This window comes from Janthinobacterium sp. GW823-FHT06H09 (assembly GCF_058794735.1).
This window is the reverse complement of the sequence record NZ_JBXAHC010000010.1, coordinates 1-224,094: the sequence shown is the minus strand read 5'-3', so window position 1 is coordinate 224,094 and position 224,094 is coordinate 1. Positions and strand designations below refer to the sequence as shown.

General features: G+C 62.5%; 217 protein-coding genes, 1 other RNA gene and 1 riboswitch (1 of these 219 only partly in view). Of the genes, 79 read left to right on the top strand and 139 right to left on the bottom strand.

Annotation, left to right across the window (positions count from 1 at the left end):
• The 7 genes from AC1Q6X_RS19075 to rnpB form a co-directional block, all read right to left on the bottom strand.
• Nucleotides 1-297: the beginning of a UDP-N-acetylmuramoyl-tripeptide--D-alanyl-D-alanine ligase gene (locus AC1Q6X_RS19075; RefSeq protein ID WP_492498144.1), read on the bottom strand. It extends 1,134 nt beyond the left edge of the window; 297 of the gene's 1,431 nt are visible here — the first part of the coding sequence; the start codon lies at nt 295-297; its stop codon lies off the left edge, out of view.
• Nucleotides 297-1,805 carry a UDP-N-acetylmuramoyl-L-alanyl-D-glutamate--2,6-diaminopimelate ligase gene (locus AC1Q6X_RS19070; RefSeq protein ID WP_492498143.1) on the bottom strand — a complete coding sequence of 503 codons (1,509 nt, stop codon included), beginning with the start codon at nt 1,803-1,805 and terminating at the stop codon, nt 297-299. Before AC1Q6X_RS19070 ends, AC1Q6X_RS19075 begins: the two co-directional genes overlap by 1 nt.
• A gap of 8 nt (nt 1,806-1,813) precedes the next feature.
• Nucleotides 1,814-3,592: a peptidoglycan D,D-transpeptidase FtsI family protein gene (locus AC1Q6X_RS19065; protein WP_070222497.1), complete on the bottom strand. Its 1,779-nt coding sequence runs from the start codon at nt 3,590-3,592 to the stop codon at nt 1,814-1,816.
• Nucleotides 3,592-3,861, bottom strand: coding sequence for a cell division protein FtsL (gene ftsL, locus AC1Q6X_RS19060; RefSeq protein ID WP_034748894.1), 270 nt, complete (start codon nt 3,859-3,861; stop codon nt 3,592-3,594). Before ftsL ends, AC1Q6X_RS19065 begins: the two co-directional genes overlap by 1 nt.
• Nucleotides 3,858-4,829 (bottom strand): 16S rRNA (cytosine(1402)-N(4))-methyltransferase RsmH, encoded by a 972-nt coding sequence (gene rsmH, locus AC1Q6X_RS19055; RefSeq protein ID WP_070222499.1) that lies wholly within the window; start codon nt 4,827-4,829, stop codon nt 3,858-3,860. The genes ftsL and rsmH overlap by 4 nt, the downstream gene beginning before the upstream one ends.
• A gap of 9 nt (nt 4,830-4,838) precedes the next feature.
• On the bottom strand, nt 4,839-5,267 hold the full coding sequence (gene mraZ / locus AC1Q6X_RS19050; RefSeq protein ID WP_034748899.1) for a division/cell wall cluster transcriptional repressor MraZ: 429 nt from the start codon (nt 5,265-5,267) through the stop codon (nt 4,839-4,841).
• Between the two features lie 661 nt (nt 5,268-5,928).
• An RNA gene (rnpB, locus tag AC1Q6X_RS19045) (RNase P RNA component class A) lies at nt 5,929-6,268 on the bottom strand.
• A 240-nt stretch (nt 6,269-6,508) separates the two neighbouring features.
• Here rnpB and AC1Q6X_RS19040 point away from each other — a divergent pair.
• Nucleotides 6,509-8,212 (top strand): thiamine pyrophosphate-binding protein, encoded by a 1,704-nt coding sequence (locus AC1Q6X_RS19040; RefSeq protein WP_492498142.1) that lies wholly within the window; start codon nt 6,509-6,511, stop codon nt 8,210-8,212.
• Between the two features lie 73 nt (nt 8,213-8,285).
• Here AC1Q6X_RS19040 and AC1Q6X_RS19035 read toward each other — a convergent pair whose 3' ends face one another.
• The 10 genes from AC1Q6X_RS19035 to AC1Q6X_RS18990 all read right to left on the bottom strand — a co-directional run bounded on the left by AC1Q6X_RS19035 (nt 8,286) and on the right by AC1Q6X_RS18990 (nt 17,971).
• The gene (locus AC1Q6X_RS19035; protein WP_492498141.1) at nt 8,286-8,840 is read right to left on the bottom strand and encodes a hypothetical protein; all 555 of its coding nucleotides are present in this window, start codon (nt 8,838-8,840) and stop codon (nt 8,286-8,288) included.
• 152 nt (nt 8,841-8,992) lie between these two features.
• Complete coding sequence (locus tag AC1Q6X_RS19030; protein ID WP_492498140.1) at nt 8,993-10,057, bottom strand: porin; 1,065 nt, start codon at nt 10,055-10,057, stop codon at nt 8,993-8,995.
• 974 nt (nt 10,058-11,031) lie between these two features.
• Nucleotides 11,032-11,487 (bottom strand): nuclear transport factor 2 family protein, encoded by a 456-nt coding sequence (locus AC1Q6X_RS19025; protein WP_121668499.1) that lies wholly within the window; start codon nt 11,485-11,487, stop codon nt 11,032-11,034.
• Nucleotides 11,484-12,251, bottom strand: coding sequence for an SDR family NAD(P)-dependent oxidoreductase (locus tag AC1Q6X_RS19020; protein WP_492498139.1), 768 nt, complete (start codon nt 12,249-12,251; stop codon nt 11,484-11,486). Before AC1Q6X_RS19020 ends, AC1Q6X_RS19025 begins: the two co-directional genes overlap by 4 nt.
• On the bottom strand, nt 12,248-12,808 hold the full coding sequence (locus AC1Q6X_RS19015) for a DUF3833 domain-containing protein (protein ID WP_121668497.1): 561 nt from the start codon (nt 12,806-12,808) through the stop codon (nt 12,248-12,250). The genes AC1Q6X_RS19020 and AC1Q6X_RS19015 overlap by 4 nt, the downstream gene beginning before the upstream one ends.
• Complete coding sequence (locus AC1Q6X_RS19010; protein WP_492498138.1) at nt 12,799-14,079, bottom strand: MFS transporter; 1,281 nt, start codon at nt 14,077-14,079, stop codon at nt 12,799-12,801. The genes AC1Q6X_RS19015 and AC1Q6X_RS19010 overlap by 10 nt, the downstream gene beginning before the upstream one ends.
• A complete protein-coding gene (locus tag AC1Q6X_RS19005; RefSeq protein WP_070312918.1) occupies nt 14,076-14,624 on the bottom strand; it encodes a chalcone isomerase family protein in 549 nt (182 codons plus the stop codon). Before AC1Q6X_RS19005 ends, AC1Q6X_RS19010 begins: the two co-directional genes overlap by 4 nt.
• Before the next feature lie 2 nt (nt 14,625-14,626).
• Nucleotides 14,627-15,874, bottom strand: a complete 1,248-nt coding sequence (locus tag AC1Q6X_RS19000; protein ID WP_492498137.1) for a class I SAM-dependent methyltransferase — start codon at nt 15,872-15,874, stop codon at nt 14,627-14,629.
• The gene (locus AC1Q6X_RS18995) at nt 15,871-16,668 is read right to left on the bottom strand and encodes a DUF1365 domain-containing protein (RefSeq protein ID WP_492498136.1); all 798 of its coding nucleotides are present in this window, start codon (nt 16,666-16,668) and stop codon (nt 15,871-15,873) included. Before AC1Q6X_RS18995 ends, AC1Q6X_RS19000 begins: the two co-directional genes overlap by 4 nt.
• Nucleotides 16,658-17,971, bottom strand: coding sequence for an NAD(P)/FAD-dependent oxidoreductase (locus tag AC1Q6X_RS18990; protein WP_492498135.1), 1,314 nt, complete (start codon nt 17,969-17,971; stop codon nt 16,658-16,660). Before AC1Q6X_RS18990 ends, AC1Q6X_RS18995 begins: the two co-directional genes overlap by 11 nt.
• A 204-nt stretch (nt 17,972-18,175) precedes the next feature.
• Here AC1Q6X_RS18990 and AC1Q6X_RS18985 point away from each other — a divergent pair, with 204 nt between their 5' ends.
• From AC1Q6X_RS18985 to rpoH, 5 genes are all read left to right on the top strand, one after another.
• A complete protein-coding gene (locus AC1Q6X_RS18985; protein ID WP_230506317.1) occupies nt 18,176-19,117 on the top strand; it encodes a MerR family transcriptional regulator in 942 nt (313 codons plus the stop codon).
• 164 nt (nt 19,118-19,281) lie between these two features.
• The gene (gene ftsY / locus AC1Q6X_RS18980) at nt 19,282-20,337 is read left to right on the top strand and encodes a signal recognition particle-docking protein FtsY (protein WP_070222514.1); all 1,056 of its coding nucleotides are present in this window, start codon (nt 19,282-19,284) and stop codon (nt 20,335-20,337) included.
• 8 nt (nt 20,338-20,345) lie between these two features.
• On the top strand, nt 20,346-21,089 hold the full coding sequence (locus AC1Q6X_RS18975; RefSeq protein WP_070312921.1) for a cell division ATP-binding protein FtsE: 744 nt from the start codon (nt 20,346-20,348) through the stop codon (nt 21,087-21,089).
• On the top strand, nt 21,086-22,006 hold the full coding sequence (ftsX, locus tag AC1Q6X_RS18970; protein ID WP_492498134.1) for a permease-like cell division protein FtsX: 921 nt from the start codon (nt 21,086-21,088) through the stop codon (nt 22,004-22,006). The genes AC1Q6X_RS18975 and ftsX overlap by 4 nt, the downstream gene beginning before the upstream one ends.
• A gap of 410 nt (nt 22,007-22,416) precedes the next feature.
• On the top strand, nt 22,417-23,310 hold the full coding sequence (gene rpoH / locus AC1Q6X_RS18965) for an RNA polymerase sigma factor RpoH (protein ID WP_070222520.1): 894 nt from the start codon (nt 22,417-22,419) through the stop codon (nt 23,308-23,310).
• 89 nt (nt 23,311-23,399) lie between these two features.
• Here rpoH and AC1Q6X_RS18960 read toward each other — a convergent pair whose 3' ends face one another.
• Nucleotides 23,400-23,666 (bottom strand): hypothetical protein, encoded by a 267-nt coding sequence (locus AC1Q6X_RS18960; protein WP_070222522.1) that lies wholly within the window; start codon nt 23,664-23,666, stop codon nt 23,400-23,402.
• Between the two features lie 177 nt (nt 23,667-23,843).
• On the opposite strand from AC1Q6X_RS18960, the gene AC1Q6X_RS18955 reads away from it, so the two are divergent.
• A complete protein-coding gene (locus AC1Q6X_RS18955) occupies nt 23,844-24,296 on the top strand; it encodes a hypothetical protein (protein WP_070222524.1) in 453 nt (150 codons plus the stop codon).
• 3 nt (nt 24,297-24,299) lie between these two features.
• Here the strand turns inward: AC1Q6X_RS18955 and AC1Q6X_RS18950 are convergent, their stop codons facing one another.
• Both AC1Q6X_RS18950 and AC1Q6X_RS18945 read right to left on the bottom strand, forming a co-directional pair.
• Nucleotides 24,300-24,647, bottom strand: coding sequence for an antibiotic biosynthesis monooxygenase family protein (locus tag AC1Q6X_RS18950; RefSeq protein ID WP_230506320.1), 348 nt, complete (start codon nt 24,645-24,647; stop codon nt 24,300-24,302).
• Nucleotides 24,644-25,750 carry a cytochrome P450 gene (locus tag AC1Q6X_RS18945; RefSeq protein ID WP_492498133.1) on the bottom strand — a complete coding sequence of 369 codons (1,107 nt, stop codon included), beginning with the start codon at nt 25,748-25,750 and terminating at the stop codon, nt 24,644-24,646. Before AC1Q6X_RS18945 ends, AC1Q6X_RS18950 begins: the two co-directional genes overlap by 4 nt.
• A gap of 76 nt (nt 25,751-25,826) precedes the next feature.
• Between AC1Q6X_RS18945 and AC1Q6X_RS18940 the strand changes: the two genes are divergently transcribed.
• The 5 genes from AC1Q6X_RS18940 to AC1Q6X_RS18920 all read left to right on the top strand — a co-directional run bounded on the left by AC1Q6X_RS18940 (nt 25,827) and on the right by AC1Q6X_RS18920 (nt 31,899).
• Nucleotides 25,827-26,531 (top strand): ArsR/SmtB family transcription factor, encoded by a 705-nt coding sequence (locus tag AC1Q6X_RS18940; protein ID WP_492498132.1) that lies wholly within the window; start codon nt 25,827-25,829, stop codon nt 26,529-26,531.
• A complete protein-coding gene (locus tag AC1Q6X_RS18935) occupies nt 26,528-27,253 on the top strand; it encodes an ABC transporter ATP-binding protein (protein ID WP_492498131.1) in 726 nt (241 codons plus the stop codon). Before AC1Q6X_RS18940 ends, AC1Q6X_RS18935 begins: the two co-directional genes overlap by 4 nt.
• Complete coding sequence (locus AC1Q6X_RS18930) at nt 27,250-29,532, top strand: CPBP family intramembrane glutamic endopeptidase (protein WP_492498130.1); 2,283 nt, start codon at nt 27,250-27,252, stop codon at nt 29,530-29,532. The genes AC1Q6X_RS18935 and AC1Q6X_RS18930 overlap by 4 nt, the downstream gene beginning before the upstream one ends.
• An 84-nt stretch (nt 29,533-29,616) precedes the next feature.
• Nucleotides 29,617-31,257: a patatin-like phospholipase family protein gene (locus tag AC1Q6X_RS18925; protein ID WP_492498129.1), complete on the top strand. Its 1,641-nt coding sequence runs from the start codon at nt 29,617-29,619 to the stop codon at nt 31,255-31,257.
• A 144-nt stretch (nt 31,258-31,401) separates the two neighbouring features.
• Complete coding sequence (locus AC1Q6X_RS18920; protein WP_492498128.1) at nt 31,402-31,899, top strand: zinc ribbon domain-containing protein; 498 nt, start codon at nt 31,402-31,404, stop codon at nt 31,897-31,899.
• Between the two features lie 93 nt (nt 31,900-31,992).
• Here AC1Q6X_RS18920 and AC1Q6X_RS18915 read toward each other — a convergent pair whose 3' ends face one another.
• The 5 genes from AC1Q6X_RS18915 to AC1Q6X_RS18895 form a co-directional block, all read right to left on the bottom strand.
• The gene (locus tag AC1Q6X_RS18915; protein WP_034784905.1) at nt 31,993-32,211 is read right to left on the bottom strand and encodes a hypothetical protein; all 219 of its coding nucleotides are present in this window, start codon (nt 32,209-32,211) and stop codon (nt 31,993-31,995) included.
• An 80-nt stretch (nt 32,212-32,291) separates the two neighbouring features.
• A complete protein-coding gene (locus tag AC1Q6X_RS18910) occupies nt 32,292-32,873 on the bottom strand; it encodes a TerD family protein (protein ID WP_492498127.1) in 582 nt (193 codons plus the stop codon).
• A gap of 38 nt (nt 32,874-32,911) precedes the next feature.
• On the bottom strand, nt 32,912-33,607 hold the full coding sequence (locus tag AC1Q6X_RS18905; RefSeq protein WP_492498126.1) for a TIGR00266 family protein: 696 nt from the start codon (nt 33,605-33,607) through the stop codon (nt 32,912-32,914).
• A 73-nt stretch (nt 33,608-33,680) separates the two neighbouring features.
• On the bottom strand, nt 33,681-34,256 hold the full coding sequence (locus tag AC1Q6X_RS18900; protein ID WP_070222543.1) for a TerD family protein: 576 nt from the start codon (nt 34,254-34,256) through the stop codon (nt 33,681-33,683).
• A 131-nt stretch (nt 34,257-34,387) separates the two neighbouring features.
• Nucleotides 34,388-35,461 (bottom strand): DUF475 domain-containing protein, encoded by a 1,074-nt coding sequence (locus AC1Q6X_RS18895; protein ID WP_230506327.1) that lies wholly within the window; start codon nt 35,459-35,461, stop codon nt 34,388-34,390.
• A gap of 115 nt (nt 35,462-35,576) precedes the next feature.
• Here AC1Q6X_RS18895 and nhaR point away from each other — a divergent pair, with 115 nt between their 5' ends.
• Together nhaR and AC1Q6X_RS18885 are read left to right on the top strand one after the other, a co-directional pair.
• The gene (gene nhaR / locus AC1Q6X_RS18890; RefSeq protein ID WP_070222547.1) at nt 35,577-36,491 is read left to right on the top strand and encodes a transcriptional activator NhaR; all 915 of its coding nucleotides are present in this window, start codon (nt 35,577-35,579) and stop codon (nt 36,489-36,491) included.
• 123 nt (nt 36,492-36,614) lie between these two features.
• Nucleotides 36,615-37,937 carry an MFS transporter gene (locus AC1Q6X_RS18885; protein ID WP_492498124.1) on the top strand — a complete coding sequence of 441 codons (1,323 nt, stop codon included), beginning with the start codon at nt 36,615-36,617 and terminating at the stop codon, nt 37,935-37,937.
• A gap of 152 nt (nt 37,938-38,089) precedes the next feature.
• On the opposite strand, the gene AC1Q6X_RS18880 is transcribed toward AC1Q6X_RS18885, so the two are convergent.
• A complete protein-coding gene (locus AC1Q6X_RS18880; protein WP_492498122.1) occupies nt 38,090-39,703 on the bottom strand; it encodes an ORC-CDC6 family AAA ATPase in 1,614 nt (537 codons plus the stop codon).
• Nucleotides 39,704-39,707: 4 nt separating this feature from the next.
• Nucleotides 39,708-40,421 carry a hypothetical protein gene (locus tag AC1Q6X_RS18875; protein WP_492498120.1) on the bottom strand — a complete coding sequence of 238 codons (714 nt, stop codon included), beginning with the start codon at nt 40,419-40,421 and terminating at the stop codon, nt 39,708-39,710.
• Between the two features lie 424 nt (nt 40,422-40,845).
• On the opposite strand from AC1Q6X_RS18875, the gene AC1Q6X_RS18870 reads away from it, so the two are divergent.
• On the top strand, nt 40,846-42,186 hold the full coding sequence (locus AC1Q6X_RS18870; RefSeq protein WP_070222551.1) for a hemolysin family protein: 1,341 nt from the start codon (nt 40,846-40,848) through the stop codon (nt 42,184-42,186).
• On the opposite strand, the gene AC1Q6X_RS18865 is transcribed toward AC1Q6X_RS18870, so the two are convergent.
• From AC1Q6X_RS18865 to AC1Q6X_RS18840, 6 genes are read right to left on the bottom strand one after another with little or no spacing between them, the layout of a single operon-like run.
• Nucleotides 42,187-43,263, bottom strand: a complete 1,077-nt coding sequence (locus AC1Q6X_RS18865) for an AI-2E family transporter (protein ID WP_492498118.1) — start codon at nt 43,261-43,263, stop codon at nt 42,187-42,189.
• Between the two features lie 42 nt (nt 43,264-43,305).
• Entirely contained in the window at nt 43,306-43,899 is a 594-nt protein-coding gene (locus tag AC1Q6X_RS18860; RefSeq protein WP_492498116.1) for an SCO family protein, read from the bottom strand.
• A complete protein-coding gene (cyoE, locus tag AC1Q6X_RS18855) occupies nt 43,896-44,795 on the bottom strand; it encodes a heme o synthase (protein WP_070222556.1) in 900 nt (299 codons plus the stop codon). Before cyoE ends, AC1Q6X_RS18860 begins: the two co-directional genes overlap by 4 nt.
• The gene (locus tag AC1Q6X_RS18850) at nt 44,796-45,971 is read right to left on the bottom strand and encodes a COX15/CtaA family protein (protein ID WP_492498169.1); all 1,176 of its coding nucleotides are present in this window, start codon (nt 45,969-45,971) and stop codon (nt 44,796-44,798) included.
• Between the two features lie 18 nt (nt 45,972-45,989).
• On the bottom strand, nt 45,990-46,619 hold the full coding sequence (locus AC1Q6X_RS18845) for an SCO family protein (RefSeq protein WP_492498114.1): 630 nt from the start codon (nt 46,617-46,619) through the stop codon (nt 45,990-45,992).
• Nucleotides 46,600-47,346 (bottom strand): SURF1 family protein, encoded by a 747-nt coding sequence (locus tag AC1Q6X_RS18840; RefSeq protein ID WP_492498112.1) that lies wholly within the window; start codon nt 47,344-47,346, stop codon nt 46,600-46,602. The genes AC1Q6X_RS18845 and AC1Q6X_RS18840 overlap by 20 nt, the downstream gene beginning before the upstream one ends.
• A 36-nt stretch (nt 47,347-47,382) precedes the next feature.
• On the opposite strand from AC1Q6X_RS18840, the gene AC1Q6X_RS18835 reads away from it, so the two are divergent.
• Nucleotides 47,383-47,583, top strand: a complete 201-nt coding sequence (locus tag AC1Q6X_RS18835) for a twin transmembrane helix small protein (RefSeq protein WP_046683386.1) — start codon at nt 47,383-47,385, stop codon at nt 47,581-47,583.
• A 161-nt stretch (nt 47,584-47,744) separates the two neighbouring features.
• Here AC1Q6X_RS18835 and AC1Q6X_RS18830 read toward each other — a convergent pair whose 3' ends face one another.
• The 7 genes from AC1Q6X_RS18830 to AC1Q6X_RS18800 form a co-directional block, all read right to left on the bottom strand.
• A complete protein-coding gene (locus tag AC1Q6X_RS18830) occupies nt 47,745-48,605 on the bottom strand; it encodes a cytochrome c oxidase subunit 3 (protein ID WP_070222559.1) in 861 nt (286 codons plus the stop codon).
• A gap of 40 nt (nt 48,606-48,645) precedes the next feature.
• Entirely contained in the window at nt 48,646-48,852 is a 207-nt protein-coding gene (locus AC1Q6X_RS18825) for a DUF2970 domain-containing protein (protein ID WP_034749002.1), read from the bottom strand.
• Between the two features lie 9 nt (nt 48,853-48,861).
• Nucleotides 48,862-49,434 (bottom strand): cytochrome c oxidase assembly protein, encoded by a 573-nt coding sequence (locus AC1Q6X_RS18820; RefSeq protein WP_071650232.1) that lies wholly within the window; start codon nt 49,432-49,434, stop codon nt 48,862-48,864.
• A 1-nt stretch (nt 49,435) separates the two neighbouring features.
• Complete coding sequence (locus tag AC1Q6X_RS18815) at nt 49,436-49,552, bottom strand: cytochrome oxidase small assembly protein (protein WP_217494223.1); 117 nt, start codon at nt 49,550-49,552, stop codon at nt 49,436-49,438.
• Between the two features lie 51 nt (nt 49,553-49,603).
• Entirely contained in the window at nt 49,604-51,202 is a 1,599-nt protein-coding gene (gene ctaD / locus AC1Q6X_RS18810) for a cytochrome c oxidase subunit I (protein WP_034749009.1), read from the bottom strand.
• 13 nt (nt 51,203-51,215) lie between these two features.
• The gene (gene coxB, locus AC1Q6X_RS18805; RefSeq protein ID WP_070222560.1) at nt 51,216-52,424 is read right to left on the bottom strand and encodes a cytochrome c oxidase subunit II; all 1,209 of its coding nucleotides are present in this window, start codon (nt 52,422-52,424) and stop codon (nt 51,216-51,218) included.
• A gap of 465 nt (nt 52,425-52,889) precedes the next feature.
• Nucleotides 52,890-53,813 carry a methyltransferase domain-containing protein gene (locus AC1Q6X_RS18800; RefSeq protein ID WP_227742101.1) on the bottom strand — a complete coding sequence of 308 codons (924 nt, stop codon included), beginning with the start codon at nt 53,811-53,813 and terminating at the stop codon, nt 52,890-52,892.
• A gap of 57 nt (nt 53,814-53,870) precedes the next feature.
• Between AC1Q6X_RS18800 and AC1Q6X_RS18795 the strand changes: the two genes are divergently transcribed.
• Together AC1Q6X_RS18795 and trmL are read left to right on the top strand one after the other, a co-directional pair.
• Nucleotides 53,871-54,638, top strand: coding sequence for a phosphoribosyltransferase family protein (locus tag AC1Q6X_RS18795; protein WP_492498108.1), 768 nt, complete (start codon nt 53,871-53,873; stop codon nt 54,636-54,638).
• A 39-nt stretch (nt 54,639-54,677) separates the two neighbouring features.
• Nucleotides 54,678-55,148, top strand: a complete 471-nt coding sequence (gene trmL, locus AC1Q6X_RS18790) for a tRNA (uridine(34)/cytosine(34)/5-carboxymethylaminomethyluridine(34)-2'-O)-methyltransferase TrmL (protein ID WP_492498107.1) — start codon at nt 54,678-54,680, stop codon at nt 55,146-55,148.
• A 113-nt stretch (nt 55,149-55,261) separates the two neighbouring features.
• Here trmL and AC1Q6X_RS18785 read toward each other — a convergent pair whose 3' ends face one another.
• The 8 genes from AC1Q6X_RS18785 to AC1Q6X_RS18750 all read right to left on the bottom strand — a co-directional run bounded on the left by AC1Q6X_RS18785 (nt 55,262) and on the right by AC1Q6X_RS18750 (nt 65,350).
• Complete coding sequence (locus tag AC1Q6X_RS18785) at nt 55,262-56,008, bottom strand: hypothetical protein (RefSeq protein ID WP_492498105.1); 747 nt, start codon at nt 56,006-56,008, stop codon at nt 55,262-55,264.
• 16 nt (nt 56,009-56,024) lie between these two features.
• Nucleotides 56,025-56,969, bottom strand: coding sequence for a hypothetical protein (locus AC1Q6X_RS18780; RefSeq protein WP_492498103.1), 945 nt, complete (start codon nt 56,967-56,969; stop codon nt 56,025-56,027).
• A gap of 318 nt (nt 56,970-57,287) precedes the next feature.
• The gene (locus tag AC1Q6X_RS18775; RefSeq protein ID WP_492498101.1) at nt 57,288-60,986 is read right to left on the bottom strand and encodes a tubulin-like doman-containing protein; all 3,699 of its coding nucleotides are present in this window, start codon (nt 60,984-60,986) and stop codon (nt 57,288-57,290) included.
• A 36-nt stretch (nt 60,987-61,022) separates the two neighbouring features.
• Nucleotides 61,023-61,460 (bottom strand): hypothetical protein, encoded by a 438-nt coding sequence (locus AC1Q6X_RS18770; protein ID WP_230506337.1) that lies wholly within the window; start codon nt 61,458-61,460, stop codon nt 61,023-61,025.
• 44 nt (nt 61,461-61,504) lie between these two features.
• Nucleotides 61,505-62,974 (bottom strand): hypothetical protein, encoded by a 1,470-nt coding sequence (locus tag AC1Q6X_RS18765; RefSeq protein ID WP_492498099.1) that lies wholly within the window; start codon nt 62,972-62,974, stop codon nt 61,505-61,507.
• Nucleotides 62,971-64,467, bottom strand: coding sequence for a hypothetical protein (locus AC1Q6X_RS18760; RefSeq protein ID WP_492498097.1), 1,497 nt, complete (start codon nt 64,465-64,467; stop codon nt 62,971-62,973). Before AC1Q6X_RS18760 ends, AC1Q6X_RS18765 begins: the two co-directional genes overlap by 4 nt.
• Before the next feature lie 127 nt (nt 64,468-64,594).
• Nucleotides 64,595-65,077: a D-glycero-beta-D-manno-heptose 1-phosphate adenylyltransferase gene (gene rfaE2 / locus AC1Q6X_RS18755; RefSeq protein WP_070222576.1), complete on the bottom strand. Its 483-nt coding sequence runs from the start codon at nt 65,075-65,077 to the stop codon at nt 64,595-64,597.
• A gap of 33 nt (nt 65,078-65,110) precedes the next feature.
• Entirely contained in the window at nt 65,111-65,350 is a 240-nt protein-coding gene (locus AC1Q6X_RS18750; RefSeq protein WP_070290090.1) for a DUF3717 domain-containing protein, read from the bottom strand.
• A gap of 134 nt (nt 65,351-65,484) precedes the next feature.
• Here AC1Q6X_RS18750 and AC1Q6X_RS18745 point away from each other — a divergent pair, with 134 nt between their 5' ends.
• The 8 genes from AC1Q6X_RS18745 (at nt 65,485) to AC1Q6X_RS18710 (ending at nt 70,585) form a co-directional block, all read left to right on the top strand.
• Nucleotides 65,485-66,423 carry a hydrogen peroxide-inducible genes activator gene (locus tag AC1Q6X_RS18745; protein WP_230506340.1) on the top strand — a complete coding sequence of 313 codons (939 nt, stop codon included), beginning with the start codon at nt 65,485-65,487 and terminating at the stop codon, nt 66,421-66,423.
• Between the two features lie 58 nt (nt 66,424-66,481).
• Nucleotides 66,482-67,336 carry a 4-hydroxybenzoate octaprenyltransferase gene (gene ubiA / locus AC1Q6X_RS18740; protein ID WP_070222581.1) on the top strand — a complete coding sequence of 285 codons (855 nt, stop codon included), beginning with the start codon at nt 66,482-66,484 and terminating at the stop codon, nt 67,334-67,336.
• A 108-nt stretch (nt 67,337-67,444) separates the two neighbouring features.
• Nucleotides 67,445-67,801: an ElaB/YgaM/YqjD family protein gene (locus AC1Q6X_RS18735; protein ID WP_070222586.1), complete on the top strand. Its 357-nt coding sequence runs from the start codon at nt 67,445-67,447 to the stop codon at nt 67,799-67,801.
• A gap of 54 nt (nt 67,802-67,855) precedes the next feature.
• Nucleotides 67,856-68,233, top strand: coding sequence for a phage holin family protein (locus AC1Q6X_RS18730; protein WP_492498094.1), 378 nt, complete (start codon nt 67,856-67,858; stop codon nt 68,231-68,233).
• Nucleotides 68,230-68,577 (top strand): hypothetical protein, encoded by a 348-nt coding sequence (locus AC1Q6X_RS18725; protein ID WP_230506342.1) that lies wholly within the window; start codon nt 68,230-68,232, stop codon nt 68,575-68,577. The genes AC1Q6X_RS18730 and AC1Q6X_RS18725 overlap by 4 nt, the downstream gene beginning before the upstream one ends.
• A gap of 89 nt (nt 68,578-68,666) precedes the next feature.
• Nucleotides 68,667-69,224 (top strand): DUF3455 domain-containing protein, encoded by a 558-nt coding sequence (locus AC1Q6X_RS18720; RefSeq protein ID WP_230506343.1) that lies wholly within the window; start codon nt 68,667-68,669, stop codon nt 69,222-69,224.
• A gap of 57 nt (nt 69,225-69,281) precedes the next feature.
• Nucleotides 69,282-69,872 (top strand): sigma-70 family RNA polymerase sigma factor, encoded by a 591-nt coding sequence (locus tag AC1Q6X_RS18715; protein ID WP_230506344.1) that lies wholly within the window; start codon nt 69,282-69,284, stop codon nt 69,870-69,872.
• Nucleotides 69,869-70,585, top strand: a complete 717-nt coding sequence (locus AC1Q6X_RS18710; protein ID WP_492498091.1) for an anti-sigma factor — start codon at nt 69,869-69,871, stop codon at nt 70,583-70,585. The genes AC1Q6X_RS18715 and AC1Q6X_RS18710 overlap by 4 nt, the downstream gene beginning before the upstream one ends.
• Here AC1Q6X_RS18710 and proC read toward each other — a convergent pair whose 3' ends face one another.
• Nucleotides 70,586-71,416, bottom strand: coding sequence for a pyrroline-5-carboxylate reductase (proC, locus tag AC1Q6X_RS18705; RefSeq protein WP_492498089.1), 831 nt, complete (start codon nt 71,414-71,416; stop codon nt 70,586-70,588).
• A gap of 16 nt (nt 71,417-71,432) precedes the next feature.
• Nucleotides 71,433-72,134 carry a YggS family pyridoxal phosphate-dependent enzyme gene (locus AC1Q6X_RS18700; protein ID WP_230506347.1) on the bottom strand — a complete coding sequence of 234 codons (702 nt, stop codon included), beginning with the start codon at nt 72,132-72,134 and terminating at the stop codon, nt 71,433-71,435.
• 70 nt (nt 72,135-72,204) lie between these two features.
• On the opposite strand from AC1Q6X_RS18700, the gene AC1Q6X_RS18695 reads away from it, so the two are divergent.
• The 4 genes from AC1Q6X_RS18695 (at nt 72,205) to AC1Q6X_RS18680 (ending at nt 77,171) form a co-directional block, all read left to right on the top strand.
• Nucleotides 72,205-73,248, top strand: a complete 1,044-nt coding sequence (locus tag AC1Q6X_RS18695; protein WP_070312390.1) for a type IV pilus twitching motility protein PilT — start codon at nt 72,205-72,207, stop codon at nt 73,246-73,248.
• 3 nt (nt 73,249-73,251) lie between these two features.
• A complete protein-coding gene (locus AC1Q6X_RS18690) occupies nt 73,252-74,391 on the top strand; it encodes a PilT/PilU family type 4a pilus ATPase (protein WP_176741213.1) in 1,140 nt (379 codons plus the stop codon).
• Nucleotide 74,392: 1 nt separating this feature from the next.
• The gene (locus AC1Q6X_RS18685) at nt 74,393-74,878 is read left to right on the top strand and encodes a glutathione peroxidase (protein ID WP_121668472.1); all 486 of its coding nucleotides are present in this window, start codon (nt 74,393-74,395) and stop codon (nt 74,876-74,878) included.
• 184 nt (nt 74,879-75,062) lie between these two features.
• Entirely contained in the window at nt 75,063-77,171 is a 2,109-nt protein-coding gene (locus AC1Q6X_RS18680) for a putative bifunctional diguanylate cyclase/phosphodiesterase (RefSeq protein WP_492498086.1), read from the top strand.
• Here the strand turns inward: AC1Q6X_RS18680 and glcF are convergent.
• Genes glcF through AC1Q6X_RS18665 form a run of 3 tightly spaced genes read right to left on the bottom strand, consistent with a single transcriptional unit; the run spans nt 77,164 to nt 80,983 of the window.
• Complete coding sequence (gene glcF / locus AC1Q6X_RS18675) at nt 77,164-78,399, bottom strand: glycolate oxidase subunit GlcF (protein ID WP_492498084.1); 1,236 nt, start codon at nt 78,397-78,399, stop codon at nt 77,164-77,166. The two genes, AC1Q6X_RS18680 and glcF, sit on opposite strands and share 8 nt — an antisense overlap.
• Nucleotides 78,400-78,405: 6 nt before the next feature.
• Nucleotides 78,406-79,476 (bottom strand): glycolate oxidase subunit GlcE, encoded by a 1,071-nt coding sequence (gene glcE, locus AC1Q6X_RS18670; protein ID WP_492498082.1) that lies wholly within the window; start codon nt 79,474-79,476, stop codon nt 78,406-78,408.
• A 16-nt stretch (nt 79,477-79,492) separates the two neighbouring features.
• Nucleotides 79,493-80,983, bottom strand: coding sequence for an FAD-linked oxidase C-terminal domain-containing protein (locus tag AC1Q6X_RS18665; RefSeq protein WP_492498168.1), 1,491 nt, complete (start codon nt 80,981-80,983; stop codon nt 79,493-79,495).
• A 150-nt stretch (nt 80,984-81,133) separates the two neighbouring features.
• Between AC1Q6X_RS18665 and AC1Q6X_RS18660 the strand changes: the two genes are divergently transcribed.
• Nucleotides 81,134-81,688 (top strand): cob(I)yrinic acid a,c-diamide adenosyltransferase, encoded by a 555-nt coding sequence (locus tag AC1Q6X_RS18660; protein ID WP_099409798.1) that lies wholly within the window; start codon nt 81,134-81,136, stop codon nt 81,686-81,688.
• 62 nt (nt 81,689-81,750) lie between these two features.
• Here the strand turns inward: AC1Q6X_RS18660 and AC1Q6X_RS18655 are convergent, their stop codons facing one another.
• The 8 genes from AC1Q6X_RS18655 to AC1Q6X_RS18620 all read right to left on the bottom strand — a co-directional run bounded on the left by AC1Q6X_RS18655 (nt 81,751) and on the right by AC1Q6X_RS18620 (nt 88,445).
• The gene (locus tag AC1Q6X_RS18655; RefSeq protein ID WP_070222614.1) at nt 81,751-81,939 is read right to left on the bottom strand and encodes a hypothetical protein; all 189 of its coding nucleotides are present in this window, start codon (nt 81,937-81,939) and stop codon (nt 81,751-81,753) included.
• 84 nt (nt 81,940-82,023) lie between these two features.
• Nucleotides 82,024-82,215, bottom strand: a complete 192-nt coding sequence (locus AC1Q6X_RS18650; RefSeq protein WP_070290063.1) for a hypothetical protein — start codon at nt 82,213-82,215, stop codon at nt 82,024-82,026.
• A gap of 31 nt (nt 82,216-82,246) precedes the next feature.
• Nucleotides 82,247-82,612 carry a glutaredoxin family protein gene (locus AC1Q6X_RS18645; protein WP_409027245.1) on the bottom strand — a complete coding sequence of 122 codons (366 nt, stop codon included), beginning with the start codon at nt 82,610-82,612 and terminating at the stop codon, nt 82,247-82,249.
• Nucleotides 82,613-82,702: 90 nt separating this feature from the next.
• A complete protein-coding gene (locus AC1Q6X_RS18640; protein WP_070222622.1) occupies nt 82,703-82,888 on the bottom strand; it encodes a hypothetical protein in 186 nt (61 codons plus the stop codon).
• Nucleotides 82,889-83,157: 269 nt separating this feature from the next.
• Entirely contained in the window at nt 83,158-85,251 is a 2,094-nt protein-coding gene (locus tag AC1Q6X_RS18635; protein ID WP_492498079.1) for an FUSC family protein, read from the bottom strand.
• 165 nt (nt 85,252-85,416) lie between these two features.
• Nucleotides 85,417-87,285 (bottom strand): 1-deoxy-D-xylulose-5-phosphate synthase, encoded by a 1,869-nt coding sequence (gene dxs / locus AC1Q6X_RS18630; protein ID WP_121668464.1) that lies wholly within the window; start codon nt 87,283-87,285, stop codon nt 85,417-85,419.
• Nucleotides 87,286-88,197: a polyprenyl synthetase family protein gene (locus AC1Q6X_RS18625; protein WP_230506353.1), complete on the bottom strand. Its 912-nt coding sequence runs from the start codon at nt 88,195-88,197 to the stop codon at nt 87,286-87,288.
• Nucleotides 88,194-88,445, bottom strand: coding sequence for an exodeoxyribonuclease VII small subunit (locus tag AC1Q6X_RS18620; protein WP_046683420.1), 252 nt, complete (start codon nt 88,443-88,445; stop codon nt 88,194-88,196). Before AC1Q6X_RS18620 ends, AC1Q6X_RS18625 begins: the two co-directional genes overlap by 4 nt.
• Before the next feature lie 407 nt (nt 88,446-88,852).
• Here AC1Q6X_RS18620 and AC1Q6X_RS18615 point away from each other — a divergent pair, with 407 nt between their 5' ends.
• From AC1Q6X_RS18615 to AC1Q6X_RS18605, 3 genes are read left to right on the top strand one after another with little or no spacing between them, the layout of a single operon-like run.
• Nucleotides 88,853-89,953, top strand: a complete 1,101-nt coding sequence (locus AC1Q6X_RS18615) for an aromatic ring-hydroxylating oxygenase subunit alpha (protein WP_070222628.1) — start codon at nt 88,853-88,855, stop codon at nt 89,951-89,953.
• 55 nt (nt 89,954-90,008) lie between these two features.
• On the top strand, nt 90,009-90,932 hold the full coding sequence (locus tag AC1Q6X_RS18610) for a DMT family transporter (RefSeq protein WP_230506354.1): 924 nt from the start codon (nt 90,009-90,011) through the stop codon (nt 90,930-90,932).
• A 13-nt stretch (nt 90,933-90,945) separates the two neighbouring features.
• Nucleotides 90,946-91,797 (top strand): sulfurtransferase, encoded by an 852-nt coding sequence (locus AC1Q6X_RS18605; RefSeq protein ID WP_492498076.1) that lies wholly within the window; start codon nt 90,946-90,948, stop codon nt 91,795-91,797.
• 45 nt (nt 91,798-91,842) lie between these two features.
• On the opposite strand, the gene AC1Q6X_RS18600 is transcribed toward AC1Q6X_RS18605, so the two are convergent.
• Nucleotides 91,843-93,585, bottom strand: coding sequence for an ABC-F family ATP-binding cassette domain-containing protein (locus tag AC1Q6X_RS18600; protein ID WP_492498074.1), 1,743 nt, complete (start codon nt 93,583-93,585; stop codon nt 91,843-91,845).
• A 276-nt stretch (nt 93,586-93,861) separates the two neighbouring features.
• Nucleotides 93,862-94,620: a ZIP family metal transporter gene (locus tag AC1Q6X_RS18595; protein WP_070222636.1), complete on the bottom strand. Its 759-nt coding sequence runs from the start codon at nt 94,618-94,620 to the stop codon at nt 93,862-93,864.
• Here AC1Q6X_RS18595 and AC1Q6X_RS18590 point away from each other — a divergent pair.
• Nucleotides 94,508-94,789: a hypothetical protein gene (locus tag AC1Q6X_RS18590; RefSeq protein WP_162995517.1), complete on the top strand. Its 282-nt coding sequence runs from the start codon at nt 94,508-94,510 to the stop codon at nt 94,787-94,789. The two genes, AC1Q6X_RS18595 and AC1Q6X_RS18590, sit on opposite strands and share 113 nt — an antisense overlap.
• 98 nt (nt 94,790-94,887) lie before the next feature.
• Here the strand turns inward: AC1Q6X_RS18590 and AC1Q6X_RS18585 are convergent, their stop codons facing one another.
• Nucleotides 94,888-95,772, bottom strand: a complete 885-nt coding sequence (locus AC1Q6X_RS18585) for a dienelactone hydrolase family protein (RefSeq protein WP_492403464.1) — start codon at nt 95,770-95,772, stop codon at nt 94,888-94,890.
• Nucleotides 95,773-95,943: 171 nt separating this feature from the next.
• Nucleotides 95,944-98,706 (bottom strand): DNA polymerase I, encoded by a 2,763-nt coding sequence (gene polA, locus AC1Q6X_RS18580; protein WP_492498071.1) that lies wholly within the window; start codon nt 98,704-98,706, stop codon nt 95,944-95,946.
• 291 nt (nt 98,707-98,997) lie between these two features.
• Here polA and AC1Q6X_RS18575 point away from each other — a divergent pair, with 291 nt between their 5' ends.
• The 3 genes from AC1Q6X_RS18575 (at nt 98,998) to AC1Q6X_RS18565 (ending at nt 101,228) form a co-directional block, all read left to right on the top strand.
• Nucleotides 98,998-99,393, top strand: a complete 396-nt coding sequence (locus AC1Q6X_RS18575; protein WP_070222654.1) for a hypothetical protein — start codon at nt 98,998-99,000, stop codon at nt 99,391-99,393.
• A gap of 84 nt (nt 99,394-99,477) precedes the next feature.
• Entirely contained in the window at nt 99,478-100,434 is a 957-nt protein-coding gene (locus tag AC1Q6X_RS18570; RefSeq protein ID WP_492403467.1) for a homoserine kinase, read from the top strand.
• A 2-nt stretch (nt 100,435-100,436) separates the two neighbouring features.
• Nucleotides 100,437-101,228: a BPSS1780 family membrane protein gene (locus tag AC1Q6X_RS18565; protein WP_492498068.1), complete on the top strand. Its 792-nt coding sequence runs from the start codon at nt 100,437-100,439 to the stop codon at nt 101,226-101,228.
• A 318-nt stretch (nt 101,229-101,546) separates the two neighbouring features.
• On the opposite strand, the gene AC1Q6X_RS18560 is transcribed toward AC1Q6X_RS18565, so the two are convergent.
• Entirely contained in the window at nt 101,547-103,856 is a 2,310-nt protein-coding gene (locus AC1Q6X_RS18560) for a UvrD-helicase domain-containing protein (RefSeq protein WP_070278250.1), read from the bottom strand.
• 109 nt (nt 103,857-103,965) lie between these two features.
• On the opposite strand from AC1Q6X_RS18560, the gene AC1Q6X_RS18555 reads away from it, so the two are divergent.
• Nucleotides 103,966-104,241: a hypothetical protein gene (locus AC1Q6X_RS18555; protein WP_492498066.1), complete on the top strand. Its 276-nt coding sequence runs from the start codon at nt 103,966-103,968 to the stop codon at nt 104,239-104,241.
• On the opposite strand, the gene AC1Q6X_RS18550 is transcribed toward AC1Q6X_RS18555, so the two are convergent.
• The 12 genes from AC1Q6X_RS18550 to AC1Q6X_RS18495 form a co-directional block, all read right to left on the bottom strand.
• A complete protein-coding gene (locus tag AC1Q6X_RS18550) occupies nt 104,238-105,092 on the bottom strand; it encodes a hypothetical protein (protein ID WP_492498065.1) in 855 nt (284 codons plus the stop codon). The genes AC1Q6X_RS18555 and AC1Q6X_RS18550 overlap by 4 nt on opposite strands.
• A gap of 186 nt (nt 105,093-105,278) precedes the next feature.
• Nucleotides 105,279-106,385 (bottom strand): S-(hydroxymethyl)glutathione dehydrogenase/class III alcohol dehydrogenase, encoded by a 1,107-nt coding sequence (locus AC1Q6X_RS18545; RefSeq protein WP_035824628.1) that lies wholly within the window; start codon nt 106,383-106,385, stop codon nt 105,279-105,281.
• A 90-nt stretch (nt 106,386-106,475) separates the two neighbouring features.
• Nucleotides 106,476-107,108, bottom strand: coding sequence for an ANTAR domain-containing response regulator (locus AC1Q6X_RS18540; RefSeq protein WP_492403471.1), 633 nt, complete (start codon nt 107,106-107,108; stop codon nt 106,476-106,478).
• 78 nt (nt 107,109-107,186) lie between these two features.
• Nucleotides 107,187-107,810: a thiamine phosphate synthase gene (gene thiE / locus AC1Q6X_RS18535; protein ID WP_492403473.1), complete on the bottom strand. Its 624-nt coding sequence runs from the start codon at nt 107,808-107,810 to the stop codon at nt 107,187-107,189.
• A 9-nt stretch (nt 107,811-107,819) separates the two neighbouring features.
• A complete protein-coding gene (gene thiD / locus AC1Q6X_RS18530) occupies nt 107,820-108,584 on the bottom strand; it encodes a bifunctional hydroxymethylpyrimidine kinase/phosphomethylpyrimidine kinase (RefSeq protein WP_492403565.1) in 765 nt (254 codons plus the stop codon).
• Nucleotides 108,584-109,378 (bottom strand): thiazole synthase, encoded by a 795-nt coding sequence (locus AC1Q6X_RS18525; RefSeq protein WP_492498062.1) that lies wholly within the window; start codon nt 109,376-109,378, stop codon nt 108,584-108,586. Before AC1Q6X_RS18525 ends, thiD begins: the two co-directional genes overlap by 1 nt.
• 143 nt (nt 109,379-109,521) lie before the next feature.
• Nucleotides 109,522-109,725 (bottom strand): sulfur carrier protein ThiS, encoded by a 204-nt coding sequence (gene thiS / locus AC1Q6X_RS18520; protein ID WP_071079564.1) that lies wholly within the window; start codon nt 109,723-109,725, stop codon nt 109,522-109,524.
• A gap of 20 nt (nt 109,726-109,745) precedes the next feature.
• Complete coding sequence (thiC, locus tag AC1Q6X_RS18515) at nt 109,746-111,659, bottom strand: phosphomethylpyrimidine synthase ThiC (RefSeq protein WP_086144896.1); 1,914 nt, start codon at nt 111,657-111,659, stop codon at nt 109,746-109,748.
• A gap of 79 nt (nt 111,660-111,738) precedes the next feature.
• A riboswitch (TPP riboswitch) is annotated at nt 111,739-111,854 on the bottom strand.
• A 108-nt stretch (nt 111,855-111,962) separates the two neighbouring features.
• Nucleotides 111,963-112,220, bottom strand: coding sequence for a hypothetical protein (locus AC1Q6X_RS18510; protein WP_070290027.1), 258 nt, complete (start codon nt 112,218-112,220; stop codon nt 111,963-111,965).
• 38 nt (nt 112,221-112,258) lie between these two features.
• Nucleotides 112,259-113,065, bottom strand: coding sequence for a response regulator (locus AC1Q6X_RS18505; RefSeq protein ID WP_070222683.1), 807 nt, complete (start codon nt 113,063-113,065; stop codon nt 112,259-112,261).
• A gap of 28 nt (nt 113,066-113,093) precedes the next feature.
• The gene (locus AC1Q6X_RS18500; RefSeq protein ID WP_409027256.1) at nt 113,094-115,001 is read right to left on the bottom strand and encodes a hybrid sensor histidine kinase/response regulator; all 1,908 of its coding nucleotides are present in this window, start codon (nt 114,999-115,001) and stop codon (nt 113,094-113,096) included.
• Nucleotides 115,002-115,047: 46 nt separating this feature from the next.
• The gene (locus AC1Q6X_RS18495; RefSeq protein WP_409027257.1) at nt 115,048-115,788 is read right to left on the bottom strand and encodes a Crp/Fnr family transcriptional regulator; all 741 of its coding nucleotides are present in this window, start codon (nt 115,786-115,788) and stop codon (nt 115,048-115,050) included.
• A 238-nt stretch (nt 115,789-116,026) separates the two neighbouring features.
• Here AC1Q6X_RS18495 and AC1Q6X_RS18490 point away from each other — a divergent pair, with 238 nt between their 5' ends.
• Nucleotides 116,027-118,123: a putative bifunctional diguanylate cyclase/phosphodiesterase gene (locus AC1Q6X_RS18490; RefSeq protein WP_492498058.1), complete on the top strand. Its 2,097-nt coding sequence runs from the start codon at nt 116,027-116,029 to the stop codon at nt 118,121-118,123.
• A gap of 7 nt (nt 118,124-118,130) precedes the next feature.
• Here AC1Q6X_RS18490 and AC1Q6X_RS18485 read toward each other — a convergent pair whose 3' ends face one another.
• On the bottom strand, nt 118,131-119,171 hold the full coding sequence (locus AC1Q6X_RS18485; RefSeq protein ID WP_230506365.1) for a porin: 1,041 nt from the start codon (nt 119,169-119,171) through the stop codon (nt 118,131-118,133).
• A gap of 675 nt (nt 119,172-119,846) precedes the next feature.
• Between AC1Q6X_RS18485 and AC1Q6X_RS18480 the strand changes: the two genes are divergently transcribed.
• The 4 genes from AC1Q6X_RS18480 (at nt 119,847) to AC1Q6X_RS18465 (ending at nt 126,183) form a co-directional block, all read left to right on the top strand.
• Nucleotides 119,847-122,654, top strand: a complete 2,808-nt coding sequence (locus tag AC1Q6X_RS18480) for a valine--tRNA ligase (protein WP_492498057.1) — start codon at nt 119,847-119,849, stop codon at nt 122,652-122,654.
• 115 nt (nt 122,655-122,769) lie between these two features.
• On the top strand, nt 122,770-123,237 hold the full coding sequence (locus AC1Q6X_RS18475) for a DUF2147 domain-containing protein (protein ID WP_492498055.1): 468 nt from the start codon (nt 122,770-122,772) through the stop codon (nt 123,235-123,237).
• A 275-nt stretch (nt 123,238-123,512) separates the two neighbouring features.
• Entirely contained in the window at nt 123,513-125,030 is a 1,518-nt protein-coding gene (locus AC1Q6X_RS18470; RefSeq protein WP_492420039.1) for an ice-binding family protein, read from the top strand.
• A gap of 13 nt (nt 125,031-125,043) precedes the next feature.
• Entirely contained in the window at nt 125,044-126,183 is a 1,140-nt protein-coding gene (locus tag AC1Q6X_RS18465) for an OmpA family protein (RefSeq protein ID WP_492498053.1), read from the top strand.
• Between the two features lie 66 nt (nt 126,184-126,249).
• Here AC1Q6X_RS18465 and AC1Q6X_RS18460 read toward each other — a convergent pair whose 3' ends face one another.
• From AC1Q6X_RS18460 to tyrS, 11 genes are all read right to left on the bottom strand, one after another.
• Nucleotides 126,250-126,717: a YaiI/YqxD family protein gene (locus AC1Q6X_RS18460; RefSeq protein ID WP_492498167.1), complete on the bottom strand. Its 468-nt coding sequence runs from the start codon at nt 126,715-126,717 to the stop codon at nt 126,250-126,252.
• 32 nt (nt 126,718-126,749) lie between these two features.
• The gene (ruvB, locus tag AC1Q6X_RS18455) at nt 126,750-127,805 is read right to left on the bottom strand and encodes a Holliday junction branch migration DNA helicase RuvB (RefSeq protein WP_034749202.1); all 1,056 of its coding nucleotides are present in this window, start codon (nt 127,803-127,805) and stop codon (nt 126,750-126,752) included.
• A 6-nt stretch (nt 127,806-127,811) separates the two neighbouring features.
• Nucleotides 127,812-128,390 carry a Holliday junction branch migration protein RuvA gene (ruvA, locus tag AC1Q6X_RS18450; RefSeq protein ID WP_070222695.1) on the bottom strand — a complete coding sequence of 193 codons (579 nt, stop codon included), beginning with the start codon at nt 128,388-128,390 and terminating at the stop codon, nt 127,812-127,814.
• A gap of 35 nt (nt 128,391-128,425) precedes the next feature.
• A complete protein-coding gene (gene ruvC / locus AC1Q6X_RS18445) occupies nt 128,426-128,965 on the bottom strand; it encodes a crossover junction endodeoxyribonuclease RuvC (protein ID WP_058050917.1) in 540 nt (179 codons plus the stop codon).
• Nucleotides 128,966-129,145: 180 nt separating this feature from the next.
• Nucleotides 129,146-130,732, bottom strand: a complete 1,587-nt coding sequence (purH, locus tag AC1Q6X_RS18440; protein ID WP_492498050.1) for a bifunctional phosphoribosylaminoimidazolecarboxamide formyltransferase/IMP cyclohydrolase — start codon at nt 130,730-130,732, stop codon at nt 129,146-129,148.
• 107 nt (nt 130,733-130,839) lie between these two features.
• Nucleotides 130,840-131,073: a helix-turn-helix domain-containing protein gene (locus tag AC1Q6X_RS18435; RefSeq protein WP_008445162.1), complete on the bottom strand. Its 234-nt coding sequence runs from the start codon at nt 131,071-131,073 to the stop codon at nt 130,840-130,842.
• Between the two features lie 168 nt (nt 131,074-131,241).
• Complete coding sequence (gene dusB, locus AC1Q6X_RS18430; RefSeq protein WP_492498048.1) at nt 131,242-132,294, bottom strand: tRNA dihydrouridine synthase DusB; 1,053 nt, start codon at nt 132,292-132,294, stop codon at nt 131,242-131,244.
• A 118-nt stretch (nt 132,295-132,412) separates the two neighbouring features.
• Nucleotides 132,413-133,057 (bottom strand): histidine phosphatase family protein, encoded by a 645-nt coding sequence (locus AC1Q6X_RS18425; RefSeq protein WP_492498046.1) that lies wholly within the window; start codon nt 133,055-133,057, stop codon nt 132,413-132,415.
• 3 nt (nt 133,058-133,060) lie between these two features.
• Nucleotides 133,061-133,693 (bottom strand): YbhB/YbcL family Raf kinase inhibitor-like protein, encoded by a 633-nt coding sequence (locus AC1Q6X_RS18420; RefSeq protein WP_492498044.1) that lies wholly within the window; start codon nt 133,691-133,693, stop codon nt 133,061-133,063.
• Nucleotides 133,694-133,726: 33 nt separating this feature from the next.
• On the bottom strand, nt 133,727-134,173 hold the full coding sequence (gene dtd, locus AC1Q6X_RS18415; protein ID WP_121668446.1) for a D-aminoacyl-tRNA deacylase: 447 nt from the start codon (nt 134,171-134,173) through the stop codon (nt 133,727-133,729).
• Nucleotides 134,170-135,435, bottom strand: a complete 1,266-nt coding sequence (gene tyrS, locus AC1Q6X_RS18410; RefSeq protein ID WP_070290002.1) for a tyrosine--tRNA ligase — start codon at nt 135,433-135,435, stop codon at nt 134,170-134,172. The genes dtd and tyrS overlap by 4 nt, the downstream gene beginning before the upstream one ends.
• Before the next feature lie 154 nt (nt 135,436-135,589).
• Between tyrS and AC1Q6X_RS18405 the strand changes: the two genes are divergently transcribed.
• Nucleotides 135,590-136,957 (top strand): M23 family metallopeptidase, encoded by a 1,368-nt coding sequence (locus AC1Q6X_RS18405; protein ID WP_070289999.1) that lies wholly within the window; start codon nt 135,590-135,592, stop codon nt 136,955-136,957.
• Between the two features lie 138 nt (nt 136,958-137,095).
• On the top strand, nt 137,096-138,190 hold the full coding sequence (locus tag AC1Q6X_RS18400) for an anhydro-N-acetylmuramic acid kinase (protein WP_492498042.1): 1,095 nt from the start codon (nt 137,096-137,098) through the stop codon (nt 138,188-138,190).
• A gap of 169 nt (nt 138,191-138,359) precedes the next feature.
• Here AC1Q6X_RS18400 and erpA read toward each other — a convergent pair whose 3' ends face one another.
• From erpA to rplM, 5 genes are all read right to left on the bottom strand, one after another.
• Nucleotides 138,360-138,722 (bottom strand): iron-sulfur cluster insertion protein ErpA, encoded by a 363-nt coding sequence (gene erpA, locus AC1Q6X_RS18395; RefSeq protein ID WP_029496047.1) that lies wholly within the window; start codon nt 138,720-138,722, stop codon nt 138,360-138,362.
• Nucleotides 138,723-138,816: 94 nt separating this feature from the next.
• Entirely contained in the window at nt 138,817-139,206 is a 390-nt protein-coding gene (locus AC1Q6X_RS18390; RefSeq protein ID WP_070290243.1) for a bactofilin family protein, read from the bottom strand.
• 90 nt (nt 139,207-139,296) lie between these two features.
• Entirely contained in the window at nt 139,297-140,334 is a 1,038-nt protein-coding gene (gene argC / locus AC1Q6X_RS18385) for an N-acetyl-gamma-glutamyl-phosphate reductase (RefSeq protein ID WP_070312424.1), read from the bottom strand.
• 170 nt (nt 140,335-140,504) lie between these two features.
• On the bottom strand, nt 140,505-140,897 hold the full coding sequence (gene rpsI, locus AC1Q6X_RS18380) for a 30S ribosomal protein S9 (RefSeq protein ID WP_010393285.1): 393 nt from the start codon (nt 140,895-140,897) through the stop codon (nt 140,505-140,507).
• Nucleotides 140,898-140,906: 9 nt separating this feature from the next.
• On the bottom strand, nt 140,907-141,335 hold the full coding sequence (rplM, locus tag AC1Q6X_RS18375; protein ID WP_010393282.1) for a 50S ribosomal protein L13: 429 nt from the start codon (nt 141,333-141,335) through the stop codon (nt 140,907-140,909).
• 225 nt (nt 141,336-141,560) lie between these two features.
• Between rplM and AC1Q6X_RS18370 the strand changes: the two genes are divergently transcribed.
• Nucleotides 141,561-141,983, top strand: a complete 423-nt coding sequence (locus tag AC1Q6X_RS18370) for an OsmC family protein (RefSeq protein WP_070289996.1) — start codon at nt 141,561-141,563, stop codon at nt 141,981-141,983.
• Nucleotides 141,984-142,208: 225 nt separating this feature from the next.
• Here AC1Q6X_RS18370 and coq7 read toward each other — a convergent pair whose 3' ends face one another.
• Nucleotides 142,209-142,853 carry a 2-polyprenyl-3-methyl-6-methoxy-1,4-benzoquinone monooxygenase gene (coq7, locus tag AC1Q6X_RS18365; RefSeq protein WP_230506373.1) on the bottom strand — a complete coding sequence of 215 codons (645 nt, stop codon included), beginning with the start codon at nt 142,851-142,853 and terminating at the stop codon, nt 142,209-142,211.
• 86 nt (nt 142,854-142,939) lie between these two features.
• Complete coding sequence (locus tag AC1Q6X_RS18360; RefSeq protein WP_070289994.1) at nt 142,940-143,371, bottom strand: hypothetical protein; 432 nt, start codon at nt 143,369-143,371, stop codon at nt 142,940-142,942.
• 147 nt (nt 143,372-143,518) lie between these two features.
• Between AC1Q6X_RS18360 and AC1Q6X_RS18355 the strand changes: the two genes are divergently transcribed.
• The 4 genes from AC1Q6X_RS18355 (at nt 143,519) to AC1Q6X_RS18340 (ending at nt 150,163) form a co-directional block, all read left to right on the top strand.
• Complete coding sequence (locus tag AC1Q6X_RS18355) at nt 143,519-144,298, top strand: ABC transporter ATP-binding protein (RefSeq protein WP_070289992.1); 780 nt, start codon at nt 143,519-143,521, stop codon at nt 144,296-144,298.
• Nucleotides 144,299-144,301: 3 nt separating this feature from the next.
• The gene (locus tag AC1Q6X_RS18350) at nt 144,302-145,498 is read left to right on the top strand and encodes an ABC transporter permease (RefSeq protein ID WP_070222724.1); all 1,197 of its coding nucleotides are present in this window, start codon (nt 144,302-144,304) and stop codon (nt 145,496-145,498) included.
• A gap of 182 nt (nt 145,499-145,680) precedes the next feature.
• Nucleotides 145,681-146,574: an ABC transporter ATP-binding protein gene (locus AC1Q6X_RS18345; RefSeq protein WP_046683456.1), complete on the top strand. Its 894-nt coding sequence runs from the start codon at nt 145,681-145,683 to the stop codon at nt 146,572-146,574.
• Nucleotides 146,575-146,584: 10 nt separating this feature from the next.
• Nucleotides 146,585-150,163, top strand: coding sequence for an ABC transporter permease (locus AC1Q6X_RS18340; protein WP_492498037.1), 3,579 nt, complete (start codon nt 146,585-146,587; stop codon nt 150,161-150,163).
• 54 nt (nt 150,164-150,217) lie between these two features.
• Here the strand turns inward: AC1Q6X_RS18340 and AC1Q6X_RS18335 are convergent, their stop codons facing one another.
• The 4 genes from AC1Q6X_RS18335 to AC1Q6X_RS18320 form a co-directional block, all read right to left on the bottom strand.
• Entirely contained in the window at nt 150,218-150,601 is a 384-nt protein-coding gene (locus AC1Q6X_RS18335; RefSeq protein WP_070222728.1) for a hypothetical protein, read from the bottom strand.
• A gap of 178 nt (nt 150,602-150,779) precedes the next feature.
• A complete protein-coding gene (locus tag AC1Q6X_RS18330) occupies nt 150,780-152,243 on the bottom strand; it encodes a catalase (protein WP_230506375.1) in 1,464 nt (487 codons plus the stop codon).
• 94 nt (nt 152,244-152,337) lie between these two features.
• Complete coding sequence (locus AC1Q6X_RS18325; protein WP_492498035.1) at nt 152,338-152,994, bottom strand: DsbA family protein; 657 nt, start codon at nt 152,992-152,994, stop codon at nt 152,338-152,340.
• A gap of 14 nt (nt 152,995-153,008) precedes the next feature.
• On the bottom strand, nt 153,009-153,878 hold the full coding sequence (locus tag AC1Q6X_RS18320; protein WP_492498033.1) for an MBL fold metallo-hydrolase: 870 nt from the start codon (nt 153,876-153,878) through the stop codon (nt 153,009-153,011).
• Between the two features lie 269 nt (nt 153,879-154,147).
• Here AC1Q6X_RS18320 and AC1Q6X_RS18315 point away from each other — a divergent pair, with 269 nt between their 5' ends.
• The 3 genes from AC1Q6X_RS18315 (at nt 154,148) to AC1Q6X_RS18305 (ending at nt 157,835) form a co-directional block, all read left to right on the top strand.
• On the top strand, nt 154,148-155,599 hold the full coding sequence (locus AC1Q6X_RS18315; RefSeq protein ID WP_099409856.1) for an alkaline phosphatase: 1,452 nt from the start codon (nt 154,148-154,150) through the stop codon (nt 155,597-155,599).
• A gap of 29 nt (nt 155,600-155,628) precedes the next feature.
• The gene (locus AC1Q6X_RS18310) at nt 155,629-157,038 is read left to right on the top strand and encodes an alkaline phosphatase (RefSeq protein WP_071653824.1); all 1,410 of its coding nucleotides are present in this window, start codon (nt 155,629-155,631) and stop codon (nt 157,036-157,038) included.
• A gap of 74 nt (nt 157,039-157,112) precedes the next feature.
• Nucleotides 157,113-157,835, top strand: a complete 723-nt coding sequence (locus AC1Q6X_RS18305) for a hypothetical protein (RefSeq protein ID WP_492498030.1) — start codon at nt 157,113-157,115, stop codon at nt 157,833-157,835.
• A 62-nt stretch (nt 157,836-157,897) separates the two neighbouring features.
• Here the strand turns inward: AC1Q6X_RS18305 and AC1Q6X_RS18300 are convergent, their stop codons facing one another.
• The 3 genes from AC1Q6X_RS18300 to dprA form a co-directional block, all read right to left on the bottom strand.
• Nucleotides 157,898-160,564: a DNA topoisomerase III gene (locus AC1Q6X_RS18300; RefSeq protein ID WP_492498028.1), complete on the bottom strand. Its 2,667-nt coding sequence runs from the start codon at nt 160,562-160,564 to the stop codon at nt 157,898-157,900.
• 298 nt (nt 160,565-160,862) lie between these two features.
• The gene (locus AC1Q6X_RS18295; protein ID WP_070222738.1) at nt 160,863-161,327 is read right to left on the bottom strand and encodes a Smg family protein; all 465 of its coding nucleotides are present in this window, start codon (nt 161,325-161,327) and stop codon (nt 160,863-160,865) included.
• A gap of 94 nt (nt 161,328-161,421) precedes the next feature.
• The gene (dprA, locus tag AC1Q6X_RS18290; protein ID WP_492498025.1) at nt 161,422-162,525 is read right to left on the bottom strand and encodes a DNA-processing protein DprA; all 1,104 of its coding nucleotides are present in this window, start codon (nt 162,523-162,525) and stop codon (nt 161,422-161,424) included.
• A gap of 306 nt (nt 162,526-162,831) precedes the next feature.
• On the opposite strand from dprA, the gene def reads away from it, so the two are divergent.
• From def to AC1Q6X_RS18275, 3 genes are all read left to right on the top strand, one after another.
• A complete protein-coding gene (gene def / locus AC1Q6X_RS18285) occupies nt 162,832-163,374 on the top strand; it encodes a peptide deformylase (protein WP_034749294.1) in 543 nt (180 codons plus the stop codon).
• A 93-nt stretch (nt 163,375-163,467) separates the two neighbouring features.
• Complete coding sequence (fmt, locus tag AC1Q6X_RS18280; RefSeq protein WP_070289982.1) at nt 163,468-164,424, top strand: methionyl-tRNA formyltransferase; 957 nt, start codon at nt 163,468-163,470, stop codon at nt 164,422-164,424.
• 30 nt (nt 164,425-164,454) lie between these two features.
• On the top strand, nt 164,455-165,357 hold the full coding sequence (locus tag AC1Q6X_RS18275; protein WP_492498023.1) for a LysR family transcriptional regulator: 903 nt from the start codon (nt 164,455-164,457) through the stop codon (nt 165,355-165,357).
• On the opposite strand, the gene AC1Q6X_RS18270 is transcribed toward AC1Q6X_RS18275, so the two are convergent.
• Both AC1Q6X_RS18270 and AC1Q6X_RS18265 read right to left on the bottom strand, forming a co-directional pair.
• Nucleotides 165,358-165,765 (bottom strand): tautomerase family protein, encoded by a 408-nt coding sequence (locus tag AC1Q6X_RS18270; protein ID WP_492498021.1) that lies wholly within the window; start codon nt 165,763-165,765, stop codon nt 165,358-165,360.
• A gap of 145 nt (nt 165,766-165,910) precedes the next feature.
• Complete coding sequence (locus AC1Q6X_RS18265; RefSeq protein WP_492498019.1) at nt 165,911-168,382, bottom strand: IPT/TIG domain-containing protein; 2,472 nt, start codon at nt 168,380-168,382, stop codon at nt 165,911-165,913.
• 635 nt (nt 168,383-169,017) lie between these two features.
• Here AC1Q6X_RS18265 and metH point away from each other — a divergent pair.
• Both metH and AC1Q6X_RS18255 read left to right on the top strand, forming a co-directional pair.
• A complete protein-coding gene (gene metH / locus AC1Q6X_RS18260) occupies nt 169,018-172,812 on the top strand; it encodes a methionine synthase (protein ID WP_492498017.1) in 3,795 nt (1,264 codons plus the stop codon).
• A 122-nt stretch (nt 172,813-172,934) separates the two neighbouring features.
• Nucleotides 172,935-173,306 (top strand): SPW repeat protein, encoded by a 372-nt coding sequence (locus AC1Q6X_RS18255; protein WP_099409758.1) that lies wholly within the window; start codon nt 172,935-172,937, stop codon nt 173,304-173,306.
• A 188-nt stretch (nt 173,307-173,494) separates the two neighbouring features.
• On the opposite strand, the gene AC1Q6X_RS18250 is transcribed toward AC1Q6X_RS18255, so the two are convergent.
• From AC1Q6X_RS18250 to rsmB, 8 genes are all read right to left on the bottom strand, one after another.
• Nucleotides 173,495-174,775, bottom strand: coding sequence for an EAL and HDOD domain-containing protein (locus AC1Q6X_RS18250; RefSeq protein ID WP_035824533.1), 1,281 nt, complete (start codon nt 174,773-174,775; stop codon nt 173,495-173,497).
• Between the two features lie 136 nt (nt 174,776-174,911).
• Nucleotides 174,912-175,691, bottom strand: a complete 780-nt coding sequence (locus tag AC1Q6X_RS18245; protein WP_071650236.1) for a class II glutamine amidotransferase — start codon at nt 175,689-175,691, stop codon at nt 174,912-174,914.
• Between the two features lie 86 nt (nt 175,692-175,777).
• Nucleotides 175,778-176,035, bottom strand: coding sequence for a BTH_I0359 family protein (locus tag AC1Q6X_RS18240; RefSeq protein ID WP_070222752.1), 258 nt, complete (start codon nt 176,033-176,035; stop codon nt 175,778-175,780).
• A 156-nt stretch (nt 176,036-176,191) separates the two neighbouring features.
• Nucleotides 176,192-176,593 carry a GTPase gene (locus AC1Q6X_RS18235; RefSeq protein WP_492498014.1) on the bottom strand — a complete coding sequence of 134 codons (402 nt, stop codon included), beginning with the start codon at nt 176,591-176,593 and terminating at the stop codon, nt 176,192-176,194.
• Nucleotides 176,590-177,309 (bottom strand): response regulator, encoded by a 720-nt coding sequence (locus tag AC1Q6X_RS18230; RefSeq protein ID WP_070289972.1) that lies wholly within the window; start codon nt 177,307-177,309, stop codon nt 176,590-176,592. Before AC1Q6X_RS18230 ends, AC1Q6X_RS18235 begins: the two co-directional genes overlap by 4 nt.
• Nucleotides 177,310-177,407: 98 nt before the next feature.
• Complete coding sequence (locus AC1Q6X_RS18225) at nt 177,408-179,705, bottom strand: sensor histidine kinase (RefSeq protein WP_070222758.1); 2,298 nt, start codon at nt 179,703-179,705, stop codon at nt 177,408-177,410.
• Nucleotides 179,705-180,211 (bottom strand): DUF4390 domain-containing protein, encoded by a 507-nt coding sequence (locus tag AC1Q6X_RS18220; RefSeq protein WP_226939765.1) that lies wholly within the window; start codon nt 180,209-180,211, stop codon nt 179,705-179,707. The genes AC1Q6X_RS18225 and AC1Q6X_RS18220 overlap by 1 nt, the downstream gene beginning before the upstream one ends.
• A gap of 97 nt (nt 180,212-180,308) precedes the next feature.
• Nucleotides 180,309-181,730 carry a 16S rRNA (cytosine(967)-C(5))-methyltransferase RsmB gene (gene rsmB / locus AC1Q6X_RS18215; protein ID WP_230506384.1) on the bottom strand — a complete coding sequence of 474 codons (1,422 nt, stop codon included), beginning with the start codon at nt 181,728-181,730 and terminating at the stop codon, nt 180,309-180,311.
• Nucleotides 181,731-182,105: 375 nt separating this feature from the next.
• On the opposite strand from rsmB, the gene argS reads away from it, so the two are divergent.
• From argS to AC1Q6X_RS18180, 7 genes are read left to right on the top strand one after another with little or no spacing between them, the layout of a single operon-like run.
• Nucleotides 182,106-183,815, top strand: coding sequence for an arginine--tRNA ligase (gene argS / locus AC1Q6X_RS18210; RefSeq protein WP_492498011.1), 1,710 nt, complete (start codon nt 182,106-182,108; stop codon nt 183,813-183,815).
• Between the two features lie 20 nt (nt 183,816-183,835).
• Entirely contained in the window at nt 183,836-184,552 is a 717-nt protein-coding gene (locus tag AC1Q6X_RS18205; RefSeq protein WP_070311054.1) for an SPOR domain-containing protein, read from the top strand.
• A gap of 9 nt (nt 184,553-184,561) precedes the next feature.
• Complete coding sequence (locus tag AC1Q6X_RS18200; RefSeq protein WP_230506386.1) at nt 184,562-185,233, top strand: thiol:disulfide interchange protein DsbA/DsbL; 672 nt, start codon at nt 184,562-184,564, stop codon at nt 185,231-185,233.
• A 37-nt stretch (nt 185,234-185,270) separates the two neighbouring features.
• Entirely contained in the window at nt 185,271-186,032 is a 762-nt protein-coding gene (locus AC1Q6X_RS18195) for an SDR family oxidoreductase (protein WP_492498008.1), read from the top strand.
• 10 nt (nt 186,033-186,042) lie between these two features.
• Entirely contained in the window at nt 186,043-186,846 is an 804-nt protein-coding gene (locus AC1Q6X_RS18190; RefSeq protein ID WP_070222772.1) for a biotin--[acetyl-CoA-carboxylase] ligase, read from the top strand.
• A gap of 4 nt (nt 186,847-186,850) precedes the next feature.
• The gene (locus AC1Q6X_RS18185) at nt 186,851-187,609 is read left to right on the top strand and encodes a type III pantothenate kinase (protein WP_492498006.1); all 759 of its coding nucleotides are present in this window, start codon (nt 186,851-186,853) and stop codon (nt 187,607-187,609) included.
• Complete coding sequence (locus AC1Q6X_RS18180) at nt 187,603-188,301, top strand: SPOR domain-containing protein (protein WP_492498004.1); 699 nt, start codon at nt 187,603-187,605, stop codon at nt 188,299-188,301. Before AC1Q6X_RS18185 ends, AC1Q6X_RS18180 begins: the two co-directional genes overlap by 7 nt.
• Before the next feature lie 160 nt (nt 188,302-188,461).
• Here the strand turns inward: AC1Q6X_RS18180 and AC1Q6X_RS18175 are convergent, their stop codons facing one another.
• The 6 genes from AC1Q6X_RS18175 to AC1Q6X_RS18150 all read right to left on the bottom strand — a co-directional run bounded on the left by AC1Q6X_RS18175 (nt 188,462) and on the right by AC1Q6X_RS18150 (nt 195,343).
• A complete protein-coding gene (locus AC1Q6X_RS18175; RefSeq protein ID WP_492420064.1) occupies nt 188,462-189,514 on the bottom strand; it encodes a septal ring lytic transglycosylase RlpA family protein in 1,053 nt (350 codons plus the stop codon).
• The gene (gene rodA / locus AC1Q6X_RS18170) at nt 189,514-190,629 is read right to left on the bottom strand and encodes a rod shape-determining protein RodA (protein ID WP_070222781.1); all 1,116 of its coding nucleotides are present in this window, start codon (nt 190,627-190,629) and stop codon (nt 189,514-189,516) included. Before rodA ends, AC1Q6X_RS18175 begins: the two co-directional genes overlap by 1 nt.
• 8 nt (nt 190,630-190,637) lie before the next feature.
• Nucleotides 190,638-192,608 carry a penicillin-binding protein 2 gene (mrdA, locus tag AC1Q6X_RS18165; RefSeq protein ID WP_230506391.1) on the bottom strand — a complete coding sequence of 657 codons (1,971 nt, stop codon included), beginning with the start codon at nt 192,606-192,608 and terminating at the stop codon, nt 190,638-190,640.
• Between the two features lie 12 nt (nt 192,609-192,620).
• Nucleotides 192,621-193,133 (bottom strand): rod shape-determining protein MreD, encoded by a 513-nt coding sequence (gene mreD, locus AC1Q6X_RS18160; RefSeq protein WP_035824494.1) that lies wholly within the window; start codon nt 193,131-193,133, stop codon nt 192,621-192,623.
• Entirely contained in the window at nt 193,130-194,191 is a 1,062-nt protein-coding gene (gene mreC / locus AC1Q6X_RS18155) for a rod shape-determining protein MreC (protein WP_070222785.1), read from the bottom strand. The genes mreD and mreC overlap by 4 nt, the downstream gene beginning before the upstream one ends.
• A gap of 108 nt (nt 194,192-194,299) precedes the next feature.
• Complete coding sequence (locus tag AC1Q6X_RS18150) at nt 194,300-195,343, bottom strand: rod shape-determining protein (protein ID WP_010393186.1); 1,044 nt, start codon at nt 195,341-195,343, stop codon at nt 194,300-194,302.
• Between the two features lie 351 nt (nt 195,344-195,694).
• On the opposite strand from AC1Q6X_RS18150, the gene gatC reads away from it, so the two are divergent.
• From gatC to AC1Q6X_RS18120, 6 genes are all read left to right on the top strand, one after another.
• Entirely contained in the window at nt 195,695-195,997 is a 303-nt protein-coding gene (gene gatC / locus AC1Q6X_RS18145) for an Asp-tRNA(Asn)/Glu-tRNA(Gln) amidotransferase subunit GatC (protein ID WP_070222787.1), read from the top strand.
• A gap of 53 nt (nt 195,998-196,050) precedes the next feature.
• Nucleotides 196,051-197,547 (top strand): Asp-tRNA(Asn)/Glu-tRNA(Gln) amidotransferase subunit GatA, encoded by a 1,497-nt coding sequence (gatA, locus tag AC1Q6X_RS18140; protein ID WP_492498000.1) that lies wholly within the window; start codon nt 196,051-196,053, stop codon nt 197,545-197,547.
• Between the two features lie 8 nt (nt 197,548-197,555).
• A complete protein-coding gene (gene gatB, locus AC1Q6X_RS18135; RefSeq protein ID WP_409027285.1) occupies nt 197,556-199,058 on the top strand; it encodes an Asp-tRNA(Asn)/Glu-tRNA(Gln) amidotransferase subunit GatB in 1,503 nt (500 codons plus the stop codon).
• 190 nt (nt 199,059-199,248) lie between these two features.
• A complete protein-coding gene (locus AC1Q6X_RS18130) occupies nt 199,249-199,632 on the top strand; it encodes a BlaI/MecI/CopY family transcriptional regulator (RefSeq protein WP_046683490.1) in 384 nt (127 codons plus the stop codon).
• A complete protein-coding gene (locus AC1Q6X_RS18125) occupies nt 199,629-200,876 on the top strand; it encodes a TonB family protein (RefSeq protein WP_492497998.1) in 1,248 nt (415 codons plus the stop codon). The genes AC1Q6X_RS18130 and AC1Q6X_RS18125 overlap by 4 nt, the downstream gene beginning before the upstream one ends.
• Nucleotides 200,877-201,134: 258 nt before the next feature.
• Entirely contained in the window at nt 201,135-202,172 is a 1,038-nt protein-coding gene (locus AC1Q6X_RS18120) for an oxidoreductase (RefSeq protein ID WP_492497996.1), read from the top strand.
• On the opposite strand, the gene AC1Q6X_RS18115 is transcribed toward AC1Q6X_RS18120, so the two are convergent.
• The 5 genes from AC1Q6X_RS18115 to AC1Q6X_RS18095 form a co-directional block, all read right to left on the bottom strand.
• Nucleotides 202,165-202,494, bottom strand: coding sequence for a hypothetical protein (locus AC1Q6X_RS18115; RefSeq protein ID WP_492498166.1), 330 nt, complete (start codon nt 202,492-202,494; stop codon nt 202,165-202,167). The genes AC1Q6X_RS18120 and AC1Q6X_RS18115 overlap by 8 nt on opposite strands.
• Entirely contained in the window at nt 202,494-202,958 is a 465-nt protein-coding gene (locus AC1Q6X_RS18110) for a carboxypeptidase regulatory-like domain-containing protein (protein ID WP_409027288.1), read from the bottom strand. The genes AC1Q6X_RS18115 and AC1Q6X_RS18110 overlap by 1 nt, the downstream gene beginning before the upstream one ends.
• A gap of 65 nt (nt 202,959-203,023) precedes the next feature.
• Nucleotides 203,024-203,215 carry a YqaE/Pmp3 family membrane protein gene (locus AC1Q6X_RS18105; RefSeq protein WP_070222801.1) on the bottom strand — a complete coding sequence of 64 codons (192 nt, stop codon included), beginning with the start codon at nt 203,213-203,215 and terminating at the stop codon, nt 203,024-203,026.
• A gap of 95 nt (nt 203,216-203,310) precedes the next feature.
• Nucleotides 203,311-204,177, bottom strand: a complete 867-nt coding sequence (locus tag AC1Q6X_RS18100; RefSeq protein ID WP_070222804.1) for an alpha/beta fold hydrolase — start codon at nt 204,175-204,177, stop codon at nt 203,311-203,313.
• Nucleotides 204,178-204,198: 21 nt separating this feature from the next.
• Nucleotides 204,199-205,092 carry a LysR family transcriptional regulator gene (locus AC1Q6X_RS18095; RefSeq protein WP_492497993.1) on the bottom strand — a complete coding sequence of 298 codons (894 nt, stop codon included), beginning with the start codon at nt 205,090-205,092 and terminating at the stop codon, nt 204,199-204,201.
• Nucleotides 205,093-205,217: 125 nt separating this feature from the next.
• Between AC1Q6X_RS18095 and AC1Q6X_RS18090 the strand changes: the two genes are divergently transcribed.
• Both AC1Q6X_RS18090 and AC1Q6X_RS18085 read left to right on the top strand, forming a co-directional pair.
• Entirely contained in the window at nt 205,218-205,961 is a 744-nt protein-coding gene (locus AC1Q6X_RS18090) for a sulfite exporter TauE/SafE family protein (protein ID WP_492497992.1), read from the top strand.
• Nucleotides 205,949-206,203 carry a GNAT family N-acetyltransferase gene (locus tag AC1Q6X_RS18085; RefSeq protein WP_070222810.1) on the top strand — a complete coding sequence of 85 codons (255 nt, stop codon included), beginning with the start codon at nt 205,949-205,951 and terminating at the stop codon, nt 206,201-206,203. The genes AC1Q6X_RS18090 and AC1Q6X_RS18085 overlap by 13 nt, the downstream gene beginning before the upstream one ends.
• Here AC1Q6X_RS18085 and pyrE read toward each other — a convergent pair.
• Nucleotides 206,200-206,862 (bottom strand): orotate phosphoribosyltransferase, encoded by a 663-nt coding sequence (gene pyrE, locus AC1Q6X_RS18080; protein ID WP_070222812.1) that lies wholly within the window; start codon nt 206,860-206,862, stop codon nt 206,200-206,202. The genes AC1Q6X_RS18085 and pyrE overlap by 4 nt on opposite strands.
• A 109-nt stretch (nt 206,863-206,971) precedes the next feature.
• On the opposite strand from pyrE, the gene AC1Q6X_RS18075 reads away from it, so the two are divergent.
• Complete coding sequence (locus AC1Q6X_RS18075) at nt 206,972-207,748, top strand: exodeoxyribonuclease III (RefSeq protein ID WP_070222814.1); 777 nt, start codon at nt 206,972-206,974, stop codon at nt 207,746-207,748.
• Nucleotides 207,749-207,882: 134 nt separating this feature from the next.
• Here the strand turns inward: AC1Q6X_RS18075 and AC1Q6X_RS18070 are convergent, their stop codons facing one another.
• From AC1Q6X_RS18070 to AC1Q6X_RS18010, 13 genes are all read right to left on the bottom strand, one after another.
• Nucleotides 207,883-208,794, bottom strand: coding sequence for an RluA family pseudouridine synthase (locus AC1Q6X_RS18070; RefSeq protein ID WP_070311081.1), 912 nt, complete (start codon nt 208,792-208,794; stop codon nt 207,883-207,885).
• Nucleotide 208,795: 1 nt separating this feature from the next.
• Nucleotides 208,796-209,698 carry a M48 family metallopeptidase gene (locus AC1Q6X_RS18065; protein WP_492497991.1) on the bottom strand — a complete coding sequence of 301 codons (903 nt, stop codon included), beginning with the start codon at nt 209,696-209,698 and terminating at the stop codon, nt 208,796-208,798.
• Nucleotides 209,679-210,938 (bottom strand): AmpG family muropeptide MFS transporter, encoded by a 1,260-nt coding sequence (locus AC1Q6X_RS18060; protein ID WP_492497990.1) that lies wholly within the window; start codon nt 210,936-210,938, stop codon nt 209,679-209,681. Before AC1Q6X_RS18060 ends, AC1Q6X_RS18065 begins: the two co-directional genes overlap by 20 nt.
• On the bottom strand, nt 210,938-211,549 hold the full coding sequence (gene metW / locus AC1Q6X_RS18055) for a methionine biosynthesis protein MetW (RefSeq protein ID WP_070222822.1): 612 nt from the start codon (nt 211,547-211,549) through the stop codon (nt 210,938-210,940). Before metW ends, AC1Q6X_RS18060 begins: the two co-directional genes overlap by 1 nt.
• On the bottom strand, nt 211,546-212,745 hold the full coding sequence (metX, locus tag AC1Q6X_RS18050; RefSeq protein ID WP_071650235.1) for a homoserine O-succinyltransferase MetX: 1,200 nt from the start codon (nt 212,743-212,745) through the stop codon (nt 211,546-211,548). The genes metW and metX overlap by 4 nt, the downstream gene beginning before the upstream one ends.
• A gap of 133 nt (nt 212,746-212,878) precedes the next feature.
• On the bottom strand, nt 212,879-214,621 hold the full coding sequence (gene ptsP / locus AC1Q6X_RS18045) for a phosphoenolpyruvate--protein phosphotransferase (protein WP_070222880.1): 1,743 nt from the start codon (nt 214,619-214,621) through the stop codon (nt 212,879-212,881).
• Between the two features lie 44 nt (nt 214,622-214,665).
• Nucleotides 214,666-214,935, bottom strand: coding sequence for an HPr family phosphocarrier protein (locus AC1Q6X_RS18040; protein ID WP_010393142.1), 270 nt, complete (start codon nt 214,933-214,935; stop codon nt 214,666-214,668).
• 92 nt (nt 214,936-215,027) lie between these two features.
• Nucleotides 215,028-215,432 carry a PTS sugar transporter subunit IIA gene (locus tag AC1Q6X_RS18035; protein ID WP_035824452.1) on the bottom strand — a complete coding sequence of 135 codons (405 nt, stop codon included), beginning with the start codon at nt 215,430-215,432 and terminating at the stop codon, nt 215,028-215,030.
• Between the two features lie 12 nt (nt 215,433-215,444).
• A complete protein-coding gene (gene gshB, locus AC1Q6X_RS18030; protein WP_070222826.1) occupies nt 215,445-216,401 on the bottom strand; it encodes a glutathione synthase in 957 nt (318 codons plus the stop codon).
• A gap of 97 nt (nt 216,402-216,498) precedes the next feature.
• Complete coding sequence (gshA, locus tag AC1Q6X_RS18025; protein WP_077399358.1) at nt 216,499-217,797, bottom strand: glutamate--cysteine ligase; 1,299 nt, start codon at nt 217,795-217,797, stop codon at nt 216,499-216,501.
• A gap of 203 nt (nt 217,798-218,000) precedes the next feature.
• Nucleotides 218,001-219,536, bottom strand: a complete 1,536-nt coding sequence (locus AC1Q6X_RS18020) for an ammonium transporter (RefSeq protein ID WP_492497988.1) — start codon at nt 219,534-219,536, stop codon at nt 218,001-218,003.
• 11 nt (nt 219,537-219,547) lie between these two features.
• Nucleotides 219,548-219,886 carry a P-II family nitrogen regulator gene (locus AC1Q6X_RS18015; RefSeq protein WP_010393464.1) on the bottom strand — a complete coding sequence of 113 codons (339 nt, stop codon included), beginning with the start codon at nt 219,884-219,886 and terminating at the stop codon, nt 219,548-219,550.
• A gap of 11 nt (nt 219,887-219,897) precedes the next feature.
• Nucleotides 219,898-220,665: a TorF family putative porin gene (locus tag AC1Q6X_RS18010; RefSeq protein WP_070289927.1), complete on the bottom strand. Its 768-nt coding sequence runs from the start codon at nt 220,663-220,665 to the stop codon at nt 219,898-219,900.
• A gap of 270 nt (nt 220,666-220,935) precedes the next feature.
• Here AC1Q6X_RS18010 and AC1Q6X_RS18005 point away from each other — a divergent pair, with 270 nt between their 5' ends.
• From AC1Q6X_RS18005 to AC1Q6X_RS17990, 4 genes are all read left to right on the top strand, one after another.
• Nucleotides 220,936-221,190 carry an accessory factor UbiK family protein gene (locus tag AC1Q6X_RS18005; protein ID WP_070289926.1) on the top strand — a complete coding sequence of 85 codons (255 nt, stop codon included), beginning with the start codon at nt 220,936-220,938 and terminating at the stop codon, nt 221,188-221,190.
• Nucleotides 221,191-221,309: 119 nt separating this feature from the next.
• The gene (locus AC1Q6X_RS18000; RefSeq protein ID WP_492497986.1) at nt 221,310-222,830 is read left to right on the top strand and encodes a YifB family Mg chelatase-like AAA ATPase; all 1,521 of its coding nucleotides are present in this window, start codon (nt 221,310-221,312) and stop codon (nt 222,828-222,830) included.
• A 64-nt stretch (nt 222,831-222,894) separates the two neighbouring features.
• On the top strand, nt 222,895-223,440 hold the full coding sequence (locus tag AC1Q6X_RS17995) for a hypothetical protein (protein WP_492497984.1): 546 nt from the start codon (nt 222,895-222,897) through the stop codon (nt 223,438-223,440).
• 180 nt (nt 223,441-223,620) lie between these two features.
• A complete protein-coding gene (locus tag AC1Q6X_RS17990) occupies nt 223,621-223,965 on the top strand; it encodes a DUF1840 domain-containing protein (RefSeq protein ID WP_070224486.1) in 345 nt (114 codons plus the stop codon).
• Nucleotides 223,966-224,094: the final 129 nt, after the last annotated feature.

Here is a 224,094-nt window from a genome sequence, read left to right as displayed (position 1 = left end):
GCCGCGCCAGTGGTTGGCGATGCGGCCCAGCGCGGCCAGGGTATCGGGCACCATGATGGCCGCTACCTTGCCGCTGTCCCAGCCTGCGGGCAGGCGCTCGACCACCACGGCGGCGACGCCGCGCGCGGCCACCTGCTCGAGGAAGTCGTGGGCATCGAAACTCTCGCCGCGCAGGGCGACGAACAGCGAACCGGCCTGGGCGCTGCGGCTGTCGGTGGAGACACCGTCAAAAACGGCGTCGCCCGTCCGCTGCGCGCCGTCCAGCGACGGCATCAGTTCTGTCAGGGTGCCGCGCATCAGTTCGTCCTCATCATGGTCAGGCGCGCGGACAGGGCCAGCTGCGCATGGTCGGCATCGGAGAACGGCAGTTTCTTGCCCTTGATTTCCTGGTACGGTTCATGGCCCTTGCCCGCCAACAGGATCACGTCCGGCTTGGCGGCGTGCTTGATGGCCGACAGGATGGCGGCGGCGCGGTCTTCGATGGCTTGCGGCTGCGGGCCGTCTGCGTGCATGCCGGCGACGATCTGCGCGATGATGGCGTGCGGGTCTTCGCTGCGCGGATTGTCGCTGGTGACGAGCACGTGATCGGCCAGCTGCGCGATGGCGCCCATCTGCGGACGCTTGCCCGGATCGCGGTCGCCGCCGCAGCCGAACACGCACCACAGCTGGCCGCCCCGCTCCTGCGCCACCTGGCGCAAGGCGGCCAGGGTTTTTTCCAGCGCGTCCGGCGTATGCGCGTAATCGATGACGACCATCGGCGCTTCCTGGCCGCCCACCTGCTGCATGCGGCCCGGGGCCGGCTGCAAGGATTCGATGCCGTCGATGGCGGCGCGCAGGCCGGTGCCGTGCGCCAGCAAGGCGCCCAGCACGGCCAGCGCGTTGCTGATATTGAAGTGGCCCACCAGCTGCGTCTTGACCAGCGCCACGCCCAGCGCGCATTCGAGGTGGAAGTCAGTGCCGGCATTGCGGCTGCGGAACTGGCTGGCGCGCAGCATCAGCATGCCCGGCAGGTCGGGCAAGGCGGCCGCATCCTGCAGGGTGTAGCCGATGACGGGATATTCGCCGGCCAGCTTGCCATCCACGTGCGCCGCCAGGCGCAAACCCATGGGGTCGTCCAGGTTGATGACGGCCGTTTTCAGGCCGGGCCAGTCGAACAGCTTGACCTTGGCCGCCTCGTAGGCCGCCATGTCGCCATGGTAGTCGAGGTGGTCGCGCGTCAGATTGGTAAACATGGCGACGTCAAAATGCATGCCGGCCGCGCGGTCCTGGTCCAGGCCGATCGACGACACTTCGATGGCGACGGCCTTGGCGCCAGCGTCGCGCATGGCGGCCAGCTTGCGCGCCAGCAGCACGGCGTCGGGCGTCGTGTAGCCGGTGACGTCAAATTCGATGGCGCCGCGCGGCTTGCACAGGCCCACGCCCAACGTCCCGATGACGGACGATGGCTCGCCCAGGCGCGCCAGGGCTTGCGCCAGCCACAAGGCGCACGAGGTCTTGCCATTCGTGCCCGTTACGCCGGCGCTGAACATGGCGCTGTCGGGCATGTCGTAGAAAGCATGCGCCACGGGGCCGGCCAGGCGTTTCAGGTCGCTGACCAGCAGGTGCGGCACGCTCCATGCGGCGTTCCATTCCACGGCGTCATGCACGATGGCGGCGGCGCCCTGCGCGATGGCGGCGGCGATGAAATCGGTGGCGCCCGCATAGGCGAAAAACACGTCGCCGCGCTGCACGCGGCGCGAATCGGACGTCAGCTGCCCGGACGGGGCAGCCGTTTTGATCCACAAACTGATGTCTTGTATGGTCATGAGTGACTTCACATGGCCTCCGGGCCGGCATTGGCCGGGACCACGATTTCGGTAACGGAGGAATCGGGCGGCACGTTCATCGCGCGCAGCGCGTTGGTCGCAATCGCCGCGAAAGCGGGAGCGGCGACCTGGCCGCCATAGTGGGCCGGGCCGGTCGGTTCATCGATCATCACGGCGATGATGAAGCGCGGCGCCGACATCGGCACCATGCCCACGAAAGAGCCGATGTATTTGCGCGGCATCGCATAACGGCCGTTTTCCACCTTATAGGCGGTACCCGTCTTGCCGCCCACGCGGTAGCCGGCGACCTGGGCGCGCTTGGCCGAGCCGTGCGCGCCGGAGACCACCAGTTCCAGCATGGCGCGCATGTCGGCGGCCGTCTTCGGCTTGATCACTTGCTGGCCCACGGGCAGTTCATTGACCTTCTGGAACGACAGGGGAATCGTGTCGCCGTCGCGCGCGAACATCATATAAGAGCGCGCCAGCTGGATGAGCGACACGGAAATGCCGTTACCGTAGCTCATGGTCGCCTGTTCCACCGGGCGCCACGATTTATACGGACGCACGCGGCCGGCCACGGCGCCGGGGAAGCCCCATTTCGGCTGCTGGCCGAAGCCGACCTTGGTAAACATTTCCCACATTTCCTGCGACGGCATGCCCAGCGCGATCTTCGAGGTGCCGATATTCGACGACATCTCGATGATCTCGGAGACGTTGATCACGCCGTGCGGCTTGGTGTCGGTAATCGTGCGGTCGGCGATCGTGTAGCGGCCCGGGCCCGTGTCGATCAGGGTGGTCGGCTTGACCCGGCCCGTGTCGAGCGCCAGCGAGACCGTGATCGGTTTCAGGGTCGAACCGGGCTCAAAAGTATCGGTCATGACGCGGTTGCGCAGCTGCTGGCCCGTGAGCTTGCGGCGGTCGTTCGGGTCGTAGCTCGGGTAATTGGCCAGGGCCAGCACTTCGCCCGTGTGCACGTCGAGCACCACGGCGCCGCCGGCCTTGGCGTTGAATTTCTCCACCGCTTCCTTCAGCTGCGTGAAGGCGATGTACTGGATCTTGCTGTCGACGGACAGGGTCAGGTCCTTGCCGTCATGCGGTTCGTGGATGAAGCCGATGTCTTCGACGATGTGGCCCAGACGGTCCTTGATCACGCGGCGGCTGCCGGTGGTGCCGACGAGGGTTTTCTGCTGCGCCAGTTCCATGCTTTCCTGGCCCACGTCTTCCACGTTGGTAAAGCCCACCACGTGGGTCATCACTTCACCCTGTGGATAGAAGCGCTTGTATTCCTTGCGCTCGTCGATGCCGTCGATGCCGAGCTTGGAAATCTTGTCGGCCACGTCCATCTCGACCTGGCGTTTCAGGTAAACGAAGCTGCGGTCCGAATCGAGCTTCTTGCGCAATTCGTTGACGTTCATTTCCAGCAGACCGGCCAGCGCATTGATTTTTTCGGGCGACGCCTGCAGCACGTCGTCGGGAATGGCCCAGATGGCTTTCACGGGGACGGACGACGCCAGCACCTGGCCGTTGCGGTCGGTGATCTTGCCGCGCGTGGCCGGCAGTTCCAGCGTGCGCTCATAGCGCGCCTTGCCCTGCTTTTGCAGGAACTGCGTCGACACGCCCTGCAGCCACAGGGCGCGCGCGCCCAGGCCGGCGAAAGCGAAGAACAGCAGGAACAGCACGACGCGCGAACGCCAGACGGGCAGACGCACCGCCAGTACGGGGTTCTTCGAGAATGGCACGCCTTTCGATGCCGCCACCCGGCCGTTGCTATTACCGCCCAACTTCATTATTCGCCCTCCGTCAGGTATTGCGTACGCGCCGCCGTCAACGGCGTCATGCTCAGGTCGCGCCGTGCGATCGATTCAATGCGTTCATGCTTGCCCAAAGTGGACTGGTCCAGCTGCAGTTGCGCCCAGTCGATGTCGAGCTGGCGCGACAGCGCTTGCGCGCGTTCCAGGTCGATCAGCAGGTGGCGCGACTGGTACTGCGCGTTCACCAGCGACAGACCGCAGCACACCAGCAGGGCCGACAGCACGACACACAGCTTGCCAGTCATCGGGCGCCGCCACTAACTGGAATGGGCAAACGCTGCGCCACGCGCATGACGGCCGAACGCGAACGGGGATTGCCCTCGATCTCGGCGTCGGACGGCTTCATTTTCGAAATCAGCTTCATTTCCGGCTGCGGCAAGTCGACCGCGCGGATCGGCAGACGGCGGTCAGGCTGCTCCACGTTCGCCTTCGAGGCGAAGAAGCGCTTGACCATGCGGTCTTCGAGCGAATGAAAACTGATCACGGCCATGCGCGCGCCGGGCGCCAGGCAGGCATACGCCTGGTTCAGACCGATCTCGAGATCCTCGAGCTCTTTGTTAATGAAAATGCGGATTGCCTGAAAGGTGCGGGTAGCGGGGTCCTTACCCTTCTCGCGGGTCTTGACGGCGCCTGCCACGATGCCGGCAAGCTGTCGTGTGCTTGAAATTGGCTGGACTGCCCGGCCAGCAACAATCGCCTTTGCAATCTGAAAAGCAAACCGTTCTTCCCCATAATCGCGTATCACTTTCTCTAAATTCTGCTCGGTTTCCACCGCCAGCCACTCGGCCGCGGAGACGCCGCGCGTGGTATCCATGCGCATGTCCAGCGGTCCGTCGTTGCGGAAGCTGAAACCGCGCGCCGCGTCGTCGACCTGCGGCGACGAGATGCCCAGGTCGAGCAAAATGCCGTCCACCTGCTGCACGCCGCGTTCGGCCAGGCTGGCCGTCATGGTGGCAAAACTGTCATGGACGATCTGAAAACGGGGGTCGGCAATCTGTTCGGCCGTGGCGATGGCTTGCAAATCCTTGTCGAAGCCGATCAGGCGCGCGTCATCGGCCAGGCGCGACAGGATCAGGCGGCTATGGCCGCCGCGGCCAAACGTGCCATCGACGTAAATGCCGTGCGCGCGGTCGCCCGACAGGTCGAGCGCATCGACCGCTTCATCGAGCAGCACCGTGCGATGCTGAAATTCCGGCACCGTGAGTTGTGTCATTACGGAGCCTTAGAAAGAAAAATTGGAAAGTACATCGGGGGTGCCGGCATCGATCGCCTGCTGTTCTTTGTCGGCCAATTTGGCGGCATCCCATATTTCAAAGTGACTGCCCATACCGATCATCATCACTTCGCGCGCCAGCCCGACGGCATTGCGCAATTCAGGCGAGATCAGCACGCGGCCCGCCGAGTCCAGCTCGACGTCGACGGCGTTGCCGAGGAAGATGCGCTGCCAGGCGCGCGCCGACATGGGCCAGGCGGCGATCTGCTGGCGGTGGCTTTCCCAAACGGGACGGGGGAAAAACAGCAGGCAGCCATCGGGGTGTTTGGTCAGCGTCAAACGGCCTTCGCATTGAATCGCCAGCGCGTCACGGTGCTTGGCAGGGATAGACATCCTGCCTTTGGCATCGAGATTGATTGCGGACGCGCCTTGAAACACGGAAGACCTTTTTTTGAGCTTGGCTTGCAACGCTTGCGCATCGCGATGGAAAGGGAAAATTTCCCACAAAAACACACTTTTTCACACAGTTGCCCACTTTAGAGGAAGCAAAGATAGTGGTCAAGCGGTTTCCGATTGGCAAAACAGGAATTTTATTAATGAAATTAAGGACTTAGCGCAGATCGTTGAAGGAGTCTCAAATAAAAATATATCGATAAATTAGATACTTATGAAAGATAGTGAATGTGCTACCTCATCTGCACACATGTGTTTTCCTACCGTAAACATCGAAAAAAACGAAATCAAAAAATTGAATTTTTTACAGTTAGTTGACACATGACAATACTTTCGTCATGCAGGCACAACGGCCAGCAGCGGCAGAGAAAGACTTGGTTTAACGCAAAAAACACTTGCCCATGGCGCATACCTGCCCTGTTTTCCGGGCCTGGCCTGACGCAGGAAAAATATTTTTGCACTGCAGCAATTAATTAGAACCAAGAAACTTTAACCAATTGCCCATCTTTAGTTGTCTATACAACTTTATCTTCGCTGCACTATTTTTAGAAACAAAAAAAGCCCCGTTGCGGGGGCTTTTGCTTGGTGCGCAGCATGCAAACTGCGGTGACCAAGATACTCCCCGGCAAGCCAGGGGCAGGAATTCAAGTGAAGCAGGCCGATAGGCCGGATTTTGTTACGGCGCCTTCCCTTGCAGGTTGGCGCTATGACAGTCATTCCTCTAGGCGCCAGATTACTCGGGCGCTCAAGCTTTCTACCCGCACGCTCCGCGAGCAGCATCATCGCGTGCCTATTTGAAATTGCACCAGGTGGAGGTTACCGCGTTTCACCGTAACTTAATACGCTCGTCTCTGTGGCCCTATTCCTCGCCTTATACCTTGCGGCTTTCGACGGACGGCCGTTAACCGTCACCCCGCTCTATGGAGTCCGGACCTTCCTCCCGCCAGCGCATTGCTGCGCCGGCCAGCGACTGTCTGGCCTGCTTCACCCGCCATTGTACCGCGCCGCAGCATGTTTCTGCAAAAAGGCCTGTGCGGGAACGATACCGCTCGCCGGGCCCCGCGTCGGGCTCCGGCCCGGGGGATTGTGTAATTCGGTGTCGCCATTTCAAAAGCCGGGCCAAATCGGCTCACATAGAATGAATGGGGCAAGCCGCCTGCATGCAGGCGCATGCACACCGCTTGCCCCATTTCTTTGCCACCCAACTAGAATATAAAGAGCCGAACATGACGCAACAACCCCGTACCGGCGGCCAGATCCTGGTCGATGCCCTGCAGATCCACGGTGTCGACACCGCTTTTGGCGTACCTGGCGAAAGCTACCTCGACGTGCTCGACGCCCTGCACGACTCGGGCATCCGCTTCATCATCAACCGCCAGGAAGGCGGCGCCGCCTTCATGGCCGAAGCCTACGGCAAGCTGACGGGCAAGCCGGGCATCTGTTTCGTCACGCGCGGTCCGGGCGCCACCAACGCCTCGATCGGCGTGCACACGGCTTACCAGGACTCCACCCCGATGATCCTGTTCATCGGCCAGGTGGGCAACGATTTCGTCGACCGCGAAGCGTTCCAGGAAATCGACTACCGCCGCATGTACGGCCAGATGGCCAAGTGGGTGGCGCAGATCGACCGCGCCGAGCGCATCCCCGAATACCTGGCGCGCGCCTTCCAGGTCGCCACCAGCGGGCGTCCCGGCCCCGTCGTGCTGGCCCTGCCGGAAGACATGCTCATTTCCATGGCGACTGTCGCCGACACGCGCGCCTACCGGAGCGTGCAGGCGGCGCCGTCCGACGCCCAGCTGCAGCAGCTGCGCGCCATGCTGGCGACGGCGAAGCAGCCGCTGGTCTTGCTCGGCGGCACCACCTGGACGCCGCAAGCGTGCGCCGACCTGCAGCAGTTCGCGGAAAGCAACCACCTGCCCGTCGCCTGCGCCTTCCGCTTCCAGGACTTGCTCGACAATGCACACCCGAACTACATCGGCGACGTCGGCATCGGCATCAACCCGAAACTGGCCGCGCGCGTAAAAAATGCCGACCTGGTCATCGCCATCGGCCCGCGCCTGGGCGAAATGACGACGGGCGGCTACACCCTGTTCGACTCGCCCGTGCCGCGCCAGCGCCTGGTGCACATCCATACGGACGCCGAGGAGCTGGGCAGCGTCTACCAGGCCGAGCTGATGATCAACAGCGGCATGCCGCAAGTGTGCGCCATGCTGGCCGCCATGGCCCCCGTCGATGCTTCCGCGTGGAAACATACGCCCGCGGAAGCGAAGGCCGAGCTGGCCGCCTACCAGGAGCAGCCGCCCATCTTCCGCGATGGCCAGGCGCCGCTGGACCTGTGGCAGGTGACGCAGGAAATCATGGCGCAGGTGCCGACCGACACCATCGTGACGAACGGCGCCGGCAATTACGCCTCGTGGGCGCACCGTTTTTATCGCTACGGCGGCATGCGCACGCAGCTGGCGCCGACGAACGGCGCCATGGGCTACGGCGTGCCGTCCGGCGTGGCGGCGAAGATCGTGCACCCGGAGCGCACCGTGATCACGTTCGCCGGCGATGGCGAATACATGATGAATGGCCAGGAACTGGCCACGGCCGTCCAATACCAGGCGGGCGTGGTCATCATCGTCTTCAACAACCAGATGTTCGGCACCATCCGCATGCACCAGGAACGCGACTACCCGGGCCGCGTGTCGGGCACGACCCTGCACAACCCCGATTTTGCGGCGCTGGCGCAGGCATATGGCGCGCATGGCGCAGTGGTGAATACGACGGAAGAGTTTGCCCCTGCCCTGCAGCGGGCGCTGGCGCATGCCAGGGCGCACGACTTGCCGGCCCTGATCGAACTGCGCTACGACGGCAACCTGATCACGCCGAACGCGACACTGGCCACCATCCGCGCGAATGCGGAAAAGGCGCAGGCGGCCAAATAAGCCTCTTGCAAGGCGAGAAATAACAAAGGCCCGGTCGATACCGGGCCTTTTTCTTGCTGACAGCGGCGATCGCTCAGGCGGCAGGCGCTGGCGCGCTTTCCTGGGCCGGCGCCGCCTCGGCCGGCGCTTCCGGCACCGCCGGGCATGGCGTGCAGTTTTTCAGGGGACGGCCGAAATCGCGCACGCGGCTCAGTTTCATCGGCATGCGCACGTCGCCGCCGCAATAATCACCTTCCAGGGTCAGGGTCTGCCCGTCTTTGGAAAACTTGCCGACGATGGTGCGTTCCTCGCTGTCGGCGCCGGCGATGGTGAAGTCGAAAGCGCCCGTGGCGGCGTCCAGGTTGACGTCGTTGGCCACGATAGGCCAGCTCAGGGCGCCTGCCGTGAATTCATAGATGACGGAATCGGCCTCGGCAAAGCGGTGCAGGGTGACGCGCTGGCCGCCGATTTCGCCGCTATCCTTTTGCAGGCACAGGTCCGAATAGACGGCCACGCCATAGCGCTCCAGTCCGGCCGGCTTCTTGCCCTTGACGGCGGCAACAGCGGCGCCCGTGGCGCCAGCGAGCAGCAGCGCGGCCAGCATGGCGGCCAGCATGGTGGCCAGGCGCGGCGAGGTGAATGAATACATGGCATTCCTTTACTTGGGTAACGGCGCCATTATAACTGGCGCCGCCAATGCAAAAACGCGCCGCCAGGCCGAAGCCAGACAGCGCGTTTCCTTGCTTATCAGCATCCCCGAAGGGATGCTGGCAGCGGTACTAAGCTTCGCTTGCGCGAATATTAGAACGAGTGACGAACGCCAACGTTGAAGGCTTTGTCGCCCGTACCAACATTGCTGTTGTTACCAACGGTGTAGCCAGCGAAGTTTTTGTTCTTGATTTTAGCGTACGAAGCGTAGGTGCTGGTGCGCTTCGACAGAGCGTACGAGTAGCCCAGTGCCCATTGATCAGCATCAGCGTTAGCAGCGGTTTTGTCGTTCGTGCGGATGAACGAAGCCATTACGGTGCCAGCTGGGCCAACAGGTACGGTTGCGCCGACCAGGATGTTGTTGCTGTCGGTGCTGTAGCCAGCCGAAGTGTAGTTAAACGCGTTAACATTGCCGTTGTTGCGGATGGCGCTGTTTTGGCCTTTGTTTGCGCCGTATGCGATGTAAGCTTTAGCAACTGCGAAGTCGTAGTTAGCTGCAGCCAACCAGTTACGGCCGCTACCGGTTTCGGTCGTTGCGGTGTCGTTGCTGGTGTTGTTGTAAGCGATACGAGCGTTCAAAGGACCGTTCGAGTAGCCAGCCGACGCGCCGATTTTGCGGCCGATTTTGTTCGACTCAGCTTGCTCGCCGAAGGTGTAAGCCACGTCAGCGTCAAAGCCGTTGAAGTTTGGCGAGGTGTACAGCACGGTGTTGCTGGTGCGGGTGTTCGATGGGAACAGGTTCTTAGCGGAACCAGCGTAGCCAGCTGCGAATGGATCAGCAACTTTCGACAGGGTGTTGTACCAAGGGGTGTATTGACGACCCAGGGTCAGGGTACCGGTCGTTTTGCTGCTCAGACCAACGTAAGCTTGACGGTTGAACAAGCTGCCTGCAACGTCTTGTTGACCGTTGTCAACGCCGAAGCCCGATTCCAGAACGAACAGTGCCGACAGGCCGCTGCCCAGATCTTCGGTGCCTTTGAAGCCGATACGGGAAGCCGAAGCAATGCCGCTGTCCAGTTTGTTAACGTTGCCGTTAACACCGCCGCGCTCGCTGACGAAACCAGCGTCAACGGTACCGTAGATAACAACGCTCGATTGAGCTTGGGCTACGCCAGTGGCTGCTGCCAGAACTGCCAGGGTGATCAGAGTTTTTTTCATTGCGATTTCCTTTAATTTTTGAAGCAAAAAGTAATACAGCCTATGCATCTCGAGCTGCGCTCTAGCAGAGCGCTTTTTATGAGTGAGGGCAAGGTCTCCACCTGCCACATTGCTGTTCCGGTCAGAGGAACATTCATATCGGTATCGGCACGCTATTGCACCGATAAGCTTGAAGGCTGCATAACGACCGTTATTCGTGCGCCGGTTCGGTGCTCAAACGGCACCGGAAGCGGCACTATAACGACCGTTTCACATTCCATCAAGTTCCAACATGTTACTTCCGGTACCAGGCCGGGGGCTTTTTCAGGCATCCCGACCATCGCCAACCGTACTACGCGACAGAGCCAGTGCCCCTTGCCAACCAATGCATTGGCCTGATTGACCATTCCATCATAGCGCATGCCTAGTCCACACCCGTTGTATTAGTGCAACAGTATCAGGCGAGTGATTAAAACGTCAACATGCTTTACCCCTCATTTGCCCTCCAAGATTTACGCGACAAAGCGCACAATTTGTCAGGCGATAATGGATAAACGGGACGAAGCATACACGGCATCGGCAATGTTTGCTGCCGAATGCCCAAAAACGGGAATGCATGCGCCCATTTTTGGTGCGTTGCCGCATTATTCAGGGGCGTAGGCGCTATTTTCGACGTCGGCGCACGCGTCAAAAAAATAGGCAGAGTATCAACACAATTACTGACTTTCCGGTAATTTAAATTGCTCACATAGAAATGTTTTCCATGTTTTTCAGACCACGCTTCCACCATCCGATTGGAACGGATGAGTACGACTCTTGCTTGCAAATTGCGCATCACTTGAAACAATTTCTTACAATGTTGCCTTCTCAATATTTTGATATTTTTGTGTCTAAAAAACGACACTTTGACCGAAATCAAGTTTTCAGCGGCCCCATTTCACATCTTTACTTTCTCTTTTTTGCATTTTTTTCTTAAAAGCATAGAGAAACAAGCTTTAACGCTGGCTTGCGCGCCGGAGCAGGCGCATGAAAGAGCCCAGCAACGGCAGTTTTTCATACAACTCTTCCGCCGCATCCCAATAATCGCGGTGCACGAGCACCCGTCCCTGCGCATCGAAGCGCACATGTGTGGCGCCGCGTATGCATTGTTCGCCAGATACCAGTCGTTTCATGCGGAAGCGAAACTCCCAGGTCAGAAAGGCTTGTTGCCCCTGCCCCAGGCTTTCCAGCACGACAAACCGGGGCGCATCAACCTGCACGAACATGTGCTCGAAGATGGCCAGAATGGCGGCATGCCCCTTCACCTCGTTGAACGGGTCCTTGAAATGGGCGTCCGGCGCGTACACGGCCCCCAGCTGGGCCAGGCGTTCCAGGCTCAGGTGCTCGTAAAATGCCACCAGACGCGCCAGCGCCTGTTCCACGCCTTCCGTGTCCAGCATGCTTGTGCTCATACGCCCGTCACCTTGCGGATCAGCCAGAAATAGGCGCGGTACGGCAACAGCCGCGCCAGGCGTAGGGTATTGGTAAAGCGTTTGGGAAAGTGGATGTGAAACTGCCCCCGCTCGATGCCATCGAGCATGGCGGCGGCCGCGTCCTGCGCCGTCATCAGGGCCGGCATGGTGAAATCGTTGTCCGCAGTCAAAGGCGTGGCGACAAAACCGGGGTTGATTTGATATACATCAATCCCGCGTGGATGCAGGTCCAGATACAGCGACTCCGTCAGATTGATCAGCGCAGCCTTGCTGGCGCCATATGCGAGCGCCTTGGGCAAGCCGCCATAGCCGGCCACCGAGGCGACGATGCCGATGCCGCCGCTGCCCTGGCGCAACAGCCACGGCAAGGCCTGCTCCAGGCAATTGAAGACGCCGCCCACATTCAGGGCCAGCAAGCCCTGCGCCGCCTCAAGGTCGAAGCCATCGGCGCGCATGGCCTGATAACCACCAGCGACCACCAGTATCAGGTCGATATGCGTCCACTGCCGCTGCAACTCTACGCAGACGGCCCGCAGCTGCGCGTGCTGGGTGACATCGAGCGGCAATGCCTGCGCCAGCGGCTGCCCCTCGCACAACTGCTCGAGGCTGGCGCGGTGACGCGCCGACAAGGCCACGCTGGCGCCCTGCTCCAGCAGCAGGGTGGCGCAGGCAGCGCCGATGCCGCTGGAAGCGCCGATGATCCACACATGCTTGCCGGCCCAGCTGGTGATCTTGCGATTCATGGGGCCGCCTGCGGACGTTTGCTGAACGATAAAGTGACGGCGCCCAGGCTGAAGCCGAACTTGCTCATGGCGGCGCGGTTCAGCATGACCTTGTCATCCATCAGGAACATCCAGTCCTCGAAGTCGACGTGGTAGACCGTGCCATCGACGGGCAGCGCCAGCACGTATTGCCAGCGCAAGGCATTGCCGGCCACTTCGCCGACGGCCTCGCCGATCACGTCGGGCGCCGTGCCGATGAAGCGCCCGGGCGCCGTCTTGCGCAAGGTCCATATGCGCCGTTGGCGGCTGCCGTCCGAATACGTGAAATCCTCGTCCAGGGTACCCGTCTCGCCCGCCCAGCTGGCCCGCATCACGACGGTGAAGCGTTTCACGACCTTGCCGGAGCGGTCCTGGAAGATGCCGTGGGCGTCGAGCGTGCCGTTGAAGTACTGTTGCAGGTCCAGCTTGGGTGTTTCATGCGCGTAAGTGGCGGGCGTGGGCGGCGTGGAACAGGCGGCCAGCGCTAGCAGCAAGGCGGCGGCCGTCATGCCGCGCCGGCAGCATTTCATCAGGTACATGGTCGATACTCCCCGGGTTCACTATATATATGTTGTAGCGGCGCGCGCCACAGCAGCAGCGCCGCCAGCAGTTTCAAGGCGCAGGGCAGCAAGGCGTAGGCGGCAGCCAGGGCCGGCAAACCGCCGCTGCTGTTGCCAGGCACATAGCCGAGCCAGGCCAGCAGGGGCAAGGCGATGCCGGCCGCCAGCGCCAGGCTCATTTGCACGCCCCAGTTCCACCAGCCGAAATATGCCGCTTCGTGCCGCCCGGCATGGCCGGCCGCGCCGATCAGCCCTGCCAGCAGGGCCGGCGGCAAGGCCAGGTCGGCGCCCAGCGCCAGGCCCGAGAGCAGGCAAATCGCGGCAAAGCCCCAGGTGGCGCCCGCGCCCAGGCCATATGTCCAGACAAACACGGTCGCGGCCAGCAGCATGGCGCCGCCCCAGGCGCGCGCTTCGCCAAACCGGCGCGCCAGGGCCACCCACACGGGCATCGAGGCGGCCGCCGCGCAAAAGTAGACGATCAGGAACGGTCCCGCGTAATGCCCCAGGCGCAAATAGTCGCCGGCAAAGAACAGGAACAGGGTGGCGGGGATGGCGGCCGCCACGCCATTGACGAGCAGGACGGCAAACAGCCAGCGAAACGCGCGCTGGCGAAACGGCAGCTTCCAGCCATTGCCGGGTAACGTTTCCCCGGCGCTGCGCAAGGCCGGACGCGGGGCGTGCGCCAGCAGCAGCGCCCCCGCCGCCAGCAAGCAGACGGCAAAGGCCAGCGACAAGCCGTCATAGCCGAGCACGGAAGTCAGCCCGGCCGCCAGGATCACGCCCAGCAAGCCGCAGCCTTCGCGCACGGCCGCCACCCGCGCCCGCTGCGTGGACGCCTGGGTGAGCGCCGCGCCCCAGCTCTGGTGCGCGATGCCGGCCAGGCCATAGGCCGTGTAGACGAGCAGCAAGGCTGCCAGGAACCAGGCCAGGGTAACCTCTTGCGGCATCGGCGGTGGATGGAACAGCGCGCCAAAGCCCAGCAGCAGCAAGGGCAGCGAGGCGCCGACAAGCATGGCATAACTGCGCCCGCCACGCGCCATCCAGGCGCCCAGGGCCGGATCGATGAAGGCGGCGGCGATGCGCGCCGCCAGCAGCACGGCGCCGATCTGCGCCAGGTCAAGGTTGCTGCGCTGCGCATAAAACGGCGCCACATAGATATAGATGGGCAGCGCCAGCATGGCCAGCGGCAAGCCGAACAGGCCGTAGCTGAACAAGGCCGGCAAGCTCAACACGCTGGCCCCGGCGTTCATGGCAGCGGCGCCGCATTCTGCAGCAAGGCCGCGCGCAGCTTGGGTGCCGTGGTCGACGGCGAGAGCCAGATGGCAAAAAACGCGCGCGCGAAATCGCCATCGCTCACGTCGGCCAGCACCTTGCCATCGAGATAAAAGCGCACGCCGGGCGCGATGCCGGCCCGGTAGACGCCCGCGATACGCTGCTCCTCTTTGACGTCAGGAAAGATGCGCTGCATGGTGGACAGCCAGGCCAGGCGCTGCTCCGGCGTGCCGGCGCCGATTTTCTGCATCTGTTCATAACTGGCTTCGGCGATCTTCTTGCCATCGAGCGAACGTGCGTAGCGCAATTCCAGCGCAAACGGCGCCGTTTCGGACGCCGCGCCCTGGTAGCCCTGCGGTCCTACCCACAGTTGTGCCCGATAAATACGCATGCCGAACCACGTGTATTCGCCCTCCCCCGCCAGCCGGGCCTCGGGCACGTCGGCAGCGACAAAGACAGGCGGCGCGGCCGCGGCGCCCAACATGGCCAATGACAGCACAACAGTGGCAAGCAAGCGGCGCATGGTCAGTCCTTCACCAGAGTAAATTGCATTACATCCGTGTTGTGCGCCTGGAAGGCGGCCTCGCAATACGCGAGGTAAAACTCCCAGGTCAGCAGGAAACGGCCATCGAAACCCTGCTTTTCCAGCGCCGTGCGCTGGGCCAGGAAGCTGGCGCGCCACTGGCGCAGGGTTTGCGCGTAATCGAGGCCAAAGCGGAAGGCGTCTTCCACGCGCAAGCCCCGCGCCTCGGCGGCGCGGCGGAACTCGGCCGGCGACGGCAGCATGCCGCCAGGAAAAATATACTGTTGAATGAAATCCGTGCTCTTGCTGTAGCGCTCGAACAAGTCGTCGGCGATAACGATGGTCTGGATGCAGGCGCGGCCGCCCGGCTTCAGGTTGCGCGCCACGCAGGCGAAATAGCCGGGCCAGTAGCTTTGCCCCACGGCTTCAAACATTTCGATCGAGGCGATGGCGTCGTACTGGCCTGCGCTGTCGCGGTAATCGCACAGCTGCAGGTCGGCCTGCGCCGCCAGCCCCGCGTCCTGCAGGCGCTGGCGCGCATACGCCAGCTGCTCGGTCGACAAGGTCAGGCCCGTCACGTGGGCGCCGTAGCTGCGCGCCGCCGTTTCCGCAAAACCGCCCCAGCCGCAGCCGATTTCCAGCACCTTGGCGCCTGGCCGCAGTTGCAGCTGATCGGCGATGCGCCGGTATTTCGCCCCTTGCGCCTGCTCCAGGCTGGCGCCTTCGGCAAACAGCGCACTCGAATACGTCATCGACGGATCCAGCCACAACTGATAAAAGGCATTGCCGATATCGTAATGGGCGTGGATATTCTTCTTGCTGCCGGCGCGCGAATTGCGGTTGAGCAAATGCCGCAGCTTGTAGACCAGGTTGCCCCACCAGTTGCCGTAGATCAAGGACTCGATCTGCGCCCGGTTGCGTATCATCAGCTCGATCAAACCCGGCAAATTGTCCGTGCGCCAGTCGCCGGCGATAAACGTTTCCGCAAAGCCGATATCGCCCGAGCGCAACACGGCGGAACACAGGCGCCAATTGTACAAGTCCAGGGTGACGGGGTGGCTGCCGTCGCCGTACAGCAAGATGCTGCCATCCGGCGTGCGCAGACGCAGGGCGCCATATTGTAATTTTTGCAGCAGGCGCACGATCATGCGCCCGGAAGCGGGCATATCCAGGTGCGTGTGGTCGGGCAAGTGCGCGGGACACGCGCTGCTGCGCGCATGCAGGCCGGTCGGCAGGGAGTCGGAGCTCATCGGGACACCTTTTCTTGTGGAGGGTGGGGTTTGCTGAAAAACGGCACGCGGCGCAGCCACAGGCGCAAGGCTTGCCAATGGATGCGCGCCATCACGCCAAACGTCATCAGCGGGTAGCGCAGCAGAGCCCAGGCGATGGCGCCATCGCGCAGCGGCTGCGCCGTACCGGACAAGCTCGTCTGCAAAACAGGACCGTCAAGGTCGTCGTAATCGACCCGGGCCAGGTGGCGCTCGCCATCCTTTTCAGTGTTGCGCAGGAAACGGAAGCGGTAATGCCCTTCCACCTTGCAAAACGGCGACACGTGGAAAATCTTATTGGCGCGCAACTCGCTGCCATACGCGATGGGCCCGCCCTGCTCGAGCAGGTACAGGTGGCGCTCGCCGAAGGTATTGCGCACGTCGCAGACCACGGCGCGCAAGGCGCCATCCGTACGGTGGCAAAACCAGAAGCTGACGGGATTGAACACATAGCCGAACATGCGCGGCATGGTTTGCAGCCAGATTTCGCCGCCCGCGTCGAGCACGCCTTGCTGGCGCAGCAAGCCGTCGATCCACTCCAGCAGCGGCGTCGTGCCATCGCCATGGTCGCTGTCGCGGAAGGACAGCACATTGGCGCCGTTGCGCGAGATCAAGCGGGCAGGAAAATCGTGCGCGCCCAGGCTGCGCAAGGGCAGGCGCAGATAAAACATGCCGTAACTGAAAGCATGCGCGCGCGGACGCAGCCGCGCATGCCGCACCCGCCCCAGACACAGCTGGGGCTGCGGCGGCACGGACGGCGATGAATTACGCGGCATGGCCGAGCTCCGCCGCCGCCATGCCATTGAGTATTTGCGCCACGGCAAGGCCCGACTTCAAACCGTCTTCATGGAAACCATAGCCCGTCCAGGCGCCCGCAAACCACGTGTGCTGCGCGCCCTGGAAACCGGCCAGGCGCGCCTGGGCCGCAATGGCCGCGCCATCGAACACGGGGTGGGCATACGAAAACGCGTCGATGACCTTGGCCGGGTCCGGCTCGTCGAGCGGATTGAGCGAGACGATGACGGGTGTCGTAAACGGCAGCGGCTGCAGCTGGTTCAGCAAATAGTGCACGCATACCTGCGGCGATTCGCCCTCCTGCGCGGCCGGCCGTCCCTGGTAATTCCAGGCCGACCAGGCGCGGCGGCGCTGCGGCAGGCAAGACGCATCCGTATGCAGCACGGCCCGGTTCGGCTGGTAGCGCACGGCTTCAAGCACGGAGCGCTCGTCGTCGCGGATGTCCGCCAGCAGGGCCAGCGACTGGTCGCTGTGGCAAGCGAGTACCACGTGATCGGCATGCTCGACGCCGGCCGCCGTATGCAGCTCGACCATGCGCGCGCCCCCGTGAGCCTGGCGGCGCACGGCCAGCACGGGGCACGCGAGGCGCTGCTGCGCAATGCCTGCCAGCAATTTTTCCACGTACACGCGCGAGCCGCCCCGCACCGTGCGCCATTGCGGCCGGTCGCTTACTTGCAGCAAGCCATGGTTGTCGCAAAAACGAATGAAGGTGGCCAGCGGAAAGGCCAGCATCTGGCGCGCCGGGCACGACCAGATACAGGCGGCCATGGGCAACAGATACCAGTGACGGAACTCGTCGCCATAATTGTGCAGATCAAGGAACTCGCCGAGCGACATGGCCGGCGCCGGCACGCTGGCCATGGCCAGGGCGCTGGCCTGGCGGTTGAAGCGCACGATATCGCGCAGCATGCGCAGGAAGGCGGGGCGCAACAGATTGCTGCGCTGCGTGAACACGGTATCGAAATTGGCGCCCGCCCATTCCAGCACGCGGGCATCGGACGAGGTGCCCAGCGGCATCTTCACGGAAAACGACATGTCGCTGTCGGCCGCCTCGACACCGAGTTCCTCAAACAGTTGCACCAGGTTCGGATAGGTGGCGTGGTTAAACACGAGGAAACCCGTGTCGACACCATGCGTGACGCCATCGAGCGTGACATCGACCGTATGGCTGTGGCCGCCAAAATAGTCGCCCGCCTCGTACAAGGTAACGTCCTGGCCCGCCTGCGCCAGGCGATAGGCACACGACAAACCTGCAATTCCTGCTCCGACGACGGCAATTTTCATGAGTACACCTGTATTAAGTTTGTCCTGGACAAAACGAGCCTCATGGATAATCGATGAAATATTGATTTATGTCAATGAGCGCCCTCGGCCGTTCCACAACTTATACGTCGGCAATTTCCAATCGGATTCAGCTATTTGGTCCGGGGCGGCGGAAGGCGTAAAATGCACTCCACGTTCTTTTTGGCATGCGAGCAAGCCCCTGGTATGGATACTGACCTGCAACCTACTTCCGCCTTCAGCATCAGCGATGTCGAGCGCGATACCGGGCTGGCCAAGGAAACCTTGCGTGTCTGGGAGCGCCGCTACGCTTTTCCCCAGCCTCAGCGCGACGCCTTTGGCGAGCGCAGCTACCCGGCCGAGCAAGTGCAGAAGTTGCGCATGGTCAAGCGCCTGCTGGACCTCGGCTTTCGTCCGGGAAAAATCATGCAGCACAGCACCGTGCAACTGCAGCAGCTGGCCAGCGCCGGCAGTGCGGCGCCGTCAACGCCGCCTCCGCAGCTCGAACACTACCTGTCGCTGTGCCGCGGCCACCAGATGGCAGAACTGGGTGACGCCCTGCGCCAGGCGCTGGCCGTGCTGGGCTTGAAAGCGTTCACCATCGACGTGATCGCCCCCCTGACGGGCATGGTGGGCGAGGCATGGGCTTGCGGCGACCTGGCCGTGTATGAAGAGCATCTGTATAGCGAAACCTTGCAAACGGTGATGCGCCACGCCATCTTTTCCCTGCCGCAGGCAAGCAGCCCATCGACGCGCACGCCGCGCATCGTGCTCAGTACCTTGCCGCAGGAGCGTCATGGCCTGGGGCTGCTGATGGCCGAGGCGCTGTGCGCGGCGGCGGGCGCCCATTGCATGTCGCTGGGAGTGGAAACGCCGCTGACGGACATCGTCGCGGCCGCGCGCGCGCAGCGGGCCGATATCGTGGCGCTGTCGTTTTCCAGCGCCAGCAAGCAGCGGCAGACGCGCGACAGCCTGCAGCAACTGCATGCGAACTTGCCGCCAAGCATGGAATTGTGGGCAGGGGGACGCAGTCCCGTGCTGTACAAGCAGCCCCCTTCTTTCCTGCATGTGCTGGACTTGCGGCAAGTCGACGAAAGCATCGCCGACTGGCGCCGCCGCCACCAGGCGCTGGCCCTGCAAACGCATTGAACCCGTTGAAAATCGCGGCAACTGCGGCGATCTCCGTGGATAGGCACGCAATGTTGCCAATCGAACAGTAAAGCATGAAGGGCCGGGCGCGCTCTGGTAGAATAGCCCGTAACACAGTGTCCGGCGCCGCCGGGCCTTAGGTCAGCACCCGCCACCACACATCCATGTTTAGTTTCTTCAAGAAAAAACCCATCGCTCCCGAGGCCACGCCAGCCGAGCCCCTCGTCCTTCCCGCCACGCCGCCCGCACCGCAGCCAGCCGCTACGCCCCTGAGCGGCGCGCCGGCCGAGCTCGTGCCCGTGGTCGTGGCCGCCGAACCCGAGAAAAAATCGTGGATGACGCGCCTGAAGGCGGGCCTGTCGAAAACCTCGAACACCTTGTCCGTGCTGTTCGTCGGCGCGAAGATCGACGACGCCCTGTACGAAGAGCTGGAAGCGGCGCTGCTGATGTCCGACGCCGGCATCGACGCCACCGAATTCCTGCTCACGGAATTGAAGAAAAAGGTCAAGGAAGACAAGCTGCTCGACGCAGCCGCCGTCAAGGCCGCGCTGAAAGTGCTGCTGATCGAGCTACTCTCGCCGCTGGAAAAGCGCTTCGAGCTGGGCCGCCACAAGCCGCTGGTGATGATGATTTCCGGCGTCAACGGCGCGGGCAAGACCACCACCATCGGCAAGCTGGCCAAGCACATGCAGTCGAACAACCAGTCCGTGCTGCTGGCCGCGGGCGACACCTTCCGCGCCGCCGCGCGCGAGCAGCTGATGGTCTGGGGCGAGCGCAACAACGTCACCGTGATTTCGCAGGAATCGGGCGACCCGGCCGCCGTGGCCTACGACTCCGTGCAATCGGCGAAGGCGCGCGGCATCGACGTGGTCATGGTCGACACGGCCGGCCGCCTGCCGACGCAGTTGCACTTGATGGAAGAATTGAAGAAAATCAAGCGCGTGATCGGCAAGGGCATGGAGGGCGCGCCCCATGAAACCCTGCTCGTCATCGACGGCAACACGGGTCAGAACGCCCTCACGCAAGTGAAGGCCTTCGACGATGCCCTGCAGCTGAGCGGCCTGGTGATCACCAAGCTGGACGGCACCGCCAAGGGCGGCGTGCTGGCGGCGATTGCCCGCGTGCGCCCCGTGCCCGTGTATTTCATCGGCATCGGTGAGAAAATTGAAGACTTGCAGCCCTTCGTGGCTGCCGAATTTGTCGAAGCGCTGCTCGGATAAGCCTATACATGATTGAATTTCAGCACGTCTCCAAGCAATACTCCCCCGACGCCGTGGCGCTCAGCGACATTTCGCTCAGTATTGCCAAGGGCGAGCTGGTCTTCCTGGCCGGCCCGTCCGGCGCCGGCAAGTCCACCTTGCTGAAAATGATCGCCGCCATGGAACGCCCCACGTCGGGCAAGCTGATCGTCAATGGCCAGGACATGGCGAAGATCAAGCCGGCCGGCGTGCCGTTTTTGCGCCGTAACATGGGCCTGATCTTCCAGCAACAAAAACTGCTGAACGACCGCTCCATCCTGGCCAACGTCATGCTGCCGCTGCTCGTCGTCGGCGCGCATAAAGTTGCCGCCGAGCAGCGCGCGCGCGCCGCGCTCGACAAGGTGGGATTGCTGGACCGCGCCATGGCGCGTCCGCTGTCGCTGTCGGGCGGCGAGCAGCAGCGCGTATCGATCGCGCGCGCCATCGTCAACCGGCCGCAGATCATCCTGGCCGACGAACCGACGGCCAACCTGGACCGCGCCAGCGCCAACAAGGTGCTCGACGCCCTCAAAGCATTCCACTCGGTGGGCGTGACCTGCCTCATTTCCAGCCATGACGAACAGATGCTCGACGCCGCCGCCCGCGTGATCCACCTGAAGAACGGCCAGCTGGTCGCCATCGACAAGGCCACGCAGGCGCCCGTCTTCGCGCCGCCCGATCCCGATTTCGCCCCCTCCCCCGATGCGGACGACGCGCAGGGAGAACAGGCATGAGAGGCTGGTTCCGTCAACACCGCTTCGCGCTCGGTTCGGCGCTGATTCACTTGCGCAAGTCGCCAGGCGGCTTCCTGTTGAACGTGCTCGTCGTCGCCATCGCCCTGTCGCTGCCGTTCGCCGGCTTGACCATGCTCGACAATGTGCGCCCGATGTCGGAACAGATGTCGGTCGACCCGGAAATCAGCGTTTTCCTGAAGATCGACACGCCGCGCGAGCAAGCCGTGGCCCTGGCCATCGCCATGCGCAAGATCGTCGGCGAGCAAAAGGCAAAGATCGTCTTCATCCCGCGCGAACAGGCGCTCGATACGCTGAAGAACAAGAACGGCCTGGCCGACGTACTGAGCACCCTGGGCGACAATCCCCTGCCCGACAGCTATGTGCTGAAACTCGACGCCTTCAGCAGCGCCAGCGAAGCGCAGGATGTCGATGCCGTGGCGGAACAGTTGCGCCACCTGCCGGGCGTGGAATCGGCGCAAGTCGATTCGGCCTGGGTCAAGCGTCTGGCGGCCCTGCTGGGCGTGCTGCGCCTGGTGCTGCTGCTGCTGGCCATCACCCTGGGCGTGGCCGTCATCGCCGTGGTCTTCAATACCATCCGCCTGCAAGTGATGCAGCAGCGCGATGAAATCAGCATCTCGAAACTGATCGGCGCCACCGACACCTTCATCCACCGCCCCTTCTATTACACGGGCGCCCTGCTGGGCCTGTGCGCCGGTGCGCTGGCGCTGGGTGCCGTGGCGCTGGCCTTGCAGCCGCTCAATACCGCGATTGCCGAGTTTGCCCGCCTGTATGCGTCCGAATTCCAGCTGGTGCCGCTGGCACCGCTGCCGATGGCCGGCTTGCTGGCCGTCAGCGCCGGCCTCGGCCTGATCGGCGCCTTCCTCTGCGTACAGCGCCACCTGGCGCGCCTGAACTGACCTTCCTTTCCATGGCGGCGCTCCTGGCGCCGCCATGCGCCTCGCCATCCCCATCTGCTGTTATCTTGATATTTAGCAAGTATTCTTAAGGCTCGCTTCAGCCAGAGGCCGTAGACTGGCTACGTTGTCGTAAAGCGCTATCTCGCGCTGTTCAGAGATATATATCAAGCATTAAATCACCATAGTATTTAGGCTATCAGGACGATTAAATGTGCTGATTGGCACTCTCAGGCAGAGAGTGCTAATATAGGGACATACCAACAGCAGAACCGCCATGGACGCCAGATGAAGATGGTGCCGCGATCTGCAAAGTGCAAGACCGAATACGCAAAACAGAACAGACAATCGGGCCACATCGTGTGATGTGGCCAACTGGAACAAAGCAAGACTACGAGGGAGAAAACATGACTATGATGTCCGCAACATCCGCATTGGTTCCGACCAAAAGTAATGCGCTGGGCCTCGGGTTCACTGGCAATCTGGGCAATATCGACGCCTATATTTCGGCCGTGAACCGTCTGCCCATGTTGACCCACGACGAAGAAATTTCGCTGGCGAAACGCCTGCGCGAAAAAAATGACCTGGCCGCCGCGCAAGAACTGGTGCTGTCGCACCTGCGCCTGGTGGTCTCGATTGCCCGCGGCTATCTGGGCTATGGCTTGCCGCATGCCGACCTGATTCAGGAAGGCAATATCGGCTTGATGAAAGCCGTGAAACGTTTCGATCCGGACCAGGGCGTGCGCCTGGTGTCGTACGCCATGCACTGGGTGAAAGCCGAGATGCATGAGTACATCCTGAAAAACTGGCGCCTGGTCAAGGTCGCGACGACGAAGGCGCAGCGCAAGCTGTTCTTCAATCTGCGCAGCCACAAGACGGGCCTCGATGCGATGACGCCGAAACAGATCGATGCGCTGGCCAAGCTGCTCGACGTGAAGCGCGAAGAAGTGATCGAAATGGAAACGCGCTTGAGCGGCCGCGACATCGCGCTGGAATCGCCGACCGACGATGAAGACGACAAGTTTTCGCCGATCGCCTACCTGTCGTCGGAGCAAAGCGAGCCGACCAAGGTGCTGGAAGCGGAACAAGTGACGCGCCTGCAATCGGAAGGCCTGGAAACGGCCTTGTCCAAACTGGACGCCCGTTCGCGCCGCATCATCGAAGCGCGCTGGCTGGCCAACGACGACGGCTCCGGTGCCACGCTGCACGCGCTGGCGGAAGAGTTCGGCGTATCGGCCGAGCGCATCCGCCAGATCGAAGTGGCGGCGCTGAAGAAAATGAAGGGCGCCCTGGCGGCCTACGTGTAATCGAAAGCAATGCCGCAATGCAAAAGGCGCCGCAAGGCGCCTTTTAGTTTTATAAATGATATTTATCAACAGATAAACATTGTCAGCCCTTATGCTGCAGCCAAGCCCTTGGTGATCAGCTCGGCGACCAATTCATTCAGATCCACGCCGCGCTCCTTGGCCAGGGTCTGCAATTGCAACACCAGATCGCTGTTCAGCTTAACGGCGAACGGCACCAGGCCCAGCGCCTGATCGCGCTTGCGCTGCTCGCGGCGGTCGACGACCACCGCTTCCTTACCGAATGCACCGGCGCCGGGAACATTCATCTTTCCCATCAGTTTCTTGGCATCGCTTTTGGCCAGGTCGGTTTTTTTCATGGTTGTTTCCTGATTTTCAAAACAGCCATTCTACGCAGTAATCGGCGCGCCGCGTGGCCGGCGCGTCAATTCATCGGCAGCGCGCCAATAGTGCGCCAGAAAAATATCATTTTGTTATTATCATTTTCATCCCACGCGTGGACGCCACGCCGGGACGCTCCACCTGAAAGGAAAAACATGCACTATCTACATCAATCGTACCGAACGTGGTTGTTACCCTTGTTCATCGCCTGCCTGGCCGTGCTGGCGGGCTGCGGCGCGGCCGGCAGCGCCGGCGACGCGGAAAACACGCCGCGCAGCGTCACCCACGTGCTCTCGCCGGGCGAACAGGTCGCCATCACGGCCACCGATACCCTGAAACTCGAGCGCGTCAACGACAGCCGCTGCCGCAAGGGCGCCGTGTGCGTGTGGAAAGGCTACGTCAGCTACAGTTTCAGTTTGCTCAACAGCGCGGGCGCCACCGATATCGTCTTGTCCGAGTCCATGCCCGGCGCCGCCAGCTCCGTGACCGTCAACCACCTGACGTTCACCCTGCTCGACGTCGATCCGGCCACGCCGCCCGCCCTGGACGCGGCCGCGCCCACCTACCGGGTCAAGGTAAAAATCACGCAGGGCGCCCTGCCCCGCTAAGCATCAGACATCGTGGCGCTGGCGGCTGTCGGTCGGCGCCTGTTGCCGCTCCAGCATGCCGTAATCACGCACCACGCCGGCGATGCGCAGCCGGTAGTCGTCGAACACACCGTGCCTGCCCGCCGATTGCGCCGCGCGGTGCGCTTCCAGCTGCCGCCACTGCGCCAGTGCCGCTTCGTCGCGAAAGAAAGACAGCGACAGCAGTTTGCCTGGCTCGCTCAGGCTGCTGAAGCGCTCGATGGAAATGAATCCATCGACTTCAGCGAGCAAGGGACGCAGCGCGGCCGCCAGGTCCAGATACTGCTGGCGTCCTTCGGCGCTGGGCCAGACTTCGAAAATCACGGCAATCATGCTATTTCTCCATTGCTGAAAACGGGGATGCGGGCGTTCAGCGAAGGCCGGTACGACCAGACCAGCGGCATGTCTTCCAGCCCGTCGGCCCATGCCTGCAGGCATGCAGTGGCAATCGTCTGGGCGATGGACTGGCCCGGACAGGCGTGGCGGCCATGGCCAAAACCCGACTCAGCCTGGCCGGCGCTGGCCAGCACGACGACGATCGTCTGCCCGGCCGGTATGCACACGCCGGGCAATTCCACGGCATCGGCCGTGTAGCGGCGCGTGTTATGGATGGCGGGGTCATGCCGGCTGACCTCGCGCAGCAAAGCCGGCCATCGCTGGGGTGCGGCGCGCAGTTGCGCGAACAACTGCGGCTGCGTGCACAAAGCGACCGTGGCATTGCCCAGCAGACCTGCCGTGGCGTCACACGTCTGCGACAGCAAGCCCACAAGGTTGGCCAGCACGCCGCCAGACGCCCGCCAGCCGACGGCATCCGCCCCGGTCACGATGTCGTGCAGCAAGCTGCCGGGCAAGGCATCCGCCTCGCGCAGCAATACGGTAAAACCGTGCAGCAAGGCATCGGCCGCTTGCTGCGCGCCGGCCAATTCTTTCCCATTGCTCAGCGGCGACAAACAGGCGACAAAGTCGCGCGTCCAGGCGGCCAGCGCCGGCCATTGCGCTGGCGCAAAGCCCAGCAAGTCCGCCATGGCGAACAGGGGCAGCTCAAAAATCGCCTCGTTCAGCTGCGCGGCGCTGCCGGGAACGCGGTCGCCGGCAAACTGCATCACCCGTCCGTGCAGGCGAGCCAGGTCCACCTGGCCCAGCGCGCGCGCCAGCACCTGTTTCGGCACGGCATGCCGCTCGCCCTCGTTCATGCGCACCAGTTCGGCAAAGATGGCGCCGCACGGCGTGCCTGCCAGCGTATCCGGTACCGGTTGGCCTGCCGAGCGCACGCGGCAAGCAGGATGCTCGAGGACGGCCTGTACGCCAACGGCTCCCGTTGCCAGCCAGCAATCGAGCGACGTCTCGAAACGCAGGGGCGGGCCTTCCGCCAGGCGGCGATAGTAGTCATACGGCGCCGCGTGGGTGACGGCGGAAAAAGGGTCGGCGAGCGGCATGCGCATTCCATTGCAGTGATGTGGGGACACGAGTATGCTGGTCCTTCCACCACAACACTTCGCCCACGGACGAATCATGGATGACAAACTTCCCTCTGCCGACATGGGCCTGGCGCAACTGGCCGGCGCCATCGCCGAACCGGCCCGCGCGCGCATGCTGTGCAGCCTGCTCGATGGCCATGCGCGCACGGCCACGGAACTGGCCACCTTGGCCGAGGTAGGCGCCTCGACGGCCAGCGCCCATCTGGCGCGCTTGCGCGACGACGGTTTGCTGTCGATGCTGGCGCAGGGCAAGCACCGCTACTTCCGTCTGGCCAGTACGGAGGTGGCGCGGGCGCTGGAAGCGCTGCTGGTGGTGGCCGGCGTGCCCGCAACGCCGTTTACACCCTCCACGCCGGACCGCTTGCGCCATGCGCGCACCTGCTACGACCACATGGCCGGCACGGTCGCCGTCGCCATGCACGACCAGTTGCACGCGCAAGGCTGGCTGCTCGACGATGATGGCGAAGGCGAAGGAGAGTATTGCCTGTCGGAAGCGGGTGCGGCCGGCATGGCGGCGCTGGGCATCGACGTGCCGCAATTGCAGCGCCAGCGCCGCCGCTTCGCCTGTGCCTGCCTGGACTGGAGCGAACGGCGCGCCCATTTGGGTGGGGCGCTGGGGGCGGCCCTGCTGCAGCTGGCCCTGCGCCGGCGCTGGGCCGAGCGCGAACTCGACAGCCGTGCCCTGCGCCTCACGCCCGATGGCGAGCGGCGCCTGCTGGCCGCGCTGGGTGCGCCATGATCGCCTTCGAAGGTTTGTCCAAACACTACGGCACGTTCGAGGCCGTCAAGCCGCTGACCTTACAAGTGGGCAAAGGAGAGGTCTTCGGCTTCCTGGGCCCGAATGGGGCCGGTAAAACCACCACCATCCGCATGCTGATGGGCATCCTCGTGCCCAGCAGCGGGCGCGTGCTGATCGATGGCCTCGATTGCCACCGCGATGGCGCCGCCGTCAAGCGCAAGGTGGGCTACCTGCCCGACAATCCCATCTTCTACGATTATTTGCGGGGACGTGAAATCCTGCAATTCGTAGCCGAAATGCATGGCTATCCACGCGCCGAGGCGGCCACGCGCACGGCGCGTCTGCTGACGGAATTCGGCCTGGACGAGGCGAGCGAGGATTTCGCCGTCAATTATTCGCTGGGCATGAAGAAAAAGCTGGGCCTCGCGTGCGCGCTGATCCACGATCCCGCCGTGCTGATCCTCGATGAACCGATCAACGGCCTCGACCCGCGTGCTTCGCGCGACGTGCAGGAACGCCTGCTGCGCATCGCCGCGGCCGGCACCACCATTTTTGTTTCCACGCATTTGCTCGACATGGCGCAAAAACTGTGCAGCCGGGTTGCCATCATCCACCGTGGCGCCCTGGTCGCCACGGGCAGCCTGGACGAGATCCGCCGGCAGCTGTCCAGCGACGGCAGCCTGGAAGACCTCTTTTTGCAACTCACCGACGAAACCGCATGACACCGGCGCCGCCCACCGCCTGGCGCGCCGTCTGGCTGCTGACCCGCTTGCGCCTGCAGCGCCTGCTCAACGTCAGCGGCAAGGGCTTGGCATTCCATCGAGGAGGCAAGAGCCGGCCCGCCACGCCAGGAAAGAAACGAGGGCGATGGCTGCTGGGCGCGCTGCTGGTCTTGCCCATGCTATTTGCCTCCGGCAATATCGCCCGCCACAACCTGCTGAACATGCATTGCCTGCTCGACCAGGTGACCGTTTGCCAGGCCAAGGGCAGCCTGCAGGCGGGCGAGCGCGTGATGGCGCCCGTCATCGCCCACTTGATCGAGCAACCGTTCAGTGCGGCGCTGGCGGGCGCCCTGACCTTGCAATTGGCGCTGCTGTGGCTGGTGAGCCTGCTGCTGCCGCTGGGCATGGGAGAACTGTCGAAGCCGGACTGGGACCTGGAATGGCTGGTCACCCTGCCCGTCGACAAGGGCACCCTGCTGTGGGCGCGCGTGCTCGAACGCACGCTGGTCAACCCGCTCGGCCTGCTGGTGCTGTGGCCCGGCACCACCATGATCGCCTGGTATTCGGGCCAGGGCTGGTTTTCGCCGCTGTCGGGGCTGTTTGCCTGCCTGCTCCTGCTGGCCCTGGCAGCCATGTTGCGTACCCTGATCGACACGGGCTTGCGCCTGTCGCTCAGTCCTGCGCAGCTGGGCAACTTGCAGGCCCTGCTGTCGGTGGCCGGCCTGTTTCCCATGTATATGGGCATGTCGTTCGGCATGGGTACGGGCGGCTTTGCCCACGCGTGGGCGGCGGCCATGCCGGCCTGGACCAGCTGGACGCCGCCGGGCCTGCTGGTGAGTTTGCTCAATGCCCAAGGTGCGGCAGCAGCCTTGCCGGCCGTCCTGCTGCTGGCGCAATGCCTGTGCTTGATGCTGCTGGGCATGGCCCTGCTGCGCCGCCAGCTGCGCCACGGCGTGGTGGGCGCGGGCCAGCGCGAGGCCGGCCGCAAGCGCTCCCCTGCGAACCAGTCCGCTGGCAAGTGGCGCGCCCGCCCCGGCACGGTGATCCAGCGCCGCGAGCTGACCTTGCTGCTGCGCGACCGCAATTTTCTCGTGCAAACCCTGTTGCTGCCCTTGCTGATCCTCGGTGGCCAGGCCCTGTTCTCGGGCCAGGCGCGCGACCTGCACGAGCTGCTGTCCAGCCCCGTCTTGCTGGCCTCTACCGGCTTTTTCCTCGGCACTTATGTGCTGATGATGTCGGCGTTCCAGACCCTCAACAAGGAAGGCGGCGCGCTGTGGCTGCTGTACACGTTTCCCGTCGCCGTCGACCAGGCGCTGCGGCAAAAAGCCCAGCTGTGGGCCGCGCTGGCCCTGCTCTACCCCTTGATCCTGTTCAGCGCGGCGCTGGCCTGGCAAGACGCCTGGCGGTGGGACATGGCGGGTTTGATGCTGCTGGCCCTGGCCGGCATCCCCCTGTACTCGGCGATCGCCGTGGCGCTGGGCGTGTTTGCCAGCGATCCGCTGGCCACCGAAGCGGCGGTAAAGATACGGCCCGCCTACACGTATCTATACCTGCTGCTGACCGGCCTGTACATCGCCGCGCTGGCGGCCGGCAGCCTGGCGCAGCAACTGGTGTTTGTCGTGCTGACGGCGGCGCTGGCCGTGGCCCTGTGGCAAAAAGCACGCGATGAAGTGCCCTACCTGCTCGACCCGTCCGCCTCGCCGCCGGCCAGGGTGACGGCGGCCGACGGCCTGATCGCCGCCATGCTGTTTTTTATTCTGCAAATCCTGCTGTTGATCCTGCTCAAGGACAAGGTGGCTGGCGTGCTCACGTATGTGCTGCTGCGCCTGGTCTACTGGCGCAGCAAGACGGCCGGCGTGCCGCGCATGGCACGAGGCCGGCACCCCTGGCGCTGGGGTACGGCAGGCGCGGCCGTATCGGCTCTCTGCGGCATCGCCTGCACGCTCGTGCTGCAAGCACCTGCGGCGGCAGCGGGCGGCAGTTCATGGGACAGCCTGTGGCTGCTGGCCCTGGGCGTGCTGGCCGCTCCCCTGTGCGAGGAATTCATTTTCCGCGGCTTGCTGCAGGGCGGCTTGCGCCGTTCGCTGCCGGCCTGGCAAGCCATCGCCATCGGCGCCGCGCTGTTTGCCATGATGCATCCGCCCTCCGCCATGCTGCCTGCCTTCGTGCTGGGCCTGTGCGCGGGCCTCGCGTACGAACGCAGCGGCGCGCTGCTGGCGCCCATGCTGGTACACGCGGGCTACAACGCCGCCCTCCTCGCATATCAGCTGCATGCTTAATCACCGGCAAGTTTGCTAGAATCGCACACGTTTCCGTCCGTATCCCAACCAATGACTACGCACAGATCACGCATGAAGCCACGCTTGTTCGCACCATTTATCCTCGTCGCGCTGCTGAGCGGCTGCACGGTACTCGCCCTGCGCCCCAACAGCGGCGTGGAAAACCGCACGTTCACCGTGCAGGAAGCCCCGCGCCTGCGCATCGACGCGCCCAAGGCGCGCATCCAGAACCCGATGCCCAACGACCACTTCATCGGCATCGCCCTGTCCGGCGGAGGCAGCCGCGCAGCCAATTTCTCGGCCGCCTCGCTGGAGCAGCTGGAGCAGTTCGGTCTCGTCAGCGGCGCCTCGGCCATCTCCGGCGTGTCCGGCGGCGCCATCGCGGGCGGCTACTATGCCTTGCATGGCAAGCAGACGGATTGGCCTTTGCTGCGCAGCAAGCTGAAAACGGATTTCTTCGGCCAGACCATTTTGAAACCGGCCAACCTGACGACGATGTTGTTGACGAACAAGACGCGCACGTCCTTCCTGTCCGACGTATTCGACGATGTGCTGTACGACAAGAAAACCTACGAGGACTTGCCGCACGACGGCCCCATCTTCCTGGCCAACGCGACGGATGCCACCGATGGCGGCAAGCGCGTGGTGTTTTCTTATGAGTATTTTTACGGCACCCTGCATTCGCCGATCCAGGATATCCGCCTGGCAACGGCCGTGGCCACCTCGGCCGCCTTTCCCGGCGTGTTCGATTCCGTCACCTTCGAGCGTTTCCGTCCGAAAAATACGTTCGTGCCGGAGCTCGGTTCCGAGTCGCGCGAATCGCCGTCTTACGTGCACCTGTTCGACGGCGGCGCGGCCGACAATCTGGGCGTGGAAACCCTGTGGGACGTGGCCCTGACGCAGCTGTACGGCAACGACATGGCCGTCGTGCCGCCGCGCCTGAACAGCAAGCCCTTCATCCTCATTTCCATCGACGCCAACGCGCCCAATTCCAGCGCCGTCTTCGAAAAGATGTCGGACGAGCGCCAGCCGCTGGACCGCATCTTCAACAAGAATATCTACGACGCCGTCGATGCCCTGTTTTCGCGCCAGCGCAAGGAAAACCTCGTCAAGATGGGCTTTGGGCAAGCCCGCTTCGATACCATCACGCATGAAAACTTTGGCGACCTGAGCCAGAAATTCGTCAAGAGCAAGCGCACCTCGGCCTTTGCCATTCCCGTGCTGTGCCGTCCCCACCTGGGCCAGTACCGCTGCGAAGTCGATGCGGCCGATCCCCTGCCCGGCCAGATCCGCACGCGCCTCGAAGGCTTTGCCTGGCATATTTCCATCGACCAGATCGCCTCGCTGGCGCTGCGCCTGTCCAGCGGCGACGCCCAAGTCGACAGTGCCCGCAAGGAAGAGCGCGCCGCCCTCGTCAAGCTGCAACGCCTGGCCACGCAGACGAAAACCCATCTGAAACTGACGGGCCCGGAAAACTGCAGCCCGGACGTCTTGCAATCGGCGCTGTACAGCGCCGCGCGCGTGCTGATCCTCGACGACGAGGAATCGCGCTTCGCCCTGTGCGACTACATGTTGGCGGGCAAACTGATCAATGACGACACGGTCTGCAAGCAGCGCTACGTGCACGCCGTGCCCCGCTTCGCCATCGAAAGCGAAGATTTGCAATACCGTAACCTGAGCTCAGACGGCAATTCCGTGAACGTGCCGATACGCTGCAAGAAATGAGCTGCCTGTCACGACAAGGGTAACTCTTGATTGTAATCAAGACAGCCATGACGTCGACGAAGAAGAATGCACTGTACGGCTGTTGCGGGAGATAAACCCATGCACCGCAGCCGCCTGGTCACCATTCATCGTGAAGGATAGCCCATGTTTTGCACGGCATGCGGGACGCAGCAAGCGGAAGGCAAGACGCACTTTTGCGCCAACTGTGGCGCGCGCAGTGACGCCGCCGAGGCACTGCCTGCCGGTGTGGCTGGCTGGAGCTGGGGTGCCTTCCTGCTGAACTGGATATGGGCGATCGGCAACCGCACGTGGATAGGCTTACTCGCACTGATCCCCTACGTTGGCATCGGGGTTGCCATCTGGCTGGGCATCAAAGGCCGTGAGATGGCCTGGAAAAATGGAAAATGGCAAAGTGTTGAACACTTCAACCTGGTACAACGAAAGTGGTCGCAATGGGGCATCGGTCTTACGCTAGTCCTCGGCGTGATCAGCCTGTTGCTGTCTTTCGCCTTACTCGTATCGTGGTCGAAAGACATGAAGCGCGTTGACGCCAGCACCGTCGACACCCTGCTGGCGGCAGCGGAAACGTCCTCGCAAGAGGCCGCACAAGCGGCAATATGCCCAGCCGAAAGCGATGAGTAGCGCCTCGCACGCGCACAAAAAAGCCCGCACGATCGCTCGTACGGGCTTTAGCGCAAGGATTCCTGGCGCCCGGTTGATTTAGATCAATCGACCTTAAATCAAGCGACTACGCCTGCGCATGTAGCTGCGGCTTAACGCACCTTCCAGTTCCTGCTCCGTTTTATGCTGGTTCACCGTGTACAGGGCCCACAGGGCCGCCGGCGCCCAGCCGATCACAGTGCACTGCAAGATCAAGGCGGCGGCACCGGCCAGCGGGCGCCCCAGCATGAAAAACGTGAGACACGGAAGTAGCAAGGCTATCAGCAATCGCATCACGACATACTCTCCTTCAAAATAGAGCAGCGGACAAGGGCCGGTATCCGGTCCGTCCCCCGCCCGCTGCGTACTGCTCCTTATAGATGCACTGAGATTTGGGGCATCAGGTCGTCAAACGTGCGACCGTTGCCGTTTTCTCCGATGGCGTGCATCTTCCATTCGCCGTTATGGCGGTACAGCTTGGCCATGATCTGTGCCGTGTGGGAACCTTGCACAGACAGGTTGAAACGCGCGACTTCCTGATTATTGCTGGCATTCAAGATGCGGCAATAGGCGTTTTCCACCTGCGAGAAGTTCTGGCCAGTAAAGCTGTTGACGGTGAAGACCAGGCTTTTCACGTGCGCCGGCACTGTCGACAGATCGACATTGATCTGTTCGTCGTCGCCGTCGCCCGCGCCCGTACGGTTGTCGCCCGTGTGGACAATGCTGCCGTCCTTGCTTTTCAGCTGGCGGAACCAGACGATGTCGGACGTGCCCTTGTTCTCGTCGAACATGACGCACGAGGCGTCCAGGTCGACGGCTTCCGTCTTCGAACCGAAACCGAGGAAACCCTTGGTCTTGACGGCATCCCAGCCCAGGCCCATGGTGATACGGGTCAGGGTGGCACCAGCTTCTTTGTCCAGAGAAATCTTCTGGCCCTTGCTCAAATTGACAGACATACGCATAGCTCCTGTTTGGTTGGTTGCATCAACTACTCTTACGCCGGCTTGCTTTGCGTCCAGGCGAGGAAGGCCGCGCGGTTGCGCGAGCACACGAGGATTTTTCCCGTGCCTGAAAACTTCAGCACCATGCCTTCGCCGCTGGTCTGGCTATTGATCAAATTACCCAGAAAGCCGCCGCTGCTGCCGGTCGTGATGGAAATTTCGTATTGCAGGCGGTTGTCCCAGCACACGACGTGCGAGTTATCGATCACCACGTCCTTGCCAGGCGTCACTTCCAGTTCCGACATCGCGCCAAAACCGGACACCGCCAACTGGCCGCTGCCTGCCGTCTCGGTGATGAAAAAACCACCGCTCTGGGCAAACAGCGCATTGCCAAGGCTTTGCGTGCGCACCTTCAATTCCACGCCAGAGCTGGCCGCCACGAAGGCGCCATCGCTGATCATGTATTGCTGGGCGCCAACCTCCAGCACCCGCATCGCGCCGGGCAAGGTGGGCGACAGCAGACAGTCGCCGTCGCCCCGCATGGCCTCGATATGCTGCTGAAAGAACGATTCCCCATTGGCAAAGGTGCGCATCAGCGCGGCGCCTATGCCGCCAGTCATCTTGCCTTTCAGCTCAAGATTGGTTTCCATCATCACCATCGCGTTGGATTCGCAATAAATCTTCTCGCCCTTGGCCAGCGACACATGCAGGAACGGGTCGACGTCCCCGGTAATAGTAAAAACTGGCATCTGACTCTTCCTTCCTCAACGATGATGGTGATGGTGGCGGCCCGCGCTGCGGACCGCCTTGATTATTTACAACTTATACGCCGACGCCGAAAGACGCGGCGAGTGGGCCCAGGCCGCCTTTGTAGCCCTGGCCGATGGCCTTGAATTTCCAATCGCCGCCGTTGCGGTAGATTTCGCCGAAGACCATGGCCGTTTCCGCCGAACCGTCTTCCGACAGGTCGAAGCGGGCGATTTCCGTGTTGCCGTTGGCATTCACGCAACGCACGTACGCTTTCGATACCATACCAAAGTTTTGCTTGCGCGCTTCGGCATCGTGAATCGTCACGCAGACGGCGATCTTGTCGATCTCGGCCGGCACCGTGGCCAGGTCGACGACGACGGTTTCATCGTCGCCATCGCCGGCGCCCGTGGTGTTGTCGCCCGAGTGGGTGACGGAACCGTCGCTCGACTTCAGGTTGTTATAGAAAATCATGTCGACGTCGGCGCGAACCTTGCCGTCGGCCTTCAACAGGAATACGGAACCGTCGATGTCGAACGCGGCGCCATCGGTGGCGCGGGCATCCCAGCCCAGGCCGATGATCATCTTCGAAATGCCGGGGGCTTCCTTGCTCAGGTTAACGTTGCCGCCTTTTTGCAGACTGATTGCCATGATGTATTTCTCCTATGTGGGTTGTATATGATCAAACACCTGGCGTCCTCCACCGGCCTGACTCCCCAGGCCGGCGGCGACGCTTGCTGCAACTTGCCGACAAACGGGTGTAGTCGTTTGCCGCGCATTCTTTACACTGCCTTGACCGCTTCCAGCGCTTCCGTCCGGCCTTCTTCGAGGGCCATCCTGCGCTTGTAGCGGATCGACGACCACAGCGAGGCGAGAATGAAGGCCACCCCAATCAGACCCGTGAAAATCTCGGGAATGTGGAACTTCATGCTGACCAACATGATCACGGCCAGGATACCGATCGCATAGTGCGCGCCGTGCTCCAGATAAACGAACTCGTCGAGCGTGCCCTTGCGCACCAGGAACACCGTCATCGAACGCACGAACATCGCGCCGATCGCCAGGCCCAGCATGATGATCACGACATCCTTGGTGATGGCAAACGCGCCGATCACGCCGTCAAAGCTGAACGAGGCGTCGAGCACTTCCAGGTACAGGAAGCCGCCAATACCGCCGCGCTTGATGATGTCGCCCATGTTGCCGTCGCCGTTGTCGCCTTCCAGCAAACCGCTGATCACATCGACGCCCACGTAGGTCAAAATACCCCACAGGCCGGCCGTCAGGACCACCAGCTTCTGGCCTTCTTCGATCATCGACAGGCTGGCCATCAGGGTACCGAGCGCGATCATCACGGAAATCGACGAGATCTTGCCCAGCGCACCCAATTTTTCTTCAATACGGCCCAGCCAGTGCGTTTCTTTTTCCGAGTCCAGCAGGAAGTTCAGGAAGACCAGCAGCAGGAAAATGCCGCCGAATGCCGCCACTTCCGCGTGGTGATTCGTCAGGTGCATCGAATACTGTTCCGGATTGCTCAGTGCCAGATTCCATACTTCCAGCAAGCCCAGGTCCGCCGCTTGCGCCACGATGACCAGCGGGAACAGCAGACGCATGCCGAACACGGCGATGATGATGCCCACGCCCAGGAACAGGTTTTGCCAGAATTTGTCCCAGTTCTTCAGCACCGAGGCATTGACCACCGCGTTGTCGAACGACAGCGAGACTTCCATCACGCCCAGGATCACCGCGATACCGAGCGCCGCCAGCATCGTCTGCACGCCACCGTGCGTGTAACCCCACCAGGCGGAAATGCCCAGGCAGATAAATGTCACTAGAAATGACACTCTGAAATGCTTCATCGATAGTTCCCCGTTATCTAGATTTAATGAAACATAGTATAGGGACATGTCACACATTTAAAAATAGAAGATAATGGAAGTATTACTTCGTAAAAACAGAAGATAGGATATCGCGATGAAAACCACGGGCTTCAATTACCGCCATTTGTACTTTTTTTGGGTCGTCGCCAAGGAAGGCGGCGTGACGCGCGCGGCCGAACGGCTGGGATTGGCCGTGCAAACCATCAGCACCCAGCTGGCCCTGCTGGAAAAGGAACTGGGCCGCTCCCTGCTGCAGCCGCAGGGACGCCGCCTGGTGCCGACGGAAGCGGGCCGGCTGGCGCTCGGCTATGCGGACCAGATTTTTTTGCTGGGCGAGCAGATGCAGGATGCGCTGGCCGATACGGACGCGGAAAAGATGCGTTTGACGGTGGGCATTTCCGATTCCCTGCCGAAACTGATGGCCTACCGCATGCTCGACGCCACGCGCAGCCTGGACCAGCCCGTCAAGCTCGTGTGCCTGGAAGACGAATTTGAATCCTTGCTGGCCGACCTGGCCCTGCACAAGCTGGACCTGGTGTTGACGGACCGCGCCGTGCCCGCCGGCGCCAGCCTGCGCGTGTCCAGCCACCTGTGGGGCGAAAGCGCCATGAAACTGTTCGGCATCCCCGCGCTGGCCGCACAATACCGCGACAACTTCCCGCACAGCCTGCATGGCGCGCCATTCCTGCTGCCGGCGCGCAATAACGCCTTGCGCGGGCGCATCGATGAATGGATGGTGCAGCAAGGCGTGCGGCCCGATGTGGTCGGTGAATTCGAGGACAACGCCATGCTCAACGCCTTCGGCCGCAAGGGCCTGGGCCTGTTCTTCGCCCCGGCCAGCCTGGCGGCCGACATCGAGGAGCAATTCGGCGCCGTGCTGGTCGGCGACGCCTCGTCCCTGCGCGAACAGTTTTATGTCATTTCAAACGAACGCAAGATCATGCACCCGGCGCTGGACGTCATCCTGGCCGCCATCCAGGGCCAGCCAAAGATTCACAAGGAAAGCTGATAAATCCATTCGAAAATAACGTTTGAATAATCAATCAAAAGCGATTGTAATAAAGCCTGAGACAAACACGCGCCCCTCCCTCGCCGGCAGGGGGCGATCACCATAAAAAACAGGAGCATCACCATGTCCACGGCAGGCAAGACGATCGATATTCCCGATCTCATCAATAACAACAGGATCGGCTCCTTCCAGATCGGCATGCTGATCCTGTGCGGGCTGTGCGTCATCATGGATGGCTTCGACGTGCAGGCGATGGGCTATGTGGCGCCCGCCATCATTGCCGATTGGCATGTCAGCAAGGCCAACCTGGGCCCCGTGTTCGGCGCGGGCTTGCTGGGCATGCTGGTCGGCTCGCTCGTCTTCAGCATCACGGCCGACAAGTTCGGCCGCCGCCCCGTGCTGATCGGCTCGACCATCTTCTTTTCGCTGTGCATGCTGGTCACGCCGCTGGCAACAAACATCGAGCAATTGCAGCTGATCCGTTTTATCACGGGACTGGGCCTGGGCGCCGTGATGCCGAACGCCATGGCGCTGGCCGGCGAATACAGCCCCCTGCGCAAGAAAGTCACCCTGATGATGCTCGTCTCGTGCGGCTTTACCCTGGGCGCCGTCCTGGGCGGATTATTGTCCGCCGCGCTGATTCCCGCCTTCGGCTGGCAATCCGTGTTTTACGTGGGCGGCGTGGTGCCGCTGGTCATCGGCGTGCTGATGTTCTTCCTGCTGCCGGAATCGATGCAATTTCTGGTATTGAAGAAACGCAAGCTGGATAAAGTCGCCCAGTGGCTCAAACGCATCGATCCCACCGTCAACATCACGGCCGACACGCAATACGTCGTGCATGAAAAGGAACACAAGGGCGCGCCCGTGCTGCAATTGTTTACGGGCGGCCGCGCCAAGATGACGATTCTGTTGTGGGTCATCAATTTCATGAACTTGCTGAACTTGTATTTCCTGTCCAACTGGCTGCCGACCATCGCCAAGGAAGCGGGCCTGTCGACGGCCAACGCCGTGCTGGCGGGCACGGCCCTGCAAGTGGGCGGCACCATCGGCACCCTCGTCATGGGCCAGCTGATCGACCGCTCCAGCTTCCGCCGCATCCTGCTGCCGTGCTTTTTGGTCGCTGCAGTCGCCATCGCCCTGATCGGCCGTCCCGACGTGTCGCTGGCCTTCCTGTTCATCACCATTTTCATCGCCGGTTTCTGCGTGGTGGGCGGCCAGCCTGCCGTCAACGCCCTGGCGGCCAGCTACTACCCGACCACCCTGCGCTCGACGGGCATCGGCTGGAGCCTGGGCGTGGGCCGCATCGGCTCCATCATCGGCCCTGTGCTCGGCGGCGAGCTGATCCGCCTGAACTGGCCCAACAGCACGATTTTCCTCGTCGTCGCCATTCCCGCCATCGTCTCGGCTGTCATGGTCTTTGCCATGCGCGGCAATACTATTGATTAAGTACAAATAATCCAACGTACGAAAATATTCGGAAGCTAATATAAACCGGCAATTTTCATCTTAATAAAAACATAGAATCATATAAAAATTTGGCTGATACAAAAATATCAGCCGAATATCCACTACCACTAAAAAAGTATTAATTTTAACAATTACCCAGATAAATATTCATATATAGCAGCAAATGCGGCATTCCTCATCCTCCTAGACCGAACCTCTCCGACATAATGGGCTTTTTGCAAATCTGACTCAGATGAGTTAAGTAAATCAGAAAGTGTCAATATTTTCAGCTTCTGCAATACTTCTTTTTGCCAATCAGATATATCAAGAACATCAATTGATTTTGAAATTTGATCCAAAAACTCTACACGCCCCAGAGACTCATCATTTAAGGTTGGCGTTGCATCTACAACAGGGGCGAAAATTGGATGATTTGCACGGTATTCCTTCATCCGGCGCATGTCCAAATTCTGCGCTACAGGAAAGGCAGTCACTGCCGGCTGAGACTCAAGCGCAAACAAACACCCCAAGTTAACAAGATATCGCGTTCCTATTTCTGTACTTTTTGCTTTTATTCCAGCCGAATGCTCGATAACGATACCAGTATATGAAAGAACTTTTAATGCATGCATCACAACAGCTGGAGCATCACGATGAATCCAGAAAAAACAACTTGTCTTTTGTCCTTGACTTAGAGAATAGATATTTCTCATCCTGAGATCCGGAAGGAGATCATTCTCAATAAATGCTCTCCCCCAATCTATAATATCCTTATGGCTTTTATACTTCTCAACCAAAAGAGAGTGCTCGGACCAAATTTCATTTCTATAATACTCCCGAATAACATCATTAACTTCCTTGCTAGATATTCTTGATGCCTTTGCTATTGTTTTTAATAAAATTCGTGGATTTCCACTAGCAGCATACGCAAGGACAGCAAAATTTTGCCCATTTCTTTCTATATCCCTAGATACTGCACTTTCGGCCTGCTTCTCAACTATTTCCCGCATATTGGAAACATAATTTGGATGTGTCACATCTCGATCTACCGATAAAACTGTCGCATCGTGGACTGGTTGAAATGTTTCCCCGTAAGAAGTGACACCCGGATAAACTGCCGCATTGCAGGTCAAATATGGGCTACGTAAATCGCGGAAAAGTGTAAAAAATTGACGTTGCTGACTCGGCAAAAATATATGGGCAGCCTCGTCAATACATACAGAAAAACGTTTCACGCCTGAAGACTCACACAAATCCTCAAGTAACTCTTTAAGTTTATCAACATCTGGCAATGAAGTTACATCAACAGCAACATCTGGAGTTTTCCAACTCTCTTCGAATTGAGCTGCTATAACTTCAATTTTTGACTGTGCGGTCGCGCGCCCACTAGCATCCCCTGAAATAATTTGCGTACTAAGAGGTGCTCCAGCCAGTAATCCTTGCTTCATTAATGCCCGAACTATAGAAATACATATTCTAGCCAGCATCCAATAATGAAACTGATCTGCCGTTGAGGTTTGCAGGAGAGAGCTTTTTGTAAAACTAACATAAACTGGAAGCACATTCTCCGCCTCAAAGTCACGTAGCATTTCAGCTTGAGCAACCTTCATTAAAAAAGATTTTCCGACTCCACGACTACCAAGAAGTATTATTGGATTTCGACTTTTTAACGCATCTATAATTTCCCGATCCCGAGCTGTTTCAACAAACAACTTTAAAATCTCATCATTCGCAATATCTTCTGTTCGAATAAAATAATCAGCCATAATATTAAATTGCCGCTCCAAAAATAACTCTTACACTCTTAATATACCCAAGATTTTCCAAAAATGGAGATTCGACTTTCCGTCTCTCCGATTCAGTCATATCGTTTAGATACCTAGAAAAAAATGAAAACAACACAACCATATGAATAACTGCGGCTTTTTCACACCAATCAATCACACAATTTTTTGAGAAATTTATATCCACCGGCAAATCGCAATGAGTACTAGCATTCCCATGAACATACTCTGAACACTCACGATATACCTTCTCAGCCAATGACCTAAAATGCTGCCCTTTATCATCAACTCCAGCAGAAAAAGATTTTAAAAAGTTATTAGAAAATATCCCTGCATCAGGATTGACAATACGCCCCCAACTTACGTCATATGATCCCTGCTCCCATTGGCGCAATGCAATTTCGTTCGCTGAAAACTCAATCGCAGACAAAGCCAGTTCAAAACTTAAACGGAGAGCTGAAAATGCATGCCTGTAAAATCCTTGGTTTAATGCAAACAGCGCAAACTGATATTCTTTTATTGAATGAAGAATTAATTTACTTTCTCTCCTTCCACTCACCAATGAAACGCACAAAGAAATATCATTCACAAAACAATAGCTTTTCGTTAAAGCTAAAATACAATCCTTATCCCTAAGAGACTCCTCAAGTATGGCCGACGTCGATATATTTTGCTGCCTTGCCAATTCTGCATAATTCATAATAACCTAAATTTAAACCTACGCTACTACAGAACAAAATCAAAAATATCCAAGAAATTTTTCATCAAAAATATTATATAAAAATTCATAAAATTTAAAATTACTAAATAATCCACACCCTATCGCCTCATAAACCTCATTATTGCAATTAAAAAAATATTCCTTATTATACAACTAGCAACTAGTTGCATGGGGGAACATATCGATATAATTGGTACATTTTTTAAGATCCGCGTCCGTAGAGCATGAACTTTATCAACACATTCATAAATATCAAGCAACATTATCGTGGAGGAAATATAAGGTGCCAGCGCAAAGTTATGAGGCAGTCGGCTGCTTCATCGCACGCGCGCGCGGCAAAATTAGGCTATGGCGGCCTTCGTCGTTTAAGATGACGTTTTAACAGCCCATCTTTTGCGCCCCCATGCACAATGTCTTGCTAGTCCTGCTCGCCCTCTTCCTGGTCGCGCTGAACGGTTTTTTTGTTGCCGCCGAGTTTGGCATCGTCACCTTGCGGCGCACGCGCATCCGCGCCATCGCCAAGACGCAAGGGCTGCGGGGCCGCATCCTGGCCAAGGTGCATGGCCAGCTGGACGCCTACCTGTCCGCCTGCCAGCTGGGCATCACGCTGGCCTCGCTGGGCCTGGGCTGGGTCGGCGAACCGGCATTTGCCGGCTTGCTCGAGCCGCTGTTCGGCGCCATCGGCGTCACCTCGCAAGAGCTGATCCACGGCATCTCCTTTGTCCTCGCCTTCAGCGTGATTTCCTTCCTGCATATCGTCGTGGGCGAACTGGCGCCCAAATCGATGGCTATCCGCAACCCGGAAGCCGTCGGCCTGTGGAGCGCGATTCCCCTGTACGGTTTCTACTGGACCATGTACCCGGCCATCTACCTGCTCAACGCCAGCGCCAACTGGGTGCTGCGCCTGGCGGGCCTGTCCGGCAAGGGCGGCCACGATGCCCATTACTCATCCGAAGAACTGAAACTGATCCTGCGCACCAGCCAGCCCGGCGAAAAGTTTACGCGCGACGAGCGCAACATCCTGGCCCAGTCGCTTGATTTCGAACAAATGACGGTGTCGGACCTGATGCGCCCGATCAATGAAGTGATCGCCCTGCACGCGTCGAGCACCTTGGAAGAAAACCTCGACACGGTGCTGCGCAACCGCTTCAGCCGCTACCCGTATTTCGACACGAATGAAGACGACGTGTTGGGCGTGGTACACCTCAAGGATCTGTTCTTTGCCCAGCAGGCGGGCAAACCGATCACCTCGCTCACGCCGTTTTTGCGTCCCGTGGACATCATTTCCGCGCGCACGCCGGCCCTGGAACTGTTCCGGCGCTTTCGCGACGGCGCGCCCCACTTCGCCCTGATCGGCGAGAAGGGCAAGCGCCCGCTGGGTTTCATCACCCTCGATAACTTGCTCGGTGCCATGGTCGGTGAAATCCGCGACGAATTCCGCCGCAATGAAAACGACTGGCTCAAGCAAAGCGACGGCACCCTGATCGGCAAGGCCAGCCTGCCCATCTTCTCGCTCGAACGCATCCTCGGCATCGATATTGAAAACGAGGAGCTGGGGCTGGACGACGTGGAATCGGTGGGCGGCTTGATCATGGTCAAGCTCGGTGACATTCCAAAGCAGGGCCAGCGCATCACCTTCGTCGACTTCGACATCGTCGTCAAGAAGATGAACGGGCCCCGCATCGTGCTGATCAAGGTGATTCCGAAGCAGGAACGCGATCTCGATGCGGACTTGCGCGACTGATTACTTCTTCAACGTAATCGTATCTTTGCCCTGCGGCACGGTGGTTTCGCCCACCGTCCACGTTTGCAACAGGCTGTACAGCACCGCCAGCAGGGTCGGCCCGATGAAAATACCGACGAAGCCGAAGGCCAGCACGCCGCCCAGCACGCCGAGCAACACCAGCAAAAACGGCAGGCTGCTGCCGCGGCTGATCAGCATGGGTTTGACCACATTATCAACGCCGCTGATCAGCAGCGCCCCCCACACCAGCATGAAAATGCCCCAGCCCGTCTGGCCGTCTGAAAACAGCCAGATGGCGGCACCGCCCCAGATCAGCGGTGGGCCGACGGGGATCAGCGAAAAGATGAAGGTGGCCACGCCCAGCAGCGCGACGGCCGGCACGCCGGCGATCAGGAAGCCCACCACGGCCACCAGCGCTTGCGCCAGCGCCGTGCCCAGCAAGCCGTACATGACGCCGCGCACGGTGCGGCTGATGGTCAGGCCCACGCCGGGTGCGCTGTCGCCGATGATGCGGCCGGCGCCCGTCATCAAGGCACGGCTCAGCTGCTGGCCGTCGCGGTAGAGGAAGAAGCTGACGAACACGGCCAGGCTGGTCTGCGCCAGACCCGTGCCCAGCAGGATGCCGCCGGAAGCGAGGAAGTGGCGCGCCGGCTCCAGCATCGTCTTGCCCAGATTCAGTAATTCCTCGCGGTCGGCGAGCAGGCGCTCTACGTAGCCGGCGATGGTTTCGCCCACCACGGGAATGCTGGCCAGCCAGACGGGCGGATGCAGGCCGCCCGCTTCCAGCGCGGCGCGGATCTGCTCGTAGATGCGCGACACATTGTCGGCCAGGTTGTAGGTGACGAGGGCCAGCGGCAGCACGATGACCAGGAGCAATGACAGGGTCATGATGGCGGCCGCCCAGTTGCGCCGGCCTTTCAGGCGGTCGAGCAGGAGGAGATACAGGGGCCAGCTGGAAATGCCCACGCAAGCGGCAAACAGCATGGCGGCGAGGAAGGGGCGCAAGACGAAAAAGCAGCCGATCAACAGGAAGATGATGGCTGCCAGGCGGGCGTGGGGCTCGAAACGTTTATCCATGTACTGCATATCCTGAAGATGGCGCCCGGGGGCGCGACCGGATCAGGATAGCAGAAGTTTAAGATCGTGCGCGATGGCGGCAGGCTTTTCGCCGTGGCGCACGAACAGGCGGATCTTGCCTTCGCGGTCGAACACATAGGTGCCGGCCGTATGGTCGACCGTGTAGCTGCTGTCCGTTTCGCCTTCGACCTTGGCGTAATACACCTTGAATTCCTTGGCCACCCTGGCCGTCGCGGCCGCATCGCCATACAGGCCCACGAAACGCTTGTCGAAAGCGGGGACATATTGCGCCAGCAAGGCCTGCGTGTCGCGCTCGGGGTCGACGGTGACGAACAGCACCTGCACCTGGTCCGCCTGCGGACCCATTTCCTGCATCACCTGCGCCATGTCGGCCATGGTCGTGGGGCAGACGTCCGGGCATTGCGTGTAGCCGAAGAACATCAGCACCAGCTTGCCCTTGTAGTCGGCCAGGGTGCGCGGCTGGCCCGTGTGGTCCGTCAGCGCGAATTCGCGCGCGTAGCCCAGGCCCGTCACGTCCGTGTTCTTGAATGCCAGCTTCGGTGCGGCAGGCTTGCCGCAGCCGGCGAGGACGACGGCCAGCGCGGCCGCCAGCAACAGAGTCAGGGTTTTTTTCATGTTCCGAGGGGAATGTAGTGATCGACCAGCAAGGCCGCGAACAGCAATGCCAGGTAGATGATGGAAAAAGTAAACGCTTTGCGCGCGATCAAGTCCGTGTAGTGGCGGTACATCTTCCACGCGTAATACAGGAAGCCGGCATTGAGCACCACGGCCGCAGCCAGGTAGATCAGGCCGCTCATGCGCACGGCGTACGGCAGCAAGGTGGTGGCGGCCAGCGCGATCGAGTACAGCCACACGTGAAATTGCGTAAATTGCATGCCGTGCGTGACGGGCAGCATGGGCAAGCCCGAGCGCGCATAATCGTCGCGGCGGTACATGGCCAGCGCCCAGAAGTGCGGCGGCGTCCAGACGAAAATGATCAGGACCAGCAGCCACGCCTGCATCGGCACGTCGTTGGCGACGGCTGCCCAGCCCAGCGCGGGCGGCATGGCGCCGGACAGGCCGCCGATGACGATGTTTTGCGGCGTGGCGGGTTTGAGCACCATCGTGTAGATCAAGGCATAGCCGACAAAGGTGACAAAGGTCAGCCACATGGTCAGCGGATTGACGAGGTGATACAAAATCGCCATGCCCAGGCCGCCGATCACGAGCGCGAACACCACCGTCTGTTTCACCGTGATGTCGCCCATGGCCATCGGGCGGCGCGCCGTGCGGGCCATGCGCGCATCGATCTCGCGCTCGGCCAGGCAATTGACGGCAAACGCGGCGCCGGCCAGCAGCCAGATGCCGATGGTGCCGAACACCACCGCATGCCAGTCCGGCAACTCCTCGCTGGCCAGGAACATGCCGATGACGGCGCAAAATACGGCCAGCTGCGTCACGCGGGGCTTGGTCAGCGCCCAGTACTGGGCGATGCGGGGGGATGGTTTACGGCTGATGGTCTGAGTAGTCATTTATGCGGTACGGGAAGGACTGGCTGGTGCCGAGGGCACTGGCGCGGCGGCGCAAGCGCGCTGAACATTGCGCGCTACATCGAGTTGGAATTTAGCCTTGTAGTTTAACATGGTCAGCAACAACACGAGCAGCGCCGCCCCGCCGTTATGCAGCACGGCAATCGACAATGGCCAGCTCAGGTAGATGGTCGCCAGGCCCGTGGCCGCCTGCAGGGCCAGCACCAGCGCCACCCAGCGGGCCGTGCCGCGCAAGGATGGCAATTTCCACGCCCGCCACACGGTATAGCCGATGCCGGCCAGCACGATGAAGGCGAAGTTGCGGTGCACCCAGTGGATGGCCGTCAGCGCGGAAAACGGCAAATAGTGGCCGGCGGCCGTCTTGCCCAGTTCGCGCCACAGGTGGAAACCATGCTCGAAATCCATCTCCGGAATCACCTTGCCGCCGCACAGGGGGAAATCCGTGCAGGCCAGGGTGGCGTAGTTGGTGCTCACCCAGCCGCCCAGCGCGATCTGCACCGTCAGCAGCACGAGCGACATGACGGCCAGCGCGCGCACGGGGCGCAGCACGGCAGCGTCCGCATCGGCGCGCAGCAGGGGTTTAACGGCATGATCCTGGCGCCCGCCCAGCCACGTCAGCATGGCCAGCAAGCCCATGCCCAGCAGCAAGTGGATGGTGACGATCACCGGTTGCAGCTTCAAGGTGACGGTCCAGGCGCCGAACGCGCCCTGCAGGCAGACGAACAGGAACAGCGCCGTCGGCAGGGCCGGGGCGAATTCCTCGCGTTTGCTTTTCTTCCACTGGCGCCACGCCTGCACCATCATCGCCACGATCAAGACGCCGATGGCCATGGCCAGGTAGCGGTGCGTCATTTCGATCCACGCTTTCACTACCGTGACGGGGCCCGTCGGCATCAGGGTTTCCGCCGCGACGATGTGTTCGTGCGCGAGGAAAGGATTGGCCGAGCCATAGCAGCCTGGCCAATCGGGGCAGCCCAGGCCGGAATCGGACAAGCGCGTAAAACCGCCAAACATGATCAGGTCGACCGTCAGGAAGACGGCGATCCACACGAGCTTGCGGTATTTATTGGCGTCCGCGGACACCCACACCATGCTCAAAGGCAGCAGCGCCACCAGCAGACCCGTCAAGCCCAGCTGGGCCAGCGCGGAGAGATGCATCGTCGGCATGCGTTCCCCTTAACCGATCGCCGAAGCTTTGAGCAGCTTGGCGATGTCTTTCTTGATCTTGTTCGGGTCCGCGTCTTTCGGGAAGCGCATCATCAGGTTGCCCAGCGGATCGATCAAATATAAGTGGTCGCTGGTCTTGCCGCCCGGCTCCACGGGCAGCCACGCCTTTAAGGCGTCATTATTCACGCGCAGCATGCTGGTGCCGTCGAATTCCCGCATCACGAGCGTGTCGAGCGGCTGAGCGTCCGTCACCAGCCAGACCCGTTCCAGGCGTTCGCGCTCCTTGCCTTGCATCAAACGCAGTTGTTGCATGTCAAACAATTGCTTCTTGCACGCTTCCTGGCAATCGGACGGGCCCGTCTGCAGCAACACCCACTTGCCCTTGAACTGGGCCAGCGGCGCGGGCTTGCCGTCCAGTTCCGTCACCTGCAGCTGGGCTTCCGGTATCGGGTACAGACGCGGGTCGATCAGGGCGCCATAGTTGTTGCGGCCCGTGGGCTTGATGATGTAATAGGTGAAATACGAAGCGATGATGGGAAAGGCGCACACGGCCACGACGGCCAGCAGTTTCCACCGTCCCGTATTCTGTGCCTGCTTGTTGCTGTTGTCTTGCGTTGCTTCAGGGCTGTTTGTTTGCACGTCGAAATCCTGTAAAGACAAAAAATAAAAAAGCCATCATTGCCAGTGCATACCACTGGAAAGCATAGCCGCGGTGCTTGTCGGCGCCCAGGTCGGGCGCCGGCCAGTCGCGCACGGGAAGCTGGCTGGCCGCTGGCGCCGCTGCTGGGTCGACTGTTTGTTCGAGGATAAATGGCTGCAGGGCCAGGCCGCTGGCCCGGGCCAGCTGGCCGATATCGGCATTTTGCACGATGGCGTGCGGCGCCAGGGCCGGCGCCGTGCCCAGTTCCATCACATGGCCCGCGTTCAGGCGCGCGATGCCGGTGATCGTCACCGTACCCGTGGGCGTGGCGTAGTCGGGAATGCGCGTGCGCTCGGCATTGTTGCGCGGCAACCAGCCCTGCGCCACCAGTACGTGCATGGTCGAACCGTCTATTTGAAATGGCGTGAGCGCGTGGAAGCCGGCCTGGCCCTTGTAGGGGCGGTTGTCCAGGTAGACCGTCCAGGCGGGCACGAAACGGCCCGTGACGGTGACGCGGCGGTACTCGATCGCTTGCGCATCGTCCGGCAGCAGCGGTACGGCCGTCAAGGCCAGCGGCGCGGCCTGGTTGCCGGCCTCGAGCCGGGCGGCGCGGGCGAGTTTTTCATCGCTGCGGCGCTGCTGCCATTGCGCCAGCGACACGCCCAACGCCACCAGTAGCAGCATTACAACAAATGGAATCCATCTAAAATGGAAGCGGATACGCATTACAATGAAACCTCCTCAAGCCTGGCGCTACCATCCATGAAAATCCTCGTTGCCATCGCCTTCATCCTGATCCTGGGCAGCCTGGGCTCGGCCCTGTTCTTCCTCATGCGCGACAAGGGCAAGAGCAACCGCACCGTGCAGGCGCTGGCCCTGCGCGTGGGCTTGTCGATCACCCTGTTTTTGCTGATCCTGCTGGCGCATCATCTGGGTTACATCCAGCCGACGGGCATACATTAACGGCTGGGGTCAGACCCGACGGGTCTGACCCCGTTGCCAACGACGTTGCTTGCTTAGCAAAATTCTTCACACTAAGAAAAAAGCCGTACCCAGGATCTCCCGGTACGGCTTTTTTTTATGGTGCCGGCGCGCCCCTCAACAACGCGCGCCCTGCCCCGCCATTATAACCAATACACGACCACGTACAGACCCAGCCAGACGACGTCGACAAAGTGCCAGTACCAGGCGGCGCCTTCGAAGCCGAAGTGATGCTCGGGCGTGAAGTGGCCTTTCAGCACGCGGTACAGGATGACGGACAGCATGATGGCGCCCAGGGTCACATGGAAGCCGTGGAAGCCCGTCAGCATGAAGAAGGTGGCGCCATAGATGCCGGACGTCAATTTCAAGTTCAGTTCGCTGTAGGCGTGCATGTATTCGTAGACCTGGAAGCCCATGAAAATGGCGCCCAGCACGATGGTGGCGAACAGGAACAGGGCCGTCATGGCGCGGTGGCCGGCGCGCAGCGCGTGGTGGGAAATCGTCAGGGTGACACCCGACGTCAGCAGCAGGGCCGTATTGATGGTCGGAATCCAGAACGGCGTCATGGTGGTGAATTCCTGCACCGTGCCGGCCGGGCCCGTATTGCCCCAGTGGGCGGCGAAATCGGGCCAGATCACCTTGTGGTCGAGGTCGGCCAGCCATGGCATCGAGATGCTGCGCGCGTAGAACAGGGCGCCGAAGAAGGCGGCGAAGAACATGACTTCCGAAAAGATGAACCAGCTCATGCTCCAGCGGAACGAGTGATCGATGCGCTCGCTGTACAGGCCCTGCTCCGATTCGCTGATGGCGTCGCCGAACCAGAAATACAGCACCAGCAGGATGCCCGCGATGCCCAGGTAATTCACGTATGGTCCCCAGGAGACGTCGTTGACCCAGGCCGAGGCACCGATCATGGTCAGCAGCAGGCTGGCGCCGCCCAGCATGGGCCAGCGCGACGGGCCGGGCACGAAATAATAAGGTACGGCGGCGTGGTTGGAACTCATCATCATCTCCTCAAAAACTTATAGGGTGGTTTTTTATAATTTATAAAACGACGAATTTAACAATTGAAATCAGGATGCCGATCAGGCAAGCCACCACCAGGAAACCGGCGATGACGATGTGCACGGGATTGAGCTTGGCCGAATCCGTGTCGAAATCGCTCTTGCGGCGCAGTCCCGTGAACGACCAGACGACGGCCCGCAGCGAATACAGGAACGACGCTTTTTCAGGCTGCTTGGATTCGCCCATGACACTCTCCTATTGGACGGCCGGCGTTTGAGCCTGGCTCAGACCGGCAATCTCGAAAAACGTGTACGACAGGGTGATGGTCTTCACCTCTTTCGGCAGGGCCGGATCGAGGAAAAACACCACCGGCATCTGCCGCGCTTCGTGGGCCTTCAAGGTCTGCTGCTTGAAGCAGAAGCACTCGACCTTCTTGAAATGCGGCGTGGCGCTCTGCGGCGCGTAGCTGGGGATGGCTTGCGCGTTGACGACGCGGTTTTGCGTGTTGACCACTTCATACAGGACGGTCACCAGCTCGCCCGGATGCACCTGCATGCTCGAGACGGTCGGGCGGAAGCGCCATGGCCCTTGCGCATTGCCGTCGAACTCGACGGTGATGCTGCGCGTCGTATCGACCTGCGTATTGTTGTCGTAAGCCACCGTGCCATCTTTTTGCGTCAGCACGTTAATGCCCATCACTTCGCAAATCTGCTTGTAGACGGGAATCAGGGCATAGCCAAAGCCGAACATCAGCACGGCAATGACGAGCAGCTTGCCCAGCATCTTGCGGTTCAGGCCGCGCGTTTCCTGTTGGTGGGGCGTCGTCACGTCAGAGCCACATGCGCTTGACGAACACGGACAGGAAGAAGAAGGCCGCCAGGGCGGCCAAGATCAGCCCGGTACGCAGGTTGTTCGGTTTCTTGCGCTCAGTTTTCACTTCGGTCATGGCAGGCACTTTATTCAAGACGGGCCGCGCAACACGCCGGCCCGCGATACCTTATTTCACGGTCGGCGGCGTTTCAAACGTGTGGAACGGCGCCGGGCTCGGCACGGTCCACTCCAGGCCTTCCGCGCCTTCCCACGGTTTCGCTGGCGCAGCCTTGCCGCCGCGGATGGTCGGCAAGACGACGAAGAACAGGAAGTACACCTGCATCAGGCCGAAACCGAAGCCGCCGATCGAGGCGATCATATTGAAGTCCGTGAACTGCGCCGGATAGTCGGCGTAGCGGCGCGGCATGCCGGCCAGGCCCAGGAAGTGCATCGGGAAGAAGGTCACGTTGAACGTGATCAGCGACAGCCAGAAGTGGATCTTGCCGCGCGTCTCGTTGTACATATGGCCCGTCCATTTCGGCGACCAGTAGTAGAAACCGGCGAACAGGGCGAACAGCGAACCGGCCACCAGCACGTAGTGGAAGTGCGCCACCACATAATAGGTATCCTGCAGCTGGATGTCGATCGGCGTGACGGCCAGGATCAGGCCCGTGAAGCCGCCCATGGTGAAGACGAAGATGAAGCCCACCGAGAACAGCATCGGCGTTTCGAACGTCATCGAGCCCTTCCACATGGTGGCGATCCAGTTGAACACTTTCACGCCCGTGGGCACGGCGATCAGCATGGTCGCGTACATGAAGAACAGCTGGCTCGTCACCGGCATGCCGGTGGTAAACATGTGGTGCGCCCAGACGATGAAGGACAGAATCGCGATGGAAGCGGTAGCGTAGACCATCGAGGCGTAGCCGAACAGCGGCTTGCGGGCAAACGCGGGCAGGATCTGCGAGACGATGCCGAAGGCCGGCAGAATCATGATGTAGACCTCGGGATGGCCGAAGAACCAGAAGATGTGCTGGTACATGACGGGGTCGCCGCCGCCTGCCGCATTAAAGAACGAGGTGCCGAAATGGCGGTCCGTCAGGGTCATGGTGATGGCGCCGGCCAGCACGGGCATGACGGCGATCAACAGATACGCGGTAATGAGCCAGGTCCAGCAGAACATCGGCATTTTCATCAGGGTCATGCCGGGGGCGCGCATGTTCAGGATGGTGACGATGATGTTGATCGAACCCATGATGGACGAGGCGCCCATCAGGTGCATGGCAAAAATCGCCATGTCCATGCCGGGGCCCATCTGCGTCGACAGCGGCGCATACAGGGTCCAGCCGGCAGCCGTGGCGCCGCCCGGTACGAGGAATGACGTGGCCAGCAGCAGCGCGGCCGGCGGCAGCAGCCAGAACGAGAAATTGTTCATGCGGGCAAACGCCATGTCGGACGCGCCCACTTGCAGCGGGATCATCCAGTTGGCGTAGCCGACGAAGGCCGGCATGATGGCGCCAAACACCATCACCAGGCCGTGCATGGTGGTCAGTTGATTAAAAAATTCAGGGTGAAAGAATTGCAAGCCCGGATGAAACAGTTCCGTACGGATCATCAGGGCCAGCACGCCGCCCGACAGCAGCATGATGAACGAAAACCACAGGTACAAGGTGCCGATATCCTTGTGGTTGGTGGCAAACAGCCAGCGGCGGTAGCCAGTCGGGTGGTCGTGGGCATGGTCGTGATCGTGACCGGCGTGGTCCAAGGTGCTCGTGCTCGTACTCATATGCGGCTCCTAATTACTTGCGTGCAGCCACGACTTCGGCTGGTTGAACGATGTTCTCTGCGGCCTTGTTCGACCAGGAATTGCGCGTGTAAGTGATCACTGCGGCAATTTCCGTGTCGGACAGCTGTTTCCATGCCGGCATTTCAGCGGGATACTTACCGCTCTTTTGCCCGTTCAGCAAGACGTGGATCTGATCGGCTTTCGGGCCGTTCACCACGGCCGAGCCGTCCAGCGGCGCAAATGCCCCTGGTACGCCCTTGCCGGTCGCCTGGTGGCAGACCACGCAGTTGGCCGTATACACTTTCTCGCCCTTGACCTTCAATTCGTCGATGGTCCACACCTTGCTTGGATCATCAGCCAATGCCGCCATTTCCTTTTGTTTTACATCAACCCAAGCCTTGTAGTCGTCGGCTGAGACGACCTTGACGACGATGGGCATGAACGCGTGTTCCTTGCCGCACAGCTCGGCACAATTGCCGCGGAAGGTGCCGATATGGTCGGCCTTGAACCAGGTGTCGCGCACGAAGCCTGGAATCGCATCCTGCTTGACGCCAAAGGCGGGCACGGACCAGGCGTGGATGACGTCGTTGGCCGTCAGTACCACGCGGATCTTCTTGTTGACCGGCACGACGACTTCGTTGTCGACTTCGATCAGGTAATTTTCGCCGCGTTTTTCCGTCGGCGGCGCACCTGGCGCACCCACTTGCGAGCGCGGCGTGGCCAGGTTGGAGAGGAAGGAAATGCCTTCGCCCTCGCCTTTCAGGTAGTCATAGCCCCATTTCCACTGCATGCCGGTGGCCTTGATGGTGATGTCGGCGTTCGAGGTGTCCTTCATGCCGACCACGGTGCGCGTGGCAGGCAGGGCCATGCCGATGACGATCAGGAAAGGCACGACGGTCCAGGCGATCTCGACGGTGGTGCTTTCGTGGAAAGTGGCCGGCTTGTGGCCCAGGGACTTGCGGTGCTTGAAGATGGAATAGAACATGACGCCGAACACGGCCACGAAGATCACCAGGCAGATGATCATCATCAGGGTGTGCAAATCGTAGATTTCATGGGCGATCTGTGTCGCCGGCGGTTGCAGATTCATTTCGAACGGCACGGGACCGCCGGTGCCGGGATAGGTGCTGGCAGCCGGTGCCGCCGTGGCCCATCGCCCGATGCCAAACGCTGTCAAAGACAGCCCGAGCAGCAACGATTGAAGTCGCTTTGCATGTGTCATGTTTTCCCCAACCACCCAAAAATAATGATATTTTAAACGGCTGCGGATTTCTCCGTACTGGACCGCTGCCGCTCCTCCATGAAAGCAACACGGCCGGAATGCGGCCATGTGCGTCAAGCACCAGCGAATTCCATGCTGGCTGCCGCAGCAAAAAACGGCGGCGCGCAACCATGCTGGAACCCTGTTTTTCTTCCCCACATCGAAATGGCCTCGTGTGGAAGATGGTTACTATACTAATGCAGTAACTTCGAATAAGTCTCGCTTTGTTTTTTTTATTTTGTATGCAGCCCTTGTTTTTTTCAATTAGCAAGCTGACAAACAATCAACGATTATAATCAAGTAAACTTGAATCCATCAAGCAATAATCGGCTTTGTGCGCGCCCTTCTCCCGGCCGCCGCGTGCTTTGCAACGCCAAGTTGCCACATCGCGCGCGAATGCGACCAAGTGTCGGTTTCTTTGCCCTTTTATTTGGGCTTGCGCGGCAGATCGAAGCGGATGATCGCTTCGCCATTGCGCGTCACGCGCGGCGCGGGACGGAAGGCGTGACCATAGATCACCTCGAAACTCAAGCCCAGCTTGCCGTCGGGACGGCGCGTCTTTTCCAGCGCGGCCAGCATGCGCTGCCAGGCCGCCTTGCCCATCAGGCCGCGCCGGCGCGTAGTGAGCGGGTTGCCGCCAAAGGCGCGCACGTCCGCCAGCAGTTTTTCCGCCGTATCGTAGGTGACGGTGATGATCTCCATGTCCAGCACGGGCGTGGAAAAGCCCGTCTCGACCAGCATGTCGCCAAAATCGTGCATGTCGACGAAGGGCAAGGCGTGCGGATATAAATCCGCCTCGGCAAACGCGTCGCGCACTTCGCGGAAGGTATCGGGGCCGAAGCAGGAAAACATCAGCAAGCCATCGAGGCGCAGCGCGCGCCGCCATTCGGCAAACACGCGGTCGGGCTGGGCATGCCAGTGCAGCGCCAGATTCGACCACACGAGGTCGATGCTGCCCTGCGCCAGCGGCAGGTCGCCCAGGTCGCCGCACAACAAATCCACGCCTGTCTTGGCCGGCAGCAATTTGCTGAGGAACTGATTCAGGCTGGCCAGTTTCGACGCGGGCGCGCGCGCCGCCTGCATCATCGCTTGCGCTGCATCGAGACCGATAATCTGCGCGGCGGGATAATCCTTGTGCAATTGCGCCAGGTCCGCGCCTGGGCCGCAGCCGGCGTCAAGCACGCGATGCGGCGTGATTTTCACCAGCTCCAGGCGCTCGTGCATGCGTGCCGACACTTCGCGGCGCAGGAAGTCCGACGGCGCGACGCGCGCCGGACGGGAAAAGAAATCGCGTACTTGCACCGCATCGATGGGCGCACTCATTTTGGGCGGACTGGTGGGAACTGGCATGTTGAATCGGGTGAGGTGAGATAATGTCGGCAGTGTACATGGAACGACGCCATCGCGATGCGGACCGCCACCCGGCAACGCCTTGATGCCGCCTGGCAGGCGCTGCGACTGTGGCTGGGCGACACCGTGCTGCCGGCGCAATGCGCGCTGTGCGGCATCGGTTGCCCGCAAGTGCTGTGCCCGCCTTGCCGCGCGCAGTACCTGGGGCAAGGACGCGGGCAACTGCGCCACCGCTGCCGCCAGTGCGCCAATCCGCTCGCTGACATTGAGGTGGCTCAACTGTGCGGGCGCTGTTTGCGCCAGCGGCCCGCGTATGACGCCACCGTCACGGCGTTTGACTATGCGGCGCCCGTCGACCAGTTGCTGCTGCAGCTGAAATTCGGCGCGCGACTGGCGTTGGCGCCCCTGTTCGCAGAACTGCTGCATGTTGCCATTCAGCAACAGCAGGAATGGCAAGCGCCACAATTGCTGTGCCCGGTGCCCTTGGGCTCGGCCCGGCTGGCCGAGCGGGGTTTTAACCAGGCGCTGGAAATCGCGCGCCCGCTGGCGCGCCTGCTGGACGTGCCTTTGCAGCCCCGGCTGGCGCTGCGCGTGCGCGAAACGCGGGCGCAAAGCGGCGTTGCGCCGCAGGAACGGCAAGCCAACCTGGCGCACGCGTTCGCCATCGCGCCGGACTACGCGCCGTTATTGCCAGGATGCCATGTCGGCATCGTCGACGACGTGATGAGCAGCGGCCATACCGTCAACGCCCTGGCGGCCGCCTGCAAGCGCGCGGGGGCGGCCAGGGTCAGCATCCTGGTGGTGGCGCGCACGCCGCCGCATTAAATTCGCTGTATATATGAGAGATAGACCAAGGAGAGCATTTTGTTTCACGTTGTTTTGGTAGAACCTGAAATCCCGCCCAATACGGGCAACGTCATCCGCCTGTGCGCGAACACGGGCGCGCAGCTGCACCTGGTCGAACCGCTGGGCTTTCCCCTCGACGATGCAAAGATGAAGCGCGCCGGCCTCGATTACCACGATTACGCGAAGATGAAGGTGCACAAGAATTGGGCAGCCTTCCTGGCCGATACCCAGCCCGACCCCGCCCGCATGTTCGCCATGACGACGCGCGGCTCGCGCCCGTTCGGCGACGTGGCCTTCCTGCCCGGCGACGTGTTCGTGTTCGGCTCGGAAACGAAAGGCCTCGATCCGGCCCTGCGCGACGGTTTTCCGTCCGAGCAACGCATCCGCCTGCCCATGCGCCCGGACAACCGCAGTTTGAATCTGTCGAATACGGTGGCCGTCGTTGTCTACGAGGCCTGGCGCCAACACGGCTACCAGGGCGGCGCGTAGGTCGGATTAGGCCCAAGGGGCCGTAATCCGACAACATTGTTGGCGTTAGTGGTGTTGTCGGATTACGCGGGGCTTTACCCCGCTAATCCGACCTACGCATTTGCATACGGCGATCAGCGCAGCGCCAGCCGCGCCACGCCGCTATTGTCGTCCAGCATCACCAGCTGCGTGCGCAAATCGCGCGTGGCGGCCAGCTTGCCATTCACGTACAGATTCGTCTTGACGCCATACACGCCTTGCGACACGCCGGCCGGCAAGGTCAGCTCGAACGAGTTTTCAAAGCGACCGCCCGATTTGTTGTTGCTGGCCAGGGCTTTCGAGCCTGACTTGAAGGGCTGGCCTTGCGGGTCGAGCACCACCAGTTCTTCGCGCACGTCGTTGACGCTTTGCGCGCTGCCGTTGACCAGCTCCACCACGGAGTTGACCTTGAACGGCTGGCCGCGCTTGACGGTCGACGCGCTCAGCTGCGGCGTGTACGACACCACTTGCGGCTCGCGCGGCAAGGCGCCGCGCGTACGGATGTAGTCGCGGTCCGCCTGCGCCGCCGTCTTGGTCTGGCGCGAATTGACATTGATGGCCAGGCAACCGGCCGCCGCCAGGCCGCCGCCGATGGCCGCGCCCTTCAGCGCGCCATTCTTGCCGCCCGCCAGCGCCCCCAGCAGCGCGCCCACGGCCGCACCGGCCGCCGCCGACGTGCCCACGCTGCACGGATCCTCATCCGTGGCCGCCTGGGCGCCGCCTTGCGGATAGGAACTGTCCTGGCGCACGCCGTTCGGGCTCATAGTCGCCGTGGCGCAGCCGGTCAGCATGGCCGCGATGGTCAGCGCAGCGACGGCGCGCAAGGTGGTGTGATTCAGCATGGTAACTCCCGGATGACTAATTGATCGTTGTTTCCGTCTGCAGCACTTGCCGTTCGCGCTCGCGGATGCGGCGCGACAGATTGTCGATGCGCGCATTGCCCGGATCGATGCGGCGCGCGCTTTCCAGATACGTCTTGGCCGCATCGAACTTACCTTCCAGCAATGAACGTTCGGCATCGCGCAGGAATGATTGCGCCATTTCGTTGCGCATGACCGCGCCGCTATCGACGGGCGACGTTTCCAGCGGACGGCGTTCGGTCACCGCTGGACGTTCGACCACGCGCGCGGGCGCCGGTTCCTGCTGTGCCGGCATTGCTGCCTGCGCCGGGGCCGGTGACGGGGCAGAAACGGGCGCCGCCATCGACAGCGCCTGCACGTCGGCCTTCAGCTGCGGCAATTCCACCGCTTCGCGGTCGATCGCTTCCAGCCTGGCGATGCCATTGCGGGCCGCCGTCGCATCCTTGCCATCGAGCGCCTGGCGCACGCCGACCAGCACGGACGCGGCTGCCGCCTGCTGGCGCGCCAGCTGCTTGCGCAAGGAATCCACGCTGGCAGCGCCCGCGCAATCGATGTCGAGCCCGGCAATGCCCCTGGCGGCGCTTTGCAATTGATGGCCGTCAATATTGCGCTCGATGGCGCGCACGCCGCGCTGGCAACTACCCGATGCGACGCCCGCCTTGCCGATCGCCGCCTGCAGATCGTCGGCCTTGGCGCTGGACTTGCCCGTACACACATTTTTCGCCGTCGCCAGCTTCTGGCGGGCGCCGTCCAGGCTGCCATTCGCCACCAGCTTCAAGCCACTGTCGATGGCGTCATTGCAGGCCGATTCACTCTTGCCACCCGGCTTGCCATTCATGTAGACGATGACGGCCGCCAGCACGACGGCGCCGCCCAGCCAGCGCAGCCACTTGCGCGGCGGCGGCGGGACTGTCGGTGCAGGCGCCGGTGGAGGCACAGGCACGGGCTTCGGCGCGGCCTGCGGCGGCACCGGGACCGGAGCCGGAGCCGGAGCCGGCTTGGGCGGCGCTTTCGGCGCAGGCGCCGGTGTCACCGGCTGGGGCGGCGGCTTGGGCGCAGGCGCCGGTGATACTGGCACAGGCGCCGGCGCCGGCGCCGCCACCGGCACAGGCAGCGGCGGCGGCATGGCCGCGGCTGGCTGGACTATGCCAGCCTGCGCCTGCCCGCAGTACGGGCAATGGCTGACAACGGTCCACAGGCCCGTCTTGCATTTGTTGCAGATATCCAAAACTAATCCTTCATTCCAACGTCATTCCAGCGTTCACAGAGGCGGCGGCATCAACGGTGGCGGCGCGCTAAGGAACAAGGGCGCCAGCTCGGGGAACTGGGCCAGCTCGGCCCAGGCCGGCAAACCGGCGCGCCACACCTTGGTGGTGCCGGGTACGACCTGCCCTGCCTGCACGTACTGCACGATCTGCTGGGCCGTGAACGGTCCCTGCTGCTGGCCGTTTATGCCCAGGAAATACTGGTATTCCACCAGGGGCGGCGGCATGCCGCCCAGCGGTGGCGGCGCCATGCCGAAGGCCGGCGCCACGGCAGCGGCCGGCGCGCTGGCCGGGCGCAGCAGTTGCTCCAGGCGTCCCGCTTCCAGCATTTCCCCCTTGATCGCATATTTCAACCGGGGCTGGCCGTCCGCTTCCGGCTCGCGCACTTCCCAGTCGTAGGCGTCGCCGTCGGATTCGCCGATCACGTTCGCCCATTCCTTCAGACGGCCCAGCAGAGCTTGCACCGTGCGGTCGAGCTCATCGCTGCCCATGCCCTTGCGGCGCGCCGACTCGCGCAAACGCGCGCCCACTTCGGCGGAAATGGCGCTGCCAAAGCCGACGTACGGCAGCTGCGAGCCATCGGCCTGCGCCACCAGCTTGGGCGCATACACGGTGCGTTCATAGTATTTTGCCAGCGCGGCCATGGCCGCCGTCTGCACGGCGTCAAGCGCCGTCAATTTTTCCTCGATGCGCAAGGCGATGTTTTTCTCGTACGAGGCCGGCATGCCGTTCTGGCGGATGGCCCGTTCGTTGCCGATGCGGCGCAGGTCGCCCGGTTCGACGGCAAACTGGTACTGGCCTGGCGGCACGACTCTGCCCGTGTGACGCGTCAGCACGCCCAGCATGATCGCCTGCAGGAACTCGCCGAAATCCTCGGCCAGGCGCTTCATCTCATCCGTGTTCGGCGCGATCGGGTGCGTAAATTGCGTTGGATCGATATGCGTGTGGGTCGGCGCCTTGTCGTTGTCGCCTTCCTTGCGGTAACTGGTGCGCCAGCCTTCCAGGCCCCGCAGCACCGTCATCGGCACGCCGGCCAGCTCGCAATAGCAGACGGCGCGCCCGCGGATGCCCGTCTCGACGATTTCCAGCTGGCTCACCGTAATGCCCACCTGGGTCGGCACGCACGATTCGAGCTCGGCGCCGAACTTCGCCTTGAAGGCGGCCGCGTTGGCTACGCCGATCACGCACTTGAACTGGTCCGACACGACCGTGAAGTCGCCCGCCATGTTGGCGTCGATCCAGGGCATGGAGCAGGCCAGCAGCTTGCGGAAGCGGTCCAGGCGTTCGGATACGTCCATCTGCTCGAGCGCCTCGAACAGGGGGTCGGGCGTGCTCGTCGCCCCTTCCGCCAGGCCCGCCGTGGCGATCATGTTCTCGGCCATGCGCGTCACCTTGGCCAGGATCAAACCCCGTTGCGCCGGTTCGCCCAGCATGGGGAACAGCGCTTTCGAGCCGCCCATGTCCTTGAACGCTTCATCGGCCCACTGGCGCAAGGTGGCCGCCGACGGCAGCGCAATGTCTTTTTCCGTGACGGGAATGACGATCAGGGTCGCATGTTCCTTGTCCAGGTCCTTTTGCAGGATGGTATTGGCCGTCTTGAGTTCCGCCAGCATGGCCAGCACGCCTTCGCGGCCCGTTTGCAGCTCGCCCACCAGGCCATTCCACTGTGCGCGGCCCTGCGCATCGACGCCGACCCGGTTGCCCAGCCAGCGCGACAGCTCGCCCAGCAAGATGACGGACTCGTCCGCCGCCTTGGCACGCAGATGGAATTTCAGCGCATTCGCCATTTCCGTGCGCAAATGGTCCATCACCACACCCGCCTGCTTTTCGCCATTGCTGAGGAAGCCGAAGGTGCTGCGCGTCTGTTCCAGGTTGTTCAGCAGGCGCTCGTATTCGCGCGAACGCACGGCTTCCTTGATTTCGCGGTAACGTTCGGCATTGTTGCCGATCTGCGCCGTCAAACCGCTGCCCGGCGCCTCGATGCGGTCCTTGATCTGTTCCACCAGCGACAGCACGTATTCCAGGCCGCCGAATTCCTTATTATCAAGATAACCATACAACTGGTCACGCACGACTTTCTTGACGTCGTCGAGCACTTCGCGGCGGCGCTTGCTGATGCGGTCTTCCGTCGTGTCGGCCGTGGAATCCTGGTCGCGCACGGCGTCGCGTTCCAGATGTTTCATGGCGTCGCGCACCTGGGCCGGCCATTCGCTGCGGTCGAAGCCCGTGCGGATATCGTTAATGCGCGTATTGACCCGGTTTTCCACGCCGGCCAGCAAGTGGCCGTGGCGGTCTTCCAGCAATTCGTCGACGACGCGGAAATCGATGAAGTCGCCGCTGGAGCGCTTCAGTTCGATGCTCTTGTCGGAAAACTCGGGGAAATCGCTGAAGGGCGTGCCCTTCAGGAACATATTTGCAGCAAGAAAATTATCGCGCTGCGTATCCGTGGCGCGGTTGGCGCCCGCGTCCGTGCCGCCCACGCCAAAGAACGCTTGCAGCATGGCGCCGGCCCAGCGGTGGGCCCGCTCGTCGCGCGCCGCTTCCTGGCGCGTATCGAGCACGGCCATGCCGAACGAGGAAAAGCGCTTCGAGAAATACAAACGCATGTCGCCGAAGCGGTCTTGCGGCACGGGCGCGTTGTACAGCGAATTCTTGTGCTGCGCCTGGTTGACGGCGATCGAGCGCTTGGCGCGGGCAAAGTCGGCCGAGGCAAAATCCTCGAACAGCGAGTCGGCCACCATGTGGTAGACGTCGCTGACATCCTTGGTGTGCTGCTGGGCAAGATTGCCCGAATCGATCAGGTACACCTCGCTGTACGGCTCGCGCGTCAGCTCCGGACGGTCATACGCATCCCAGCGGCCCACATAACCCTTGTTGCCCATCATGGCCGATTCCAGCTCCATCAGCGCCGCATAACCGTTGGCCTCGACCCTGTCCTTGTTGGCCTTGGTGTAGCCGGTCGGCAAGAACAGCATCAGCTCCACGTCGGCCGCGCCCACTTCGCTGCGCGCCAGCCAGCGCGCCAGCAAGCCCATGTCGAGGAAGGACCCGGAACCCGTGCCGCCCGCCACGGAACCGACGATGACGATGCGGAAACGGTTCGTTTCCATGCGCAAACCCAGTTCGGCCAGCTGGCGCTCGTGCGACAGGCCCGCCTTCAGCGCTTTCAGTTTCAAGCGGATCTTGTCGCGGATCTTCGCGTACTTGTCGAAGAAATACAGGCGCGACACGGCGCGGATCTGCCCGGCGCCGCTGCTCATGTCAAAGCGCAGCTCGCGGATGCGCTGCGGCGTCAGCGGCAGCCATTCCTTGATGTGCGGATATTTCTCCAAGGAATCTTCATCGCGGCTGTACTTGTCCATGTCGAACGATTCGACCACCTTGTCGTCGTCCGTGAACTTCACCTGGTCGAACTGCAAGTCCTTCGCCTGCGACTCGCCGCTCTCGATCACGGCGCCATTGTCGAGGTCGAAATGGATGAATTGCGCGATGGGGAAGTCGGCCAGCCCCTCGATGCGCGTGCGGTTGCCCGCGCCGCCCCACAGGGTGTTGAGGATGCGCCGGCGCACACGCATCAACACCTGCATGCCCGTGCCGCCGATGCCGATGAACAGGGTCGGGCGCAGTTCGATGATCTTGTCCTGCTTGCGCTCGCTGGCGCCGCCGGGGATGGTTTGGTTCAGGTTCTCTGCCATGGTGATTCCTTCGATGATGCGTGCAACGGCGTGTGCTTAGCGGCGGCTGGAAGTAAAGGTCAACAGTAACGCGACCAGGCCCACCAGCACCAGCGGTCCCATGAACAGCGGCGCGAGGAATTTATGGGCATTCACGGCCGCCAGCACGACACCGGTCGCCAGGCTGGCCAGGAAGATGAACAGCCACCAGCCCGAGGCATTGGCCTTGTTCGGCGGCACGCGCTTGGCCACCAGGCCATTCGCATAGGCATTCTTGGCAAAGAAAAAGGCAACGAACAGCAGCAACAGCACGACGCCGCCGATCAGAGTGTCGCGCGACGAGGTGTCGGTCGTGGCGGCGGCGTCCAACGCGGGCGCAGCTTCGGTGGTGGCCGTGGTGGATGCTGGTGCGCCCGGCGCATCGGCGGCCGGTGGCGCGGATGCGGGGGCCGGCAGGGTAAAACCGCTGTTGTCTTTGGGAGTGTCTTGCGCCATGGTATGCCTCAGTTGAATAGAAGGTTTATTTAAAGAACGGTTGCTCAGGCCAGGCTCAGGGTATGGCCTTCGGCCACGCGCACGACGGCCGGCTTGCCCAGGCCACGCTTGAGTTCGCCGATGTCGCGGCCGTCATCGTCGCGGATCTGCACGCTTTTGAAGGGTTTGAGCAGCACTTGCCGCTGCACACCGTCGGCCATCACCTTGTAGCGCGTGGCGCGCGTGCCAAGCAAACCCAGCGCCAGCAAGCCCAGCACGAGCGCCAGCACGCCGCCGAGGATCACCAGCACGGGCAAGAGCGGATACTGTATGCGCACCAGCAGCGGGATCGTCGCCTGCGACGCGCGCACGCTGTCGGGCGGCGTGAACATGCCGGAGATCGGATCGCCGGGAAACAGTTCCTGCAAATCCTTGCCGAAGCTGGACGCCAGCGCCAGCCGCTGTTCCGACAGGCCCACCTGCGCCTGCATGGGCAGCAACACCTGCTTGCCCATGGCGGCGATCGCCTGCGCCGACCACGGCGACGGAATCTGCGCCATCGGCAACGCAAACTGCACCTGCACGGACTGGCTGGCACCCGGCTGCAGCTGGCGGATTTGATCTGGCGCAACGTGCAGCGGCGCGTTCTGGCCCGCCAAGCTGGCGTGCACCCTGGCGCTGTCGATCACGTACGGGAAAAACATGTTTTGCAAGGACGCCTGCAGCACCACTTGCGGCACCAGGTTCGCCGCATCGACGTCGAGCACGATGGTGCGCCCGTCGCGGCCCAGGCTGGCGTGCACATTGGCGCTGTTCTTGACGGACTGGGGCACGATGCGCACGGCATCCTGGTCCACCGGTTTCAGCCGCGCGGGCGGACGCGTCAGCACTTGCGACAGCCGGCCCTCGGTCAGGATGCGGGTCAACGCCTCGGACGCGGGCTGGCCATACGCGAGCGCATACACCATCAAGCCCTTGGCGCTGTACAGCTTGCCCTGCACGGGCATGCGCAGCGGAAACACCACCGTCTTGGTGATCGACGGTTCCAGGTGCAGCAAGCGGTAAAAATCGCGGTTGCGCTCGGCCGTCTGGCTGTCGTTGTTCGGGCTGTTCTTGTTATTGGTAAAGATCCACACGATGCCGGACGCGGACTGAAACGGGCCCGTGATGGTCTTGGTCACGGCTTCCTGAAAATCCGTGTCGGCCAGCGCGCCGCCGGCGCTCTTGCGCGCCAGGCCCAGATTGGCCAGCTGGCCCGCCACGCCGGCGCCGCCCTGCCCTTGCCCGATCAGCGCTGGCGACACATTGCTGCCGCTGCTCTGGCTGAAGGCCAGCGTATACACCTTGTCGGACGGGTTTGTAGCGGCCTGCGCCACGGCGCCCACCAGGGCTTTCAGCTGTGAATGCTCATCCGTGTAAAACGGCTCCATCCAGCCCGAGTTTTGCACCAGAAACGCTTGCTGGATACCGGCCGCATGCGCGGCGGCGGCGCTGAAAAACGCGGCGCAAGCCACGGTCAGTAAGCGCGCCTTCATGCCTGCAAGGCCCAGCCATCGATGCGCGACAGCAGCGGGTGGTAGGCCCACAGCATGCCTTCATGCACAAACAGGCGCACGCGCCACGGCTCGCTGACGGCGAACGTGTGGAACACGGTCTCGCGCAACTCGTCGTCCTGCACCAGCTGGGCCGCCAGGCGCTCGTTCGAACGCAGCACGCTCGACAGGCCGGCGCTGGTGGCGAACTTGACGCCAAAGACGCTGCTGCCCCCGCCCGATTCCAGCAGCGGCATGACCGCCTGGTTCTTGCCGCCGTCGTCGCCGTGTTCCGGTTCTTCCCACGGCGCCGTTTTCAGCTTGGCGGCGAAGCGGTAATTGAAGCTGCCCGAGCACAGGCGCGGCGCCAGCGCGTCGGCCCGCTCAGATTGCGCGCCCAGTTTCACGTAGACATAGGTGCCGCGGCTGCGCTCGAAGCATAGCTGCCACAGGCCGCCGTCGCGCGACACGTACGGGCTGCCGAATTCGAAATGCGGCACCAGCCCTTCGGGCCAGGGCGTAAACGAAGCAGCCACGTTGCCGTCCGGCTGCAACTGCAGCCGGAGTTGGCCGTTGGCGCAGGGCCACACGGCCATGCGGTTGTAGGCCACGGGGGCGCTGACGGTGCCCAGGTCAACCACGCCGTCGAGCAGCACGTCGCTGCCCGGCTTTTGTTGCGCATCAAGGTTGACGAAGCGGATGCGGCCATCGTCGTCGCGCAGCGGTGCCCACAGGCGGCTCTGGAACCAGACAGGCGCGGCCACGCACGGCGCGCCACCCACGTGCTCGACCACGTAGCTCAGCGAAGGCACGTCGGGACGGATGCAGGCCAGGCCATGGCCGGTCGGCAAGACCAGCACGCTATTGAAGTCAGGCACCAGCTCGGCGCGCCAGGCGCCGTGGGCCAGGTCCGATTCGGCCAGCAAGCCGCCATGGTCGGGGTCCAGCGCCAGCCAGCGTTTCGAGGCGGGCAGCCAGGCGTGTAGGACGGCCTTGCGCGGGTCGAGCGCCAGCAGCGCGGGCGCGCTGGTGCCGAACGGGGCGGAAAAGAATTCGTATTCGCCGGGCGGCGGCATGGGCAGCGAGGCATCGGCTTGCGCATGCTCTTCGCGCGCGCGCTGGTCGGCCAGCTTCAGCGGTACGCTGGCCTGGCGCAAGCCGGCCGGACCGGCCGGCGGCACATCGCTGACAGGATGCGCGCCGAAAGGAGGAACCCAAGGCGCCACCCCGGACGGCGTGGCGGCCGCCTCGGGCGGCACTTGCAAGGCCGCGCCCGAGGCGGGGTCGAACGCAAATTCGGGCGGAAACTGCCGCACGGGCGCGCCGGCCGCCGCCGGCAGGCGCCGCGCCAGCATCAGCTTGCCGATATCGGCCTGGCTCACCAAGGGCGAGACATTCTGGCCGTCCGCGCTGCGCTGCATGCTCCACGCGCCCGCGTCATCGACGTACCAGGCGCCGGAGGGCAGTGGCCAATCCCCAGAAGTTTTATGATCCATGTATTTTCTATGACAAGCAATGCATATCAGACGGTGTAACGTGCTGGGGCTGTCGAAACGAAGTCGCAGCCCTGGCAGTTCTCATAGTAACGTCTTTTTATCTGTATGGAAACATTGACGGCGGTCCTCAGCCCTGCTGCGTCCGCACTTTCGTCAACAGCTTGGTGGTCGAGCGGTCGTGCGCGAAATCGATGGCCACGGCCTGGCCGCCATACGCCAGCACGGCGCGTCCTTCGGGGATGGCCGCCATGTCGTAGTCGCCGCCCTTGGCATAGATTTCCGGTTCGATCTCCTGCACCACTTCCAGGGCGCTGTCTTCCGAGAACGGCACGACCAGGCTCACCGCTTCCAGCGCGGCCAGCACGGCCATGCGGTCTTCGCAGCTGTTCAGGGGACGGTCGTCGCCCTTGCCCAGGCGTTTCACTGATGCATCAGTATTCACGGCAACGATCAGCGAAGCGCCCAGCGCACGCGCCTGCGCCAAATACGTCACGTGGCCGCGGTGCAAAATGTCGAACACGCCGTTCGTCACTACCACCGGTTTCGGCAGGGCCGCGGCGCGGGCGCGCAGTTCGTCACGGCCGCACAGTTTGTTTTCAAATTCAGGCATGGATATCTCTTGTTGGGTTAAATACGGTCACACTCAGGCGTGGCTATCGCCTTGGATGCCGCCGGCATCGCGGCGCCAGGCATCGATCAAGGCCAGAATGGCAGGATCCAGGCCCTCTTCGGCGATGCGATCTTGCCGGTAATAAATCATCAGCGCATACACGCCGGCCAGGCGGCTGACGGGTGGCGACAGCGCATATTCATTGCCGCGCGCCGGTTGCCGGGCACGCCAGTAATTGATCGCCGCTTCCAGCGCCTGCATCCGCAATTCCATCGCCCCCTCCTTCCGCCGCCCGCTCCCGCATTATAGGGGGCGATCCGCTACAATACGCCATCGGCGCCACAGTTTCACGTTTGCGCCACCTTTCATTCATTGCAAGTAAGTACTTCCTGTGTTTCAATCAACCTATGACACTGACTGAACTGAAATATATCGTTGCAGTCGCGCGAGCGAAGCACTTCGGCCATGCCGCCGAAGCCTGTTTCGTTGCCCAGCCCACCCTGTCAGTGGCCATCAAGAAACTCGAAGACGAATTGGGCGTGGTCCTGTTCGAACGGGGCGGCGCGGAAATTTCCGTCACGCCCCTGGGCGCGCAGATCATCGCGCAAGCCGAGCGCGTGCTGGAACAGACGGCCGCCATCAAGGAACTCGCCAAGCAGAACAAGGACCCGCTGGCCGGCCCCCTGCGCCTGGGCGTGATCTATACGATCGGCCCCTACCTGCTGCCGCCGCTGGTCAAGGCCATGATAGACCAGGTACCGCAGATGCCTTTGATTTTGCAGGAAAACTTCACGGTTCGCCTGCTCGAATTGCTGCGCCAGGGCGAACTGGACGTGGCCATCATGGCGCTGCCCCTGCCCGATCACGGCATGGCCATCCAGGAACTGTATGACGAACCGTTCGTCGTGGCCATGCCGCGCCAGCATCCGTGGACGGCGCGTGAAAAAATCGCCGCACAGGATTTGAAATCGGAAACCATGCTGTTGCTGGGCAATGGCCACTGTTTCCGCGACCAGGTGCTGGAAGTGTGCCCCGAAATGGCGCGCTTTTCCTCGCCCGGCAACGGCATGCAGCGCACGTTCGAAGGTTCCTCTCTGGAAACCATCCGCCACATGGTGGCCAGCGGCATCGGCCTGACGGTCTTGCCGCGCGCCTCGGTCGCCAATATGCACGCCACCGACGGCATGCTCGAGTACCGGCCGTTCGCCACCCCCGTGCCATCGCGCCGGGTGGTGATGCTGTGGCGCAAGAGTTTTACGCGCAAGGCGGCCATCGACGCCCTGTGCGCGGCCATCGCGAGCTGCAACTTGCCTGGCATCACCCCCTTGTGCGAAGACGACGAATAGTACATTGACATACTATTTGCGATAATCGACCTTTCTCTTCAACAAGATCGAGTCTTTCATGAACAAGCTGGCGCTGTATTTCCGCCTGATACGGCTGGACAAGCCTATCGGTACCGTATTGCTGCTGTGGCCTACCCTGTGCGCGCTGTGGCTGGCGCAGCAAGGCGTGCCGGACTGGCGGCTGCTGCTCATCTTCACTCTTGGCACTTTCCTGATGCGCTCGGCAGGCTGCGCCATCAACGACTACGCCGACCAGGATATCGACAAATTCGTCAAGCGCACGGCGGACCGTCCCATCACCAGCGGACGCATCAGCGGCAAGGAAGCGCTGGCCGTGGCCGGCGTGCTGACCGTGCTGGCCTTTTGCCTGATCCTGCCCCTGAATGCGCTGACCAAGCAACTGTCCGTGGCGGCCGTCATCATCGCCGGCACCTATCCCTACTTCAAGCGCTTCTTTGCGATTCCGCAAGCGTATCTGGGCATCGCCTTCGGCTTCGGCATTCCCATGGGCTTTGCCGCCATCACGGATTCCGTGCCCGTCGTCGCCTGGCTGCTGCTGCTGGGGAATGTCTTCTGGGCCGTGGCCTACGATACGGAATATGCGATGGTCGACCGCGACGACGACTTGAAAATCGGCATCAAGACCTCGGCCATCACCTTCGGCCGCTACGACGTGGCCATCGTCATGTTCTGCTATGCCGTTTTCCTGCTGCTGTGGCTGGCATGCGGCTGGTATCTGGGCTTGCGTTACTGGTTCGTCGCGGGCTTGCTGGTGGCGGCCGGCTGCGCCGTTTATCACTACACCCTGATCCGCGCACGCGAGCGTATGCCGTGTTTTGCGGCATTCCGGCATAATAACTGGCTAGGAGCAGCGGTGTTTGCGGGCGTGGTACTGGACTTTGCTTTCCGTTAATCAATGATCCTTGTGCCGCGGCAGCCCTTGAGGCGGCGCAACACAAGCCTGGCCGCAGCTGCCTACACTGGTATTTCACTGTGCAGTTTCACTTCCATGAGGTAATACATGAACTCGATACATACCGGCAAATCCAGCAGCGACAGCATCCTCGCCGACGCCGACAAGGCCCGCGACAAACTGGTCGGCGACCTGAAAACCGTCATCAACGAAGCGGAAGGCTGGCTCGATGGCGCCAAGGATCAGACGGGCGAGAATGTCAAAGCCGTCAAGGACAAGTTCATCGCCACCCTGGAAACGGCCAAGAAAGATTTGATCAAGCTGGAAGAAGACTTGCTCGAACGTACCAAGAAGGCGGCCAAGGCCACCGACGAATACGTGCAGGACAATCCATGGAAAGCTGTCGGTGCGGGCGCCGTCGTGGGCGTGCTGTTCGGCCTGCTGCTTTCCTCGTCACGCCGTTAGACAGTATTGACGGCATTCGCCGTCTCCTGACGCGAAAGGCAGCATATGGCTATCATGCACCATGTCGCCCAAGTCGCAGCGACCCTCGCCGCCATCGTCCAGACCCGTCTGGCCCTGGCGGCCGTGGAAATGGAAGAAGAGTCGCTGCGCTTCCTGTCCTATCTGGCGCTGGCCATGCTGGCGCTGCTGTGCCTGTTCGTCGGCCTCGTCTTGATCGTATTCCTCGTCATCGTGCTGTTCTGGGATACGCACCGCATCGCCGCCATCGCCATCATGGCCGCCGTCTTCATCGTCGCCGCCGTCGCCACCCTGCTGGGCGTGCGCGCCAGTTTCCGCAGCAAGCCGAAACTGCTGTCCTTCACGCTTTCCGAACTGAACAAAGACCTGGACGAGCTGCAACTGCTGGCCCGCCGGGGATCGGAGCGGCCATGACCACGCATCCCACCAAACTGTCGCATGTGCACACGGCCGCCAGCCTGGCGCAGCGACGTGACGCGCTGCTGGCCGAATGCGCGCTGCAGCGCCTGGCCCTGGGCGTGCAGACACGCCAATTGCTGGAACCTTTAACGGGCGGCAATCTGCGCCACACCCTGGCCACGCGTTTTAAAATTCCCCTGATGGTGGGCGGCGCCGTGCTGGGCCTGGTACTGGTGCGCCCGCGCCGCTTCCTGCCGCTGCTGCGGGCCAGCGGCGCGCTGCTCAAGCACGCCACCACCGCCATGCCCGTCATGCTGGCGCTGGCGCAGCGTTTCAGCAAAAAAGAAACGCCGCCATAAAATATTTTTGCCTGGCTGCATCCAAATGGCTAGCCGCTGCGTAGTAATGGTATCAACCAGCCGGTTGAGCCAACTACCAGGAGCTTGCCATGCATGCCACCATCGCCCCACGCCATACCGCCCCCTCGCTCACCGTCCTGTGCGCCGCCCTGCTCGTGGCTGCCTGCGCACCGATGAGCGCACGCTACTCGCAGGAACAATTGCCGAACGCCGTCAAGGTGCCCGATGGCCATCAGGTCGCCATGCAGACGGTGGGCGTGGGCAAGATCGCCTACGAATGCCGGGCGAAGAAAGACATGACGGGGCATGAATGGGTCTTCGTGGGACCGGACGCGGCCCTGAACGACCGCAGCGGCATGCAAGTGGGCACGTATGTGGGACCGCCCGCCACCTGGGCCAACCTGGACGGCTCGAAAGTGACGGCGACGCAAGTGGCCGTGGCACCGGCCGGCGCGGGCAATATCCCGTATCAACTGGTGAAAGCCAATCCGGCCACGGGCAGCGGCGCCATGCAGGGCGTCAGCTACATCCAGCGCGTGGCCACCAGCGGCGGCGTGGCGCCAAGCAGCCCCTGCGGTATGGAGTCCGTCGGTGCCAAACAATGGGTGCCCTACCAGGCCGACTACATCTTCTGGAAATCGGCATAAATCCTTTCAAGCGACGGTTGGCAAGCGGGTTTCTGACCTATACTCGGCCTTGAAAACTTGCTAACCGTTCACTCAACGATTGCGCCGACCTTGCCAGCCCACGCCGCCCCTTACGATTACGATGCCGCCCTGCGCGCCTGCGCCAGGGGCGAGCAGCAGGCATTGCATGGCCTGTACCAGCAGGAAAGCCGCTATCTGCTGGGCGTGGCCCTGCGCATCGTGCGCCAGCGGGCCTTGGCCGAAGATGTGCTGCACGATGCCTTCCTGAACATCTGGCGCCGCGCCGGCAGCTTCGACGCCACGCGCGGCAGCGGCAAGGGCTGGATCTATGTGGTGGTGCGGCACCAGGCGCTGAACGTGGCGCGCGCCCGCGCCCATGAAGTATCGGCCGACGAGGATACCGTGGAAACCCTGCTGCACCAACACCACGGCGATGACGCCGGCGATACCTACGCCCTGCAGGCGAACATGGGCAAGCTGCACGACTGCCTGGGCCACCTGGACGAACCCAAGCGCAACAGCATCCTGTACGCCTACGTCGATGGCTGTTCCCATAGCGAAATCGCGCAGCGCCTGCAAGCGCCGCTGGGAACCGTCAAGGCCTGGGTCAAGCGGGGCCTGGCCGCCTTGCGGGAGTGCATGGGATGATCAACAGCGACGAGGAATGGCAAAGGCTGGCCGGCGAATACGTGCTGGGCACTTTGGACCTGGCCGAACGGGCGGCAGTGGAGCAGCGTTTGCCGCTTGACGCCGCCTTGCGCGACGCCGTGGCCGACTGGGAACGGCGTCTGCTGCCCTTGACGACTCTGGCGCCGCCCGAAACGCCCTCGGCGCAACTGTGGCCGCGCATCAGCGCCAGCCTGTTCATGCCGAACACCGTGCGGCAGGCGGGCGGCTGGCAAGCGTGGTGGAACAGCCTGGCCTTCTGGAGAGTGCTGGCCGGCGGCGGCTTGCTGGCCACGGCCGCGCTGGCCGTGCTGGTCACTACGCAATTGCAAGCTCCCAGCGGGCCCGGCTACCTGGTGGTGCTGGTGGCGCCGCAGGATAAATCGCCGGGCTGGATCGTGCAGGCGGGCGGACGCGGCGGCAAGAACCGCGACCTGAGCCTGATCCCGCTGGGGCCGACCACGGTGCCGCAGCAGAAAGCCCTGCAATTCTGGACCAAGGGCAAGGACTGGGGCGCGCCCGTCTCGCTGGGCCTCGTCAAGCCGGGGCAAAGCGTCAAATTGACATTAGACAAGCTGCCGCCGCTGCAGCCCGAGCAATTGTTTGAAATCACCTTGGAGCCGGCGACGGGTTCGCCCACGGGCAGACCGACGGGGCCGGTGCTCTACATCGGCCGCGCCGTCAAGGTCATCTAGTTATTTACCCAGCTCGTCACCCATCTCGCGCCCGCGCTGCGCGGCCGCCTTGATGCCCTTGACGATGGCCGCCTTCACGCCGCTCTCTTCCATGCTGGTCAAGGCCGCATAGGTCGTGCCGCCTTTCGACGTGACCCGCTCGCGCAACAGCGACACGGGTTCGCTGGAATTCGCCGCCAGCTGCGCCGCGCCCGTAAACGTGGCAATGGCCAGCTGCGTGCCCTGCTCGGGCGTCAAGCCCAGTTCGGCCGCTGCCTGCTGCATCGCTTCGATAAAGTAAAACACATAGGCGGGACCGCTGCCGGACACGGCCGTCACGGGATCGATCTTCGCTTCATCGTCGAGCCAGACGGTCTGGCCGACGGCGCGCAGGATGGCGTCGGCCATCTTTTTCTGTTCGTCGCTCACGCCGCTGCTGGCCACCATGCCCGTGATGCCCATGCCGATCAGGGCCGGCGTGTTCGGCATGCAGCGCACGATGGCGGAATAACCGCCGAGCCAGCGCGACAGGTCGGCCGCGCGGATGCCGGCCGCGATCGACAGGACCAATGGCGCGCTTTCCCCGTCGAGGAAGGGCAGCAGCTGCGCCGCCACGTCGCGCATGCTTTGCGGCTTGACGGCCAGCACGATCACGTCCACGCCGCGCAACGCGTCACCGGCGGACGTCGCCGTCGTGACGCCGAATTGCGCCTGCAATTTTTCCAGCGCCGGCGCGTGCGGGTCGATCACGTGGATGTTGGCGCCCAGGGTCAGCTTGCCCGCCAGGCCGGCGATCAGGGCCGCGGCCATGTTGCCGCCGCCTACAAATGCGATATTCAATTCTGTCGTCATGCTTGTTCTCTCTTCATCAGGAATAGTTGCGGGAACCGAAGATGGCGCTGCCCACGCGCACGATAGTGGCGCCCTCGAGCACGGCGGCGCGCAAGTCGGCCGACATGCCCATCGACAAGGTGTCGAGCGCCAGCCCGTCCGCCTGCAATTGTTCGTACAGCGCGCGCAATTGCGCGAACGCACGGCGCTGGAGCGTGACATCCGTTTCCGGCTCGGGAATCGCCATCAGGCCGCGCAAACGCAGGCGGGGCAGCAGCGCCACGGCATGCGCCAGCGCCGGCAAGTCAGCCGGCGTTACGCCGCTTTTGCTCGCTTCGCCGCTGATATTAACTTGCAGACAGATATTCAGGTCAGGCAAGCCGGCCGGCCGTTGCTCGGACAGGCGCGCGGCGATCTTTTCCCGTTCCACCGTATGCACCCAGTCGAAGTGCTCGGCGATGGGGCGCGTCTTGTTGCTCTGGATGGGGCCGATGAAATGCCATGCCGGGACGTGCTGCGGCGCGGCCTCCTTCACAAAGGCGATCTTGTCGAGCGCTTCCTGCAGATAGTTTTCGCCAAACGCCATCTGGCCCGCGCGCATGGCCGCCAGCACGGCGTCCGCGCCGAAGGTTTTTGACACGGCCAGCAGGGTCACGTCGGCAGGCACGCGCTGCGCCTCCACGGCCGCCTGCGCAATACTGTCGCGCACGGCTTGCAAGTTCTGTTCGATTGTGGACATAATCATTTTCTAGTGTATAGGGGCGGCGGCACAGTGCGCCAGCCCATCAATGCAGGCACAGGGATTATAAATGGACATCTCCGAACTTCTCGCTTTCTCCGTCAGCAACAAGGCTTCCGACCTGCACCTGTCTTCCGGCCTGCCGCCGATGATACGGGTCAATGGCGACGTGCGCCGCCTCAACGTGGCGCCGCTCGAGCACAAGGAAGTGCACAGCATGATCTACGACATCATGAACGACAGCCAGCGCAAGGCGTATGAAGAGGCGCTCGAGTGCGATTTCTCGTTCGAAATTCCCGGCCTGGCCCGCTTCCGCGTCAACGCCTACAACCAGGAACGGGGGGCTTCGGCCGTGCTGCGCACGATTCCGTCGAAAGTGCTGACCCTGGAAGACCTGAACGCGCCGCGCATCTTCGGCGAACTGGCCATGCGCCCGCGGGGCCTCGTGCTGGTGACGGGCCCGACGGGTTCGGGCAAGTCCACCACCCTGGCAGCGATGGTGAACCACGTCAACGAACGGCTGAATCACCATATTCTGACCATCGAAGACCCGATCGAATTCGTGCATGAGCCGAAAAAATGCCTGATCAACCAGCGCGAGGTGGGCTCGCACACGCATTCGTTCAGCAATGCGCTGCGCTCGGCCCTGCGCGAAGACCCGGACGTCATTCTGGTGGGCGAATTGCGCGACCTGGAAACCATCCGCCTGGCGCTGACGGCGGCCGAAACGGGCCACCTGGTGTTCGGCACCCTGCACACCTCGTCGGCGGCGAAATCGATCGACCGCATCATCGACGTCTTCCCCGCCGAGGAAAAGGAAATGGTGCGCGCCATGCTGTCCGAGTCCTTGCAAGCCGTCATTTCGCAGAACTTGCTCAAAACCAAAGACGGCGCTGGGCGCGTGGCCGCGCATGAAATCATGCTGGCCACGCCGGCCGTGCGCAACCTGATCCGCGAAGCGAAAGTGGCGCAAATGTATTCGGCCATCCAGACGGGCAGCAACGTGGGCATGCAGACGCTGGACCAGTGCCTGTCCGACCTCGTGCGGCGCGGCACGATCTCGGCGGAAACTGCCCGCTCGGCCGCCAAGTCGCCCGAAAACTTCCCCGGATAAGCCATGCAGACGACGCACGAACACTATGGCGCCATGCACGCGCTGCTGGCGCAGATGCGCGCACGGGGCGGCTCCGACCTGTTCATCACGGCCGGCTTTCCGCCCGCCATCAAGCTCGACGGCAAGCTGACGCCGCTGGCGGGCGCCGCGCTGGCCGCGCAGCAGGCGGCCGGCTACGTGCGCGCCGTCATGAACGAACGCCAGGCGGCCGAGTTCGCATCGAGCCGCGAAGCCAATTTCGCCATCAGCCCGGACGGCCTGGGGCGTTTCCGCGTGTCCGCCTTCGTGCAGATGGGCCAGGCAGGCATGGTCTTGCGACTGATCAATACCGCCATCCCCACGCTCGATGGGCTCGGTTTACCCGCCATCCTGCAAGACATCGTGATGAGCAAGCGGGGCCTCGTCATCATGGTGGGCGCCACGGGCTGCGGCAAGTCGACCACCCTGGCGGCGATGGTGGGCCACCGCAACGCGCACAGCCATGGCCACATCATCACCATCGAAGACCCCGTGGAATTCATCCATCCGCACGGCAACTGCATCGTCACCCAGCGCGAAGTGGGCGTCGACACGGACGACTGGGCCACGGCCCTGAAAAACACCTTGCGCCAGGCGCCCGACGTGATCCAGATCGGCGAAATACGCGACCGCGACACGATGGACCACGCCATCGCGTTTGCCGAGACGGGCCACCTGTGCCTGGCCACCCTGCACGCGAACAACGCCAACCAGGCGCTGGACCGCATCATCAATTTCTTCCCCGAAGAGCGGCGCCAGCAACTGCTGATGGATCTGTCGCTGAATTTGAAAGGCATGATTTCGCAGCGTTTGATCCCCAACAAGGAAGGCGGCGGGCGCAAGGCGGCGCTGGAAATCCTGCTCAATTCGCCGCTGATGAGCGACCTGATCTTCAAGGGTCAGGTGCACGAGATCAAGGAATTGATGAAAAAATCGCGCGAGCATGGCATGCAGACGTTCGACCAGGCCCTGTTCGACCTGCACGAAGCGGGCGCCATCAGCTACGAAGACGCGCTGCGCAATGCGGACTCCGTCAACGACCTGCGCCTGGCGATCAAACTCAAGGGCGCCACGGCGCCGGAACCCGCCCCGCAAACGGGCGCCACCAAACTGGGACTCCTCTGACATGACCAGCATCCACGATTTCCAGGCCGAGGCGCTGGACGGCACGCCGATCGACCTGGCCCGCTACAAGGGCAAGGTACTGCTGATCGTCAACACGGCCAGCGCCTGCGGTTTCACGCCGCAATACCAAGGGCTCGAAGCGCTGTACCGCGCATTCCACGAGCAGGGCCTGGTCGTGCTGGGTTTTCCCTGCAATCAATTCCGCCAGCAGGAACCGGGCTCGAATGGGGAAATCAAAGCCTTTTGCGAAAAGAACTTCGGCGTCACCTTTCCCCTGTTTGCCAAGATCGATGTGAATGGCCCGCATACGCACCCTGTCTTTGCGCAATTAAAACAGGCGGCGCCCGGCATATTGGGCACGCAGTCGATCAAATGGAATTTCACCAAGTTTTTGGTGCGCAAGGATGGCAGCGTATTTCGCCGCTACGCGACGGCCAGCAAACCGGCCAGCCTGGCGGACGACATTCGGCAATTGCTACAGGAATAGCCATTCGACGGTTTGATTAAAAACAATAATTGCTCAAATCAATGAATCCGTGTTTATTTCATGCTTGATATCAATATTGTGTTTCCAATAGCAAATTTCAGTGATAATGTTTGCATAATTATTCGCAGATATCGATCAAAAAACGATGCCAGTCTTTGGGAAAATATTATCTTCATGGATGCGGATGGGCATTTATTCCCGCTTCTTCATTCCTATTTTCTTCCTGATACTCGCCGTTTCCGCCGTTCGCTATCACGCCCTGCTCGGCACGGAAACGGCGCTGGCCAATGCGCGCTACCAGAGCGATGCGCGGCAACTCGACCTGTTCCTCGCCAATAGCGTGCTGCCGCTTGCCGTGCACGCGGACAGTCACGCGATGCACGACAGCGTGCGCCAGGTACTGCGCAGCGCCCTGCCGCTGAACCGCAGCCTCGTTTCCGCCCGCTGGGACACGGCTGGCGGGCATGTCGAGGTGCTGGCCGACAGCAAGCTTGGCGACACACTGGCCACGGTGCCGGCGTGGTTCGCGCGCCTGGCGGGCATCAATGCCATCCGCAGCCGCCTGACGGTGGCGCTGCCGGACGGCGGCGACGGCACCCTGAACCTGCACTACACGCCCGGCCTGCCCCTGGCGCAAGTGTGGCACCGGGTACGCGACCAGGCCATCCTCAGCAGCATCAATATCGTGCTCGTCTTCCTGCTGCTGGGCTTGATCCTGGCCACGCACCGCAAGCTGCTGGCGCGCTTCGTGCAGGCGACCGACCGCTTCCGCGAAGGCAACTTCGCGGTGCGCCTGGCAGCCGGCGCCACGCCCGAGGCGCAAGCCGTGTCGCAGTCGTTCAACGGCATGGCCGGCGATATCGAAGAACTGTTGACCTCACTCAAGACCAGCCAGCGCCAGCTGGGCGAACAGCTGAATGAAACCGTGCACATGCAACAGGCGCTGCAAAAGCTGTCCTGGCAAAACTATAATGATGTGCTGACGGGCCTGCCCAACCGTGCCGCGCTGGCCGCCCGCTTCGAACAGGAACTGTTCCTCGCGCGCGAACGCCAGCGCCTGCTGGCCGTCTGCCTGTTCGACCTCGATCACTTTCAGGCCATCAACGACCGCTACGGCGCCGAGGCGGGCGATGAAATCCTCAAGCAGGTAGCGGGCCGCCTGCACGGCTTTACGGGCCAGGTCCACTATGCGGCGCGCCTGGGCGGCGATGAATTCGTCATGCTGCTGTGCGGCCAGGCCAGCATCGCCAGCATCGAACAGAACGTCACGCAACTGATGACTGAGCTGAGCCGTCCCTACCAGTGCGACCAGCAGGCGCTGCACATGACGGCCAGCGCCGGCATCGCCGTCTACGCGGGCAAGGACCTGAATACGGAAAGCCTGCTGCGCCACGCCGACCACGCCGTCTACCAGGCGAAATTGACGGGGCGCAACCAGTACCACTTCTTCGACACCAACCTCGACGAGGAAGTACGCACCCACCACAACCAGCGCACGGAAGTGCGCCACGCCCTGATCAACGGCGAACTGCGGCTGTACTACCAGCCCAAGGTGAATATGCGCGCCGGCACGGTGGTGGGCATGGAAGCGCTGCTGCGCTGGCAACATCCACGCCGCGGCGTGCTGGCGCCGGCGCAATTCCTGCCGCTGGTGGAACAGACGGATTTGATCATCGATATCGGCGAATGGGTGCTGCGCCAGGCCCTGTGGCAGATGCAGCGCTGGAGCGCGACCGGCAAGCACTGGGTGGTCAGCGTGAACATCGCGGCGCGCCACTTCCAGCAACCGGACTTCGTCTCGCGCCTGGAAACCATCCTCGGCGAATTTCCCGGCGTGCGCGCCAGCATGCTGGAACTGGAAATCCTCGAATCGTCGGCCCTGCACGACATCGAGGACGTGCGCCGCATCATCCGCGCCTGCCAGGCGCTGGGCATCACGTTCGCGCTCGACGATTTCGGCACCGGCTATTCGTCGATGTCCTACCTGAAACGCCTGCCGGCCAATATCGTCAAGATCGATCAGAGCTTCGTGCGCAATATGCTCAACGACCGCGACGACCTGCACCTGGTGCGCGCCGTCATCGGCCTGGCCCGTTCCTTCAGCTTGACGGTGATCGCCGAAGGCGTGGAAAGCGTCGAGCATGGCGCGCGCCTGATCCAGCTCGGCTGCGACCTGGCGCAAGGCTACGGCATCGCCCGCCCCATGCCGGCCGACGCCGTGCTGGAGTGGGCGAACACGTTCATCCCCGCCCCGCAATGGCGCATCGCGCAGTACAGCGAAATACCTATTTAGGCGTCAAGGCCGAATCAATCAGCTCGATCCAGTGCCGCACGGGCGTCTGCGTGCCGGACTGCAAATGGCTCAGGCAGCCTATATTGGCCGACACGATCATCTCCGGCTCGCACGCTTCCAGGTTCGCCACCTTGTTGTCGCGCAGCTGCTGCGACAGTTCCGGCTGCAGGATCGAATACGTGCCGGCCGAACCGCAGCATAAATGGCTGTCCGCGCACAGGCGCACGTCGACGCCGACGGCGCGCAGCACCTGCTCCACCTTGCCGCGGATTTGCTGGCCGTGCTGCAGGGTGCACGGCGGGTGGTACGCCACCTTTTTCACTATGCGCCCCTTCAGCAGCACCGCCAGTTCGTTCTCAAAGGCCGGCATGATCTCGGACAGATCGCGCGTCAGTTCAGCGATGCGCCGCGCCTTCTGCGCATACTGCGCATCGTGCGCCAGCAGATGGCCGTATTCCTTCACCGTGGCGCCGCAGCCGGACGCCGTCATGACGATGGCTTCGGCGCTGTCCATGCCGCTGACATAGGGCCACCAGGCGTCGATATTGCGGCGCATGTCGTCCAGCGCCGCGTCCTGGTCGTTCAGGTGATGGCGCAGCGCGCCGCAGCAGCCCGCCTTCGGCGCAACGATCAGCTGTACCCCGAGCGCATCGAGCACGCGCGCCGCGGCCGCATTGATGTTCGGCGACATGGCCGGCTGCACGCAGCCGTCGAGCAGCAACATGGTGCGCGCGTGCCGGCGCACCGGCCATGCACCGGCTGCGGCGCCTGGCCGCAATTTGTCCTGCAAGCTTTTCGAGAGCAGCGGGCGCAGCGCCTGCCCCGCCTTGTACACGGGCGTAAACAGCCAGCGGCGCGGCAAGGCTTCCTTCAGGGCGAAGCGCAGCGCGCGTTCGCGCAAGGGCCGCTGCACGCGCTGCTCGACGACGTTGCGGCCGATGTCGACCAGGCGCCCGTACTGCACGCCCGACGGACAGGTCGACTCGCAGTTGCGGCAGGTCAGGCAGCGGTCCAGGTGCGTCTGCGTCTTGGCCGTGACGGGCGCGCCTTCCAAGACCTGCTTGATCAGGTAGATGCGCCCGCGCGGGCCATCGAGTTCGTCGCCCAGCAGCTGGTAGGTGGGACAGGTGGCCGTGCAAAAGCCGCAATGCACGCAGGCGCGCAGGATGGCTTCGGCTTCGTCGCCTGCCGGCGTGTTCTTGATGAAATCGGCGAGATTGGTTTGCATGCGCGCTCAATACATTCTGTGCGGGTTGAAGATGCCAGCCGGGTCGAAAGCCTGCCGCAGGCGCTGGTGGATTTTTTCAACGGCCGGCGCCAGCGGATGGAATACGCCCACGGCCTTGTCGCCGCCGCGGAACAGGGTGGCGTGGCCACCAAGCGCGGCCACTGCCCGGCGGATGTCTAGCGCCCCGGCCGCATCGGCGTCGGCGTCGAGCTTGAGCCAGCGCTGCGCCCCGCCCCACTCGATCAGCTGGCGCCCCTTGACGATCACGGCGCTGGCGTGCGGCGGCAGCGACAGCCGCCACAAGCTGCCCGCGCCCGCAAAGAAGGCGTGCGTCTGCTCGCGCACGGACATCCAGAAGGCGGCCGCGTCATCGGGCGCCAGCACCTCGCCGCCCAGCGCGTGCAACGCCGCCGAGACGGCCGCCTCGGCGCCGGACAGGCGTACGCTCAAGACGCCATCGTGCCAGCAGCTGGCCGATATCGGCAGCGGTTGACCGGCCCATTCATTGAGCAGGCGCAAGGCGGCGATTTCCGCACACGCCACGCGCAAGGTCGCTTCGCGCAGCGGCAGGGGCAGCACCTTCAGCGACACTTCCAGGATCAGGCCCAGCGTGCCCATGGACCCCGCCAGCAGGCGCGAGACATCGTAGCCGGCCACGTTTTTCATCACCTGCCCGCCAAAGGCCAGGCGTTCGCCATGGCCATCCATCAGCACGGCGCCCAGCACGAAGTCACGCAAGGCGCCCGCGCTGACCCGCCGCGGCCCGGACAAGGCGCTGGCGACGACGCCGCCCAGCGTGGCGCCAGCGCCGAAATGGGGCGGCTCGAAAGCCAGCATCTGGTTGCGCGCGGCCAGCGCCGCCTCGATCTCGGCCAGCGGCGTGCCGCAGCGGGCCGTGATCACCAGTTCCGTCGGTTCATAATCGATGATGCCCGCATACGCGCGCGCGTCGAGCACCTCGCCATCGAGCTGCTGGCCATACCAGTCTTTCGTGCCGCCGCCGCGCAGGCGCAAGGGCTTGCCCGCCGCGCTGGCCGCCAGGATCTGCTGCCTGAATTGTTCCGCTATCGCTTGCAATGGGGTCTCCGGAAAATTAAAAACGGGGCAGGTTGGCGAACGGCAGGCGCCCCGCCGTCACATGCATCTTGCCGAATTCGGCGCAGCGGTTCAAGGTGGGAATCGCCTTGTCCGGGTTCAGCAAGGCATGGGGATCGAAGGCGCGCTTGACGGCAAAGAAGGCATCGAGTTCGGCGCGCGTAAATTGCACGCACATGGAATTGATCTTTTCCATGCCCACGCCATGTTCGCCCGTGATGGTGCCGCCCACGGCCACGCACAGGGCCAGGATGTCCGCGCCAAACGCCTCGGCGCGCTCGAATTCGCCGGGCTGGTTGGCGTCGAACAGGATCAGCGGGTGCAGATTGCCGTCGCCCGCGTGGAACACGTTGGCGCAGCGCAAGCCATGCGTCGTTTCCATGGCGGCGATGCCCGTCAGCACTTCCGCCAGGCGCTTGCGCGGGATGGTGCCGTCCATGCAGTAGTAGTCGGGCGAGATGCGTCCCGCGGCGGGAAACGCGTTCTTGCGGCCGGACCAGAATTTCATGCGCTCCGCTTCCGACTGCGAGACGGCAATGGCGCTGGCGCCCGCCCCTTCCAGCACGGCCGTCATGCGGGCGATTTCCTCTTCCACTTCCTCGTGCGTGCCGTCCGCCTCGCACAGCAAAATGGCCGCCGCGTCGGTGTCGTAGCCGGCCTTGACGAACGGTTCGACCATGCGCGACGAAGTCTGGTCCATCATTTCCAGGCCGGCCGGGATGATGCCGGCGGCGATCACATTGGCCACGGCATTGCCGCCCGTGACGACGTCGCCGAACGAGGCCATGATGACTCTAGCCGTCGCCGGTTTCGGGATCAGTTTGACCGTCACTTCCGTGACGATGCCCAGCATGCCTTCGGAGCCGATGAAGACGGCCAGCAGGTCCAGACCGGGCGAATCGATGCATTCGCCGCCCAGTTCCAGCACGTCGCCGTCGATGGTGACGACGCGCACGCGCAGCACATTGTGCACGGTCAGGCCGTATTTGAGGCAATGCACGCCGCCCGAGTTCTCCGCCACGTTGCCGCCGATGCTGCAGGCGATCTGCGACGACGGGTCGGGCGCGTAGTACAGCGCGTGGGGCGCCGCCGCTTCGGAAATGGCCAGGTTGCGCACGCCCGGCTGCACCACGGCCGTGCGCGCGTAGGCGTCGAGGCGCACGATGCGGTTCAGGCGCGCCGTCGACAGCACCACGCCGTCGGCAATCGGCAAGGCGCCGCCCGACAAGCCCGTGCCGGCGCCGCGCGGCACGATCGGCACGCCAAGTTCGCGGCAGACGCCGAGGATGGCGATGACCTGTTCTTCCGTGTCGGGCAGGGTCACCACCATCGGCAGCTGGCGGTAGGCGGCCAGGCCGTCGCATTCATACGGGCGCGTGTCTTCCGCGTCGGACAGCACGCAGCGGGCCGGCAGCACGGCCAGCAGGGCCGCGACGACGGCTTGCTGGCGCGCGGCGGTCAATCCGGATTCAGGGGCGGCATTGAGCATAAGTTGGATGGCAAGAGGCATGGGCGTGCAACGATTGTAAGCACAAAAGTGGCGCGCACCGCATTTTTTGTCCGATTTGCCTGCAAATCCGGCGCCGGGCGGCGCACAGTGTCGTATGCTGCCCCCATTCTTCTTTACAGGATCAGCATCATGGGCAACCGACTTTCGAAAATCGCCACGCGCACGGGCGACAATGGCAGCACCGGCCTGGGCGACGGCAGCCGCACCAGCAAGGACAGCGCCCGCATCCACGCCATGGGCGACGTGGACGAACTCAATTCCAACATCGGCTTGCTGCTGTGCGAAGCCATGCCCGACGCCTTGCGCGAGGAGCTGGTGGCCATCCAGCACGACCTGTTCGACCTGGGCGGAGAAATCTGCATCCCCGGCTACCAGCTGATCAAGGAAGAGCACGTGCTGCGCCTCGACGACCTGCTGGCGAAATACAATGCGGACTTGCCGGCCCTCTCCGAATTCATCCTGCCGGCCGGCTCGCGCGCCGCCTCGCTCGCGCACGTGTGCCGCACCGTCTGCCGCCGCGCCGAGCGCAGCATCGTCGCCCTGGCCAATGCGGAAGCCCTGCACGAACATCCGCGCCAGTACGTGAACCGATTGTCGGACCTGCTGTTCGTGCTGTCGCGCGTGCTCAACCGCTTTGCCGGCGGCAGCGACGTGCTGTGGCGGCATGACCGCACGCGGGGCTAAATAAAAAACGGCGATGCAGTTTGACAGGCATCGCCGTGTTGCATCAAGCTGACAGGCGCTTGCTAGCCGCAGGCCTGCAGACACGCCTTATTGACACGCACGCATGAAGGCACACTGAACTCCATGACACAGGCGTCGAGCGCCATATAGCACTCGGATTGGCATTCCGAAATGTCGGCGGTACTGCTGGCCATCGCATACGAGGCGCTGACGCCCATGGCAAACAAAAAGAAACCCAGTTTTTTGAACATAAGCACTCCTGTTGAATTGTGAGACGATGAGCAACATCCATGGCGCGCCGTCCCTTACGCGTCATCCATAAGTGCCTCCGCGCGTCAGTTATGCGGCGGGCGCAGGCATTCCTTCTGGCAAGCCTGATAATTTTCCATGCAGGCCGGCTGGCCGAATTCCACGCAATCGAGCAAGTTGCGCTCGCAGACAAAGGTGCAGTCAGGGCCGCCAGCCTGGACACTGAAAGACAGGGCGGCGCCGGCGGCAAACAGGAAAGCGGCAATCTTTTTGAACATGGTCAGCCTTTCAAGTTAACAAGTGGGAACGTCAGATTTTCTTCAGCGCCGCTTCCAGCGCGCCCGCATTAAAACCCTGAATCTTGCGGTTGCCGATCAGCACAACAGGCACGCCGCCGCCGCCGAGTGCTTCGTGGGCTTTTTTCGCGTCCGGGGATTTCTCGATATCGAGATCGACGAATTCGATCTTGTTTTCCTTGAAGTACGCGCGCGTCTTGGCGCAGTAGCCGCACCAGTCCGTGCCGTACAAGACCACTTTCGCCTGGGCGTTCGGGAAATACGCCGCGTAATTGCCCTCGGTGTAATTCGACTTGAACAAGCCCGGCAACAGGGACAGGCCATAACCGCTGCCCAGGCCGGCAGCGAGGATCAGGCCATACATGGCGATGGTTTTCATTTTTTTCTGCATCATAGGTATCAGAGACGTAGATGATCGAGGGCGGCCGGCGCAGCATGCGCTTGCCCGCCGCCTGGCAATGCACGGAGATCAGGAGCCGATGTCGCAGACCCTCAGGCAGGCTTTGTAACTGCCGATGCAAAATGGGGATCTGTCGCCATTTTGCATCGTGCATTCCCGCAGTTCTTCCTCGCAGGTAGAGCAACCGATATCGGAAGCCATGGCATAGGAAGCGCTCAATCCCAGGGTGAAAATAAATGCTGCAATCTTTTTCATTTGCTACTCTCCATGTGAGCGATTGCCTCAGGCAATCGCGGCAGACCAGTCGTAAGAAATGTCATCTTTGCTTGCTACGAAAACGAATATAGACCGCACTTATTTTAGAGTCAACGTTTCATTTCGATAAATTTCCAGTTTGGAAAATATACCGGCAAAGCGCATGGAATGTGGAATTTGGAGAGATTGGGAGGCGTCAAACGTCTATACAATATCGGCGCCGCAAGCAGGAGAGGCCGGTTGCGGGCGCAGCCGGCCGGCGGCTATATTCAGGCCGGCACAGGCAGGCTCATGGGCTGCGCCTGCACATGTTCGCGCAATAATCCCCGCAGCAGCTGCACTTGGGCCACCGCGTCGGCTTGCAGGGCCGTCAAGCCCTCGGCAACGCAAGGGCCAGGCGCGCCGGCATCGGCGTCACCGCGCAGCAGCGCATCGATTTCCCCGCTGACCTCGGCGATCCAGCGTTGCAATTCGGGCGGCGCCGGCTCGGCCTGCGGACTCAGACTGATGCGCGCCGTGCTGCCCGCCACGCGGCGCAGCAGCGGCAGGGTGCGCAGCGCCGCCAGGCCCACGCCGCTGCTGCGGTCCAGGCGGCGCTCAATGCGCAAGCGCTGCAAGACCTGTTCCGCGTTATTGCTGGCCAACCCCGCCTCGCGGCGCAGGCGCGCGATGGCGCTATCCCATTTGCCACCGGCCGCCAGCACGGCCAGCAGGTATTTCAGGTTGGCCGACACGGCTTTCGCCAGGCGCTGGTCCAGGTCGTCCGCCTCGCGGTCCGGCCACAGGAAGAACGTGGCCAGCAGGGCCAGCACGCAGCCGAGCACGTTGTTGCCCAGGCGGCTCATCGCATACACCATCTCGCTGGCCGGCGCCGCATAGTCGGCCACCAGCACGAAGGCGGGCGTCATGAACAGCACGTGCAGGCTGTAGCTGACGCGGCGCAAAGCCATGGTGGCGACAATCAGGGGAAACACCACCAGCGAGATGCCCAGCGGCGTGTAGATGACGAGGCCGATCAGCACGGCCAGCACGGCGCCCAGCACGCTGCCCGCCACGCGTTCGATGCCGCGCGGCCAGGTGGTCGATACCGACGGCTGCAATATCAATAAGGTGGCCATGGTGGCCCAGTAGCCGAACGGAATATGCAGCGCCTCGACCAGCAGGAAGCCGGCCGTCGTCGCCAGCGACACGCGCGCCGCGTGGCGCCAGCTCAGCGACTGCGGCGTGGCGTTGACTTTCGCCGTTTGCCACGCCTGCCCCAGCGCCAGGAAGGCCGCCTCGCGCCACGGCAGCTGCGTCGCGCGCGGCAAGCCCAGCTCCATGAATTCCACGTTCAGGCGCAAGGGCAGCAAGGCACCCAGCGCCGCTTCCAGGCGCCGTCCGCAGCCCGCCAGGCGGCGCTGCAATTCCAGGGGCGGCGTTTCCGGCTGGCGCTGCACGGCTTGCCCCAGGCGGCGCAGCAGCACGGCCATCACTTCCAGGCTGCGCCGCGCGCGCGGGTCCTGGCGCAGCCGCTGCTGCTCGCGCTCGCACGTATGCGTGACGGCGATCAGATAGGCGAAAATGCGCTCGGCGTCGCTGAGTGCCAGCAGCAGATTGTCGTACAGGGCGCTGCGGCCCACGCGCGCGGGCGGCACGGCGGCCAGCGCCACCCGTGCCGCTTCCAGCGCGGCGCGCGCCTGCGAACGGTAGCTGGCGCCATGCGCGGCCGCGTCCGGCAATGCGGGGCCCAGTTCCAGGAAGCGCGCATTGTCGCGCGCGATGCCGGCTAGGCGCGAATACGCGGCGCGGATGGCGCGCCGGCTCGGGCCGAACGGGTGGATGCGCCAGACCGTAAAACTGAGCACGGTGGCGAACAGGCAGCCGAACATGTACAGCCCCAGGAAAGGCGCCGTCTGCGTCATCGATTGCAATGGATGCGTGACCATCACCACGCAGGCCGTGGCCGCCAGGATGGCCACCTGCGCCGTGGCCGCGCCCCAGATGCGCGCCAGCGCGCCGGCCCAGGAAAACAGCAGCACGGCGATGGCCGCCGTCACCACGCCATGGCCGGCCGCCAGCGCCGTCAGGCCGCCGGCCACGGTCGACAGCAGGCCGAAACCCACCATCGACACGAAACGCATGCGCCGCGTGCCGGCCGCGTCGGCCAGGCAGGTCCAGAAGGCGCCGATGGCGGCCCAGGAAAAATCGGGATGGTCGAACAGCAGGCCCAGCAGCAGCATGGCGCTCGAGGCGCAGGCGGCCCGCAAGCCTTCGGACAAGTTCGTTTCGTCGATGGCCAGGCTGACCATCCACAGGGGACGGCGCTGCGCCAGCTTGTCGGTATAGGCGTGCATGCCCGTCAGCCAGCGGCTTGCCAGCATGCGGGAACGGCGGTGGAGTTTCCTGAAATGCAAGATCGGCTTTGAAAGGGGTATCAAAGCGTCATCGTAGCATTCCCGGACGAAAAATGTTGCAGTGCAGCGTAAAATCCCTGCCGTCGAAAAAAAAGCGGCACCGCAGTGCCGCTTTCATGCGTACAAGCAATCTTAGCTGACGACAGCCAGGCGCGGCTGGGACCCGCCAAAACGCTGCTCGATCGACGCGGCGATGCCGGTGGCGTCCAGACCCACGCTTTTCAGCAGTTGCACGGGGTCGCCATGGTCGATGAAGGTGTCGGGCAAGCCCAGCATCAAAATCGGCTTGACGATGCCTTCCGCCGCCAGCGCTTCGGCCACGGCCGAACCGGCGCCGCCCATGATGCAGCCCTCTTCCACCGTCACCAGGTAATCATGCTCGGCAGCAAGCTGCTTCACCAGTGCCACGTCGAGCGGCTTGACGAAGCGCATGTTGGCCACCGTCGCGTCGAGCTTGTCGCCCGCCGCCACGCTCGGCGCCACCATCGAACCGAAGGCCAGGATGGCGATGCGCTTGCCGTGACGCTTGATCTCGCCCTTGCCGATCTCGATGCTGGTCAGTTCCGGCACGATGGCCACGCCGGCACCGGCGCCGCGCGGATAGCGGATGGCGGCGGGGCCTGGATAGTGGTAGCCCGTTGTCAGCATCTGGCGGCATTCGTTTTCATCGGACGCAGCCATGACGACCATGTTCGGGATGCAGCGCAGGAACGCCATGTCGTAATTGCCCGCGTGCGTGGCGCCGTCGGCGCCCACCAGGCCGGCGCGGTCCAGCGCGAACGTCACGTCCAGGTTTTGCAGGGCCACGTCGTGGATCAGCTGGTCGTAGGCGCGCTGCAAAAAGGTCGAATAGATGGCCACGACGGGTTTCAAGCCTTCGCAGGCCAGGCCGGCGCCAAACGTCACGGAATGCTGCTCGGCGATACCGACGTCGAAATAGCGGTTCGGGAATTGCTGTTCGAACTTGACCATGCCCGAGCCTTCGCGCATGGCTGGCGTGATGCCCACCAGGCGCTTGTCGTGCGCTGCCATGTCGCACAGCCAGTTGCCGAACACTTCCGTGTACGTCATCTTGCCGGGCGCCGTGGCCGGCTTGATGCCTTCCAAGGGATTGAACTTCGGCGTGCCGTGGTACAGGATCGGTTCCGCCTCGGCCAGCTTGTAGCCCTGCCCCTTCTTGGTCACCACGTGCAGGAATTGCGGACCCTTCAATTGCTTGATGTTTTGCAAGGTCGGGATCAGCGAATCGAGGTCGTGGCCGTCGATGGGGCCGATGTAATTGAAACCGAATTCCTCGAACATGGTGGCGGGCACGACCATGCCTTTGGCGTGCTCTTCGAAGCGCTTCGCCAGTTCCAGCACGGGGCCGGGCAGGACGGACTTGCCGACATTTTTCGCCGCCGCATAGAACTGGCCCGACATCAATCGCGCCAGGTGGCGGTTCAGCGCGCCAACGGGCGGCGAGATCGACATGTCGTTGTCGTTCAGGATCACCAGCAGGTTGACGTCTTCCTGCACGCCCGCATTGTTCATCGCCTCGAAGGCCATGCCGGCCGTCATCGAGCCGTCGCCGATCACGGCGATCGCATGCAGCGGGTCGCCCTTGATCTTGGCGGCCTGGGCCATGCCCAGCGCGGCCGAGATCGACGTCGACGAATGGGCCGTGCCGAAGGTGTCGTATTCGCTCTCGTCGCGCTTCGGGAAGCCGGAAATGCCGTCTTTCTGGCGCAAGGTGTGCATGCGCTCGCGGCGGCCCGTCAGGATCTTGTGCGAATAGGTCTGGTGGCCCACGTCCCAGACGATGCGGTCGTGCGGTGTGTTGAAGACGTAGTGCAGCGCGACGGTCAGCTCGACCGTGCCCAGGTTGGACGACAAGTGGCCGCCCGTCTTGGAAACGGAATCGAGCAGGAAGCTGCGCAATTCCTGCGCCAGCGGCACCAGTTGCGAGCGGGCCAGCTTGCGCACTTGCGCTGGTTCATTGATGGTTTCTAACAGTTTCATTTATGCCTTCCGCTGCACGACCAGGTCCGCCAGCTCGCGCAAACGGCGTGCCTTGTCCCCGAATGGCGCCAGCGCCGCATGGGCGTCGCACCGCAATTGTTCTGCCAGGGCCCGCGATGGTTCCAGCCCCAGTATCGATACGTAGGTAGGCTTGTTGGCGGCAGCATCCTTGCCCGCCGTCTTGCCCAGGGTGGCCGAATCGGCCGTCGCGTCGAGCACGTCGTCGACCACCTGGAACGCCAGCCCGACGGCGCGCGCATAGGCGTTCAGCGCCGTCATCTCGTCCGCCGTCAAATCCTTGCCCGCCAGCGCGCCGAGGATCACGGCTGCGCGCAGCAAGGCACCCGTTTTCAGTTGATGCATCTGTTCCAGCTGCGGCAAGGTCAAGGCCAGGCCGACGCTATCGAGGTCGATCGCCTGGCCGCCGCACATGCCTGCGGAACCGGACGCGTGCGCCAGCAGCTTGACCATGGCCATCTGCCGCGCCGGTGGAATCGCCGCGCCGTCGGCCAGCAGCATGAAGGCCTGCGATTGCAGCGCGTCGCCGACCAGCAGGGCCGTCGCTTCATCGTAGGCGATGTGCACGGTGGGCTTGCCACGGCGCAAGGCATCGTCATCCATGCACGGCATGTCGTCATGCACGAGCGAATACACGTGAATCATTTCCAGCGCGCAAGCTGCGCGCGCGAGCGTGTCTTGATCGGCGTCAAACAGTTCGCCGGCCGCCATCACCAGCAGCGGACGCACGCGCTTGCCGCCGCCCAGCAGCGCATAGCGCATGGCAGCGTGCAGCTTGTGCGGCACGACGTCTGCCGCCGGCAGGAATTGGTCGAGCCGGCCTTCCACGCCGGACTGGGTCGCTTGCATCCAGTCGCCGAAGGTCACGCCGTCTTGTTGCACATTTGCCATCATTGGGCGGCCTCGCCGGCATCCACGAACGGTTTCAACATGTCGCCTTCGAGTACTTTCACCTGCGCTTCGACACTGTCGAGCTGGGTAGCGCAATACTTGACCAGTTCCGAGCCGCGCTGGTAGGCCGCGACCGATGCTTCCAGCGGCAACTGGCCCGCTTCCATTTGCGTTACCAGCTGCGCCAGTTCCGCCATCGCCTCTTCAAACGAGGCCGGCGCTGCGGCAGCGGCAGTTAATTTCTTCGACATAGACTCAGATCTCTTCGTGGCACGAGGGGCTTGTAGGGAGACGCCGGGGACTCCCGGCCAGCATAGAAGCGTTATTTTAGAACAAACCACACTATTAAGTGAAAACTTAAGCGCAATCGGCGCGCTCAAAGTCAATAGCGTTGCCAGCTTGTCAGTGGATTTTAGCCGAATCGCCCCTTGCTACCGGAAATTGCACGCCAAATGACAATGTTTCTCATTAAAGTAGTGCATTTACCGGGCGGGTTTGATAATGCCGAGGCCGATACGCGCTATAATCGCCGGTTCTGTCCGAAATACCGTTTCAACAAATTTGAATTCAGGTCTTTGCGGATTCTTTCTCTCTGTAGCGGTTGCCCAGGGAATGGCCTGGGGCACTGCTGACCGTTGTACATTTATGGGGGGTTGGGATGTCCGATCTGGCTACTCACGCCAAGCTGGCGCGTTCAAACGCGCAACTTCCGGTCCACGTCTATTTTGACGAAACGCTGTTGCAGCGTGAAATGCAGCAATTGTTCCAAGCCGGCCCGCGCTATGTCGGGCACGAGCTGATGGTGCCGGAAACCGGCGATTTTGCGACCCTGGCGTCTGAGAACGAAGGGCGCATGCTCGTGCGCAACGCCAATGGCATCGAAGTGCTGTCCAACGTGTGCCGCCACCGGCAGGCGCTGATGTTCAATGGCCGCGGCAACGCAAATAACATCGTCTGCCCGCTGCACCGCTGGACCTACGACCTCAAGGGTGAATTGATCGGCGCACCGCATTTCCCCGAGACGCCGTGCCTGAACCTGTCGAAAACGCCGCTGCAAAGCTGGAATGGCTTGCTGTTCGAGCAAAATGGCTACAACGTGATGGAAAAATTGAAAGATTTGTCCGTCTCGAAAGACCTCGATTTTTCCGGCTACATGTTCGACCACGTGGAAATCCACGAGTGCGACTACAACTGGAAGACCTTCATCGAAGTCTACCTCGAGGATTATCACGTCGAACCGTTCCACCCGGGCCTGGGCAGCTTCGTCAGCTGCGACGACCTGCGCTGGGAATTCGGCAAGGATTACAGCGTGCAGACGGTGGGCGTGCACCGCGGCCTGCAGCAGGCCGGTTCGCCTGCCTACAAGAAATGGCAGGAGCAGGTGCTGCAATTCCGCGGCGGCGAAGCGCCGCCGTATGGTGCCATCTGGCTGACCTTGTATCCGAACATCATGGTCGAATGGTATCCGCACGTGCTGGTCGTCTCGACCCTGTGGCCCGACGGCCCGCAAAAAACGCGCAACGTGGTAGAGTTCTATTACCCCGAAGAAATCGTACTGTTCGAGCGCGACTTCGTCGAAGCGGAACGGGCTGCCTACATGGAAACCTGTGTCGAGGACGATGAAATCGCCCAGCGCATGGATGCGGGCCGCAAGGTTCTGATTGCGCGCGGCGTGAACGAAGTGGGTCCTTACCAATCGCCCATGGAAGACGGCATGCAGCACTTCCACGAGTGGTACCGCAGCAATATCGAACTGTAGTTCCTCAAGGGGCCGCATTGCGCGGCCTTTTTCATTTTCATCGTCAGGATTACTCATGCAGTCACTTTGGATGCTGTTTGCCAGCTTTATGTTCGCCATCATGGGCGTGTGCGTGAAACTGGCGTCGGATCTGTATTCGACGTCCGAAATCGTCATGTACCGCGGCATCATCGGCATGATCGTCATGAGCTGCACGATTCTGTACCAGGGCGGCAGTTTTAAAACCACGATGCCGGGCCAGCATCTGTGGCGCGGCGTGGTGGGCGTGATCGCCCTGTGGCTGTGGTTTTATGCCATCGCCATCCTGCCGCTGGCCACGGCCATGACCCTCAATTACATGGCGCCCATCTGGATCGCCGTCATCCTGCTGGCTGGCGGCTGGTGGAAAGGCATGCAACAGGTCGAGTGGCCGCTGGTGGCGGCCATTGCCATGAGCTTTGTCGGCGTGACGTTGCTGCTGCAACCCGTGTTCGAGACGGACCAGCTGGCCGGCGCCATCACGGCCTTGATTTCCGGCATGCTGTCGGCCCTCGCCTACTTGCAGGTGCGCAAACTGGGCTTGCTGGGCGAACCCGAATACCGGGTCGTGTTCTATTTCTCGGTCGTCAATTTCCTGGCCGGCGTGATCGGCCACGTGGCCAGCGCCGGCGGTGGCCCCGTCGTCTGGCACATGCACACGAGCGCCTACGGCATCGGCTTGCTGGCCGCCATCGGCTTGTGCGCCACCATGGCGCAAATGGCCATGACGCGCTCCTATCGCTTGGGCAAGACCCTCGTGGTTGCCAATTTACAGTACACAGGCATCGTCTTTTCCAGCTTCTGGGGCGTGGTGATCTTCGGCGACCTGTTCGACTGGCATGGCTGGGCCGGCATCGCCATCATTCTCGCCTCGGGCATCGCGGCCACCTATTACAATACCCGCAACACGGCCCGTGGCGCCGCCATCGCGCGCACGGATCCCATCGCCAGCGAAGTGTAAAGGAGCGTTGCTGATGTACACCACCTTGTTACAGGCCAGCGAACTGGCCGACCACCTGAATGACAGCCACTGGGTCATCCTTGATTGCCGCCACGACTTGCTCAACCCGGCAGCGGGCAGCGACGCGTTTGCCGCCGGGCATATCCAGAACGCGCAGTTCGCCGACATCGACACGGCCTTGTCCGGCCCCAAGACGGCCCGTGGCCCCCAATTTACGGGACGGCATCCCTTGCCCGACCGCAACGCCCTGCTGGCCACCCTGCGCGGCTGGGGTATCAATGACGACACGCAAGTGGTGGCGTACGATGGCCAGGGCGGCATGTTCGCCGCCCGTTTGTGGTGGCTGCTGCGCTGGCTCGGCCACCCGAATGTGGCCGTGCTCGACGGCGGCCTGGCCGCCTGGCAGGCACAAGGCTTGCCGCTGGTCACGCCCGTGGCACCGCGCCCTGTCGGCAAGCTGACGGAAAAGGCCAGCCTGACGCGCACGGTCAACGTGCAGGACGTCATTGCCAACCTGGAAACGCAAGCCTTGACGGTGATCGACGCGCGCGCCCCGGACCGCTACCGCGGCGAAAATGAAACCATCGACCCCGTGGGCGGCCACATCCCGGGCGCGAAAAACCGTTTCTTCAAGGATAACCTGCAGGCGGACGGCCGCTTTAAAAGCGCGGAAGCACTGCGGCGCGATTTCAGCGCCCTGTTTGACGCACCGCAAGCGGCCGTCATGCAGTGCGGCTCCGGCGTGACGGCATGCCACAACCTGCTGGCCCTGGAAGTGGCCGGCTTGCCCGGCGCGTCCCTGTATCCGGGCTCGTGGAGCGAATGGTGCGCCGATCCGGCGCGGCCTGTGGCGACGGGTAATTAAAAAATGGCGGACCAGATGGTCCGCCATTTTTTTACCCGTGGATAACTATGAACTTATCCCCAGCGATTGATTCAACTGCGCCAGTTCCGCCTGCCACGCCTGCTGGCTGGCCGGCTTCTGGTGGCGCGGTTTTCTCGCCAGGTCTTCCGCCAGCAATTGCTCGAGTTCGCACAAGCGTTCCAGCTGTTGATCCACATCAGTTTGCCCTGGCACAAGCAGTGCGCTTTCCACGCGCGGCACCGGCAACGGCGCCTGTCCATCCTCGGCACTCAACCGTGCATACGCGCTGCCGGCGTCCAGCCACTCTTCCAGCCGGCCATCGGCCACCACCCAAAAGCGGTTGCAGGCCGTTTCGATCAGGTCGCGGTCGTGCGACACCAGCAGGCAGCCGCCTGCAAAGCCGCGCAAGGCTTGCCCCAGTTCCGCCTTGCCCTGCATGTCCAGGTGGTTGCTGGGCTCGTCCAGCAGCAGCAAGTGATAACTGGCCAGGGACAGGCCCAGGAACAGCAGCCGCGCCCGCTCGCCGCCGCTCAGCGTCGCCACCGTCTGGCCATGGCGCGCATACGGGAAACCGGCCGAGATCAACGCTTGCTTGCGCGCCACCTGGCTGCGCGCCGCTTCGTTCTGCACGGCAAACGGGTACAGGGCGTCGGATAAATCGGCCGTATCGGCCAGTTGCCTGAGCGACTGGTCGTAATAGCCGATGTTGGCGGCGTGGTGCCAGCGCAAGTCCGCCCGCTCCTCCTGTTCCTGGATCGCTTGCCAGCACAGGCGCAGCAAGGACGACTTGCCGCTGCCGTTGGCACCCAGCAAGGCGACCCGGTCGCCCGGTTTCAGCCACAGCTGGCCGGTCTGGAACAGCAGCGGGGAAGCGGGCACGGCGCGCACGTCCAGGCCATCGAGCGCCAGCAACTGGTCGGCCGCCAGCGGCTTGCCGCGCAAACTCAAACGCCACGGTGCGCCATCGCTGACGAACGATTGCGCATCCTTCAATTTGTCGATGCGCCGCTGCATGGTCTTGGCCTTGCGCGCCAGGTCTTCATTGTCGTAGGTGCGGCCCCACAGGGCCAGGCGGGCGCTGCTGGCGGACAGGCGGTCGATTTCCTTCTGTTCGGCCGCATGCCGGGCGGCAGCGGCAAGATCGGCTTCGGCCAGCGCCGCCAGCGCGGGACCGCACGGCAAGTCGAAGTCGTACAGGCGGCTATCGCGCAAGATCCAGCTGCGCGTGGCCACGTTGTCGAGCAGGCGCTGGTCGTGCGAGACGAGGATGAAGGCGCCGCGCCAGCGCAGCAGGAATTGCTCCAGCCACAGCAGCGACGGCAAGTCCAGATGATTGCTCGGCTCGTCGAGCAGCAGCACGTTCGGCTCCTGCAGCAGGGCGCGTCCCAGCAGCAGGCGCGTGTGCTGGCCGCCGGACAGGGAATGCACGGGCACTTGCGCCGTCTCGTGCTCGAAGCCTAACTCGGCCAGCAGGCTGTCGACACGCCAATGCAGCTCGGGCTGCTCCAGCACGGGCGCCAGCAAGGCGTCGTACAGGCTCAGGCTGGCAAGTTCCGGCGGCAAGTGCTGCTCCACGTGCTGCAGGCGGCAGGCACGGGCATAGTGGATGGTGCCGGCAGTGGCTTCCCGCGTGCCGCTGAGCAGGCCCAGCAAGGTGGATTTGCCGCAGCCATTGTGGCCGATCAAGCCGATGCGGTCGCCCTGGCGCAAGGTAAAGGCGAGTTCGTTGAAGAGGAAACCGTCGTGGGTATCCAGTTGTAAAGCTTGGGTAGAAATCAGGGTAGTCATGGCTCTTGTCTTTGTTCGGGATGCAAGCATCCGCGTTAACAGGAGCGCTAACGACAACGGAGTACCAGGAAAGGACTCGTAGAGGAGGGTAACTTTGCTCTGGCCAGGTTATCGCAGCGCGATAGAACGTGGGCAAGAGCTGGCAAATGCGCTAAAAGAGCGTGCGCGCCACAAGGCGAGCAACAAGTTTTCTTCCATGATATTTTCCTCCTTTCTGTGCAAGTTAGTCAGAAAGGCAATATAGCATAAGTGGTACTGCGGCACCGAATCAGTGCATCAACCGCCGTGGCGCTTGTGCGTCAGGAACAGCACGATACACACGCCCAGCGCGATCAGCAGCACTTGCGGGATGGTTTCGCGCAAGGTGGCGCGGCGCTGCATCTGCGGCATCAGGTCGGACAAGGCGATATAGATGAAGCCGGACGAGGCGAACACGAGCACGTACGGGATCAGATTGCTGGCGCGGTCCAGGGTGAAATAGCCGAGCAAGCCGCCGGCCACCGCCATCAGGCTGCACAGCAGATTGAAGACATAGGCGCGCAGGCGCGAGAAGCCGGCGTTGAGCAGTACAATAAAATCGCCGATTTCCTGCGGGATTTCATGCGCGATGATGGCCAGGCCCGTGACCAGGCCCAGCTTCGGGTCTGCCAGGAAGGCGGCCGCGATCAGGATGCCGTCCGTAAAGTTGTGCATGCCGTCGCCGACGAGGATCATCCAGCCGGCCTTGCCCGCCTCGTGCTTGTCGTGGCCGTGCGCATGGTGGTGGCCGTCGCCTTCGTGGTGGTGCGAATGGCGCAGGATGGCGAATTTTTCCAGCATAAAAAAGGCCAGCAAGCCGGCCAGCAGGGTGGCGAACAGGCTGCGCGGGTCCGCCTGCGACTCGAACGCTTCGGGCAAGGCGTGCAGCAAGGACGTCGACAGCATGATGCCGACGGACAAGCTGACCATGCGCTCGACCACTTTGGACAGGAATGCAAACGAAAAGATCGCCGCCGCAGTAATGCTGAAGACGCCCGCGATCGTGGTCGCGAGCAAAATGGATATAAGGACGGGATCGATGATTTTCTTACCTCAAAATGGCGCCGGCCTACGGGCGCCCGCAATGCTGGCGTCTGGCTTGATCTGTATAGTGTTGCTTATTATTCAATCTTGTGCGCGCTTGGCGGCAGCGTGGCGCAGTGAAGATGCAATTGTACTGCATTGACGCGAACCGGGCATTTTACAGCCCGGTGCGCCGTTCGCGGCAACTTCTGGAAAAAAATGTGGCAATCAGGCACTTTTAGCGCCGTTCAGCTTGCAACCTCAGGCAACGCCATGCTTTTTGAACCAGGCCAGGCAGCGCGCATAGCCGTCTTTCGCATCGGCCGCCACATAGCTGGGGCGGTAATCGGCATTGAAGGCGTGGCCCGCATCGGGATACACGACGAATTCCGACTGGTTGCCGCCCTTGGCCAGCGCCTCTTTCATCTTCGCGATCGATTCCTGCGTGATGCCCGTATCCTTGCCGCCATACAAGCCCAGCACGGGCACTTTCAAGGTGGCGGCGATGTCGATGGGGTTGCTCGGCTGCAAGGCAGTCGCTTCGCCCACCAGGCGGCCATACCAGGCCACGCCCGCCTTGACTGCCGGATTGTGCGCCGCGTACAGCCACGTGATGCGGCCGCCCCAGCAAAAGCCCGTGATGCCCAGACGGCTCGTGTCGCCGCCATTCTGTTTCGCCCACGCAACAACCGCATCGAGGTCCGCCATCACTTGCGCATCCGGCGTCTTGGCGATGATGCCTTTCATCAATTCCGGGATGCTGGCCACCTTGGTGGGATCGCCCTGGCGCACGAACAGGTCGGGCGCCAGCGCCAGGTAACCCTGCTTGGCGAAGCGGCGCGCCATGTCGGCGATATGTTCATGCACGCCAAAGATTTCCGAAATAACCAATACCACGGGCAAACCCGTCTTGCCTTCCGGCTGGGCCGCATACACGGGCACGGCCTGGCCATCGACCATCACCGACATGGTGCCCGTGACGAGCCCGGCGGAATCCGTCTTGATGACGTTTTGCGCCGCCACGGGCAGCACGGCCACGGCAAAGCCGGCGCCCAGCGCCACCTTCAGGAAACCGCGCCGGCCGTCCGGCCCGGACACGCTGCTCTGGCCCAGCAAACTTTCACAATCGGTGATCATGTCGCTCATGCGTTACTCCTGAAGGGTGTGTTGACAAACAATGTCGGCTTACGCTGCGCTAAGCCGACCTACGGTCATTGCTCAAGTAATCAAGTAAACATGTGTTCGGCTTACGGTCATTGCTGAATTAAACATGTAGGTCGGCTTAGCGGGGCATGCCCCGCGTAAGCCGACGCAGCATCAATGCGCTTCGTCCCAGTTCCTGCCTACGCCTACCTCGGCCGTCAGCGGCACTTTCAGCGCGGCCACGCCGGCCATGAGTTCCGGCAGCTTGCGCTTGACCAGTTCCAGTTCCGCATCCGGCACTTCCAGCACCAGTTCATCGTGCACCTGCATGATCATTTTCGTCTGCAAGCCGTCCGTTTCCAGCCAGCCTTGCACGGCGATCATGGCCAGCTTGATGAGGTCGGCGGCGGTGCCCTGCATCGGCGCGTTGATCGCCGCCCGTTCCGCCCCCTGGCGGCGCGGGCCGTTCGGCGAATTAATTTCCGGCAACCACAAACGGCGGCCGAACACGGTTTCCACGTAGCCGCGCGCCTTGGCTTGCTGGCGCGTGTCTTCCATGTACTGTTTCACTCCGGAAAAACGGGCAAAGTAACGGTCGATATAGCTTTGCGCGGCCGTGCGGTCCACGCCCAGATTACCGGCCAGGCCGAATGCGCTCATGCCGTAGATCAAACCGAAGTTGATGACCTTGGCGTAGCGGCGCTGCTCGCTCTGCACTTCCGCGGCCGGCACGCCGAAGATTTCAGCGGCCGTGGCACGGTGAATGTCGATGCCGTCGGCAAACGCGCGCAACATCGCTTCATCGCCCGAGATATGCGCCATGATGCGCAATTCGATCTGCGAATAGTCGGCCGACACGATATGGCTGCCCGGCGGCGCAATAAACGCTTCGCGGATGCGGCGGCCTTCCGCACTGCGGATGGGAATATTCTGCAAGTTCGGGTCGTTCGACGCCAGCCGCCCCGTCACGGCCACGGCTTGCGCATAGTTCGTATGCACCCTGCCCGTCGTAACGTTGATCATCTTCGGCAATTTATCGGTATACGTCGACTTCAGCTTGGCCATGCCGCGGTACTCGAGCAGCACTTTCGGCAGCGGATAATCCTCGGCCAGCTTTTGCAGCACTTCTTCATCCGTCGAGGGCGCGCCCGTCGGGGTCTTCTTGACCACCGGCAGCTTCAATTTCTCGAAGAAGATTTCGCCGATCTGCTTGGGCGAACCCAGGTTGAACGGCTGCTCGGCCAGTTCATACGCCTTCTTTTCCAGCTCGAGGATCTTTACGGCCAGCTCGGCCGACTGGATGTTGAGCAATTCGTCGTCGATCAGCACGCCGTTGCGCTCGATCTTTTGCAAGACCACGGCCGTCGGCATCTCGATCTTTTCATAGATGAAGGTCAGCTTTTCATCGTTCGCCACGTTGCCCCACATGGCATTGTGCAGGCGCAAGGTGACGTCGGCATCCTCGGCCGCATACTTGGCCGCCTGCTCCACCTCGACTTGATTGAACGTGATCTGCTTGGCGCCCTTGCCGCACACGTCCTCGAACGGGATAGTCGTGTAGTTCAGGTGGCGCAGGGCCAGGCTGTCCATGTCGTGCTTCTTGTGCGACTCGAATACATACGATTCGAGCAAGGTGTCGTGGGCGATGCCGCGCAACGTCACGCCATGGTTGGCGAAGATATGGCTGTCATATTTCAGGTTCTGGCCCAGCTTGGGCTTGGTTTGATCTTCGAGCCACGGGCGCAGTTTCGCCAGCACGTATTCGCGCGTCAACTGTTCCGGCGCGCCCGCGTAGTCGTGGGCCAGCGGGATGTAACAGGCGGCGTGCTCGGCCACGGAGAGGGAAATGCCGACCATTTGCGCCGTCATCGGTTCCAGCGAGGTGGTTTCCGTGTCGACGGCCGTCAGGGCAGCCGCATCGATCAGCGCGATCCATTTGTCGAGCTGGACATCCGTCAGCACGGTTTCATACTCGGCTTCGACCGCTGGCGCGGCATCGGCAAACATGTCGCCCGTCGTGTTGACGACGGAAACGCCGGCGGCAGGCGGCGCTCCGACGGGCGACATCGGCGGCGGCGTGGCGCCCAGTTCGCGCAGCAGGGCCTTGAAGCCGTAGCGGTTGAAGAAGGCCAGCAGCGCTTCCTTGTCTTCGTGTTTCGCCACCAGCGAATCGGCGATCGTCGTCATGTGGCCGGACAGATCGCAATCGGTCTTGACGGTGATCAAGGCGCGCGCCTGCGGCAGCCATGGCAGGGCCGTGCGCAGGTTTTCCCCCACGGCGCCGCCCACCTTGGCCGCGTTTTCCATCACGCCTTCCAGGCTGTCGTACAGGGTCAGCCACTTGACGGCCGTTTTCGGCCCGCATTTCGACACGCCCGGCACGTTGTCGACCGTATCGCCGATCAGCGACAGATAATCGATGATGCGGTTGGGCGGCACGCCGAACTTGGCCAGCACGGCCGCTTCGTCGAGCTTTTCATTGCTCATGGTATTAATCAGCATCACCTGGCTGTTGACCAGCTGCGCCAGGTCCTTGTCGCCCGTGGACACCACCACGTTCATGCCGGCGGCCGCCGCCTGCACGGCCAACGTCCCGATCACGTCATCCGCTTCGACGCCGTCGACCATCAGGATCGGCCAGCCCATGGCGCGCACGGCTTCGTGGATCGGTTCGATCTGCAAACGCAGGTCGTCCGGCATCGAGGCGCGCGTGGCCTTGTACTCGGGATACATGTCATCGCGGAAAGTTTTACCCTTGGCATCGAACACGCAGGCGATGTAGGCGGCCGGGTAATCGGCGCGCAGGCGGCGCAGCATGTTGACCATGCCGTGCATGGCGCCCGTGGGGTAACCGTCCGGGCTGCGCAGGTCGGGCAGCGCATGGAAGGCACGATAGAGGTAACTGGAACCGTCGACTAACAGCAGGGTGTTTTGCATAATGCCAATAAAATAAGGTGAGCGCGCCCGCCCAGAAAGTACAGCGGCGGGCGGGTGGAATATCGTCCAATTATCGCAGAGTTTAGGGCCGCGCCACCGGCCGCAATGCGTGCCGTTCCTGGCGTTTTTGCCACCCTGGCGGCCCCGAACTGGCATGCGTGCCGCCGCTGCCAGCCATTTCCGTTCATTTAAACAGCATTGCCTATCAGTTTGTTACAATGCCTTATAGATAAATTGACGGCATTACACCACTGCACGCGCTGCAGCCCCACACATGGAAGCGAACCCATCATGATGCGTACATCGACACTCTGGACATTCCTCGCCCTGCCCCTGCTGGCATGTTCAGCCATTGCCAGCGCCCAGACGCCGGCCAAACCGAGCGATGCGCCGCCACAACTGGAACGTATCGAGGAAATGGGCGAAGCCCCCATCACCGTGGCGCCGGCCGCCGCCAAGCAGCAGATTACCGAAAAACGCGAAGCGGGCGTCACCAGCGAAGTGAAAGTCACCAGCGGCGGCAGCACCTATTACATGAAGCCGGCCGCCGGCGCCGACCAGGCCAACGGCAACGCCCTGCGCGGCCCGCAATGGAAAGTGCTGGAATTTGATCTGGGCAAGAAAAAACAGAAACAACGCGATGAAGAGGCAGCGGACGCGCCAGCACCGCCCGCACCAGCGAAGTAAGCAGCCACTCTCTTCTGCCCTGCCCCGGCCATGCGCGGGGGCAGCCGGCTTTTTTTGACCTTTTAGACCATTCCTCTCTTTCCCATGGCAGTTTTTACCGCGCTACACCTGGACGATATCGGCCAGTGGATCACGCAGTTTCCACTCGGCAAACCTCTGGCGCTCAAGGGCATCGCCTCCGGCATCGAAAACAGCAATTTCTTCCTGAGCACGGAGCGCGGCGAGTATGTGCTGACGATCTTTGAAAACCTCAGCTTCGAGCAATTGCCGTTCTACCTGCAACTGATGCGCCATTTGGCGGACCGGGGCGTGCTGGTGCCCGCGCCGATCGCCAATGCCAATGGCGAACTGGTGACGGCCCTGCAAGGCAAGCCGGCCGCCATCGTCAGCAAACTCGACGGCAGCTCGCAGATGGCGCCGCAAGCCGTGCATTGCGCCGCCGTCGGCGCCATGCTGGCGAAGATGCACCTGGCGGCGCAGGACTTCCCCCTGCAGCAGCCGAATCTGCGGGGCCTGGACTGGTGGAACGCCACCACGCCGCTGGTCTTGCACCATCTCGACGATGCCAGGGCGCACCTGCTGCGCGCGGAAATCCACTTCCAGGACGCCTTTGCTGCCTGCGATACGTATAAAGCCATCCCGCGCGGTCCCGTGCATGCCGACTTGTTCCGCAACAACGTCATGTTTGACGGCGAGCGCCTGACGGGCTTTTTCGACTTTTACTTTGCCGGCTGCGACACCTGGCTGTTCGACGTGGCCGTCACCGTCAACGACTGGTGCGTGGACCTGGCCACGGGCGTGCTCGACAAGGTGCGCGTGCGCGCCCTGCTCGACGCCTACCAGGCCGTGCGCCCGTTTACGCACGAAGAACAAACGGCATGGCAACCGATGCTGCGCGCCGCCGCGCTGCGTTTCTGGCTGTCGCGCCTGTACGATTATTACCAGCCGCGCGAAGCGGAAATGCTGACACCGCACGATCCCACGCATTTCGAACGCATTCTGCGCGAACGTATCGCCACACCTGCTCCGGAACTGTTTTAAACATGGAAAAATTACCTGCAAGTACAGGTTGGCAATGGGTGAAACAGGGATTCGCCCTGTTTCGCAAGCAACCTGGCGGCATGTCGATGCTGTTTCTCGGCTATATGTTCTGCATGCTGGCCGTCAGCATCGTGCCCGTGCTGGGCCAATTGCTGCCCGTCATCCTGGTGCCCGTGTTTTCCGTGGCCTTCGTGCAAGGCTGCCTGAATATCGACCAGGGCAAGCGCGTCCTGCCCAGCCTCTTGATTTCGGGCTTCCGCAAACCCGCGTTTCCTTCCCTGTTCGGCCTGGGCGTGCTGTACATCCTGATGGCCATCGTCGCCATCGGCGCCTCGACCCTGGTGGACGACGGCTTGCTGTGGAAATTGGTCACGGGGCAACTGACGGAAGAAGCGGCACGCGCCGCCATCCCCGACTCGCGCCTGGGTCTGGGCATCCTGCTGGCCATCGTGCTGTACGTGCCCGCCGCCATGGCCTTCTGCTTTGCCGCGCCGCTGATCTACTGGCGCCAAACCGGCCTGGCCAAGGCGCTGTTCTTCAGCTTTTTCGCCGTCTGGCGTTCGCTGTCGGCCTTCATCGTCTTCGCCGCCACTTGGTTCGCCATCAGCGTCGTCACCAGCCAGTTACTGGCCGTCATCTTTGGCCGCACGCCGCTGATGATGCAGCTGATGATGCCCCTGTCGATGATACTCACCATCATCATGCATTGCTCGTTCTACGCCGCCTACCGGCAAATCTTCGGCCTGCCCGTCGATGAGAGCAAGACGGTGTCGCTGGACAAGACCGGAGAGTGATCACCGGCCAGATGTAAAAAGGGGCACCCTGCTCAGGCTGCCCCTTTTTTATATATCGAATGCCTTGCAAAGCCAACAATGATGTCGGATTACGCTGCGCTAATCCGACCTACGCGCTCTCGAATGCCTTGCAATGCCACAGCGTAGGTCGGATTAGCGGCGGCACGCCGCGTAATCCGACGCTGCGAGGCCAACAATGTTGTCGGATTACGCTGCGCTAATCCGACCTACGCGCCAGACCAGATCACCGTTCCTGGCGTAGGTCGGATTAGCCGAAGGCGTAATCCGACGCCATCGTCAGCCATCCCGCGTTCCACATCACCGTCCCAGACGTTCCAGCTTGGCAATCCCCAGGTCCAGCACCTTCATGCCGTGCTGTCCGAAGTTGATCTGCGCGCGCGCATTGCCGCCGCCGCCTTCGATATTGACGATCACGCCTTCGCCGAACTTGGCGTGCGCCACCGATTCGCCGATGCGCCAGCCGCCGCCTGTGGCTTTTTGCGCGATCTTTTGTGCAATCGCATTGTCCGAACCAAGGCTGGCCACCTTGGGCGCCTCGTCCCAGGCCGACTTGCGGTTGCCGAACCAGTTGGCCTGCACCTTCGGCGACAGCCATTTCAAGGACTCTTCCGGCAACTCGTCGAAGAAGCGCGACTTCATGTTGTAGCGCGTCTGGCCGTGCAGCATGCGCGTCTGCGAAAAACTCATGTACAACCGCTTGCGCGCGCGCGTGATGGCCACGTACATCAGCCGGCGTTCCTCTTCCACGCCGTTGTCTTCCTTCGAACTGCTTTCGTGCGGGAACAGGCCCTCTTCCAGGCCCGTAATGAACACATTGTCGAATTCCAGGCCCTTGGCCGAATGTACCGTCATCATCTGCAGCGCATCCTGGCCCGCCTGCGCCTGGTTGTCGCCCGCTTCCAGCGACGCGTGCGAGAGGAAGGCGGAGAGCGGCGACATCACGGCCGGCAGCGGCGCGTCCGCGTCGAGTATCTCGATGCCATCCTGGTTGACGACGGGCGCGCCCGACTGCGCCTGGGCTGCTGGGCCCAGGTGGGCCGGTGCGCCCTGTCCAAAACCTTCCTCGGAAATGAATTGGCTGGCCGCACTGACCATCTGCTCCAGATTCTCGATGCGGTCAGCGCCTTCCTTTTCATTCTGATAGTGTTGCAGCAAGGTACTCGCTTCCAGCACGACTCTGACCATTTCCGGCAGAGACAGTTGCTGCGTTTCGAAGCGCACGCCTTCGATCAGCTTGACGAAACCGGCCAGCACGCTGCCCGCCTTGCCCGCCACATACGGCACGGATGCGTACAGCGAAATGCCGTACTGTTCCGACGCGGCCTGCAATTGCTCGATCGAGCGCATGCCGATGCCGCGCGTGGGGAAATTGACCACGCGCAAGAAAGCGGAGTCATTGTGCGGATTGTCCATCAACTGCAAATAGGCAATTGCGTGCTTGACCTCGGCGCGCTGGAAGTAGCGCTGGCCGCCATACACGTGGTACGGAATCGCGGCCGAGAACAGCGCATGTTCGATCACGCGCGACTGCGCGTTCGAGCGGTACAGAATGGCGATTTCGCTGCGCGAGGCGCCGTCGGCGATCAGGCTTTTCGCCTCTTCGATGATCCACTGCGCTTCCTGCAAGTCGGAACTGGCTTCATACACGCGCACCTGCTCGCCATGGCCCGCGTCCGTGCGCAAATTCTTGCCCAGGCGCTTGCTATTGTTCGCGATCAATACGTTGGCGCTGTCGAGGATGTGGCCGTGCGAGCGGTAGTTCTGCTCCAGCTTGATCAAGTTCTTCACCTGGAACTCGTGCTCGAAGGCGCTCATGTTGCCGACATTCGCGCCGCGGAACGCGTAGATGCTCTGGTCATCGTCGCCGACGGCAAACAGGGCGCCGCCATCGCGGCTGCCGTGGCCGGCCAGCAATTTCAACCAGTTGTATTGCAGGTTGTTCGTATCCTGGAACTCGTCGACGAGAATGTGGCGGAAGCGCGCCTGGTAATGCTCGCGCAACGGTTGATTGCGGCTAAGCAATTCATACGTGCGCAGCAACAGTTCCGCAAAATCGACGACGCCTTCGCGCTGGCATTGGTCGTCGTACAACTGGTACAACTCGACCATCTTGCGCTCATGCGCGTCATACGCTTCCACGTCCGTGGCGCGCAAGCCCTGGTCCTTGGCGTTGTTGATGAAATACATCACCGTCTTCGGCGGGAATTTCTCATCATCAATGTTGTTCGCCTTCAACAAGCGCTTGATCACGGATAGCTGATCCTGGGAATCGAGGATCTGGAACGTCTGCGGCAAGGCCGCGTCGCGGTAATGCGTGCGCAACAAGCGGTTGCACAGGCCGTGGAAGGTGCCGATCCACATGCCGCGCGTGTTGATCGGCAGCATGGCCGACAGGCGCGTGAGCATTTCCTTGGCGGCTTTATTCGTAAAGGTCACGGCCAGGATGCCGGGCGGCGATACCTGCTGGGTCTGGATCAGCCACGCAATACGGGTGGTCAGCACGCGGGTCTTGCCCGAACCGGCGCCGGCCAGGATCAGCGCATGCTGGGCCGGCAGGGTGACGGCAGCCAATTGTTCGGGATTGAGGTTGTGAAGAAGATTTTGCATCCCGTGATTATACCGGCATGGCTAAAAATACTGTGCATTTGTCCAGCGGTCGCGCCATTTTACCCACGCGCGCTACAATCGGCATCCCGACACAACGGCCTGTATCCCCATGACACCACCCACCCACCTCGACGGCGCCCGCGTACTGGCCTGGGCCTGGTCCGACCTGCCCTTCGGCCACCTCACCGATGAGCATGGCACCGCCCCCGCCGCCATCCACGGCCTGGCCGTGTGCCAGTATGCGGGCGAGGCGCGCGTCTACCGTTTCAGCTGCGACGCGCGCTGGGAAACGCTGCAGGACGAGGTGTATGCGAGCGAAGACGAGGCCAGGGCGCAGCTGCCGTCGCAATACCGCGCCGTGGCCGCCAGCTGGAACCAAGTCTAGCGCACCGGTTTTGCCTTGCCCTCGCTGAGGGCCTGGGCGATCACCTGGCGCGTAGCCTTGTCGGCGGCCTTGGTGGCCTTTTCCTGCTGGCGTCCCAGCGCTTCCATCTGCTTGCCCAGGGTTTCCATCGGCTTGCCGCGCTGATCCATCTGGCGCGACAGCGCATCCACCTTGTCCGCCTCGCGTTCTTGCGCGGTGGCAATGCGGTCGTTGACCTCTTCCATGGCGTCCTGCGCATCTTCCATCTGCTGCTGCAGGCGTTCCACCTCGCGTCCGGCCGCGCGGCGCGCCGTCTCCGTGGTGGCCTGCGCCTCGCGGCGTGCCGCCTCGCCCATCTTGCGGCCCAGTTCCTGCTGCTGGCGGCCCAGCGCCTGCAGTTGCGCCACATCGCGCGCGCCGACGTTCGCCTGCGCCGCGCCATGGGCGCCCATCTTGCTGCCCAGTTCGCCCATCGCCTTGCCATGTTCGCTCATCTGCTTGCCCAGGCCGCTCATCTGAAAGCCCAGATCTTGCGACGGCTTCCAGGCGTCGCGCACGCGGGCCAGCAGCGCGGCATCCTGCGTCACATAGCCCTTGCCCTGGTCGCGGAACCACAAGAACTGCCCCTTGAGCGAACGCTGCAGCTGCTTGATCTGCTGGCCGTCGACATCGGTGCCGGCCATGGTGACGCTATCCTCGCTGCTGTCGACGAGCGCATAGCCATCGCCGCTGCCCATGGAAATATTGATTTTCTTGCTCGGCGCGGCCGGTGCGGCCGGCGGCGCGGGCGGCTGCGACGGCTGCACGGCCAGCGCGCTGCCGCCAAGCACAATACCGGCCAGGCTGAGGATCAAACGGTGGGAAGTGGACATGGCTGCCTCGTCGCAAAAGTAGTGGAGCATTGACTGTAGCGATGGATGGCGCACGGCTCCAGCGCGGTGCGACAGGCTGCAAAAAGACTTGCCTGGATGGCAGACATGGACGATGGATGGCACGCGGGGCAAAAAAAAACGGAGGCCGCAGCCTCCGCAAAAACGCCGTGGTACGGCGTATTTCAATTAATACAGCACGACGGAGCGGATCGATTCGCCGCTTTTCATCAGGTCGAAACCTTGGTTGATGTCGTCGAGCTTCAGACGGTGCGTGATCAAGTCGTCGATATTGAGCTTGCCTTCCATGTACCAGTCGACGATCTTCGGCACGTCCGTGCGGCCGCGCGCGCCGCCGAAGGCGGAACCTTTCCACACGCGCCCCGTCACCAGCTGGAATGGACGGGTGGAAATTTCCTGGCCGGCCGCCGCCACGCCGATGATGATGGACTGGCCCCAGCCCTTGTGGCAGCACTCGAGCGACTGGCGCATGGTGGTGGTGTTGCCGATGCATTCAAAACTGTAGTCGGCTCCGCCGTCCGTCAGCTGCACGATGGTGTCGACGACGTTTTCCACTTCGTTGGCGTTGACAAAATGCGTCATGCCGAACTTGCGCGCGATGTCCTGGCGCGCCGGGTTGATGTCCACGCCGATGATTTTATCGGCGCCGACCATCTTCGCCGCCTGGATCACGTTCAGGCCGATGCCGCCCAGGCCGAACACGACGACATTCGCGCCCGCCTCGACCTTGGCCGTAAACAGCACGGCGCCCACGCCGGTGGTGACGCCGCAGCCGATGTAGCAGACCTTGTCGAACGGTGCGTCTTCGCGGATTTTTGCGAGCGCGATTTCCGGCACGACGATGTAGTTCGAAAAGGTGGAGGTGCCCATGTAGTGGAAGATGGGCTTGCCGTCGATGGAGAAGCGCGAGGTGGCGTCCGGCATCAGGCCGCGGCCCTGGGTCGAGCGGATCGACTGGCACAGGTTGGTCTTTTGCGACAGGCAGAATTTGCACTGGCGGCATTCCGGCGTGTACAGCGGGATGACGTGGTCATCCTTCTTCAGGCTTTTCACGCCCGGGCCCACGTCGACGACGATGCCGGCGCCTTCATGGCCCAGGATGGACGGGAAGATGCCTTCCGGGTCGGCGCCCGACAGGGTGTAGTAATCGGTGTGGCAAATGCCCGTGGCCTTGATCTCGACCAGTACTTCGCCCTCGCGCGGGCCGGCCAGGTCGACTTCTTCGATGGTCAAAGGCGCGCCCGCCTTCCATGCAATCGCTGCTTTGGTTTTCATGTATGTCCTGTCTATGGTTGAACCAGGCGCGCCAGCGCGCCGTATCGCCACATCATAGCAAGGCAGGCATGCGGGCGCGAGAGGATACGCTTACTTGGTCTTTGCCCGGTTCAAAAATGCGCCGTGCAAGCCGTTCAGGGTTTCCTCGGCCAGCAACAGCTGGCTGGCGATTTCATTGATCTTGCGGCGGCTGGAACGGGCATGGTCGCGCAGCACTTCGAACGCCGTGTTGCGGTCCGTCTGGAACTTGCCCATCAGCAAACCGACGGCCAAGCTCGTTTCGCGGCCGGCGGCCAGGGCCGCGTTCAGGTTCAGCTCGGTGCGACGCAACTGGCGGATCTCGTCGGCACGGGCCAGGCCCGCTTCGAACGCCGGCATCAAGCGGCCTTCGTCGACGGGTTTGACCACGTAGCCGACGGCGCCATAGGCAGCCGCCTGCTTGCCCGATTCGCTGTCGCCGCTGCCGGACAGGAACATGAACGGCACGCCCGTCTCGCCATGCAGGCGCTTGGCCAGTTCCAGGCCGGACATGCCCGGCATGTGGATGTCGAGCAAAGCCAGGTCCGGCTCGCGCTGGGCGACCAGCTGCAGCGCCACTTCGGCCGAATGGGCCAGGGCCGTCTCGTAGCCGGCATGGCGCAGGACTTCGCCGAGGAATTCCAACAGGAGCTGGTCATCGTCAACGATCAGGATAAGGCGTTTCGCGGCGGCTGGCTGACTCATGGGTGGGGAACCTCGGTAATGAATGATGTTCTTATTATATGCCGATTATTGCCCCAAATCAGCCCCGTATGTCCATGCTCATGCCGCGAATAATTGATTGAATTGCTGCACCGCAATATTCACATCGTCCGCCTCGTATGCATTGTTAAAGACGCTGCTGATGGCCGCCACCATGTCGGCGCCGCGCGCCACCAGCGGCGCTGCGTTCTCCGGCGTCATGCCGCCGATCACCACGCAGGGCAAGGCGATCTCGCGTTTCGCCTGCAGCACGATGTCCAGGGGCGTGGTCACCGGATACTTTTTCACCAGCGAAGGATAAAAGCCGCCGAAGGCCACATAGCTGGCGCCGCCGGCCTCGGCCGTCCTGGCCAGGGCCATGTCGCCATAGCAGGAAGCGCCGACGATCTTGTCCTTGCCCAGGCGGGCGCGCACCTGCGCCACGGACGCGTCCAGGCCGCCCACGTGCACGCCATCGGCGTCGAGCTCTTCGCACAGCTCGATAAAGTCATTGATGATGAAGGGCACGCCATACTTGCGGGCCAGGGCCAGCAAGGCGCCCGCCTGCTCGCGCCGCTGCTGCGCCTCGGCGCTCTTGTGACGGTATTGCAGCAGGGCCACGCCTGCCTGCAAGGCTTGCTCGCTCACGTCGAGCAGGCGGTCGCTGTCGTCCCAATTCGGGGTAACCAGATACAGTCCACGCATGATGTTTCCTTATTGAATGAATCGTTGCGGCATGAGCTGACCTGGCGCAATCGCATACGCGCCGGCCAGGGCCGCATGGCAATAGCTTTGCGCCAGATCCAGCGCTTCAGGCAATGCCTGTCCCAGTGCAAGGCGCGCCGCGATGGCCGAGGCCAGGGTGCAGCCGCTGCCGTGAAATTCTCCGGGCAGGCGCGGCCAGCGCCATTCGCGCTCCCCGCCAGCGGCGTCAAACCAGCGGTTGATGATCGTCTGGCCCTCGCCATGGCCGCCCGTCACCAGCACGTGGCCACAGCCTTGCGCGCGCAACGCTGCTTCGCCGCCGAGAGCCAGCGCTTCGGGCCCGTTCGGTACGATCACGGTCGTCACCGGCAGCAAGGGCGCCAGCGCCAGCACGGCATCGTCCCGGCTGAGCACGTCGCCATGGCCGCTGGCCAGCACGGGATCGAGCACCACGGGCAAGTCCGGCCGGCTTTGGCGCAATTGCGCGATCAGCTGCGCGATGACGGCCGCATTCGCGGCGCTGCCCGGGATGCCGATTTTCACGGCGCTGATTACCATCTTGTCGATCAGCGCCAGCGCCTGCCGGCGCAGCCATTCCGGCGCCACCGGCTGCACGCCGAAGACCCTGTCGTTGTCCTGCACCGTCAGCGCCGTGATCACGGGCAAGGCATGCGCGCCCTGCGCCGCAATCGCGACAATATCGGCGGCGATGCCGGCTCCGCCCGACGGGTCGGCGCCGGCAAACACCAGCACCGTCGGCAACGTTGGCACCATCACGTCAGGCGGCCCGCCATCGGCGACGATGGGGAAGCGGCAAATTTGCGCGGCATGCGTCCCGCCAGGAACGCTTCGCGCCCGGCCCGCACGGCCAGCTTCATCGCACGCGCCATGCGCACGGGATCGCGCGCGCCGGCAATGGCCGTATTCATCAGCACGCCATCGCAGCCGAGTTCCATGGCAATGGCCGCATCTGACGCCGTGCCCACGCCCGCATCGACGAGCACGGGCACTTTCGCCTGGTCGATGATCAAGGACAAGTTCCACGGATTCAGGATGCCCATGCCCGAGCCGATCAGGGACGCCAGCGGCATGACGGCCACGCAGCCGATCTCTTCCAGAATCTTCGCCTGGATGGGGTCGTCGCTGCAGTAGACCATCACGTCAAAACCATCCTTGACCAGCGCTTCGGCGGCAATTAACGTTTCCGGCATGTGCGGGAACAGGGTCTTTTCATCGCCCAGCACTTCGAGCTTGACCAGGTTGCGCCCGCCCAGCAGTTCGCGCGCCAGTTGCAGGGTGTAGACGGCGTCTTTGGCGTTGTAGCAGCCGGCCGTATTCGGCAGTATCGTGTACTGGTCCGGCGGCACGAAGTCGAGCAGGCTGGGCGCGTTCGGGTCTTGCCCGATATTCACGCGGCGGATCGCCACCGTGATGATCTGCGCCTCGGCCGCGTCCGTCGCCTCGCGCGTCTGCGGCAAATCCTTGTACTTGCCGCTGCCCACCAGCAAACGCGATTGGTATTGCTTGCCTGCGATGGTCAGCATGTCGTCATGTATTACGGTATTCATGTGCTTTTCCTTAAGTTTTTAAACGTCCGAAGAAAACCGTAGCGAGCGGCGATGATTTGTGGCCGAGACGCGCAACCGTGCTAGAGCACGGTGAGCATCGCAGGCCGCAAAGCGCGACGCGCAGTAGGTTTGCTTGGACGTTTTCAGCCGCCGCCGATGGCGCGGACTATTTCAACCTGGTCTTGCACCTGCAAGACCTGTCCCGGCCACGCCTTGCGCGGCACGACGTTGCGGTTGACGGCCAGCGCCAGCGCCTGGTTTTCCAGCGACAGCGCGGCAATCAATTGATCGAGTGTCTGCCCGGGCGGCACCTGGTGCGGTGCGCCGTTGAGCGTGATGGATATCAATGCAGGCATCACGCTCTCCTTCAGACCTTGCGGTACAGCTCGGCGCCGTTCTTGATGAACTCGATGGCCTTGATTTCCATGCCCTGCTGGAGCGCCTTGTCTTCCGCGATGCCCATACCGGCCGCGTATTCGCGCACTTCCTGCGTGATCTTCATCGAGCAGAAATGGGGGCCGCACATGGAGCAGAAATGCGCCACCTTGGCTGAATCCTTGGGCAAGGTTTCATCGTGGAATTCGCGCGCCTTGTCCGGGTCCAGGCCGATGTTGAACTGGTCGTCCCAGCGGAATTCGAAGCGGGCTTTCGACAGGGCATTGTCGCGGATCTGTGCGCCCGGATGGCCTTTCGCCAGGTCGGCCGCATGCGCCGCAATCTTGTAGGTGATGATGCCATCCTTGACGTCAGCCTTGTTGGGCAAGCCCAGGTGTTCCTTCGGCGTCACGTAGCACAGCATGGCCGTGCCGTACCAGCCGATCATGGCCGCGCCGATGCCGGACGTGATGTGGTCGTAACCGGGCGCGATGTCCGTCGTCAACGGTCCCAGGGTGTAGAACGGCGCTTCGCCGCACTGCTCCAGCTGCAAGTCCATGTTTTCTTTAATGAGTTGCATGGGCACATGACCCGGGCCCTCGATCATCACTTGCACGTCGTGCTTCCAGGCAACCTGCGTCAGCTCGCCCAGAGTTTTCAGTTCGCCCAGCTGCGCCTCGTCGTTGGCGTCGTAGATGGAACCGGGGCGCAAGCCGTCGCCCAGCGAGAACGACACGTCGTAGGCCTTCATGATTTCGCAGATTTCCTCGAAATGCGTGTACAGGAACGATTCCTGGTGGTGCGCCAGACACCATTTGGCCATGATGGAGCCGCCGCGCGAGACGATGCCCGTCAGCCGCTTGGCCGTCATCGGCACGTAGCGCAGCAGCACGCCGGCGTGGATGGTGAAATAGTCGACGCCCTGCTCGGCCTGCTCGATCAAAGTGTCGCGGAAGATTTCCCACGTCAGATCCTCGGCCTTGCCATTGACCTTTTCCAGCGCCTGGTAAATGGGCACGGTGCCGATGGGCACGGGGCTGTTGCGCACGATCCATTCGCGCGTTTCGTGGATATGCTTGCCGGTAGACAAGTCCATCACGTTATCGCCGCCCCAGCGGATGGCCCAGGTCATCTTTTCCACTTCCTCGCCGATCGACGAGGTGACGGCGGAATTGCCGATATTCGCGTTGATTTTCACGAGGAAATTGCGGCCGATGATCATCGGCTCGACTTCCGGGTGGTTGATGTTGGCGGGAATGATGGCGCGGCCGCGGGCGATCTCCTCGCGCACGAATTCCGGCGTGATCTCGGCCGGGATGCTGGCGCCGAACGACTGGCCCGGGTGCTGGCGGCCCATCAGGTCCGCCAGGCGCTCGCCCATGGGGCCGGAAGCTTTCAGTTCACGCAGATATTCCTGGCGGCGCATGTTTTCGCGGATGGCGACGAATTCCATTTCCGGCGTGATGATGCCCTGGCGCGCGTAATGCATCTGTGTAACATTCTTGCCGGCAATGGCGCGGCGCGGCTTGCGGTGCAGGTTGAAACGCAGCTCGGCCAGCTTCGGGTCCGCCAGGCGGGCGATGCCGTAGTCGGAGGTGGGGCCGGGCAACTCTTCCGTATCGGCCCGCTCCATGATCCATGGCAGGCGCGGCGTATCGAGGCCCGAGCGGATGTCGATCTGCACGTCCGGGTCCGTGTACGGGCCGGAGGTATCGTAGACGTAGATCGGCGGATTCTTTTCGCCGCCGAACGATGCTTCCGTGTCGGACTGGCTGATCTCGCGCATGGGTACGCGGATGTCGGGGCGGCTGCCCTGCACGTAGATTTTGCGCGAATTGGGCAGCGGCGCGATGGCGGCTTCGTCGACCGTGGCGGTGGCGGAGAGGAATTTCGGGTTGGCGTTCATTTTGGCTCCTTGGCTAGACTATTTTTAAGCCTGGAGCCAGCTAAGGAGGTTCGGAATTGTGCACGCGGAAAGGCGGGGTGCGTTCATCCTAAAGCTTCCCTTCGCTGGCATTATCCAGATCAGGTTCGGAGGGTATTTCTCACCCGCGCTTGCACTGTGTTTCCACAGCGAAAGGCAGGACCCCTAGCGTTTGCCGCCTTGCGGCAGCGAGCCAATTATACGCGGTTCGCGCCGCGTGGCCAGATGATTTCTTGCCGGTGTCGTCTTTGCGCATCTGCTGCAATGCAGCAGATGCCGGCACGATTATTTCTTCTTGCCCCAGCGCCAGGCGGTCGGTTCGCCCTTCAGCTGGCAGATGAAAATGAGCACGGCGACGATGGCCACTTCATACACGATGTAGCCGACGAGCATGGTTTGCGGCGGGAACAGGAAGGCGCCGCAGGCGAACAGCGCCAGCGCGGCCAGGAACACCAGCCAGCCCTGCCAGGTGATGGGCAAGCCCCAGCCCCAGCCATAGGTCTTGGCGGGGAACCAGTATTGCGGTGGTGATTTGTCAGTCATGATTTTTCCTGGTCAATATCAATAACACCAAGTATAAATCACGCTCCCCGCAAGCGCTCCGTGACATCGAGGCCGATGCCGCGGTAGCCGATGAAGCGGCTGCCATTGTCGAACATCGGTTCGCCGCTGACCTGCAGATACTGCGTGCTGCCGTCGAGGTTGGCGCGGCTGTAGATGAAATCGAGGAACGGTTCGCGCGCGGCAATTTTTGCGTCGAGCAAGGCGCGCTCGGCGGCATTCCAGCGCTGCGGCTCTTCCTCGCTGCCGATGCCCAGCATCTCGGCCACGGGGCCGGAAAAGCGCGTCAAATTGCCCTGCGCATCCTGTTCCCAGTACCAGTCGGACGACAGTTCCGTGAAACGCTGGAAGCGCGCTTCGCTTTCGCGCAGCTCCGCCGTGCGATCTTCCACCATCTGTTCCAGCGACTTGTTGTATTCGGCCAGCTTCTGGTACAGCAAGCGCACTTCCAGCATGTTGTGGATGCGCGTCTTGACTTCCACCAGGTCGAAGGGCTTGCTGACGAAATCCTTGGCGCCCGCTTGCAGCGCGCGCAGCTTGTGGCCGGGCTGGGCCGTGATCACCAGCACGGGCAGATAGCTGCCCGCCTCGAGATCGCGCAAGCCTTCCATGACTTCGAAGCCATCCATTTCCGGCATCTGCAAGTCGAGCAGGATCAGGTCGTAGCGGTGCTGCTGATGCAGCGCGCGCACGGCTTGCGGGTCCATGGTGGACGTGATGCGCGTGTAGCCGGCATTGCGCAGCACCTGTTCGAGCAGCATGACGTTGGCCTCCTGGTCATCGACGATGAGGATGCTGGCGTTCAGGATCTCGGTGGCTTGAAGCATGGCGGTATTCCTAAAATTGAGTGCTGAATTAGCGTATTGCGTGAGTGTCGTCGGCCAGGCCGTGCGCGGCTGCATGGTGCAGGGCCACGTCGAGCGCATCCATGAATTCGACCACCTTGATCGGCTTGGTGAGATAGCGGAAGAAGCCCGCTTGCAAGCCTTTTTCGATGTCGCGCGGCACGGCATTGGCCGACAGGGCCATGACGGGGATGTGGCTGGTGAGGGGATCATCATGCAGGATGTGCAGCGCGCCGTAGCCGCTGATGCCGGGCAGGTTGATATCCATCAAGATCACGTCGGGCTGGTAGGTGCGCGCCAGGTCGATGCCCAGATGCGCATCGATGGCCGTCAGCAGTTTCAAGTCGCTGCGGCGGGCGATCAATTGCTCGACCAGCGCCAGGTTGGCGGGATTGTCTTCCACGTACAGCAAGGTGCGCAGGCTTTCCTGCGGTTCCTGCACCTGCGGCAACGCATCGCCGTCGCCCAGCACCAGTGCCGGCGCGCTGCTGGCGGCCAGCTCGAACCAGAACGTGGTGCCCACGCCGACGGCGCTGTCGACGCCGATAGTGCCGCCCATCAATTCGACCAGTTGCTTGGTGACGACCAGGCCGATGCCCGTGCCCTCTTCCGTGCTGTTTTCCTGTCCCAGGCGGTTGAAAGGCTGGAACAGCTGCGCCACCTGGGCCGCGTCGAGGCCGGCGCCGCTGTCGCGCACGCTCACGCGCACGCGCTCGCCATGCCCGCTGCATTCGACGGTGACGGCGCCGCCGCCCTGGTTGTACTTGATGGCGTTCGACAGCAGGTTGATCATCACCTGCTTCACGCGCGTGCGGTCCGCATGCACATAAAAGGCCTTGCCGCAGCGGGGGAAATGCATGCGGATGCCGCGCTTTTCCGCCTGCGGCGCGATCATAGCCTGGCAATCCTGCAGCACGTCGAGCAGCGACATCGCTTCCTGCGACAGGGTGACCTTGCCCGATTCGATCATGGCCAGGTCGAGAATTTCATTGATCAAGCGCAAGAGATACCAGCCGCCCTTGAGGATTTGCTCGATCGAGCGCTGCTGCGGCGGGCTCGGCGGCGGCACGTCGGACGCCATGAGCTGGGCGAAACCCAGCACGGCATTCAGGGGCGTGCGCAATTCATGGCTCATGCTCGACAGGAATTCGGATTTGGCGCGGTTGGCCTTTTCCGCCACCAGACGCGCCTTCTTCAGCTCGGCATTATTGGTCTCGACCAGCGAGCGCGTGTACGCCTGCTGTTCGCGCAGGCGCTGGTCCAGCAGCGCCTGTTCCGCCTCGACCTGCTTGCGCACCGTGTTGTCGGTGCCGATCAGCAGATAGCCGATGACCTTGCTCTGCGCGTCGCGCAAGGCCGTCACGGAGACGATGGCGGGGAAGCGGCTGCCATCCTTGCGGATGTGGGTCAGCTCATAGATGTCTTCGATGCCGCGCGTGGCCTTGAACACGAGCGCTTCCACGCCCGGCGTGATGACGGTGTCGAGCTCGGCGCTGAGGGCGGCGGCGCGGGTGACGATTTCTTGCGCGTCGGAAATACCGGCCGGCGTCAGCTTGTCGACCACGTCGCTGGCTGCGTAGCCGAGCATGCGTTCGGCGCCCACGTTGAAGATCTGGATCACGCCCTGCGCATCGGTGGCGATGCACGAGAAGTTGGCGCTGTTGAAAATCGCATCCTGCAAGGCGCCCGCCTTGAGCAGCTGGCGCGGCAGGCTGGCCGACACCGTGCGCCGGTACAGCGCCACCAGCATCAGCAACAACAGGCATACCAGGGCCTCGATCAGGATCGCCGCATCAAAAGGCGGCGCGCGCCAGGCCAGCACGCCGATGACCACCAATACGATGGCGCTGAACGCGAACGCCAATGCCATGGGCCAGCGCGACGGGGCGCGGTTAGGGTTATTTTCAACTGAGTGCATGGGTAGCCTGGGCTATGACAACAATAAAGAGAGGGAAATGCGGCGCCTAGCGGCCTTGGCGCTGGCGCACGTCCGACAGCAGGCGCGTAAATTCCTTCTTCACGACGCCATAGCATTCGCACACCTGGCCTTCGAGGCCGGCGCGGTCCTGCACCGTGATATGGCCACGCCGGTAGCTGATGAGGCCGCGCGCTTGCAGGCGCCCCGCCGCTTCCGTCACGCCTTCGCGGCGCACGCCCAGCATGTTGGCGATCAGTTCCTGCGTCATGGTCAGCTCGCGGTTCGGCAGGCGGTCCATGGTCAGCAGCAGCCAGCGGCACAACTGCTGCTCCACCGTATGGTGGCGGTTGCACACGGCCGTCTGCGACATTTGCGTGATCAGGGCTTGCGTATAACGCAGCAGCAAACGCATGACGGGGCCGGCGCGGTCGAACTCTTCCATCAGCAGGTGGGCCTTGAGCCGGTAGCCGACGCCGCCTGTCTGCACGACGGCGCGGCTCGGTGTCGAGTTGCCGCCCATGAACAGCGACACGCCCACGATGCCCTCGTTGCCGACGCCGGCGATCTCGGACGAGCCGCCGTTTTCCAGCAGGTAATGGATGGAAACGATGGCCGTGGTGGGGAAATACACATACTGCAGCTTGTCGCCCGAGTCGTAGATCACGTCGCCCAGCAGCATGGAGACTTGCTCCAGATGGGGAGCCAGGCGCGCGAAATCGGCGTCGAGCATGGCGGCGAGCAAATGGTTCTGATTCGGGTTGTGCAGCTGGGCATGCGGACTCGACATGGGCAGTTTTCCTGGTTTCCAGTCGTCAGCTAGGGAGAGAAGTGAAAGACGTCCGAACGAGGGGCGCCATATGCAGCAGCGTAACACAGCGCCTGCACAGTGGCCCGACTATATTTCTTGCAGGCATGCTTGTCCGTTCGGTAGCGAACGGACCCCGCGGCGCCTGACGCCCTACAGTCAATCACTGCCAGGGCTGCCGGATCATGGATCGGCGCCGGCGCTGTTACCGGACGCCATCATGCAATCATTCTTCAAACGCATCTCCATTTCCGTCTCCATCTCGGCCCTGATCACCCTGGCGGTCGGGCTGTGCCTGACGGCCCTGTGCTACGCATCGGCACGCCAGATCGAGTCGGAAAGCACCAGGCTGCTACTGCAGTACCACGCCAGCGGTCACACGCTGCGCGCCGCCATGCTGCCGGCCAACGGCATGACCTTGGATGCAAACCACCGCGGCTCGCTGTATGTGCTGCTGGGCGGAATGTTGTCGAGCCTGCTGGCCACGGCCTATGTGTACCAGCTGGTGTCGCGCAATTCCGTGATTGCCCGCATCACGGGCGAACGCACGGCGGCGCTGCAGTTTGCCAATTTGCGCCTGTCCGAGGATATCGCTGCGCGCATGCGCAATGAAAAGTCGCTGCGCTTGCGCGAACGCATCATCGAAGTCTCGGCCAACGCCATCATCCTGTGCAGCGCCGACGCGCCCGGCTACCTGATCGAATACGTCAATCCCGCCTTCGAGCGCATCACCGGCTATGCGGCCGGCGAAGTCATCGGCCAGCGCCTGGAAGACTTGCAGGGGCCGGAGCATGCGCGCCAGGACATGCATGCCATCAGCGCGGCCTTGAGCGAACAGCGCGAAGGCAAGGCCATCGTGCGCAATTTCCGCAAGGACGGCAGCACCTATTGGAGCGAGCTGTTCGTCGCACCCGTGCGCGACGATGGCGATGGTCCCGTCAGTCACTTTGTCGTGGCGCAATACGACATCAGCACCGTCATGCGCTTCGAGCAGGAACTGGAATTCCAGTCGCGCCACGATATCCTCACGGGCCTGGCCAACCGTTTATTGCTGCGCGAGCGGCTGGAACAGGCGATGGCCGTGGCGCGCCGCAGCACCCTGCCCCTGTGGGTGGTCTTCATCGACCTCGACCGTTTCAAGTTCGTCAACGACACCCTGGGCCACGATGCGGGCGACATCCTGCTGAAACTGATCGCCGACCGCCTGCGCGCCGCCACGCGCGAAGTCGACACGGTGGCGCGCCTCGGCGGCGACGAATTCGTCTTGCTGCTGCCGCAACACGCCAACAGCGACCCGGGCCAGCTCATCCTGCAGCGCGTGCTGGACGCCGTGGCCCAGCCGCTGCTGGTGGGCGGCCATGAATTCTTTCTCACGTGCAGCATGGGCGTGGCCACCTATCCGCTGGACGGCGACAGCGCGGAAACCCTGATCAAGCATGCCGACATCGCCATGTACCGGGCCAAGGAGCAAGGCCGCAATCACTGGCAAAGCTACGCGCCGGCCATGAATGCCGACATGCTGGCCCGGCTGGGTCTGGAAAGCGAGTTGCGCCATGCGCTCGAGCGTGGCCAGTTCCACCTCGTGTACCAGCCGCAGGTGGAGCTCGACAGCGGCAAGGTGGTGGGCATGGAAGCGCTGCTGCGCTGGCGCCACCCCACCCTGGGCGCCATCGCGCCCGGCGAATTCATCCACCTGGCCGAGGAAATGGGCTTGATCGTGCCCATCGGCGCCTGGGTACTGCAGACGGCGTGCGCGCAAGCGCGGGCGTGGCAACGGGAGGGACTGGGCGGTTTGCGCCTGGCCGTCAATTTGTCTGCGCGGCAATTCCGGCAAAGCGGCTTGCTGCAATCGGTGCGGGAAATACTCGCCGTGACGGGCCTGGAAGCGCGTTTCCTCGAGCTGGAATTGACGGAAAGCATGATGATGCAGGATGTGGAACAGGCGATCGCCACCATGGGCAAGCTCAAGGCGCTGGGCTTGCAGCTGTCGATCGACGACTTCGGCACCGGTTATTCGAGCCTGGCGCACCTGCGCCGCTTCCCCATCGACGTATTAAAAATCGACAAATCCTTCGTCAGCGACCTCACGCACAGCGACGACGACGCGGCCATCGTGCAAGCCATCATCGCGCTGGCGCACAGCCTGCGCCTGGACGTCATCGCCGAAGGCGTGGAAACGGCGCAGCAGCTGGCCTTCCTGCGCCAGCACGGCTGCGACCAGATGCAGGGCTATCTGTTCAGCCGCCCGCTGGCCGCGCCCGCCTTTGAAGAATTATTACGCCAAGGCAGCATGTTGCCTGCCCTGGCGATGGTTTGAGCAGGCGTTAAAACGCGTGGCGCAAGCCGACGTTGAACGCGCGGTTGCCCGTGCCCACTTCCGTGGCATTGCCCACCATGTAGGCGGCGTCGTTGCGGTTGCGGATATGCGCGTAGGCAACATATACCTTGCTGCGCTTGGACAAGGCGTACGTGGCGCCGATGGCCAGCTGCTGCGCATCGCGGTTGGCGCTGTCGCGGTCATCCTTGCGCACATACGAGGCCAGCAAAGTCGTCGCGCCCAGCGGCACGGAGACGCCAACGATGGCGTCGCGGCTGTCGTTCGACGCGGTGGGCGCCTGCGCCGCGCCATATGGGTTTTCCGCGAAGAACATGGTGCTGCCCTCGCCCGTGTTGCGGCCATAGCCGGCAAACGCCGTGGCCACGCCGAAGTTGTAGTTACCGGCCAGAATCGTGTTGTTCGCGTCGGCCTTACCCGGCTCGCCCGCACGGCTCTGGCGCGCCAGGCGCAAGGTCAACGGACCGTTGACATAGCCGAGGGCCAGACCCAGCGAGCGCTGGTCCGCCGCCACACCCGTGTGTTCGCCGGCGCCATACATGACGGTGCCCGTCACGCCGCGCCATTCCGGCGAGGTGTAGCGCACGGTATTGTCGATGCGCGTGGCCGAATAGCCGGCCAGGTTGGTCGCCGCGCCGGCATAACCGCCTTCGAACGGGTCGGCCACGTCGGTCAAGGCCTGGCTTTGCAGGTTGTACTGGCGGCCCACGGTCAGCATGCCCAGCGGGCTGTTGAGGCCGACAAACGCCTGGCGGCCGAACAATTGCCCCGCCTGGTCCGAGCGGCCCGTATCGCCCTGCACGCCCGCTTCCAGGGTGAACACGGCTTGCCAGCCATTGCCCAGCGACTCCGTGCCGCGCAGGCCCAGGCGCGAGCCGGCCGATATGCCACTGGTGAGCTTGCTGATGCCGCCTTCCTGTACCAGGCCCGCGTCCATCAGACCATAGACATCAACGGACGACTGGGCTTGGGCGGCAGGCAAGGCGCCCAGAGTGGTGGCAAGACCGGCAACGATGGCGATTTTTTTCATGATGATTTCCTTGTAAAAGCGAAACCAGGAAAGCGGCGGCCACGGCAAGGCCACAGGCGGCAAGGCGCCAAGCGGGGTGTGCCGTATCAAAAGACGACGCGCCGGACAACAGATCCTGGCTAAGCTGTGGCGGCAGCGGCGTGCAATGACGTGCCGCTTTGATTCCGCCGTGAATGGTGCACCGCTGGCGGTGCGCGTGGCTCAGGCGCCCGGCCCGAAGGGGACGCGCTGAAGGTGGCTGGCATCGCAGATGCGCTGGCCGTGAGACGCGGACGGGTGCTGGATATGAAACGTTGATACCACCGCGTCTGCTGGCGCCGTCCGCAAGGATGGGGCAGGAGGCGCCGAGGCCGGCATTATAGCATCGGCCGCCCTTTCTCCCCCGTTTTATTGCGCCCTCTGTTGTTAAGTAACCCCCAATAAATTATTGTGATTTCTGACTTCCATAACCGGCGCTCTGCGGCGTTGCCCGCTGCTAGCAGTGCTCGCACTGCGTCACGGCTGGCGCCTTGCATAGCATCCGGTTCTGTTCGTCATAATTTCACAATAATTTCCTGAGGATTACTTAGTTCGCGGCCCGCCAGGCCGCCAAAACACTGAAAAAGGCCGCTTGCCACGCTGCAGGCGTTGCCGCGTCATCTATAATGGTTCCTTTTGCCAATCACACGCCAAATCATGGAATTAGCCAAGTCTTTCGAGCCCGCCGACATTGAACAATTCTGGCGCACCGAGTGGGAACAGCGCGGTTACTTTACCGCCACCCTCGATGCCGGAAAACCTTCCTTCAGCATCCAGTTGCCGCCGCCGAACGTCACCGGCACCTTGCACATGGGCCATGCGTTCAACCAGACCATCATGGATGGCCTGACCCGCTACCACCGCATGCTGGGCCACAACACGGCCTGGATTCCCGGCACCGACCACGCGGGCATCGCCACGCAAATCGTCGTGCAACGCCAGCTGGACGCGCAAAAGATTTCGCGCCATGACCTGGGCCGCGAGAAATTCGTGGAAAAAGTGTGGGAATGGAAAGAAAAATCGGGTTCCATCATCACCGGGCAGATGCGCCGCCTGGGCGCTTCGGCCGACTGGAAGCGCGAATACTTCACGATGGATGAACCGCGCTCGAAAGTCGTCACCGACGTCTTCGTGCGCCTGTTCGAGCAGGGCCTGATCTACCGCGGCAAGCGCCTCGTCAACTGGGACCCCGTGCTGGGCACGGCCGTGTCCGACCTGGAAGTGGTGTCGGAAGAAGAAGACGGCTCCATGTGGTACATCAAATACCCGCTGGCCGACGGCAGCGGTTTCCTGACGGTGGCCACCACGCGTCCTGAAACCATGCTGGGCGACGTGGCCGTGGCCGTCGATCCGACGGACGAGCGCTACACGGCGCTGGTGGGCAAGATGCTCAAACTGCCGCTGACGGACCGCGAAATCCCCATCATTGCCGACGAATACGTCGACAAGGAATTCGGCACCGGCTGCGTGAAGATCACCCCTGCGCACGACATGAACGATTACGCCGTGGGCCAGCGCCACAAACTGGCGCAGATCGTCATCCTGACCCTGGACGCGAAGATCACCGACGACGCGCCGGCCGCCTACCGCGGCATGGACCGTTTCGCCGCGCGCAAGCAGATCGTCGCCGACCTCGACGCGCAAGGCTTGCTGGAACAGGTCAAGCCGCATAAATTGATGGTGCCGCGCGGCGACCGCACGGGCGTCGTCATCGAGCCGATGCTGACGGATCAGTGGTTCGTCGCCATGAGCAAACCGGCCCCGGAAGGCACTTTCTTCCCGGGCAAGTCGATCGCCGAGACGGCGCTGGACAAGGTCGCCAATGGCGAAATCAAGTTCGTGCCGGAAAATTGGAGCACCACCTACAACCAGTGGCTCAACAACATCCAAGATTGGTGCATCTCGCGCCAGCTGTGGTGGGGCCATCAAATTCCGGCCTGGTACGACGACAAGGGCAATATCTTCGTTGCCAAGACAGAAGCGGAAGCCATCGCCAAGGCGCAGGCCGCCGGCAGCACGGGCCCCTTGAAACGCGACGACGACGTGCTCGACACGTGGTTCTCGTCGGCCTTGGTGCCGTTCTCGACGATGGGTTGGCCTGAAGAAACGCCGGACATGAAGGCCTTCCTGCCGTCGTCCGTGCTGGTGACGGGTTTCGACATCATCTTCTTCTGGGTCGCGCGCATGGTCATGATGACGGCGCACTTCACGGGCAAGGTACCGTTTGAAACCGTCTACGTGCACGGCCTGGTGCGCGATTCGACGGGGCAGAAGATGTCCAAGTCGAAGGGCAACACGCTGGACCCGATCGACCTGATCGACGGCATCGACCTGGAAGGCTTGATCGTCAAGCGCACCACGGGCCTGATGAACCCGCGCGACGCGGAAAAGATCACCAAGGCGACACGCAAGGAATTCCCGGAAGGCATTTCCGCCTACGGCACGGACGCCGTGCGCTTCACCATGGCCAGCTATGCCTCGCTGGGCCGCAACATCAACTTCGACCTGGGCCGCTGCGAAGGCTACCGCAACTTCTGCAACAAGATGTGGAACGCCACCCGTTTCGTCATGATGAATACGGAAGGCAAGGATTGCACGCCGAACGACGCCGACCTGTCGCAAGCGGACAAGTGGATCATCTCGCTGCTGCAAAAGGCGGAACTGGACGTGGCCAAGGGCTTTGAAGACTTCCGTTTCGACAATATCGCCGCCACCATCTACAAATTCGTCTGGGACGAGTATTGCGACTGGTACCTGGAAGTAGCCAAGGTGCAAGTGCAGCAGGGCACGGAAGGCCAGCAGCGCGCCACCCGCCACACCCTGCTGCGCGTGCTGGAAGTGGTGCTGCGCCTGGCCCATCCGATCATCCCGTTTGTCACGGAAGCCCTGTGGCAGACGGTGGCGCCGCTGGCCGGCAAGACCCTGAAAGCTGAGGGTGATTCGATCATGATGCAGCCGTATCCGATCGCCAACACCGACAAGATCGATGAGTCGGCCGAAGCGTGGATGCAGCAGCTGAAGGCCTTGACGGACGCGACGCGCAACCTGCGCGGCGAAATGCAAATCTCGCCATCCGTGCGCGTGCCGCTGATCGTCGAAGCGGGCAATGCGGCGGAAAAGGCCGCGCTGGCGTCGTACGCACCGTACATCCAGTCGCTGGGCAAGCTGGCTGAAGTGCAGATCGTCGATGCGCTGCCGGACTCGCCAGCGGCCGTTGCCATCGTCGGCACCACCAAGCTGATGCTGAAAGTGGAAATCGACGTGGCAGCCGAACGCGAGCGCCTGGGCAAGGAAATCGCCCGCATCGAAGCAGAAATTGCCAAAGTAAACAGCAAATTAGGCAATGAAAGCTTCGTCGCGCGCGCCCCGGCCGCCATCGTTGCGCAAGAAAACGAGCGTTTGCTCAGTTTTTCGGCGACAATTGAAAAACTGCGCGAACAGTTTGCTAAACTAGCCAGCGCATAAGGCAGGTTTGGAAGGATTGCGCGGCGTTATCCGTGACGCCGCGCAGCACCGCTGGTCTTGCCTTGGTATATAAACTGTTCGTGACCCGATCAAAAAAAACCATTGGAGACTAACGATGCGTACTTTATTCAAAACAACCGTCACAGCAAGCGTCATGATGGCCGCCCTGGCCATCGCCGGCAGCGCCGCCGCGCGCGATGACAACCACACCCCCGTGGGCACGTGGAAAACCATCGACGACGCCAGCGGCAAGCCGAAATCCCTCGTCGTCATCACGGAAAGCAACGGCGTCTTGCAAGGCAAGATCGACAAGCTGTTCCGCGCCCCGAATGAAGAGCAAAATCCGAAGTGCGACAAGTGCACGGGCGCCAACAAGGACCAGCCCATCGTCGGCCTGGTGATCCTGTCCGGCCTGAAATATGACGGCAAGGAATGGACGGGCGGCGAAATCATGGACCCGGCCAATGGCAAGACCTACAAGAGCAAGGCCGAACTGATTGAAGGCGGCACCAAGCTGCAAGTGCGCGGCTATGTCGGCGTGCCGATGTTTGGCCGCTCGCAGACGTGGGTACGCGAAGACTAAGCAGCACACGTATGCCCTGTCGAAGCCGGTCGCTGCGCCGGCTTTTTTGTGTCTGTATTCCGCACACGGCCGTTGTTTTCCAGGCCGAATCGCTCGCGTTTGCGCCATTTTCCTACCAAAGGCAGGCTATGCGCGCCACCGAACATACTTGAAGTTTCCTAAATGAAATAGTGCATGCCTGTGACGCCATCGCCTGTAGCGAAAAGCGGCATGGCTCTGCCGGATGACCTCATCCGCGGATGCCCGGCAATGATTGCCATGCACAAAGGAACTATATGAACCTCTTCAAGCGATATCTGAATCCGCTGCTCGTCTCGGCAGGTTTGCTGGCCATGGCCGCCCTTGCCGGTTGCGGCGGCGGCGACCAGGGACGCGATCCCATCCTCGGCTTGCCGGGCGCCACCTTGTCCAGCCTGGCCGTCACGCCAGCCACGGCCACGGTCACCATCGGTGCGGGCCAGCAATTCACGGCCATCGCCACGTATAGCGACGGCTCGTCGCAAGACGTCAGCGCCAAGGCGGCCTGGGCGTCGGCCACACCGGCCAGCGCGACAGTCAATGCCGCCACAGGCTTGAGCACCGGCATCGCTGCCGGCAACAGCAACATCAGTGCCGCGTTTGGCGGCAAGAGCGCAGCGGCCCAGTTGACCGTCACGCCAGCGACCTTGCTGGCTATCGCCGTCACGCCGCAAAGCCCCATCGTGCCCGTCGCCGCGACGCGCCAGCTGGCCGTCATTGCCACCTACTCGGACAACAGCACGGCTGACGTCACGGCCAGCAGCAGCTTCCTTGCCGTCACGCCCGCTTTCGCCACCGTCGCCAGCGGCGGCCTCGTCACCGGCGTTGCCTTTGGCACCAGCGTCATGAACGCCAGCTTCAACGGCAAGACGGCCAGCACCACCATCACCGTGCCGGCCACCAGCATCGTCAGCATCGCCGTCACGCCGGCCACCGCCAGCATCGCTGTGGGCGCCACGCAGCAATTCATTGCCACCGCCACTTATTCCGACAGCTCGAACGCCATTGTCACCAACAGCGCCGCCTGGACCTCGGGCACCGTTGCCAATGCCACGGTACTGAACACGGGCATCGCCACCGGTGTTGCCACCGGCACCAGCAGCATCACCGCCACGGCCGGCGGCCAGTCGGGCAGCGCGCTGCTGACCGTCACCGCTGTCGCCATCCCGCCCGTCCTGAACCCGATCTTCCTGGGCCGCGCGGCACCTTTCGGCGTGCTGGCAGGTACCTCGATCACGAACAATTCGGGCGGCACCACGCTGATCACGGGCGACGTCGGCTCACCTTCGCAAACGGTCGATCCGACCCAGGCGGCAGGCTTTACCAATTACAAGTCGGGCGCCATCCTGGCCGGCGCCATGACGGATTTGCAAGCGGCAATCACGGATGGCAACAGCCGTACGTGCGACGTCAGCTTTGCCGGCGGCATCGACCTCGGCGGCCAAACCTTCGGTCCCGGCGTGTATTGCTATGCGGGCGCCATCAGCATCACGGGCACCCTGACCCTGAACGGTCCTGGCGTGTACATCTTCCGCACGGCGCTGACCCTGAACTCAACCGTCAACTCGGTGGTTGCCCTGAACAATGGCGCCACGGCCGACAACGTCAGCTGGCTGCCCGTCGGCCCGACCACCCTGGCCGCCAACAGCGTCTTCAAGGGCAATATCCTGGGCCAGTCGGCCGCCATCACGGTGGGCGACAATACGACCCTGCTCAATGGCCGCGTGCTGACGGCTGCCGCCGTTACCCTGCGCAACAATCAGATCACCAAATAATCGGGACATGACCATGACTATCGCACACACACTGGGCGCCCTGAGCGTAACGGCCGGCGCCTTGCTGGCGGCCCAATCGGCGCAGGCGCAGGACAATACCTTCATCAACCCGGACTGGGCCAACAGCGCCTGGTACATCGGCGCGGGCGCGGGCCAGTCGCGCGCCACCATCGACGAGCCGCGCCTGCGCGCCAGCCTGGCCGCCAACGGCGAAACCGTCACCGGTTTCAGCAAGGACCAGCGCGACACCGGCTATAAACTGTTTGTCGGCCGCCAACTGAACCAGTATGTCGCCGTGGAAGCCGGTTACTTTGACCTGGGCAAGTTCGATTTCAAGTCGACCACCAGCGGCAACGGCGTACTGAACGGACAAGCGGCCTTTCGCGGCGTGAACCTGGACTTGCTGGGCCAGCTGCCGCTGTCGCAGCGCCTGTCGTTGCTGGGCCGTGTCGGCATGCACTACACCAAGACCAACACGGAGTTCAGCGGCAACCGCCTGCTGGGTTCGGCCAATACCCATGCCAGCGAACGCAAGCTCAACGCCAAGCTGGGCCTGGGCCTCGAATACAAGTTCAGCGAAGCGCTGGCCCTGCGCGGCGAAGTCGAGCGTTATCGCCTGAACGACGCCGTCGGCAACCGCGGCGATGCGGACCTGTATTCCGTCAGCCTCGTGTATAAACTGGGCCGTCCGGCCACCGCCACGCCCGCCTACCAGCCGGCGCCCGAGGTCGCGCCCGTCGTCGCCATGCCGGCACCGGTGATCGAGGCCAAGCCGGCGCCAGCCCCCGTGTCGGAAAAAGTGTCGTTTGCTTCCGAAGCGCTGTTTGATTTCGATCAATCGACGCTCAAGCCGCAAGGCAAGGCGGCACTGGACCAGCTGCTCGGTCAACTGACGGGCATGGACCTGGAAGTCATCGTCACGGTCGGCCATACGGATGCCGTCGGCTCCGATGCCTACAACCAGAAGCTGTCTTTGCGCCGCGCCGAAGCCGTCAAGGCTTATCTGGTGGCGCAGGGTGTCGAGACGAGCCGCGTCTACACGGAAGGCAAGGGAGAAACCCAGCCCGTGGCCGACAACACGAGTGCCGCCGGCCGCGCCAAGAACCGCCGCGTGACGGTGGAAGTCGTGGGCACGCGCAAAGTCATGCGTTAAGTTTTACGCGCACAAAAAACCGGCTTGCGCCGGTTTTTTTTCGTCCACAGTTTTTTCGCCCACAGCTTATTGCGCTGCTGCCGGCTTGCGGTGATGCTTGCTCAGATGCCGGTCCAGGCTGTTGGCGAACTGTTGCCGGTCCGACTGGCTGAAGGCGGCCGGGCCGCCCGTGTCGACGCCGCCGCTGCGCAATTCTTCCATGAAGGCGCGCATCGTCAATTGCTGGGCGATATTGTCTTTCGTATAAAACTCGCCGCGCGGGTTCAGCGCGAAACCGCCCTTGGCCAGGACGTCGGCCGCCAGCGGGATGTCGCCCGTGATGACGAGGTCGCCGGGATTGAGCAGCCGCACGATTTCCTGGTCGGCCACGTCGGCGCCGGACGGCACTTGCACGGTGCGGATGAAACGCGAGGGCGGCACCCGCAAACCCTGGTTGGCGACCAGGGTGAGCGGCAACTCCAGGCGGTCGGCGACTCTGTACAAAATTTCCTTGATGACGACGGGACAGGCATCGGCGTCGATCCAGATCTGCATGCCCACGCTCGCTTGCTCACCCGCTTCCGCCATCACAGTTCCCACGCTTCGCCGCCCGGGCCCATGCGCGGCGCGCTGACGCCAAAGTGCAGGTAGGCGGCCGGCGTGGCGACACGGCCACGGGGCGTGCGCTGCAGGAAACCTTGCTGTATCAGGTAAGGTTCCAGCACGTCTTCGATGGTATCGGCCGCTTCGCCGATGGCGGCGGCCAGATTGCCGATGCCGACGGGGCCGCCGCCGAACTTGAACAGCACGGCTTCGAGCAATTTACGGTCCATCACGTCGAAACCGGCGGAATCGACGTCCAGCATGGCCAGCGCGCGGTCAGCCACCACCTTGGTGATCTCGCCATTGCTTTTGACTTCCGCGAAATCGCGCACGCGGCGCAACAGGCGGTTGGCGATACGGGGCGTGCCGCGCGCGCGCTGGGCAATCTCATGCGCGCCTTCCGGGTCGATCGGCGCTTTCAGCAGGGCCGCGCTGCGCGTGACGATCTTCGTCAATTCGCCCGTGTTGTAGAACTCCAGCCGGGCGACGATGCCGAAGCGGTCGCGCAGCGGATTGGTCAGCATGCCGGCGCGCGTGGTGGCGCCGACTAATGTAAACGGTTGCAGATCGAGCTTGACGGAGCGGGCGGCCGGGCCTTCGCCGATCATGATGTCGATCTGATAATCTTCAAGCGCCGGATACAAAATCTCTTCGACGACGGGGGACAGGCGGTGGATTTCATCGATGAACAGGACGTCGTTCGCTTCCAGGTTCGTCAGGATTGCCGCCAGGTCGCCCGGGCGCTCGAGCACGGGGCCGGAGGTCTGGCGCAGATTGACGCCCATTTCGCGCGCGATGATGTGCGCCAGGGTCGTCTTGCCCAAGCCAGGCGGGCCGAACAGCAAGGTATGGTCGAGCGCTTCCTTGCGCTGGCGCGCGGCCGTGATGAAGATTTCCAGCTGGTCGCGGATCTTTTCCTGTCCCACGTACTCGTCGAGCTGCTTCGGGCGCAAGGCCCGTTCGATCGCCTCTTCGTTGTGCGAGATGGGCGCCGCGTCGATGATGCGCTGTTCCGTGAAGCTGTCGGTCTGGATGCTCATGCCCTATCAGCCTTTCGACAGCGCTTTCAGCGCCAGTTTGATGCCGTCCGACACGCCGCTGCCGGCCGGCACGTTTTTCACGGCGGCCAGCGCTTCCTTGTCGGAATAGCCGAGCGCGACCAGCGCATTGAGGATGTCCGATTGGGCATCGGGCGCCGCGTGCGCGCCGCCGGCGCCGATATCGGCCCCCAGCTTGCCCTTCAATTCCAGCAGCAGCCGTTCGGCCGTCTTCTTGCCGATGCCAGGCACTTTCACGAGGCGGCCGGAATCCTGCAAGGTAATGGCTTGGGCCAGGTCGGCAATCGTCATGCCCGAGAGAATCGACAAGGCCATGCGCGCGCCCACGCCCGTGATCTTGATCAACTGGCGGAACACGGCCCGCTCGGCCGCATTGCCGAAGCCAAACAGCAAATGCGCATCTTCGCGAATGGCCTGGTGCGTGAACAGCACGACTTTTTCGCCCACGTGGGGCAGGTTGTAAAAGGTGCTCATCGGCACGTCGACTTCATAGCCGACGCCCTGGCAATCGACCAGCAATTGTGGCGGATTTTTTTCAAGCAAAATACCGGAGAGACGGCCTATCATCGCGTGTTCCTAATGTTAAATTTCAGAGTGCTGCTTTATCCAACGAGGCGGCCGCGCTTCATGCGCAAGCCCTGCAATTGCGGCGCCAGCGCGCCGAGCATGGCCAGCGCATCGATGCTGTTGGCGTGGCAAATGGCCACGCCCAGCGCATCGGCCGCATCCGTACCGGGCAAGCCGGGCAGCGACAGCAGCCGGGAAACCATCTCCTGCACCTGCTCCTTGGCCGCCTTGCCGTGGCCCGTGACGGCCTGTTTCACTTGCAGGGCCGTGTATTCGGCCACCGACAGGTCGGCGTGGACCAGCGCGCAAATGGCCGCGCCCCGTGCCTGGCCCAGCAGCAAGGTCGATTGGGGGTTGACGTTGACAAACACTTTTTCGATGGCCGCGCAATCGGGCTGGTAGGTGCCGACGATTTCGCTCACGCCCCGCAGGATGACCTTCAGGCGCGGCGGCAATTCCCCTTCGGAACCCGTCTTGACGGTGCCCGACGCGATATAGCGCAGCTTGTTGCCGTGTTTTTCAATGACCCCAAAGCCGGTCGTGCGCAGGCCAGGATCGATGCCAAGAATAATCATCGCCAGATTCTATAATGAATACGGCAGGCACCGGTGAATAACCAGTGCCTGCCGCTGAGTACCTTATCGAGAGCTGTAGGTCGGATTAGCGGTACGCGTAATCCGACATGCGTCGCCAACTGCGCTTGTCGGATTACGCGCGGCCTTCGGCCCCGCTAATCCGACCTACTCTCTTCACTATCAATGACGGAAGTGACGCGTTCCGGTATACAACATGACGACGCCGCGCTCGTCCGCCGCATCGATCACTTCCTGGTCGCGCATGGAGCCGCCCGGGTGGATCACGCAAGTCGCGCCCGCGTCGACGACAACGTCGAGGCCGTCGCGGAAGGGGAAGAAGGCGTCCGACGCCACCACGGAACCGGTCAGCGACAAGCCCGCGTTTTGCGCCTTGATGGAAGCGATGCGGGCCGAGTCGATACGGCTCATCTGGCCTGCGCCCACGCCCAGGGTCATGTTATTGCCGCAGAAAACGATGGCGTTCGACTTGACGAATTTCGCCACTTTCCAGGCGAACATCAGGTCGGCCAGTTGCTGCGGCGTAGGCTGCAGCTTGCTGACCACGCGCAAGTCGCCGATGCCGACGTTTTTCGCGTCCGGCGATTGCACCAGCAAGCCGCCACCGACGCGCTTGAAGTCCATGGCGTGCACGCCGCTGCCCAGCGGGATTTCCAGCATGCGCACGTTCTGCTTGCTCGACAGAATTTGTTTCGCTTCGGCGGAGAACGACGGGGCGATCAGCACTTCCACGAACAGCTTGGCGATTTCGCCGGCAGTGGCGCCGTCCAGTTCGGTATTAAACGCGATGATGCCGCCGAATGCCGAGGTCGGGTCCGTCTGCAGGGCGCGCGCGTACGCTTCCGCTGCGTTCTTGCCCAGGGCCACGCCGCACGGGTTCGCATGCTTGACGATGACGCAGGCGGCGCTTTGCTCAAAGCCGCCCAGGCTCTTCACGCATTCCCAGGCAGCATCGGCATCGGCGATGTTGTTGTACGACAATTCCTTGCCCTGCAGCTGGCGGTAGTTGGCCAGCGCGCCGTCGGTGGCGACGAGGTCACGGTAGAAGGCGGCGCTCTGGTGCGGGTTCTCGCCGTAGCGCATGTCTTGCACTTTTTCAAAAGCAACGTTGAGGATTTGCGGATAGGCGCCGCGCTCGGCGTGCACCTTCGTCGGGCCCAGGCTGGTCAGGTAGTTGGTGATGGCGCCGTCGTATTGCGCCGTGTGCGCAAAGACTTTTTTCGCCAGCATGAATTTGGTGTCATAGCTGACGTCGCAGGCCTGGCCATCGGCCGAGCGCATTTCCGCCAGCACCGCGTCGTAGTCGGTCGGGTCGCAGATGACGACCACATCCTTGTGGTTCTTGGCCGCCGAACGCAGCATGGTCGGGCCGCCGATATCGATGTTTTCGATCGCGTCTTCCAGCGTGCAATCGGCCTTGGCGACCGTGCCCTGGAACGGGTAGAGGTTGACCACCACCATGTCGATGGTCGGCATGTCGTGCTCGACCAGTTTCGACATGTGCTCAGGGAAATCGCGGCGCGCCAGGATACCGCCGTGCACTTTCGGGTGCAGGGTCTTCACACGGCCATCGAGCATCTCCGGGAAACCCGTGTAATCGGCAACTTCCGTGACAGGAACACCGTTGTCTGCCAGCAATTTGGCGGTGCCGCCGGTGGACAGGAGGTTGACGCCGAGGGCAGACAGGGCGCGGGCGAAGTCGAGAACGCCGGTCTTGTCGGAAACGGAGAGGAGAGCTTGTTTGATCATGGCTGTGGCTAGGTGGTTAAGTGTTCTTGGCGAATGGCGCAGCAATCAGCTATCAGGCCGGGCCCGCTGCGGCGGATTCAAATCTTGGCGTCACTTGCATGCCGGCATTACAGCAAACCGTGCTCCTGCAATTTCTTGCGCAGGGTATTGCGGTTGATGCCCAGCATCTGCGCGGCGTGCGACTGGTTGCCATCGGCGCGTGTCATCACGACTTCCAGGATGGGCTTTTCCACGGTCAGCACGACCATGTCGTAGATATTCGATGCTTGCTGTTCGCCCAGGTCATTGAAGTAATCTTCTAGACTTTTCTGTACGACTTCCTGAATGCTTTCTTTGCTCATTTTTATGCTTCAACCGGCTGAACACCTGGCCATCCGGCGCCGCGCCGCTCATGCGGTCCGCGTGCTGCCCTCCTGCCTCGGTGTTGTAATTAATATTGCATGACGCTCTGTATAGGCGTTCGCCCTTGTACTGCTGGTAACTGATTTACCCTGCTTGTTGCTATCTGCTCATGCTGCCGTGGCCGCAGGTTTGATCGCATCGATCAGGCCACTTTCACTGGATTCGGCGAGGCGGTATTGTAACCGTTCGCCAAATTTCCATTGCGACTCAAAAAATTGATCGACGGCCAGCAACTGCGCCTCCGTCGACTCCAGCAAGTTCATTTCCTGGCGGAACGCTTCGCCGCCTTCCAGATCCTTGACATACCAGCCGATGTGCTTGCGCGCCGTGCGCACGCCGAGAAACTCGCCATAAAACGCATAATGGGCGCGCAAATGCTCATCCATCAAGCTGCGTACCTCATCCACATACGGTGCCGGCAATAACGTGCCGGTGCGCAGGAAATGGTCGATCTCGCGGCAAATCCACGGCCGGCCCTGTGCCGCGCGGCCGATCATGACGGCATCGGCGCCCGTTTGATCCAGCACAAAACGGGCCTTTTCCGGACTGGTAATGTCGCCGTTGGCCACCACGGGAATGCCCACCGATGCTTTCACGGCGGCAATCGTTTCATATTCGGCATCGCCCTTGTAGCCATCGGCACGCGTACGGCCGTGCAGGGTCAGCATCTGGATGCCCGCTTGCTCGGCAATGCGGGCGATGGTCAGGGCATTCTTGTTGGAACGGTTCCAGCCCGTGCGAAATTTCAGGGTGACGGGCACGTCGACGGCATTGACGACGGCGTGCAGGATCTTTTCGACCAGGCTTTCATCTTGCAGCAGGGCCGAACCGCACCAGCTGTTGCACACCTTTTTGACGGGGCAGCCCATGTTGATGTCGATGATCTGCGCGCCCCGGTCCACATTGAACTTGGCGCAGTCGGCCAGGTCCTGCGGATCGGCGCCGGCGATCTGCACGGCTTTCGGCTCCATTTCGCCGTCGTGATCCGTGCGGCGCGCGCTTTTTTCCGTTGCCCACAAGCGCGGATTCGACGCCGCCATCTCCGACACGGCATAGCCGGCACCCAGCTGCTTGCACAACTGGCGGAAAGGCCGATCCGTCACGCCCGCCATGGGAGCGACGAAAACATTGTTGCGCAGAATGTGAGGGCCGATTTGCACTGAAGAACCTGGAATGGACGGAGGAACCTGCTATTTTAACCGATTCCCTGCCTATTTAATAAGCACTATTTTTTTGGATCAGTGCGTCAGAGTGAGGATGGCGCCGCTTAGGGCACTCTTACCCCAGCTCGTCCATCGCGGGCGCGCTCAGGTGCTCGACATTTCCCCAGTGCACTAAATGCAGCTTGCCGTCCGCATACGAGAAGCGGTTGACGCTGGCATTTTTGACCTGGAAGTCGCGCGGACTGTCGAGCGTCATGCCGACCGCCTCGCGGTAAGCGCACTCGAGCACGCCGCCGTGCGCCACGATGGCGATCGTCTGGCCGTCATAGCGTTCGCCCCAGCGGGCGATGGCGCCATTCGCGCGTGCGTAAAACTGGCGGAAGCTCTCCGCGTCGCGCTCGCCCGACGGCATCACGGCGTCGATCTGGCGCGATTGCCATTGCGCATACTCGTGCGGATAGCGCGCGGCGATGTCCGCATACAGCAAGCCTTCGAAAGCGCCATAGCAGCGCTCGCGCAGCAAGGGGTCGGTCTGCACGGGCAAATCTTTCAACTGAGCAACGGCTTGCGCCGTCTGCTGCGCGCGCTGCAGATCGCTGGCGATGATGGCGGCCAGTGCTTCGTCGGCCAGCGCCTGCCCCAGCGCGGCCGCTTGCGCCAGGCCCGCCTCGTTCAGGGCGATGTCGATATGGCCCTGCAGGCGGCGGCCCGCATTCCAGGCCGTTTCGCCATGGCGTATCAATAAAATCGTGGTGCTCATGCGTTATTTCTTCAGGGTAAGTGCCAACTCGGGGTTGAGCGAGTAGGCGACGACGAGCTGGACTTCGTCGAGGATGTGGCCGTAGAGCGCGGCATGGGCTTGCTGCCCCGTAAAACGCTCGGGCAGCTCCAGGCGCGGCACGTCGAGCGCATACAGGCGGAAAATATAGTGGTGGATGCGCTCGTCATTCCACGGCGGGCACGGGCCATCATAGCCGTAATAATCGCCGGCCATGGCGGCATCGCCGGCAAACCAGCCCGTGTAGTCGTTGATGCCCTGGCGCAGTCCAGTACCTGCAGCCTTGCCGCGCGGCGTGATGCCGCTGGAAAATTCGCCGGCGACAATAGAACGCATGGCGGGCGGCACGTCAAGCAAACTCCAGTGATAAAAGTCGCCGCGCAGCGCCGTCAGCGGCAGGGACTGGTCGTCGCGGTTGGCCAGGCGGGCGTCTTGCGGCGCATCGGGATCGATGCAGAACAGGGCCAGCGACTCGGTGCCGTTGGGCACCTCGTCCCAGGCCAGATGGGGATTGCGGTTGCCGGCGAGGCGCACGCGGCTGGCCGGATCGATCTCGGCAAAGGCATAGTCGGCCGGCATCAGGCCGCCATCACGAAACGTCTCGCTCCACAATTTCATCGCTTGCTCCTCTTTATAGTTATTGTTTGACGCTTATTTAGCGTTCACCTGCAGCCAGAATGTGACAGGTCCGTCATTGGTGAGCGACACCTGCATGTCGGCACCGAACTGCCCCGTTTGCACGGTCGCATGGCGGCTGCGCGCCTGATCCACGAAATGCGTGAACAGGCGCAAGCCGTCCTGCGGCGCGGCCGCCGGCGTAAACGACGGGCGCGTGCCGGACTTGGTATCGGCCGCCAGGGTGAACTGCGGCACCAGCAGCAAGCCGCCGGCCACGTCCGTCACGCTGCGGTTCATCTTGCCCGCTTCGTCGGCAAACACGCGATAGCCGAGCAGTTTGGTCAGCAGGGCGTCCGCTTCCTTTTCCGTATCGCCCCGCTCCGCGCACACGAGCACCATCAGGCCGGCGTCGATGGCGCCGACGGTGGCGCCGCCGACGTCGACTTTCGCCTGCGTGACTCTCTGCAGCAGCGCGATCATGCCGTCAAGGTGACGCGCGCGAAACTGCGCTTGCCAACTTGCAACACGAATTCGCCGGCCGCCACTTGCAGGCCCTTGTCGCTGATGACGGTGCCGTCGATACGCACGCCGCCCTGGTCGATCTTGCGCATGGCTTCCGATGTCGACGGGCACAGGCCCGCCTGTTTCAGCAATTGCGGAATGCCCAGCGGGGCGCCGGCCAGGGTTACTGCCGGGATATCGTCGGGAATGCCGCCCTTCGAGCGGTTGACGAAGTCGGCCAGCGCATCTTCGGCCGCCTGCTGCGAGTGGAAACGGGCGACGATTTCTTGCGCCAGCGCAACCTTGGCGTCGCGCGGATTGCGCCCTTCCTCGACTTCGCGCTTCAGCTGGGCCAGTTCGGCGATCGAGCGCCACGACAGCAGCTCGTAGTAGCGCCACATCATGACGTCGGAAATACTCATCAGCTTGGCGAACATGGTGTTGCCCGGTTCCGTGATGCCGATGTAGTTATTCTTCGACTTGGACATTTTTTCCACGCCATCCAAACCTTCCAGCAGCGGCATGGTCAAAATACACTGCTGCTCCTGTCCGTACTGCTTTTGCAGTTCGCGGCCCACCAGCAGGTTGAACTTCTGGTCCGTGCCGCCGAGTTCCAGGTCCGATTTCAGGGCCACCGAGTCGTAGCCTTGCATCAGCGGGTACAGGAATTCATGCACGGAAATCGGAATGCCGCCCTGGAAGCGCTTGGTGAAGTCGTCGCGCTCGATCATGCGCGCCACCGTGTAGTGGGAAGCGAGCTGGATGATGCCGCGCGCGCCCAGCGGATCGCACCACTCGGAGTTATAGCGGATTTCCGTCTTGCTGGCATCCAACACTAAAGATGCTTGCGCGAAATACGTCATCGCGTTAATCTCGATCTGTTCCTTGGTCAGCGGCGGGCGCGTGACGTTGCGGCCCGAAGGGTCGCCGATCATGGAAGTAAAATCGCCGATGAGGAAAATGACTTGATGGCCCAGGTTTTGCAGCTGGCGCATCTTGTTCAGCACGACAGTGTGGCCCAGATGCAAGTCGGGTGCAGTCGGGTCCAGGCCCAGTTTGATGCGCAGTGGAACACCAGTTTTCTCGGAGCGCGCTAATTTTTGCGCAAATTCGCTTTCGATCAAGAGTTCGTCGACGCCACGCTTGGTAATCGCGAGGGCTTCTTGTACTCTGTCCGACAGTGGAAGCGCGGTCTGAGCGGCGTTAGCCTTTGTAGGCGATGCGGTGGTGTTGATTTCCATAAAATTTGACTATAAATCTCAAAATGGTGGTAGGTTTGCGGAGTTTGCTATAATGCTCGATCCCATCAATCTTGCCGTATGAAAACGAACCAAAATAACAATAACAAAGAGCACTAGTTCAGGTCACGTTCAAGGGCAAATTTTAACTGATTGCATGAACCCTATACATAAAATCACAGGCTCACGCTTGTACACACAGCTGACGACGACACGCAAGGCGCGCATTATTGGCGCATCCGCGGTGCTGCTCGCCGTGGCCGCCTTCGGCGCGGTCGCTGTGTCGCCCATGGCGCCCGACGCATCGGACTTGCCGGTCACGTCCATCGCCCAGAACCTGGAAATGCCTGATCTCGCCTCGCAAATTTCCGCGATGGAACAGGTAGACCAGAATTTCACCCACGAAGAAAAAGTCCGCGCTGGCGATACCCTCGCCACCCTGCTGACCCGTCTCGGCGTGGATGATCCGGCGGCCGCCAATTTCATCAAAACCGACAAGATCGCGCGCGGCGTGATGTTGCTGAAATCGGGCAAGCGCGTGCAAGCGCAAACGACCGAAAACGGCGACCTCAACTGGATGCGCGCCACCCTCGTCGACGGCACCGACAAATCGGTCAAGAACATCCTGATTACCCGCAAGGGCGACAAGTTCGTGGCCACGGAAGTGGCAGCCCAGCTGGAACGCCGCGTTGAAATGCACGCGCGCAAGATTACTTCCACCCTGTTCGCCGCCACCGACTCCAGCCTGGACGGTACCCGCCTGCCAGACTCGATTTCCGCGCAAATCGTGGAAATGTTCTCCACCAATATCGACTTCCGTTCCGACCTGAAACGCGGCGACTCGTTTAATGTTGTCTACGAAACATTCTGGCAAGATGGCGAATTTGTCCGAGCGGGCCGCATCCTGGCCGGTGAATTCACCAACCGCGGCACGACTTACCAGTCCGTTTGGTTCGAAGACCCAGCCAGCAAGCAAGGCGGCGGTTACTACAGTTTCGACGGCAAGTCCCTCAAAAAAGCCTTCCTGAAATCCCCCCTCGAATTTTCCCGCATCTCGTCCGGCTTCTCCATGCGCGTGCACCCGATTTCCGGCAACTGGAAAGCGCATAAGGGCATCGATTTCGCCGCAGCAACGGGTACGCCCATCCGCGCTTCCGGTGACGGCGTGGTCGATTCCGTCGGCAGCCAGAACGGCTACGGTAATGTTGTTGTTCTGAAACACTGGGCCAACTACAGCACCGCCTACGCCCACATGAGCCGCTTCGCTTCGGGCCTGAAAAAAGGTCAAAAAGTCAGCCAGGGCGATGTGATCGGCTACGTCGGTACCACCGGCTGGTCCACGGGCGCCCATTTGCACTATGAATTCCGCGTCGGCGGCGTGGCACAAGATCCAAGCAAGCTGAACGTGCAAGCACAGGCGCCGTTGACGGCTGCCGAACTGAGCCGTTTCCGCATGGTCTCCGCCGACATGATGCACCGTTTCACCCTGCTGCGTCCGAACGACACGGCACTGGCTTCGCGCTAAGCAACACGGCCTTCGGGCAACATACAAAGGCACCGCCCATGAAAATGGCCGGTGCCTTTGTTTTTTCCCGCGTGCTGTTACGCACGGCACAAATGCGGCACAATGCACCCCATCACTTATGCATTCAAGGACAACCCCATGCTGTATATCGGTCTGATGTCTGGCACCAGCCTCGATGGCGTCGATGGCGCGCTGGTCGACTTTTCCGACGATGGCTGCACGCGCAGCCTGGGCGACGCCTACATTCCCTTTCCGGCCAGCCTGCGCGCCGACCTGATGGCCTTGCAAAGTGCCGGCCAGAATGAAATCGAACGCGAAGCACTGGCGGCCAATCAGCTTGTCCGCCACTACGCCGACTGCGTCGCCCTGCTGTTGAGCGACGCGGGCATCGGCCCGGACGCCATCGCCGCCATCGGCGCGCATGGCCAGACCATCCGCCACCGCCCCGAGCTGGGCTTTACGCGCCAGTTGAACAACCCGGCCCTGCTGGCGGAACTGACGGGCATCGACGTCATCGCCGACTTGCGCAGCCGCGACGTGGCGGCCGGCGGCCAGGGCGCGCCGCTGGTGCCCGCTTTTCACCAGGCCATTTTCAACTTGCCCGGCCACACGCGCGTGCTGGCCAATATCGGCGGCATCAGCAATATCAGCGTGCTGCACGCGGACGGCGCGGTAACGGGCTACGACACGGGTCCCGGCAATGCGCTGATGGACGGCTGGGCCTTGCGGCATCTGGGCCAGCCGTATGATGCCAACGGCGCCTGGGCCGCCACGGGCCAAGTCATCCCCGCCCTGCTGGCGGATTTGCTCGACGATCCCTATTTTGACTTGCCGGCGCCGAAAAGCACGGGCCGCGACCTGTTCCACGCCGACTGGCTGCAAGGCAAGCTGGCGAATCACCGTGGCGCCCAAGCCGCCGACGTGCAGGCGACCTTGACGCAGCTGACGGCCGTCAGCCTGGCGCACGCCATCGCACGCGACGGAGCGCAGGCGGAAACCGTGTATGTGTGCGGCGGCGGCGCGCAGAACGCCAGCCTGATGGCGGCGCTGGCCCGGGAATTGCCGGGCATGGCGGTGGAATCGACGGAAGCGCTGGGCGTGGCGCCCAGCCAGGTCGAAGCGCTGGCGTTTGCCTGGCTGGCCTGGCGCTTTACACAGCGCAAGCCGGGCAACTTGCCGGCCGTGACGGGTGCGCAGGGCTTGCGGGTGCTGGGCGCGCTCTACCCGCGCTAAGCGGGCGCAGAAACACAAATAGCGGATCGATGATCCGCTATTTTTATATTGCGCCTGTAAACCGGCGCGCCTGAAAAACGTTCAGGGCAAGGCGCATTGCCAAAGACAGTACGAAGAGTACGGCGAGGCAATGCAACGCCACCATGGACGTTTTCTCAGGTGTGCCAGCTTATACCGAGAACGACGAACCGCAACCGCAGGTGGAGGTAGCCGTCGGATTCTTGATCACGAACTGCGCGCCTTCCAGGTCATCCTTGTAGTCGATTTCCGCGCCGACCAGGTACTGGTAGCTCATGGAGTCGATCAACAGCTGGACGCCGTTCTTGACCATGGTGGTGTCATCTTCGTTGACGATTTCGTCAAAGGTGAAGCCATACTGGAAGCCGGAACAGCCGCCGCCCTGCACGAAGACGCGCAATTTCAGGTCGGGATTGCCTTCTTCTTCGATCAGCTGCGCGACTTTTTCAGCGGCGCTATCGGTAAAGATGATAGGCGAAGGGATCACATCTTGCATTTCAGCGACTGCATTCATTTCAGACTCCTCAGAAAACATAGCCTCATTATAGACTGTTGGCACAACTCGCGCTGCGGCGGCCGCAGAGGCGGTTGGCCGGTGTTATTCCTGCTCACATTTCCGACACGGCCAGGTGCAGCACGGGGTCGGCGCTGTCGTGGCGGCTGAGCTTGCCCTGCACCAATGCGCCGCTGTGCATTTCCAGCACCTTGTAATAGACCTCTCCTACAATGCGGGCTTTGGGCTGGATTTCAAGCATTTCGGACACATACACAGGGCCATTGATCTCGCCGCTGACGACCAGGCTGGAGCAGCGCACTTCGCCATCGATGCGCCCTGCCTCGCCCAGCACTATATGCGTGGGCTCGCCCGCCTCGCCCGTGACGTTGCCGCGCACATGGCCATCGATGCGCAAGCCGCCGCAAAACAGCAAGTCGCCTTCGATCCGCGTGGAAGCGCCAATCAGGGTGTCGATGGGGTTTTTCGCGTTGCGCTCGAACATGAACGTCATCCTGTTGGTATACGTGGCAGTCCAATTTAGCACAGGTCCGGCAAAAAGGCGCCGGACCCGCGCAAGCACGGCTGCCTATTTTTACGGCAGCAAGGCGATATGTTGCAAACCTGCCGTTTCTTTCAAGCCAAACATCAAGTTCATGCACTGCACGGCCTGGCCCGAAGCGCCCTTGACCAGGTTATCCTGCACCACCAGCACGATGACGGTATTGCCGCCCTCAGGGCGGTGCAAGGCCAGGCGCAGCATGTTCGAGCCGCGCGTGGAACGGGTTTCCGGGTGCGAGCCGAATGGCATCACGTCGACGAAAGGCTCGTCCTTGTATTGCGTTTCGAACAAGGCTTGCAATTCTTCATTGCTGACATCCTTGTTCAGCTGCGCGTACAGGGTCGAATGCATGCCGCGGATCATCGGCACCAGATGCGGCGTGAAGGTCAGCGCCACTTTCTCATCCGTGAAACGCTGCAGTTGGGCCGTCGTTTCCGGCAGGTGGCGGTGGCCGGCTACGCCATAGGCCTTGAAGCTGTCGCTGCTTTCCGAGAACAGGATGCCGATTTCCGCCTTGCGGCCGGCGCCGGACACGCCCGACTTGCAGTCGGCGATCAAGCCGCCCGCATTGACCAGACCCGCCTTGAGCAGCGGGTAAAAGCCCAGCTGCATGGTGGTCGGGTAGCAACCGGGGTTGGCGATCAGCTTTGCCTGCTTGATGTCTTCGCGGTTCAGTTCCGGCAAGCCATACACGGCCTCGGCTATCAGCTCGGGGGCCGTGTGGGGAATCTTGTACCACTGCTCGAACTTGGCCTGGTCTTTCAGGCGGAAGTCAGCGGCCAGGTCGATGACTTTCACGCCGGCGGCCAGCAGGGCTGGTGCTTGCGCCATCGCAACACCATGCGGGGTCGCAAAGAAGACCACGTCGCACTGCTCCAGGTTCGCCTTGTCCGGCGAGGAAAACGCCAGCTTGACGTGGCCACGCAGGGAAGGATACATGTCGGCAACGGGCAAGCCATCTTCCTTGCGCGAGGTAATCGCCGTCAACTCGACATCTGGATGGGTAGCGAGCAAGCGCAGCAACTCCACGCCCGTGTATCCAGTGCCGCCGACGATGCCAACTTTGATCATGTTCTTTCCTTGTGTATAGATTGCATAAAGATGAAGGGAAACGCTCCCCCTGCGGGTTTTCCGCGTATTTTACAGCGCAACGCAGAGTCACGCTGAAATGCAAAAAAGCCGCGGGACCGAAGTCCAGCGGCTTTTCGACCAGCACCCCGCAAGGTGCTGTAGCGTAGAAATTAACGCTTCGAGAATTGCTTTGCGCGACGTGCTTTGCGCAGACCAACTTTTTTACGCTCGACTTCACGTGCATCGCGGGTCACGAAGCCGGCTTTCGCCAGTTCCGGTTTCAGCGCTGCATCGTAGTCGATCAGAGCGCGGGTGATGCCGTGACGAACTGCACCAGCCTGGCCCGACTCACCGCCGCCATGAACGTTGACTTTGATGTCGAAACGCTCGACATTGCCGGTCAGTTCCAGAGGTTGACGGATGACCATCAGACCCGTTTCGCGCGAAAAGTATTCGTTTGCTGGTTTGCCGTTAACAACGATCAAGCCTGTGCCAACTTTGATAAAAACCCGAGCCACTGCACTTTTGCGACGGCCGGTTCCATAATTGTAATTACCGATCATGTCAGTTCCTTAGAGAACAAGTGCTTTAGGTTGCTGAGCAGCGTGCGGATGGGAACCTTCCGCGTACACTTTCAGCTTCTTGATCATTGCGTAGCCGAGTGGGCCTTTAGGCAGCATGCCTTTGACCGCTTTCTCAAGCGCGCGACCTGGAAAACGCTGTTGCATTTTCTGGAAGTTGGTTTCGTAGATGCCGCCTGGATAGCCAGAGTGACGGTAGTAAATTTTCTCAGTAGCTTTGGTACCGGTCACACGCAGTTTGCCTGCGTTGATGACGACGATAAAGTCGCCGGTATCGACGTGAGGAGTAAATTCTGGTTTGTGTTTGCCGCGCAGTCGGAGTGCCACTTCGCTGGCAACACGTCCGAGGACTTTGTCCGTCGCGTCAACCACGAACCAATCGCGCTGGACTTCATGTCCTTTAGCGGAAAATGTTTTCATGTTGACTTCCTAATAGATTACACGCTCAAATGGTGGTTCCGCCGATGTTGCTGTGCGGACTCTGCCTTATTTACTTTTCCTGAGCGAACGGAAAGCCGACAAGTATAAGCGGCTTTGCCCTGCCGCGTCAAGCCACGATGCAGACCGGCTGCGGGCTGGCGGCCGGCACATGGATGGGCATTCCTCTATTACAATACAAAACGCTTACAATTTTCGGAGAGTACGATGGAATGCAAAGTCAGCTGGAATGGCCCGTCGGGCATGAGTTTTCGGGCAGAAACCGGTTCCGGCCACCTGGTGACCATGGATGGCGCGCCCGATGGCGGCGGCCACAACCTGGCGCCGCGCCCCATGGAAATGGTCTTGCTGGGCACGGGCGGCTGCACCGCCTATGACGTGGTGCTGATCCTGAAACGGGGCCGCGAAGCCGTCAACGGCTGCGAAGTGACCCTGAAGGCCGAGCGCGCCGACACCGATCCGAAAGTCTTTACCAAGATCCACTTCCACTTCACCGTGCGGGGCAAGGCCCTGAAACCGACGGCCGTGGAACGGGCCGTTTCATTGTCGCATGACAAATATTGCTCCGCGTCCATCATGCTGGCGAAAACTGCGGAAATTACGCATTCCTTTGAAATCATCGAGGAGTAGGTCGGATTAGCGCGTGAGCGCGTAATCCGACGACACCGCCGGCGCCAACAATGTTGTCGGATTACGGCCTGCGGCCTAATCCGACCTACGCCGACTGCGGAGATGACCCATTCCTTCGAAATCATCGAGGAATAGGTCGGATTAGCGCGTGAGCGCGTAATCCGACGACACCCGTAACGCCAACAATGTGTCGGATTACGCGCGGCATTGCCGCGCTAATCCGACCTACAAGTAATACGCCGTCTTGGTCATGACCTTCCCCATCAGGCCCATCAACGCCTTCACGGGCGCTGGCGTATCGATGGCGCCCAATCGCTGGGCGGCGGCGCCGTGTTCCACCTCGTCGATGGCCATCTGCTTGACGATGGCGCGCGACTTGGCATCCTGCGGCGGCAATTCCTGCAGGTGGCTGGCCAGGTGCGCTTCCACCTGGCGTTCCGTTTCCACCACAAAACCCAGGCTGCGGCCGTCGCCCATGCGCGCGGCGATGGTGCCCAGCGCAAACGAACCCGCATACCACAGGGGATTGAGCAGGCTCAGACGCGAGCCCAGCTCCGTCAAGCGCTGCGCCGTCCAAGCCAGGTGGTCTTCCTCTTCGCGCCCCGCCTCGTCGAACTGGGCGCGGATGGCCGGGCTGTGCGCATAGCGCGCCTGCGAGTTGTACAAGGCTTGCGCGCACACTTCGCCCACATGGTTGACGCGCATCAAGCCGGCGCTGTGGCGCTGCTCGGCCGGGCTCAGCTCCGCATCGGGCGCATGCGCGGCCGGCGTGGGGCGCGAGGCCGAAGCCACGCCCGCGATGACGCGCAAGGCCTTGTCGGCGCCAACAATCAAACGATCCAGGGGGGCAAAGTGGCGGTTCGCGGTCATCGTGGGCTATTCATGTAAGGGAAAACATGAATTATAGGACGATCAGGGCCAGCCGTCCCCACGCCGCGCGCGGGCCGAACAGGGCTTTATTGACCTGTGCGCGCTTTTTCCTGCTCGATCCAGTCCACCACGGGGCCGACGGCATCGAGCCCGGACAGGCTTTTCGCCACGCCCAGGTTCAGTGAAACCAAGAAAGAAATACTGTCGACGGGAATGTCCGGGCAGTGCTGGGCAAACGCGGCGCGAAAACGCTCCGATTGCAGCACGCGCAAGACTTTCTCGCCGCTCATGAATTGCAGCACGCTGGCGATGCTGTGCCCGCCGCCTAGCGAGTGGTAAATAAAACGGTTGTACTTCGCGTCGATCTGCTTGAAATCGAGGGTTTGCTCCGTCATCAGGCCAGCCAGATAGTACAGCCCCAGGCTGACACGGAAGAAACCGATGGCTTCGGCACTGGTCATGCCAGCGCGCGCCACGGCCAATACCTTGTCCTGCATCGCCTGATCGATCGTTTGCATTACGCTCTCCCGCGCCGTCCGCCGGCGCCACCGGGCCAGCTTGCATGAAGATGCTGTTTTTTTCAATAGACCAAACGATATTTCCACCTTGCAAGTTACATTTTTTGCATGCTACTCTCGTTGTTCACCGTTGAATGGATGAAACACATGATAGAGGTCAAGCACCTGGCAAAACGTTTCCGCATGCCGCCCCACAAGGGCAAGGGCGTGCACGTGAGCGATCCGCGCGAACATGAGGGCTGGTTCCACGCCGTGCGCGACGTCAGTTTCAGCTGCGCCCCCGGCGAAGTGCTGGGCTTGCTGGGCCCGAATGGCGCCGGCAAGACGACCACCCTGCGCCTGCTGTCGACGGCCTTGCAGGCGGACGCGGGCAGCGCCCTCGTCAATGGCGTCGACGTGCTGCGCCAGCCGCTGGTGGCGCGCCAGAGCATCGGTTTCCTATCCGGTTCGACGGGTTTGTACGGCCGGCTGACGGCGCGCGAGAACGTGGAATACTTTGGCCGCCTGCATGGCATGCCGGCCGACAAGCTGAAACGCCGCTGCGATGAACTGTTTTCCCTGCTGCACATGGAGGAATACGGCGGCAAGCGGGCAGATCAGTTGTCGACGGGCATGAAACAGAAGTGCGCGATCGCCCGCACCGTCGTGCACGAGCCGCAAGTGGTCATCCTCGACGAGCCGACCACGGGCCTGGACGTGATGTCGGCCAAGATCCTGCTCGACTTCATCGCCAGCTACAAGGCGCTGCGCGTGCCGCTGATCTTTTCCACGCACCACCTGCACGAGGTGGAAAAGCTGTGCGACCGCGTCTGCATCATCAACCGCGGCACCACCGCCTTCCATGGCACGGTCGACGAACTGCGCCACATGGGCGGCAGTACCGATCTGTACGACGCCTTTGTCAGCGTCATCAACCAGGGAGCCTGAGCCATGTGGACCATTTATCTGAAAGAGTTGCTGGAACTCACGCGCGACCGCAAGACGCTGATTTTCACCATCCTCATCCCCATCTTTGCCATGCCGCTGATCTTTGGCGGCTTCGCTTATGTTTCCAGCAATATGTTCAAGAACGCCAAGACGGCGGAACTGCGCTACGCGCTGTTCGGCAAGGACCATTCGCCGGGCCTGAGCGCGCGGTTTGCGCAGCAGCACAACCTGCGCGAAGTACCGCTGGCCAGCGAGGCGGACATCCGCCGCGCCATCGGCGACGATACCATCAAGTTTGCCGTCGTCATCCCGCCGCATTTTGAACAAGCGCTGAAGCAGCAGGCGCAAGCCAAGGTGACCCTGCACTACAACAGCGCCAGCTCGGTGGACGTGACGCACCAGCGCGTGCGCGAAATCGTCGACGCCTACAACGCCAGCCTGCGCGAAGGGGCCTTGTCCGCCCTGAACCTGAGCCCTGCCCAGCTGGCCTATGCGCTCAATCCCATCGTGCTCGACAAGCAATCGACGGCCAACGAGCGCGAACAGATGGGCGCCATCATCGGCGGCATGGTGCCGTATCTGCTGCTGATGGTGTGTCTGACGGCAGCCATGTATCCGGCCATCGACCTGGGCGCCGGCGAAAAGGAACGGGGCACGCTGGAAACCCTGCTGCTGGCGCCCGTGCCGCGCAGCGCCATCGTGCTGGCCAAGTTCCTCGTGCTGTTTACGGTGGGCATGACCTCCGCCGTGCTGATGGTGGGCAGCATGGGCGTCCTGCTGGCCATCTTCGGCAGCTCGCTGGAAGGCCACATGGCCATCCTCGTGCACAGCATCGGCTTGCCCGACCTGGCCATGGTGACCCTGATGCTGGTGCCGACGGCCGCCATCTTCGCCTCGCTGCTGCTGTCGATCTCGATCTACGCGAAGAGCTACAAGGAGGCGGCCGGCATGATCACGCCGCTGATGCTGTTTGTCATCCTGCCCACGGTGACGGCCATGCTGCCCGGCGTCGAGCTGAACTGGATGTGGGCCATGGTGCCGCTGACGAACGTGTCGCTGGCCATGAAGGAACTGGTGAAAGGCACCATGGATTACCGCATGTTCGGCGTGATCCTGGCCTCGACGACGGTGATCGCCGGCGCGCTGCTGATGCTGTGCCGCTGGTGGTTTAACCGGGAATCGGTTTTGTTCCGTAACTGACACTCTCGTGGCGCGGCCGACAAGACCAGGACCGGCCCGCCATCCGCCCTCGCCAACTGCACTCTGGGCACGCGAAAATGCCGTGTATCGCATGCAACTGCCCAGTGCGTCCTAAATTCAATACAATGCCAGCATAGAGTAGCCCTGTCGCATCGGGCAGCAACGCATGAGTTAGGAGTTGTATGGAATTGCAGATCCGCAAATTGTCGAAGACCTACGCGAATGGCGTGGTGGCGCTGGACAACGTTTCGCTGACGATACCGCCCGGGATGTTCGGCTTGCTGGGCCCGAATGGCGCCGGCAAGTCGACCCTGATGCGCACCCTGGCCACCTTGCAGGAATGCGATTCCGGCTCCATCTTCTTCGGCGACTACGACGTGCTCGACGACAAGGACGAGATCCGCCGCATGCTGGGCTACCTGCCGCAGGACTTCGGCCTGTACCCGAAAGTGACGGCCTACGAGCTGCTCGACCACTTCGCCATGTTAAAAGGCTTGTCGCAGCGGGCGCGCCGGCGTGAAGTCGTCGACGGGCTGTTGCAGCAAACCAATCTGTTCGACGTGCGCCACCAGCGCCTGGGCGGCTTTTCCGGCGGTATGCGCCAGCGCTTCGGCATCGCGCAAGCCCTGCTGGGCGACCCGAAACTGATCATCGTCGACGAGCCGACGGCCGGCCTCGACCCGCAGGAGAGAGTCCGCTTCCACAATCTGCTGTCCGACATCGGCGAAGACAAGACGGTGATCCTGTCGACCCACATCGTGTCCGACGTGGCCGACCTGTGCGCCAACATGGCCATCATCAACAAGGGGCATTTGCTGCTGTGCGGCAAGACCCAGGAACTGATCGATGAAGTCAGCTGCAAGATCTGGGCGCGCTTCGTCGACAAGAAAGAACTGGCCAGCTTCCAGCAGCGCCACGCCGTCATTTCCACGCGCTTGCTGTCGGGCCGCACCCTGATCCACGTCTACAGCGACGACGACCCGGGCGACGGCTTCGAGGAAGCCATCGGCGACCTGGAAGACCTGTATTTCGCCACCATCGCCGGGCGCCACCGCGTCGCCCCGCAATGCGACTGAGGGGGCGGCCATGTTTGCCATCGCCCGCTTTGAAGCGCGACAGCGGCTCAAGCTGCTGTCGACCTGGGTGTATTTCGCCATGTTCCTGGCGCTGGCCATGCTGTGGATGGCCGCCGCCGGCGGCGTCTTCAAGGAAGCGAGCATCAGTTTCGGCGGCAAGTTCCTGATCAACGCCCCCCGTTCGCTGGCGTTCACGTGCAGCCTGCTGGGCTGCTTCGGCGCCGTGGTGGTGGCCGCCATGATGGGCCGCTCGGTGCAGCAGGATTTCGAGTACGGCATGCAGCATTTCTTTTTCAGCGCGCCGATCAAAAAATACCAGTACGTCTTCGGCCGCTTCCTCGGCGCCTACCTGGTGCTGGCGGTGGTGTTTTCCAGCATCGTGATCGGTGCCTGGCTGGGCGCCTGGCTGCCCGGCATCGATCCCGAACGGCTGGGGCCGCAACGCGCGCTGGCCTACCTGATGCCCTACGTCTTTACCCTGCTACCCAACCTGTTCATCTTCGGCGCCATCTTCTTCGTCATCGCGGCCCTGACGCGGCGCATGCTGCCCGTGTACATCAGCTCGGTGGTCATGCTGATAGGCTACCTGGTGGCGCCGTCGCTGGCGCGCGACCTCGACTACAAGACCCTGGCGGCCCTGATCGACCCTTTCGGCACCACGGCGCTGATACGCCTGACGGAATACTGGCCGAACGCGGAACGCAACACGCGCCTGGTGACCCTGGAGGGCGTGTACCTGCTGAACCGCGCCATCTGGTCCGGCTTCGCCCTGGTGGCCTTGCTGCTTGGCTACTGGCGCTTCCAGTTCCACGCGACGACGGACGCGGGCGCCACCCGGCGCCGCAGCGAGGGCGAGGCGCCGCAGCGCCTGTCGAACGCTTCGCTGTCCACGCAGGAAACACCGGACTTCGCGCAACGCAACCTGGCCGTCCTGCTCGTCAAGATGAGCTGGCTGAACCTGCGCGAAACCATCAAGAACATCTATTTCGTCGTCATCGTGCTGGCCGGCGTGCTGACCATGTATGCGGGCGCGCTGGACATGGGTTCCATGTACGGCACGAATACCTATCCCGTGACGGAAAAGGTGCTGGACATGGTCAGCGCCTCGTTCGCCCTGTTCATGCTGATCATTACCACCTTCTACGCGGGCGAGCTGGTGTGGCGCGAACGGGAAGCGGGCACGTATCTGATGCTCGACGCCCTGCCCGTGCCGAACTGGCTGCCCCTGCTGTCGAAACTGTGTGCGCTGGTCGGCCTGCAAGCCTTGCTAAGCCTGGTCATCATGCTGTGCGGCATGTCGATTCAGGTCTTCAAGGGCTATTACCGCCTCGACCCCGGCCTGTACGTGGAATCGCTGTTCCTGTCGCACCTGCCCTACTATGCGCTGGTCGCCGTGCTGGCCATCTTCGTGCAGGTGCTGATCAATCAGAAATACCTGGCGTATTTCGCCATGATTCTGTACCACATCGCCAGCATCAGCTTTTCCTCGCTGGGCCTGGGCGACCCGCTGCTGCTGTACGGCAGCACGCCGGAGGTCGTGTATTCGGCCATGAACGGCGCCGGCCACTTTGTATTGCGCGAGCGCTGGTACTTGCTGTACTGGAGCGGCGCGGCCGTCATGCTGACGGTGCTGTCGCTGCTGTTCTGGCCCCGCGGCGCGCAGGACAGCTGGCGCATCCGCCCGCGCCTGGCGCGCCATGGCCTCACGCATGGCGTGCTGGCCAGCTTTGCCGTCGGCGCCCTGATCTTCGTCGGCGCCGGCGGCGTGCTGTTTTACGTGTTCCACGTGGCCAACGATTACCAGTCCGAATTTTCCCGCGATGCGGACCGCGCCAGCATCGAGCGCCAGTACCGCAAGTTTGCCGCCACGCCGCAGCCGAGAATCACCGACGTGAAACTCGACGTGGCCATCTACCCGGCGCAGCGCACCCTGGCCGTCACGGGCCGCTATCTGCTGCAAAACAAGACCAGCCTGCCGATCAGCCACATTTTTGTGCAACAAGACCCGACCGCCACCATGCGCCTGCGTTTCGATACGCGCGTGCATCCCGGCCTCGATGACGGCAAGCTGGGCTTTTACAGCTACCGCCTGGCCGCGCCGCTGGCGCCGGGCGCCACCCTGGGCCTCGATTTCGACATCCGCTACGCGCCGCGCGGCATCTTCGGCCTGGGCCAGGACACGCCCGTGGTGGCCAACGGCACTTTCTTCACGAATGCCGTGCTGCCGCACATCGGTTACCAGCCGCAGCTGGAATTGATGGACCCGCGCGACCGCAAGAAACACGGCTTGCCCGCGCGCGAACGGGCCTTGCCGCGCGACGATGCGAAGGGATTGGCCGACAATTACGTCAGCAACGACGCCGACCGCATCAACTTTGACGCCACCGTCAGCACCGTCGACGGCCAGACGGCCATCGCGCCGGGCATGCTGGACAACGACTGGATCGCCAAGGGCCGCCATTACTTCCATTACACGATGGACCAGCCTATCCTGAACTTCTACGCGTTCCAGTCGGCCCGCTACGCCGTCAAGCACGAGCGCTGGCAAGACGTGGCCATCGACGTGTATTACCATCCTGGCCATGAATACAACCTCGAGCGTTTCGTGCGCGGCAGCAAGGAAGCGCTCGAGTACTACACGAAGAACTTCGGCCCCTACCAGCACAAGATCCTGCGCATCGTCGAATTCCCCCGCTACGCCACGTTTGCGCAATCGTTCCCGAACACGATACCGTACTCGGAAGGCCTGGGTTTTATTGCCAAGGTGGACGACAAGAACCCGAAGGACATCGACTATCCGTTCTACATCACGGCGCATGAAGTGGCGCACCAGTGGTGGGCGCATCAACTGGTGGGCGGCAATACGCGGGGCGCCACCGTGCTCAGCGAAACCCTGGCCGAATATTCGGCCCTGATGGTGATGAAGAAGACCGTGGGACCGGCCAAGATGCGCCGTTTCCTGCGCTATGACTTGAATCAATACCTGATGGGGCGCAGCGAGGAACGCAAGAAGGAATTGCCGCTGGCCGAGAATGAAAACCAGGCCTACATCCACTATCACAAGGGCAGCCTGGCCATGTACTTGCTGCAAGACATCATCGGCGAAGACAAGGTCAACGGCGTGCTGCGCGAGCTGCTCAAGACCTACGGCCAGAAAGGCCCGCCGTATGCGAGCGTGACGGCGCTGGTCCAGGGCTTGCGCCAGGTCACGCCGCCCGAGCAGGCTTACCTGATCGACGACCTGTTCGAGAAAATCGTGCTGTTCGACAACCGCGCCCTGTCGGCCACGGCCAAGAAACGCAGCGATGGCAAGTACGCCGTCACCATCAAGGTGCAGGCAAGCAAATTGACGGCCGGCGAACAGGGCGAGGAACACGACGCACCGCTGCATGACTGGATCGAGATCGGCGTCGACGACGCGAATGGCCATCCGCTGCTGCGCGAACGCCTGCGCATGACGGCCCGTGAAGCGAGCTACACCGTCATCGTCGGCAGCCGCCCCGGCAAGGCGGGCATCGATCCTGACAACAAGCTGATCGACCGCAAGCCCGATGACAATATGGTCACCGTCGAGCTCGACGAGCCATGACGAAAAATGGCCGCCCGTTGGTGGGCGGCCATTTTTTTGCGTGTCACACGGGAATCAGGCTGCGGCGCAGCGCGTCACCAGGCTCAGGCTGATGCCCATTTCCGTCAGGTGCTGCATGTCGGCCAGGCTCAAGTCGAGCGGCGCGTCGACCGTGTCGTCGCCATTCAGCTCCAGTTGCAGCTCGGCCACGATGCGCGGCATGGTGAACGTCACGCCGCGCGAACGGCATTCGGCCAGGTAGCTGCGTATGCGCGAGGGCAACACTTGCGATTTGGGCGCTTGCGCGATCAGCACGTCGAAGCCGGAATCGAGATGCACGCGATTCGCGCCCTTCGCCTCGCCCTTGCGCCATTGCCGCTCCGGATCGGTAGGCAAGACTTCGAGGATGGATTTGAGCGTGGGGTCGTCCCCATGCACGCACAGCTTCGCCATATTCATATTGCAAGACTTTCTAGTCAGGACGCCGCCAGGAAGGCGGCGCGATCATCAGACCGACAAGTCTACGCATGGAAGGCAAATATGTCCATACGGCAATATTTGGCATCAAGCTCTAATAAGCTCTCATTTGTGCTGCATCAAACAGGCGGAACCAGCTTATTCCGCCTGCCACACACAATTACAGTGCCGCGGCGCGGGCCTGCAAGGCGGCCCGCACGCCGGCGCCATAGGCGGGATCGGCCTGGTCGAAGTGAGCGAGCTGACGCTGCAAGGTTTCCGGCCGCACCTGACTCAGGGGGCCGGCCAGGTTGTCGAACAGGTTTTGCCTGGCCTGGGCCGACATCAAGCGGAACAGATTGCCGGCCTGCGTGTAATCATCTTCCACGCCGCGTCCATCGTAGCGGGCCGCGCCGCCAGCCAGCGCCAGCGCCCCCTCGCCATGGCCAAGCCCTTGCGGCTGCGTGCCTGCCGCCGCCACGTTCGCGTAATTCTGCGCAGAACTGCCATTGTGGATGGCCATGCCGCCGTCGCGCTGCTGGTTATGGAAGGGGCAGCGGGCCGCATTCACGGGCAAATGCTGGTGGTTCGTGCCGACGCGGTACAGCTGGGCGTCGTGGTAGGCGAACAAGCGGCCTTGCAGCATCTTGTCCGGCGAGTACCCCATGCCGGGCACGGCGTTGGCCGGCGAAAAGGCTGCCTGCTCGACTTCCGCGTGGTAATTGTCCGGATTGCGGTTCAGCTCGAAAATACCGACGGGCAACAGCGGGAAGTCCGCGTGCGGCCACACCTTCGTCAGGTCGAACGGGTTCCAGCCCGTACGCTGCTCCCAGGCATCGAGCTGCTCCTGCGTCGCCACCTGCAGCTTGACTTCCCACTGGGGGAAATCGCCGCGCTCGATGGCGCCGAACAGGTCGCGCTGGGCGTAGTCGGGATCGGCACCGGCCAGGCGGCCCGCCTCCGCCGCAGGCAAATTCTTGATGCCCTGGCGCGTCTTGAAGTGCCATTTCACGTACACGCGCTGGCCGTCCGCATTGATCAGGCTATACGTGTGGCTGCCGAAGCCGTCCATGTGGCGGTAGCCGTCCGGCGTGCCGCGGTCCGAGAACAGCATGGTGACCTGGTGCAGGCTTTCCGGCGCATGGCTCCAGAAGTCGAACATCATCTCGGCCGATTTCAGGTTGCTTTGCGGATCGCGCTTTTGCGTGTGGACGAAATCGGGGAACTTGATCGGGTCCTTGATGAAGAACATCGGCGTGTTGTTGCCGACCAGGTCCCAGTTACCCTCTTCCGTATAAAAACGCACGGCGAAGCCGCGCGGGTCGCGTTCCGTATCCGCACTGCCGCGTTCGCCGCCGACGGTGGAGAAACGGGCGAAGGTGGCCGTCTGCTTGCCCACTTCACTGAACAGCTTGGCCTTGGTATAGCGCGAAATGTCGTGCGTGACGGTAAAGGTGCCGTAAGCGCCCGAGCCTTTGGCGTGCACGACGCGCTCGGGGATACGCTCGCGGTTGAAATGCTGGAGTTTTTCGATCAGGTGAAAGTCTTGCAGCAGCAGCGGGCCGCGGGGGCCGGCGCTGATGGAATTCTGGTTGTCGGCGACGGGGATGCCCGAGGCGGTACTGAATGGCGGCTGTTGGCTCATGACTGCTTTTCCTTCGTTGTTGACTGATGAAACCTAGTGTAACGAGGTCAACAACAAAGGAAAAGCTAATTGATTTTATCGAACCGATAGCTATTTACAATGCACAGCCGTGAGCGTCGCACACGCCGCCGAGTTCCGCCTGCAACTTCGCCGGCTGGCCCAGGAAGCCGCCGATATCGATCACGGACAGCTTGCCGCTGCCATCGTCGAGCACGAACGTGGGAAAGCCCTGCCCGCCCACCTGCGCCAGCAGGGCCCGGCTGGCGTCGATGTGCTGTTGCGTGGCAGCGCCCGCCTGCCGGGCATATTCCGCCCCGAATGCGGCCCCGTCCATGCCCAGCTCTTGCGCCAAGGACACCAGCACGGGCACGTCGGCGATGCGCAAGCCGTCCACGTAATGGGCGCGCTGCACGCGCTGCAGCATGTCCAGGCCCTTGCCGGCCAGCGATTCAGCCGCCAGGATGGCCGTGATCGGCGGCTCGGAATCCATCATGGCCGTCGTGTCGTTCAGCAAGCCGTTGATATAGGCGTCGCCGAAGGGCTGGCCCGACATTTGCTCGATGCGCCGGTCGTGCGGCAGCACATAGCCGCGCCAGGCGGGCGTGATCTGGCGGCGATTACTGCCCGTCATCATGCCGCCGCCGTGGAACGCCACCGTCAGGCCGGGCACGGCGCGCGCCGCCTCGACCAGCGGCGCCGCGCCGTAGCACCAGCCGCACAGGGGGTCGAAAATGTAGTGCAATGTGGGCATGCCGGCCTTGCCGCTTACCATTTCATTTCACCCTTGGCCACCTTGGCGCTCGTTTCTAAAGCGCCATCGAGGCCGAGTTGCGGGTAGTGCTGTTTCATGGCGGCGATCAGGGCGGCCGAGTTGGCGGCCTTGGCCGTTTCCGCTTCAAACGTCACCAGGTAGTCGCGCGTAAAGCCGATGCTGTCGGGCGTCAGGGGCGAACCGACCTTGAAGTGGCCAGGCACGACGGTAACGGGCTGCAGCGCCGCGATGCCGTCGAGGGTCTTGAGCCAGTCCTGGCGCGATTGCAGGCTTTGCGTATCGGCCGTCCACACGTGCAAGTTACCAAACAGCACGACTCCGCCGACGACGGCCTTGATCGATGGAATCCACACATAGGTGCGCGCTGGCGTCGGGCCGGCGATATCGAGCGACTGGCCTTCCAGGCTGATGCGCTTGCCTTTCAAGGCTTCGGGAATGACGATGCCGTGCGGCGCATTGTCCTTCAGGATAGGCCCCCAGTAGGCGACCTTGGCGTCAGCCTTGCGGCGGATCTCGGCCACGGTTTCCGGCGTGGCGACGATCTTTGCCTGCGGGAACGCCGCCTTGATCACGTCGAGGCCAAAGTAAAAATCGGGATCGCTATGGCTGATGTACACCGTCGTCAGTTTCTTGCCGCTGGCGCGGATCTTCTCCACCAGCTTTTGCGCTTCGGCGCGCGAAAACTGCGCATCGATCAGCACGGCGTCATGCTTGCCCGCCACCAGCACGGAAGCGACGGGGAAAATCGCCGCTTCGCCCGGGTTGAAGACTTCCAGGGTCAAGGGGGCGCTGGCGGCGGCCGAGGCGGCGCCGGCGGCAAACAGGGTGGAAACAAGAACGCTGCTGATGGATTTGGAGAACATGATCTGCCTTCACAAAATGATTGGGATGACGGCATCTTACGTTGCTTGATTCGGTAGAAAAACCCGTTAAAGCGCAATAGTTTGTTGCTTATTTCGATGCAATCTACCGATGTCGGGCATGCGACGGTGTATTTTTCCGGCGTAGACGTGCGCGAAAGCCACGCCGCTGCGGCGGTGTGGCGCCGTCACAAAACATGTCACAGCGTCATGAGGGTGTCACATTGGATTGCTATCTTGCTAGCTCTTTCAAACCTAGCCGGATGAACCACATGACACGCAGAAAAATTTCCGTCGCTGGCTGCAGCGTCGCCATCACCCTGATGCTGGCCGCCTGCGGCAGCGATGCAAAAAAAGAAGAGGTAGTGGCTGAAGCGCCGCCGAAAAACGTCATTTTCTTCCTCGGCGATGGCATGGGCCTGACCACCATGACGGCCGCGCGCATCTATTCGGTGGGCGAAGACGGTTCGCTGACCATGGACACCCTGCCGGAAACGGCCTTCGTCAAGACGTTCTCGAACGACGCGCAAGTGACCGACAGCGCGCCATCGATGGCCGCCTACATGACCGGCGTCAAGATGAACAATGAAGTCATCTCGATGTCGGCCAACACGGTCGCCATCGATCCGGGCACGGATGCGAACGGCAACAAGCTGGTCAACAAATGCGGCACCGGCAACGGCACGCCCGCCACCACCTTGCTGGAACTGGCCAAGGCCAAGGGCTTTGCCGCCGGCGTCGTCAGCACGGCGCGCGTGACGCACGCCACGCCGGCCGCGACCTACGCGCACATCTGCCACCGCGACCTGGAAAACGATATCGCCGCGGCCCTGGTGCCAGGCGGCACGGGCTACAACAGCGCACTGGGCACCACCGGCCTGGAAGTGGTCCTCGGTGGCGGAGCGCAATTCTTTACGCCATTCAAGAGCGGCGGCAAGCGTTCCGACGACCGCGACCTGGTGGCCGAACTGAAAGCGAAGAGCTACACGGTCGCCAACAACGCCACCGACTTCAAGGCCGTCGATCCGGCCAAGACGGACCGTCTGTTCGGCGTGTTCACTTCCAGCCACATGAGTTACGACCTGGACCGCGATGCGGCCAAGGAGCCTAGCCTGGCGGAAATGACCACCAAAGCCATGGACGTGCTGGCGAAGAACAAGAAGGGTTACTTCCTGATGGTCGAAGGCGGCCGCATCGACCATGCGCTGCACGAAACGACCGCCAAGAAGGCGCTGCAAGACACGGTCGCGTTCGACAACGCCATCAAGGCCGCCATCGAAAAAGCCAAGCTCACCGATCCGACCCTGGCCAATACCCTGATCGTCGTCACGGCCGACCATGACCATACTCTGGTGCTGAACGGCTACGCCAAGCGCACGGGCAAGACGGCTGCCGGCAACCCTGGCGTGCTGGGCGTGGTGAAGAACTACGTCACCGGCGCGGTCGAGAAAGACCTGGACGGCGCACCGTATTCGATCATCGGCTTCGGCAATGGCGAAAACCGCACGCAATCGAGCCGCGCCGCCATGGCCAGCCTCGATGAAACCGTCACCAGCGCCAATACCTATCACCAGGAAGCGGTGATCCGCACCACGGCAGGCAATGAAACCCACGGCGGCACCGACGTCTTCCTGGGCGCCATCGGCAAGGGTTCGGAAACCTTCCTGGGCACCATCGACAACACCAAAGTATTCGGCCTGGTCAAGACCGCCGGCGGTCTGTAATCCCCAAGAGACAAGAATTGGACAAGCACATGAAACTCGCATTGAAACCCGCCCTGAAACTCTCCTTGCTGACCACGCTCGTGGCCGCCAGCGTCGCCAGCGCCTACGCCGCCGACGCGAAGAACGTCATCTTCTTCCTCGGCGACGGAATGGGCCCGTCCGTCGTGACGGCGTCGCGCATCTACAAATACGGCGAAGACGGCAGCCTGACCATGGATACGCTGGAACGCACGGCGCGCATCAAGACGTTCTCGAACGATGCGCAAACGACGGACAGCGCGCCATCGATGGCCGCCTACATGACCGGCGTCAAGATGAACAATGAAGTCATCTCGATGGCGCAGGACACGATCGCCAAGGAACCGAGCCGCGATGCCAACGGCAACCTGGGCGTGGACAATTGCCCGGCCGGCGGCAAGACCGTGCCGACCATCCTGGAACTGGCGAAAGCCAAGGGCAAGGCCGTGGGCGCCATCACCACCACGGAACTGACGCACGCCACGCCGGCGACGACGTTCTCGCACATCTGCAACCGCAATGCGCAATACGCGATCGCCGCGCAAACGGCGCCAGGCGGCGCCGGCTACAACGCAGCCCTCGGCGATGGCGTCGACGTGCTGATGGGTGGCGGCCGCAACCACTTCACGCCTTGGTCGACGAGCAACAAGTACGGCCGCGCCGATGGCCGCAACCTGCTGACGGAATTTGCCGCCAAGGGCTACACCGTGGCCGCGACGAAAGCGGAAATGGCGGCCGCGCCGAGCGGCAAGAAGTTCATCGGCCTGTACAGCACCCGCAGCCACCTCGAATATGAACTGGACCGCACGGCCACGCCGCCGCTGGGCGAAGGCGCGACCCAGCCTAGCCTGTCGGAAATGACGCTGAAAGCCATCGACTTGCTGTCGAAAAACACGAACGGCTACTTCCTGATGGTCGAAGGCGGCCGCATCGACCACGCCTTGCACGGCATCAATGCCAAGCGCGCGCTGACGGACACCATCGCCTTCGACGACGCCATCAAGGCGGCCATCGCCAAGATCAAGGAAACCGACCCGACCCTGGCCAATACCCTGATCGTCGTCACGGCCGACCATGACCACACGCTGGCCTTCAACGGCTACGGCAAGCGCGGCAACAATATCCTCGACATCAACCGCGGCTACAAGGATAACCAGCCAAGCAAGGATGCCGATGGCAACACCTACACCACTTTGGTATTCGGCAATGGCCCGAACCGCCCTGACCTGCGCAGCAACGTCGACAGCGCCACGGCGCTGAAAGACAACTACCTGCAAGAAACAGGCGTGCGTCTGGCCAGCGAAACCCATGGCGGCGGCGACGTCAAGCTGCTGGCCACGGGCGCCGGCGCGAAGACCTTCAAGGGCACCCTGGACAACACCAAGGTGTTTGACTTGCTGAAGGCGGCCTTCGGCTTCTGATCCACATCAACACGGCAACCCCACCGGGGCGGATGGCGTATGCCCTCCGCCCCTCTGCACGTAAAGGCACCACCATGAAATCGTCCCTGATCGCCGTCCTCCTCGCCGCCGGCTTTGCCGCCAGCGCCCAAGCCGCCCCCACCGCTGCTGCTCCTGCCGACCTGGACCTGGGCATCACCTATTACAGCCGCGTCCTGACGCCGGAAGGCGTGACGCGCGAAAGCCGCTACGAAGAAAAGATGCTGCGCCGCCCCGGCCACGTGTGGGTCGAGCGCGTGCTGGCGCCGTCGACGGACCCGCATGCGGGCCACAAGCATGGCAACAACACCAAAGTGGCACTGAAAGCTACGCAGCATGAACACAAGCACTTCAATCCCGTGCTGATCCCGCGCCACGTGATGCTGGAAAAGAACACCGTGCGCGTGGAATACATCGATGCGCACGACAAGATCGTCGTCTCGATTCCCAAGGCCGAATACGAAAACGTCAATTTCGACGGCTCCTGGGAAAACAGTTTTTATCTGCTGGACCCGAAACTGGTGGCCGCCATGCCCCTGTCGAAACAGGCATCGAACGTGACGGGCGCGCGCTGGCGCGAAGTGGAAAAGAACGGCGTGTTCCAGCGCATCCTGTGGGATGAACAAAAGCAGATTCCCCTGATCATCGAAAGCGGCGACCGCGCGAATACCTTCTATCGCCGGGTCGACGTCAAGCTGCAGCCGACCGTCAGCAAGGCGCAGCCGTGGGCGAATCTGCAGAATTACGCGCAGCGCGAGTACTCCGACTACCTGGACTAAGCCAGCCTCGGGACATAAAAAAAGCCAGGGAAATCCCTGGCTTTTGTCTGGCTGGCGTCCGATTACTCGGCCGTTGCCGCCTTCTTCGCCGGCGCCTTCTTGGCGGCCGGCTTTTTCACGGCCGTGGCCTTCTTGACCGGTGCCTTTTTGACGGCTGCCGCTTTCTTGACGGCCGTTTTCTTCGCTGGCGCCGCGCCTTCTTCGCCTTCGACCTCGGCAGCGGCAGCCTTTGTCTTCGCACCCGGCTTGGCCTTGCGCTCTTCAAACTCGAAGCTCACCTTGCCATCCTTGCCGCGTACGAGGAAAGCCTTGAACGGACGGCGCGTGCGCTGCGATACGAAGCCCGGCAGCAAGTCCGTCTTGCCATCGTTGAGCAGTTTTGCCATTTGTTCCGGCAAGATTTCCTGCTGCAAGATGATGCGGCCGCTGCGGAAATCGCACGTCTTCGGCTTGGCTACGCTATGTTCGCACACATAGGCCAGGCCCATTTCGTACACGCCGGCATTGCACTTGGGGCAAGGTCCCACGGGCGTCTGGCCCGTGAAATCGACGCCTTCGCCATCTTCGCTCTCGTCGTTCTGGCCGAAATCGAATTCCAGCTTGAAATTCTTGATCTCTTCATCGCGCACGATGCGCAGGATGGCGGCGAACGGACGGCCCATCTTCGAGCGGAAGCCTTGCAGCGGGCCGATGGTGCGGTCCTTCAGCAATTGCTCCACTTCGGCGATTTCGAACTGGCGCGAACCCGGCGTCTTGCTCATCGAGAATTCGCACTTGGTGCAGGCGAAACGACGGTAGTTTTCCTTCACCACGCCGCCGCAATTCGGGCATGGCGTTTCCAGGGTCGCGTAGTCGCCGGGAATCGTGTCGTTGTCGTATTCCTTGGCGCGCTTGACGATGATTTGCGTCATCTGCGCGATTTCGCGCATGAATTCTTCGCGCGAAATCTTGCCTTTTTCCATCTGCGACAGCTTGTATTCCCACTCGCCCGTCAGCTCAGGCGCCGTCAATTCATTGACGCCCAGGCCTTTGAGCAAAGTCATCAGCTGCGATGCCTTGGCCGTCGGGATCAGTTCGCGGCCTTCGCGGATCAGGTAGCGTTCCGTAAGCAAGCCCTCGATGGTGGCCGCGCGCGTGGCCGGGGTTCCAAGCCCCTTGCCGGCCATCGCGTCGCGCAGCTCGTCGTCGTCGATCAGCTTGCCGGCGCCTTCCATGGCCGACAGCAAGGTCGCTTCCGTGAAACGCGCTGGCGGTTTCGTCACCAGGCCGTTGGCGCTGACGCTTTCCGTCTGCACTTTCTCGCCCTTGGCGACGGGCACCAGGTTGCCGTTGCCATTGCTTTCCTTGTCGGCGTCCGTCGACGCTTCCTTGCCGTAGATGGCCAGCCAGCCCGGATTGGTCATGACCTTGCCTTCAGTCTTGAACTGATGGCCGGACACTTCCGTGTAGCGCGTGGTGACCTGGAATTCCGCAGGCGGGAAGAACACGGCCATGAAGCGGCGCGTGACCAGGTCGTACAACTTCTGTTCCGGCTCGGACAAATTCTTTGGCGCGATCGTCGTCGGGATGATCGCGAAGTGATCCGAGATCTTCGTGTTGTCGAAGATGCGCTTGTTCGGCTTGACCCAGCCCTTGTCGATGATCTGCTTGGCGAACTGGTGGTAGTTGCTGTTTTCCTTGACCGTTTCCAGCGCCTGCAGCACGGTCGGCATGTAGTCTTCCGGCAGGTGGCGCGAATCGGTACGCGGATACGTCAAGACCTTGTGCTTTTCATACAGCGCCTGTGCCAGGCCCAAGGTGTTCTTGGCGGAGAAGCCGAAACGCGAGTTCGCTTCGCGCTGCAGGCTGGTCAGGTCGAACAGGCCCGGCGCCATCGAGGTGGTCGGTTTCGACTCTTCCGTGACGATGCCTTGGCGGCCGCGGCAGGCGGTGGCGATCGAGTCGGCAGCCGTCTTGCTCCACAGACGCTCTGCGCGCTTCTCGGGGTCGTTCTCGTCCTTCTTGAACTTCGTGTCGAGCCAGCGGCCTTCATAGATGCCGGCCGCGCAGACGAATTCGGCGCGCACTTCCCAGAAGTCGCGCGGCACGAATTTCTTGATCTTGTCTTCGCGTTCGACCACGATGGACAGGGTCGGCGTTTGCACGCGGCCCACGGTGGTCAGGTAAAAACCGCCTTCTTTCGAATTAAACGCCGTCATGGCGCGCGTGCCATTGATGCCGATCAACCAATCGGCTTCCGAACGGCAGCGGGCCGCGTCGGCCAGCGGCAGCATTTCTTCGTCGCTGCGCAGGTGCGCAAAACCGTCGCGGATGGCGCCCGGCGTCATCGACTGCAGCCACAGGCGCTTGACCGGTTGCTTGGCCTTGGCGTTTTGCGCGATCAGGCGGAAAATCAGCTCGCCTTCGCGCCCCGCATCGCATGCGTTGATGAGGGTGGAAACGTCTTTACGTTTGATCAGCTTGTTTAATACTTTGAGGCGCGCTTCCGTCTTCGGGATGGGATTGAGCGCGAAATACGGTGGAATCATCGGCAAGTGCGCGAAACTCCATTTGCCGCGCTTCACGTCGAATTCTTCCGGTACGGCGATCTCCAGCAAGTGGCCGACCGCCGACGACAGGACGTATTCATCCGATTCAAAGTACTCATCGTGCTTGGTGAAGCCGCCAAGCGTCTTCGCGATATCGTTCGCGACAGAAGGCTTCTCGGCGATGATGAGGGTTTTTGTCATATTTTTTGGTCTCGAAAAATGCTCTAGGATAGTTTCAGCATGCGCATCATACAGTGCATTGCCAGGCGCCGACGCTTTTGTCTGCGCAAGGCCTTGTGACTTGTGGTCTTGTCAAGCGGCCAATGATAAGCGCCTATTGAAGAATTCGGCAAGTTATCTGCAAGCAAGAATGCGCAGGCGCAAACACAATGGACTGGCGTGCGCGCCGGTGCAGTGCATCTTAAAGGGGATGGCGCGGCAGCGGCGCCGGGGTGTCAGGCCAACGGCTGGAGGAGCAGCCAGCAAGCGCTGTATTATATTAGTGTAGCAGGCGGGGAGGCAGGTCTTCGTCGTCGACGAATAAATCGTCGAACATCAAGGCATCCGGTTCCTTGCCCTGGCTCCACAACAGCATCAGCACGATGACTTTCAGCTTGCCCAGCGACACGGGCGCCTCGTCAAGCGCCAGCGCCCGTTCGATGACGATTTCGCGCTGCAGCGGCGACAGCACCTTGGCGCTTTCCAGGAACTGGATGAAGCCGATGGCGGCCGTGCCCAGCACGTCGCTTTCCTGCTGCACGTAGAAGCGCGTGCCCGTGGAACTGGCCGTCAGGGTTTGTTCGGCGCCGGCCATGGCGTTCAAGTCCGTCAGCCACACGAGCGCTTCGGAAATCTCCACGTCGTCGAAACCGACGGCCGACAGTTTGCGCGCCAGGACTGCCGGCTCGGGGCAGGCATCGGGGCGATAGTAAGTCTCGTAGAGGTACACCAGGATATCGAACATGGCTCTACTCTAGCAGCTAAGCTCGCTAAGACACAAGGGTGCGCGCGGACAAAGCGCGCCCGTGCGGCAAGGCCGCCACACAAGTGACAAGCTGTCATTTGCAGCGTTGAAACAGTCCTCCCGGCAAGCGTTCCACCCGGCCCGCCAGCTCCAGCGCCAGCAATTGCCCCATCAGCGCGCCCATGGCCAGGCCGCTGCGCGCGGCCAGGGTATCGGCGTCGTGGGGATCGTGGCCCAGCGCGGCCAGTAGCGGCGGCTCGTCTTCCACCGCGGCCGGGACGCTGGGGACGCCGCCCAGCCACTGCAGCTCTTGCAGCACGTCATCGGCCGACTCGACCAGCTTGGCACCCTGCTTGATGAGTGCATGGCAACCCTTGGCCAAAGTCGCATGGATGGAGCCGGGCAAGGCATACACGTCGCGCCCCTGCTCGCCCGCCAGGCGCGCCGTGATCAGGGAACCCGACTGGGCCGCCGCCTCGATCACCAGCACGCCGCGCGCCAGGCCGCTGATCAGGCGGTTGCGGCGCGGAAAATTCCCCGGCATGGCAGGCAGCCCCAGCGCGTATTCGCTGACGATGCAGCCCTGTTCGGCAATTCTTTGCGCCAGATCAAGGTTGCGGCGTGGATACACCAAATCGGCGCCCGTGCCGATCACGGCCACCGTGCCGCCCGCGCCGCGCAAGCCGCCCTCGTGCGCGTGCGTGTCGATGCCGAGCGCCAGCCCTGAAATGATGGTCAAGCCTGCCGCGCTCAGCGCTTGCGCGAAGGCGGCCGCGTTCTGCATGCCTTGCGCGCTGGCATTGCGGCTGCCGATGATGGCCACGCCCGGACGCGACAGCAGTTCCGCCCGTCCCCGCACATATAACAACAGCGGCGGATCGGCGATTTCCAGCAGCAGGGGCGGATACGCGGCATCGGCCAGGGTCAGCACGGTATTGCCGGGCCGCTGCAGCCATTGCAGGGTCAGCGCCAGCTGGCTGTTGGCCACCGGCTTGGGCGGCTGCACGATGGCGCGCGCCACGCTGGCCGGCACCACCTCGCGCAGGATGTCGAACGGCGTGGCAAAGATTTGCGGCGGCAAGCCGAAGCGGGCCAGCAAGGCGCGCGCCGCCACCGGCCCGACGCCGGGCAGATGCTGGAGGCGCAGCCAGCCCGCCAGTTCCGTGGCCGTGTCCGCCGTCGTTGCAAGTGCATGCATGACAACCTCGTTGTGTACTGTGGCATCCCATGCTAGCGCCATGGCGCGCACGCGATACCGACGCGCGCAAGGATGCGTGCAATGACGCCGCAAAACGGCCCGCCGTCCACAGGGCCATGGGCGTCTGTGATAAAATTTCCCTTTGCAGCAAACGAATAGCGCACTGGCAAACGCATCTGCCGCGCCGTTGCGCCACACGCGCCCAACCGTAGCGTACTCAAAAATAAAATAGCCCTGCCATCGTTCGCATGGCCCAGGCATGAATAATCCGGCGCACCGGCGCCCACCTTAACCAGTCGAATCCGTATGTCCATATTAAATATCCTGCGTTACCCCGATCCTCGCCTGCACACGATCGCCAAGCCCGTCACCGAATTTGACGCACGCCTGCAAACCCTGATCGACGACATGGCCGAAACCATGTACGACGCCCCGGGCGTCGGCCTGGCCGCGTCGCAAGTGGACGAGCATATCCAGATGATGGTGATCGACACCACCGAAGAAAAAAACCAGCTGCAAGTATTCATCAACCCGGAAATCACCTGGGCCAGCGAAGAAAAACAGGTCTACGACGAAGGCTGTCTGTCCGTGCCCGGCGTGTATGACGGCGTCGAGCGTCCGGCCCGCATCAAGGTGCGCGCCCTGGACCGCCACGGCAAGCAGTACGAGCTGGAAGCCGATGGCTTGCTGGCCGTTTGCATCCAGCATGAGATGGATCATTTGCTGGGCAAGGTATTCGTCGAATACCTGTCGCCGCTCAAGCGCAACCGCATCAAGACCAAGATGATCAAGGAAATCCGCGGTCTCGAGCGCGAAGCGAGCTTGCGCGCACAGAACCGTCGTTTCTAAGCCGCTGCTGATAGACTAAGCAACAATAGTCGTAACACCACGCCAGCCTGGCGCCTCCGGCCCGGGCCTGCGCACCTCACGTCAAGGAACGCTATGAAAGTGATCTTCGCAGGCACGCCTGAATTCGCCGCCACGGCCCTGAAAGACTTGCACGAAGCGGGATTCGAGATTCCGCTGGTGCTGACCCAGCCCGACCGTCCTGCCGGACGCGGCATGCAGCTGCACGCCTCGGCCGTCAAGCAGTACGCGCAGCAGCACGGCATCGAGGTGCTGCAGCCGCTGTCCTTGCGCATGGACAGCAAGGACCCGCAGCGCGCCGCCGAGGCAAAAGCGGCCCACGAGCGCCTGCTGGCCACCGATTACGATGTGATGGTGGTGGCGGCCTACGGCTTGATCTTGCCGCGCAGCACGCTCGACATCAAACCCTGCATCAATATCCACGGTTCATTGCTGCCGCGCTGGCGCGGCGCCGCGCCGATCCACCGCGCCATCGAGGCCGGCGACGATGAAACGGGCGTGACCATCATGCAGATGGAAGAAGGCCTCGATACGGGCCCCATGCTGGCCATCGAGCGCACGCCCATCGAGGCGGGCGACTCCACCGCCACCCTGCACGACAAATTGGCCACCCTCGGCGGCAAGATGATCGTCGAGACCCTGCGCAAGATGCAGCAGCAGCCGCTGGAAGCGGTGCCGCAGCCGGAAGCGGGCGTCACCTATGCGGCAAAGATCGCCAAGGAAGAAGCGGCGCTCGATTTCAGCTTGCCGGCGCTGGAACTGGGCCTGAAAATCCGCGCCTTCAATCCGTTTCCCGGCGCCTGCGGCCAGGTCGATGGCGTCACCATCAAGATCTGGGCCGCCGAGGTACTCGACGCGGACAGCAAGGAAGCGCCGGGCCAGGTGCTGGCGGCCGACGCCCAGCATGGCATCGTCGTGGCCTGCGGCAATGGCTCGCTGCGCCTGACGGAACTGCAAAAACCGGGCGGCAAGCGCCTGCCCGCAGCCGAGTTCATCAAGGGCTTCCCCCTCGAAGGCAAGCGTTTCGTTTAATTAAGCCATCGATACCGGCGGCAAGCGCCCATGGACCAGCTGACCGCCCTGCGCGCCTTGCGCCGCGTCGTGGAACTGGGCAGTTTCACGGCCGCCGGCGCCGCGCTCGGCATTTCCCACTCCATCGTGTCGCGCCAGATCCGCCAGCTGGAAAGCCAGCTGGGCGCCCAATTGCTCAACCGCACCACGCGCCGCTTCGCCCTGACGGCCGCCGGCCAGGAATACTATCTGGCCAGCCGCGACATCCTCGACGCCCTCGATGCGGCCGATCGCGCCGTCGCCATGCACCAGGCACAGCCGTCCGGCAGCCTGCGCATCAATGCGCCGATGGCCTTCGGCACCCTGGAACTGGCCGCCTGGCTGCCCGACTTTACGCACCACTACCCGCACCTCCACATCGATCTCGTCTGCAATGACCGCATCGTTGACCTGATCGACGATGGCTTCGACGTGGCGCTGCGCCTGGCGCGCGGCTTGCCCGACTCCACCCTGGTGGCGCGCCAGCTGGGCAGCAGCCGCACCTTGGCCGTCGCCTCGCCCGCCTACCTGGCCCGCCATGGCCATCCGGCCACGCCGCAAGATCTGGCGCAGCACAATTGCCTGATGTACAGCTCCGGCGAGAAGCCGGCCGAGTGGTCGTTCACGGATGCGGGCGGCGCCGCGCACAAGGTAGCCGTGCGCGGCAGCCTGCAAGCCAATACCAGCGTGGCCCTGCGCGAGGCTGCCGTGGGCGGCATGGGCATTGCCGGCGCGGCTGGCTTCATCGTGCGCGACGCGCTGCGCAGCGGCCAGCTCGTGGAAGTCTTGCCCGGCTACACCTTGCGCCCACGCACCTTGTACGCGCTGTATCCGCACAGCCGCCAGCTGTCGCCGAAGGTCAGGGTCTTCGTCGATTTTGCCGTGCAACACTATCAAAATCACCGCTGGGATTGATCAGGCCGGCTGCAGCGCCTTGCGCACGGCGCGGAACTGCTGCGTCAAGCCGCCGTAGCCCCAGGCCGCCTGGCGCGCGTCGTGCACGTGGATGTAGCTGACGTCATGCAAGGCGCCGAGATGCTCATGCATGGCAGCGAACACGGCGGCGATATACGCGGCCTTTTCCGCCGCCGTATTCGTTTCATCGCTGATCAGGATATTGAGGAAAAAGCTGGCCTTGCCCTGCACCTGCAGGGATGGCCCGCCCACAAACCAGTGCGCCGCGTCAAGATGGCTGATCGCCACCGACGTCAGTTCGGGCGCCTTGTGCAGCAACTGCGCCGTCAAGGCGCTCAAGGTGGCGGCGATGGCGGCCGACTGGCGCGCATCGGGCGTGGTGGACAAACGCAGGTTCAGAATGGGCATGGGATGCTCCGCAAGTGGATGAAGTCCCATTCTAGGCAGGCGGGAGGTAAAACGGCAGCCCTCGCCAGGTACAGGATCTGTGCATATTCCACACACAAAAAAAGGGCTTGCCGCGGCAAGCCCTCGTTGCATCGAGCCCGCTGGCTTAGCGGCGCTGCACCCTCATCAGGCGTGCGCCCACGGACGACGACAGGCTGACCTCGAAACGGCCGCCGGCCGGCAAGGCGCTGACGTCGACGCTGGCTTTGCCGCCCGTCAAGTCACTGGCGACCACCGTCTTGCGGCCATCGGCGGCCACGTGCAGCACGGCGGCGTAGGGTTCCGCATCGGCATTCCAGACCAGCGCCAGCTTGCCCCCACTTTGTGTCGCATCGAACGTGGCATCGTTGGCGGCGGCCCTGCTGCGGCGCGCAGAGCGCTCCAGCTTGGCTAGAGCCTTGCCATTTTGCAGCACTTGCACGTCGCTGATGTCGCCCGGGTTGGCGAAGCTGACGCGGAAATGGCTCATGGCGTTGCCGCCATGATCAGCCACGGAAACGCCATCAAAAGGCAAGTCGATAGTCTGTCCCGACGCCGTCAGCACGCGCAGGGTATATGCATAGCCGCTGCCGCCGGCAGCGGGGCCGATGCGCGCAGACGAGGCAACGGCGGGACGCAGCCCCACACCGGCCGGCGTGATGCGGCCGGAAATGGTCAGATAGCCGTTCTCGGCCACGGACATGCTGGCGGCCAGCACATTGCTGCCCGTCACCTGCGTGCTGCGCCTTTCCAGGAATTGCTGTACCCGCACATAGCTGTAGTCGGAGAACCAGGCACCGCTGCAATAGCTCATCACGTCCTTCATCGGCGTAGCGCCATACACGGCCTTGCTCAACTGGCCAATGCTGCCCGCATAGTCGCTGTTGTACAGCGGTTGCGGGCCCAGTTCGCCATTCGGATACGGGTAGTCGGTGGCCGCACTGGCTGGACCGCCGCAGGCGACGTGCTGCAGCGAGTGGTTATGGCCCAGCTCATGCACAAGCGTGGTCAGCCATTCAGGCCAGTTATTACCAAAGGGATCGACGGAGGCAATGCTGTTGAACCTGGCATCGAGGCCGATGGCCGCCGTGAAGGCATTGCTGCTGCCCGTCGGGTTGATGTAGGCCAGGCCGGCGGTGCGCGTGGAAGACATTCTCGGCACGAAACCATAATAATAGGCGCCGCTATCTTCCAGTGCACGCTTGTTGTCCAGCTTGTCCAAGGCATCGCTCCACCAGCTGTCGGCCGTGCTGCTGCCTGGCATGCTCAGCGCCGTGCGCGTGGTGATGCTGATATTTTCCGCCGCATACGGATACACGCGCGTCAGTGCAGCACGGATCACCTCGGCGTCAGGCAATTGCGCCACACCATCATCGGTGCTCAGCGGTACCAGCACCAGGTGAATTTTCGCTGCGCTGCCCACCACGGGCGCCGCTTCCTGGCTCACTTGCACGCCGTCATTGCCCACTGCCGTCACGCGCACGCGCACGCCGGGCAAGATCCAGCCAGCAGGCAGGACGGCGCTGAAATTGCCGTTGAAACTGTAATCGCTTTTCACCGTCGGCAAGACCGATGGGCCGCTCATGGTAATGCTGCCCAGGTTGCCGCCATTGGCGGCGGTCGCATTCAAGATCACGGCCGGGCTGGTCTGGCCTGTTTGCGTGGCCAGCACGGAGACGCGCACGGCGGCCGGCTTGCCGCGCGTCAGGCGCAAGGCGGCATCGCTGGAATTCAAGTTCAGTACCTGCGCGAAATCAATGCTGCCCAAGGTAAAGGCCGACACCGTGCCCGCATTCACGGCGATGCGCGAAGCGGCCGACAGCATCACGTTGCCCGTTGCCGACGCTGGCGCAGACAGCAGCAGCTGGCTGCTACTGGCGCTGACGATGACGGCTGGCGTACTGCCCACCGTTGCCGAGCTGACCTGGTCCAGATTGCTGCCCTGCAGCGTCACCGACAAGGTCGCGCCGTTGACGGCCGACGTGATCGACGTCACTGCCACGCTCGCCAGGACCGTGTACGTGTCGCTGCTGATCACATCGTTGTACGGACCGCGCACCGTCAGCGCGCCTGTCGCTGCGCCCGCAGGCACCACTACCGTCACGCTGCCGGCTGTCTGGCTTTGCGGCGTTGCCGCCGCGCCACTGCCGAACTGCACCGCCGTCACGGCGCCCATGCCGCCGCCCGCGATCGTCACGCTGGAACCGACGCCGCCCGTCGCTGGCGCGATGCTGCTCACGCTCAGCGGCAAGTACACATTGACGTTATAACTGGTGGTCGCCGTGCCGCTGGCGCTGACGAGGCTCAAGGCGCCCGTCATAGGGGTGCCCGGCATGGCCAGGGTCACGCTGGTGTCGCTGCTGGCACTGGCGGCAACGTTCACGCCGCCTACCTGGAAAGCCGTCACGCGGCTCAGATTCGTGCCCGTCACCACCAGCCTGCCGCCCACGGCGACATTCGCCGCCGAGACGGCCGTTACGGCAGGAACCACGGCAGGATTGCCCGACGTGGTCGCCACCGCCGTGTCACCACCGCCGCCACCGCCACAAGCGGACAGGCCCAGCACAAGAAACAATGCAACAAGCAGATGGTTTTTCATGGATGGCAACCATGTTGGTGCAGCGCGATGCCGGGGAGGACACGAGAGAAATGTGACATATTGGTGACTTTTGGTGAGAATGTGATTTCGAAGAACCCATATTATCGGTTAATTCGATTCCCAAAGACAACTATTAATGCTTTTGATTCAATTGGTTTTGATAATAATAAAGTATTCGTCTGGAAATATTTATCTAAGAATTATTCGCCCCCACCTACATGGCCTTGAATCAAAATTATTTTCCTTTGCAGCTATTGCCATACAATCCATTAAAACAGGCTGCTATGGCGCCAAGAATGTGGGAATTTTTCCACAGCCTGGAGGACATATCTTCCTGGCAATTTTGGCGGAAGAATTAATACTTTGAGTAAGATTTTCAGGAATGTCATTTCAGAATCAGGCGCGGCGCAAGCCGATCTGTTGCAAGCAAGCCTGCCGCGAGGCGAACGGCCGCTTTTGCTTAAAACCAAAGCAGCCTGATGCCGTATAATTTTAGACCCGGTGATTCAGGCGATTGCCACCTTCTGCCTGCCCTACCCGGCGGGCACACTCCGTCAGCTGATCCTGCTGGCCCGCAACCGCCTCGTACTGTCTTGTCGCCGCGCCGCCGCCCGTTTGCCTATTGAAAGCATGAAATGAACGATACCGTGATCCCCGCCATGTCCCCGACCGAAGCCACCTTGCGCGCCATCCTGGCGCAGCGGATCATGATCCTCGACGGCGCCATGGGCACGATCATCCAGCAGTACAAGCTCGACGAAGAAGCGTACCGTGGCGGTCCCGCAGGCCGCTTCATCGATTTCGCCGCGCCGGCCGACAGCGGCGCGCGCGAACTGTTCGTCAAAGGCAACAATGAGCTGCTGACTCTGACGCAGCCGCACATCATCCAGGAAATCCACGAGCGCTACCTGGCGGCGGGCGCCGACCTGATCGAAACGAATACCTTCGGCGCCACGACGATCGCGCAAGACGATTACCACATGGCCCACCTGGCCTATGAAATGAACGTCCAGGCGGCCAAGCTGGCGCGTGCCGCCTGCGATAAATATTCCACCCCGGACAAGCCGCGCTTCGTCGCGGGCGCCCTGGGACCGACGCCAAAGACGGCATCGATCTCGCCCGACGTCAACGACCCGGCCGCGCGCAACGTCAGTTTCGACCAGCTGGTGGCCGCCTACCTGCAGCAGACGCAGGGCCTGGTCGAGGGCGGCGCAGACGTGCTGCTGGTGGAAACCATTTTCGATACCTTGAACTGCAAGGCGGCCCTGTTCGCCATCGACCTGTTCTATGAACAAAACCCTACCGTCGTGCGCCTGCCCTTGATGATTTCCGGCACCGTCACGGACGCCTCGGGCCGCATCCTGTCGGGCCAGACCGTGCCCGCCTTCTGGAATTCCGTGCGCCACGCGAAACCGCTGACCATCGGCCTGAACTGCGCGCTGGGCGCCGCCCTGATGCGCCCGTACGCGGAAGAACTGGCCAAGATCGCCGACACTTTTGTTTGCATCTACCCGAACGCGGGCTTGCCCAATCCCATGAGCGACACGGGCTTCGACGAGTTGCCAGCCGACACATCCGCCCTGCTGCGCGAGTTTGCCGACGCGGGCTTTTTAAACATGGCGGGCGGCTGCTGCGGCACCACGCCCGAGCACATCGCCGCCATCGGCGAGTTGCTGTCGAAAAACACGCCGCGCACCGTGCCGGCCCCGTCGCACGACTTGCGCCTGGCGGGCCTGGAACCGTTCGTCGTCAACGACGAGTCGCTGTTCGTCAACGTGGGCGAGCGCACCAACGTCACGGGTTCCAAGGCGTTCGCGCGCATGATTCTCAACGAGCAATACGACGAAGCCTTGTCCGTGGCGCGCCAGCAAGTGGAAAACGGCGCGCAAGTGATCGACATCAATATGGATGAGGCGATGCTCGATTCGCTGGCCGCCATGACGCGTTTCTTGAACCTGATCGCCTCGGAACCCGATATTTCGCGCGTGCCCATCATGGTCGACTCGTCGAAATGGTCGGTCATCGAAGCGGGCCTCAAATGCGTGCAGGGCAAGGCCATCGTCAACTCGATTTCCATGAAGGAAGGCGAAGAGGAATTCCTGCGCCAGGCGAAACTGTGCCGCCGCTACGGCGCCGCCGTCATCGTCATGGCTTTCGATGAAAAAGGGCAAGCCGACACCTTCGAGCGCAAGATCGAGATTTGCGCCCGCGCATACCACCTGCTGATCGATGCGCTGGACTTCCCACCGGAAGACATCATTTTCGACCCGAACATCTTTGCCGTCGCCACCGGCATCGAAGAACACAACAACTACGCCGTCGACTTCATCAACGCCACGCGCTGGATCAAGGAAAACCTGCCGTACGCGAAGATCTCGGGCGGCGTGTCGAACGTGTCCTTCAGTTTCCGCGGCAACGATCCCGCCCGCGAAGCCATCCATACCGTCTTCCTGTACCACGCCATCAAGGCCGGCATGACCATGGGCATCGTCAACGCCGGCATGGTGGGCGTGTACGACAACCTGGACCCGGAATTGCGCGAGCGCGTGGAAGACGTGGTGCTGAACCGCCGCGAAGACTCGACCGAGCGCATGATCGAATTTGCCGGTACCCTGAAGGCGGGCGGCAAGGCCGAGGCGCAAACCCTGGCCTGGCGCGAGGGAACGGTACAGGAACGCCTGTCGCACGCGCTCGTGCATGGCATCACGCAATTCATCGTGGAAGACACGGAAGAGGCGCGCCAGGAACTGCTGCACAATGGCGGGCGCCCGATCCACGTGATCGAGGGACCGCTGATGGCCGGCATGGACGTGGTCGGCGACCTGTTTGGCCAAGGCAAGATGTTCCTGCCGCAAGTGGTGAAATCGGCGCGCGTGATGAAGCAGGCCGTGGCCCATCTGATTCCATTCATCGAGGAAGAAAAGCTGCTCGAAGAGCAGCGCACGGGCATCGTCGCCAAGCCGAAGGGCAAGATCATCATGGCGACCGTGAAAGGCGACGTGCATGACATCGGCAAGAATATCGTCACGGTAGTCTTGCAATGCAATAACTTCGAAGTGGTCAACATGGGCGTGATGGTGCCGTGCTCGGAAATCCTGGCCCGCGCCAAGGTGGAAAACGCCGACATCATTGGTCTGTCGGGCCTGATCACGCCGTCGCTGGAAGAAATGGCGTATGTCGCCAAGGAAATGCAGCGCGACGAACACTTCCGCATGCTGAAGATTCCCCTGCTGATCGGCGGCGCCACCACCAGCCGCGCCCACACGGCCGTGAAAATCGCGCACAACTACGAAGGCCCCGTGATTTACGTGCCGGACGCTTCGCGCTCCGTTTCCGTAGCGCAATCGCTGCTGACGCCGGAACAGCGCGACAAATACGTGGAAGACATCGAACTCGACTACGCGCGCATCCGCGAGCAGCACGCCAACAAGAAGGCCCTGCCCATATTACCGCTGGCGCAGGCGCGCGCGAACAAGATGGTCGTGCCGTTCGACGGCGCCTGCACGCCCGTGAAACCGAAATTCATCGGCCGCCGCGTGTTCAAGAACGTGGATCTGGCCACGCTGGCCAACTACATCGACTGGGGCCCATTCTTCCAGACCTGGGACCTGGCCGGCCCCTTCCCCGCCATCTTGACGGATGAAGTGGTGGGCGACGCGGCCACCAAGGTGTACGCAGAAGGCCAGGCCTTGCTGAAAAAACTCATCGACGGACGCTGGCTGACGGCCAACGGCGTCGTGTCCTTGCTGCCGGCAAACAGCGTCAATGACGACGATATCGAGGTGTACACCGATGATACGCGCAGTACGGTGGCGTTCACGTATTACGGCATGCGCCAGCAAGGCGTCAAACCCGTGGTCGACGGCGTGCAGCGTCCGAACCAGTGCCTGGCCGACTTCATTGCGCCGAAGGCGTCTGGCGTGAAGGATTACATCGGCATGTTTGCCGTCACGTCCGGCCTGGGCATCGAAAAGTATGAAAAGCGCTTCGAGGATGCGCACGACGATTACTCGTCCATCATGCTCAAATCCCTGGCGGACCGTCTGGCCGAGGCGTTTGCCGAATACCTGCACGAGCGCGTGCGCAAGGATTTGTGGGGCTACGTGCCGGACGAGCACCTGGGCAACGACGACATGATCGCCGAGAAATACGTGGGCATCCGTCCCGCGCCCGGCTACCCGGCCTGCCCCGAGCACACGGTCAAGAAAGAGATGTTCGAGGTCATGCAGGCCGAGGAAATCGGCATGCAGCTGACGGAATCGTATGCCATGTTCCCAGGCGCGGCCGTCTCCGGCTTTTATTTTGCCCACCCGGAGTCGAAATACTTCGTCGTCGGCAAGATCGGCATGGACCAGGTGGAAGACATGGCCAAGCGCCGTGGCGCCAGCATCGAAGACGTGGAACGCTGGCTGGCGCCCAACTTGTCGTAAGCACCATCGCCTTGCGCCGCGGCGCGCGGAACTTTTCGCGCGCCGCAGCGCACTAACGCAGTATGCCGGCCGGCATGCTGCATGCCCGCTCCGGCCCGTTCCCCAACTGGCAAGGAGGTAATATGGCAACCAACTTCAAACTGAAACGCTGGCAGGACCAAGTGATCCTGTTGCTGGGCCTGTGGCTGCTCGTCTCGCCCTGGGCCTTTTCCTATCCCGAAGGCTCGCCGCAGATGCTCAACGCCTTTGTCTCGGGCCTGGTCATCGCCGTGCTGGCCGCCTTCGATCTGTACAAGACCTATTTCTGGGCCGTCGTCGTCAACCTGCTGGTGGGCGTCTGGGTCGCCGCCTCGCCGTGGGTGCTGCGGCTGGCAGATCAGCGCGTCGTCATGTGGAACGAGCTGATCGTCGGTATCGCCGTCGCCGTGCTGGCCCTGTGGGAGCTGCGCACCGACCCCGAACTGCACAAGCACTGGCCCGGCGCGGCAGCGTAGCGCAGCTACCGGCGTAAAAAAACCCTGCCACGGCATGCCGTGCAGGGTTTTTTAAAAGTGGAAATCCGGGACGTTACAGCGGGTAGGTCGGATTAGCGCTTGCGCGTAATCCGACAACACCGGTCAGTGCCAACAATGTTGTGTCGGATTACGGCCCTTTGGGCCTCGGCGGCCCCACCTAATCCAACCTACAGAGCGTAGCGGACTACGTTATCGCTCCATTCGTAGGCCGCCATTTCCAGTTCCACCAGATCGTCCGGCGACATGGCCAGGTCGCGCAAGGTCGGCACGATCTCGCCTTCCATGTCTTCGATGCGTTCGATGCATTCGGCCAGGCGCAGCAGGTCGCCGTAGAAGCCTTCGCGCGACAGCAGCGCTTCGGCCACTTCGTCGATCACTTCGATCTGGCTGAGGATTTCCGACATCGGCACGCCGAACAGGGTATCCATCAGCGACATGATGCCGACCGTAAAGGCGATATCGGCCGAATGGGCATGGTTCGGGCGCAGTTTATGCGCGAGCAATTCGAGTAAACGGCCGCGCGTGGTCGCCAGCATCAGCAGCGGCGTCATGCTATGGCCACGCTTGCTTGGCTCTGCGTACAGCATGATTTGCAGCCAGCGCTGCAGCTGGCGGCGGCCCAGCACGGTCACGGCCTGGCTCAGCGAATCGATGCGCTGGCGCGCACCCACGGCCGGCGTATTGACCAGGCGCAACAGGTTCAGGGCCAGCGACACGTCACGCTTGATGGCGCGCTCGATGTCCATGTTATCGGCATCGGAGGTCACCAGTGTCATCAGTTCCATGACGGCCAGTTGCGATGGCGACAGCTTCTTGCCCGTCATGATGGCGGGCTTGGCAAAGTAATAACCCTGGAAATAATCGAAGCCCAGGTCCAGGCCCGACTTGAATTCTTCGCGCGTCTCGACCTTCTCCGCCACCAGTTTCTTGTTTTCCTGCTTGAAACGGGGCGCCAGCGCTGCCAGCACTTTCGGGTCGACCGTGCTCATGTCCATCTTGACGTATTGCACCAACGGCAACAGTTCCTGCACTTGCGCCGTATCGGAGACGACGTTTTCCAGCGCGAAAGTAAAGCCGTGGCCCACCAGTTCGCTGATGCGCGCGCGCACTTCCGGCGTGACGGGCATCGATTCGACGATTTCCAGCACGACTTTTTCGCGCGGCAGGAAAACGAAGATGTCGCTCATGATCACGTCGGCGTCGACGTTGACGAAACCGAGCGCGTCACCGATGACTTTTTCCATGCCCAGCTGGGAAGCGTGGGCGATCACGGAGGCCGTGGCGGACAGGTCGCTGGTAATGTTGGCGGGACCGACCGGAGCGTTGCGAAATAGCAACTCATAGCCGAACAGGGCCTGGTTGCGGTCGAGGATAGGTTGTCGCCCCAGATAGAACTCGCGCACGCGCAAGGGTTTCGGGGTGATGTCGTTGCTGGAAATATCGATCATTAACTCTTCATCAATCACGTCGAGTGACACCGGCCGCGCGGCGCCCGCATCAAGGTTCACTATTGACAATACTTTAGCTGAATTTCGCCCGCGCTGTGGGTATTTTGGCAGTAATCAAGGCTATTGTCGTCAAAAATCAGGCCACTGGCGTGTCTTGCACCATCCCATCGACAAATAATTTCAATTCGCCGGGCGCAAACGCCGTCCATTGTTCATTCGTCGTCAGCGGCTGGGTAACGATCACGGCCACTCTGTCCTGGGGCGTCGTCACCTGGGAAAAGTCCACGCTCAGGTCTTCATCGGAGAGTTTAGCAGTTGGAAACGGATGTTGTCGCACCAGATAGTGCAAACTGGTCGAGCAATGGGCAAACAGCGCCTCGCCGCTCGACAGCATCATGTTGAACGTGCCGTGGGCAGCGATGCCGGGCAACAGCTCCGCCAGCGCGGCATGCAGTTGCGGCAAGGCCGGCGGGGCGTCGCCGAAGCGCGCGTGCAATTCCTGCAGCAGGTAGCAGAAAGCCAGTTCGCTGTCCGTGCAGCCGACGGGGCGGTAGCTGCCCGTCAGCACGGGGTTGAACTCCTTCAAATCGCCATTGTGGGCAAAGACCCAGTAGCGGCCCCACAGTTCGCGCACGAAGGGGTGGCAGTTTTCCAGCGCCACCTGGCCTTGCGTGGCCTTGCGGATGTGCGCGATGACATTGCGCGACTTGATGGGGTAGCGCTTGATCAGTTCGGCCACGGGCGAGGCGATGGCCGCCTGGTGGTCGACGAAATGGCGCACGCCGGCGCCCTCGAAAAAGGCGATGCCCCAGCCGTCATGGTGGGTATCGGTATGACCGCCGCGCATGGCGAAGCCGGTAAAACTAAAGACAATATCCGTGGGGACATTGCAATTCATTCCGAGAAGTTGGCACATGGTCTGTTTGCAGCGGGATAACATGCCCACCATACCACGCCGCCTTGCGGATTGGTATGGTGGCGATGGCCATCAGACAGCCAGAATCAGTGCAACAGGACCGGCTGGCTCATGAGGGAATCATAGCTGCCCAAAAATTCATCGATCTCTTCCATGCTCGGTTCGCTGGCGATCAATTCCGTGACGTCGCGGCGGAAGTTTTGCGCGAGGACTCCCGCGATGAAAGTCTCGCGTTTGCCGCCCTTGTCGACGATTTCATAGCCGCCGAAGCGCAGGGCTTCCAGGTCGCCATCGACGCCGAATTCCACGACGCTGTATTGTTCGCTGTTATAGATCAGGTTCATTTTGCATCCTTCGCTCAAGCAAGAGAAACTCTTGCGGTTTCAGGACAGAGGTGGGGTCCCCACGCCGCCATTTCAAGCGGCCGGGCCACCCTGCGGGCTACAGAGTTGTAACGAGATGCAAACTGCGACTGCGGTAATACCGTCAGAAAGCCGCGTTCAGGAAACAAGCAGGTCCGGTTCCAGCGCCAGCAGGACATCGTAGGGACTGGCCGTCAGCCAGGTGCGCAGCTGTTCGATATGCGAGGCGTCGGCCAGGCTGATGAACAGGCGCGCGGGTGGATGGCGCAGCAGACGATTTAATGTTACACGCAATACGAGATTGCCGCTGCAGCACAGGCAGCCGGGCGCAATACGCAACAGTTGCAGTGGAAACGATGGAGAAGGGGAAATTTGTTCGGCCAGGTCGGCCAGGATGGCGTTGCCGTCAGCGAGACCCTCGAGGATCACGGCGGCCGGCTGGTCAGGCTGCAAGGCTTGCGCGATGGCCGCCTCGCGCCCGGCCGCGCAACCACCGCTGACCAGGGTCAGCGGCGTCGGACGCCGTACGGCTGACGTCACAGGCCTTTCTTGGCCAGCTTGCCCGGTTCGACGCCCAGCTGTTTCAGTTTGCGGTACAAATGGGTGCGTTCGAGGCCCGTTTTTTCTGCCACGCGGGTCATGCTGCCGCCTTCGCGGCCCAGGTGGTGTTCGAAATACATGCGCTCGAACGCATCGCGCGCCTCGCGCAGCGGCAAGTCGAACGACAGGTTGTAGCCATGGCCTTCGGCCACCGCCGGTACGGCGATTCCTGGGCGCACCATCAGCTGTTGCGGCGCGCTGCCGCCAAAGCTGGGCACGGAATGGCTGCTTTCCTCGGTCACCACGGGTGCCGCGGGACGCGGCGCCACGCTCGGCGCGCGCACGGTTTCCTGTGCCCGCGTCAAGCCTTGCTGGACCGCTTTCAGCAGTTTTTGCAAGGCAATCGGTTTTTCCAGGAAATTCATGGCGCCGATGCGCGTCGCCTCGACCGCCGTATCGATGGTGGCGTGGCCCGACATCATGATCACCGGCATGGTCAGCAAGCCATCGCGCTGCCACTCCTTGAGCAAGGTGACGCCATCGGTGTCGGGCATCCAGATATCCAGCAATACCAGATCCGGCGCACCGGCGGCACGCGCTTCGCGCGCCTGCTGCGCATTTTCGGCCAGCTGGATAGCATGTCCTTCGTCGCCCAGAATTTCCGAGAGCAACTCACGGATACCCATTTCATCATCCACTACGAGTATGTTTGCCATTCGTGTCTTGCCTTCCTCATTTCGCCGGCCGGCGCGCACAAGATGTACACGGCGGACAACTATGATTTTATTAGTGTTTTAAATACTAAACCAGACCCTCACGCCAGGAATTCCTGGGCAGGAGTGTCGGGAGCTAACTTTAACAGCAAAATGACCACCGAAGCGCCATTGCCGTCGACCCGGTTCTCGATATCGATGCGTCCGCCGTGTTCATCGATAATTTTCTTGACCATCGCCAGGCCCAATCCCGTGCCGCGGGCCTTCGAGGTCACATACGGCTCGAAGGCCCGCGCCAGGATTTTTGGCGCAAAACCAGGACCGTTGTCGGTGATGGCCAGCCGCACGGCGATATTCACGCCGCCGTCCGCACTGCGATAATGAATTGCTTCCGTCCTTACGTCAATCCGCGGATGCGGCGAATCCGGCGGCAGGTCGGCCATGGCGTCCTGCGCGTTCTGCAGCAGGTTATGGATCACCTGGCGCAACTGGGTCGGATCGCCCATCACCATCGGCAGATTCGGCGCCAGCAGCGGGTGGATGATGTCGCCATCGTCGCCGCGCAGATACAGGTTCAGGATCTCTTCGATCAGCTCGTTCAGGCGCAGGGGCACGAGCACGGCCGGCGGCGTGCGCGCATAGTCGCGGAAGTCGTCGACCATGCGCTTCATCGCATCGACCTGCTTGACGATGGTGGTGGTGGCGCGGCTGAGCAGATCGGCATCAGGCTGCTCCAGCTTGCCTTCGAGCTTCATCTGCAGGCGCTCGGCCGACAGCTGGATCGGCGTGAGCGGATTCTTGATTTCATGCGCCAGGCGGCGCGCCACCTCGCCCCAGGCGATCGAGCGCTGCGCGGAAATGACGTCGGAAATATCATCGAACACGACGATGTAGCCGCTGCCGGACTCCAGCGGCAAGCGCGAGCCGCGCGCCAGCAAGGTGATGTCATGCTCGTCGGCACTGCTGCCCAGACGGCGCGGAATCTCGATCTGGCGCTGCCAATGCAGGCGCTGCTGGTTGCGGCCCGACGCCGATTGCGCGCTTTGCGCCGTGAAGGCGCTGATGATGGCGCCGCCAAATTCTTCCATTCCGGCAATCTGCGCCAGCGGCTGGCCCACCATGCTCATCCCGGAATGCTGGAGGATGCGCTCGACCGATTCATTGCAGGTCACCAGTTTAAAGTCGCCATCGAGCACCATCACGCCGGCCGACATGTTCGCCAGTACCGATTCCAGGTGGGCCTTGGCGTTTTGCAACGCGGCGCGGTTGCTTTCCACGGCCGTGCGCGCATCGAGCAGCTGGCGCGTCATGATGTTAAACGATTGCGTCAAGGTACCCAGTTCATCCTTGGTGGCGACGATGGGGCGCGGCGACAGGTCGCCCTCGGCCACGGCGCGCGTGCCCTCGGCCAGCAGCAGCAGGGGCTGGGCCAGGTTGCCCGCGATCAGGAAAGCACTGCCGATGGCGCCAAAGATAGCCAGCAGCAAAGTCAAGGTGAGGATTTCCATGTACATCTTGCGCAGTCCCACGCGCGCGACGAAACGTTCCTTGTATTCGCTGTAGGCGGCGCGCAGCACCTCGCCATTCGTCGCCAGCTTGGGCGGCACCGATTGCAGCAGTTGCAGGTAGCGGGGCGAGACGGACGGTCCCGGCACGGCCACCAGCACGCGCAGGCGCAGGCTGGCCGCCGTTTCCAGCGACGCCGGCAAGCCCGAGCGGAAACCGCCGCCGCCCGACTCCGTGCCGTCGTCGTGCAATTCCAGTCCCCCTTCGGCGGAGGCATAGCCTGCCGGCAAGGCTGCCTGTACCAGCATGGCCGGCGTCGGCAAGTCGGCCGCACTGTGCGGCCCGGCGCTAGCCAGCAGCACGCCGTCGCCGCTGACGAGCATGGCATTTTGCATGCCCTCTTCGCGCAGCAGGCTGGTCAGCACGGCCGGGCCGGCCACCGGGTCGGCGCCCATTTCTTCGACGGCCTTGTGGCCCCGGTGATCGAGCTCGACCAGGGCCGCATCGAGGCCGGCACGGCCCAGCTCAATCCCCGATTCCAGCGCCGCTTCGATCTTGACGTTGAACCAGGATTCGATCGAGTGGGAGACAAATTGCACAGAGACAAGGAAAATCACCAGGCCCGGCAGGATGCCGACGGCGGCGAACAGCATCACCAGGCGCGTCATCAGCTTGGAGCCGAACTTGCCGCTCTTGTAGCGCGCGTACAGACGCCCCAGGGAAATACCCACCAGCGCCAGCAGGGACACGGCCACGGCCGCGTTCAGGCCCAGCAGCCAGGTGTAGTAACGGTCGAAAAAGCCGGAATTATCGGAAGCCGATGCCAGCAGGAACAGCAGGATACTGACTATGCCGCCGCCCACCACCAGCAGATAGCGCAATGCTTGACTCACTACTCCGCCGTATACAAGAAGGTTTTTTTATTCGAAGCCAGGCGCCAGTCGCTGTTATTGAAGGCATTGACCTGTATCGGCTTGGGCAGGTAATCGCGGTCCATGCCCATGCGCAAGGTGACGTTATACGTCTGCCCCACTTTCAGCTCGCCGCGCCGCGCCACCAGCCAGCGGCTGGGACGGCGGATCAGGAACAGCGCATCGTCGAGCGTGGGAAAGCTTTGCTGCAAGCCGCCGCCCGACACATGGTACTGGCGCGTGAGCACGTTGTACGACAGCTTGCTGGTCTGGCGCGCCACGATGGCTTTTTCATCGAACCAATACCAGCGGGGCCGGGTCAGTTCGATTTCCGTCGTGAAATACAGCGGCACGCCATGCTGCACGGCATCGTCGAGGTCATGATTGAGCTCGAAGGAATACGTGGCGGCCAGCTTGTAGCCCTCTTCGCTGGCCTCGATGTAGGCACGGGTGATCTCGACCATATCGGCGGCATGCGCGCGTGGCATGGTACATGCCAGCATCAGCAGCAGGGCCAGGAGTCGGAAGAGTCGTGTTGTCACAAGTGTGCCGGTAGTGTCCGTGAGAAAAGGTTCGACGAATCGCTCAAGCCGCATTTTTTTGGAATAGCGCATAGAACAAACCGTCGTGGTCCTGCTCCGCGCTGCCAGTCGGCAACAGCTGGCCAGGCGCTGTCAATCGGGTCGCATTATTGCGCACCGCAAATGCCGCCGCCTGTGCCTCGGACTCTTGCGGCCACAACGAACATGTCACGAACAGCAATTTACCATCGGGGCGCAGCATCTGCCACAGGTTGTCCAGAATTTTGGATGAAAGTGTTGCAAGTTGGAACGCGTCGCCCTTGCGGCGCAACCAGCGGATATCGGGATGGCGGCGCACGATGCCCGAGGCCGTGCACGGCACATCGGCCAGGATGCGGTCGTACTGCTGGCCGTCCCACCATGCGCTCGATTGCGCGTCCTGCGCCTTCAAGGTCGCGTCCAGGCCCAGGCGCTCGAGGTTTTCCGCGATGCGCGGCAGGCGCTTGGCGTCCGCATCGATGGCCGTCACGTGCACGTCGGCCAGTTCCAGGATATGGCACGTCTTGCCGCCCGGCGCCGCACAGGCATCGAGCACGCGCATGCCGTCCTGCAAATCCAGCAGCGGCGCGGCCAGTTGCGCGCCCGCATCCTGCACGGAGACGACACCCTGCTCGAAGCCGGGAATCAGCGCCACGCCGATCGGCTTGTCGAGGCGCACGGCGAACGGCCCCACCTGGCGCGCGGCGATACCCGCCTCCGCCAGCACGGCCAGGTAGGCTTCGACCGTGCTCTTGCGGCGGTTCACGCGCAAGGTCAATGGCGGCACGGCATTGCCGGCCGTCAAAATGGCTTGCCAGTCGCGCGGGTAAGCCAGGCGCAGCGAATCGATCCACCACTGCGGATAATTCCATTGCGCCAAAGGTTGCTGCAAGGCCGCTTCCAGCAAGGACTTGCGCTCGCGCAAGAAGCGGCGCAAGACGGCGTTGACCATGCCCTTGGCATGCGCCAGGTCAGGGTGCGAGGTGGCCACCGTGACAGCCTGGTCGACCACCGTGAATTCTTCGTACGGCTGCTCGCCCGGCTCGGCCGACATCAAGGACAGCGCGCAGCACAGCAGGGCTGCGAGCATCGGCGGCTCGGGCGCCTTCGACGTCATCAGGCCGACCAGCGTTTCGCTGCGGCCCAGCTGACGCATGGTGCGGTAGGAAATATCCTGGATGGCGCCGCGCGCCTGCGGGCTGGCGTTCGATTGCGCAAACACCTTGGCCAGCGCCTGCGGCAGGGCCGTGCCCGTGCGCACCTGCGCCACGGCATTGGCCGCGCCCAGCAGGCAAAACGCCAGCGAGTCGGCGCGCAAATCGGGTTGGAAGCCTGGCTGCAAAACCGGTTTCAGGTCGGGATGGTAGCTGGGACGCAATTTCGGTGCGGCAGGCGCCTGGCCTGGCGCCGGCTTGGTTTTCAATTTCAGCGTGGGGCGCTTGTTCATAGTTATCCGGTGTGGCTGCGCGCGGCGGGCTGCATGGAGGCAAAGTCGCGGCCGCGCGTCATCAATAAAGGGTCGATTGTAGCGTTTGTGGCGTCCTCTGACCCAAGCGATTGCAGCGATACATGTAAATTGCGGCAAAAAACTGCATATATACAAGCAGAATGCGCCATGCTGATGTTTTCGCGCACCAACATGGGCATGCTGTCCTGATAATATCGTGAAACGCGCCAGCACGGGAACACTGCCGGCTGGCGTATTGTTCCCGGCAGCAAACCAGTATAATTAACGCAGTCTGGGCGGCGATGTCATGGCCGTCCGTTTTGCTTTTCGATTCATTCTATTCATTCTTAACGCGGTTCCACCGCCATCCTGCTCATGCTCGCCCAACAGAAACAAGAAATCATCGCCCTGTTCCAGGCCGCCCTCGCTCCCGTCCTGGCCGGCACTTCGCTTGAGCCTACCGTGGTGCTCGAGCGACCACGCGATGCATCGCATGGCGACGTCGCCTGCAATATCGCCATGCAACTGGCCAAGCAGCTGAAACAGAATCCCCGCGAACTGGCGCAAACCATCGTGACGGCCGTGCTGGCCAACCCGGCCGGCAAGGGCCTGGTCGAGGCAGTGGAAATCGCCGGTCCCGGCTTCATCAACGTGCGCGTCTCCGCCGCCGCCAAGCAGGCCGTCATCAAGACCATCCTGGGCGAAAGCGATCGCTATGGCCGCAGCACGGCAGGCGTCGGCAAGCAAGTCATCCTCGAATTCGTCTCGGCCAACCCGACCGGCCCGCTGCACGTGGGCCATGGCCGCCAGGCGGCCCTGGGCGACGCCCTGTCCTCGCTGTTCGACGCGCAAGGCTACCAGGTGACGCGCGAGTTCTATTACAACGACGCGGGCGTGCAGATCCAGACCCTGGCCAACTCCGTGCAGGCGCGCGCGCGCGGCTTCAAGCCCGGCGACGCCGAATGGCCCGAGTCCGCCTACAACGGCGACTACATCGCCGACATCGCCAGCGACTTCAAGGCCGGCAAGACGGTTGCGGCCAGCGACGGCTTGCCAGCGACGGCCAACGGCAATGTGGAAGACATCGATTCGATCCGCCCGTTCGCCGTCACCTACCTGCGCAACGAGCAGGACATCGACTTGCAGGCGTTTGGCGTGAAGTTCGACAATTACTACCTGGAATCGTCGCTGTACGCGGACGGCAAGGTCAACAGCGCCGTGGAAACCTTGATCAAGGCGGGCCACACCTACGAGCAGGATGGCGCGCTGTGGCTGCGCACCACCGACTTCGGCGATGACAAGGACAGGGTCATGCGCAAGACGGACGGCACCTACACGTATTTCGTGCCGGACGTCGCGTATCACCTGGTGAAATGGCAGCGCGGTTTCGTGCAGGCCATCAATATCCAGGGCAGCGACCACCACGGCACCATCGCGCGCGTGCGCGCCGGCCTGCAGGCCGTCGACATGGGCATCCCGCAAGGCTACCCCGACTACGTGCTGCACAAGATGGTCACCGTCATGAAGGACGGCGAAGAAGTCAAGATTTCCAAGCGCGCCGGCTCCTACGTGACCGTGCGCGACCTGATCGAATGGTCGGGCGGCGGCGACATCGCCAAGGGCCGCGACGCCGTGCGCTTCTTCCTGATCTCGCGCAAGGCCGACACGGAATTCGTCTTCGACGTCGACGTGGCGCTGAAAACCACCGATGAAAACCCCGTCTATTACGTGCAGTACGCGCATGCGCGCATCTGCCGCATCCTGGAAAACTGGGGCGGCGATGAAAGCACGCTTGCCGGCGTGGACTTGTCCCCGCTGACGGCGCCGACCGAAGCGACCCTGCTGGCGACCCTGGCCGCCTACCCGGAAATGCTGGCGCGCGCGCAAGCGGAACTGGGACCGCACCAGGTCGCCTTCTACCTGCGCGAGCTGGCCGCCAACCTGCACAGCTTCTACTTCGCCGAAAAAGTGCTGGTCGAGGATGAAGCCGTCAAGATGGCCCGCCTGGCCCTCGTCGTCGCCGCGCGCCAGGTGCTGCGCAACGGCCTGGCACTGATCGGCGTGTCCGCGCCAAACAAAATGTAATCGCGAAGGTCAAACCGTCAATGAATCATGCTTCCCGCTTCTCTTCGACCCGGCGCCAGCAGGGCAATACCCTGGTCGGCATCATCATCGGCCTGGTCATCGGCCTGGGCATCGCCGTCGTGGTCGCCCTGGTGATCACCAAGGGCGCCTCGCCCTTCACCGACAAGTCGGGCAAGGCCGGCAAGTCGGCCGAACCGACGGCCGGCCAGATCGCCGACCCGAACAAGCCGATGTACGGCAACAAGGAAGCGGCCAAGGAAGCGGCGCGCGACTTCTCCAAGGAGCCGCGCGAGATCGTCACGCCGACGCAGCCTGCCGCGCCGGCGCCGGCGCCCACCACCGCGCAGCAGCCGAAGGCGCCGCCGCCGGACGCGCTGCAGGAATTGATCGGTACCTTGAAGGACAAGCCGGCGCCGAAAACGCCGGCGGCCGCACCAGCGGCGCCAGCACCGCAAGCCAAGGCAGACGTGAAGGAAGCCAAGGCCGATGCAGCCAGCGACAAATGGATTTATTATCTGCAGGCCGGCGCCTTCCATGACATGTCGGACGCCGAAAGCACGCGCGGCAAACTGGCGCTGCTCGGTTTCGAAGCGGCCATCAGCGACCGCAGCACCGACGCCGGCGTGCTGCACCGGGTGCGCATCGGGCCGTTCAACCAGCTCGAAGCGATGAACCGCGCGCGCACCAAACTGTCTGAAAACGGCATCGATGTCGCCGTCGTCCGCAACCAAAAATAAGGAACCAGCATGCGTTTTCTGAAGAAAATCCTGTTCGCCGCCGCCCTGTGCAGCATCGCCCTGGGCGCCTCCGCCTCGCCGGCCGAGCCGAAGAACGGCGTCGAATACGAAACCCTGCCCGCGCCGCAGGCGACGGAATCGGGCAAGAAAATCGAAGTGACGGAATTCTTCGCCTATTACTGCCCGCACTGCAACGTGCTCGAGCCGCAGCTGGCGGCGTGGGTCAAAAAACAGGGCGACAACATCGTCTTCAAGCGCGTGCACGTGTCGCGCGACGAGAGCGTGGCGCCGCAGCAGCGCCTGTTCTTCACCCTGCAAGCCATGGGCCTGGTCGACAAGCTGCACACCGGCGTCTTCCACGCCATGCACGTGGAACGCAACCGCCTGAACACCGACGACGCCGTCTTCGACTTCGTCGCCAAGCAGGGCGTGGACCGCCAGAAATTCATCGACACCTACCGTTCGATGGGCGTCTCGGCCCGCGTGCGCCGCGCGGACGCCATGATGCAGGGCTATAACGTGACGTTCTGGCCCATGATCGCCATCGACGGCCGCTACATCACCTCGCCTTCGCAAGCCGATCAGGGCAGCAAGTCGGCCAAGAACGAAGAGCAGCTGAACGCCCAGGCGCTCACCGTGATGGACGTGCTGGTCGCGAAAGCCAAAGCGGAAAAGAAATAAGCATGGCCACTTCCCTGGCGCGCCCGGGCATCGCCTGATGCATCGCGTTTTCATCACGGGCGCGTCGAGCGGACTGGGTGCCGCCCTGGCGCTGCAGTACGCGCGCCAGGGTGCCCAACTGGGCTTGCTGGCCCGCCGCGGCGACACGCTGCAGCAACTGATCGCTTCCCTGCCCCACCCTGAACGCCACCGCGCCTACGCCGTCGACGTGTGCGACCACGCCGCCCTGAAAGGCGCAGCACAGGACTTCATCGCCCACGCCGGCGGCATCGACGTCGTCATCGCCAGCGCCGGCGTGTCCTATGGCACCCTGAGCGAACACGCGGAAGACCTCGACGCCTTCGCGCGCCTCATCGCCATCAACGTCACGGCCACCGTCGCCACCTTCGCGCCCTTCATCGCCGCCATGAAGAACCAGGGCCGCGGACGCCTGGTGGGCATCGGCAGCGTGGCCGGCATCCGCGGCCTGCCCGGCGCCGAAGCCTACAGTGCCTCGAAGGCGGCCGTCATCAGCTACTGCGAATCACTGCGCCTGGAATTGAAACCGGCGGGCATCAAGGTCGTCACCATCACGCCCGGCTACATCGACACGCCGATGACGCGCCACAACGCCTACCGCATGCCCTTCCTGATGCAGGCCGAAAAATTCGCCGTGCGCGCCGCGCGCGCCATCGCCGACGGCGACAGCTACCGCGTGATCCCGTGGCAGATGGGCGTCGTCGCCAAGCTGCTGCGCGCGCTGCCCAATGCCGTCTACGACCGGGCCTTCGCGAATGCGCCGCACAAGGCGCGCAACTGAACTGACCAACATGACGAAGCACTCAGACTTGAACAGCGCGGCCATCGCCGCCCATTGCGCCACCGGCGCCTCGCACGTTGCCATCGAAGTGGTCGATGAAACGGGATCGACCAACGCCGACCTGCTGGCGCGCTGCGCCAGCCTGGCCGGCCCCACCCTGCGCATCGCCGGCCAGCAGACGGCCGGACGGGGGCGCGCCGGACGGCCGTGGGTGTCGCAGGCGGACGCCAGCCTGATGTTCTCGCTGGCCTGGCGCTTCAAGGGGCCGCTGCACCAGCTGGTCGGCCTGCCGCTGGCCGTCGGCGTGGCGCTGGCCGAAAGCATGACGGCGCTGGGCGTGCCGGTGCAACTGAAATGGCCGAACGACCTGCTCAAGGATGGCCACAAACTGGCCGGCATCCTCGTCGAAACGCAACAGGCACAGGGCGACGATAGCGGCGGCGTGTGGGCCGTCATCGGCTGCGGCATCAATCTCTTGATGCCCGATGCGCTGGAACGGCAGATCGGGCGCAGCGTCTCGGCCGTGCCCTGGCTGGCGCAGATGGAGCGCAACACCCTGGTGGCGGCGCTGCTGAGCCGCCTGGCCGGCGTGCTGGCCGAATTCGACGACACCGGCTTTGCGCCGTTTGCCGAGCGCTGGAACCTGCTGCACGCGTGGCAGGGCCAGCACGTGAAAATCCTCGACAACGGCCAGCTGCTGCAGCAAGGCGTGGCGGCCGGCGTCGATCAGCTGGGCCGTTTGCTGCTGCGCACCGACGGCGGCCTGCAGGAAGTCATGTCGGGCGACGTGTCCTTGCGCCTGGCCGGGGAGTGAGCGCATGCTGCTGCTGATCGACGCCGGCAATACGCGCATCAAATGGGCGCTCGTGGCCGCCGACAGCGCGGCCGGCGGCTGGCTGGCCAGCGGCGCCGTCGCGCATGCACAGATCGACACCCTGGCGGCGCACTGGGCGCCACTGGCCATCAGCGAAGCGCTGCTGTCGAACGTGGCGGGCGCCGTCATCGGCACGCGCCTGCGCGCCATGCTGCCGGTCGCGCCGCGTGACTTTGTCTCGCTGCCGCAGCTGGCCGGACTGACGAACGGCTACCGCGCGCCGTCGCAGCTGGGCTGCGACCGCTTTGCCGCCGCCATCGGCGCGCACGCGCTGGCGCCTGGCCAGGCCGTCATCGTCGCCAATTGCGGCACCGCCACCACCATCGACGCCATCACGGCCGACGGCGTTTTCCTCGGCGGGATGATCTTGCCTGGACTGGGACTGATGGCCAGCTCGCTGGCGCGCAATACGGCGCAGCTGCCGCACATCGCCAGCGACGCCGTGCTGCCGGCCGGCTTTGCCGACAACACGGACGACGCCATCCTCTCCGGCTGCCTGGCGGCGCAGGCGGGCGCCATCGAACGGGCCGTGCGCATGCACGGCGCCAGCGCCTGCCTGTTGTCGGGCGGCGCCGCACTGCGCATCGCACCGGCCCTGGCGCTGGCGGTGCCGCTGCACCTGGTCGACAATATCGTCATGATCGGCCTGCAGGCGGCCGCGCGCGCCGGGGCCGCAGGAACACAAGGAAACCACGTATGCTGAAATTCGTCTTCTGGCTGCTGGCCGGCGTCAACCTGCTGGTGCTGGCCATCGGCCAGGGTTATCTGGGCAGTTTTCGCAGCGAGACGCGCGAACCGGCGCGCCTGAAAAACCAGCTGGAGGCGGGCAAGCTCACCTTGCTGACGCAGGAGCAGGCCACGGCGCCCGCCGCCCCGCCGGCGGCCGAAGCAGCTGCGGCGCCAGCGCCCGCCGCACCGGCGCCGCCGCCATCGTATGCGTGCACGGAAGTGGGCAATTTCCTGCTGGCCGATGGCCGCCGCTTCGAAGCGCAAGTGGCCGCGCTGAGCCTGGGCGACCGCCAGTCGCGCCGGAACGTCGCCGGCCAGGACATTTCCAGCTACATGGTGTATATCCCGCCGCAGGGCAGCAAGGAAGGCGCCGACCGCAAGGCCGGCGAATTGAAGCAGCTGGGCGTGACGAATTACTTCATCATGAACGAAAACGGCCCGCTGCGCTGGGGCATTTCACTGGGCGTATTCAAGTCGGAAACGAGCGCGCAAAGCCAACTGGCATCGCTCAACAAACAGGGCGTGCACAGCGCCCGCGTCGCGCCGCGCTACAGCGCCAGCAAGCAATTCGCCTACCAGTTCCGCGACCTCGACGCCGCCACGCGCGCGCGGCTGGCCGAGATCACGAAGCAGTTCGACGAGCAGGAACTGCGCTCCTGTAAATAAGCGCCGGACCAAACCTACTGCGCGTCCGACATAGGCAACCTGCGATGCTCACTGTGATTCAGCCAGGTAGGTCGGATTAGCGCTTGCGCGTAATCCGACAACGCCAGCGACGCCAACCATGGTGTCGGATTACGCGCTTGCACGCTAATCCGACCTACGCTCATCTCTCAATGACGATCGGTTTGACACCCGCCGACGCCGGCAGGCTGGCCGCCGCGCGCGCCGCATCGGTGCGGCTCGTGAACGGTCCGCCGTACAGGCGGAACAACGGGCCGGCCGGCACCACATCAAGATTGCCCAGCGTTTGCGCATACGGCGCCAGTTGCGCGCGGCCCGCTTCCGCATTGTCCGCACGCGAATAGGCGCCCAGCTGCAGGTAGAAGCCGGTGGCCAGCGCCGCTGGCGCGGGCGCGGCCACGGTGGCATCGACCGCTGACAGCGCGGTGATTTCAGGCTGCACCACGGCGCGCATTTCCGGTTCGCTGTCGGCCGGCGTATCGATGGAAATGGCCACCACCGATGGCACCGGCTTGGGCGCCGCGCGGGCAGCGAGGATGGCGTCGATATCGGCCGGCAGCAGGCGTTCGACGACCACCTGGTGGCTGCCCTTGCCGAGAAAGCCCAGTTTCAGCGCCGCCGTGTAGGACACGTCGATCACGCGCGTGGCGTGGAACGGGCCGCGGTCGTTGATGCGCACGATCACCTGCTCGCCGCTGTCGATGCTCGTCACGCGCGCATACGATGGAATCGGCAAGGTCGGATGGGCCGCCGTCATCTTGTACATATCGTAGATTTCGCCCGACGAGGTGCGCTGGCCATGGAATTTCTTGCCATACCAGGTGCCCGTGCCCTTTTGCTTGAATGGCTCGTTGTCGGTGATCGGCGTGTACGTCTTGCCGAAGACGACATACGGGCGGTTCGAGCGCGTCGAATACGGCTCGTTGCGCACTTCCGCATCGGGCACGTCGCGCAGGTTGGCGGGCGGATTGTCGCCCGGGCCGTCATCCTTGTAGTAGCCGCCGCGCCCGGAGCCGGCCGCCGGCAAGACCGGCAAGGTGGGATCCTGGCGCACGGGCACCTTGACCTTGCCGCCCGACGGCAGCGGCACGTTGTTCGATGCGGGCTTGTGCGGCGCGGTGCCGCAGGCGGCCAGGGTCAGCAAGGCGACAAGGCTCAGCCCGCGCATGGCGAAGGTATCGATAGGCGCCCGCATCAGGTCTGCACCAGCTTGCGGTGGCGCTGAATGCTCATCAGGATGCCGGTGGCCACGCCCAGGGTCAGCAGCGCGGTGCCGCCATAGCTGAGGAATGGAAGGGGAACGCCGACCACCGGCACGATGCCGCTGACCATGCCCATGTTGACAAACGCATACGTAAAGAAAATCATTGTTATCGCTCCTGCCAGCAGGCGAGTGAAAAAACTGGGGGCGTTGGCGGCGATCATCATGCCCCGTCCCACCAGCAGTAAATACATCAGCATCAGAATCAGATTACCGACCAGGCCGAACTCCTCCGAATACACGGCGAAGATGAAGTCGGTGGTGCGCTCCGGAACGAATTCCAGGTGAGCCTGCGTGCCGTGCGTCCAGCCCTTGCCCGTCATGCCGCCGGAACCGATGGCGATGATGGACTGGATGATATGGAAGCCCTTGCCCAGCGGGTCCTTGGTCGGGTCGATCAGCATCATCACGCGGTCGCGCTGGTAATCATGCAGGTGCGACCAGGCGATCGGCAGGCAGGAAACAAAGGTGATCAGCAAGCCGGCCAGCACCTTCCACGACAGGCCGGCCAGGAAGATGACGGTAAAGCCGGCCGCCACCACCAGCAGCGCCGTGCCCAGGTCGGGCTGGCGCGCGATCAGGTAGACGGGCACCAGCAGCAGCACGGCCGCCATCAGGAACGATTTCCAGCGCAGGGCGCCCGCATTATGCTGGAAGAACCAGGCCAGCATCAGCGGCGTGGCGATCTTCAGGAATTCGGACGGCTGGATGTCGATCACGCCGATATGCAGCCAGCGCCGCGCACCGAGCTTGATGGTGCCGAACAGCGCCACGGCCACCAGCAAGATCACCGATACCGTGTACGCCGGCACGGCGATGCGCATCATCATCTGCGGCGTGACGTTGGCCGCCACCCACATGACGAAAAAGCACAGCATGATGTTGCGCAGATGGTCCTCGATCTTGCCGGGGATGCCGATGCTGGCCGAATACAGGGTCAGCAGGCTGGTGCACAGCAGCATCAGGATGATGATCATCAGCGGCGGATCGAACACCGCCAGGTAGGGTTTGGCGCGCCGCCACAGCGAGCGCCTCTCGTTAATGGGCATGTGCTTCCTTATTGCCTGGCAGGCGGCGCCGGGGCGGCCTGCTCGTCGGTGATTTCTTCCAGGGTACGCACTTCGTCGACATCTTCCTTGGGCACCTTGGTGGTGTCCTTTTCCTTGTCGCTCGGACGCTTGCCCAGCAGGTAGTAGTCGAGCGCCTTGCGCGCGATCGGCGCGGCCACGCCGGCGCCGAAGCCCGCGTTTTCCACCACGATGGCGATCGCGATGCGCGGCTTGTCGGCTGGCGCGAAGGCCGTAAACAGGGCGTTGTCGCGCAGGCGCTCGGCCAGCAGCTTGGCATTGTACTTCTCGTTTTTCTTGATGCCGACCACCTGCGCCGTGCCCGTCTTGCCGCCCACAGTGTACTGCACGCCGGTGAAGATGCGCGCGGCCGTGCCGCCCTGCTCGCTGGTCACGCCCACCATGGCGCGCTTGATGATGTCGATGTTTTCCTGCTTGAGCGCGATGCGGTAGCTTTCCTTCGGTACCGTCAGGGTGCGCGCACGCGTGCTCGCGTCTTCGATGATCTTCACCAGATGCGGCTTCATCACCACGCCGTTATTGGCCAGGTTGGCCGTCGCGTGGGCGATCTGCAGCGGCGTGTAGGAGTTGTAGCCGGAGCCGTTACTCACCGAAATCGTGTCGCCGCCCACCCATTTTTTCTGCTGCGGCGTCTTGAAGCGGTTGCGCTTCCACTCCGTCGACGGCAGCACGCCCGTCTTTTCATTATTCAGGTCGATGCCGGTCAGCTGGCCGAAACCGAACGGCTTCATGAAGTCGTGGATGGCGTCGATGCCCATGTCACGGCCCAGCTGATAGTAATAGGTGTTGCACGAGACGACGATGGACTTGTGCATGTCCACCGTGCCATGGCCGCCCACCTTGTCGTCGCGGAAGGTGTGGCCGCCGAGGATGAAGAAGCCGGGATCGGAAATCGACTGGCTCGGCGTGCGCTTGCCCAGTTCCAGCGCGGCCAGCGCCATGAAGGGCTTGAAGGTCGAACCGGGCGCGTAGGTGCCCGACAGGGGACGGTTGACCATCGGCCGGTCCAGCGAGGTATTGAGTTCGTTCCAGCTTTGCTGGTCGATGCCGTCGACGAACAGGTTCGGGTCGTAGCCTGGCTTGGAGACGTAGGCCAGGATGTCGCCCGTGGCCGGGTCGATGGCCACAGCAGCGCCGCGCCATTCGCCGAACGCTTCCTCGACCACCTTCTGCAGTTCGATGTCGATCGACAGAATCAGGTTGTTGCCGGGGGTGGCCGCCGTGCGCGACAGGGTGCGCATGGCGCGCCCGCCGGCCGACACTTCCACTTCTTCGTAGCCGGTGGTGCCATGCAGCTGCTTTTCGTAGCTTTTTTCCAGGCCTTCCTTGCCGATATGGTCGGTGCCGTTGTAGTTGGCCGCGTCCTCGCCCTCTTCCAGCGCCTTGGCTTCATTGCGGTTGATGCGGCCGATGAAGCCCACCACGTGCGAAGCCACCTCGCCCATCGGGTACTGGCGGAACAGACGCGCCTGCACTTCCACGCCGGGGAAGCGGAAACGCTGCGCCGTGAAGCGCGCCACTTCCTCGTCCGTCAGGCGCGTGCGCAGCGGCACGCTGACGAAGTTCTTCGATTCTTCCAGCAGCTTCTTGAAGCGACGGCGGTCCTTGATATCGATCTGCACCAGGGTCGACAGCTCGTCGATCACCGAATCGAGGCTGGCGCTCAATTTCGACGGCGTGATTTCCAGCGTGTAGGCCGAGTAATTGCGCGCCAAGACCACGCCGTTGCGGTCGAGGATCAGGCCGCGCGTGGGCACGATGGGAACCACGGCGATGCGGTTGTCTTCAGCCTTGGTCGCGTAGTCTTCGTGCTTGATCACCTGCAGCCAGATGAAGCGCGCCAGCAGCAGCGAAAAGCAGACGAAGACGAGCGCGCCCAGGATGGTCAGGCGCATGCGGAAAAAATGCAGTTCGCGCTCGGTATTTTTCAGTTCGGTCATGGCAGGCGCCCGTCAGATCGGCCGGTTATGGTCGCGGTCCACGGCGCGGCGCTGCGGCGCCAGCAGTATCCACGTCACGAAAGGCCAGAGGGCGACGGCGACGAAGCTCTCGATGAAATTGAGCCAGCCGGGGAAACGGCCCGAGACGATCAGCCGCGTCAGCAATTGCAGCGCCTGCGTCAGCAGCAGCAGCGGCAGCACGTGCAGCGCCTGCGTCAGGATGGGGAACCACAGCACGCGCCGGTGCATCATGATGGCGAAATACGACAGCAAGGTATACGCCAAGGCATTCTCGCCCAGCAGGGTCGAATCGTGCACGTCCATCATCAGGCCCATGAAGAACGCGACGCCGATGCCGACCTTGCGCGGCTGGTGGATGCCCCAGAAGACCAGCACCAGCGCGACGAAATCGGGCACGCCGACAAACTGGCCCCATGGCAGCAGATTCAGCAAAAAAGCGCACAGCAGGGAAAAACCGATGAACAGGGGGCTGACCGGCAGCAGGATGTAATGCGGGCGGTTCATCGTGTCGCTTCCTTCGGTGGCACGGCGGCAGGTGCTGGCGTTGTTACAGGCGTTGCGGCAGGTCCTGCCGGCGCCGCCGGTTTCGGCGCGGCGCTGGCGGGCGGCTTCGCGGCGGGGGCTGTCGCGGCGGCGGCAGGCTCCTTGGCCGGGTCCTTGATCGGCGCCATCTTGCCGGCGATCTTGCGGCCCGTCTTGACATCTTCGGCGGGCGGGCGCGGCGGAATATCGGGCGACGTCATCAGGATGAGCAGCTGGGTGTTGCGTTCGATGCCGGCCAGCGGCTGGCACACGACGCGGCCGAACGGGCCATGCGCATTGCGCTCGACCAGGGTCACGCGCGCCACGGCCAGGCCGGCCGGGTACAGGCCGTCGAGGCCCGAGGTGATGACGATGTCGCCGATCTGGATGTCGGCGCTGGGGGCCGTGAAGCGCAGCTCCATGGTGCCCGACTTGCCGCGGCCGATGGCCACGCTGCGCACGCCGTTGCGCAGCAGCTGCACGGGAATGGCCTGCTCTTCATCGGTCAAGAGCGTTACTTCGGAGGTGAACGGGAACACGCGCGTGACCTGCCCCACCACGCCCAGGTTGTCGATCACGGGGCGGCCCAGTTCCACGCCGTTCTGGATGCCGCGATCGAGCACGATCTTGCGCGAGGCCGAATCGCGCGTGTCGTACAGCACTTCGGCCATCATGGTCTTGACGGGCACGCGCTCGCGCGCTTCCATCAGCTTGCGCAGGTGGTTGTTTTCAACGATGTTGAGCTGCGCCTGCTGCAGGATCTGCGCCGAGGCGATCTGTTCGTGCTTCAGGTCGCGCACCTGTTTTTCCAGGGCCGACAACGAAGAAAAGTAATTGCCGACGCCCAGCGCCACGTCGCGCGGCACCAGGGCCGCCATCTGCACCGGATACAGCACGGTGCCGACCGCCTGACGCACGGCCGTCAGCGCGTGCATGCGCGAATCGACCAGCAGCAGGGCGATAGAAATGCCGGCGAACACCATCATCTTGACGCGGGCGGAGGCGCCTTGTTTGAAAAGTGGCGGAGGACTGTATTCCATGACTTCCAATAATCAGGCCAGGCGCAGTGCGCCAACGTGCAGGCCCCGGTCAGACGCCGGCGCCAAAACCAAAAAAAGGCCGGAATGGTTTCCGGCCCTTCTGTCAGATTATTCGTAGGAGAAGATCGAGCCGAGCTTGTCCATACGTTCCAGTGCCATCCCGGAACCGCGCACCACGCAGGTGAGCGGGTCCTCGGCCACCAGCACCGGCAGGCCGGTTTCCTCCATCAGCAGGCGGTCCAGGTCGCGCAGCAGCGCGCCGCCGCCCGTCAGCATCATCCCTTTTTCGGCAATGTCGGCGCCCAGTTCCGGCGGCGTCTGTTCCAGCGCGTTTTTCACGGCCGAGACGATGTTGTTCAGCGGGTCGGTCAGCGCTTCGAGGATCTCGTTGCTGGAAATGGTGAACGAACGCGGAATGCCTTCGGACAGGTTGCGGCCCTTGACTTCCATTTCCTTCACTTCCGAACCAGGGAAGGCCGAACCGATGGCCTTCTTGATGGCTTCGGCCGTCTGTTCGCCGATCAGCATGCCGTAGTTGCGGCGGATGTAGTTGACGATGGCTTCATCGAACTTGTCGCCGCCCACGCGCACGGAACCCTTGTAGACCATGCCGCCCAGCGAGATGATGCCCACTTCCGTCGTGCCGCCGCCGATGTCGACCACCATCGAGCCGGTCGCTTCCGACACGGGCAAGCCCGCGCCGATGGCCGCTGCCATCGGTTCCTCGATCAGGTACACCTGCGAGGCGCCGGCGCCCAGGGCCGATTCGCGGATCGCGCGGCGTTCGACCTGGGTCGAACCGCACGGCACGCAAATGATGATGCGCGGCGATGGACGGAAGAATTTCGAGTCATGCACCATGCGGATGAATTGCTTGAGCATTTGTTCGGTCACGGTGAAGTCGGCGATCACGCCATCTTTCATCGGACGAATCGCTTCGATATTGCCCGGCACTTTGCCCAGCATCTGCTTGGCTTCCTTGCCGACTGCCTGAATGGTCTTCTTGCCATTCGGACCGCCTTCCTGGCGGATGGCGACGACGGATGGCTCGTCCAGGACGATACCGAGGCCGCGTACATAAATAAGGGTGTTGGCCGTGCCCAAGTCAATGGCCAGATCGGTGGAGATATACCTGCGTAAAAAACCAAACATGAGTGTCCTGTAGCGCATCGAGCTGCGCAAAAGCTGTTTATGGGGAGTTTCAAAGCGGGCGCTTTCAGGCACCCTGAAAATCCGTGGAGGCGATTTTTTCGGGTTTCGCTTGGCGCTTGCGCAATCTTTTCTATGCTGCGGCAGCGGTCCATCAGCGCCGGCAACGCATTAACCCGCCATTCTACCTTATAATTTGAATGCGATTTGCTCAAAAACCATGGAAAAGTGCGACTCTTGCAGCCGCGAGTTACGCGGTATTCCTCGATTTTTGTGAGCAAAATAGCAGTAAATACCCGCGTTTTATCAAAACGCCAACTTAATACTAATGCGCGGCACTCCGCGCCATTCGCCATGTCCCTGACACTCTCCGACGTAAAACGCATCGCCCACCTGGCCCAACTTGAAATGGCCGACGACCAGGCCGTCACGTCTTTGGCCCAATTGAACAAGATTTTCGCACTGGCGGAACAAATGCAAGCCGTCAATACCGATGGCGTGGCGCCCCTGAGCCACCCGCTGGCCGCCCACATGGACAATATCGCCCTGCGCCTGCGCGAAGACGTCGCCACGGAACAGAATCGCCGCGACGCCTACCAGGCCGTGGCGCCGAAGGTACAGGATGGCCTGTACCTGGTGCCCAAGGTTATCGAATAAACACGCCGTTGCGCCGTTCCCGCCTTCTTGCCGAATATCACAATAGAAACGCCATGCATACAAAATCCATCAAACAGCTGTCCACGCTTTTGCAGAACAAGGAAATTTCCGCCGTTGCACTGGCGACGCATTTCCTCGACCGCATCGAAGCGGACAACTCGAACGCCTTCCTGCACGTCGACCGTGCGCTGACCCTGGCGCAAGCAGCCGACGCCGATGCGCGCATCGCCGCCGGCACGGCCACGCCATTGACGGGCGTGCCGATCGCGCACAAGGACTTGTTCGTCACGAAAGGCTGGCGCACGACGGCCGGCTCGAAAATGCTGGCCAACTACGCCAGCCCGTTTGACGCCACCGTGGTGGAAAAATTCCAGGCGGCCGGCATGGTCACTTTGGGCAAGGTCAACTGCGATGAATTCGCCATGGGTTCCGGCAACGAGAACTCGGCCTTCGGCGCCGTGCAGAACCCGTGGGATAAAACAGCCGTGCCGGGCGGCTCGTCCGGCGGCTCGGCCGCCGCCGTCGCCGCCGGCCTCACGCCAGCGGCCACCGGCACCGATACGGGCGGCTCGATCCGCCAGCCGGCCGCCTTCTGCGGCATCACCGGCATCAAGCCGACCTATGGCCGCGTCTCGCGCTTCGGCATGATCGCCTTTGCCTCGTCGCTGGACCAGGGCGGCCCGATGGCCCGCTCGGCCGAAGACTGCGCCCTGCTGCTGACCGCCATGGCCGGCTTCGACGAACGCGACTCGACCAGCCTGTCGCCGGAACAGGGCGGCGTGGCGGAAGATTTTTCACGTGAACTGGGCCAGCCGTTGACGGGCTTACGCATCGGCGTGCCGCGCGAGTACTTCGGCGAGGGCCTGGCCAAGGACGTGGAAGCGGCCGTGCGCGGCGCGCTGGCGCAGTATGAAAAGCTGGGCGCCACCCTGGTCGACATCTCGCTGCCGAATACGGCCCTGTCGATTCCCGCCTATTACATGATCGCCCCGGCCGAAGCATCGTCGAACCTGTCGCGCTACGACGGCGTGCGCTACGGCCACCGCGCCGCCGAGTACAAGGACTTGCAGGACATGTACAAGAAGTCGCGCGCCCAGGGCTTCGGTCCGGAAGTGCAGCGCCGCATCATGGTCGGCACCTACGTGCTGTGCCATGGCTACTACGACGCCTACTATCTGAAGGCGCAAAAGATCCGCCGCCTGATCGCGCAGGATTTCGACGCCGTCCTGAATGGCCCGGACGCCGTCTGCGACGTCATCATGGGCCCCGTCGCGCCGACCGTCGCCTGGGACCTGGGCGACAAGACGGACGACCCGGTGGCGAACTACCTGGCCGACATCTACACCCTGTCGACCAGCCTGGCCGGCCTGCCCGGCATGTCAATCCCTTGCGGTTTCGGCGCGGGAGACAAGAATGGCAAGCGCCCCGTCGGCCTGCAAATCATCGGCAATTATTTTGGCGAAGCCAAACTGCTGAACGTGGCCCACCAATTCCAGCTGGTGACGGACTGGCATACGCGTGCTCCAGGCAACGCAACGGCCGGCATCTAAGAAAAAATTTGCGCCGCCCAGGCGGCGCCACCAAATTAAGCGAGAACACTATGCAATGGGAAGTCGTCATCGGTCTTGAGAACCACGTGCAGCTCACGACCGAATCCAAAATTTTCAGCGGTTCGCCGATCAAGTACGGCGCCGAAGCCAACACGCAGGCCAGCCCCGTCGACCTGGCGCTGCCGGGCGTGCTGCCGGTGATGAACAAGCAGGCCGTCGACCGCGCGATCCGCTTCGGCCTGGCCGTGGGCGCGACCGTCGCGCCGCACTCGGTCTTTGCCCGCAAAAACTATTTTTATCCCGATTCGCCCAAGGGCTACCAGATCAGCCAGTTCGAAGACCCCGTCGTCATCGGCGGCGCCCTGACCTTCGGCTACGAAAAGGATGGCGAATTCGTCACCAAGACGGTGAACCTGACGCGCGCCCACCTGGAAGAAGACGCCGGCAAATCTCTGCACGAAGACTATGCGGGCATGAGCGGCATCGACTTGAACCGCGCCGGCACGCCGCTGCTGGAAATCGTCTCGGAGCCGGAAATCCGCAGCGCCGCCGAAGCCGTGGCCTACGCCAAGGCGCTGCACTCGCTGGTCATGTGGCTGGGCGTTTGCGACGGCAACATGCAGGAAGGCTCGTTCCGCTGCGACGTCAACGTTTCCGTGCGTCCCGTCGGCCAGAAGGAATTCGGCACGCGCTGCGAGATCAAGAACCTGAACTCCTTCCGCTTCATCGAGGAAGCCGTGCACGTCGAAGTGCGCCGCCAGATCGAACTGATCGAAGACGGCGGCAAGGTCGTGCAAGCGACGCGTTTGTACGATCCGGACCGCAAGGAAACGCGCGAAATGCGCAGCAAGGAAGACGCCCAGGATTACCGCTACTTCCCGGACCCTGACCTGCCGCCGCTGGTCATCTCGCAAGCGTGGATCGACACGGTCAAGGCCTCGATGCCGGAACTGCCGGCCGCCATGCGCGCCCGCTTCATCAGCGAATACGCACTGCCGGACTACGATGCGCTGGTGCTGACGCAATCGAAAGCCATGGCCACCTACTTCGTCGCCGTGGTCGAGAAGGCCGGCAAGGAAAACGCCAAGGCCGCCGCCAACTGGCTGATGGGCGACGTCTCGTCGACCCTGAACCGCGAAGGCGTGGACCTGGACGACGCGCCCGTCTCCGCCGCCCAGCTGGCGGCCATGCTCAAGCGCATCGCCGACGGCACGATCTCGAACAAGGCGGCAAAGGAAGTCTTCGCCGGCATGTGGGAAGCGAAGTCAAACGACGAGCACCTGGTCGACGCCATCATCGACGCCAAGGGCTTGAAGCAGATCTCGGACTCGGGAGCCCTGGAAGCCATCGTCGATGAAGTACTGGCGGCCAATGCCAAATCGGTGGAGCAGTACCGCGCCGGCAAGGAAGCGGCCATCAATGCGCTGATCGGCCAGGCCATGAAGGCATCCAAGGGCAAGGCCAACCCGGCCCAGCTGACGGAATTGCTGAAGGCCAAGCTGGCGGGATAATTTTCATTCGCCCCAAAAAAAGACGCTGCGGCGTCTTTTTTTTTGCCTGTCGGGTCTCCTTATAAACAAGCTTGTCTACGTTTTATGTCACGTCTGACAGGCGTTTATACGCCACTGAAAATTAAAGTATACATTTTTGTCTACAAGGTTTAATCTAGCCATATTGAATTTCAGGCAAGAGGAAAACCGCATGGCCAAGACGCACGACATCCCGAAACCGACGGCAGCCGAGCTCGATCTGCTGCAGGCGCTGTGGCCGCTGGGTGCGGCCACGGCCAAGCAGGTGCACGAGGCGATGGCGCTGGCCAAGCCGGCCATCACCTATGGCACCGTGCTGCGCCTGATGCAGATCATGCATGGCAAGGGCTTGCTGATCCGCGACGAAAGCCAGCGCTCGCACGTGTATGCGCCAGCGCAGGCGCAGGACAGCCTGCAGACGAATCTGCTGAAGGAATTGATGCAGAAGGCCTTTGCCGGATCGGCCAAGGCGCTGGTGCTGGCGGCGCTGCGCACGGGCGTGTCGCGCGCAGAACGCGAGGAAATCGAAAAAATGCTCAAGGACGATCAGTCATGAGCGGCTTCGTGCCGGCGCTGGGCTGGACCCTGCTGCACTTCCTGTGGCAAGGGCTGCTGATCGGCTGCGCCACGGCGTTGGCGTGGGCGGCCCTGCGCAATGCGCGTCCCGAGGCGCGCTACGCCGTCGGTTGCGGCGCCCTGCTGGCCTGCCTGGCGTGGCCGGCGGCGGGCTTGTATCTGCGCCTGGCCGGGGCCGATGCCACGGGCGCGCTGTACTCCAGCGCCTTGCTGCCCGCCGCACTGCTGGCGCCCGACAGCCTGCCCGACCTGGACCTGCTGCTGCGCGCCGTCGTCGGCGTCTGGGCCTTGTGCGCCGCCGTGCTGGCCGTGCGCATGGCGCTGGGCATGCTGTGGATAGAGCGCAGCGCCAGGAACACGGGCGCCACGCATGGACAGCTGCAGACAAGGCTGTCGCGCATGGCGCACGATGCCGGCGTGGCGCGGCCGGTGCGGCTGCGCGTGCTCGACAACATCGCCAGTCCGCTCACGGCCGGCATCTGGCGCCCCATGGTGCTGGTGCCCGCGGCGCTGCTCACCGGCATGCCGCCGCACCTGCTCGATGCGCTGCTGGCGCATGAACTGGCGCACATCCGGCGCCACGATTATCTGATCAACCTGCTGCAAAACGCCATCGAGGCGCTGCTGTTCTTCCACCCCGCCGTCTGGTGGATTTCACGCGGCGTGCGCCTCGAACGCGAACATATTGCAGATGATTTCGCAGCAAGACAACTGGGCGAACCGCGGCGTCTGGCTCTTGCACTCTCGGAACTGGAACGTCTCCAGTTCTCAACCCACCACCTGGCCCAGGCGGCCAACGGAGGAGATCTTATGTCACGTATCAAACGATTGCTGCGCCCCGCACCACAAGCCCTGAACTGGAAGGCGGCGGTGCCGCTGCTGGCGTTGGCCGGCGCCTGCCTCGGCATCTACGGCCAGGCCGTCGCCGCCGACAGCGCACCCGTGCTGGAGCGCCGCCCCGTCATCGACTTTGGCGTGTGCGGCAAACCGGTCTACCCGCCCGCATCGCTGCAGGCGAAGGAAACGGGCACGGTCAACCTGTCCTTTGATGTCGACGCCACCGGCAAGGTCCAAGGGTCAAGCGTGGTCAAGAGCAGCGGCCATCCTGCCCTCGACGAGGCGGCGCGCACTGGCATTGCCAAGTGCACGTTCAAGCCGGCCCTCGCTGGCGGCAAGCCGGTCAGCGCCAGCGTCAAGGTGCAATACGTCTGGAGCCTGAACTAAGATCCTATCCCAGTAGATGAATACATCTCTTGCAAGCGCCCCTCAGAAGCGGGGACTGCGTTGTTCGTCGTCGCGTGGCTCGCCACGCGTCCTCCTCGCGCCTTGTCCGCGCTCCTGATGTGCTGCTTGCAAAAGACGCTCCCTACTGGGATAGGCTCTAAAGCATGCGCGGCGGCATCGTGGCAGCATTGCTGCAGCGGTGCCGCCGCCCGCTTGCGGGTATGATCATGGATTCTTCCACGCACCTGTGAATCCGCCATGAACAAGATCAAAACCGGCCTGGTCGGCTACGGCTTTGCCGGCTCCACCTTCCACGCTCCCGTCCTGTCCACCATCGATGCCCTGGAATTAACGGCCGTCGCCTCCAGCAAGCCCGAGCTCGTGCACAAGGATTGGCCGCACGCGACCGTGTATGCGGAGCCCGCGCAACTGTTTGCCGATCCGTCCATCGAACTGGTCGTCATCGCCGCGCCCAACGAGGCGCATTTCAGCCTGGCGCAAGCGGCCCTGCAAGCGGGCAAACACGTGGTGGTCGACAAGCCCTTCACCATTTCCAGCACCGAGGCGCAGAGCCTGATCGCGCTGGCGAAAGAGCGCCAGCTGGTGCTCAGCGTGTATCACAACCGGCGCTGGGATGGCGACTTCCTGACCCTGCAAGCGCTGCTGGCGCAGGGCACGCTGGGGCGCATCGCCAGCGTCGAATCGCACTTCGACCGTTTCCGCCCCGAGATCCGCCAGCGCTGGCGCGAGTCCGGCGCGCCGGGCGGCGGCTTGCTGTACGACCTGGGCCCGCACATGCTGGACCAGGCCATGCAGCTGTTCGGCAAGCCGGAAAAGCTGTATGCCGATATCGTCCTGCAGCGCGATGGCGCGCAAGCCGTCGACTACATGCACATCGTTTTGTACTACGACCGGCTGCGCGTGGTGCTGCAAGCGGGCTGCCTGGTGAAGGCGCCGACGGCGCGCTTCGCCGTGCATGGCGACAAGGGCAGTTTCGTGAAATTCGGCCTCGACCCGCAGGAAGATGCCCTGAAGGCGGGCGGCAGGCCGTGCCAGCCCGGCTGGGGCGTCGACCCCGTGCGCGGCGCGCTGCACCTGGGCACGCAGCCGGACGGCCATTGCGAACACCTCGAAATGCAGGCGGGCCGCTACCAGGACTTTTACCAGGGCATGGCCGACGCCATCCGCCACGGCGCACCGGCGCCGGTGGCGGCCGAGGATGCGGCAGCGACGATACGCCTGATCGAACTGGCCTTGCAAAGCGCCGCCGAAGGGCGCGTGCTCGCGGTCAGTTGATGACGAAGGCAAGCACCACGGCGCCCAGCGCCAGCAGGGCCAGGCCGCAGATGAACAGCAGCTCGCCCCACGATTCGTAGCGCAAGCGCGACTGGCCGGGGCGCAGCGACATGAACGAGAGCACTGCGCTGACGAGAAAGACGATGGCATCGACGGCGAGCAGCTTGTCGATGGCCACGCGCACTTCGCCGCGCGGCGCCAAATGCCCGATCGACAGCACCGTCATGCACACGCCGACCATCGTCGCCGACGTGGGCAGGATATGCGCCGACAAGCCCCGCGCCGACAAGTCCCGTTCGGACGCCTTGCCGTCGCCAGGCATCAAGGCCGGCCCTGGTTCGTTCCCGCTGGCCAGACCAGCTCCACGCGCGCGGAACTGCCCGCCTTGATCTGCACCTTGCGCTCCAGCGACTTGCCGGCCAGGGTGGCGCGCAGGCTGTAGCTGCCTGGCGGCAGTTTCGCCAGCAGGAACGGTCCGCTGGCCGTCGTATCGAGCACCGGAGCGCCCTTGGCATCGCGTATTTCCAGCTTCACGTCGGAGGCAAATTCCGCCTTGCCCGCCGCCTGCACGGAAAACACGAGACTCAAGGGCCAATGCCGGCTGGCGCTCTTGATGGCCGTCGACTCATCGAGGCCGATGCCGCCGCTCAGATACTCCACCGCCCCGCTTTTCTGCACGGGCGGCAGTGCACCGTCGGTTTGCGCCTGCGCCGCACTTCCCAGCAACAGCCCGGCGGCCAGCATCGCCGCCGCCAGGCCCAGGGTACCGCGTCTGTTTGATGCCATCTCACTCTCCTCATGTCGGTTGAATCAAGATAGGAAGCGCAGCTTAAACAGGCCTTAGCCCTACATCAACGCCGGCGCATGGCGTCGGCGATCTTCTGGTCCGTCTTGTACTGGCTCAGCGCATATACGGCCCAGATCGTGGCCGGCAGCCAGCCGATCAAGGTGATTTGCAGGATCAGGCAAATGATGCCGGCGATCGGACGGCCGATCGTGAAAAAGGTCAGCCATGGGAGTAACAGGGCAATCAGCAAGCGCATCGTTCGTTCCTTGAGTATTCCCCTGTGCCGCGGGGACCGGGCCGGCATGCGCCGGCGGTAAATGCAGTCAAACCGATTATAACGATACCCGGCCGTCAAGCCTGCACGGGTGCCAGCAGTTTTTCCATCCAGGCCAGGATGGCGGCAAAGATCGCTTCGCGGTTCACTTCATTGAAATTCTCGTGATAATTGGCCGGATAAAAATGATAGTCGAGCAAGCCATCGGGCACGCTGCGCAGCAGGCTTTCCGTGGCGCGGCTGTCGGCCAGCTTGTCGTCGCCCGCCACTGCGGCGAACAGGGGGAAGCGCCAGTCCGACAAGCCACCCGCCAGTTCCTTTTGCGCCGACGTCAGCGCATGGGCGAAACGCACCGACGCCGCACTGGCGCGTATGCCGTCGCGCTCGTCCTGGAAATGGCGCGCGGTGATGGTTTGGTCATGCGTGAGCAGCATGGTCAGGTTACCCAGCGGCACCTTCATCGTGGGGAAGCGCCGCGCCAGCCAGCCCGACAGCATCTGCAGCACCTTCGGCACGGGAATCGCATTCACGTAATACGGCGATGAAATAATGAAGCCCTTGATGGCCGGATCGCCCGCAAAGCGGCGCAGCCCCAGGTGGGTGGCGATCAGGCCGCCCATGGAGTGGCCCATGACGAAGATCGGCACGCCCGGATACGCCTGCTTGACCCAGGCGAGGAACAGCTCTTCGTCGTCGAGGAAGGCGTCGAACGAGGGGATGTCCACCTTGCGCTTGCCGTCGTGGCCCACCATGTCGAAACTGACGGTGGCGATGCCGTGCTGGCGGAAGTATAGCGCCGGCGTGACGTAGTCGCCCGCATGCGCCATGCCGCCGTGGATGGCCAGGATCACGGCGCGGGGATGCTCCGGCTGCCAGATGTGGATGGGCCGCTCGACCCGGTCGCTGCACAGCAGGCTGGCCATCTTGTCTTCTGAAAAACGCATCGCTGCTCCTGTCATGCCCTGTCACGCCTTCAGATGATCGATCAACTGGCGCGCATACAGGGGTAATTCACTGAACTGGCGCACGCAGATCGTCAGATTGCGTACCGACCAGGGATCGGATAATTCCAGGCAGCGCAGCGCCATCGTTTGCTGGCAGCGGCTGGCCGCCGCCAGCGGCACCACGCTGATGCCCACGCCGCTGGCCACCATGCGGCACACGGCATCGAAGCTGCGCAGGCGCACGCGCACCTTCAAGGGGCGGCCCAGGCGCGCCGCATGCATGCCCAGGTACTGCTGCATCGCGCTGTCGTCGGCCAGGCCGATGAAATCGTGATCCAGCAGCGTGGAGAACGCGACGACGCCATCCTGGCCCAGGACGCGGTGATGCACGCCGTCGGCCGCGGCGATCACCACCAGCCGGTCGGGGCGGAACAAAAACGTCTGCAAGCCGCGCATGTCGACCGAGTCGGACACGATGCCCATGTCGGCCAGCCCTTCCGAGACGGCCTTGACGATATCGTAACTGAGGCGCTCTTCCAGGTCGATGGTCAGGTTCGGATGGCGGTCGAGAAAAGTGCCTAGCGCCTCGGGCAAAAATTCGCTGAGCGCGGCCGTATTGCACAGCAGCCGCAACTGCCCTTTCAAGCCGCGCGCAAATTCGCCGAGCTCGCCACGCATTTTCTCCATTTGCAGCAAGACGAGGCGCGCGTGATGCAGCAGGGTCTGGCCCACGGGCGTCGGCTCCACGCCGCGCCGGCCGCGCAGCAGCAAGGGCATGCCCAGCATCTCTTCCATGCCGCGCACGCGCGCGCTGCTGGAGGCCAATGCGAGATGGCTGCGCGCGGCGCCGGCCGTCAGGCTGCCCGCTTCCACCACGTTGACGAACAGCTGCAAATCGACCAGATCAAAGCGCATGACGACTCCCCTTTTCACCATCTTACCAGCCTTCGTATTTTACTGAGGCTGACTCAAAATAATCCACCTTGGCGAAACCGCCCAGCGCGCGCAGAATCCACGCAATTCACTGTGGAACAGAAAAAATGCAGACGTCATTTCTGCTGGCCGTCGGCGCCAGCTTCCTCGTCGCTGGCTTCGTCAAGGGCGTAGTCGGATTGGGCTTGCCGACGGTGGCCATGGGCACGCTCAGCCTCGTCATGCCGCCCGTGCAGGCGGCGGCCCTGTTGATCGTGCCGTCGATGGTGACGAATGTGTGGCAACTGGCGGCCGGCCCCGGCCTGCGCGCCCTGCTGCACCGCCTGTGGCCCATGCTGGCGGCCGTCATGGCCGCTACCGTGGCGGGCGGCGCCCTGCTGCCGGCCGACAGCGGCGCCTGGGCCGTCGTCGCGCTGGGCGTGGCGCTGATGCTGTATGCGCTGGCGGGCCTGTTCTCGCTGCAGCTGCGCGTGCCGGCGCGGCATGAAGCGTGGCTGGGCCCATTGGCGGGCGCGGCGACGGGACTGGTGACGGCCGCCACGGGCGTATTCGTGATTCCCGCCGTGCCGTATCTGCAGGGACTGGGCCTGGCGCGCGATGCGCTGGTGCAGGCGCTGGGCCTGGCGTTTACGGCGTCGACCGTGGCGCTGGCGGCCAGCCTGGCCCTGCACGGCGACTTCAGCCTGGGTGCGGCCGGCGCTTCCGCGTATGCGCTGCTGCCGGCGCTGGCCGGCATGCTGGCCGGCCAATGGCTGCGCGGGCGCATCGCGCAGCAGGTATTCAAGCGCTGCTTTTTTATCGGCCTGTTCGCCTTAGGCCTGCATGCGGCGGTCAAACCATGGCTGGCGTGATGCGGATAGACTGGCAAGGGGACAGCGCGCTGTGCGCGTGGATCGACGGCCAGCAGGTGGCCATGCTCGATATCAGCAGAGACGCCGATGAAGTGACGGTGAACATGCTGTTCGTGAAACCGCCGTTCCGCCGGCGCGGCATCGGCGGCGCGCTGCTGCAGCGGCTGCTGCAATGCCATCCGCAAGCTGGCGCCGCCTGCAGCGACCCGCGGCTGCGGGCGCTGCTGGAAAAGACGACTTAAATACCGTAGCGCGTGCGGTACGCGGAAACGGCATCCTTGTATTGGAGCAGTTCCGGATCGGCGCCCGCGCCGTTCAGGTAGCCGAACAAGTCGTCCAGGTTGCCGATCGAGATGACGGGGATGCCATACTGTTTCGACACTTCCTGCACCGCCGAACTTGGCGACAGCTGGCCGTCCGGGCCGGAACGCTCCATGCGGTCCAGGGCGATCAGCACGGCGCATGGTTCGGCGCCGGCGGCGCGTATCATGTCCACCGATTCGCGCACCGAGGTGCCGGCCGAGATCACATCGTCAATGATGACAACCTTGCCATGCAGCTTGGCGCCGACGATGGTGCCGCCTTCGCCGTGGTCCTTGGCTTCCTTGCGGTTGAAGGCGAACGAGGTGTTGCGGCCCTTGCCGGCCAGCGCCACGGCGGTGGCCGACGCCAGGGTGATGCCCTTGTAGGCGGGGCCGAACAGCATGTCGAATTCCACGCCCGAGTCGAGCAGGGTCTGTGCGTAGAACTGCGCCAGCTCGGCCAGGGTGGCGCCGTCATGGAACAGGCCCGCATTGAAGAAGTACGGCGATGATCGCCCGGCCTTGGTGGTGAACTCGCCAAACCGCAAGACTCCCTTGGATACTGAAAACGCGATAAACTGCTGGCGTAAATTATTCACATTAGCCTCATTTTTTAAAAGTGCCTGTATTTTAATCCGCGCGCAGCGGCGAGACAATCGCCATGCCGCGCCCGCCGGCCCCGTCCAGCGCCCTTTTCACTTTCGACCTATGCCAAAAATTATCTCCGCCAACCTGAACGGCATCCGTTCCGCCGCCAAAAAAGGCTTTTTCAACTGGATGGGCACGCAGACGGCCGATTTCATCTGCGTGCAGGAATTGAAGGCGCAGCTGCCCGACATGACGCCGGAATTCCTCAACCCGCATGGCTACCATGGCCATTTCCACTATGCCGAGAAAAAGGGGTACTCCGGCACGGGCGTATACAGCAAGGTGGAACCGGACGCCGTGCATATCGGCTTCGGCAGCCCCGAATTCGATGCCGAAGGCCGCTACGTGCGCTGCGATTTCGGCAACCTGTCCGTCATTTCCGTGTACTGCCCCTCCGGTTCGTCCGGCCCGGAGCGCCAAGAAGCCAAGTTCCGCTTCATGGAACTGTTCCTGCCGCACCTGCTGGAATTGAAGGCGCTGGGCCGCGAAGTGGTCATCTGCGGCGACTGGAACATCGCCCACCATGAAATCGACCTGAAGAACTGGAAGGGCAACAAGAAGAATTCCGGCTTCCTGCCGGAAGAGCGTGCGTGGCTGACGCGCGTCTTCGACGAAGTGGGCTTCGTCGACGTGCACCGCGGCCTGGACAAGCGCGAAGACCAGTACACGTGGTGGAGCAACCGCGGACAAGCCTACGCGAAGAACGTGGGCTGGCGCATCGATTACCACGTCGCCACGCCCGGCATCGCAGCCCAGGCGCATACGGTCAGCGTCTACAAGGACGAGCGGTTTTCCGACCATGCACCGTTGATCATCGATTACACGGTCAAGGGCTGATCTGATACGTCCGTGGTGGTGTCGGCTTACGCGCTGCGCGCTAACCCGACCTACGCTGAATCTGCCGTAGGTCGGGTTAGGTCCGCAGGACCGTAATCCGACAGCATTGTTGGCACGTCAGTGATGGTGGCGGATTAAGCATGCCACGCCAGCACGCGCCGGCTTTCGAAATGGCGCGGCTCGCCGCTCAAAGGGTCCGTGAAATCGATGGCCCGCGCCAGCAGCTGCAAGGGCTGCGACATGTCATCTTCCTTGCAAGGCAGGGCCACCGGGTAAAACGCATCGTTGACGATGGGGATGCCCAGCGAGGCCAGGTGCACGCGCAGCTGGTGCTTGCGCCCCGTATGCGGCTGCAGCCGGTACAGATTCACGCCGCCGCGCTCTTCGATCACATCGATGACGGTTTCCGAATTCGGCTCACCCGCTTCCTCGCGCATGAGGAAAAACTGCGCGCCCTCGACCATGCGGCTGTGGTAGGTGAATGGGAAATCGCGTCCCGCCAGCACGGGCGCCAGCGCCTCGTACGTCTTGCGCACTTCGCGGCGCTGGAACAGCGACTGATAGGCGCCCCGGCTGGCGATCTGGCGTGAAAAAATCACCACACCGGCCGTCTCGCGGTCGAGGCGGTGGATCGGCGTGAGGTCGGCGCTATCGAGCCGTTTCTTCAGGCGCGTCAGCAAGGTCTCCTGCACGAAGCGCCCGCCCGGCGTCATGGGCAGGAAATGCGGCTTGTCGACCACGATCAGATGCTCGTCCTGGAACAGGATCTCTTCCTGGAAGGGAATCGGCGTTTCCCGCTCCAGCTCGCGGTAGTAAAAAATGCGCATGCCGCGCCTGTATGCGCTGCCGGGCGCCAGCACGGCGCCGTCGCCATCGACCACTTCGCCGCGCGCCATGCGGTCCCGCCATTGCGCGGCGCTGATCTGTGGATAGCGCTCAACCAGAAAGGACAGCATGTCCGCCCACTGTCCTTCCGGCAGCCACAGGTAGCTGGCCGCCACGCCGTCGCGCATGGGCAAGGGTGCGGCGGCGTGACGCTTGGTCATCCTAGCGCTGCGCGATGGCGGTGCTGCGGTATGGCGGCAAGGCGTCCACGCTGACGCCCTTGCTGCGCGCGTACAGGGGCAGCACTTGCGCCATGTGGCTGTTCATCTGCGAGATGCGGTCCTTGCCCGACGGGTGCGTCGAGAGGAACTCCGGCGGCGCGCCCTTGCTCACTGCCGCCATTTTCTGCCACAGGATGACACCGGCGCGCGGGTCGAAACCGGCGCGCGCGGCCAGGTCCATGCCGATCAGGTCCGCTTCGCGCTCATCGTCGCGCGAAAACTTCAGCATCACGCCCTGCGCCGCCATATTCGTGGCGGTGCTGGTGATGCTCGGATCGACGCCGAGCCAGGCAGACAGTCCGGCGCCGGCCAGCTTGGCGCCGACGGCGGCCAGGTTGCCCTTGCCCGCCTGCGCCTGCGAGTGTTCGCGCAGCGCATGCGAGATTTCATGCCCCATGACGATGGCTACTTCGTCGTCGGTCAGATTGAGCTTGGTGATGATGCCGCTGTAAAAAGCAATCTGCCCGCCCGGCATGCAAAACGCATTGACCTGGTCGGAATTGAGCAGGTTGACCTGCCAGTTCCAGTCGGCCGCCGCCTCGTTCCAGCGCGTGGCGAACGGGATGATGCGCTGGGCGATGGCGCGCAGGCGTTTCACTTGCGGGTCGCTGTCGGGCACCAGCGCATTTTTTTCCTTCGCCTCGTTGACCAGCTGCGCATATTGCTGCTTCGATTGTGCATTGAAATCGGCGCCGCCGGCAAAGATGCGCGACGTCGACAGGGGACGCACCTTGATGCCGTCCTGGACCGTCGCCTCCTGGGCGTGGGCGGACAGGGGCGCCAGCGCGGTGGCCGTGCACAGGCTGGCCAGGATGGCGTAACGTTTAAGGGATATTGGTGCCATTGGCAGACCTCCATGGAGCAATTTTAGGCAGCATCAGCATGGCCGGAAAGGCCAGGAAGAAGCACACGATGAAAAACGAGAACCAGCCCAGCTCGGCGACCAGAAAGCCCACCGAGGCATTGATCAGGGTGCGCGGCACGGCGCTCAGGCTGGAAAACAAGGCATATTGCGTGGCCGTATAGCGCGGGTCCGTGGTGCGCGACAGGAATGCGACAAAGGCAGCCGCGCCCAGGCCCAGGCTGGCGAAAGCTTCAAAACCGATCACGGCGCTGAGCAGCATGGTATTCGGCCCCACCTGCGCCAGCCAGGCGAAACCCAGAATCGCGATCGCCTGCAGCGCGCCAAACACCCACAGGCCCCGGTTGATGCCCAGCTTGAGCATCCACACGCCACCGACCACGCCACCGGCCAGGCTGGCCCAGAAACCCGTGGTGTTGGCGGCCAGGCCGATCTGCGTCATGGAAAAACCCAGGTCCAGATAGAACTTCGTCGCCAGCGCCGTGGCCATGCTGTCGCCGATTTTGTAGAGTAATACGAAGGCGAGTATCCACATTGCGTTACGCCAACCATCGCGTGCGATGAATTCCTGGAACGGCAGGATGATCGCTTCGCGCATGGTCTTTGGCGGCGAGCCGTACACGGTCGGCTCCCTGATCAGCAGGGTGCACACGAGACCCGGCAGCATGAAGGCGGCCGTGATCCAGAAGACGGGTTGCCACGGCATGCGGTCGGCCAGGATCAGCGACAGCGCACCCGGCACCATGCCCGCCACCTTGTACGCATTGACGATGACGGCCGCGCCTAGGCCCTGCTCGTTGTCGGCAAGGATTTCACGCCGGTAGGCGTCGATGACGATGTCCTGGCTGGCCGACAGAAAGGCTACGCCGCCGGCGGCCGCCGCGATCAGGCCGATCTGCGTGAGCGGGTCCAGCATGCCCATGGCGCCGATGGAAAAGAACAGCGCCACTTGTGTGAGCGCCATCCAGCCGCGCCGGCGTCCCAGTCCCAGGATGCGGTAGCGGTCCATCAGGGGCGCCCACAGGAATTTCCAGATGTAGGGGAACTGCACCAGCGCGAACAGCCCCAGCGCCTTGACGTTCAAGCCCGACTTGGCCAGCCATGCCTGCAGCAGGTACAGCAGGATGAACAGGGGCAGGCCGGAACTGAAGCCCAGTACCAGCACGGCCAGCATGCGGCCATTGGCATAGGAACGCCAGCCGGGCGCCGGGCTTGTGGTCATCAATGCACCGCTTTTTTACGCAGGCGGAAGACGGCCAGGTCGCCGCGCAGGTTCGGCAGCACGGAAACCATCTTGCCTTCGGCCAGGGCTACGCATTCGATCACTTCCAGGCCGCATTCCTCGGCCAGTTCGCGGAAGTCGTTGATGGTGGCGCAGCGCACGTTGGGCGTGTCGTACCACTGGTAGGGCAGCGACTTCGACACGGGCATGCGGCCTTTCAGCAAGGCCACGCGGTGCGGCCAGTAGGCGAAGTTGGGGAACGAGACGATAGCCTCGGCGCCCACGCGCACGATGTCGCGCAGCAGCGGCTCGACCTGCTTCATCATCTGCAAGGACGACAGGCACAGCACCGTATCGAAACTGTTGTCGCCAAAGATGGCCAGGCCCTTTTCCATGTCCTGCTGGATCACGTTCACGCCGCGCAGGGTGCTGGCCAGCACCTTGTCGTCGGCGATCTCGATGCCATAGCCGCTGCACTCCTTGTCGCTTTGCAGATACTGCAGCATCACGCCTTCGCCGCAGCCCACGTCCAGCACATGCGCGTTGTTCGGCACCCAATGGGCGATGAAGGCCAGGTCGGGGCGCAGCGCGCTCAATTCGTCAAAAGTCATGCGGTCTCCTTGGCGCCCTGGCGGACGGCGGTGTGCGGTGCAGGAGCGGGCAAGCCCGCCCCGATGTCGTTCCAAACCTGGCCATAATAGGCGCGCACCATGTTCATGTAGCGCGCATCTTCCAGCAGGAAGGCGTCGTGGCCGTGCGGCGCGTCGATTTCGGCATACGTGACCTGGCGGCGGTTGCACACCAGCGCTTCGACGATCTCGCGGCTGCGTTCTGGCGAGAAGCGCCAGTCGGTGGAAAACGAGGCGAGGAAGAACCTGGCCTTGGTACCCGACAGGGCCTTGGCCAGGTCGCCGCCATGCGCGCGCGCCGGATCGAAATAGTCGAGCGCCTTGGTAATCAGCAGATAGGTGTTCGCGTCGAAGTACTCGGAGAACTTGTCGCCCTGGTAGCGCAGATACGATTCGATCTCGAAGTCGATGCCGAAGCCGAATTTGTAATCGCCCGTCTGCGCCGCGTCGCGCAGCTTGCGGCCGAATTTTTCGGCCATGTCATCGTTCGACAAATACGTGATGTGGCCCACCATGCGCGCCACGCGCAAGCCGTTCTTCGGCACCACGCCATGCGCATAGAAGTCGCCGCCATGGTAATCGGGGTCGGACAGGATGGCCTGACGCGCCACATCGTTGAAGGCGATGTTTTGCGCCGACAGCTTGGCCGTCGAGGCGATCACCACGCAGTGGCGCAGCCGCTCGGGGAACATGATGCTCCACGCCAGCGCCTGCATGCCGCCCAGCGATCCGCCCATCACGGCGGCGAACTGGGTGATGCCCAGTTCATCGGCCAGGCGCGCCTGCGCGCTGACCCAGTCTTCCACCGTCACGACGGGGAAGCTGGCGCCATACGGCTTGCCGGTGGCGGGATTGGTGTGCATGGGGCCCGTCGAGCCGAAGCAGGAGCCAAGGTTGTTGACGCCGATGACGAAGAACTTGTCCGTGTCGAGCGGCTTGCCGGGGCCGACCATATTGTCCCACCAGCCCGTGCTTTTCGGCTCGTCCGCATAGACGCCGGCCACGTGGTGCGAGGCGTTCAGGGCGTGGCAGACCAGCACCGCGTTCGATTTGTCGGCGTTCAGGGTGCCGTAGGTTTCATACATCAACATATAGTCCCGCAGCGATGCGCCGCTTTGCAGCTGCAGGGGTTGCGCAAAATACATGGTTTGCGGCGAAACGATTCCAATGGATGACATGTGTGTCGGTTTATAAAAGGGGGGCGGCCCCACGGGCCATGGTCGATGCAGCACCGCGATGATAGGTGCTGCAACTTTAACATCAGGACACCTCTTGCCGCGCGCGAGGTGTCCTGATGCTTAAGGTGACAGTTTACATGAGCTGCAGTTGCTGGACGGCTTCCGCGATCACATTTGGTTCCATCGAACGCATAATTTTGCGCATTTGTGGCGCAATCAGACCCAGGTCGCTGTTGAGGATCTCTTGCTTGACCGCCAACAGCTGCGCCGGATGCATGGAAAACTCGCGCAAGCCCATGCCCAGCAGCAAGCGCGTGAGCTTCACGTCGCCCGCCATCTCGCCGCACACGGCCACGTCGATGCCCGCCTTGTGGCCGGCCGCGATCGTCATCGAGATCAGCTGCAGCACGGCCGGGTGCAGCGGATTGTACAAATGCGCCACTTCGTAATCGACCCGGTCGATGGCCAGGGTGTACTGGATCAGATCGTTCGTGCCGATCGACAGGAAATCCATGCGCTTGACGAACATGGGCAGGGCCAGCGCGGCGGCCGGAATCTCGATCATGGCGCCCACTTCGACCTCGTCGTCGAACTTGACGCCCTCCTCGCGCAGGCTGGCCTTCGCCTGCGCGATCATGGCCAGCGACTGGTCGATCTCGAACGCATGCGCGAGCATCGGGATCAGGATGCGCACCTTGCCGAAGGCCGAGGCGCGCAAAATCGCCCGCAGCTGCGTCAGGAATAGCTGCGGCTCGGCCAGGCAGTAGCGGATGGCGCGCAGGCCCAGGGCGGGATTCAAGGCCGTATGGTCGGACTGGTCGAGCGGCTTGTCGGCGCCGATGTCGAGCGTGCGGATGGTGACGACTTTTCCCTTCATCGACTGCACCGTGTTGCGGTAAGCCTCGAACTGCTCGTCCTCGGTGGGAATCTTGTGGGCGCGGCCCATGAACAGGAATTCGGAGCGGAACAGGCCCACGCCGCTGGCCCCCGACTCCAGCGCAAACGCGCAATCCTCGGGCAACTCGATATTCGCCAGCAGGGTGACGGGCGTGCCGCATTTGGTGACGGCCGGCGTCTTTTTCAGCTTGCCCAGCTTCTTGCGCGCGCGCTGCATGGCCACCTGGCGCTCGCGGTACTGTTCCAGCACCAGCGCGCTGGGGTTGGCGATGACGACGCCGGCGTCGCCGTCGATGATCAGCCAGTCATCCTGGTCGATCAGCATCGACGCCTGCGACATCCCGACGGCGGCCGGGATATCGAGGCTGCGCGCGACGATGGCCGTGTGCGAGTTCTGCCCGCCCACGTCGGTGATGAAACCGATGAAGGAGCGGTCGCGGAACTGCAGCATGTCGGCCGGAGAAATGTCGTGCGCGACGACGATCATCTGCGCCATCAATTCGTCTTCGGCCGCGGCCTTGGGCAGCAGCTGCTCCGTGCCCAGCAAGACTTTCAATACGCGCTCGGCCACCTGCTGGATGTCGGCCTTGCGTTCGCGCAGGTACGGGTCTTCGATTTCATCGAACTGCGCCGACAACTCATCGATCTGCGTCAACAGCGCCCATTCGGCGTTGTAATGGCGCTTGCGGATGATGTCGAGCGGCGCTTCGGAAATCATCGGGTCGGAGAGGATCAGCGCATGCACGTCGATGAACGCGCCCAGCTCCGTGGGCGCATCCTTGGGCAGCTCGTTCCACAGGGTCTGCAGTTCCTTGTGGACGGTGGCGATGGCGCTTTGCAGGCGCTGGACTTCGGCTTCGATCTGTTCCTGGGCGACCAGGTAATGTTTGACGTCAAGGGCGGCCGGCGCCAGCAGATGTGCGCGGCCGATGGCGATGCCGCGGGAAACCGGGATGCCGTGGAGCGTGAAAGATGCCATGGGTTGACCTGTCGGAATGCGGCTGCGGCTGCGTTCGGCGGGCATTACTCGCCTTCGCCAAACCTGTCATTAATCAGGGCGGTGAGCGCATCGACACATGCCTGCTCATCATCGCCCTCGGCTTCCAGGGTCACTTTCGCGCCCTTGCCGGCGGCCAGCATCATCACGCCCATGATGGACTTGGCGTTGATGCGGCGCGCGTTGCGGGTCAGCCAGACGTCGCTCTTGAACTTGGCGGCGAGCTGGGTAAATTTGGCGGAGGCGCGTGCGTGCAGTCCCAGCTTGTTGATGATTTCGAGTTCTTTTTGAATCATTTTTGTATGGTCTCTATCCCTGAATGCACTACGCTGATGACAATCTTGGCCTATAAAACCCGCCGCCTTCAGGGCGGCGGCCATGTACTTCCTTACTCGCCCACGCGAATGCGGTTATCGACGCGCACGGCGCCGCTTTGCGCGCCGGCCAGCGCCATCTCCACCACCACGTCGAGCGTGTCGCGGCGATACGTGATGGCGCGCAGCAGCATCGGCAGGCTGATGCCGGCGATGACTTCCACCCTGCCCGCATCGGCCAGCTTGTTGCAGCAGTTCGACGGCGTGCCGCCCTTCACGTCGGTAATCACCAGCACGCCGGAACCGTCGTCGAGGCGGCAGATGGCGTCCGACGCCAGCTTTTGCACTTCCGCCAGGTCCTGGTCGGCGACGACGTCGATGGCTTCAAACCGCTCCGTTGGACCGCGAAACACATGCGCGCAGGCAGCGATGAAAGCCTGTCCCAGCGGTGCATGTGTCATGAGCAAAATCCCTACCATAGTCAATACCCTCTAGCGCTGCTGCGCTTGCGCAACGCCATGCTCGACGGCGTCGACAAACATGGCCGCCACGTCAAAGCCCGTCTGCTGCATGATTTCCTGGAAGCAGGTCGGGCTGGTGACATTGACTTCCGTCAGATAGTCGCCGATCACGTCCAATCCTACCAGCATCAGGCCACGCGCGGCCAGGATCGGGCCCAGCTTTTCTGCGATTTCCAGGTCGCGCGCCGTCAATGGCTGCGCCACGCCCGTGCCGCCGGCGGCCAGGTTGCCCCGCACTTCGCCCGCCTGCGGGATGCGCGCCAGCGAAAACGGCACCGGCTTGCCGCCGATGACGAGGATGCGCTTGTCGCCCTTGACGATGTCGGCAATAAAGCGCTGTGCCATGATGGTCTGCGCGCCGTTCTCGCTCAAGGTCTCGATAATGGCGCCCAGATTCAGGCCATCGGCCTTGACGCGGAAGATGCCCGTGCCGCCCATGCCGTCGAGCGGCTTGAAGATGACGTCCTGGTGTTTGGCGTGGAAGGCGCGCAGGCGCGCTTCATCCGACGTCACCAGGGTCGGCGACGTGAATTCGGAAAACTGGGCAATCGCCAGCTTTTCATTGTTATCGCGGATGGCGGACGGCTTGTTGAAGACGTGCGCGCCCTGCTTTTCCGCCAGCTCCAGCAAATACGTGCCGTACACGTATTCCATGTCGAACGGCGGGTCCTTGCGCTCGATGATGGCGTCCAGGGCCGACAGGCGCACTTCCTCGGTCGAGACGACCTTGTACCAATCGTGTTCGTCGCCCGTCAGCGCGATGTGGTTTACCCGTGCCGTGACGATGCCCTCTTCCAGCGCCATGTCCTTCTGTTCGAACGCATACACGGCATGACCGCGTTTGGCCGCCTCGCGCATCATGGCGAAGGTGGAATCTTTGTAAGTCTTGAAGCCTGCCAGCGGGTCGGCAAGGAATGCAATTTTCATGGTGCGTCCAATCGGGGAGCCTGGATAAGGAATGCTTGATTCTAGCCGAGATCGCCAGGTGCGGTAGTCACCGCGCCCGGCAAGCTGCGGGGCGCGATCAATACACCTCGGGATTCGGGTCCGTGCGCTCCATTTCCAGCGACGCCGCCAGCAAGGCCAGGCGCGCCACCACGCCATACACATAGAAGCGGTTCGGCGCGGCCGTGCCCGGCTTGGCCTTCAAGTCCGGCACGGCATGCTGCTGGGCAAACGCCAGCGGCACGTACTGCGAGCCTGGGGCGTTCAGGTTCTGGTCAACGCCCTTTTCCGCGTGCACGCGGTAGAAGCCGCCCACCACATAGCGGTCGATCATGTAGACGACGGGTTCGGCCACGGCATCCTTGATGCTTTCAAACGTGGGCACGCCTTCCTGGATGATGACGTCGGTGACGACCTTGCCATCCTTGACGATGGACATCTTGTCGCGCTGCTTGCGCGACAGGTCGCGCACTTCGCTGGCGTCGCGCACCGTCATGATGCCCGTGCCATACGTGCCCGCATCGGGCTTGACGATGACGAAGGGCTTTTCCTTGATGCCGTATTCCTTGTATTTCTTGCGGATCTTGGCCAGCAGCACATCGACGCTGGCGGCCAGCGCGTCTTCGCCCTCGCCTTCCTGGAAATTGACGTCGCTGCACTTGGCGTGGAAGGGATTGAGCATCCACGGGTCGACATCGATCATCTTGCCGAATTTTTTCACCACTTCATCGTAGGCCGTGTAGTGGTTGCTCTTGCGGCGCAAGGCCCAGCCCGCGTGCAAGGGCGGCAGCAAGCTTTGTTCATGAATATTTTGCAAGATATCAGGGATGCCGTCCGACAAGTCGTTATTCAGCAGAATCGTGCACGGGTCGAAATCCTTCAAGCCCAGGCGGCGGCCGTTGTTCAGGCGCACGAGGGGCTCGATGACGAGCATGTTGCCGTCCGGCAGGGCCAGCGGTGTCGGCTGGGTGATGTCGGGCGACCACGAACCGAAGCGCACGTGCAGTCCCGTCTGGCGGAAGATTTGCATCAGGCGCGCCACGTTCTGCAGGTATTGCGGCGTGGTGTTGTGCAATTCCGGTACGATCAGCAGGTTGCGGGCGTCCGGGCAATACTTGTCGATGGCAGCCATGGCGGCCTGCACGGACAGGGGCAGCATTTCCGTGGCCAGGTTATGGAAACCGCCAGGGAACAGATTGGTATCGACGGGCGCCAGTTTGTAGCCCGCGTTACGCAAGTCTACCGAGCAATAGAAGGGCGGCGTGTGTTCTTGCCACTCCATGCGAAACCAGCGCTCAATGGCCGGCGTCGCAGCCAGAATCTTTTTTTCGAGGTCGAGCAGCGGTCCGGTCAGGGCCGTGACGAGATGGGGAACCATAGTTACATCCTTAAATTATGTGCAGTATTCAAAAAAGCACACAGAACTGCCGACTATATTACCGTGTAAGTACCCCAAATCGGGGCAAAACCCTTGTTTTAAAGACCTTTTCCATTCCCACAACGAAAAAAAGGCACCTCAATGAGGCGCCTTTCTGGCCGGACATGCCGCGCCGGGGCGCTGGCATGCCAGATCATTGTTATTTAACCATGATACGCTTGCTCGCCATGGCTGGTGATGTCGAGGCCTTCGCGCTCTTCTTCTTCCGGTACGCGCAAGCCGATGACGATGTCGACCAGTTTATAGGCGACGACGGAGACGACGGCCGACCAGACGATGGTGGTGCCGACCGCTTGCGCCTGCACCCACACCTGATGACCGATCGAATACGGATCGGCCGACATCTTGTTGGTGACATAGTCGAAGATGCCCTGGCCGCCCAATTGTGGTGCAGCAAACACGCCCGTCAGCAAGGCACCGAGGATACCGCCCACGCCATGCACGCCGAACACGTCGAGCGAATCGTCGGCGCCGATCAGGCGTTTCAGGCCATTCACGCCCCACAGGCAGACGATACCGGCCAGCAGGCCGATGACCAGGCCGCCCATCGGGCCGACAAAGCCGGCCGCCGGGGTGATCGCCACCAGGCCGGCCACGGCGCCGGACGCGCCACCGAGCATGGATGGCTTGCCTTTGCTGATCCACTCGCCAAATACCCACGACAGGGTGGCGGCGGCCGTGGCCAGCAAGGTGTTGACGAAAGCCAATGCCGCTACGTCGCCCGCTTCCAGCGAGGAACCGGCATTGAAACCGAACCAGCCCACCCACAGCAGCGAAGCGCCGATCATGGTCATCGTCAGCGAGTGCGGCGCCATCGATTCGCGGCCGTAGCCGACGCGCTTGCCGATCATGATCGCGCCCACCAGGCCGGCGACGGCGGCATTGATGTGCACCACGGTGCCGCCGGCGAAGTCCAGCGCGCCTTTTTGCCAGATCCAGCCCGCTTTCAGGGCTTCGCTGGCCGAGGTGGCGGCATTGGTGATCAGGTCAGGACCGGTCCAGAACCACACCATGTGGGCCGCTGGCAGGTAGGCAAATGTGAACCACAGCACGACGAAGGCCAGCACGGCGGCAAACTTGGCGCGCTCGGCGAAGGCGCCGACGATCAGTGCGCAGGTGATGGCGGCAAACGTGCCCTGGAAGGCGACGAAGACGAACTCGGGAATGACGACACCCTTGCTGAAGGTGGCGGCGGCGGCAAACGTGCCCTTGGCCGGATCCCAGATACCGTTCAGGAACAGGCGGTCGAAGCCACCGAAGAAGGCGGTTTTTTCCGTGAAGGCGACCGAGTAACCGTAAATACACCACAGCACGATGACCAGCGCGAACACCATGAACACTTGCATCAGCACCGACAGCATGTTCTTCGAGCGCACCAGGCCGCCGTAGAACAGGGCCAGGCCGGGGATGGTCATCAAAATCACCAGCAAGGTGGAAATCATCATGAAACTGGTATCGCCCTTGTTGGCGACAGGGGCGGCAGCCGGTGCGGCAGCGGCCGGGGCCGGGGCGGCGGCAGCGGGCGCGGCGTCAGGCACGGGCGTGACGGCGGGGGCGGCAACGGCCGTGGTCGTGGCCGCCTCCGTCTTGGCAGGGGCATCGGCAAAGCTCGGCGCGGCGACGCCAAACGCACACAGACAGGCTATCCCAGCGAGCAATTTTGTTATATTTTTACGCATCAATATTCCCCTTAGAGCGCTTCGTTGCCGGTTTCACCGGTACGGATGCGGATGACTTGTTCCAGGTTGTAGACGAAAATCTTGCCGTCGCCGATTTTACCGGTACGCGCGGCGCCTTCGATCGCTTCGATGGCCTGGTCGACAATGGCGTCATCGACGGCTGCTTCAATCTTGGTTTTTGGCAAAAAATCAACGACATACTCGGCGCCACGGTAGAGTTCCGTGTGGCCTTTCTGGCGGCCGAAACCTTTGACTTCGGTGACGGTAATGCCTTGCACATTGATAGCCGACAAGGCTTCGCGTACTTCGTCCAGTTTGAACGGTTTAATGATTGCAGTAATCATTTTCATGGCAGTCTCGCTTAAAAGGTTTTGGATACGGTCAGCACGAGACCGGATTTCGCCAGATTCTTGCCATTCGGTGCCAGCGACGTGATGTTGGCCTTGACGGCGGCCAGAGCCACGGTCACCACGCCGAAATCCTTGGTCACGCCGATCTTGTAATCGTTATAGCTGAGGGCATCGTTGTGCGCGACCTTCTGGCGTCCGGCATGCAGGTTCAGCATGTAGCCATCGTGCACATCGACGTTGGCACCCACATCGAGGTAGCCGCTGTTCTTGCTGTCAGGCACGCCGAACAGATTACTGGTCGAATGCGAGTACTTGATGTAGGCCGGGCCATAGCCGAGCTGGCCGTACAGTTCGAAGGTGTTCGCGTTGGTGCTCAGCCCATTTGACGGATAGAAGTAGTACAGGCCGCCCACATCGTAGGTGAAATCCTTGCTGATCTCGCCACGTTTGCCGCCGTAGATATCCCATTCCAGGTTGGTATCGCCGCCGCCGTCTTTGATCCATTTGATGCTCGACAGCCAGGTCCCCACGTACAAACCCGTCGGATTGTGGGTATAGTCGGCGCCGCCGCTGATGGCAGGGTCGAGACGGCTTTGCGACACGCCACGGTAGCGGTAGTCGCTGGTCAGCGCCACGTTGTAGCTCACCACGTTATCAGGTACGGCTTCGGCCGCAGCAGGCGCCGCCACTGCATCCTGGGCCATGGCGCTGCCGCACAAGGCGGTCATGGCCAGCGTCAACGCTGCAGCTAAAGTCATGTTCTTGGACAGATTCTTCATGGCGATTCCCTTTTATTGAACTTTTAAAGCGGTTGAGGTTTAAAATCTTGGCTGGAGATCACAAAGCGTTCATACCTTCTTTAGCAGAATACGTGCCAGCTCTCTTGCCACCTTGACAGGTGCCTTTCCGGCCATACATACCGTGCAAGCCGCTGGGCATGCGGAAATACGTTGCTGAAGCGTTGTGGATTTGCCTATTTTCGCACCAGATTAACACCGCTGTGCACCGCAATGGTGCGATGCACATGCCGCACCATAAAAGGACTGAACATGGACATGAATACCTTCTTTAACGACTTGCAAGGCAAGATCCACCAGGCCATCGAGAACTCGCCGGCCAAGGATATCGAGAAAAACGTGAAATCGATGATGACCCAAGGCTTCGCCCGCCTCGATCTCGTCACGCGCGAAGAATTCGATATCCAGGCGCAAGTGCTGGCCAAGACCCGCGCCAAGCTCGACGCACTGGAATTGCGCCTGATCGAACTGGAAACGCGTCTGAACGAACCCAAGGCCAAGGTGTAAGGTTGTGAGGTGACGCCAGCCAGACCACGTTATTGACGGCCTTGCTGGCATAGCTCAAGCCTGACGGCGTTTCACGCGCTAGACTGAGACTGCCCGCGCCCGCGCCACAGGGGAGTTTGATGAGTCTGGCCGTCCTGAAAAGCCGCGCCCTGGCCGGCATGGAAGCGCCCGAGGTAAGTGTCGAAGTCCACCTTGCCAACGGTTTGCCTTCATTTACGATAGTCGGCCTGCCGGATACGGAAGTGAAGGAATCGCGCGACCGCGTCCGTGCCGCGCTGCAAAACTGCGGCTTCGAGATGCCGGCGCGGCGCATCACGGCCAACCTGGCGCCGGCGGACCTGCCCAAGGAATCGGGCCGTTTCGATCTGCCCATTGCCCTGGGCATCCTGGCCGCCTCCGGCCAGTTGCCAGGCGACCAATTACACCACTATGAATTCGCCGGCGAACTGTCACTGTCGGGCCAGTTGCGCCCCATCCGCGGCGCGCTGGCCATGACCTTTGCCATGCAGCGCTGCCCAGCGGGCGCGCCACGCGCCTTCATCCTGCCGCAGGCGAACGCGGACGAGGCGGCGCTGGTCCGCGATGCCTGCATCTATCCCGCCCACAGCCTGCTCGAAGTCTGCGCGCATTTTGCCGCGCACGGCAGCCAGACCGCCCTGCAACGCCACCAGCCCATGCTGGCAGCGCACGCCTTTCCGTATCCTGACTTTGCCGACGTGCAAGGGCAGCAGCAGGCGCGGCGGGCGCTGGAAGTGGCGGCCGCGGGCGGCCATAACGTCCTGATGGTCGGGCCGCCGGGCGCGGGCAAGACCATGCTGGCCAGCCGTTTTCCCGGCGTGCTGCCGCCCATGAGCGACGAAGAGGCGCTGGAATCGGCCGCCGTGCATTCGCTGGGCGGCCACTTCAAGGTGGAACACTGGAAACGCCGCCCCTATCGCGCCCCGCACCAGACGGCGTCCGGCGTGGCCCTGGTGGGCGGCGGCAACGTGCCGCGCCCCGGAGAAATCTCGCTCGCGCACTGCGGCGTGCTGTTTCTCGATGAAATCGCCGAATTCCAGCGCCGGGTGCTCGATGTGCTGCGCCAGCCCATGGAATCGGGCGTGATCAACATTTCACGCGCGGCCCGCCAGGCCGAGTTTCCTGCCCGCTTCCAGCTGATCGCCGCCATGAATCCCTGCCCGTGCGGCTATCTGGGCCACGCTTCGGGACGTTGCCGCTGCACGCCGGACGCCGTGCTCCGTTATCACAGCCGCCTGTCCGGTCCGCTACTCGACCGTATCGACCTGCAGATTGAAGTGGCCGCCATGCCGCCGGCGGCGCTGGGCCGGCACGCCGGCGCCGGAGAAAGCACGCGAGCCATCGCCACGCGGGTAGCGGCAGCCTTTGCCCTGCAGCTGGCACGCCAGGGAAAGGCGAATCAGCGCCTGAGCAGCACCGAAATCGAACAGCATTGTCGCCTGGAAACGCATGGCGAACAGCTGCTGCACGGCGCCATGGCGCGATTGCACTGGTCGGCGCGTACCTATCACCGCGTACTGCGCGTGGCGCGCAGCATCGCGGACCTGGAGGCTAGCCCCGGCATCACGCAGCCGCACGTCGCCGAAGCGATCCAGTACCGGCGCGTGCTGCGTGAAATATAAGGCGGCCCGTAAGTGCCGCACGTGCACGATTGCGCACGACTGGCGGCGCTGCTACCATCTGCTGATGAAAAAACCATCACTTGCCCTCTTTCTGGCTACGCTCGCGGCCGCCGGCATCTTGTCGGCCTGCAGTCCGAAGTTCGACTGGCGCGACTACCGCAGCCCCGACGCCCAGTTCACGGCCTTGTTTCCAGGCAAACCGGCCGTGCTGACGCGCGAGATCGATCTTGATGGCAGGAAAATCAGCCTGACCATGACGGCCAGCGAGGTCGATGGCAATACCTTCGCCATCGGCAGCGCCGTGCTCGACAGCGCAGAACAGGCGCAAGCGGCCCTGCCCGCCATGCAGACTGCCTTGTTAAAAAATATCAACGGCACCGTGCGCAGCGAAAAATCGGCATCGACGGCCAGCAGCACGGCGGCAGGAACACACCAGCGCAGTTCGCTCAGCATCGAGGCCAACGGCACGCAGCAAGGCAAGCCGGTCTTGCTGGTCGGCCGTTTTGTGGCGCAGGATAAACGGATTTTCCAGATCATCATCCTCGGTGAAGAAAGCAAGCTGTCGCGTGACACCATCGACACTTTCATGGACTCGGTGAAACTGGATTGAGACTTAACGATCGCTTAAACGGGTGTTTTCACCGTAAGCAAGCTCTTGTAAATGCGTGCGTTGTCCAACAGATGGCCCTATCCGGCTTGCAAATGTGCAATCCGGGCAATCGGACGGCCTGTGCGACATTTCAAGTCGTGATATTGTTTCGACACTAACAACAAGTTTCAGAAAGCGCTTATGTTGATCTCATTCAAATCCAAATCCTCCCCTGAAGTGCTGATGTACCAAGAACATGCCCAGCGCATCCTCGACATCCTGCACAAGAACCCCACACGCGGCGTCATCACGCCAGCCGAAGCGGGCGATGCCCTGGCCCTGCTGGAAAAAGAAGTCGCGGAAAGCAAACTGCATCCGGAAAATGACGTCGAACACGATGCGCATACGCCGGAAACGCTGGAAGATGGCGAAACGGGCGCCCATGCGCGCGCGCAAAAAGTGCATTTCTCGCAGCGCGCCTATCCGCTGATGGAAATGCTGCGCTCGGCCAAGGCGGAAAATGAAAGCATCACCTGGGGCATCTAGTCCGATGAACGCTGCAGACGAAAAAAAACCCCGCTGATGCGGGGTTTTTTTATATAACAAGCCTGACGATAACCTACTTTCACACTGGTTGCAGCACTATCATCGGCGCAAAGTTGTTTCACGGTCCTG

Excerpts from the sequence above, each read along its gene's own strand:
- AC1Q6X_RS19070 (WP_492498143.1), bottom strand. The coding sequence starts at position 1,805 with ATGACCATACAAGACATCAGTTTGTGGATCAAAACGGCTGCCCCGTCC.
- AC1Q6X_RS19065 (WP_070222497.1), bottom strand. The coding sequence starts at position 3,592 with ATGAAGTTGGGCGGTAATAGCAACGGCCGGGTGGCGGCATCGAAAGGC.
- ftsL (WP_034748894.1), bottom strand. The coding sequence starts at position 3,861 with ATGACTGGCAAGCTGTGTGTCGTGCTGTCGGCCCTGCTGGTGTGCTGC.
- rsmH (WP_070222499.1), bottom strand. The coding sequence starts at position 4,829 with ATGACACAACTCACGGTGCCGGAATTTCAGCATCGCACGGTGCTGCTC.
- AC1Q6X_RS19040 (WP_492498142.1), top strand. The coding sequence starts at position 6,509 with ATGACGCAACAACCCCGTACCGGCGGCCAGATCCTGGTCGATGCCCTG.
- AC1Q6X_RS19035 (WP_492498141.1), bottom strand. The coding sequence starts at position 8,840 with ATGTATTCATTCACCTCGCCGCGCCTGGCCACCATGCTGGCCGCCATG.
- AC1Q6X_RS19030 (WP_492498140.1), bottom strand. The coding sequence starts at position 10,057 with ATGAAAAAAACTCTGATCACCCTGGCAGTTCTGGCAGCAGCCACTGGC.
- AC1Q6X_RS19025 (WP_121668499.1), bottom strand. The coding sequence starts at position 11,487 with ATGAGCACAAGCATGCTGGACACGGAAGGCGTGGAACAGGCGCTGGCG.
- AC1Q6X_RS19020 (WP_492498139.1), bottom strand. The coding sequence starts at position 12,251 with ATGAATCGCAAGATCACCAGCTGGGCCGGCAAGCATGTGTGGATCATC.
- AC1Q6X_RS19015 (WP_121668497.1), bottom strand. The coding sequence starts at position 12,808 with ATGTACCTGATGAAATGCTGCCGGCGCGGCATGACGGCCGCCGCCTTG.
- AC1Q6X_RS19010 (WP_492498138.1), bottom strand. The coding sequence starts at position 14,079 with ATGAACGCCGGGGCCAGCGTGTTGAGCTTGCCGGCCTTGTTCAGCTAC.
- AC1Q6X_RS19005 (WP_070312918.1), bottom strand. The coding sequence starts at position 14,624 with ATGCGCCGCTTGCTTGCCACTGTTGTGCTGTCATTGGCCATGTTGGGC.
- AC1Q6X_RS19000 (WP_492498137.1), bottom strand. The coding sequence starts at position 15,874 with ATGAGCTCCGACTCCCTGCCGACCGGCCTGCATGCGCGCAGCAGCGCG.
- AC1Q6X_RS18995 (WP_492498136.1), bottom strand. The coding sequence starts at position 16,668 with ATGCCGCGTAATTCATCGCCGTCCGTGCCGCCGCAGCCCCAGCTGTGT.
- AC1Q6X_RS18990 (WP_492498135.1), bottom strand. The coding sequence starts at position 17,971 with ATGAAAATTGCCGTCGTCGGAGCAGGAATTGCAGGTTTGTCGTGTGCC.
- AC1Q6X_RS18985 (WP_230506317.1), top strand. The coding sequence starts at position 18,176 with ATGGATACTGACCTGCAACCTACTTCCGCCTTCAGCATCAGCGATGTC.
- ftsY (WP_070222514.1), top strand. The coding sequence starts at position 19,282 with ATGTTTAGTTTCTTCAAGAAAAAACCCATCGCTCCCGAGGCCACGCCA.
- AC1Q6X_RS18975 (WP_070312921.1), top strand. The coding sequence starts at position 20,346 with ATGATTGAATTTCAGCACGTCTCCAAGCAATACTCCCCCGACGCCGTG.
- ftsX (WP_492498134.1), top strand. The coding sequence starts at position 21,086 with ATGAGAGGCTGGTTCCGTCAACACCGCTTCGCGCTCGGTTCGGCGCTG.
- rpoH (WP_070222520.1), top strand. The coding sequence starts at position 22,417 with ATGATGTCCGCAACATCCGCATTGGTTCCGACCAAAAGTAATGCGCTG.
- AC1Q6X_RS18960 (WP_070222522.1), bottom strand. The coding sequence starts at position 23,666 with ATGAAAAAAACCGACCTGGCCAAAAGCGATGCCAAGAAACTGATGGGA.
- AC1Q6X_RS18955 (WP_070222524.1), top strand. The coding sequence starts at position 23,844 with ATGCACTATCTACATCAATCGTACCGAACGTGGTTGTTACCCTTGTTC.
- AC1Q6X_RS18950 (WP_230506320.1), bottom strand. The coding sequence starts at position 24,647 with ATGATTGCCGTGATTTTCGAAGTCTGGCCCAGCGCCGAAGGACGCCAG.
- AC1Q6X_RS18945 (WP_492498133.1), bottom strand. The coding sequence starts at position 25,750 with ATGCCGCTCGCCGACCCTTTTTCCGCCGTCACCCACGCGGCGCCGTAT.
- AC1Q6X_RS18940 (WP_492498132.1), top strand. The coding sequence starts at position 25,827 with ATGGATGACAAACTTCCCTCTGCCGACATGGGCCTGGCGCAACTGGCC.
- AC1Q6X_RS18935 (WP_492498131.1), top strand. The coding sequence starts at position 26,528 with ATGATCGCCTTCGAAGGTTTGTCCAAACACTACGGCACGTTCGAGGCC.
- AC1Q6X_RS18930 (WP_492498130.1), top strand. The coding sequence starts at position 27,250 with ATGACACCGGCGCCGCCCACCGCCTGGCGCGCCGTCTGGCTGCTGACC.
- AC1Q6X_RS18920 (WP_492498128.1), top strand. The coding sequence starts at position 31,402 with ATGTTTTGCACGGCATGCGGGACGCAGCAAGCGGAAGGCAAGACGCAC.
- AC1Q6X_RS18915 (WP_034784905.1), bottom strand. The coding sequence starts at position 32,211 with ATGCGATTGCTGATAGCCTTGCTACTTCCGTGTCTCACGTTTTTCATG.
- AC1Q6X_RS18910 (WP_492498127.1), bottom strand. The coding sequence starts at position 32,873 with ATGTCTGTCAATTTGAGCAAGGGCCAGAAGATTTCTCTGGACAAAGAA.
- AC1Q6X_RS18905 (WP_492498126.1), bottom strand. The coding sequence starts at position 33,607 with ATGCCAGTTTTTACTATTACCGGGGACGTCGACCCGTTCCTGCATGTG.
- AC1Q6X_RS18900 (WP_070222543.1), bottom strand. The coding sequence starts at position 34,256 with ATGGCAATCAGTCTGCAAAAAGGCGGCAACGTTAACCTGAGCAAGGAA.
- AC1Q6X_RS18895 (WP_230506327.1), bottom strand. The coding sequence starts at position 35,461 with ATGAAGCATTTCAGAGTGTCATTTCTAGTGACATTTATCTGCCTGGGC.
- nhaR (WP_070222547.1), top strand. The coding sequence starts at position 35,577 with ATGAAAACCACGGGCTTCAATTACCGCCATTTGTACTTTTTTTGGGTC.
- AC1Q6X_RS18885 (WP_492498124.1), top strand. The coding sequence starts at position 36,615 with ATGTCCACGGCAGGCAAGACGATCGATATTCCCGATCTCATCAATAAC.
- AC1Q6X_RS18880 (WP_492498122.1), bottom strand. The coding sequence starts at position 39,703 with ATGGCTGATTATTTTATTCGAACAGAAGATATTGCGAATGATGAGATT.
- AC1Q6X_RS18875 (WP_492498120.1), bottom strand. The coding sequence starts at position 40,421 with ATGAATTATGCAGAATTGGCAAGGCAGCAAAATATATCGACGTCGGCC.
- AC1Q6X_RS18870 (WP_070222551.1), top strand. The coding sequence starts at position 40,846 with ATGCACAATGTCTTGCTAGTCCTGCTCGCCCTCTTCCTGGTCGCGCTG.
- AC1Q6X_RS18865 (WP_492498118.1), bottom strand. The coding sequence starts at position 43,263 with ATGGATAAACGTTTCGAGCCCCACGCCCGCCTGGCAGCCATCATCTTC.
- AC1Q6X_RS18860 (WP_492498116.1), bottom strand. The coding sequence starts at position 43,899 with ATGAAAAAAACCCTGACTCTGTTGCTGGCGGCCGCGCTGGCCGTCGTC.
- cyoE (WP_070222556.1), bottom strand. The coding sequence starts at position 44,795 with ATGACTACTCAGACCATCAGCCGTAAACCATCCCCCCGCATCGCCCAG.
- AC1Q6X_RS18850 (WP_492498169.1), bottom strand. The coding sequence starts at position 45,971 with ATGCATCTCTCCGCGCTGGCCCAGCTGGGCTTGACGGGTCTGCTGGTG.
- AC1Q6X_RS18840 (WP_492498112.1), bottom strand. The coding sequence starts at position 47,346 with ATGCGTATCCGCTTCCATTTTAGATGGATTCCATTTGTTGTAATGCTG.
- AC1Q6X_RS18835 (WP_046683386.1), top strand. The coding sequence starts at position 47,383 with ATGAAAATCCTCGTTGCCATCGCCTTCATCCTGATCCTGGGCAGCCTG.
- AC1Q6X_RS18830 (WP_070222559.1), bottom strand. The coding sequence starts at position 48,605 with ATGAGTTCCAACCACGCCGCCGTACCTTATTATTTCGTGCCCGGCCCG.
- AC1Q6X_RS18825 (WP_034749002.1), bottom strand. The coding sequence starts at position 48,852 with ATGGGCGAATCCAAGCAGCCTGAAAAAGCGTCGTTCCTGTATTCGCTG.
- AC1Q6X_RS18815 (WP_217494223.1), bottom strand. The coding sequence starts at position 49,552 with ATGACCGAAGTGAAAACTGAGCGCAAGAAACCGAACAACCTGCGTACC.
- ctaD (WP_034749009.1), bottom strand. The coding sequence starts at position 51,202 with ATGAGTACGAGCACGAGCACCTTGGACCACGCCGGTCACGATCACGAC.
- coxB (WP_070222560.1), bottom strand. The coding sequence starts at position 52,424 with ATGACACATGCAAAGCGACTTCAATCGTTGCTGCTCGGGCTGTCTTTG.
- AC1Q6X_RS18800 (WP_227742101.1), bottom strand. The coding sequence starts at position 53,813 with ATGCCAGTTCCCACCAGTCCGCCCAAAATGAGTGCGCCCATCGATGCG.
- AC1Q6X_RS18795 (WP_492498108.1), top strand. The coding sequence starts at position 53,871 with ATGCGGACCGCCACCCGGCAACGCCTTGATGCCGCCTGGCAGGCGCTG.
- AC1Q6X_RS18785 (WP_492498105.1), bottom strand. The coding sequence starts at position 56,008 with ATGCTGAATCACACCACCTTGCGCGCCGTCGCTGCGCTGACCATCGCG.
- AC1Q6X_RS18775 (WP_492498101.1), bottom strand. The coding sequence starts at position 60,986 with ATGGCAGAGAACCTGAACCAAACCATCCCCGGCGGCGCCAGCGAGCGC.
- AC1Q6X_RS18770 (WP_230506337.1), bottom strand. The coding sequence starts at position 61,460 with ATGGCGCAAGACACTCCCAAAGACAACAGCGGTTTTACCCTGCCGGCC.
- AC1Q6X_RS18765 (WP_492498099.1), bottom strand. The coding sequence starts at position 62,974 with ATGAAGGCGCGCTTACTGACCGTGGCTTGCGCCGCGTTTTTCAGCGCC.
- AC1Q6X_RS18760 (WP_492498097.1), bottom strand. The coding sequence starts at position 64,467 with ATGGATCATAAAACTTCTGGGGATTGGCCACTGCCCTCCGGCGCCTGG.
- rfaE2 (WP_070222576.1), bottom strand. The coding sequence starts at position 65,077 with ATGCCTGAATTTGAAAACAAACTGTGCGGCCGTGACGAACTGCGCGCC.
- AC1Q6X_RS18750 (WP_070290090.1), bottom strand. The coding sequence starts at position 65,350 with ATGGAATTGCGGATGCAGGCGCTGGAAGCGGCGATCAATTACTGGCGT.
- AC1Q6X_RS18745 (WP_230506340.1), top strand. The coding sequence starts at position 65,485 with ATGACACTGACTGAACTGAAATATATCGTTGCAGTCGCGCGAGCGAAG.
- ubiA (WP_070222581.1), top strand. The coding sequence starts at position 66,482 with ATGAACAAGCTGGCGCTGTATTTCCGCCTGATACGGCTGGACAAGCCT.
- AC1Q6X_RS18735 (WP_070222586.1), top strand. The coding sequence starts at position 67,445 with ATGAACTCGATACATACCGGCAAATCCAGCAGCGACAGCATCCTCGCC.
- AC1Q6X_RS18730 (WP_492498094.1), top strand. The coding sequence starts at position 67,856 with ATGCACCATGTCGCCCAAGTCGCAGCGACCCTCGCCGCCATCGTCCAG.
- AC1Q6X_RS18725 (WP_230506342.1), top strand. The coding sequence starts at position 68,230 with ATGACCACGCATCCCACCAAACTGTCGCATGTGCACACGGCCGCCAGC.
- AC1Q6X_RS18720 (WP_230506343.1), top strand. The coding sequence starts at position 68,667 with ATGCATGCCACCATCGCCCCACGCCATACCGCCCCCTCGCTCACCGTC.
- AC1Q6X_RS18710 (WP_492498091.1), top strand. The coding sequence starts at position 69,869 with ATGATCAACAGCGACGAGGAATGGCAAAGGCTGGCCGGCGAATACGTG.
- proC (WP_492498089.1), bottom strand. The coding sequence starts at position 71,416 with ATGACGACAGAATTGAATATCGCATTTGTAGGCGGCGGCAACATGGCC.
- AC1Q6X_RS18700 (WP_230506347.1), bottom strand. The coding sequence starts at position 72,134 with ATGTCCACAATCGAACAGAACTTGCAAGCCGTGCGCGACAGTATTGCG.
- AC1Q6X_RS18695 (WP_070312390.1), top strand. The coding sequence starts at position 72,205 with ATGGACATCTCCGAACTTCTCGCTTTCTCCGTCAGCAACAAGGCTTCC.
- AC1Q6X_RS18690 (WP_176741213.1), top strand. The coding sequence starts at position 73,252 with ATGCAGACGACGCACGAACACTATGGCGCCATGCACGCGCTGCTGGCG.
- AC1Q6X_RS18685 (WP_121668472.1), top strand. The coding sequence starts at position 74,393 with ATGACCAGCATCCACGATTTCCAGGCCGAGGCGCTGGACGGCACGCCG.
- AC1Q6X_RS18680 (WP_492498086.1), top strand. The coding sequence starts at position 75,063 with ATGGGCATTTATTCCCGCTTCTTCATTCCTATTTTCTTCCTGATACTC.
- glcF (WP_492498084.1), bottom strand. The coding sequence starts at position 78,399 with ATGCAAACCAATCTCGCCGATTTCATCAAGAACACGCCGGCAGGCGAC.
- AC1Q6X_RS18665 (WP_492498168.1), bottom strand. The coding sequence starts at position 80,983 with ATGCTCAATGCCGCCCCTGAATCCGGATTGACCGCCGCGCGCCAGCAA.
- AC1Q6X_RS18660 (WP_099409798.1), top strand. The coding sequence starts at position 81,134 with ATGGGCAACCGACTTTCGAAAATCGCCACGCGCACGGGCGACAATGGC.
- AC1Q6X_RS18655 (WP_070222614.1), bottom strand. The coding sequence starts at position 81,939 with ATGTTCAAAAAACTGGGTTTCTTTTTGTTTGCCATGGGCGTCAGCGCC.
- AC1Q6X_RS18650 (WP_070290063.1), bottom strand. The coding sequence starts at position 82,215 with ATGTTCAAAAAGATTGCCGCTTTCCTGTTTGCCGCCGGCGCCGCCCTG.
- AC1Q6X_RS18645 (WP_409027245.1), bottom strand. The coding sequence starts at position 82,612 with ATGAAAACCATCGCCATGTATGGCCTGATCCTCGCTGCCGGCCTGGGC.
- AC1Q6X_RS18640 (WP_070222622.1), bottom strand. The coding sequence starts at position 82,888 with ATGAAAAAGATTGCAGCATTTATTTTCACCCTGGGATTGAGCGCTTCC.
- AC1Q6X_RS18635 (WP_492498079.1), bottom strand. The coding sequence starts at position 85,251 with ATGCTGGCAAGCCGCTGGCTGACGGGCATGCACGCCTATACCGACAAG.
- dxs (WP_121668464.1), bottom strand. The coding sequence starts at position 87,285 with ATGAAACTGTTAGAAACCATCAATGAACCAGCGCAAGTGCGCAAGCTG.
- AC1Q6X_RS18625 (WP_230506353.1), bottom strand. The coding sequence starts at position 88,197 with ATGATGGCAAATGTGCAACAAGACGGCGTGACCTTCGGCGACTGGATG.
- AC1Q6X_RS18620 (WP_046683420.1), bottom strand. The coding sequence starts at position 88,445 with ATGTCGAAGAAATTAACTGCCGCTGCCGCAGCGCCGGCCTCGTTTGAA.
- AC1Q6X_RS18615 (WP_070222628.1), top strand. The coding sequence starts at position 88,853 with ATGTCCGATCTGGCTACTCACGCCAAGCTGGCGCGTTCAAACGCGCAA.
- AC1Q6X_RS18610 (WP_230506354.1), top strand. The coding sequence starts at position 90,009 with ATGCAGTCACTTTGGATGCTGTTTGCCAGCTTTATGTTCGCCATCATG.
- AC1Q6X_RS18605 (WP_492498076.1), top strand. The coding sequence starts at position 90,946 with ATGTACACCACCTTGTTACAGGCCAGCGAACTGGCCGACCACCTGAAT.
- AC1Q6X_RS18600 (WP_492498074.1), bottom strand. The coding sequence starts at position 93,585 with ATGACTACCCTGATTTCTACCCAAGCTTTACAACTGGATACCCACGAC.
- AC1Q6X_RS18590 (WP_162995517.1), top strand. The coding sequence starts at position 94,508 with ATGATGCCGACGGACAAGCTGACCATGCGCTCGACCACTTTGGACAGG.
- AC1Q6X_RS18585 (WP_492403464.1), bottom strand. The coding sequence starts at position 95,772 with ATGAGCGACATGATCACCGATTGTGAAAGTTTGCTGGGCCAGAGCAGC.
- polA (WP_492498071.1), bottom strand. The coding sequence starts at position 98,706 with ATGCAAAACACCCTGCTGTTAGTCGACGGTTCCAGTTACCTCTATCGT.
- AC1Q6X_RS18575 (WP_070222654.1), top strand. The coding sequence starts at position 98,998 with ATGATGCGTACATCGACACTCTGGACATTCCTCGCCCTGCCCCTGCTG.
- AC1Q6X_RS18570 (WP_492403467.1), top strand. The coding sequence starts at position 99,478 with ATGGCAGTTTTTACCGCGCTACACCTGGACGATATCGGCCAGTGGATC.
- AC1Q6X_RS18565 (WP_492498068.1), top strand. The coding sequence starts at position 100,437 with ATGGAAAAATTACCTGCAAGTACAGGTTGGCAATGGGTGAAACAGGGA.
- AC1Q6X_RS18560 (WP_070278250.1), bottom strand. The coding sequence starts at position 103,856 with ATGCAAAATCTTCTTCACAACCTCAATCCCGAACAATTGGCTGCCGTC.
- AC1Q6X_RS18555 (WP_492498066.1), top strand. The coding sequence starts at position 103,966 with ATGACACCACCCACCCACCTCGACGGCGCCCGCGTACTGGCCTGGGCC.
- AC1Q6X_RS18550 (WP_492498065.1), bottom strand. The coding sequence starts at position 105,092 with ATGTCCACTTCCCACCGTTTGATCCTCAGCCTGGCCGGTATTGTGCTT.
- AC1Q6X_RS18545 (WP_035824628.1), bottom strand. The coding sequence starts at position 106,385 with ATGAAAACCAAAGCAGCGATTGCATGGAAGGCGGGCGCGCCTTTGACC.
- AC1Q6X_RS18540 (WP_492403471.1), bottom strand. The coding sequence starts at position 107,108 with ATGAGTCAGCCAGCCGCCGCGAAACGCCTTATCCTGATCGTTGACGAT.
- thiE (WP_492403473.1), bottom strand. The coding sequence starts at position 107,810 with ATGCGTGGACTGTATCTGGTTACCCCGAATTGGGACGACAGCGACCGC.
- thiD (WP_492403565.1), bottom strand. The coding sequence starts at position 108,584 with ATGGTGCCAACGTTGCCGACGGTGCTGGTGTTTGCCGGCGCCGACCCG.
- AC1Q6X_RS18525 (WP_492498062.1), bottom strand. The coding sequence starts at position 109,378 with ATGAATACCGTAATACATGACGACATGCTGACCATCGCAGGCAAGCAA.
- thiC (WP_086144896.1), bottom strand. The coding sequence starts at position 111,659 with ATGAACGCCAACCCGAAATTCCTCTCCGCCACCGCCACGGTCGACGAA.
- AC1Q6X_RS18510 (WP_070290027.1), bottom strand. The coding sequence starts at position 112,220 with ATGACTGACAAATCACCACCGCAATACTGGTTCCCCGCCAAGACCTAT.
- AC1Q6X_RS18505 (WP_070222683.1), bottom strand. The coding sequence starts at position 113,065 with ATGCTTCAAGCCACCGAGATCCTGAACGCCAGCATCCTCATCGTCGAT.
- AC1Q6X_RS18500 (WP_409027256.1), bottom strand. The coding sequence starts at position 115,001 with ATGCACTCAGTTGAAAATAACCCTAACCGCGCCCCGTCGCGCTGGCCC.
- AC1Q6X_RS18495 (WP_409027257.1), bottom strand. The coding sequence starts at position 115,788 with ATGTCGAGTCCGCATGCCCAGCTGCACAACCCGAATCAGAACCATTTG.
- AC1Q6X_RS18490 (WP_492498058.1), top strand. The coding sequence starts at position 116,027 with ATGCAATCATTCTTCAAACGCATCTCCATTTCCGTCTCCATCTCGGCC.
- AC1Q6X_RS18485 (WP_230506365.1), bottom strand. The coding sequence starts at position 119,171 with ATGAAAAAAATCGCCATCGTTGCCGGTCTTGCCACCACTCTGGGCGCC.
- AC1Q6X_RS18480 (WP_492498057.1), top strand. The coding sequence starts at position 119,847 with ATGGAATTAGCCAAGTCTTTCGAGCCCGCCGACATTGAACAATTCTGG.
- AC1Q6X_RS18475 (WP_492498055.1), top strand. The coding sequence starts at position 122,770 with ATGCGTACTTTATTCAAAACAACCGTCACAGCAAGCGTCATGATGGCC.
- AC1Q6X_RS18470 (WP_492420039.1), top strand. The coding sequence starts at position 123,513 with ATGAACCTCTTCAAGCGATATCTGAATCCGCTGCTCGTCTCGGCAGGT.
- AC1Q6X_RS18465 (WP_492498053.1), top strand. The coding sequence starts at position 125,044 with ATGACTATCGCACACACACTGGGCGCCCTGAGCGTAACGGCCGGCGCC.
- AC1Q6X_RS18460 (WP_492498167.1), bottom strand. The coding sequence starts at position 126,717 with ATGCAGATCTGGATCGACGCCGATGCCTGTCCCGTCGTCATCAAGGAA.
- ruvB (WP_034749202.1), bottom strand. The coding sequence starts at position 127,805 with ATGAGCATCCAGACCGACAGCTTCACGGAACAGCGCATCATCGACGCG.
- ruvA (WP_070222695.1), bottom strand. The coding sequence starts at position 128,390 with ATGATAGGCCGTCTCTCCGGTATTTTGCTTGAAAAAAATCCGCCACAA.
- ruvC (WP_058050917.1), bottom strand. The coding sequence starts at position 128,965 with ATGATTATTCTTGGCATCGATCCTGGCCTGCGCACGACCGGCTTTGGG.
- purH (WP_492498050.1), bottom strand. The coding sequence starts at position 130,732 with ATGATCAAACAAGCTCTCCTCTCCGTTTCCGACAAGACCGGCGTTCTC.
- AC1Q6X_RS18435 (WP_008445162.1), bottom strand. The coding sequence starts at position 131,073 with ATGAGCAAAGAAAGCATTCAGGAAGTCGTACAGAAAAGTCTAGAAGAT.
- AC1Q6X_RS18425 (WP_492498046.1), bottom strand. The coding sequence starts at position 133,057 with ATGAGCACCACGATTTTATTGATACGCCATGGCGAAACGGCCTGGAAT.
- AC1Q6X_RS18420 (WP_492498044.1), bottom strand. The coding sequence starts at position 133,693 with ATGAAATTGTGGAGCGAGACGTTTCGTGATGGCGGCCTGATGCCGGCC.
- dtd (WP_121668446.1), bottom strand. The coding sequence starts at position 134,173 with ATGATCGCGCTGCTGCAGAGAGTCACGCAGGCGAAAGTCGACGTCGGC.
- tyrS (WP_070290002.1), bottom strand. The coding sequence starts at position 135,435 with ATGGAAATCAACACCACCGCATCGCCTACAAAGGCTAACGCCGCTCAG.
- AC1Q6X_RS18405 (WP_070289999.1), top strand. The coding sequence starts at position 135,590 with ATGAACCCTATACATAAAATCACAGGCTCACGCTTGTACACACAGCTG.
- AC1Q6X_RS18400 (WP_492498042.1), top strand. The coding sequence starts at position 137,096 with ATGCTGTATATCGGTCTGATGTCTGGCACCAGCCTCGATGGCGTCGAT.
- erpA (WP_029496047.1), bottom strand. The coding sequence starts at position 138,722 with ATGAATGCAGTCGCTGAAATGCAAGATGTGATCCCTTCGCCTATCATC.
- AC1Q6X_RS18390 (WP_070290243.1), bottom strand. The coding sequence starts at position 139,206 with ATGTTCGAGCGCAACGCGAAAAACCCCATCGACACCCTGATTGGCGCT.
- argC (WP_070312424.1), bottom strand. The coding sequence starts at position 140,334 with ATGATCAAAGTTGGCATCGTCGGCGGCACTGGATACACGGGCGTGGAG.
- rpsI (WP_010393285.1), bottom strand. The coding sequence starts at position 140,897 with ATGATCGGTAATTACAATTATGGAACCGGCCGTCGCAAAAGTGCAGTG.
- rplM (WP_010393282.1), bottom strand. The coding sequence starts at position 141,335 with ATGAAAACATTTTCCGCTAAAGGACATGAAGTCCAGCGCGATTGGTTC.
- AC1Q6X_RS18370 (WP_070289996.1), top strand. The coding sequence starts at position 141,561 with ATGGAATGCAAAGTCAGCTGGAATGGCCCGTCGGGCATGAGTTTTCGG.
- coq7 (WP_230506373.1), bottom strand. The coding sequence starts at position 142,853 with ATGACCGCGAACCGCCACTTTGCCCCCCTGGATCGTTTGATTGTTGGC.
- AC1Q6X_RS18360 (WP_070289994.1), bottom strand. The coding sequence starts at position 143,371 with ATGCAAACGATCGATCAGGCGATGCAGGACAAGGTATTGGCCGTGGCG.
- AC1Q6X_RS18355 (WP_070289992.1), top strand. The coding sequence starts at position 143,519 with ATGATAGAGGTCAAGCACCTGGCAAAACGTTTCCGCATGCCGCCCCAC.
- AC1Q6X_RS18350 (WP_070222724.1), top strand. The coding sequence starts at position 144,302 with ATGTGGACCATTTATCTGAAAGAGTTGCTGGAACTCACGCGCGACCGC.
- AC1Q6X_RS18345 (WP_046683456.1), top strand. The coding sequence starts at position 145,681 with ATGGAATTGCAGATCCGCAAATTGTCGAAGACCTACGCGAATGGCGTG.
- AC1Q6X_RS18340 (WP_492498037.1), top strand. The coding sequence starts at position 146,585 with ATGTTTGCCATCGCCCGCTTTGAAGCGCGACAGCGGCTCAAGCTGCTG.
- AC1Q6X_RS18335 (WP_070222728.1), bottom strand. The coding sequence starts at position 150,601 with ATGAATATGGCGAAGCTGTGCGTGCATGGGGACGACCCCACGCTCAAA.
- AC1Q6X_RS18330 (WP_230506375.1), bottom strand. The coding sequence starts at position 152,243 with ATGAGCCAACAGCCGCCATTCAGTACCGCCTCGGGCATCCCCGTCGCC.
- AC1Q6X_RS18325 (WP_492498035.1), bottom strand. The coding sequence starts at position 152,994 with ATGCCCACATTGCACTACATTTTCGACCCCCTGTGCGGCTGGTGCTAC.
- AC1Q6X_RS18320 (WP_492498033.1), bottom strand. The coding sequence starts at position 153,878 with ATGTTCTCCAAATCCATCAGCAGCGTTCTTGTTTCCACCCTGTTTGCC.
- AC1Q6X_RS18315 (WP_099409856.1), top strand. The coding sequence starts at position 154,148 with ATGACACGCAGAAAAATTTCCGTCGCTGGCTGCAGCGTCGCCATCACC.
- AC1Q6X_RS18310 (WP_071653824.1), top strand. The coding sequence starts at position 155,629 with ATGAAACTCGCATTGAAACCCGCCCTGAAACTCTCCTTGCTGACCACG.
- AC1Q6X_RS18305 (WP_492498030.1), top strand. The coding sequence starts at position 157,113 with ATGAAATCGTCCCTGATCGCCGTCCTCCTCGCCGCCGGCTTTGCCGCC.
- AC1Q6X_RS18300 (WP_492498028.1), bottom strand. The coding sequence starts at position 160,564 with ATGACAAAAACCCTCATCATCGCCGAGAAGCCTTCTGTCGCGAACGAT.
- AC1Q6X_RS18295 (WP_070222738.1), bottom strand. The coding sequence starts at position 161,327 with ATGTTCGATATCCTGGTGTACCTCTACGAGACTTACTATCGCCCCGAT.
- dprA (WP_492498025.1), bottom strand. The coding sequence starts at position 162,525 with ATGCATGCACTTGCAACGACGGCGGACACGGCCACGGAACTGGCGGGC.
- def (WP_034749294.1), top strand. The coding sequence starts at position 162,832 with ATGTCCATATTAAATATCCTGCGTTACCCCGATCCTCGCCTGCACACG.
- fmt (WP_070289982.1), top strand. The coding sequence starts at position 163,468 with ATGAAAGTGATCTTCGCAGGCACGCCTGAATTCGCCGCCACGGCCCTG.
- AC1Q6X_RS18275 (WP_492498023.1), top strand. The coding sequence starts at position 164,455 with ATGGACCAGCTGACCGCCCTGCGCGCCTTGCGCCGCGTCGTGGAACTG.
- AC1Q6X_RS18270 (WP_492498021.1), bottom strand. The coding sequence starts at position 165,765 with ATGCCCATTCTGAACCTGCGTTTGTCCACCACGCCCGATGCGCGCCAG.
- AC1Q6X_RS18265 (WP_492498019.1), bottom strand. The coding sequence starts at position 168,382 with ATGAAAAACCATCTGCTTGTTGCATTGTTTCTTGTGCTGGGCCTGTCC.
- metH (WP_492498017.1), top strand. The coding sequence starts at position 169,018 with ATGAACGATACCGTGATCCCCGCCATGTCCCCGACCGAAGCCACCTTG.
- AC1Q6X_RS18255 (WP_099409758.1), top strand. The coding sequence starts at position 172,935 with ATGGCAACCAACTTCAAACTGAAACGCTGGCAGGACCAAGTGATCCTG.
- AC1Q6X_RS18250 (WP_035824533.1), bottom strand. The coding sequence starts at position 174,775 with ATGATCGATATTTCCAGCAACGACATCACCCCGAAACCCTTGCGCGTG.
- AC1Q6X_RS18245 (WP_071650236.1), bottom strand. The coding sequence starts at position 175,691 with ATGTGCCAACTTCTCGGAATGAATTGCAATGTCCCCACGGATATTGTC.
- AC1Q6X_RS18240 (WP_070222752.1), bottom strand. The coding sequence starts at position 176,035 with ATGAACCTGATCTATAACAGCGAACAATACAGCGTCGTGGAATTCGGC.
- AC1Q6X_RS18230 (WP_070289972.1), bottom strand. The coding sequence starts at position 177,309 with ATGGCAAACATACTCGTAGTGGATGATGAAATGGGTATCCGTGAGTTG.
- AC1Q6X_RS18220 (WP_226939765.1), bottom strand. The coding sequence starts at position 180,211 with ATGCCACGCGCGCATGCCGCCGATATGGTCGAGATCACCCGTGCCTAC.
- rsmB (WP_230506384.1), bottom strand. The coding sequence starts at position 181,730 with ATGAACAAGCGCCCCACGCTGAAATTGAAAACCAAGCCGGCGCCAGGC.
- argS (WP_492498011.1), top strand. The coding sequence starts at position 182,106 with ATGCTCGCCCAACAGAAACAAGAAATCATCGCCCTGTTCCAGGCCGCC.
- AC1Q6X_RS18205 (WP_070311054.1), top strand. The coding sequence starts at position 183,836 with ATGAATCATGCTTCCCGCTTCTCTTCGACCCGGCGCCAGCAGGGCAAT.
- AC1Q6X_RS18200 (WP_230506386.1), top strand. The coding sequence starts at position 184,562 with ATGCGTTTTCTGAAGAAAATCCTGTTCGCCGCCGCCCTGTGCAGCATC.
- AC1Q6X_RS18195 (WP_492498008.1), top strand. The coding sequence starts at position 185,271 with ATGCATCGCGTTTTCATCACGGGCGCGTCGAGCGGACTGGGTGCCGCC.
- AC1Q6X_RS18190 (WP_070222772.1), top strand. The coding sequence starts at position 186,043 with ATGACGAAGCACTCAGACTTGAACAGCGCGGCCATCGCCGCCCATTGC.
- AC1Q6X_RS18185 (WP_492498006.1), top strand. The coding sequence starts at position 186,851 with ATGCTGCTGCTGATCGACGCCGGCAATACGCGCATCAAATGGGCGCTC.
- AC1Q6X_RS18180 (WP_492498004.1), top strand. The coding sequence starts at position 187,603 with ATGCTGAAATTCGTCTTCTGGCTGCTGGCCGGCGTCAACCTGCTGGTG.
- AC1Q6X_RS18175 (WP_492420064.1), bottom strand. The coding sequence starts at position 189,514 with ATGCGGGCGCCTATCGATACCTTCGCCATGCGCGGGCTGAGCCTTGTC.
- rodA (WP_070222781.1), bottom strand. The coding sequence starts at position 190,629 with ATGCCCATTAACGAGAGGCGCTCGCTGTGGCGGCGCGCCAAACCCTAC.
- mrdA (WP_230506391.1), bottom strand. The coding sequence starts at position 192,608 with ATGACCGAACTGAAAAATACCGAGCGCGAACTGCATTTTTTCCGCATG.
- mreD (WP_035824494.1), bottom strand. The coding sequence starts at position 193,133 with ATGAACCGCCCGCATTACATCCTGCTGCCGGTCAGCCCCCTGTTCATC.
- mreC (WP_070222785.1), bottom strand. The coding sequence starts at position 194,191 with ATGGAATACAGTCCTCCGCCACTTTTCAAACAAGGCGCCTCCGCCCGC.
- AC1Q6X_RS18150 (WP_010393186.1), bottom strand. The coding sequence starts at position 195,343 with ATGTTTGGTTTTTTACGCAGGTATATCTCCACCGATCTGGCCATTGAC.
- gatC (WP_070222787.1), top strand. The coding sequence starts at position 195,695 with ATGTCCCTGACACTCTCCGACGTAAAACGCATCGCCCACCTGGCCCAA.
- gatA (WP_492498000.1), top strand. The coding sequence starts at position 196,051 with ATGCATACAAAATCCATCAAACAGCTGTCCACGCTTTTGCAGAACAAG.
- AC1Q6X_RS18130 (WP_046683490.1), top strand. The coding sequence starts at position 199,249 with ATGGCCAAGACGCACGACATCCCGAAACCGACGGCAGCCGAGCTCGAT.
- AC1Q6X_RS18125 (WP_492497998.1), top strand. The coding sequence starts at position 199,629 with ATGAGCGGCTTCGTGCCGGCGCTGGGCTGGACCCTGCTGCACTTCCTG.
- AC1Q6X_RS18120 (WP_492497996.1), top strand. The coding sequence starts at position 201,135 with ATGAACAAGATCAAAACCGGCCTGGTCGGCTACGGCTTTGCCGGCTCC.
- AC1Q6X_RS18115 (WP_492498166.1), bottom strand. The coding sequence starts at position 202,494 with ATGCCTGGCGACGGCAAGGCGTCCGAACGGGACTTGTCGGCGCGGGGC.
- AC1Q6X_RS18110 (WP_409027288.1), bottom strand. The coding sequence starts at position 202,958 with ATGGCATCAAACAGACGCGGTACCCTGGGCCTGGCGGCGGCGATGCTG.
- AC1Q6X_RS18105 (WP_070222801.1), bottom strand. The coding sequence starts at position 203,215 with ATGCGCTTGCTGATTGCCCTGTTACTCCCATGGCTGACCTTTTTCACG.
- AC1Q6X_RS18100 (WP_070222804.1), bottom strand. The coding sequence starts at position 204,177 with ATGCGTTTTTCAGAAGACAAGATGGCCAGCCTGCTGTGCAGCGACCGG.
- AC1Q6X_RS18095 (WP_492497993.1), bottom strand. The coding sequence starts at position 205,092 with ATGCGCTTTGATCTGGTCGATTTGCAGCTGTTCGTCAACGTGGTGGAA.
- AC1Q6X_RS18090 (WP_492497992.1), top strand. The coding sequence starts at position 205,218 with ATGCAGACGTCATTTCTGCTGGCCGTCGGCGCCAGCTTCCTCGTCGCT.
- AC1Q6X_RS18085 (WP_070222810.1), top strand. The coding sequence starts at position 205,949 with ATGGCTGGCGTGATGCGGATAGACTGGCAAGGGGACAGCGCGCTGTGC.
- AC1Q6X_RS18075 (WP_070222814.1), top strand. The coding sequence starts at position 206,972 with ATGCCAAAAATTATCTCCGCCAACCTGAACGGCATCCGTTCCGCCGCC.
- AC1Q6X_RS18070 (WP_070311081.1), bottom strand. The coding sequence starts at position 208,794 with ATGACCAAGCGTCACGCCGCCGCACCCTTGCCCATGCGCGACGGCGTG.
- AC1Q6X_RS18065 (WP_492497991.1), bottom strand. The coding sequence starts at position 209,698 with ATGGCACCAATATCCCTTAAACGTTACGCCATCCTGGCCAGCCTGTGC.
- AC1Q6X_RS18060 (WP_492497990.1), bottom strand. The coding sequence starts at position 210,938 with ATGACCACAAGCCCGGCGCCCGGCTGGCGTTCCTATGCCAATGGCCGC.
- metW (WP_070222822.1), bottom strand. The coding sequence starts at position 211,549 with ATGACTTTTGACGAATTGAGCGCGCTGCGCCCCGACCTGGCCTTCATC.
- metX (WP_071650235.1), bottom strand. The coding sequence starts at position 212,745 with ATGTCATCCATTGGAATCGTTTCGCCGCAAACCATGTATTTTGCGCAA.
- ptsP (WP_070222880.1), bottom strand. The coding sequence starts at position 214,621 with ATGGCATCTTTCACGCTCCACGGCATCCCGGTTTCCCGCGGCATCGCC.
- AC1Q6X_RS18040 (WP_010393142.1), bottom strand. The coding sequence starts at position 214,935 with ATGATTCAAAAAGAACTCGAAATCATCAACAAGCTGGGACTGCACGCA.
- AC1Q6X_RS18035 (WP_035824452.1), bottom strand. The coding sequence starts at position 215,432 with ATGGTAGGGATTTTGCTCATGACACATGCACCGCTGGGACAGGCTTTC.
- gshB (WP_070222826.1), bottom strand. The coding sequence starts at position 216,401 with ATGAAAATTGCATTCCTTGCCGACCCGCTGGCAGGCTTCAAGACTTAC.
- gshA (WP_077399358.1), bottom strand. The coding sequence starts at position 217,797 with ATGGTTCCCCATCTCGTCACGGCCCTGACCGGACCGCTGCTCGACCTC.
- AC1Q6X_RS18020 (WP_492497988.1), bottom strand. The coding sequence starts at position 219,536 with ATGCGTAAAAATATAACAAAATTGCTCGCTGGGATAGCCTGTCTGTGT.
- AC1Q6X_RS18015 (WP_010393464.1), bottom strand. The coding sequence starts at position 219,886 with ATGAAAATGATTACTGCAATCATTAAACCGTTCAAACTGGACGAAGTA.
- AC1Q6X_RS18010 (WP_070289927.1), bottom strand. The coding sequence starts at position 220,665 with ATGAAGAATCTGTCCAAGAACATGACTTTAGCTGCAGCGTTGACGCTG.
- AC1Q6X_RS18005 (WP_070289926.1), top strand. The coding sequence starts at position 220,936 with ATGGACATGAATACCTTCTTTAACGACTTGCAAGGCAAGATCCACCAG.
- AC1Q6X_RS18000 (WP_492497986.1), top strand. The coding sequence starts at position 221,310 with ATGAGTCTGGCCGTCCTGAAAAGCCGCGCCCTGGCCGGCATGGAAGCG.
- AC1Q6X_RS17995 (WP_492497984.1), top strand. The coding sequence starts at position 222,895 with ATGAAAAAACCATCACTTGCCCTCTTTCTGGCTACGCTCGCGGCCGCC.
- AC1Q6X_RS17990 (WP_070224486.1), top strand. The coding sequence starts at position 223,621 with ATGTTGATCTCATTCAAATCCAAATCCTCCCCTGAAGTGCTGATGTAC.